General features: G+C 59.4%; 227 protein-coding genes, 1 tRNA gene and 1 pseudogene (1 of these 229 running past the window's edge). 147 read left to right on the top strand and 82 right to left on the bottom strand.

The annotated features are described in order from the left end of the window. Positions 1-402 precede the first annotated feature (402 nt). Positions 403-858 (top strand): nuclear transport factor 2 family protein, encoded by a 456-nt coding sequence (locus AC061P_RS12155; protein ID WP_449647518.1) that lies wholly within the window; start codon positions 403-405, stop codon positions 856-858. A gap of 71 nt (positions 859-929) precedes the next feature. Here the strand turns inward: AC061P_RS12155 and AC061P_RS12150 are convergent, their stop codons facing one another. Together AC061P_RS12150 and AC061P_RS12145 are read right to left on the bottom strand one after the other, a co-directional pair. Next, a complete protein-coding gene (locus tag AC061P_RS12150) occupies positions 930-1,952 on the bottom strand; it encodes a TerC family protein (protein ID WP_480391305.1) in 1,023 nt (340 codons plus the stop codon). A gap of 209 nt (positions 1,953-2,161) precedes the next feature. Further along, positions 2,162-2,764: a TetR/AcrR family transcriptional regulator gene (locus AC061P_RS12145; RefSeq protein WP_480391304.1), complete on the bottom strand. Its 603-nt coding sequence runs from the start codon at positions 2,762-2,764 to the stop codon at positions 2,162-2,164. 56 nt (positions 2,765-2,820) lie between these two features. On the opposite strand from AC061P_RS12145, the gene AC061P_RS12140 reads away from it, so the two are divergent. Genes AC061P_RS12140 through AC061P_RS12130 form a run of 3 tightly spaced genes read left to right on the top strand, consistent with a single transcriptional unit; the run spans position 2,821 to position 6,982 of the window. Beyond that, positions 2,821-4,182, top strand: a complete 1,362-nt coding sequence (locus tag AC061P_RS12140; protein ID WP_480391303.1) for a flavin monoamine oxidase family protein — start codon at positions 2,821-2,823, stop codon at positions 4,180-4,182. A 2-nt stretch (positions 4,183-4,184) separates the two neighbouring features. Next, positions 4,185-5,273: an agmatine deiminase family protein gene (locus tag AC061P_RS12135; RefSeq protein WP_480391302.1), complete on the top strand. Its 1,089-nt coding sequence runs from the start codon at positions 4,185-4,187 to the stop codon at positions 5,271-5,273. Beyond that, complete coding sequence (locus AC061P_RS12130) at positions 5,270-6,982, top strand: amidase (RefSeq protein ID WP_480391301.1); 1,713 nt, start codon at positions 5,270-5,272, stop codon at positions 6,980-6,982. Before AC061P_RS12135 ends, AC061P_RS12130 begins: the two co-directional genes overlap by 4 nt. A gap of 29 nt (positions 6,983-7,011) precedes the next feature. Here the strand turns inward: AC061P_RS12130 and AC061P_RS12125 are convergent, their stop codons facing one another. Together AC061P_RS12125 and AC061P_RS12120 are read right to left on the bottom strand one after the other, a co-directional pair. Then, positions 7,012-7,521 carry a GNAT family N-acetyltransferase gene (locus AC061P_RS12125; RefSeq protein WP_449647512.1) on the bottom strand — a complete coding sequence of 170 codons (510 nt, stop codon included), beginning with the start codon at positions 7,519-7,521 and terminating at the stop codon, positions 7,012-7,014. A gap of 53 nt (positions 7,522-7,574) precedes the next feature. Continuing rightward, a complete protein-coding gene (locus AC061P_RS12120; protein WP_480391300.1) occupies positions 7,575-8,465 on the bottom strand; it encodes a VOC family protein in 891 nt (296 codons plus the stop codon). A gap of 102 nt (positions 8,466-8,567) precedes the next feature. On the opposite strand from AC061P_RS12120, the gene AC061P_RS12115 reads away from it, so the two are divergent. From AC061P_RS12115 to AC061P_RS12100, 4 genes are all read left to right on the top strand, one after another. Continuing rightward, positions 8,568-9,614, top strand: a complete 1,047-nt coding sequence (locus tag AC061P_RS12115) for a YihY/virulence factor BrkB family protein (protein WP_480391299.1) — start codon at positions 8,568-8,570, stop codon at positions 9,612-9,614. Positions 9,615-9,673: 59 nt separating this feature from the next. Then, positions 9,674-10,102, top strand: coding sequence for a nuclear transport factor 2 family protein (locus AC061P_RS12110; protein WP_480391298.1), 429 nt, complete (start codon positions 9,674-9,676; stop codon positions 10,100-10,102). Positions 10,103-10,219: 117 nt separating this feature from the next. Then, entirely contained in the window at positions 10,220-10,924 is a 705-nt protein-coding gene (locus tag AC061P_RS12105; protein ID WP_480391297.1) for an SDR family NAD(P)-dependent oxidoreductase, read from the top strand. A gap of 53 nt (positions 10,925-10,977) precedes the next feature. Continuing rightward, entirely contained in the window at positions 10,978-11,847 is an 870-nt protein-coding gene (locus tag AC061P_RS12100; RefSeq protein ID WP_480391296.1) for an amidohydrolase family protein, read from the top strand. Between the two features lie 20 nt (positions 11,848-11,867). On the opposite strand, the gene AC061P_RS12095 is transcribed toward AC061P_RS12100, so the two are convergent. The 8 genes from AC061P_RS12095 to AC061P_RS12060 form a co-directional block, all read right to left on the bottom strand. Next, positions 11,868-14,069 carry a heavy metal translocating P-type ATPase gene (locus AC061P_RS12095; protein ID WP_480392181.1) on the bottom strand — a complete coding sequence of 734 codons (2,202 nt, stop codon included), beginning with the start codon at positions 14,067-14,069 and terminating at the stop codon, positions 11,868-11,870. A gap of 101 nt (positions 14,070-14,170) precedes the next feature. Continuing rightward, positions 14,171-14,395 (bottom strand): heavy-metal-associated domain-containing protein, encoded by a 225-nt coding sequence (locus AC061P_RS12090; protein WP_449647506.1) that lies wholly within the window; start codon positions 14,393-14,395, stop codon positions 14,171-14,173. Between the two features lie 48 nt (positions 14,396-14,443). Further along, a complete protein-coding gene (locus AC061P_RS12085; protein ID WP_449647505.1) occupies positions 14,444-14,725 on the bottom strand; it encodes a metal-sensitive transcriptional regulator in 282 nt (93 codons plus the stop codon). Between the two features lie 64 nt (positions 14,726-14,789). Beyond that, on the bottom strand, positions 14,790-15,161 hold the full coding sequence (locus AC061P_RS12080) for a hypothetical protein (RefSeq protein WP_449647504.1): 372 nt from the start codon (positions 15,159-15,161) through the stop codon (positions 14,790-14,792). Positions 15,162-15,269: 108 nt separating this feature from the next. Continuing rightward, the gene (locus AC061P_RS12075; RefSeq protein WP_449648206.1) at positions 15,270-15,845 is read right to left on the bottom strand and encodes a hypothetical protein; all 576 of its coding nucleotides are present in this window, start codon (positions 15,843-15,845) and stop codon (positions 15,270-15,272) included. A 172-nt stretch (positions 15,846-16,017) separates the two neighbouring features. Next, entirely contained in the window at positions 16,018-16,725 is a 708-nt protein-coding gene (locus tag AC061P_RS12070; RefSeq protein WP_449647503.1) for a hypothetical protein, read from the bottom strand. 514 nt (positions 16,726-17,239) lie between these two features. Beyond that, positions 17,240-17,638: a hypothetical protein gene (locus AC061P_RS12065; protein ID WP_480391295.1), complete on the bottom strand. Its 399-nt coding sequence runs from the start codon at positions 17,636-17,638 to the stop codon at positions 17,240-17,242. Positions 17,639-17,653: 15 nt separating this feature from the next. Further along, on the bottom strand, positions 17,654-17,833 hold the full coding sequence (locus AC061P_RS12060; RefSeq protein ID WP_480391294.1) for a hypothetical protein: 180 nt from the start codon (positions 17,831-17,833) through the stop codon (positions 17,654-17,656). Between the two features lie 215 nt (positions 17,834-18,048). On the opposite strand from AC061P_RS12060, the gene AC061P_RS12055 reads away from it, so the two are divergent. After that, positions 18,049-18,306: a helix-turn-helix domain-containing protein gene (locus tag AC061P_RS12055; RefSeq protein ID WP_480391293.1), complete on the top strand. Its 258-nt coding sequence runs from the start codon at positions 18,049-18,051 to the stop codon at positions 18,304-18,306. Continuing rightward, on the top strand, positions 18,287-19,573 hold the full coding sequence (locus tag AC061P_RS12050) for a HipA domain-containing protein (protein WP_480391292.1): 1,287 nt from the start codon (positions 18,287-18,289) through the stop codon (positions 19,571-19,573). The genes AC061P_RS12055 and AC061P_RS12050 overlap by 20 nt, the downstream gene beginning before the upstream one ends. Before the next feature lie 78 nt (positions 19,574-19,651). On the opposite strand, the gene AC061P_RS12045 is transcribed toward AC061P_RS12050, so the two are convergent. From AC061P_RS12045 to AC061P_RS12030, 4 genes are all read right to left on the bottom strand, one after another. Then, a complete protein-coding gene (locus AC061P_RS12045; RefSeq protein WP_480391291.1) occupies positions 19,652-21,913 on the bottom strand; it encodes a RecQ family ATP-dependent DNA helicase in 2,262 nt (753 codons plus the stop codon). A 233-nt stretch (positions 21,914-22,146) separates the two neighbouring features. Then, positions 22,147-23,091: a DNA cytosine methyltransferase gene (locus AC061P_RS12040; protein WP_480391290.1), complete on the bottom strand. Its 945-nt coding sequence runs from the start codon at positions 23,089-23,091 to the stop codon at positions 22,147-22,149. A gap of 44 nt (positions 23,092-23,135) precedes the next feature. After that, positions 23,136-23,699, bottom strand: coding sequence for an HIT family protein (locus AC061P_RS12035; RefSeq protein WP_480391289.1), 564 nt, complete (start codon positions 23,697-23,699; stop codon positions 23,136-23,138). Next, the gene (locus tag AC061P_RS12030; protein WP_480391288.1) at positions 23,699-24,769 is read right to left on the bottom strand and encodes a hypothetical protein; all 1,071 of its coding nucleotides are present in this window, start codon (positions 24,767-24,769) and stop codon (positions 23,699-23,701) included. Before AC061P_RS12030 ends, AC061P_RS12035 begins: the two co-directional genes overlap by 1 nt. A gap of 320 nt (positions 24,770-25,089) precedes the next feature. On the opposite strand from AC061P_RS12030, the gene AC061P_RS12025 reads away from it, so the two are divergent. Beyond that, positions 25,090-26,067: a DNA cytosine methyltransferase gene (locus AC061P_RS12025; protein WP_480391287.1), complete on the top strand. Its 978-nt coding sequence runs from the start codon at positions 25,090-25,092 to the stop codon at positions 26,065-26,067. Here AC061P_RS12025 and AC061P_RS12020 read toward each other — a convergent pair. The 5 genes from AC061P_RS12020 to AC061P_RS12000 all read right to left on the bottom strand — a co-directional run bounded on the left by AC061P_RS12020 (position 26,064) and on the right by AC061P_RS12000 (position 33,960). Beyond that, a complete protein-coding gene (locus tag AC061P_RS12020) occupies positions 26,064-27,026 on the bottom strand; it encodes a NaeI family type II restriction endonuclease (protein WP_480391286.1) in 963 nt (320 codons plus the stop codon). The genes AC061P_RS12025 and AC061P_RS12020 overlap by 4 nt on opposite strands. A gap of 107 nt (positions 27,027-27,133) precedes the next feature. Beyond that, positions 27,134-27,529, bottom strand: coding sequence for a (deoxy)nucleoside triphosphate pyrophosphohydrolase (locus AC061P_RS12015; RefSeq protein WP_480391285.1), 396 nt, complete (start codon positions 27,527-27,529; stop codon positions 27,134-27,136). A 129-nt stretch (positions 27,530-27,658) separates the two neighbouring features. Further along, on the bottom strand, positions 27,659-28,438 hold the full coding sequence (locus AC061P_RS12010; RefSeq protein ID WP_480391284.1) for a DNA-formamidopyrimidine glycosylase family protein: 780 nt from the start codon (positions 28,436-28,438) through the stop codon (positions 27,659-27,661). Then, positions 28,431-33,236, bottom strand: coding sequence for an ATP-dependent helicase (locus tag AC061P_RS12005; protein ID WP_480391283.1), 4,806 nt, complete (start codon positions 33,234-33,236; stop codon positions 28,431-28,433). The genes AC061P_RS12010 and AC061P_RS12005 overlap by 8 nt, the downstream gene beginning before the upstream one ends. Positions 33,237-33,336: 100 nt before the next feature. Next, the gene (locus tag AC061P_RS12000; RefSeq protein ID WP_480391282.1) at positions 33,337-33,960 is read right to left on the bottom strand and encodes an alpha/beta hydrolase; all 624 of its coding nucleotides are present in this window, start codon (positions 33,958-33,960) and stop codon (positions 33,337-33,339) included. Positions 33,961-34,043: 83 nt separating this feature from the next. On the opposite strand from AC061P_RS12000, the gene AC061P_RS11995 reads away from it, so the two are divergent. Both AC061P_RS11995 and AC061P_RS11990 read left to right on the top strand, forming a co-directional pair. Continuing rightward, positions 34,044-34,850, top strand: coding sequence for an SDR family NAD(P)-dependent oxidoreductase (locus AC061P_RS11995; protein WP_480391281.1), 807 nt, complete (start codon positions 34,044-34,046; stop codon positions 34,848-34,850). Positions 34,851-34,933: 83 nt separating this feature from the next. After that, positions 34,934-35,473: an NUDIX hydrolase family protein gene (locus AC061P_RS11990; protein WP_449647488.1), complete on the top strand. Its 540-nt coding sequence runs from the start codon at positions 34,934-34,936 to the stop codon at positions 35,471-35,473. A 517-nt stretch (positions 35,474-35,990) separates the two neighbouring features. On the opposite strand, the gene AC061P_RS11985 is transcribed toward AC061P_RS11990, so the two are convergent. The 4 genes from AC061P_RS11985 to AC061P_RS11970 all read right to left on the bottom strand — a co-directional run bounded on the left by AC061P_RS11985 (position 35,991) and on the right by AC061P_RS11970 (position 40,246). Then, positions 35,991-37,682, bottom strand: a complete 1,692-nt coding sequence (locus AC061P_RS11985) for a DEAD/DEAH box helicase (protein WP_480391280.1) — start codon at positions 37,680-37,682, stop codon at positions 35,991-35,993. Between the two features lie 312 nt (positions 37,683-37,994). After that, complete coding sequence (locus AC061P_RS11980) at positions 37,995-38,597, bottom strand: DUF1684 domain-containing protein (RefSeq protein WP_480391279.1); 603 nt, start codon at positions 38,595-38,597, stop codon at positions 37,995-37,997. Positions 38,598-38,682: 85 nt separating this feature from the next. Beyond that, positions 38,683-39,681: a DNA topoisomerase IB gene (locus AC061P_RS11975; protein ID WP_480391278.1), complete on the bottom strand. Its 999-nt coding sequence runs from the start codon at positions 39,679-39,681 to the stop codon at positions 38,683-38,685. Between the two features lie 64 nt (positions 39,682-39,745). Next, positions 39,746-40,246: a hypothetical protein gene (locus AC061P_RS11970; protein WP_480391277.1), complete on the bottom strand. Its 501-nt coding sequence runs from the start codon at positions 40,244-40,246 to the stop codon at positions 39,746-39,748. A 208-nt stretch (positions 40,247-40,454) separates the two neighbouring features. Between AC061P_RS11970 and AC061P_RS11965 the strand changes: the two genes are divergently transcribed. From AC061P_RS11965 to AC061P_RS11955, 3 genes are all read left to right on the top strand, one after another. Further along, positions 40,455-41,576: an NAD(P)-dependent alcohol dehydrogenase gene (locus AC061P_RS11965; RefSeq protein WP_480391276.1), complete on the top strand. Its 1,122-nt coding sequence runs from the start codon at positions 40,455-40,457 to the stop codon at positions 41,574-41,576. A gap of 71 nt (positions 41,577-41,647) precedes the next feature. Next, on the top strand, positions 41,648-42,190 hold the full coding sequence (locus AC061P_RS11960; protein WP_449647482.1) for a 2-phosphosulfolactate phosphatase: 543 nt from the start codon (positions 41,648-41,650) through the stop codon (positions 42,188-42,190). A 67-nt stretch (positions 42,191-42,257) separates the two neighbouring features. Further along, entirely contained in the window at positions 42,258-42,560 is a 303-nt protein-coding gene (locus AC061P_RS11955; RefSeq protein ID WP_449647481.1) for a DUF427 domain-containing protein, read from the top strand. Positions 42,561-42,647: 87 nt separating this feature from the next. Here the strand turns inward: AC061P_RS11955 and AC061P_RS11950 are convergent, their stop codons facing one another. From AC061P_RS11950 to AC061P_RS11915, 8 genes are all read right to left on the bottom strand, one after another. After that, positions 42,648-43,295 carry a CGNR zinc finger domain-containing protein gene (locus AC061P_RS11950; RefSeq protein ID WP_449647480.1) on the bottom strand — a complete coding sequence of 216 codons (648 nt, stop codon included), beginning with the start codon at positions 43,293-43,295 and terminating at the stop codon, positions 42,648-42,650. A gap of 7 nt (positions 43,296-43,302) precedes the next feature. After that, entirely contained in the window at positions 43,303-43,770 is a 468-nt protein-coding gene (locus AC061P_RS11945; RefSeq protein ID WP_449647479.1) for a SprT-like domain-containing protein, read from the bottom strand. A 23-nt stretch (positions 43,771-43,793) separates the two neighbouring features. Further along, positions 43,794-44,486, bottom strand: coding sequence for a signal peptidase I (locus AC061P_RS11940; RefSeq protein ID WP_480391275.1), 693 nt, complete (start codon positions 44,484-44,486; stop codon positions 43,794-43,796). Continuing rightward, entirely contained in the window at positions 44,479-45,327 is an 849-nt protein-coding gene (locus tag AC061P_RS11935) for a hypothetical protein (RefSeq protein WP_480391274.1), read from the bottom strand. The genes AC061P_RS11940 and AC061P_RS11935 overlap by 8 nt, the downstream gene beginning before the upstream one ends. Next, positions 45,318-46,271 carry a hypothetical protein gene (locus AC061P_RS11930; RefSeq protein ID WP_449647476.1) on the bottom strand — a complete coding sequence of 318 codons (954 nt, stop codon included), beginning with the start codon at positions 46,269-46,271 and terminating at the stop codon, positions 45,318-45,320. The genes AC061P_RS11935 and AC061P_RS11930 overlap by 10 nt, the downstream gene beginning before the upstream one ends. Next, positions 46,268-46,849 (bottom strand): TasA family protein, encoded by a 582-nt coding sequence (locus AC061P_RS11925; protein WP_480391273.1) that lies wholly within the window; start codon positions 46,847-46,849, stop codon positions 46,268-46,270. Before AC061P_RS11925 ends, AC061P_RS11930 begins: the two co-directional genes overlap by 4 nt. Positions 46,850-46,943: 94 nt before the next feature. Then, on the bottom strand, positions 46,944-47,498 hold the full coding sequence (locus tag AC061P_RS11920; RefSeq protein ID WP_449647474.1) for an alternate-type signal peptide domain-containing protein: 555 nt from the start codon (positions 47,496-47,498) through the stop codon (positions 46,944-46,946). A gap of 338 nt (positions 47,499-47,836) precedes the next feature. Further along, on the bottom strand, positions 47,837-48,703 hold the full coding sequence (locus tag AC061P_RS11915) for a spermidine synthase (protein ID WP_449647473.1): 867 nt from the start codon (positions 48,701-48,703) through the stop codon (positions 47,837-47,839). 78 nt (positions 48,704-48,781) lie between these two features. Here AC061P_RS11915 and speB point away from each other — a divergent pair, with 78 nt between their 5' ends. The 3 genes from speB to AC061P_RS11900 all read left to right on the top strand — a co-directional run bounded on the left by speB (position 48,782) and on the right by AC061P_RS11900 (position 57,457). Beyond that, a complete protein-coding gene (speB, locus tag AC061P_RS11910; RefSeq protein ID WP_449647472.1) occupies positions 48,782-49,795 on the top strand; it encodes an agmatinase in 1,014 nt (337 codons plus the stop codon). Between the two features lie 211 nt (positions 49,796-50,006). Beyond that, on the top strand, positions 50,007-53,531 hold the full coding sequence (gene rpoB / locus AC061P_RS11905) for a DNA-directed RNA polymerase subunit beta (protein ID WP_449647471.1): 3,525 nt from the start codon (positions 50,007-50,009) through the stop codon (positions 53,529-53,531). Positions 53,532-53,575: 44 nt separating this feature from the next. Further along, a complete protein-coding gene (locus tag AC061P_RS11900; RefSeq protein ID WP_449647470.1) occupies positions 53,576-57,457 on the top strand; it encodes a DNA-directed RNA polymerase subunit beta' in 3,882 nt (1,293 codons plus the stop codon). A gap of 166 nt (positions 57,458-57,623) precedes the next feature. Here the strand turns inward: AC061P_RS11900 and AC061P_RS11895 are convergent, their stop codons facing one another. The 3 genes from AC061P_RS11895 to AC061P_RS11885 form a co-directional block, all read right to left on the bottom strand. Further along, positions 57,624-58,664, bottom strand: coding sequence for a hypothetical protein (locus AC061P_RS11895; RefSeq protein ID WP_449647469.1), 1,041 nt, complete (start codon positions 58,662-58,664; stop codon positions 57,624-57,626). Then, positions 58,661-59,797 (bottom strand): sensor histidine kinase, encoded by a 1,137-nt coding sequence (locus AC061P_RS11890; protein ID WP_449647468.1) that lies wholly within the window; start codon positions 59,795-59,797, stop codon positions 58,661-58,663. The genes AC061P_RS11895 and AC061P_RS11890 overlap by 4 nt, the downstream gene beginning before the upstream one ends. Before the next feature lie 73 nt (positions 59,798-59,870). Then, a complete protein-coding gene (locus tag AC061P_RS11885) occupies positions 59,871-60,488 on the bottom strand; it encodes a LuxR C-terminal-related transcriptional regulator (RefSeq protein WP_449647467.1) in 618 nt (205 codons plus the stop codon). 227 nt (positions 60,489-60,715) lie between these two features. Here AC061P_RS11885 and AC061P_RS11880 point away from each other — a divergent pair, with 227 nt between their 5' ends. Together AC061P_RS11880 and AC061P_RS11875 are read left to right on the top strand one after the other, a co-directional pair. Then, positions 60,716-61,162, top strand: a complete 447-nt coding sequence (locus AC061P_RS11880; protein WP_449647466.1) for a hypothetical protein — start codon at positions 60,716-60,718, stop codon at positions 61,160-61,162. Positions 61,163-61,254: 92 nt separating this feature from the next. Next, positions 61,255-62,925: a GspE/PulE family protein gene (locus AC061P_RS11875; RefSeq protein ID WP_449647465.1), complete on the top strand. Its 1,671-nt coding sequence runs from the start codon at positions 61,255-61,257 to the stop codon at positions 62,923-62,925. Between the two features lie 35 nt (positions 62,926-62,960). On the opposite strand, the gene AC061P_RS11870 is transcribed toward AC061P_RS11875, so the two are convergent. Further along, positions 62,961-63,377, bottom strand: coding sequence for a hypothetical protein (locus AC061P_RS11870; protein ID WP_449647464.1), 417 nt, complete (start codon positions 63,375-63,377; stop codon positions 62,961-62,963). Here AC061P_RS11870 and AC061P_RS11865 point away from each other — a divergent pair. The 15 genes from AC061P_RS11865 (at position 63,376) to tuf (ending at position 79,885) form a co-directional block, all read left to right on the top strand. After that, positions 63,376-64,959 (top strand): type IV pilus twitching motility protein PilT, encoded by a 1,584-nt coding sequence (locus AC061P_RS11865; protein ID WP_480391272.1) that lies wholly within the window; start codon positions 63,376-63,378, stop codon positions 64,957-64,959. The genes AC061P_RS11870 and AC061P_RS11865 overlap by 2 nt on opposite strands. Then, positions 64,959-66,200 carry a type II secretion system F family protein gene (locus tag AC061P_RS11860; protein WP_449647462.1) on the top strand — a complete coding sequence of 414 codons (1,242 nt, stop codon included), beginning with the start codon at positions 64,959-64,961 and terminating at the stop codon, positions 66,198-66,200. Before AC061P_RS11865 ends, AC061P_RS11860 begins: the two co-directional genes overlap by 1 nt. A 290-nt stretch (positions 66,201-66,490) precedes the next feature. Beyond that, positions 66,491-66,916, top strand: coding sequence for a prepilin-type N-terminal cleavage/methylation domain-containing protein (locus AC061P_RS11855; RefSeq protein WP_449647461.1), 426 nt, complete (start codon positions 66,491-66,493; stop codon positions 66,914-66,916). 137 nt (positions 66,917-67,053) lie between these two features. Then, complete coding sequence (locus AC061P_RS11850; protein ID WP_449647460.1) at positions 67,054-68,433, top strand: type IV pilus modification PilV family protein; 1,380 nt, start codon at positions 67,054-67,056, stop codon at positions 68,431-68,433. After that, a complete protein-coding gene (locus AC061P_RS11845) occupies positions 68,433-69,137 on the top strand; it encodes a prepilin-type N-terminal cleavage/methylation domain-containing protein (RefSeq protein WP_449647459.1) in 705 nt (234 codons plus the stop codon). The genes AC061P_RS11850 and AC061P_RS11845 overlap by 1 nt, the downstream gene beginning before the upstream one ends. Further along, positions 69,134-70,867 carry a hypothetical protein gene (locus tag AC061P_RS11840; RefSeq protein WP_480391271.1) on the top strand — a complete coding sequence of 578 codons (1,734 nt, stop codon included), beginning with the start codon at positions 69,134-69,136 and terminating at the stop codon, positions 70,865-70,867. Before AC061P_RS11845 ends, AC061P_RS11840 begins: the two co-directional genes overlap by 4 nt. Continuing rightward, complete coding sequence (locus AC061P_RS11835) at positions 70,867-71,670, top strand: prepilin peptidase (protein ID WP_449647457.1); 804 nt, start codon at positions 70,867-70,869, stop codon at positions 71,668-71,670. Before AC061P_RS11840 ends, AC061P_RS11835 begins: the two co-directional genes overlap by 1 nt. An 18-nt stretch (positions 71,671-71,688) precedes the next feature. Further along, positions 71,689-72,729 carry a type IV pilus assembly protein PilM gene (pilM, locus tag AC061P_RS11830; RefSeq protein ID WP_449647456.1) on the top strand — a complete coding sequence of 347 codons (1,041 nt, stop codon included), beginning with the start codon at positions 71,689-71,691 and terminating at the stop codon, positions 72,727-72,729. After that, positions 72,726-73,532 (top strand): fimbrial assembly protein, encoded by an 807-nt coding sequence (locus AC061P_RS11825; RefSeq protein WP_449647455.1) that lies wholly within the window; start codon positions 72,726-72,728, stop codon positions 73,530-73,532. The genes pilM and AC061P_RS11825 overlap by 4 nt, the downstream gene beginning before the upstream one ends. Beyond that, complete coding sequence (locus tag AC061P_RS11820) at positions 73,529-74,236, top strand: hypothetical protein (protein ID WP_449647454.1); 708 nt, start codon at positions 73,529-73,531, stop codon at positions 74,234-74,236. The genes AC061P_RS11825 and AC061P_RS11820 overlap by 4 nt, the downstream gene beginning before the upstream one ends. Before the next feature lie 115 nt (positions 74,237-74,351). Continuing rightward, positions 74,352-75,200, top strand: coding sequence for a hypothetical protein (locus AC061P_RS11815; protein WP_449647453.1), 849 nt, complete (start codon positions 74,352-74,354; stop codon positions 75,198-75,200). A 333-nt stretch (positions 75,201-75,533) separates the two neighbouring features. Next, positions 75,534-75,908, top strand: a complete 375-nt coding sequence (gene rpsL / locus AC061P_RS11810; RefSeq protein ID WP_097060154.1) for a 30S ribosomal protein S12 — start codon at positions 75,534-75,536, stop codon at positions 75,906-75,908. Further along, positions 75,908-76,378: a 30S ribosomal protein S7 gene (gene rpsG, locus AC061P_RS11805; RefSeq protein ID WP_010203848.1), complete on the top strand. Its 471-nt coding sequence runs from the start codon at positions 75,908-75,910 to the stop codon at positions 76,376-76,378. Before rpsL ends, rpsG begins: the two co-directional genes overlap by 1 nt. 89 nt (positions 76,379-76,467) lie before the next feature. After that, positions 76,468-78,582 carry an elongation factor G gene (gene fusA / locus AC061P_RS11800; protein WP_449647452.1) on the top strand — a complete coding sequence of 705 codons (2,115 nt, stop codon included), beginning with the start codon at positions 76,468-76,470 and terminating at the stop codon, positions 78,580-78,582. A 109-nt stretch (positions 78,583-78,691) separates the two neighbouring features. Next, positions 78,692-79,885 (top strand): elongation factor Tu, encoded by a 1,194-nt coding sequence (gene tuf / locus AC061P_RS11795; protein ID WP_449647451.1) that lies wholly within the window; start codon positions 78,692-78,694, stop codon positions 79,883-79,885. A gap of 78 nt (positions 79,886-79,963) precedes the next feature. On the opposite strand, the gene AC061P_RS11790 is transcribed toward tuf, so the two are convergent. After that, on the bottom strand, positions 79,964-80,731 hold the full coding sequence (locus AC061P_RS11790; RefSeq protein ID WP_480391270.1) for an IclR family transcriptional regulator: 768 nt from the start codon (positions 80,729-80,731) through the stop codon (positions 79,964-79,966). 79 nt (positions 80,732-80,810) lie between these two features. Between AC061P_RS11790 and hutH the strand changes: the two genes are divergently transcribed. The 26 genes and pseudogenes from hutH to AC061P_RS11660 all read left to right on the top strand — a co-directional run bounded on the left by hutH (position 80,811) and on the right by AC061P_RS11660 (position 98,279). Continuing rightward, positions 80,811-82,355 (top strand): histidine ammonia-lyase, encoded by a 1,545-nt coding sequence (gene hutH, locus AC061P_RS11785; protein ID WP_480391269.1) that lies wholly within the window; start codon positions 80,811-80,813, stop codon positions 82,353-82,355. A 24-nt stretch (positions 82,356-82,379) separates the two neighbouring features. Beyond that, a complete protein-coding gene (gene hutU / locus AC061P_RS11780) occupies positions 82,380-84,029 on the top strand; it encodes a urocanate hydratase (protein ID WP_449647448.1) in 1,650 nt (549 codons plus the stop codon). Continuing rightward, a complete protein-coding gene (locus tag AC061P_RS11775; RefSeq protein ID WP_480391268.1) occupies positions 84,016-84,873 on the top strand; it encodes an agmatinase family protein in 858 nt (285 codons plus the stop codon). The genes hutU and AC061P_RS11775 overlap by 14 nt, the downstream gene beginning before the upstream one ends. Next, positions 84,870-86,078: an imidazolonepropionase gene (gene hutI, locus AC061P_RS11770; protein ID WP_480391267.1), complete on the top strand. Its 1,209-nt coding sequence runs from the start codon at positions 84,870-84,872 to the stop codon at positions 86,076-86,078. Before AC061P_RS11775 ends, hutI begins: the two co-directional genes overlap by 4 nt. Before the next feature lie 449 nt (positions 86,079-86,527). After that, a complete protein-coding gene (gene rpsJ, locus AC061P_RS11765; protein WP_009773132.1) occupies positions 86,528-86,836 on the top strand; it encodes a 30S ribosomal protein S10 in 309 nt (102 codons plus the stop codon). Between the two features lie 40 nt (positions 86,837-86,876). Next, on the top strand, positions 86,877-87,527 hold the full coding sequence (gene rplC / locus AC061P_RS11760) for a 50S ribosomal protein L3 (protein ID WP_343922599.1): 651 nt from the start codon (positions 86,877-86,879) through the stop codon (positions 87,525-87,527). A 5-nt stretch (positions 87,528-87,532) separates the two neighbouring features. Then, positions 87,533-88,192: a 50S ribosomal protein L4 gene (rplD, locus tag AC061P_RS11755; protein ID WP_449647445.1), complete on the top strand. Its 660-nt coding sequence runs from the start codon at positions 87,533-87,535 to the stop codon at positions 88,190-88,192. Continuing rightward, positions 88,189-88,488, top strand: coding sequence for a 50S ribosomal protein L23 (gene rplW, locus AC061P_RS11750; protein WP_010203832.1), 300 nt, complete (start codon positions 88,189-88,191; stop codon positions 88,486-88,488). Before rplD ends, rplW begins: the two co-directional genes overlap by 4 nt. 17 nt (positions 88,489-88,505) lie before the next feature. Next, positions 88,506-89,345 (top strand): 50S ribosomal protein L2, encoded by an 840-nt coding sequence (gene rplB, locus AC061P_RS11745; protein ID WP_449647444.1) that lies wholly within the window; start codon positions 88,506-88,508, stop codon positions 89,343-89,345. 15 nt (positions 89,346-89,360) lie between these two features. Next, positions 89,361-89,642 (top strand): 30S ribosomal protein S19, encoded by a 282-nt coding sequence (rpsS, locus tag AC061P_RS11740; RefSeq protein WP_009773127.1) that lies wholly within the window; start codon positions 89,361-89,363, stop codon positions 89,640-89,642. 24 nt (positions 89,643-89,666) lie between these two features. Then, on the top strand, positions 89,667-90,059 hold the full coding sequence (rplV, locus tag AC061P_RS11735; RefSeq protein ID WP_449647443.1) for a 50S ribosomal protein L22: 393 nt from the start codon (positions 89,667-89,669) through the stop codon (positions 90,057-90,059). Further along, positions 90,059-90,874, top strand: coding sequence for a 30S ribosomal protein S3 (gene rpsC, locus AC061P_RS11730; RefSeq protein WP_197106458.1), 816 nt, complete (start codon positions 90,059-90,061; stop codon positions 90,872-90,874). The genes rplV and rpsC overlap by 1 nt, the downstream gene beginning before the upstream one ends. Positions 90,875-90,876: 2 nt before the next feature. After that, on the top strand, positions 90,877-91,296 hold the full coding sequence (rplP, locus tag AC061P_RS11725; protein ID WP_009773124.1) for a 50S ribosomal protein L16: 420 nt from the start codon (positions 90,877-90,879) through the stop codon (positions 91,294-91,296). After that, on the top strand, positions 91,296-91,628 hold the full coding sequence (rpmC, locus tag AC061P_RS11720; protein WP_449647442.1) for a 50S ribosomal protein L29: 333 nt from the start codon (positions 91,296-91,298) through the stop codon (positions 91,626-91,628). The genes rplP and rpmC overlap by 1 nt, the downstream gene beginning before the upstream one ends. 2 nt (positions 91,629-91,630) lie before the next feature. After that, positions 91,631-91,927 (top strand): 30S ribosomal protein S17, encoded by a 297-nt coding sequence (rpsQ, locus tag AC061P_RS11715; RefSeq protein WP_449647441.1) that lies wholly within the window; start codon positions 91,631-91,633, stop codon positions 91,925-91,927. Next, complete coding sequence (gene rplN, locus AC061P_RS11710; protein ID WP_449647440.1) at positions 91,927-92,298, top strand: 50S ribosomal protein L14; 372 nt, start codon at positions 91,927-91,929, stop codon at positions 92,296-92,298. The genes rpsQ and rplN overlap by 1 nt, the downstream gene beginning before the upstream one ends. A 2-nt stretch (positions 92,299-92,300) precedes the next feature. After that, positions 92,301-92,636: pseudogene (rplX, locus tag AC061P_RS11705) on the top strand (50S ribosomal protein L24); the annotation flags it as partial. A gap of 95 nt (positions 92,637-92,731) precedes the next feature. Next, positions 92,732-93,322: a 50S ribosomal protein L5 gene (gene rplE, locus AC061P_RS11700; RefSeq protein WP_449647439.1), complete on the top strand. Its 591-nt coding sequence runs from the start codon at positions 92,732-92,734 to the stop codon at positions 93,320-93,322. Positions 93,323-93,396: 74 nt separating this feature from the next. Next, positions 93,397-93,795, top strand: coding sequence for a 30S ribosomal protein S8 (gene rpsH, locus AC061P_RS11695; protein ID WP_449624131.1), 399 nt, complete (start codon positions 93,397-93,399; stop codon positions 93,793-93,795). Between the two features lie 6 nt (positions 93,796-93,801). After that, positions 93,802-94,338 carry a 50S ribosomal protein L6 gene (gene rplF / locus AC061P_RS11690; protein WP_449647438.1) on the top strand — a complete coding sequence of 179 codons (537 nt, stop codon included), beginning with the start codon at positions 93,802-93,804 and terminating at the stop codon, positions 94,336-94,338. Positions 94,339-94,340: 2 nt separating this feature from the next. Continuing rightward, positions 94,341-94,712, top strand: coding sequence for a 50S ribosomal protein L18 (rplR, locus tag AC061P_RS11685; RefSeq protein WP_449647437.1), 372 nt, complete (start codon positions 94,341-94,343; stop codon positions 94,710-94,712). Further along, positions 94,709-95,434, top strand: a complete 726-nt coding sequence (rpsE, locus tag AC061P_RS11680; RefSeq protein ID WP_010203812.1) for a 30S ribosomal protein S5 — start codon at positions 94,709-94,711, stop codon at positions 95,432-95,434. Before rplR ends, rpsE begins: the two co-directional genes overlap by 4 nt. Further along, positions 95,434-95,619 (top strand): 50S ribosomal protein L30, encoded by a 186-nt coding sequence (gene rpmD / locus AC061P_RS11675; protein ID WP_009773114.1) that lies wholly within the window; start codon positions 95,434-95,436, stop codon positions 95,617-95,619. The genes rpsE and rpmD overlap by 1 nt, the downstream gene beginning before the upstream one ends. Then, entirely contained in the window at positions 95,619-96,236 is a 618-nt protein-coding gene (rplO, locus tag AC061P_RS11670) for a 50S ribosomal protein L15 (protein ID WP_480391266.1), read from the top strand. The genes rpmD and rplO overlap by 1 nt, the downstream gene beginning before the upstream one ends. Positions 96,237-96,360: 124 nt before the next feature. Then, complete coding sequence (gene secY, locus AC061P_RS11665) at positions 96,361-97,683, top strand: preprotein translocase subunit SecY (RefSeq protein ID WP_480391265.1); 1,323 nt, start codon at positions 96,361-96,363, stop codon at positions 97,681-97,683. Then, positions 97,680-98,279: an adenylate kinase gene (locus AC061P_RS11660; RefSeq protein ID WP_449647434.1), complete on the top strand. Its 600-nt coding sequence runs from the start codon at positions 97,680-97,682 to the stop codon at positions 98,277-98,279. Before secY ends, AC061P_RS11660 begins: the two co-directional genes overlap by 4 nt. Before the next feature lie 30 nt (positions 98,280-98,309). Here the strand turns inward: AC061P_RS11660 and AC061P_RS11655 are convergent, their stop codons facing one another. After that, complete coding sequence (locus AC061P_RS11655; RefSeq protein WP_449647433.1) at positions 98,310-100,196, bottom strand: BglG family transcription antiterminator; 1,887 nt, start codon at positions 100,194-100,196, stop codon at positions 98,310-98,312. A gap of 128 nt (positions 100,197-100,324) precedes the next feature. Here AC061P_RS11655 and AC061P_RS11650 point away from each other — a divergent pair, with 128 nt between their 5' ends. The 15 genes from AC061P_RS11650 (at position 100,325) to glmM (ending at position 110,897) form a co-directional block, all read left to right on the top strand. After that, positions 100,325-100,657 carry a PTS sugar transporter subunit IIB gene (locus AC061P_RS11650; RefSeq protein ID WP_449647432.1) on the top strand — a complete coding sequence of 111 codons (333 nt, stop codon included), beginning with the start codon at positions 100,325-100,327 and terminating at the stop codon, positions 100,655-100,657. After that, on the top strand, positions 100,650-100,916 hold the full coding sequence (locus AC061P_RS11645; protein ID WP_449647431.1) for an HPr family phosphocarrier protein: 267 nt from the start codon (positions 100,650-100,652) through the stop codon (positions 100,914-100,916). The genes AC061P_RS11650 and AC061P_RS11645 overlap by 8 nt, the downstream gene beginning before the upstream one ends. Positions 100,917-100,972: 56 nt before the next feature. Then, positions 100,973-102,499 carry a PTS mannitol transporter subunit IIBC gene (locus AC061P_RS11640; protein ID WP_449647430.1) on the top strand — a complete coding sequence of 509 codons (1,527 nt, stop codon included), beginning with the start codon at positions 100,973-100,975 and terminating at the stop codon, positions 102,497-102,499. A gap of 11 nt (positions 102,500-102,510) precedes the next feature. Beyond that, the gene (locus tag AC061P_RS11635; protein WP_449647429.1) at positions 102,511-102,948 is read left to right on the top strand and encodes a PTS mannitol transporter subunit IIA; all 438 of its coding nucleotides are present in this window, start codon (positions 102,511-102,513) and stop codon (positions 102,946-102,948) included. Continuing rightward, on the top strand, positions 102,945-104,078 hold the full coding sequence (locus AC061P_RS11630; protein WP_480391264.1) for a mannitol-1-phosphate 5-dehydrogenase: 1,134 nt from the start codon (positions 102,945-102,947) through the stop codon (positions 104,076-104,078). Before AC061P_RS11635 ends, AC061P_RS11630 begins: the two co-directional genes overlap by 4 nt. A 144-nt stretch (positions 104,079-104,222) precedes the next feature. Then, complete coding sequence (gene infA, locus AC061P_RS11625) at positions 104,223-104,444, top strand: translation initiation factor IF-1 (RefSeq protein ID WP_009773103.1); 222 nt, start codon at positions 104,223-104,225, stop codon at positions 104,442-104,444. Between the two features lie 76 nt (positions 104,445-104,520). After that, a complete protein-coding gene (rpmJ, locus tag AC061P_RS11620) occupies positions 104,521-104,637 on the top strand; it encodes a 50S ribosomal protein L36 (protein ID WP_449647427.1) in 117 nt (38 codons plus the stop codon). Positions 104,638-104,816: 179 nt separating this feature from the next. After that, entirely contained in the window at positions 104,817-105,191 is a 375-nt protein-coding gene (gene rpsM, locus AC061P_RS11615) for a 30S ribosomal protein S13 (RefSeq protein WP_009773101.1), read from the top strand. 51 nt (positions 105,192-105,242) lie between these two features. Then, entirely contained in the window at positions 105,243-105,641 is a 399-nt protein-coding gene (gene rpsK / locus AC061P_RS11610) for a 30S ribosomal protein S11 (RefSeq protein WP_009773100.1), read from the top strand. A gap of 164 nt (positions 105,642-105,805) precedes the next feature. After that, positions 105,806-106,801 (top strand): DNA-directed RNA polymerase subunit alpha, encoded by a 996-nt coding sequence (locus AC061P_RS11605; protein ID WP_219950252.1) that lies wholly within the window; start codon positions 105,806-105,808, stop codon positions 106,799-106,801. A gap of 38 nt (positions 106,802-106,839) precedes the next feature. Further along, positions 106,840-107,364 carry a 50S ribosomal protein L17 gene (gene rplQ, locus AC061P_RS11600; RefSeq protein WP_026037551.1) on the top strand — a complete coding sequence of 175 codons (525 nt, stop codon included), beginning with the start codon at positions 106,840-106,842 and terminating at the stop codon, positions 107,362-107,364. A gap of 73 nt (positions 107,365-107,437) precedes the next feature. After that, positions 107,438-108,358 carry a tRNA pseudouridine synthase A gene (locus AC061P_RS11595; protein WP_449647425.1) on the top strand — a complete coding sequence of 307 codons (921 nt, stop codon included), beginning with the start codon at positions 107,438-107,440 and terminating at the stop codon, positions 108,356-108,358. A gap of 174 nt (positions 108,359-108,532) precedes the next feature. Beyond that, complete coding sequence (gene rplM / locus AC061P_RS11590) at positions 108,533-108,979, top strand: 50S ribosomal protein L13 (RefSeq protein ID WP_343922643.1); 447 nt, start codon at positions 108,533-108,535, stop codon at positions 108,977-108,979. Between the two features lie 41 nt (positions 108,980-109,020). Then, positions 109,021-109,509 (top strand): 30S ribosomal protein S9, encoded by a 489-nt coding sequence (gene rpsI, locus AC061P_RS11585; RefSeq protein ID WP_449647424.1) that lies wholly within the window; start codon positions 109,021-109,023, stop codon positions 109,507-109,509. A gap of 26 nt (positions 109,510-109,535) precedes the next feature. Continuing rightward, entirely contained in the window at positions 109,536-110,897 is a 1,362-nt protein-coding gene (gene glmM, locus AC061P_RS11580; RefSeq protein ID WP_449647423.1) for a phosphoglucosamine mutase, read from the top strand. Positions 110,898-110,970: 73 nt separating this feature from the next. Here the strand turns inward: glmM and coaA are convergent, their stop codons facing one another. After that, on the bottom strand, positions 110,971-111,927 hold the full coding sequence (gene coaA, locus AC061P_RS11575; protein ID WP_449648205.1) for a type I pantothenate kinase: 957 nt from the start codon (positions 111,925-111,927) through the stop codon (positions 110,971-110,973). 46 nt (positions 111,928-111,973) lie between these two features. Between coaA and glmS the strand changes: the two genes are divergently transcribed. The 9 genes from glmS to AC061P_RS11530 all read left to right on the top strand — a co-directional run bounded on the left by glmS (position 111,974) and on the right by AC061P_RS11530 (position 119,528). Then, on the top strand, positions 111,974-113,824 hold the full coding sequence (gene glmS / locus AC061P_RS11570) for a glutamine--fructose-6-phosphate transaminase (isomerizing) (protein ID WP_480391263.1): 1,851 nt from the start codon (positions 111,974-111,976) through the stop codon (positions 113,822-113,824). An 8-nt stretch (positions 113,825-113,832) separates the two neighbouring features. Next, positions 113,833-114,207: a holo-ACP synthase gene (locus AC061P_RS11565; protein WP_449647421.1), complete on the top strand. Its 375-nt coding sequence runs from the start codon at positions 113,833-113,835 to the stop codon at positions 114,205-114,207. Further along, on the top strand, positions 114,200-115,321 hold the full coding sequence (alr, locus tag AC061P_RS11560) for an alanine racemase (RefSeq protein WP_480391262.1): 1,122 nt from the start codon (positions 114,200-114,202) through the stop codon (positions 115,319-115,321). Before AC061P_RS11565 ends, alr begins: the two co-directional genes overlap by 8 nt. Beyond that, positions 115,318-115,899, top strand: a complete 582-nt coding sequence (gene tsaE / locus AC061P_RS11555; protein WP_449647419.1) for a tRNA (adenosine(37)-N6)-threonylcarbamoyltransferase complex ATPase subunit type 1 TsaE — start codon at positions 115,318-115,320, stop codon at positions 115,897-115,899. Before alr ends, tsaE begins: the two co-directional genes overlap by 4 nt. After that, entirely contained in the window at positions 115,883-116,503 is a 621-nt protein-coding gene (gene tsaB / locus AC061P_RS11550; RefSeq protein ID WP_449647418.1) for a tRNA (adenosine(37)-N6)-threonylcarbamoyltransferase complex dimerization subunit type 1 TsaB, read from the top strand. The genes tsaE and tsaB overlap by 17 nt, the downstream gene beginning before the upstream one ends. Continuing rightward, positions 116,500-116,991 carry a ribosomal protein S18-alanine N-acetyltransferase gene (gene rimI, locus AC061P_RS11545; RefSeq protein WP_480391261.1) on the top strand — a complete coding sequence of 164 codons (492 nt, stop codon included), beginning with the start codon at positions 116,500-116,502 and terminating at the stop codon, positions 116,989-116,991. Before tsaB ends, rimI begins: the two co-directional genes overlap by 4 nt. Before the next feature lie 68 nt (positions 116,992-117,059). Further along, positions 117,060-118,115, top strand: a complete 1,056-nt coding sequence (gene tsaD / locus AC061P_RS11540; RefSeq protein ID WP_449648204.1) for a tRNA (adenosine(37)-N6)-threonylcarbamoyltransferase complex transferase subunit TsaD — start codon at positions 117,060-117,062, stop codon at positions 118,113-118,115. A gap of 100 nt (positions 118,116-118,215) precedes the next feature. Further along, positions 118,216-118,500, top strand: a complete 285-nt coding sequence (locus tag AC061P_RS11535) for a DUF4190 domain-containing protein (protein WP_449647416.1) — start codon at positions 118,216-118,218, stop codon at positions 118,498-118,500. A gap of 101 nt (positions 118,501-118,601) precedes the next feature. Beyond that, on the top strand, positions 118,602-119,528 hold the full coding sequence (locus AC061P_RS11530; protein ID WP_449647415.1) for a DUF4190 domain-containing protein: 927 nt from the start codon (positions 118,602-118,604) through the stop codon (positions 119,526-119,528). Positions 119,529-119,542: 14 nt separating this feature from the next. Here the strand turns inward: AC061P_RS11530 and AC061P_RS11525 are convergent, their stop codons facing one another. Beyond that, positions 119,543-120,730, bottom strand: coding sequence for a class I SAM-dependent methyltransferase (locus AC061P_RS11525; RefSeq protein ID WP_449647414.1), 1,188 nt, complete (start codon positions 120,728-120,730; stop codon positions 119,543-119,545). A 123-nt stretch (positions 120,731-120,853) separates the two neighbouring features. Here AC061P_RS11525 and groES point away from each other — a divergent pair, with 123 nt between their 5' ends. The 5 genes from groES to AC061P_RS11500 all read left to right on the top strand — a co-directional run bounded on the left by groES (position 120,854) and on the right by AC061P_RS11500 (position 126,397). Further along, positions 120,854-121,150: a co-chaperone GroES gene (gene groES / locus AC061P_RS11520; RefSeq protein ID WP_021809375.1), complete on the top strand. Its 297-nt coding sequence runs from the start codon at positions 120,854-120,856 to the stop codon at positions 121,148-121,150. A gap of 123 nt (positions 121,151-121,273) precedes the next feature. Continuing rightward, a complete protein-coding gene (gene rarD / locus AC061P_RS11515; RefSeq protein ID WP_480391260.1) occupies positions 121,274-122,218 on the top strand; it encodes an EamA family transporter RarD in 945 nt (314 codons plus the stop codon). A gap of 57 nt (positions 122,219-122,275) precedes the next feature. Then, entirely contained in the window at positions 122,276-123,562 is a 1,287-nt protein-coding gene (locus AC061P_RS11510) for an ABC transporter substrate-binding protein (RefSeq protein WP_480391259.1), read from the top strand. 129 nt (positions 123,563-123,691) lie between these two features. Further along, on the top strand, positions 123,692-124,948 hold the full coding sequence (locus tag AC061P_RS11505; protein WP_480392180.1) for an ABC transporter substrate-binding protein: 1,257 nt from the start codon (positions 123,692-123,694) through the stop codon (positions 124,946-124,948). A gap of 171 nt (positions 124,949-125,119) precedes the next feature. Beyond that, positions 125,120-126,397: an ABC transporter substrate-binding protein gene (locus AC061P_RS11500; RefSeq protein WP_480391258.1), complete on the top strand. Its 1,278-nt coding sequence runs from the start codon at positions 125,120-125,122 to the stop codon at positions 126,395-126,397. Between the two features lie 381 nt (positions 126,398-126,778). Here AC061P_RS11500 and AC061P_RS11495 read toward each other — a convergent pair whose 3' ends face one another. Genes AC061P_RS11495 through AC061P_RS11480 form a run of 4 tightly spaced genes read right to left on the bottom strand, consistent with a single transcriptional unit; the run spans position 126,779 to position 130,747 of the window. Then, the gene (locus tag AC061P_RS11495; protein WP_449647410.1) at positions 126,779-127,516 is read right to left on the bottom strand and encodes an ABC transporter ATP-binding protein; all 738 of its coding nucleotides are present in this window, start codon (positions 127,514-127,516) and stop codon (positions 126,779-126,781) included. Then, the gene (locus AC061P_RS11490) at positions 127,513-128,487 is read right to left on the bottom strand and encodes an ABC transporter ATP-binding protein (protein ID WP_480391257.1); all 975 of its coding nucleotides are present in this window, start codon (positions 128,485-128,487) and stop codon (positions 127,513-127,515) included. Before AC061P_RS11490 ends, AC061P_RS11495 begins: the two co-directional genes overlap by 4 nt. Next, complete coding sequence (locus tag AC061P_RS11485) at positions 128,477-129,457, bottom strand: branched-chain amino acid ABC transporter permease (protein WP_449647408.1); 981 nt, start codon at positions 129,455-129,457, stop codon at positions 128,477-128,479. The genes AC061P_RS11490 and AC061P_RS11485 overlap by 11 nt, the downstream gene beginning before the upstream one ends. Positions 129,458-129,466: 9 nt before the next feature. After that, complete coding sequence (locus AC061P_RS11480) at positions 129,467-130,747, bottom strand: branched-chain amino acid ABC transporter permease (protein WP_449648202.1); 1,281 nt, start codon at positions 130,745-130,747, stop codon at positions 129,467-129,469. Positions 130,748-131,026: 279 nt separating this feature from the next. Between AC061P_RS11480 and guaB the strand changes: the two genes are divergently transcribed. Then, entirely contained in the window at positions 131,027-132,529 is a 1,503-nt protein-coding gene (gene guaB, locus AC061P_RS11475) for an IMP dehydrogenase (RefSeq protein WP_480391256.1), read from the top strand. Positions 132,530-132,546: 17 nt separating this feature from the next. Here the strand turns inward: guaB and AC061P_RS11470 are convergent, their stop codons facing one another. Genes AC061P_RS11470 through AC061P_RS11460 form a run of 3 tightly spaced genes read right to left on the bottom strand, consistent with a single transcriptional unit; the run spans position 132,547 to position 135,035 of the window. Next, on the bottom strand, positions 132,547-133,365 hold the full coding sequence (locus tag AC061P_RS11470; protein WP_480391255.1) for an ABC transporter permease subunit: 819 nt from the start codon (positions 133,363-133,365) through the stop codon (positions 132,547-132,549). Next, on the bottom strand, positions 133,362-134,276 hold the full coding sequence (locus tag AC061P_RS11465) for an ABC transporter ATP-binding protein (RefSeq protein WP_480391254.1): 915 nt from the start codon (positions 134,274-134,276) through the stop codon (positions 133,362-133,364). Before AC061P_RS11465 ends, AC061P_RS11470 begins: the two co-directional genes overlap by 4 nt. 24 nt (positions 134,277-134,300) lie before the next feature. Then, positions 134,301-135,035: a TetR/AcrR family transcriptional regulator gene (locus tag AC061P_RS11460; protein WP_480391253.1), complete on the bottom strand. Its 735-nt coding sequence runs from the start codon at positions 135,033-135,035 to the stop codon at positions 134,301-134,303. Between the two features lie 60 nt (positions 135,036-135,095). On the opposite strand from AC061P_RS11460, the gene AC061P_RS11455 reads away from it, so the two are divergent. The 5 genes from AC061P_RS11455 to guaA all read left to right on the top strand — a co-directional run bounded on the left by AC061P_RS11455 (position 135,096) and on the right by guaA (position 140,896). After that, the gene (locus AC061P_RS11455) at positions 135,096-136,217 is read left to right on the top strand and encodes a GuaB3 family IMP dehydrogenase-related protein (protein ID WP_449647403.1); all 1,122 of its coding nucleotides are present in this window, start codon (positions 135,096-135,098) and stop codon (positions 136,215-136,217) included. Positions 136,218-136,289: 72 nt separating this feature from the next. Continuing rightward, positions 136,290-138,017 (top strand): glycerol-3-phosphate dehydrogenase/oxidase, encoded by a 1,728-nt coding sequence (locus tag AC061P_RS11450; RefSeq protein ID WP_480391252.1) that lies wholly within the window; start codon positions 136,290-136,292, stop codon positions 138,015-138,017. Beyond that, on the top strand, positions 138,014-138,841 hold the full coding sequence (locus AC061P_RS11445; protein ID WP_480391251.1) for an SURF1 family protein: 828 nt from the start codon (positions 138,014-138,016) through the stop codon (positions 138,839-138,841). The genes AC061P_RS11450 and AC061P_RS11445 overlap by 4 nt, the downstream gene beginning before the upstream one ends. Positions 138,842-138,845: 4 nt before the next feature. After that, positions 138,846-139,304 carry a DUF3817 domain-containing protein gene (locus AC061P_RS11440; RefSeq protein WP_449647400.1) on the top strand — a complete coding sequence of 153 codons (459 nt, stop codon included), beginning with the start codon at positions 138,846-138,848 and terminating at the stop codon, positions 139,302-139,304. Next, positions 139,301-140,896 carry a glutamine-hydrolyzing GMP synthase gene (guaA, locus tag AC061P_RS11435; protein WP_449647399.1) on the top strand — a complete coding sequence of 532 codons (1,596 nt, stop codon included), beginning with the start codon at positions 139,301-139,303 and terminating at the stop codon, positions 140,894-140,896. The genes AC061P_RS11440 and guaA overlap by 4 nt, the downstream gene beginning before the upstream one ends. A 1,006-nt stretch (positions 140,897-141,902) precedes the next feature. Here the strand turns inward: guaA and AC061P_RS11430 are convergent. The 3 genes from AC061P_RS11430 to AC061P_RS11420 form a co-directional block, all read right to left on the bottom strand. Beyond that, complete coding sequence (locus AC061P_RS11430) at positions 141,903-142,700, bottom strand: Bax inhibitor-1/YccA family protein (RefSeq protein ID WP_480391250.1); 798 nt, start codon at positions 142,698-142,700, stop codon at positions 141,903-141,905. 78 nt (positions 142,701-142,778) lie between these two features. After that, on the bottom strand, positions 142,779-143,288 hold the full coding sequence (locus tag AC061P_RS11425; RefSeq protein WP_449647397.1) for a hypothetical protein: 510 nt from the start codon (positions 143,286-143,288) through the stop codon (positions 142,779-142,781). After that, on the bottom strand, positions 143,278-143,598 hold the full coding sequence (locus AC061P_RS11420) for a DUF4190 domain-containing protein (RefSeq protein ID WP_449647396.1): 321 nt from the start codon (positions 143,596-143,598) through the stop codon (positions 143,278-143,280). Before AC061P_RS11420 ends, AC061P_RS11425 begins: the two co-directional genes overlap by 11 nt. Positions 143,599-143,643: 45 nt before the next feature. Between AC061P_RS11420 and AC061P_RS11415 the strand changes: the two genes are divergently transcribed. Genes AC061P_RS11415 through AC061P_RS11405 form a run of 3 tightly spaced genes read left to right on the top strand, consistent with a single transcriptional unit; the run spans position 143,644 to position 148,534 of the window. Continuing rightward, positions 143,644-144,645 (top strand): glycerophosphodiester phosphodiesterase family protein, encoded by a 1,002-nt coding sequence (locus tag AC061P_RS11415; protein WP_449647395.1) that lies wholly within the window; start codon positions 143,644-143,646, stop codon positions 144,643-144,645. Between the two features lie 12 nt (positions 144,646-144,657). Beyond that, positions 144,658-147,069 (top strand): ATP-dependent helicase, encoded by a 2,412-nt coding sequence (locus tag AC061P_RS11410; RefSeq protein ID WP_449647394.1) that lies wholly within the window; start codon positions 144,658-144,660, stop codon positions 147,067-147,069. Positions 147,070-147,097: 28 nt separating this feature from the next. After that, the gene (locus AC061P_RS11405; RefSeq protein ID WP_449647393.1) at positions 147,098-148,534 is read left to right on the top strand and encodes an RNB domain-containing ribonuclease; all 1,437 of its coding nucleotides are present in this window, start codon (positions 147,098-147,100) and stop codon (positions 148,532-148,534) included. Here AC061P_RS11405 and AC061P_RS11400 read toward each other — a convergent pair. Further along, the gene (locus AC061P_RS11400; RefSeq protein WP_449647392.1) at positions 148,531-149,313 is read right to left on the bottom strand and encodes an oxygenase MpaB family protein; all 783 of its coding nucleotides are present in this window, start codon (positions 149,311-149,313) and stop codon (positions 148,531-148,533) included. The genes AC061P_RS11405 and AC061P_RS11400 overlap by 4 nt on opposite strands. Before the next feature lie 189 nt (positions 149,314-149,502). Here AC061P_RS11400 and sucC point away from each other — a divergent pair, with 189 nt between their 5' ends. Together sucC and sucD are read left to right on the top strand one after the other, a co-directional pair. Then, complete coding sequence (gene sucC / locus AC061P_RS11395) at positions 149,503-150,672, top strand: ADP-forming succinate--CoA ligase subunit beta (RefSeq protein ID WP_449648201.1); 1,170 nt, start codon at positions 149,503-149,505, stop codon at positions 150,670-150,672. Positions 150,673-150,682: 10 nt separating this feature from the next. After that, complete coding sequence (sucD, locus tag AC061P_RS11390) at positions 150,683-151,570, top strand: succinate--CoA ligase subunit alpha (RefSeq protein WP_449647391.1); 888 nt, start codon at positions 150,683-150,685, stop codon at positions 151,568-151,570. Between the two features lie 83 nt (positions 151,571-151,653). Here sucD and AC061P_RS11385 read toward each other — a convergent pair whose 3' ends face one another. Both AC061P_RS11385 and AC061P_RS11380 read right to left on the bottom strand, forming a co-directional pair. Continuing rightward, on the bottom strand, positions 151,654-152,319 hold the full coding sequence (locus tag AC061P_RS11385) for a DUF4166 domain-containing protein (RefSeq protein WP_449648200.1): 666 nt from the start codon (positions 152,317-152,319) through the stop codon (positions 151,654-151,656). A gap of 5 nt (positions 152,320-152,324) precedes the next feature. Further along, positions 152,325-152,918, bottom strand: a complete 594-nt coding sequence (locus tag AC061P_RS11380) for an SRPBCC family protein (protein WP_449647390.1) — start codon at positions 152,916-152,918, stop codon at positions 152,325-152,327. 253 nt (positions 152,919-153,171) lie between these two features. On the opposite strand from AC061P_RS11380, the gene AC061P_RS11375 reads away from it, so the two are divergent. The 7 genes from AC061P_RS11375 (at position 153,172) to AC061P_RS11345 (ending at position 165,441) form a co-directional block, all read left to right on the top strand. After that, positions 153,172-156,771: a S8 family serine peptidase gene (locus AC061P_RS11375; RefSeq protein ID WP_480391249.1), complete on the top strand. Its 3,600-nt coding sequence runs from the start codon at positions 153,172-153,174 to the stop codon at positions 156,769-156,771. A gap of 216 nt (positions 156,772-156,987) precedes the next feature. Beyond that, the gene (locus tag AC061P_RS11370; RefSeq protein ID WP_449647388.1) at positions 156,988-158,202 is read left to right on the top strand and encodes a cell division protein PerM; all 1,215 of its coding nucleotides are present in this window, start codon (positions 156,988-156,990) and stop codon (positions 158,200-158,202) included. Between the two features lie 9 nt (positions 158,203-158,211). Beyond that, positions 158,212-158,796: a phosphoribosylglycinamide formyltransferase gene (purN, locus tag AC061P_RS11365; protein ID WP_449647387.1), complete on the top strand. Its 585-nt coding sequence runs from the start codon at positions 158,212-158,214 to the stop codon at positions 158,794-158,796. A 5-nt stretch (positions 158,797-158,801) separates the two neighbouring features. After that, positions 158,802-160,403, top strand: coding sequence for a bifunctional phosphoribosylaminoimidazolecarboxamide formyltransferase/IMP cyclohydrolase (gene purH / locus AC061P_RS11360; protein ID WP_449647386.1), 1,602 nt, complete (start codon positions 158,802-158,804; stop codon positions 160,401-160,403). 57 nt (positions 160,404-160,460) lie between these two features. Then, a complete protein-coding gene (gene ddaH, locus AC061P_RS11355) occupies positions 160,461-161,660 on the top strand; it encodes a dimethylargininase (RefSeq protein ID WP_480391248.1) in 1,200 nt (399 codons plus the stop codon). Between the two features lie 272 nt (positions 161,661-161,932). Further along, positions 161,933-163,639: an ABC transporter ATP-binding protein gene (locus tag AC061P_RS11350; protein ID WP_480392179.1), complete on the top strand. Its 1,707-nt coding sequence runs from the start codon at positions 161,933-161,935 to the stop codon at positions 163,637-163,639. Continuing rightward, positions 163,636-165,441 carry an ABC transporter ATP-binding protein gene (locus tag AC061P_RS11345; RefSeq protein ID WP_480391247.1) on the top strand — a complete coding sequence of 602 codons (1,806 nt, stop codon included), beginning with the start codon at positions 163,636-163,638 and terminating at the stop codon, positions 165,439-165,441. The genes AC061P_RS11350 and AC061P_RS11345 overlap by 4 nt, the downstream gene beginning before the upstream one ends. A 52-nt stretch (positions 165,442-165,493) precedes the next feature. Here AC061P_RS11345 and AC061P_RS11340 read toward each other — a convergent pair whose 3' ends face one another. Then, positions 165,494-165,805, bottom strand: coding sequence for an MGMT family protein (locus tag AC061P_RS11340; protein WP_449647383.1), 312 nt, complete (start codon positions 165,803-165,805; stop codon positions 165,494-165,496). Between the two features lie 80 nt (positions 165,806-165,885). Next, positions 165,886-166,338, bottom strand: coding sequence for a GNAT family N-acetyltransferase (locus AC061P_RS11335; protein ID WP_449647382.1), 453 nt, complete (start codon positions 166,336-166,338; stop codon positions 165,886-165,888). Between the two features lie 105 nt (positions 166,339-166,443). On the opposite strand from AC061P_RS11335, the gene AC061P_RS11330 reads away from it, so the two are divergent. The 6 genes from AC061P_RS11330 to AC061P_RS11305 all read left to right on the top strand — a co-directional run bounded on the left by AC061P_RS11330 (position 166,444) and on the right by AC061P_RS11305 (position 173,140). Continuing rightward, positions 166,444-167,658, top strand: coding sequence for an NADP-dependent isocitrate dehydrogenase (locus AC061P_RS11330; RefSeq protein ID WP_480391246.1), 1,215 nt, complete (start codon positions 166,444-166,446; stop codon positions 167,656-167,658). Positions 167,659-167,881: 223 nt separating this feature from the next. Beyond that, positions 167,882-168,733 (top strand): SDR family oxidoreductase, encoded by an 852-nt coding sequence (locus AC061P_RS11325; protein ID WP_480391245.1) that lies wholly within the window; start codon positions 167,882-167,884, stop codon positions 168,731-168,733. A gap of 51 nt (positions 168,734-168,784) precedes the next feature. After that, the gene (locus AC061P_RS11320) at positions 168,785-170,110 is read left to right on the top strand and encodes a serine/threonine-protein kinase (protein ID WP_480391244.1); all 1,326 of its coding nucleotides are present in this window, start codon (positions 168,785-168,787) and stop codon (positions 170,108-170,110) included. After that, positions 170,107-170,526 (top strand): hypothetical protein, encoded by a 420-nt coding sequence (locus AC061P_RS11315; RefSeq protein ID WP_480391243.1) that lies wholly within the window; start codon positions 170,107-170,109, stop codon positions 170,524-170,526. Before AC061P_RS11320 ends, AC061P_RS11315 begins: the two co-directional genes overlap by 4 nt. A gap of 146 nt (positions 170,527-170,672) precedes the next feature. Then, the gene (locus tag AC061P_RS11310) at positions 170,673-171,167 is read left to right on the top strand and encodes a pyridoxamine 5'-phosphate oxidase family protein (RefSeq protein WP_480391242.1); all 495 of its coding nucleotides are present in this window, start codon (positions 170,673-170,675) and stop codon (positions 171,165-171,167) included. A 92-nt stretch (positions 171,168-171,259) separates the two neighbouring features. Then, a complete protein-coding gene (locus AC061P_RS11305) occupies positions 171,260-173,140 on the top strand; it encodes a heavy metal translocating P-type ATPase (protein WP_480391241.1) in 1,881 nt (626 codons plus the stop codon). On the opposite strand, the gene AC061P_RS11300 is transcribed toward AC061P_RS11305, so the two are convergent. Genes AC061P_RS11300 through AC061P_RS11290 form a run of 3 tightly spaced genes read right to left on the bottom strand, consistent with a single transcriptional unit; the run spans position 173,137 to position 176,085 of the window. Continuing rightward, positions 173,137-174,645 (bottom strand): FAD-dependent oxidoreductase, encoded by a 1,509-nt coding sequence (locus tag AC061P_RS11300; protein WP_480391240.1) that lies wholly within the window; start codon positions 174,643-174,645, stop codon positions 173,137-173,139. The two genes, AC061P_RS11305 and AC061P_RS11300, sit on opposite strands and share 4 nt — an antisense overlap. Beyond that, entirely contained in the window at positions 174,642-175,526 is an 885-nt protein-coding gene (locus AC061P_RS11295) for an FAD:protein FMN transferase (RefSeq protein WP_449647376.1), read from the bottom strand. The genes AC061P_RS11300 and AC061P_RS11295 overlap by 4 nt, the downstream gene beginning before the upstream one ends. Beyond that, complete coding sequence (locus AC061P_RS11290; RefSeq protein ID WP_449647375.1) at positions 175,486-176,085, bottom strand: FMN-binding protein; 600 nt, start codon at positions 176,083-176,085, stop codon at positions 175,486-175,488. Before AC061P_RS11290 ends, AC061P_RS11295 begins: the two co-directional genes overlap by 41 nt. Before the next feature lie 4 nt (positions 176,086-176,089). Here AC061P_RS11290 and AC061P_RS11285 point away from each other — a divergent pair, with 4 nt between their 5' ends. The 7 genes from AC061P_RS11285 (at position 176,090) to AC061P_RS11255 (ending at position 182,826) form a co-directional block, all read left to right on the top strand. Continuing rightward, positions 176,090-177,223 carry an ROK family transcriptional regulator gene (locus AC061P_RS11285; protein WP_480391239.1) on the top strand — a complete coding sequence of 378 codons (1,134 nt, stop codon included), beginning with the start codon at positions 176,090-176,092 and terminating at the stop codon, positions 177,221-177,223. Between the two features lie 67 nt (positions 177,224-177,290). Further along, the gene (locus AC061P_RS11280) at positions 177,291-178,556 is read left to right on the top strand and encodes an extracellular solute-binding protein (protein ID WP_480391238.1); all 1,266 of its coding nucleotides are present in this window, start codon (positions 177,291-177,293) and stop codon (positions 178,554-178,556) included. Positions 178,557-178,695: 139 nt separating this feature from the next. Next, positions 178,696-179,682: a carbohydrate ABC transporter permease gene (locus AC061P_RS11275; protein ID WP_480391237.1), complete on the top strand. Its 987-nt coding sequence runs from the start codon at positions 178,696-178,698 to the stop codon at positions 179,680-179,682. Beyond that, positions 179,679-180,593 (top strand): carbohydrate ABC transporter permease, encoded by a 915-nt coding sequence (locus AC061P_RS11270; protein ID WP_480391236.1) that lies wholly within the window; start codon positions 179,679-179,681, stop codon positions 180,591-180,593. Before AC061P_RS11275 ends, AC061P_RS11270 begins: the two co-directional genes overlap by 4 nt. Continuing rightward, positions 180,590-181,516 carry an ROK family protein gene (locus AC061P_RS11265; RefSeq protein ID WP_480391235.1) on the top strand — a complete coding sequence of 309 codons (927 nt, stop codon included), beginning with the start codon at positions 180,590-180,592 and terminating at the stop codon, positions 181,514-181,516. The genes AC061P_RS11270 and AC061P_RS11265 overlap by 4 nt, the downstream gene beginning before the upstream one ends. Then, positions 181,504-182,277 (top strand): glucosamine-6-phosphate deaminase, encoded by a 774-nt coding sequence (locus AC061P_RS11260; RefSeq protein WP_480391234.1) that lies wholly within the window; start codon positions 181,504-181,506, stop codon positions 182,275-182,277. Before AC061P_RS11265 ends, AC061P_RS11260 begins: the two co-directional genes overlap by 13 nt. Positions 182,278-182,280: 3 nt before the next feature. Further along, positions 182,281-182,826 carry a DUF1697 domain-containing protein gene (locus AC061P_RS11255; RefSeq protein WP_480391233.1) on the top strand — a complete coding sequence of 182 codons (546 nt, stop codon included), beginning with the start codon at positions 182,281-182,283 and terminating at the stop codon, positions 182,824-182,826. On the opposite strand, the gene purU is transcribed toward AC061P_RS11255, so the two are convergent. Next, the gene (purU, locus tag AC061P_RS11250; protein ID WP_449647368.1) at positions 182,823-183,677 is read right to left on the bottom strand and encodes a formyltetrahydrofolate deformylase; all 855 of its coding nucleotides are present in this window, start codon (positions 183,675-183,677) and stop codon (positions 182,823-182,825) included. The two genes, AC061P_RS11255 and purU, sit on opposite strands and share 4 nt — an antisense overlap. A gap of 40 nt (positions 183,678-183,717) precedes the next feature. On the opposite strand from purU, the gene AC061P_RS11245 reads away from it, so the two are divergent. Next, positions 183,718-184,974, top strand: a complete 1,257-nt coding sequence (locus AC061P_RS11245) for an MFS transporter (RefSeq protein WP_449647367.1) — start codon at positions 183,718-183,720, stop codon at positions 184,972-184,974. Here AC061P_RS11245 and nagA read toward each other — a convergent pair. Continuing rightward, entirely contained in the window at positions 184,910-186,082 is a 1,173-nt protein-coding gene (nagA, locus tag AC061P_RS11240) for an N-acetylglucosamine-6-phosphate deacetylase (RefSeq protein ID WP_480391232.1), read from the bottom strand. The two genes, AC061P_RS11245 and nagA, sit on opposite strands and share 65 nt — an antisense overlap. A gap of 25 nt (positions 186,083-186,107) precedes the next feature. Then, on the bottom strand, positions 186,108-187,604 hold the full coding sequence (locus AC061P_RS11235; RefSeq protein WP_480391231.1) for a family 20 glycosylhydrolase: 1,497 nt from the start codon (positions 187,602-187,604) through the stop codon (positions 186,108-186,110). A gap of 128 nt (positions 187,605-187,732) precedes the next feature. Between AC061P_RS11235 and glyA the strand changes: the two genes are divergently transcribed. Both glyA and AC061P_RS11225 read left to right on the top strand, forming a co-directional pair. After that, positions 187,733-189,016: a serine hydroxymethyltransferase gene (gene glyA, locus AC061P_RS11230; protein WP_480391230.1), complete on the top strand. Its 1,284-nt coding sequence runs from the start codon at positions 187,733-187,735 to the stop codon at positions 189,014-189,016. 161 nt (positions 189,017-189,177) lie between these two features. Further along, entirely contained in the window at positions 189,178-190,053 is an 876-nt protein-coding gene (locus AC061P_RS11225) for a bifunctional methylenetetrahydrofolate dehydrogenase/methenyltetrahydrofolate cyclohydrolase (protein ID WP_480392178.1), read from the top strand. 148 nt (positions 190,054-190,201) lie between these two features. On the opposite strand, the gene AC061P_RS11220 is transcribed toward AC061P_RS11225, so the two are convergent. After that, positions 190,202-191,218 (bottom strand): galactokinase, encoded by a 1,017-nt coding sequence (locus AC061P_RS11220; protein ID WP_449647362.1) that lies wholly within the window; start codon positions 191,216-191,218, stop codon positions 190,202-190,204. A gap of 43 nt (positions 191,219-191,261) precedes the next feature. On the opposite strand from AC061P_RS11220, the gene AC061P_RS11215 reads away from it, so the two are divergent. From AC061P_RS11215 to AC061P_RS11205, 3 genes are read left to right on the top strand one after another with little or no spacing between them, the layout of a single operon-like run. Beyond that, complete coding sequence (locus AC061P_RS11215) at positions 191,262-192,182, top strand: aldose 1-epimerase family protein (RefSeq protein WP_480391229.1); 921 nt, start codon at positions 191,262-191,264, stop codon at positions 192,180-192,182. Continuing rightward, positions 192,179-193,237: a VIT1/CCC1 transporter family protein gene (locus tag AC061P_RS11210; protein WP_480391228.1), complete on the top strand. Its 1,059-nt coding sequence runs from the start codon at positions 192,179-192,181 to the stop codon at positions 193,235-193,237. Before AC061P_RS11215 ends, AC061P_RS11210 begins: the two co-directional genes overlap by 4 nt. Positions 193,238-193,270: 33 nt before the next feature. Then, the gene (locus AC061P_RS11205; protein WP_449647359.1) at positions 193,271-193,837 is read left to right on the top strand and encodes a cysteine hydrolase family protein; all 567 of its coding nucleotides are present in this window, start codon (positions 193,271-193,273) and stop codon (positions 193,835-193,837) included. A 19-nt stretch (positions 193,838-193,856) separates the two neighbouring features. Here AC061P_RS11205 and AC061P_RS11200 read toward each other — a convergent pair whose 3' ends face one another. Further along, positions 193,857-194,063, bottom strand: a complete 207-nt coding sequence (locus AC061P_RS11200) for a PLDc N-terminal domain-containing protein (RefSeq protein WP_480391227.1) — start codon at positions 194,061-194,063, stop codon at positions 193,857-193,859. Positions 194,064-194,262: 199 nt separating this feature from the next. Between AC061P_RS11200 and AC061P_RS11195 the strand changes: the two genes are divergently transcribed. Further along, positions 194,263-195,825, top strand: coding sequence for a stealth family protein (locus AC061P_RS11195; protein WP_480391226.1), 1,563 nt, complete (start codon positions 194,263-194,265; stop codon positions 195,823-195,825). A gap of 92 nt (positions 195,826-195,917) precedes the next feature. On the opposite strand, the gene AC061P_RS11190 is transcribed toward AC061P_RS11195, so the two are convergent. After that, positions 195,918-196,847, bottom strand: a complete 930-nt coding sequence (locus AC061P_RS11190) for a phosphodiesterase (protein ID WP_480391225.1) — start codon at positions 196,845-196,847, stop codon at positions 195,918-195,920. Between the two features lie 33 nt (positions 196,848-196,880). Between AC061P_RS11190 and AC061P_RS11185 the strand changes: the two genes are divergently transcribed. Together AC061P_RS11185 and AC061P_RS11180 are read left to right on the top strand one after the other, a co-directional pair. Continuing rightward, on the top strand, positions 196,881-197,072 hold the full coding sequence (locus AC061P_RS11185) for a hypothetical protein (RefSeq protein ID WP_449647355.1): 192 nt from the start codon (positions 196,881-196,883) through the stop codon (positions 197,070-197,072). 29 nt (positions 197,073-197,101) lie between these two features. After that, positions 197,102-197,932 (top strand): nuclease-related domain-containing protein, encoded by an 831-nt coding sequence (locus AC061P_RS11180; protein ID WP_480391224.1) that lies wholly within the window; start codon positions 197,102-197,104, stop codon positions 197,930-197,932. A 57-nt stretch (positions 197,933-197,989) separates the two neighbouring features. On the opposite strand, the gene AC061P_RS11175 is transcribed toward AC061P_RS11180, so the two are convergent. Next, positions 197,990-198,844, bottom strand: coding sequence for an NAD-dependent epimerase/dehydratase family protein (locus AC061P_RS11175; protein ID WP_449647353.1), 855 nt, complete (start codon positions 198,842-198,844; stop codon positions 197,990-197,992). 137 nt (positions 198,845-198,981) lie between these two features. Between AC061P_RS11175 and AC061P_RS11170 the strand changes: the two genes are divergently transcribed. Further along, positions 198,982-199,323 carry a YciI family protein gene (locus AC061P_RS11170; protein WP_449647352.1) on the top strand — a complete coding sequence of 114 codons (342 nt, stop codon included), beginning with the start codon at positions 198,982-198,984 and terminating at the stop codon, positions 199,321-199,323. Positions 199,324-199,363: 40 nt separating this feature from the next. Here the strand turns inward: AC061P_RS11170 and AC061P_RS11165 are convergent, their stop codons facing one another. Together AC061P_RS11165 and AC061P_RS11160 are read right to left on the bottom strand one after the other, a co-directional pair. Next, positions 199,364-199,840 (bottom strand): WapI family immunity protein, encoded by a 477-nt coding sequence (locus AC061P_RS11165; protein WP_449647351.1) that lies wholly within the window; start codon positions 199,838-199,840, stop codon positions 199,364-199,366. 78 nt (positions 199,841-199,918) lie between these two features. Next, positions 199,919-199,991, bottom strand: a tRNA-Lys gene (locus tag AC061P_RS11160). A gap of 25 nt (positions 199,992-200,016) precedes the next feature. Here AC061P_RS11160 and AC061P_RS11155 point away from each other — a divergent pair. Next, positions 200,017-200,646, top strand: a complete 630-nt coding sequence (locus AC061P_RS11155) for a DNA-directed RNA polymerase subunit beta (protein ID WP_480391223.1) — start codon at positions 200,017-200,019, stop codon at positions 200,644-200,646. Positions 200,647-200,656: 10 nt separating this feature from the next. Here the strand turns inward: AC061P_RS11155 and AC061P_RS11150 are convergent, their stop codons facing one another. The 4 genes from AC061P_RS11150 to AC061P_RS11135 are packed head-to-tail and all read right to left on the bottom strand — an operon-like array spanning position 200,657 to position 204,772. Then, positions 200,657-201,463 (bottom strand): ABC transporter permease, encoded by an 807-nt coding sequence (locus AC061P_RS11150; protein ID WP_449647349.1) that lies wholly within the window; start codon positions 201,461-201,463, stop codon positions 200,657-200,659. Further along, positions 201,460-202,377, bottom strand: coding sequence for an ABC transporter permease (locus AC061P_RS11145; protein WP_449647348.1), 918 nt, complete (start codon positions 202,375-202,377; stop codon positions 201,460-201,462). Before AC061P_RS11145 ends, AC061P_RS11150 begins: the two co-directional genes overlap by 4 nt. 2 nt (positions 202,378-202,379) lie before the next feature. Continuing rightward, positions 202,380-203,561: an ABC transporter ATP-binding protein gene (locus AC061P_RS11140; protein WP_480391222.1), complete on the bottom strand. Its 1,182-nt coding sequence runs from the start codon at positions 203,559-203,561 to the stop codon at positions 202,380-202,382. Then, the gene (locus tag AC061P_RS11135; protein WP_449647347.1) at positions 203,561-204,772 is read right to left on the bottom strand and encodes an ABC transporter substrate-binding protein; all 1,212 of its coding nucleotides are present in this window, start codon (positions 204,770-204,772) and stop codon (positions 203,561-203,563) included. The genes AC061P_RS11140 and AC061P_RS11135 overlap by 1 nt, the downstream gene beginning before the upstream one ends. Positions 204,773-205,375: 603 nt before the next feature. On the opposite strand from AC061P_RS11135, the gene AC061P_RS11130 reads away from it, so the two are divergent. Then, positions 205,376-205,984, top strand: coding sequence for a sigma-70 family RNA polymerase sigma factor (locus tag AC061P_RS11130; RefSeq protein WP_449647346.1), 609 nt, complete (start codon positions 205,376-205,378; stop codon positions 205,982-205,984). Then, on the top strand, positions 205,981-206,853 hold the full coding sequence (locus AC061P_RS11125; RefSeq protein ID WP_480391221.1) for an anti-sigma factor: 873 nt from the start codon (positions 205,981-205,983) through the stop codon (positions 206,851-206,853). Before AC061P_RS11130 ends, AC061P_RS11125 begins: the two co-directional genes overlap by 4 nt. 91 nt (positions 206,854-206,944) lie before the next feature. Here the strand turns inward: AC061P_RS11125 and pstB are convergent, their stop codons facing one another. The 8 genes from pstB to AC061P_RS11085 all read right to left on the bottom strand — a co-directional run bounded on the left by pstB (position 206,945) and on the right by AC061P_RS11085 (position 216,312). Continuing rightward, positions 206,945-207,724 carry a phosphate ABC transporter ATP-binding protein PstB gene (gene pstB / locus AC061P_RS11120; protein WP_449647344.1) on the bottom strand — a complete coding sequence of 260 codons (780 nt, stop codon included), beginning with the start codon at positions 207,722-207,724 and terminating at the stop codon, positions 206,945-206,947. Between the two features lie 19 nt (positions 207,725-207,743). Continuing rightward, a complete protein-coding gene (pstA, locus tag AC061P_RS11115; protein ID WP_449647343.1) occupies positions 207,744-208,826 on the bottom strand; it encodes a phosphate ABC transporter permease PstA in 1,083 nt (360 codons plus the stop codon). Further along, complete coding sequence (gene pstC / locus AC061P_RS11110; RefSeq protein ID WP_480391220.1) at positions 208,826-209,770, bottom strand: phosphate ABC transporter permease subunit PstC; 945 nt, start codon at positions 209,768-209,770, stop codon at positions 208,826-208,828. The genes pstA and pstC overlap by 1 nt, the downstream gene beginning before the upstream one ends. A 155-nt stretch (positions 209,771-209,925) precedes the next feature. Beyond that, positions 209,926-211,020 (bottom strand): phosphate ABC transporter substrate-binding protein PstS, encoded by a 1,095-nt coding sequence (locus AC061P_RS11105; protein WP_449647341.1) that lies wholly within the window; start codon positions 211,018-211,020, stop codon positions 209,926-209,928. Between the two features lie 144 nt (positions 211,021-211,164). Beyond that, a complete protein-coding gene (locus AC061P_RS11100; protein ID WP_449647340.1) occupies positions 211,165-212,244 on the bottom strand; it encodes a phosphate ABC transporter substrate-binding protein PstS in 1,080 nt (359 codons plus the stop codon). 111 nt (positions 212,245-212,355) lie between these two features. Further along, the gene (locus tag AC061P_RS11095; RefSeq protein WP_449647339.1) at positions 212,356-213,294 is read right to left on the bottom strand and encodes an NUDIX hydrolase; all 939 of its coding nucleotides are present in this window, start codon (positions 213,292-213,294) and stop codon (positions 212,356-212,358) included. Beyond that, positions 213,291-215,471 carry an RNA degradosome polyphosphate kinase gene (locus tag AC061P_RS11090; RefSeq protein ID WP_480391219.1) on the bottom strand — a complete coding sequence of 727 codons (2,181 nt, stop codon included), beginning with the start codon at positions 215,469-215,471 and terminating at the stop codon, positions 213,291-213,293. The genes AC061P_RS11095 and AC061P_RS11090 overlap by 4 nt, the downstream gene beginning before the upstream one ends. A gap of 79 nt (positions 215,472-215,550) precedes the next feature. Continuing rightward, the gene (locus AC061P_RS11085; protein WP_480391218.1) at positions 215,551-216,312 is read right to left on the bottom strand and encodes a winged helix-turn-helix domain-containing protein; all 762 of its coding nucleotides are present in this window, start codon (positions 216,310-216,312) and stop codon (positions 215,551-215,553) included. 94 nt (positions 216,313-216,406) lie between these two features. Between AC061P_RS11085 and AC061P_RS11080 the strand changes: the two genes are divergently transcribed. From AC061P_RS11080 to AC061P_RS11065, 4 genes are all read left to right on the top strand, one after another. Continuing rightward, the gene (locus AC061P_RS11080) at positions 216,407-216,661 is read left to right on the top strand and encodes a hypothetical protein (RefSeq protein ID WP_449647336.1); all 255 of its coding nucleotides are present in this window, start codon (positions 216,407-216,409) and stop codon (positions 216,659-216,661) included. A gap of 156 nt (positions 216,662-216,817) precedes the next feature. Next, complete coding sequence (locus tag AC061P_RS11075; protein ID WP_480391217.1) at positions 216,818-217,414, top strand: heme-binding beta-barrel domain-containing protein; 597 nt, start codon at positions 216,818-216,820, stop codon at positions 217,412-217,414. Then, positions 217,404-218,471 (top strand): CAF17-like 4Fe-4S cluster assembly/insertion protein YgfZ, encoded by a 1,068-nt coding sequence (gene ygfZ, locus AC061P_RS11070; RefSeq protein ID WP_480391216.1) that lies wholly within the window; start codon positions 217,404-217,406, stop codon positions 218,469-218,471. Before AC061P_RS11075 ends, ygfZ begins: the two co-directional genes overlap by 11 nt. 35 nt (positions 218,472-218,506) lie before the next feature. Continuing rightward, positions 218,507-219,250: a phosphoglyceromutase gene (locus tag AC061P_RS11065; RefSeq protein ID WP_449647333.1), complete on the top strand. Its 744-nt coding sequence runs from the start codon at positions 218,507-218,509 to the stop codon at positions 219,248-219,250. Positions 219,251-219,336: 86 nt separating this feature from the next. On the opposite strand, the gene phoU is transcribed toward AC061P_RS11065, so the two are convergent. After that, positions 219,337-219,990 carry a phosphate signaling complex protein PhoU gene (gene phoU / locus AC061P_RS11060; protein WP_449647332.1) on the bottom strand — a complete coding sequence of 218 codons (654 nt, stop codon included), beginning with the start codon at positions 219,988-219,990 and terminating at the stop codon, positions 219,337-219,339. Positions 219,991-220,157: 167 nt separating this feature from the next. Here phoU and AC061P_RS11055 point away from each other — a divergent pair, with 167 nt between their 5' ends. Together AC061P_RS11055 and AC061P_RS11050 are read left to right on the top strand one after the other, a co-directional pair. Next, a complete protein-coding gene (locus tag AC061P_RS11055) occupies positions 220,158-221,312 on the top strand; it encodes a sensor histidine kinase (protein WP_449647331.1) in 1,155 nt (384 codons plus the stop codon). Continuing rightward, the gene (locus tag AC061P_RS11050) at positions 221,309-221,989 is read left to right on the top strand and encodes a response regulator (protein WP_449647330.1); all 681 of its coding nucleotides are present in this window, start codon (positions 221,309-221,311) and stop codon (positions 221,987-221,989) included. The genes AC061P_RS11055 and AC061P_RS11050 overlap by 4 nt, the downstream gene beginning before the upstream one ends. A 19-nt stretch (positions 221,990-222,008) precedes the next feature. Here the strand turns inward: AC061P_RS11050 and AC061P_RS11045 are convergent, their stop codons facing one another. Next, positions 222,009-222,518, bottom strand: a complete 510-nt coding sequence (locus tag AC061P_RS11045) for a hypothetical protein (protein WP_480391215.1) — start codon at positions 222,516-222,518, stop codon at positions 222,009-222,011. Between the two features lie 101 nt (positions 222,519-222,619). On the opposite strand from AC061P_RS11045, the gene AC061P_RS11040 reads away from it, so the two are divergent. From AC061P_RS11040 to rlmB, 6 genes are all read left to right on the top strand, one after another. Beyond that, positions 222,620-223,102, top strand: coding sequence for a CarD family transcriptional regulator (locus AC061P_RS11040; RefSeq protein ID WP_449625291.1), 483 nt, complete (start codon positions 222,620-222,622; stop codon positions 223,100-223,102). A 27-nt stretch (positions 223,103-223,129) separates the two neighbouring features. Then, a complete protein-coding gene (ispD, locus tag AC061P_RS11035; RefSeq protein ID WP_480391214.1) occupies positions 223,130-224,308 on the top strand; it encodes a 2-C-methyl-D-erythritol 4-phosphate cytidylyltransferase in 1,179 nt (392 codons plus the stop codon). Between the two features lie 25 nt (positions 224,309-224,333). Further along, a complete protein-coding gene (locus tag AC061P_RS11030; RefSeq protein WP_449647327.1) occupies positions 224,334-224,591 on the top strand; it encodes an HPr family phosphocarrier protein in 258 nt (85 codons plus the stop codon). A 207-nt stretch (positions 224,592-224,798) separates the two neighbouring features. Continuing rightward, positions 224,799-225,659 (top strand): 3-hydroxyacyl-CoA dehydrogenase, encoded by an 861-nt coding sequence (locus AC061P_RS11025; RefSeq protein WP_449647326.1) that lies wholly within the window; start codon positions 224,799-224,801, stop codon positions 225,657-225,659. An 80-nt stretch (positions 225,660-225,739) separates the two neighbouring features. After that, positions 225,740-227,170, top strand: coding sequence for a cysteine--tRNA ligase (gene cysS, locus AC061P_RS11020; RefSeq protein WP_480391213.1), 1,431 nt, complete (start codon positions 225,740-225,742; stop codon positions 227,168-227,170). A 31-nt stretch (positions 227,171-227,201) separates the two neighbouring features. Next, positions 227,202-227,853: the 5' portion of a 23S rRNA (guanosine(2251)-2'-O)-methyltransferase RlmB gene (gene rlmB, locus AC061P_RS11015; RefSeq protein WP_449647324.1), read on the top strand. Its footprint extends 386 nt past the window's final position; the window shows 652 of its 1,038 coding nt (coding positions 1-652); its start codon is at positions 227,202-227,204; its stop codon lies beyond the right edge, outside the window.

The following is a 227,853-nucleotide window of genomic DNA, read 5'->3' as shown; positions in this document are numbered from 1 at the left end:
TGACCAGCGCCTAACCTGTAATGCCCTCGGAACCATGAGAACCGGGGGCATTACTTATGCCCTCGACGTGGCAACAATTTGGCAACACTTGGCAGAAAATCACCCTGTTTCAGTCGTGCTGACGTGATTGAAAAAGCCCGTAAACAAGGGGAAGTAGAGGGGTAGCCGCGTAGTCAAAAGGCTCGAATTAGGGTTCAAATCCCACCGGTACCGCCAAAGAAAAGCCCCGCATTCCTAGTGAATGCGGGGCTTTTTTGTGTGTGCGGAATGCTCAGAGGGATAGAACGATCACCAGTGTGAGTACGTTGATCGTGGCATTCACGCGTCGACCAAAACTCGGCTGCTAGGGTGCAAAAGTCCGAACAAGTTGCTGCTAAGCAAAAATCAAATGAAGGTGGTGCCGTGAGCTCCTTTGAGACTTTGCTCGACGAACTCGCCGTCCGAGATCTTTCCCATCGCTATGCGATGGCCCTCGACAAGAACGATGTTGAGGCCTGGCGATCACTCTTCTCCCGTGATGTAGTTTTCGAAAGCGGATCATCTCTCCCCCGGGGTTATGACGATGTGCTCCGCATTCCCGAGGATCAGCTCAAGCGCTACAAGAAGACATTGCACTCAGTAACGACCCAGCAGATAAACGTTGATGGCGATCGAGCATCAGGCGAGGTTTACTGCATTGCCCACCACATTTACGAAGACTTTCATCAGAATGAACGACTGCCGTTTGATCTCTCTCACAACTTCTTGATTCGATACGACGACGACTACGTTCGCGAAGACGGGCATTGGGTATTCGCCCGCCGCCGCATCCTCACCGAAGCTCGTTTCGTTCACCAGATCATCCCGACTCCGCTCTGATCGCTGTAGCGACCTTGTGACGGATGCCCGAGAACTGCGGGTTGTTGCCGGCGCACGATCACGCACGACCGCTAACTCACGCGAGTGCGCGACTGCGTTGACCGCGGCATATCGACCTCGGCGAGTTCGTCGTCGGTCGCCATCCGGAATCCGGCACCCGCGGGGGTCTCGATCGCGTGGCGTGGTTGTCCGCGGGTAACCCACAGGCTGGCACCGATGGAGGTTGCCAAGATGAGGAAGATCACGCCGAGCGACACGGTCGTGGAGATGTAGTACACGTCGAGGAGGAGCATCTTGATGCCGACCCAGACGAGCAAGAGAGCAAGCCCGATCTTCAGGTAGATGAAGCGGTGCATGAGGTCAGCGAGCAGAAAGTACATCGCGCGCAGACCTAAGATCGCGAATGCGTTGGCGGTGAACACGAGGAAGGCTTCGTCGGTTACGGCGAAGATGGCCGGGATCGAGTCGACGGCAAACACAATGTCAGTGATCTCGACGAGCACCAGCACGGCTAGCAGCGGGGTGGCAAGCAGTACACCTGCCTTGCGCACGACAAGTTTCTGGCCGTAGAAGGCATCTGTCATGGGTACGCGGCGACGGAAGATCTTGAGCACAACAGACTTCTCCGGGTCGTAGTGCTCGTGGCGTTTGCGCAGCATCTGGATGCCCGTGAATACCAAGAAGGCCCCGAACACGTACAGCACCCACGCGAAGCTGCTGAGCAGTGCTGCGCCGGCCGCGATGAAAATGCCGCGGAAAACGAGAGCGCCGATAACTCCGAGAAACAGCACCCGGTGCTGAAACTGGGGTGGTACGGCGAAGGCCGTGAAAATGATGGCCCAGACAAACACGTTGTCGACGGCGAGAGACTTCTCAATGACGAAGCCCGCGAAGTACTGCTGGCCAAACTCGGCGCCAAATAGCCACCAGATGATGCCACCGAAGGTGACGCCGGAAGCTACCCAGACGACGGACCACGCTGCAGCTTCGCGAACGCCAATGACGTGGGCGGTGCGATGGGCGATCAGGTCAATGGCGAGCATCACGAGAATGACGCCGACAACGGCGAGCCAAGCCCAGAGGGGAACGTTCATGAAACAACTCCAGAATGTAGAAATTCTGGAGGTCTCGTCGAGCCTTTTCAGACCCTAGCTGCACCGGGCCGTGATGACACGACCGTAATGACGATGAGCTTCGCGGGGACTACTCCCCTCCGTGCCCCTAGCTTAAGCGGGACTCGGTATGTCCTGCAAGGAATCTTTCGATGCATTCGGCACTTTCGCAGATAACGGGCTGCGCGCAATTAGCCCAGCGACATGTCGAGCATGTCCTCCAGGGTTTCGCGCACGAGGGACTCGCGGGTCTCACGGCTGCGGAAGTTCACGAGTTGGTAGGCGGAAGTAGCATCCACGAGAGCGAAAAGCACGAGCGCAGCACGCTCGGGGCTCACGGTGGCGAACTGGCCGGCATTCTGACCCGCACGGATGATGCCGATCGCGAGCGCGTGCCAGGAATCCATCGACTGACGGGCAGCTTCGGCGAGCGGCTCGTTGCGACGGCCGAGACTCCACGCATCGGTCCAGACTTCGCCGACGTTATCCCGTGCGGGATCTGCGATGGCCTCAATGAGCGCGCGAATCTGATCGAGCGGTTCGGCGGGCGCGAGAGCGTGACGCTCGACTTCGGCAATTTCCTTCTCCGCAATCGACGCGAAGGTCGAGGCGACTAGGGATTCCATGCTGGGCTCGTAGTGCGTGATGAGGGGTGCGGTGACTCCGCAATAGGCGGCGAGGTTGCGCAGCGAGATTGCGGCGAGGCCACGAGTCAGGGCGATGGCCTGTGCCGCGTCGCGGATTTCGGATGCTCGCTCGGTGGCGTTTCGTCGTCGAGTTGTGCCGGCTGCCATCCTCGCAGTGTAGCCGTTCTTGACTCTTATTGAACAGGTGGTAAATAATGGAGCCTATGAACACCATTACCCGAGACGTCGTCATCGTCGGAGCAGGCGCCACCGGGCTCACGGCAGCGCGAGCGCTCGTCCGCACCGGCAAGAGTGTCATCGTGCTCGAAGCACGCGACCGGATTGGCGGGCGACTCTGGACTGACTTCGTAGAAGGTCAAATGTTCGAGATCGGCGGTCAGTGGGTTTCCCCCGACCAGACAGCGCTCATCGAAACACTCGCCGAACTCGGCCTAGAAACCTACGAGCGGTATCGCGAAGGCGAAAGCGTTTACGTGTCGAGCGACGGCGTGGCTCGCCGCTTTACGGGAGACATCTTTCCGGCGGGGGCCGCGACCGAAGCCGAGATTACCCGATTGATTTCGGTGCTCGATGCCCTCGTGGCTGAGCTCGACCTTGAAGCTCCGTGGGAGCATCCGCGGGCCGCAGAATTCGACCGCATCTCATACCGCGCGTGGCTCGAAGGCCAGAGCACGGATGCCGAAGCGATCGACAATATTGCCCTGTTCGTTGCCGAGGCGATGCTCACCAAGCCCGCTCATTCGTTCTCGCTGTTGCAGGCGTTACTCATGGCGGCCAGCGCTGGCAGCTTCAGTAACCTGGTGGATGCTGACTTCATTCTCGACAAGCGCGTGGTGGGTGGCCTTCAGCAGGTTCCGCTGCGGATGGCCGAAGCTCTGGGCGCTGATGTGGTGCGGCTTTCGCAGCCCGTCCGCACGATCGAGTGGGATGCGACTGGCGCGACCGTCACGAGTGACGATCTCACGGTGCGTGCCGACCACGTAATTGTTGCCGTGCCACCGAACCTCTACGACCGCATCGACTACGTTCCCGCGCTTCCACGCCTGCGTCAACAAATGCAGCAGCACTCGTCCCTCGGTCTCGTGATCAAGGTTCACGCGACCTATGCGACTCCGTTCTGGCGCGCGGCCGGGCTCTCCGGTACAGCCTTCAGCCCGTACCAAATCGTGCACGAGGCGTACGACAACACCAACCACGGCGAAGATCGCGGCACCCTCGTGGGGTTTGTGTCGGGGGAGAAGGCCGACGAACTGTTCACCCTCGACCCTGCCGAACGCAAGCAGCGCATCCTCGAATCGCTCGCCACCTACTACGGCGACGAAGCACTCACCCCGGCCGTGTATTACGAAAGCGACTGGGCCTCCGAAGAGTGGACTCGCGGTGCTTATGCGGCGAGCTTCGACCTCGGCGGCCTCACCCGGTATGGAGCGCTGCAGCTTGAGCCGGTCGGGCCGATTCAGTTCGGTTCAAGCGACCTTGCGGCTGAAGGGTACCAACACGTTGACGGTGCCATTCGCGTGGGACAGCGGCTCGCGGCATCCATTATCGAATCCTCGAAAGGCTAGCCATGAGCTGGAGAATGCCATCCGAAACTGCCGAGCACGAGCGCACCTGGATGGCGTTCCCGCGCGTCGGCGAAACCCTCGGCGCGACCGACACCGAACGCGAACTCGGTTATGCCGCTTGGGCTGATGTGGCCAACGTCGTCGCCCAGTTCGAGCCGGTCTCGATGGTCGTCGACCCGACCGAAATGCTTCGTGCCCGACGGATGCTCGCCAGCAGCATTGAGCTGCTCGAAGCACCGCTCGACGAGTTCTGGATGCGCGACATCGGGCCCACCTTCGTTGTCGACGATGAGCGGCCGGGAGTACTCGGCGCTATTGACTGGATCTTCAACGGCTGGGGTGCTCCCGAGTGGGCAGAATGGGAGCAGTCGGCCAAGATTGCGCGCGTTGTCGCGGAGGCTGCTAGTGCCGAGCTTGTCAGCTCGCTGCTCGTTGCGGAGGGCGGCGGACTGCACGTCGATGGCGAAGGCACTGTTCTGCTGACTGACACGGTGCAACTCGACCCGCGCCGTAATCCGCTCGCTAATCGCGCCCGCGTTGAGAGTGAAATGCTGCGCACGATCGGGGCAACTCATGCTGTCTGGCTGCCGCGCGGTCTCACCCGCGACTACGACGACTTTGGCACCAACGGCCACGTCGATATCGTGGCGACAATCGCGTCGCCGGGGCGCGTGCTGCTGCACGCCCAACCCAACCCCGAGCATCCGGACCACGAGGTTATGGCCCAGATTCGAGAGGCTCTTGAAGGCCAACGCGATGCCGCCGGTCGAGCCTTCGAAATTGTCGAGCTACCTGCGCCCAGCATCCTGCGCGACGATCACGGCTTCGTCGACTACAGCTACGTCAATCACCTCGTCGTCAACGGTGGCGTTATCGGGTGCGGCTTTGCCGACGAGACGGCGGATGCTCGCGCTGCCGAAATTCTGGCCGAAGCCTATCCTGGCCGCACCGTGCAGATGGTCGACTCTCGCGAGATCTTCGCCCGCGGCGGTGGCATCCACTGCATCACGCAGCAGCAGCCGAAACTGTCGCTCACGGAGACAAGCTCACGCGTCGGTGTCGTTGCGAGTGCGGAAAGGTTGATCGTATGAGTGACTTCGAAGTTGTCGACGCCTCCATTGCCGAGCTGCAGGCGGCGCTCGCCGACGGAACCCTCACAAGCGAAGAACTCGTCACCGCCTACCTCGCGCGCATCGATCGCTACGACCGCAACGGGCCGCTGCTCAATGCCGTCGTTGTGCCGAATCCTGAAGCGCTCGCCGAAGCGCGGGAATCGGATGCCCGGCGCTCCGCCGGCTCACTGCGAGGACCGCTCGACGGCATCCCGTACACGGCGAAGGACAGTTACCTGCATCGTGGACTGACAGCGGCGGCTGGCAGCCCAGCGTTCTCTGAGCTGAGGGCGATGCGCGATGCCGCCACTATTGGTGCACTGCGCCAAGCCGGTGCGATTTGCCTCGGCCTCACCAACATGCCGCCGATGGCCAATGGCGGAATGCAGCCTGGCGTCTACGGTCGCGCCGAGAGCCCCTATAACGCTGAGTTCCTCACGGCGGCGTATGGTTCGGGCTCATCGAACGGATCAGGCACCGCAACGGCCGCCAGTTTTGCCGCCTTCGGTCTCGCGGAAGAAACCTGGTCGAGCGGGCGGGCACCGGCGTCCAATAACGCACTCTGCGCCTACACGCCCTCGCGAGGAGTCATCTCGGTGCGCGGCAACTGGCCCCTGGTTCCCACGATGGATGTCGTCGTGCCGCACACGCGCACCATGGCCGACCTTCTCGCCGTGCTTGACGTCATCGTGTTCGACGACGATGACACTCGGGGTGATTTTTGGCGCTCGCAGCCGTGGGTCGAGATTCCGGCGGCGTCGAGCCTGCGGCCGGAGACATACTTGTCATTGGCGGCTGAGGCAGTGGAGCTGCCGTTGGTGGGCAAGCGCTTCGGCGTTCCCCGGATGTACATCAACCGCGACACGGAGGCGGGCTCGGGCACGCGCGGAGTCGGCGGCCCGACAGGAACCGCGATCAACACCCGCCCGAGCATCCTCACCCTGTTTGAGCAAGCGCGTCGTGATCTCGAAGCCGCCGGTGCGACGGTGGTGGATGTCGACTTCCCGGCCGTCTCGAACTACGAAGCCGATCGCGCGGGGGCACCCACGATCGCAACCCGCGGTTTGGTGAGCCCAGAGTTTCTCAAGCGCGAGATCGTCGACCTCTCGGCGTGGGCGTGGGAAGATTTTTTGCAGGCCAACGGCGACCCGAACTTTGACACGATCGTCGGTATTGACGGCAGCACGATTTTCCCGAGTGTGCCCGGCGCCCCGCATGACCGCTACGACGGTTTCGAAGACGACATCGCCGTGTACCCGACCCAGGTTCGCGACCACCCGTACGACCACTTCACCGACATCCCCGAACTGGAAGCGGGCGTGCGCGGTCTCGAAGAAACGCGTCGCATCGACCTCGAAGAATGGATGCGCGCCAACGAGCTCCACGCGGTCGCCTTTCCCGCGGTCGCCGACGTGGGCGCCGCCGATATGGGCACGAACCCTGCCACGGCAGAAGCCGGCTGGCGAAACGGTGTCTGGGTCGCGAACGGCAACCTCGCGATTCGACACCTGGGTGTACCGACCGTCACTGTTCCGATGGGGCTCATGGACGACATCCGGATGCCCGTGGGAATCACGTTCGCCGGTGCCGCGTACTCCGACCTCGACCTGCTGCGCATCGGCGCCGCCTACGAGGCGGTGTCGCACCGTCGGGTCTCGCCACCGCGCACTCCGCCGCTCGCCCACTAGCTGTTCGACGACCGGACCGGTATCGCGCGCTACAGCTGCTTGATCATCTCGAGTTCGCGCCGCGACTTGTCAAGAATGTACGGAACCGTGTGCCGAGTCAGGGTGAAGCCGCGATTTTCGTAGGCGGTACGAGCGCGAGCGTTGTCTTCGTGCACACCGAGCGTGAGGGTGCTGCCGTAGCGGGAAGCCCACTCTTCGATAGAGGCGAGCAGGGCATCTGTCACGCCAGCTTTCCGGCCGCGAAAATCGGGTGTGACGTACACCCCCACGAGAAGCGGGCCCGTTTTGGCGTCAGGGATATAGCAGCCCATCGTGCCGATCCACCTGCCGTCGGTGGTGATTGCTGCGACGGCGATGCTCAACGAGTTCTGTCCGCGAACAGCGCGCCGCTGCCACTCCGCTTCCGTAGCGCTGAGAGCATCCTCGAGGTGCTCGGCAAAACCAATGGGGGTATCCGCCAGCATCTCCAACCGCAGATCACGAACCTCGCGCCAGTCGGCAGCATCCGTCCGTCGTATCGAAAACCCTGGTTCACGCATGGTCTGGAGTTTAGTTGTGGGGAGCATGCTCATCGCACGGTCGCTGCCGGAGCCTAAAATTTATCGATCTCGATCTTTTTCATCACCATCATGTGATCGAATGCATTCGGACGTTTCATGAGCTCGCCCATGTTGTCGGGGGTGATCTGCCAACTCACCCCAAACTGGTCTTTGCACCAACCGCACGCTTCCGCTTCGGGAACCGCCGAGAGCGCAGCCCAATAGCGGTCAATCTCGGCCTGATCTGAACACGGAACCACAAACGACACTGCCTCGGTGAAGGTGGATTCTTGTTCGCCCCCGGCGTCCATCGCCACAAACCACTGATCTCGCAGACGAAAATCTGAGAAGTTCACTGAGCCGGGGGTTGCCGGCCCCGTCTGTTCGGTGTACCTCAAATCAGTGCCCATCTTCGCGTCGCCAAATACCGACAGGTAATACTCGGTAGCTTCGTGGGCGCGATTTTGGGCCGAACCGCCAAACAACAGCGAGGGGATGATCATGGGTCGCGGTTCGCCAGCAGGGTCGGTCATCATCAGTTGCCAGTTCACCCCAAACTTGTCTCGCAACCAGCCATACCGTGCGCTAAAGGGGTACTCAGCTAACGGCATGAGGGCACTACCGCCGTCAATGAGCTTCTCCCACAGCGCGTCAAGGTTGTCGCGTGCACCCGGATCACCTGACGGATCAAAGTTCACCATGAATGAGATTGCGGGGGTAAAAGTGAAGAGGTCGCCAGCGTTTAATGCCAACAAGAGCTGGCCCGCGATCTCGAAATCTACCGTCAGAACCTCCCCGGCTAACTCCTTCTGAAAGTCGGCAAGACCCTCAGTGGGGTAATACGTTGTGTTGTGGATCACGCCGCGAGGAAAGGCATCAAGGTAGAACGCCGCCGCCTCTTCGGCGGAATGATCGAACCACAGACAGGGAGTGATGGCGCTCATAGGAGGCTCCTGAAAACTCATGTCGTCGCGGAGCGCGGCGGCTACTGAAAAGATAGTAAGCCCGTCACGCGGCTATGAGAAGGTTTCGTTTAAGCTGGCGGGATGAACGTGAATGAGTCAGGTGCTGATGCGAAAGGTGTCACCCGCATAACTGGGTACCTCAGCACTCTCGCTCAGGTTCGCCGCGAATGGCGTTACGTGTTTCGGCGCGCGTATCACGGCTTTATGCGGCACCGGGGCATCGACTCCGCTGCGACCCTCGCGTTCTTTGCAGCTCTCGCGATCTTCCCGGCCGCGTTGACAGTGGTATCGGCATTCGCGCTGGGGCAGGGCAAAGAGCGGGCCGTGGATACGGTGCTGGATCTGGCGAGAGAGGTGCTGCAACAGGACACCGTCGAGGCTCTCAATGAGCCGCTAATTCAGCTCTTCTCAATTGGCAGTCCCGGCTTTGCGTTAGGTGTCGGTATCGCCCTCAGCGTGTGGTCGATGTCGAGTTATGCCACCGCCTTCGGTCGCGCATCGAACAGTGTGTATGAGGTGCAAGAGGGTCGCCGTTTCGTGAAGTTTCGTGGACTCATGCTGATCCTGTCTGGCTTTTTGCTCGTAGCATTTTCTGCGGTCGCGGTGCTCCTACTCACAACCACCAATGTGGCGACCGCCATCGGAGAGGAGTTCGGTGTTGGCGAACCCTGGGTTGCGATCTGGTCGTACGGGCGTTGGCCGGTGCTTGGCGGCATCCTCACTCTCATCATCGCGGTGCTCTACTATTACACCCCCAATATTCGTCACGAACGGATACGGTGGGTGAGCACCGGCGCCGTGTTTGCGATCTCCACGTGGGGGCTCGCTACCGCAGCTTTCGGCTTCTATGTTTCGACGATTGCGAACTACGATCGCGTCTATGGGTGGCTCGGCGGAGCTCTCGCTCTCCTCATCTGGCTGTACATCAGCAACCTCGCGATTGTTGCTGGTGTCGAAGTGGATGCCGAATTCACTCGCCTGCGACAGTTGCTCGCGGGAGTGCCTGCCGAGGATACTGTGCAGTTGCCGCTTCGAGACACCGCCCGAAATCTGATTTTGGCGCGGCGCCTAGCGACCGATAGGGCGGCCGCGATTGCCATCCGAACGCGCAAGGATGATGCTGAATAACTGAAGCGAATCGTACAGCGACCGTTGCGGGGGTCGTGCACCGGGAGTAGCGTGTGCCCATGAATTATGAGAGCGCTCAGCGTTGGCTCGACGACTATGTTGCCGCGTGGGTTTCCTATGATCCTGCGGATATTGGTGCTCTATTTAGTGACGATATCGCCTACCGTTACCACCCTCACGACGAGCCGATTCGGGGGCGGGATGCCGTTGTGGCGTCGTGGGTAGACGACGAGGCTGATGACGGTGCTGGCGATGGTTCCGAGGTCGAGTCATCTCGGGACGCCCCGGGAACCTTTGACGCCCGCTATCACCCTGTTGCGGTTGACGGGGCTGTCGTTGTTGCGCGGGGAGCTTCGTCTTATCGTGAGGTGGCTGGCGGGCCGATCGTGCGTATTTACGACAACGTGTTTCTTCTTCGTTTCGATAGTGAAGGGCGCTGTGAAGAGTTCACCGAGTTCTACACTCGTCGCCCATTTCCTGAGGAATAACCGCACCGCGTTGCGACGGCACGGCGGCAGAGGTCTCGCTCTATTGCAGCAGGTGAGGCTCTGGCGATAGGCTCGAGAACGGAGTCTGGAATCGTTACCAAATTCCGGAAGGGTGTCATGTCGAGCAGAGTTGCCATCGTGACCGGCGCAGCGAGAGGTCTTGGCGCTGCAATCGCTGCGGCGCTCATCAGCGATGGCTACACCGTTGCGGCGTTCGATCTCACCGGAACCGGTGAGTTCGCCAACGGTGCCCTCAGCATTGCTTGCGATGTGTCAGATGAAACAGCAGTCAACGATGCGGTAACCCGCGTTGAAGATGAACTGGGCATACCAACCGTTCTCGTCAACAATGCCGGCGTTTTGGCGCCCGGTCGCATCGATGACACCAGCCTCGAAGTGTGGAATCGCACTCTCGCCGTCAACCTTACGAGCGCGTTTTTATTGAGCAAGCGAGTGCTGCCAGGAATGCGAGAAGCAGGCTTCGGTCGCATCATCAATGTGGGATCCTCGGCGGGAAAAAATGGCGGGTTCAGCACCGGTGGTGCCTATGCGGCCTCCAAGGCGGCCATGATGTGTCTCGCCAAGTCGATCGCTAACGCCGAACGAAGCAACGGCATCACCTCAAACGCGGTCGCACCAAGCATGATTGAAACCGACATGATGGGGGCTTTGCCCTCTAAAAGCATGATCGACCGAGTACCCGTCGGTCGCATGGGAACCCCGGATGAGGTCGCCCACGTCGTGCGCTTTCTCGCCTCCGATGGTGCCGCGTTTGTCAATGGCGAAGTCATCGACGTCGATGGCGGCCTCTTTATCGATTAGCTCGACCATCTACCCGTACGGCGCACTGTCGCGCCGCGAATGGAGTTCAGCCTGTGACCGATTTAGCCTTCGTCGACACCCATGTGCATTTCTATGACCTGGGGCACCCCACGCTGGAGTATTCCTGGTTAGACCCCGAGCTCGATCATCCGGTGATTGGCAACATCGATGCGGTCAAGTCACGCCAGTATCGCCCCGAAGACTTTCTTGCCGAGTCTCGCTTCAACAACGTCAGCAAAGTCATCCATGTGCAGGCGGCGTTGGGAAGCAAAGACCCTGTCGTCGAGACGCAGTGGCTGAGTGAAGCGTTCGCCCGCACCGGTGCTCCTCACGGCATCATTGCGCACACGGATCTCAGAGCTGACGATCTGGAAGAGCAGCTCGATCGCCATTCACAATTCGGGGGTTTTCGTGGCATCCGCGACTTTTCTCACGGCGACTACTTGGTGGACGAGCGCTACCGTCACGGCATTCAGACGCTAGGTGTGCGCGGTCTCGTTGCGTCGATAGATTGTCTGCCAGAGTCGTACGGCAAAGTTGCCGACCTTGCAGCAGCCGCCCCCGAGACGGTTCTCTGCATCGATCATTGCGGTTTTCCGCGCCAACGCGGCGACGACTACTTCGCGTTCTGGAAACGCGAGATGGCGGCGATTGCGGCTCAACCCAATACGTTCATCAAGATCTCTGGGCTGGGGATGGTAGACCAGCAGTGGACGATTGACTCAATTCGGCCCTGGGTCGAGACGTCGATTGAGCTTTTTGGTGTCGACCGCACCGTGTTTGGCTCCAACTGGCCGCTCGACCGCCTGTTCAGCTCGTACACCGACCTGATTCACGCCTACCGTTCGCTCATCGGAGGCTATGCGCCCCACGAGCAGGTGGCATTGTTCTCAGGCAACGCCGAGCGAATCTACGCCATTTGACCGGTCTCGGTCTCGGTCTCTTATACGCTGCCCTTGAAGCCACGCAAGCGCAGACTGTTCATCACGACGAACACTGACGAGAAGGCCATTGCTGCGCCCGCAATGAGCGGGTTGAGCAAACCGAGCATTGCGATAGGCAAGGCCGCAACGTTGTAGGCGAAAGCCCAGAACAGGTTGCCGCGAATGATCCCGAGCGTGCGCTTTGCGAGGCGCACGGCGTCGGCGACGACGAGCAGGTTACCGCTGACAACCGTGATGTCGCTGGCGGCGATTGCGGCATCCGTTCCCCCACCCATCGCGATTCCGAGGTCGGCGGCGGCAAGCGCGGCAGAGTCATTGACCCCGTCACCTACCATCGCGACGACACGTCCCTCGGCCTGAAGTTGGCGGATGACCTCGAGCTTGCCCTGCGGAGTGATGCCGGCGTGCACATCAGTGATACCGACCGTGGCGGCGACGGATGCTGCGGCGCCAGCGTTGTCACCCGTGAGCAACACAGGGCGCAGGCCGAGGCGGATGAACTCGGCGACGGCGTCCGCACTGCTTGCCTTGATGGTGTCGCCGACAACCAGCACACCCCGCGCCTGACCGCCCCACGCGATGACCATTGCGGTCGACCCGGCAGCTTCAGCATTCTTGACCAGGGTGAGGGCGGCATCCGACACTGTTTGTTGATTGTCGGTGGCGAGCCACGACGGCTTGCCGACGAACACCACAGTGTCGTCTACGGTGGCCTGAACGCCGGTGCCCGCATGGGCGGCGAAGTCGGTGGCGCTCGGCAGCGTGAGGCCGCGCTGGTGGGCGGCGGCAACAACCGCGCGGCCAACCGGATGCTCGGAGCCAGCCTCAACGGCGGCGGCCCGGGCCAGCACGAGCTCGTCGTTTTCGCCCTCGAGTACCTCAAGCGAGCTGAGGCGCATTTCGCCCGTCGTGACGGTTCCGGTTTTGTCGAGCACGATCGTGTCAACAGTGCGGGTGCGTTCGAGAACTTGGGGTCCGCTGATGAGGATGCCGAGTTGCGATCCGCGACCCGTTCCGACGAGAAGGGCGGTCGGGGTTGCGAGGCCGAGGGCGCACGGGCACGCGATGACGAGCGTGGTGACGGCAGCCGTGAAGGCGAGTTCGATTGGCCCGCCGACGAGCATCCACCCGACGAAAGCAACGACGGCGAGGCCGAGAACGACCGGAACGAAGATTGCCGAAACACGGTCGGCGAGACGCTGGATGTCGGCTTTGCCGGTTTGGGCTTCTTCGACGAGGCGACCGAGGCGGGCCAGTTCGGTGTCGCGGCCGACGCGGGTGATTTCGATGAGGAGTCGTCCGCCGACGTTGAGGGTGGCACCGGTGACGCGATCGTCTGGGCCGACTTCGACGGGGACGGATTCGCCCGTGAGCATGCTCGCATCGACGGCAGAGTTGCCTTCGAGGACGAGCGCATCGCTGGCGATCTTTTCGCCGGGGCGCACGACAACCTGGTCGCCGACAGCGAGTGCAGAGACGGCGATGCGTTCTTCGATGCCGCCGCGCAGCACGGTGGCATCTTTCGCGCCAAGCTCCAGCAGGGCGCGCAAAGCGGCTCCTGATTCGCGGCTCGCACGGGCTTCAATGTACTTGCCCAGCAGGATGAACACGGTAACGGCGGCAGCAACCTCAAGGTAGATCTCGCTTGATCCACCATGCGGGGTTCCGAAGAACGTCATCGTCATGTGCATGCCGGCCTCGCCAGCACCACCGAAGAAGAGGGCGTAGAGCGACCAGCCGAAGGCGGCAATGATGCCCAGGCTGATGAGGGTGTCCATGGTCGCGGCACCGTGACGAGCGTTGACGGCGGCCGCACGGTGGAACGGCCACGCACCCCACACGGCAACCGGTGCGGCGAGGGTGAGCGCGAGCCACTGCCAGTAGGTGAACTGCAGGGCGGGGATCATCGACAGCAGCACGACGGGCACCGTGAGCGCGGTCGAGATGAGCAGGCGGTGCAGCAGCTGTTGAGCACGGTCATTGCCAGCTGGTGCGGTGTCGGCATCCGGTGTTTCAGAAATCGGGACGGGGATGACGGCGCTATACCCCGCAGCCTTCACCGTTTCGAGGAACTGTTGCGGGTCGGTGCCTTCTGGGGCGCGCACGCGAGCCTTTTCGGTCGCGTAGTTCACGGTCGCCTCGACGCCCGGGAGCTTGTTGAGCTTGCGCTCGATGCGGTTCGCGCAGGAGGAGCAGGTCATTCCGGTGATGTCGAGTTCGACATCCAGAAGGTTGACGGTGTTGATGGCCGAAGCCTCGCTGAGGGATTGCGCGTTGCTCGAGGTGAGCGGGTCGCTGGCCATCAGAGGCTCTTCACGAGCGTGTAGCCTGCCTCCTCGATTGCGGCGCCGACAGTTGCGTCGTCAAGGGGAGCATCGGAGGTGACCGAGACGGTGGAGGGGAGCCCAGAGACGAGGTCGACGGTGACTTCGGTCACGCCATCCACTTCGGTGAGTTCTTCGGTGACGCTAGAGACGCAGTGGTTGCAGGTCATTCCTTCGACCAGGTAGTCAGCGGTGTGAGACATGTTTCTCCTTCGGTTGTCGCAGGCGCGAGGCGCGGGCGAAAGTTGTTGTTAGAAACGAACGAGGCGCGCAATGGCGGCACTCGCTTCGCGAAGCTTTTCGTCGGCGACAGCTCCGCCTTCGCGGCTGGCTTCGGCAACGCAGTGATTGAGGTGGTCGTCGAGCAGGGCGAGCGCGACGGACTCGAGAGCCTTGGTTGCGGCCGACACCTGAGTGAGCACGTCGATGCAGTAGGTGTCTTCTTCGACCATGCGGTGGATGCCGCGAACTTGACCTTCAGCGCGGCGCAGCCGTTTCAGCAGCTGCTCTTTGTTGTCGTCGTAGCCGGGCATGGCGTTCCTTTCACGTGGATACCCCTAAGGGGTATCTCCATTACACGCTGTGGACGCCGGAAAGTCAACTGGTGGATGATGCCTTGGTTAGTGCTAGCGCGAAATCGGCGACCGATCCGGCGACGGCATCCAGTTCGCTATCGGTAAGGACGGTGGCAATGCTGCCATCGTCGTGGTGGGCGAGCACAACGGGCAGCCCGGTGGTGGTGACGTGTTCGATTTCGGCCGGGGTGATTTCGTTGCGGTGTCGCACATCGAAGGGCACTCCGAGGCGGGTGACCATGGCATCCCATTCGGGTTTGCGGCGAATCGGCGAGTGGGTGATGTCGCAGAAGGAGCAGGCGGTGATGCCGAGGAGGTGTCCAATGACGTAGCGGGTTTCGCCCCAGATTCCCCCGTCGGCGTTGTAGATGCCGGTGTAGCGGATGATCGCCATGGTGTCTCCTGGGGTGAAGTGCGCTGGTGATGCGCGTCGGGTTCCTTCTTACTGTGTAGTTCGGAGACCTGACGAACCCCTGATGGGTGTGTGATCCAGTTCAGACAACTACGGCGTTGGCGTCGGCGTTGGCGTTGCTTGGGTGCGGGCGGCTCGTGCCCTTCTGAACACGATCACCGCAGCGACTACGGTCACGAGGGCTATGGGGATGATGATCTGTCCGGGGTTTTCATTGAGCCGTGTTGAGAGGTAGGTGACGAATGCTGGGCTCAGGATGCTTCCGGCTCCGTCCGCGTAAAGGTAGGAGAGGTACAGGCTATAGGGGTGGCTGATGATGATCGCGATGATGAACGTGATGGCACCGATTCCGGTTGCCGCAAGAAAGTCTCGCCCGGTGACGGGGGTGCGCCCGGATCCGTAGCCGAAGAGTCTGTAGGCGGCGATCATGGCGATGGGGGTGGTGGCTACGGCGGCGGCGGGGGAGTTGAGTCCGAAGGTGGCAACGAGTGCTGCAGCGATGGGAATGGTGAGTAGCGAGAATAGTATTCCGCGGGTGTAGCTGTAGGGGCGTTCTGGTCGGGGCAGGATGTTGCCGCCGATGTGGGCGCTCGCGGCTTGGGCTTGGGCTTCGAACATGCGCCCTTTGGCGGTCGCGTAGTTTCCGGGGCCGGGGTTTGTGTACATTCCTGACACGCTGATCACCTCTGCGGGTGCGGCGGGAATCTCTCACCGAGCACCTTTTCGATACTCCCTAGAATAGCTAAGTATTTCTCCGAATACACCTCTCGGTGCGAACTGCTGCTGACGGCAGGGTTCTGGCTTTTGGGCCAGCGTGCTGTGTTGTGCGGGGCTGTTCCTAACCCCGGATTGCTTTGTAGATCTTCTCGCGCAGGTCGCGCCACAGGTGTGTCTTGGATTGCAGTTGTTCGAGTGGTTTGCCGTTGAGCACGATGCCAGGGGACGAGGAATTGATGGTCATGACGTGGTTGGCGAATTGGTTCGCGGCGTTGGCTGAGTTCTTGGCGGATGATGTCAGCGCGGTTCGTGATGTCTCTAGGTGGCTGGTGGCTGTTCTTGTGACGGTGTTGGCTTTGGCCATGATGTTGTCGCGGTGAACAGCGAGGGCTTTGGCCGCATTCATGACGATCGCGAGTACGGCGAGGACAGCGGTGATGGTGAGGGGGACCGCAATCTCTTCTGGGCGGCTGGGGAAGGGGAGGTCGATGCGCCCGGCGAGTAGGTTTTCGAGGATGCCGCTGGTGCCGCCGCCGGCAACGTAGGAACTGTAGGCGTCAGTGAGTAGTCCCGAGAGGGCTCCGAGGGTGGTGGCGATGGCGCCAACGATGAGGGTGAAGAGAAAGTCGCTGCCTCGACTGACTGGGCCATGGGAGCCTAGGGCGAAGAGTTGAAATGCCGCAAACATCCCGACGGCGGCGACGGCGGCCGCGATGCCTGTTCCCAGCAGGCCGACGAAGGTTGCTGCGGCGATTGCGAGGGGTATTGCTAGCACGGAGAGGAACGCGCCGAGGGCGAAATTGTGGGGCTTGGTGTAGGAATCTGACACTGTGGCGACCTCCGATCGCGCTGCAACGGCAGCGTTGCGATAGCTTCCAGAGTAGCTTTTTGCCGGACAGGCGGCACAATTTATTGTGGGGAGCTAACAGCGAAGCGCGAGTGCGAAGGGGAGCACGGCTTCTGCACCTGCTTCGCGGCCATTAATTAATGACAGGTTGCGCAGATGAGCTCAGTGTGACTTCATCCAGATCCCAGCGTCTGGCTCCCACCAGCCGTTCGCAACTGTTTCGTCCAATATCGGGTTGAGCATCGCTTGGACTCGTTCCTCGGCGGCTGACGCGGTTGGGAAGTCATCCAACAGTCAGAGAGGCCAAGCGAGCATCCCGGGGCCGCCCTTGAGTACGAACTTGGGCGGCTGAACGGAAAACACTCTGTAGAGGAATCGGTCAAACGTCGCTTGTCGGATCAGATCACCGACACCGACCGTCTTGGCTCGCACGTCTCGCTTGGCGGCACTTTCTATTGCTGTCTGGACGCCGCGTCCGTTGGGGTGCGGAGAGTCTTCAGTCTGCATCGGGGGCCTGGCTCTGCGTCGCGAGACGCTGCAGCGAGTTGACATCTTTCACGAGTGCTTGCACGGATCGTATGTCGTCGTCGGATGTGAGGCGTTGCGAACTTTCGATCGCCTCTGCGAGTGCTTCGGATGGCGCTGTTACGTCGGCGGGGGAGGTCGCTGAGAGCCACGCTGGGTTTGAAGCCATTCGCTTGATCTGGGATGCAACATCGACGTGACCGAGCTCTAGCAGTTTCCTCAGTAGCGCGAGTCCGTCGTCTTTGGGAAGTCCATTTCGTGCGGCGAAGGGGCTGAGTAGGACTGCAAGAAAATCCAGTTGAATGGTGCCGGAACGCAGCGCGTCACCAACGAGATCCCCGACTAGGCTCAGGTCTTCTTTGTCGTGCACCAGGTCTGCGATCGTTCACTCAACTCCAGTGGTCGGAATCCCGGCTACGAGAGTGATCTGGTCGGCGGCGAGGAGCCTTCGCTTGAATCGGATCTCGGGGCGTTGCGACTGTCGACGGGCGGGCGAAGTGAATACATAGGAGGTGGGGAGGAGGTCTCCGATTCCGTGCAGAGCCGCCGCTGTGTTTCCGCTCACCACGATTCCGTCTGCTCCGTCCCCATGCATTTCACGATGCAGCCATGTCGTTGCCAACGTGTGGCGCGTGAATTCCGTGCAGCACAAATGTCACCGTACGAGATCATTCTTTGATGTCTGTGTACGGTGACATTTAGCATTGACACCGTACGGTGACCCAGCAATAATAGAACCGTACGGTGACACACCCGCCGTGTGCTGGCAAGGGGCAATCAATGAAAAATGTACGGGCAATGGGCGCGCGCGTGAAGCAGCTCCGCGCCGAAAAGGGGCTAAGCCAGCAGCAGCTCGCCGAACGAGCATTCGTCTCTCGAAAATGGCTCATGGACTTCGAGCGCGGCAAATCTACGGTTGAGGCGAGCAAAGTTCTCGATGTGCTTCAAGCCCTTGGTTACGAAGTAGAACTCCAGCCGCTAACGCGCTCGGAGACCCGAATGCGAAACGAGGGCGGCCATGCCAAACCGACAGCTTGACGTCTATCTGGACGGCGACCTCGCCGGGACCGCTCAGATGACGTCCAATGGCGCACTAACATTCTCATACGACGAGTCTTATGCGGCACGCGCCAATCCGACGCCACTCTCGATGTCAATGCCAGTCGAAGTAAAAGAGCACAAGAACCGCGTGGTTTTACCGTTTCTCCAAGGGCTGCTCCCCGACAATGCCCAAGCACTTGCAGCGATCGCAAGTACGTACTCCGTGTCGGCTGCGAGCCCCTTTGCGATGCTCGAACATGTCGGAAGGGATGTTGCCGGAGCGCTTCAGTTCATGCCCAAAGGAGCTAATTCGACTGATGCCGTAGGCACGCGGAACAGAGTTGCTGAGCTAAGTGACCAGCAAGTAGAAGAAAAACTGAACGAGACAATAAGTGAGTATCGCGACGGCAAGCCGATAAAGCGCGCGGATGGGCGATTCAGCTTGGCAGGGGCCCAACCAAAGATCGCGCTACACGAGCTGGCTCCCGGGCGGTGGGGATTGCCTGACGACGCGACTCCGACGACACACATCTTCAAGCCAAACGCTGGCGACATGAAAGACATCGATGTCATCGAACAGCTGACGATGACTGCAGCCCGAACATTAGGCCTGAATGTTTCGGAGAGCTATGTTCGGAACTTCGGGAACGTGAGCACCTTTGTATCCAAGCGATACGACAGAGCTATTTCTGGCGGACGATGGCGCCGACTCCATCAAGAGGACTTGTGCCAGGCACTGGGGGCTACTCCGGCCAAAAAATACCAGCGCACGGAGGGCGGGCCAGGAGTGGGAGATTTTGCCCGCCTGACGGAATTGTTCCCGATTGCCTCGGACCGGTATGAAGCCTCTGTGGAGTTCTTCAAAGCGTTTGTTTTTAACGTCGTCGTCGGCGGCACAGATGCTCATGCTAAGAACTACTCGCTCCTCCTGGAAAACGAAACTGTGGCGCTGGCTCCGCTTTATGACCTGGCCACGTACGCGCCACATCGTGCGGACGACGAAGTTGTTCTGCTTCCGATGAGCGTCAACGGCAAATATCGATCTGACACGGTGTCAACTGCCGACCTAGTGAAAGTGGGCCGCCGTCTGAAGGTGCCCACCGAACAAGCGGTTGCGATCGTTGAGCACACGCGGCATGGAGCGATAGCGGCATTTGCGGAGGCCAGAGAAGAGTTTGGCGAGGATCGATCCGCATGGGTTGTAGCATCAGCTGTCGTCGAGGCGATCCGCAAACTGCCCCTGTGTATCGATGGCGACATCTGATCGCGCTGCGGCGGCAGCGTTGCGATAGCTTCCAGAGTAGCTTTTTGCCGGCGCACCGACACGATTTTTTGCTGGGAGCTACCCGCGCAGGGCTAGCGCGAACGGCAGTACCGCATCCGCCCCGGCTTCGCGGAGTGCTTTCGCGGCGATCGTGAGGGTCCAGCGGGAGTCGACGAGGTCATCGACGAGCAGGATGGGGCCGTGGGGTAGCGGGTTGCCTGCGGCTGATGCGGTGCCCTCGGTGTAGCCCTCGGCGCTTCCGGCTGCACCGTTGCCACCGGCCCACTCGAATTGTCCCCACACGCTCGCGAGCCGGTAGGCGCTGTTACCGCCGGGTTCGCCGGTGGGCCCGCCACCGGTGTGGCTGAGCGTTCCGAGGTAGGGCAGTTTGCCGGCGCTGGCGAGGGCTTCGGCGACGGATGCCACGAGTTGTGGTCGGCTGCGTGACGGCATCGAAACCACGGCGACGGGGCGCTCATCCCAGCCCCAATCGGCGAGCACGCGGACGCAGGCTGCCACGAGCGCGGGGCTTGCGGGTGCGTCGGGGGTGCCGGGGGCGAAGAGGGTGCGCAGGGTGCCGCCCCAGCCGAGGTCGGTGAGGCGGGCGAGGGCGCGGCCTTCGCTGGCGCGTTGGTCGGGGGTGATGCGTCCGCGCACGGGCACGCCAACTTTGTCGGCTCCGGTGGGCCATTGGGCGCGGGGTTCGATGGGTACGCCGACTTTGTCGAGGGTGGCGGTGGCACGGCTGGTGGCATCCGTGGTGATGTCGGTGGGGTACCAGATGCCGGCGCAGTTGTCGCAGCGGCCGCAGGGGGTGGCGGTGTCGTCGTCGAGGGCGCGTTGCAGAAATTCCATGCGGCAGCCTTCAGTGCCGGCGGGGAGTTGTTCGTAGTCGAGCATGTTTTGTTGTTCGGCGCGGCGGGCGGCGGTGACTCCGGCGTAGCGTTCGGCGTCGTAGCTCCAGGGCTGGCCGGTGGCGGTCCAGCCGCCTTGCACACGGGCGACGGAACCGTCGACATCCAACACTTTGAGCAGGAGTTCGAGGGGGCTGCGGCGCAGGTTTACGCGCGCTTCGAGCGCGGGGGTGGAGACGGGCCCGGCCCCAGCGTTGGCGGCGGCGCTGAGCTCGGAGATCACGAGTTCGGCATTGGCTTGGTCGGGCATGGATGAGGTGGCGAAGTATTCCCAAATGTCGCGGTCTTCGGGCCCGGGCATCAGCAGCACGTCGGCGTTGTCGGTGGCACGCCCGGCGCGGCCGACCTGTTGGTAGTAGGCGACGGGGGAGGAGGGCGCACCGAGGTGGATGACGAAGCCGAGGTCGGGCTTGTCGAATCCCATGCCGAGGGCGCTGGTGGCGACGAGCGCTTTGACGGTGTTGTTCTTGAGCGCCTGTTCGGACTCTTCGCGTTCTTGCGGGTCGGTTTTGCCGGTGTAGGCGCGCACGTCCATGCCGCTGTCGCGCAGCAGTCGCGCGGTGTCTTCGGCGGCCGACACGGTGAGCGTGTAGATGATGCCGCTGCCGGGCAGTTCGGCGAGGTGACTCAGCAGCCAGCCGAGGCGGGCGCGGGCATCCGGCAATTTCAGTACGCCCAGGCGCAGGGATGCTCGCGCGAGCGGCCCGCGGATGGTGACGACTTCGGTGCCTGCCGCGGCTGTGCTCTCGGTGGCGCTCGCGGAGCTTTCGATGGCGGTAGCGCCGTCGTTGCCGCCGGCTGCACCACCTGTCGCGCCGCCTTCGAGCTGCGCGGCGATGTCGGCGACGACGCGAGAGTTGGCGGTGGCGGTGGTGGCGAGCACGGGTACGCCGGCGGGCATGGTGGCGATGAGTTCGCGCAGGCGGCGGTAGTCGGGGCGAAAGTCGTGGCCCCAGTCGCTGATGCAGTGCGCTTCGTCGACGACGAGCATCCCGATGCGGTTGATCAGGGCGGGCAGTTGGTTGTCGCGAAAGCTGGGGTTGTTGAGGCGTTCGGGCGAGACGAGCAGCACATCGACTTCGTCGTTGGCGAGCTGCTGCTGAACCTCAGCCCATTCGTGCGGGTTGGTGGAGTTGATGGCGACGGCCCGAACTCCGGCGCGGGATGCCGCGGCAATCTGATCACGCATCAGCGCGAGCAGTGGCGACACGAGCACGGTAGGGCCCGCCCCTCGCCGGCGCATGAGCAGCGTAGAGACGAAGTAGACGGCGGACTTTCCCCACCCGGTGCGCTGCACCACGAGCGCCCGGCGGCGCCCATCGACGAGCGTCTCAATCGCCTCAAACTGTCCCTCATGAAAATCGGCAGTCTCATTGCCCACAAGCGTGCGAAGAACGGTCAGGGCCTCAGTGCGGGTATCTGTCACGTGGCTAGTGTGGCAGGGGGTGCTGACTTTCTGGTGGTCGCCAGCTGCGAAAGAAATCAAGCCGCGCCCCGGCTAATTAGCAGTCGCAGATCGGCGTGGATTTTCATTTAGCATATGCCGATGCAGGTTATCGGGGTAAATTCAAGTTCCGTGGTGGGAAAGTTGTCCAAGAGCTGACGCACGATCGTTCTGTCAGATCACCGTTGTGCGTCCGCGGTGGTGGCTTGATTGCGCTACTCGCGGTGATGGTCGGCACTCTTGTTGACGAGTGCATTGAGAACTTCGACGCCGATCGCTTCTGCAATGGCCGGAGGAAAGTCGCGCGCAATTTGTCGGTATACCGATGTCTTTCTGCCTTCGAAGTGCCACTGCTCCGGAAAGCCCTGCAGCGTGGCTAACATTCGGTTTGTAAGTCGCGGCATCGCCCTCGCCGGGGTATCAGCGCTAGGGGCAGAATCAGCAATTCCTCGCGGGTCAACACCGAGCGAATACCAAATTTTCTTTGTTCCGGTTGGGCCGAGGTCAGCGCCGCCGTGAAGCTTGGAGCCGCCGACGATAGTCGGGGCAAGGTCCGAGGCGAATTTGGCCCACTGCACTGCTCCCGGCCAGCCGTTCTCTGCCATTAGCGGAAGAAGCGCCTCGCCCACGTTCTGTATTCGAGGGGTGCCCAAGGGCCATTCAAAGCGCGAAAAAGATCCCGCCTTAAGCGCCAGAAGCACAACGCGCTTCCGTGATTGTGCGAGTCCAAAATCAGCGCTATCTATCGTTCTCCAAATTACCTGATAGTCAAGATTGATTAGGGTTGATTCTAATTCTCTCCGGAAGCCTGTAAATCGTTGGCCCAGTAAACTGCCCACATTTATGAGTAAGGCGGCTTTTGGCTGCACTGACCGAATCAACTCGATGGCGTTCACGTAGTCGACGCGGTCTTTCAAGCGAAGCGCGGCACCCGCGGCGCCGATTCCCGTACTCGAAAGATTGCCTGCGATGATGCTTATTTCGGGCTTCCCCATCGTTTCAGCGTTGAGTTCAGATACGACTTGCCAAGTGGTATTTGCCCGCAGGGTTGCACGCGAATCCGTGTCAGATTCGGCAACCAGCAGCGGTACGAAGCCGGCGTTTTGCAGCCCCAAAGAAAGCCCGCCGGCGCCAGCGCACAGATCGACGAAACTTTGCATGCTCGATTGTCTATTCAACCGCGAAAACAATCTGAACTATTCAACTAGTGTTCAGCAAGAAGGTCGAATAACGTTATGTTCGCATTTCTCGATGTTGAGGTTCGCGAGGAAGGCCGATTTAGCGGAGCTCTGACAGGCTTGGCGCTCGCGGCGAGCGATATCTCAAGTGCATCGCGGATAGCTGTCACGAGACTTGATTCCTGTGCAATTGGGAGTTTGTCCTTAACGCGTGTGTCCTCCCAAGGTGCTTTTTTGGGCTTCGGCTCGTCTTCAGGGCGGCGAGGGATGAGATGCGCGTGAACGTGGCTTTCGGCATTTCCCAAAATTGCGACGTTTACTCGCTTCGCCCCGGTAGCAGCTTTGATGGCATCGACGCTGAACTGCAATTCTTCCATGAAGGTCATCAAACTTAATGGAGGAACATCTGTAATGTGATCGAAATGATTACGCATGCTGAGGATGCACCGACCTGGAAAGCGTGCATCGCTATAAAGGCCTATCGAGGATTCTGTCATCCCAAGAATGGGCAGCCAAAGGCCAAAGCCGCAGTCGATGCAATCCTCGCTGCCTCCAACTGGCCACTCTGCCAAAGCATTTTGATATGCCATTAGAAAACCAGATACTTTCTTGTCAACTTTTCTAGAGCTTCTGAAAAGAACAATGCTTCAAACGAAACTTGTAGGCTGCGAGCTAACTCTCTCGCCTCTTTGAACTCGTCTAGCTCTTCGGCTTCCACCCTTGAAGATGCTTGTTGAACCTTTTCCCGCCAAACTTGATTCGAAAGAAGCCCATTGAAGTTGTCGATAGTTTTGAGTGCCTTCAGCCCTTCTTCGACCGCTGAGTCGGCGCCCTCGTTATCTCTAAGATACTCGAGTTCGTTGAGGAAGCGAAGAGTTGGGGGAGTCTTAAACACATCGACAAGACGATCGACGATCTGTTCGTAGTCTAGGTCACGTAGTTCGAGCGTCAATAGCGGAATGACGGACGAAGCATAAGTGAATTTTCTCGGACCAATAAGTTTAAGCCGCCTTAGCGTACTTGGGTCGCCGGACTCAGATTTTGCCTGGTAATCAACAGTTAGTTGACGCCAGTATCGAGCAAGATCATTAACTAAAAATCTGGGCACGCTCGACTGCCCTAATGGCAAAGCTTCTACGTATCGACTCACCATTGTGCGCAATAGATCCTCGTGTAGGGAAGGTTGTAGCAACGAGACGGATTCCTCGAGAACGAGGACACGACGTGAATGTTTGGGATTAGTGTCGGCATCTAACCCAATTACCTCGTAGAGGTCCGTGGCCGCGATCCAGTTGCCGAATAATCCTGTTGATCCCGGTTTCTCAAGCTCGACACCCGGCACCACGACAGATCGCAAATGATCCGCATCCGATAGATCTTGACTGTGATCATGGGTTTCAACGCTGTTGCAGATGAGCAGGTAGTCCAGATCAGACTGCTCGGACATCTCAAACCGCCCCATTGAACCCAGGCCGAGAACATCTACGCAACTGTCTAGCTTCGCTGCAGCGAGATGCGCCCGAGCGTTCGCTATTGCTTGTTGCGTCGTTGCGTAGGCTTGAAGCAAGTTCGGGTAGTCGCTCTCGTTTTTGCCGAGTCTCTTAGCAGAGTCCACAAATTCTTGGCGGGCGTCGACGTTGAGCTTCGAGCCATATTCCATGCTGAGTCCCTTATTCCGATAACCTTCTCATCTTAGTCAATCTCCCTTGAGAAATTCTCGTTGAGATTCTTCTTTTCAGCCGGATCCTTCTTGCGCTGCCGCTCAATAATAGGGACAGGCTTTCAGCCGCGAGGATGGAACAGATCTGGCAGCCGATTCTGACCATGCGGCTACGACGGGTCGACGTGAGATATCGATCACGGGGGACTACGGATTGATATTCGGTTGGAAGCCGGTCGAACAATGTCAGACGCTCACCGCAAGGTAGCCTGATGATGGACCTGAAGTCGAGGGTCGCAAAACACACCATGGAGAAATTGATGTCGTCTTCGAGCCTTAGCGTCCTCGAGATTTGCGCGGGCGCAGGTGGGCAGTCCTCCGGGCTTGAGAAGGCTGGATTTGTTCATGAGCTCGCGGTAGAGATTGACCGTGACGCGGCTGCAACGCTTCGCCTGAACCGCCCTGGATGGATGGTTCAGGAAGGCGATGTCCGAGAAGTCAGTGGCATGAAATATCGCGGTATTGACCTGCTCGCGGGTGGGGTTCCTTGTCCTCCGTTTAGCATGGCTGGCAAACAGCTTGGAGCTGCGGACGAACGAGACCTGTTCCCAGAAGCCTTGAGACTCGTCGACGAGGCGAAGCCCAGCGCTGTAATGCTTGAGAATGTGCGAGGACTAGCTTCAGCTCGGTTTGCTCCTTACCGTGACTCAATTCTTTCCCAGCTTCACCGAATGGGCTACCAAGCCTCATGGCAGTTGCTTTTCAGTTCAGAATTTGGGGTGCCGCAGCTGAGGCCGAGATTTATTCTCGTGGCGTTTAGAGGCGGACGGATAGAGAATTTTGAATGGCCCAGCCCTATAGGCCGTCGGGCAGTCGTGGGTAAGACGCTCCATCCCTTGATGAGCGCCAACGGCTGGTCCGGTGCCGACCTTTGGGCTACGCGGGCCGATGGAATCGGGCCCACTGTAGTTGGTGGTTCCAAGAAGCACGGTGGAGCTGATCTTGGCCCGACTCGTGCAAAGCAAGCTTGGCTCGCATTGGGTGTGGATGGCAAAGGAATTGCAAACGAAGCGCCATCGTCTGACCACCCGCTGGATCACACTCCGCGTCTAACCAACCAGATGGTTGCGCTTGTGCAAGGGTTTGACGAGGAGTGGAAGTTCGCCGGGCTTAAAACTTCGACCTATCGGCAGATTGGCAACGCTTTCCCTCCGCCGGTTGCGGCCGGAATCGGCGTCTCAATTCGAAATGCTCTCGGGGCTGGAAAAGTAGCGAGCAATCTGAAAATCGTCGCCTAGGTCCACTTATCGCGGGTGCCGCGCTCCGGGACGAGCGGCGCTGAGACTACAGGGTCGGTAGCAGTCGCTCTGCGCCACCTCGATCCGCTCATAATCGCGCCTTCGTCGTTTTCAGAAGGAACGACACGCACCGCTATGTACTCAAGCGGCCCCGGCACGGGGACACCAAGATCGTTAGCCGTGCCTGCGTGGTACTTACCGCTGAGAATTACGATGCCCTCAGGCTGAAGTGCGTCGCGTGAGCCCCCGCTATAGCGCACGCGCTTCTGTGGGTCCATCTGCATGCTGACTGTTGCCACGGTGCTGCGATGTACGATCATTCCCTCTGCTGCTCTGAAGAGCCGGTGAGTTCTCTGCGTTCCACTTTTATGATCGAAGATGTGCGCTACTTGAACGGCATCGAGGGCCAGTAGAACGTTCGGAGGAAGAGGCTCATTTCGCCAAAGCCAGCGAATCGCGTCCCGACCGCGTTTATTGAGCTGAGTCTTCATATCTCGGTTTGATTTTTCGCGTCGATTCTCAGGCGTGACTCGGACCAAGCCGAGGGACCATATGCCATCAGAGTCACTTGCTGTCGCAACAAGGGCGAGCTGTTCAAACACTTCTGGGGGTAGCATCCAACCGCCGTCGGATTGGCTCCATTTTGCATCAACTTGGTGGCCAGAAATTTTATAGTCGGTCTTGTCGCCACCTTCAAATCGAAATTCACGCTGCGCGTTGATTTCGAAGAGCGTTCCGAAGTGCGTTTTCTCGGTTTTCATGAGGTCGTTCCACTGGTACCGACCAGTTTCTTGCCCGTTGTAAATCATGTCGTAGGTATGCCGCAGAACGGCTGCCCACCTCGCGCCCGTCGGGTCGAGGGCGATTAGTGCTTCCGCTACTTCAGCAAGCGCTTCGTCTTCGTCGTCTAAGTATGGATCGAAATAGATCGGCGTTTGCGAGGATGCTTCTTCTTCCATGTGGCGAGCATATCGGTGGTGAGGGTCGCGGGGGCTAGAGACGATTTCGGTAAGTACATCAGGAAGCGAATCAGTAAGGCTGTTGGCTCGGCCGGACGGGCTGACACTCAGGCAGTCGCGTTGATGATCAGCTCGACCGCCGGGATGTCGGCAGGCGCCCATTCGACCGAATTCAGGTCGGCAGGCGCAAGCCACCGAACTTCCGCATGCTCAGTTAGCACCGGCGTCCTGGCGAGCAGCTCGCAGTAGAACGTAGTTAGCGCCACGATGCCGAAGTCGTACTCGTGAGTCGTGGTCGTGATCAGCTCACCCACGGCCACCCCGCACTCCAGCTCTTCGCTTATCTCCCTTACGAGAGCATCGTGAGGAGTCTCACCTGCTTCGATTTTGCCGCCCGGGAACTCCCACATCCCGGGCAAAGCTCCACCAGGTCCGCGTTGGGCGCACAGGATGAGACCTTCGCGCACGATAACGGCACCGACGACGTTGATCTGTTTCTTCACGGATGATCTCTCTCGCGGGTACCCACATGGGCTCCCGGTTGGCTTTTGCAGCAGAATCAACCTGCTCGCTTCAGCCTATTGGCGAGACCAGGCTGCGCGGAGTGCGACACTGCCCGCCGCTGAGCGACGTCACTTCTGGCAGCTCGGGCACCACCACGTGAAGCGCGTATCCGTGGGGCCAGTGCCGAGCTGCGCCGACTCGATGCGGGTGCCGCAGCGCAGGCAGGCATCACCGCGGCGGCCATGAACCCAGTAGCGCGGTTTTCCCCGCGGCAGGCCAGTGAGGTTGCGGATGGGGCGATCCTTGTTCACCGTGATCGCCTTGTGTGCGAGCGCCACCAGGCGTTTCGGGTCGGTGACCTCACCGATCGGTGTACCGGGGCGGAATCCGCGCAAAAAGCTCAACTCGTTCGCATACACATTGCCGAGGCCCGCCAAATTCCGTTGGTCGAGCAGGGCGAGTGCTACCGGCCGCGCTGGGTCCGACAGCAGGTTTGTTAGCGCGAGCTCGGTATCCCAGTCGGGCCCCAGAAGGTCAGGGCCCAGGTGACCCACAATGCTGTCTTCGGATGCCGTGGGCACCACTTCAAGCAGCCCCAGTTCGAAACCTACCGCGGTCTTCGTCGCCGTGCTCAACACTCCGCGAGCCAAGTAGGACGGCTTGCGCCACCGTTCGCCGGCGCCGTAAATCTGCCAGACGCCTTCCATCTTGAGGTGGCTGTGGATGGTGTGCTCGCCCACCCGAATCAGCAGGTGCTTGCCGCGCGGCACCACGCTCGTGACGGTGTTGCCGCTGAGGTCGAGCGTCGCAAAGGCGGGCACTCGAAAGTCGGTGCGGGTGAGCACTTGCTGGTCGAGCGCTGCCCGCAGTTTCGCGGCCGCCTTATAGACGGAATCACCCTCAGGCACGAAGCCTCAACCCCTGCGGTGTTGCGACAAACCCAGCCTCCACGAGTGCCTTGCCCACCGGGGTGCCGACGGCGAAATCGCCGTTGACCTTCTCGATGCGCAGCTTCGGCAGCGTTCCGCGCAAGGTGCTCGTGAGCGAGCGAGTTGCGGCATCCACGACGGCGGGTTCGAGATCGAACGCGAGCAACGACTTGCCACCACGCTCTAGGTAGAGCGCAAGATGCCCATCGACCATCACGACGATCGCACCCGCCTTGCGGCCGGGGCGATGCTTCTTAGGGGAGTCAGCAACGGGCTTTGCGGATGCGGATGCGGTTGCCGATGCCGATGCCGCCACGGATGCCGAGGTCGCAGCCCACGCTTCCGAGCTGTCGTCGCCAACCGCCCCAGCGCCAGAACTGGCCTTGCCAGCAGCAGCCGCGCCAGCGGCAGCGGCGTCACCACTCTCACCCCCAGAATCCGCGCCACCCAGCCCCGGCCACCCAAGAGCAGCCCCGTAGGGGTTCGCGGGGTCGGTCGCAGCAAGAGTGATCGCCACAAGTTGGGGCGCAGCATCCGGATCCCGAGTGAAACCACGAAGGCGATCGACAGTCGCGCCGGTCGCAAACTGGGCAGCACCGAGCCCCTCAATGAAGTAGCCGCGGCGCGCACGCCCGGTCTCTTCGAAGCCGCTCAGTACGCGGTACGTCAGGGCGAAACCACCACGGATGCCTTCGCTCACGACCGCGCCGCGCGTGACGACAGCGTGCCGTTCGAGCATCAATTCGGCGGTCGACTTGGCGCGCACCGTCGTCTCTCCTTCGGCCGTCTCGAGCAGCGCCCACCGGCCGGACGCACTCGGCGGCCCCGCCTGCGCCACCGTCGAGACGCGACCGCGATAGGCCCGAGCCCGCGCTGGACGAGGAGCCCGAGTGGCCCGCGCCGTGCCGCCGAGATGCGCGCGCAGCGGCGCAAAGCTGTCATTCGTGATGAGCGACCGCCACACCAGATCCCACAATTCCTTCAGCAGCACCTTGTCATCCGTGCTGCCCACCTGATTCGACAGCTGCCTGAAGAAGAACGCACCGCCACCGGCCAGCGCATCGAGAATGCTCTGCTGCAACTCGCTCAGCCCATCGCGGTCCGGCTCCGGCAACGTCAGCGCAGCGGTCGCCGCGGGGTGCAAACTAATCCAGCCATCGCTGCGCGCCAGCGCACCCTGCCCGGCCCACACCACTTCGCCCGATGTCGTCAGCTCGTCGAGCCAGGCGGGCGAATAGTCGCGAATGCGGGCACTCAGAATGAAGTTCTCCCACGCGGATGCTGGGGCTGAGTATCCCGCCAGTTGGTCGATCACCTGTGCCAAGCCATCAATGCCGCGCAACGAGTCACCGGCAGCGGAAACGTGTTGCCACGCGGGCAGGAACCGACCAAGCGTCGCGTGGGACACCGGCTCGACCTCTTGCCGCAGCGCAGCGAGTGAGCGACTGCGCAGGCGACGCAGCACATCCACCGAACACCACTCGGTGCCGGTAGCGCCGGGGCGGAACTCGCCATCGACAACACGGCGATCGGCCGCGAGGCGACGCAGGGTGTCCTGCACGACAGCAGTTCCGAGGCCGAAGCGGGCTGCGGCATCCGCGAGTGTGAAGGGTCCATGGGTGCGGGCGTAGCGACTCACGAGGTCGCCGACGGGATCATCGACGGGTTCGATGAACGCGGCGGGCACACCAATGGGCAGCGGAACCCCGAGGGCATCCCGCAGTCGTGCAGAGTCTTCGATGCCGGCCCAGCGGCGTTCGCCCGCAATGGTGACTTCGAGCACGCGGTTCGCTTTCGCGAGCCCGGCCAAGTCGGTGGCGAGGGCGGTGCCGGTCACGAGCGAGCGCGCCTCGATCTCGGCAACGGTTTGCGGGCCAAGCACGCGCAGCAGATCGACGATGCCCTCAGCATCCCGAGCGTGCCGCTCTGGCACCAGTCGCTGCAGCTCGTTCTCGGTCTGGGCGATCACGTCGGGGTCGAGCAGTTCGCGCAGTTCGGCACGACCGAGAAGCTCGGCGAGCAGCGCCGGGTCGAGCGAGAGGGCAGCAGCGCGACGCTCGGCCAGCGGCGAATCACCCTCGTATACGAAAGCGGCCATATAGCCGAACAGCAGGCTGCGCGCGAACGGCGACGGCACCTCCGTCTCGGTCTCCATCACGCGGATGCCGCGGCTTGCGATGCGCTTCGTCAACGCCGTCAGCGCCGGCAGGTCGTACACGTCCTGCAGCACTTCGCGCACGGTCTCAAGCACGATGGGGAAGCTCGGGTATTTGCGCGCAACATCCAACAGTTGCGAGGCTCGCTGGCGTTGTTGCCACAGCGGCGAACGCTTGCCGGAGTCGCGGCGCGGTAGCAGCAGGGCGCGAGCGGCGCACTCCCTAAAGCGTGCGGCGAACAGCGCGGAGCCGCCCACTTCTTCCGTGACGATCTGTTCGAGCTCGTCAGCGTCGAAAACAAAGAGGTCGGCACCGGGCGGCGCGGCATCGGTGTCGGGAATGCGCACGACGATGCCATCGTCACCGGCCATGGCTGCGCCATCCACTCCCAGCTGTTCGCGAATGCGCGCCGTAATCGCCAACGCCCAGGGCGCGTGCACGGGCATGCCGTACGGGGAATGCAAGATCACACGCCAGTCGCCCAGTTCATCGCGGAAGCGTTCGACGACAAGGGTGGTGTCGCTCGGCACGTGCCCCGTCGCCGACTTCTGCTCGGTGACGAGGGCGAGCAGGTTGCTCACGGCATGCTCGTCGAGCCCGATCGACTCGGCCCGAGCGCGCGCATCGTCAGCGGATGCCGTCGCAATTTCTTTCGTGAACGCCCCGATAGCTTCGCCCAGCTCGGCCGGGCGGCCTAGGCCATCGCCCTTCCAGAACGGCACGCGACCGGGTTGCCCGAAGGCGGGGGAGACGAGCACTTGATCGTGGGTGATGTCTTCGATGCGCCAGCTGGTAGTGCCGAGAGCGAAAACATCGCCGACACGGGATTCGTAGACCATCTCTTCGTCGAGTTCACCAACGCGGCGGCCGGGCGCTCCGGCTTCGCCGCCGATCATGAAGACACCGAAGAGGCCGCGGTCGGGAATGGTGCCGCCCGAGGTGACGGCGAGGCGTTGAGCGCCGGGGCGACCGCTGAGGGTTCCCGCGACGCGATCCCAGACCACGCGGGGCCGCAGTTCGGAAAACTCGTCGCTCGGGTAGAGGCCACTCAGTAGGTCGAGGGTCGCGTCGAAGGCACTGCGCGGCAGGGTCGAGAAGGGCGCGCTGCGACGCACGGTGTCGAACCAGTCCTCAATATCAATCTCGTCGAGGGCGACGGCGGCGACGGTTTGCTGCGCCAGCACGTCGAGCGGGTTTGTCGGAACGGAGAGGGCTTCGATCTGGCCGCTCCGCATCCGCTCCACCGCAACGGACGTGTGGATGAGGTCGGTGCGATGCTTCGGAAAAAGTAGGCCTTTAGAGATTTCCCCGACCTGATGCCCGGCTCGCCCAATGCGCTGAAGCCCACTCGCGACCGATGGCGGCGACTCGACCTGGATCACGAGGTCGACGGCACCCATGTCGATACCGAGCTCAAGCGAACTCGTGGCGACGACGCAGCGCAGCACACCCGTCTTGAGGTCGTCTTCGATGATCGCACGCTGGTCTTTGCTGACCGAGCCGTGATGCGCACGCGCGAGCAGCGGGGCAGCGCCCATAGTGGATCCGCCCTGCGCCATCATCTGGGCGGGCGGCTTCCACGGTTGCTGCGGGGCGGCGTAGGCGGCGGCATCCGCACTGGCTTGGGATCGCGTGATGGCCTCGACACCGTCAACCGTGCCGTCGCTCATCCGCTCGTCGTAGATCTCGTTGAGCCGTGCAGTGAGGCGTTCGGCAAGCCGCCGCGAGTTCGCAAAGACGATTGTCGAACGGTGGTCGAGAATCGCGTCGACGATGCGCTCCTCGACGTGCGGCCACAGCGAACCTGTCGACTCGGGGGTCGCCTCGTCATCGTGGCCGGAGCCTCCCGCCGCGGTGTCGCGCGCCGAAGCAACAGTGCCCGGAATCGTCATATCCGGCACCGGTACTATCACGCTCAACTCGAACGTTTTCGCCGACGGCGGGTGCACGATCGTCACGGGGGCGCGTCCGCCCAAGAACCGAGCAACCTCTTCGATGGGACGCACTGTGGCGGAGAGGCCGATGCGCTGTACGGGTTTCGCGAGCAGAGCATCCAGCCGCTCCAGCGACAGCGCAAGGTGCGCGCCACGCTTGGTAGCGGCAACGGCGTGCACTTCATCGATGATGACCGTGTCGACGTTCTTGAGGGTCTCGCGGGCCGCCGAGGTGAGCATCAAATACAGCGACTCGGGAGTCGTGATGAGGATGTCGGGAGGAAGCCGGGCAAGCAGGCGGCGGTCTTGCGCAGTGGTGTCTCCCGAGCGCACTCCCACGGTGATGTCGGTCTCGCCGAGCCCGAGCCGCCGAGCGGTTTGGGTGACGCCGACGAGCGGTGCGCGAAGGTTGCGCTCAACGTCAACGCCGAGAGCCTTGAGCGGAGAAATGTAGAGAACGCGAGTGCGCTGTTTCGGGTTGGCCGGGGGAGGGCTCGAGGCGAGTTGGTCGATCGCCCACAGGAAGGCGGCAAGAGTCTTGCCGGAACCGGTGGGGGCAACGACGAGCGCATTCGCTCCGGAGGAGACGGCATCCCACGCGCCGAGCTGCGCCGGGGTGGCAGCATCGAACGCGCCCTCAAACCACTCTCGGGTGGCGGGCGAAAACTTGCCGAGCACATCGCTCATTGTTCTATCTTCGTCGCAACCGCTGACAGCGCACTACGGGTTTCGCCGAAGGCGTCGGCAGAGTTCGCCGAAGGCATCGCGCCACACGCGTTCGGGCACACTACGCGTGAGTGTGCAGAAAACTCACCAGATCGTTCAACTCGTCAGTCGAGATCGAATGCGCGAGCCCCTCATAGATGTGCGACTCCGCGCGAGTGTGATCAACAAGCCACTCCTCGGTGCGCTCAATGTTCACCGCCGGAATAACCGCATCGTCGGTGCCGCGGCCCCAAAACACGGGCGGTCGGATGCTCGTGAGTGCCGCATCTCCGGAGTGCTCGGCACTCACCACAAAGCCAGAGAGTGCCACGGCGCAGGTGAAACGCTCCGGGGCGAGCCGCAAAAGTTGAAGCGCCATGGCGGCACCCTGCGAGAAACCGAGGAGGCTGACACTCGTGAATTGCTGATCATCGAGCCAGGAAAGCACGGCTCGGGCTGCGTCATCCACGAGTTCAACATTGTGGCGACCGTCACCACTGAGATTGATGGGGAACCACGAAAAGCCGCCGTTTTCGGGGATCGGCGCCCGCAGTGAAGCAATCACCGGTTCGAGCGGAAGCCCGGGTGCCATTGCAAACAGATCGCCCTCGTGGGAGCCATATCCGTGCAACAGCACGAGCAGCGGACGCCCGGCTCGTTCACGTTCAGGAGCCGACCAGAGCACTGCTGAGGAATCAATCTGCATGTAGCAAAGCCTACGGGGCGCCGCTGAGGCTGAGGTGGGTCCCTAGACTGCACTTGACAGCCCGAAGGCGAAGGAGCCGAATCATGCAGCCAGAAAACAAAGTTTTTGTTGTTACCGGTGGTGGCAATGGAATGGGTCGAGAGGTGGTGCTCGGACTCCTCGCCCGTGGTGCCCGAGTGGCGGCGGTCGACCTCAACGAGCCAGGGCTTGCTGAGACGGCGAAACTGGCAGGCGCAGCATCCGCCCAGCTCACGACCCACGCCCTCAATGTGACCGACCGCCAAGCGGTGCTCGCCCTGCCCGGCGAAGTTATCGCGGCCCACGGGCAGGTTGATGGTGTGCTGAACGTCGCGGGGATCATCCAGCCATTCGTGAAACTGGCTGAACTCGACTTCGACACCATGGAGCGGGTGTTCAACGTGAACTTTTGGGGCGTCGTGAACATGACGAAGGCATTCCTGCCCACCCTCATGAAGCGACCCGAGGCTGCCGTTCTGAACGTGTCGAGCATGGGTGGGTTCCTTCCGGTTCCCGGCCAAGCCGCCTATGGCGCCAGCAAGGCCGCAGTGAAGCTGTTCACCGAGGCTCTGTATTCAGAGAGCCTGGGAACGAACCTCGCCGTCACGATCGTCTTCCCTGGCGGTGTTGGCACCAACATCACGGCAAACTCCGGCGTAGAAATGCCGGAAATTCAGGGTGCTGATTCGGGCAAGGAATACACAACGACGAGCCCAGCGGATGCGGGCCAACAGATCATTGACGGCCTACAGAAGGGTGCTTTCCGGGTCGTCATCGGCGGTGACGCCAAGTTCATGGACCGTTTCTCGCGGTTCTCTCCCCGCCGCGCAACCGAGCTGATTGCCAAGAAAATGAAAGACCTGCTCGGCTAAGTTGACGTGCGACGGAGACACTGGTTGGCATCCAGTGTCCCGCCGCGCGCACGATAACCGCGCACTATGGGTGACAATGGAGCATGAGCTCCGTCGGCACACCAGACCCCAACTCTGCTTGGCTATCAGATGAGGAACTTGCGGAGACCCGCAGACGACTCCCGCTTCTCTATGTTGAGGCTGTTCCTGTGCGCGTGGATGGGCTCGGTCGCGTCACCGAGGTCGGCACACTCGTTCGCGGCAATGATGGCGAGATCACTCGCACCCTCGTCTCTGGCCGAGTGATGTTCGGCGAGAGCCTGCGCGACGCACTTTTCCGCCACCTCGAAAAAGACCTCGGCCCGATGGCCTTCCCGCTGCTCCCCGCAAGCCCGACACCATTCACCGTCGCCGAATATTTCCCGTGGCCAAGCGACAGTCAGTACACGGATGTTCGCCAGCACGCTGTCTCGATGGCCTACGTTGTCCCGGTCACCGGTACCTGCGAACCGCGCCAGGATGCTCTCGAACTGACCTGGCTCAGCCCAGCTGAAGCGGCATCCGAAGCGGTTACCGCCGACATGGAGGGCGGCCGCGGGTCACTACTGCGCGCAGCGCTCGCCTCGGTCGGCGTACTGCCGTAACTGCTCGCCCGCTCCCGCGGCGTTCCCCAGGGCGCGCAACTGCTGCGCGCTGCTGCCGTTGGCTCGCGCTGTGTGCTGCTGCCGCCAGCCCCACCGTGTTGCCTAGAGGCGTTGCCCCAAGGCGTGGCCCCTTCGGAAACTCAGGAAAACTCGGCCGGCCAGAAACGCCGTCGAGCGCGGATGCCCGCAATGCCGGGCCTTTATCGGCGAGCAGCCAAGCGGCGATACGAAATCTCCTGAATTTCCGAAGGGGCGCCGCTGCGAACTCAAGTTGCGCCACTACACGTTGCGCCAGCGGCAGCGGCAGCCACGCAAGGACAGGTTGCGCCAGCACGAGCCGCGAAACCCGCACCGCGAAACTCACCCCGCGAAACCCGCAGCACCTCGCCACAGGCACCCCGTTAAACACCTCAGGGCGACGAGTCTCCGCCCATCAGTGCTGGGGAAAACTCGCCGCCCTGAGACGGTAAAGCTGTGTTGCTAGCGACTAGCGACTAGCGCTAAGTAGCGAGAGGACTTAGCGTCCGCTGCTGGATGCGCGACGGTTGGGTCGCACTACCTGGCCTACGCGAACGGGTCCGCCTCCGGCCTGCGCGCGGCCTTTGCCACCGCGCGGACGCGTAGGGGCGTCGGATTGCTGCTGACGTGGCTGGTGAGTTGAACGCTGTTCTCCAGCACCGGCACCAGCTACGACTGCGCCGCGGCCTGAACCCTGACGATCGTTGCGCTGCTGACCGCCACGGCCGCCGTTTCCAGCGTTGCCGCCGCGCGACTGTCCGTCACGAGCCTGTCCGTCACGAGCCTGGCCATCGCGACCCTGTCCGTCACGCGACTGTCCGCCACGAGCGCCACCGCGGGCACCCTCACGAGCGCCACCACGGGCACCTTCGCGAGCGCCGTCACGGCCACCATCGCGGCCGCCGCCATTGTCATCACGACGAACACGCTTGCGCTGGGCATTTGCGCCCTGCGAGCGTCCACCTTGTGACTGGCCACGAACGGGTGCTGCTGCGCGAGGAGCGGGGGTCACGTATTCCGCGACCTCTCCGACAAGCGCGGTTACGGCATCCGACTTTGCGTTCACGTGCTGCGGGGTCACCGTGATGGCGGCCTTACGCAACAGTGCTGCGGTGTCTTTGCGCTGGGTCGGAAGAACGATCGTCACGACGTCGCCTTCTTCTCCGGCACGAGCGGTACGGCCACTGCGGTGCAGGTATGCCTTGTGTTCTGCTGGCGGGTCAACGTGGATGACCAGCTCAATGTTGTCCACGTGCACGCCTCGCGCTGCAACGTCGGTGGCGACAAGCACCTTGACGTCACCGGCGGAGAAGGCGGCGAGGTTACGGTCACGGGCAACCTGCGAGAGGTTTCCGTGCAGGTCAACCGCGGGGATGCCGGCGTCGATGAGTTGGCGCGCAAGCTTCTTGGCGTGGTGCTTGGTGCGCATGAAGAGGATGCGGCGGCCGGTACCCGAAGCGAGCTTCTCAACAAGAACGCGCTTCGATTCGACACTTTCGGTCTCGAAGACGTGGTGGGTCATGGCCGAGACGTGCGAGGTTGCTTCGTCAACCGAGTGCAGTACCTCGTTGTGGAGGAAGCGGCGAACCAGCTTGTCTACACCGTTGTCGAGGGTGGCACTGAACAGCAAACGCTGTCCATTGCTCGGGGTCTTGTCGAGGATGCGGGTCACAACGGGCAGGAAGCCAAGGTCGGCCATGTGGTCGGCCTCGTCAAGCACGGTGATCTCGATGGCGTCGAGGTTCACGAAGCCCTGCTTCATGAGGTCTTCGAGGCGACCGGGGCAGGCAACAACGATGTCGACGCCAGCCTTGAGGGCCGCAACCTGGCGGTTTTGGCTTACGCCACCGAAGATCGTGGTGGTGTTGAGGCCATACGCGGCAGCGAGAGGCTCGATAACAGCAGAGATCTGCGTTGCGAGTTCACGGGTTGGTGCAAGGACGAGTCCGAGCGGGCGACCCGGGCGGCGCTTGCCACCGGCGAGCTTGCCGCCGAGACGAGCAACCATGGGAAGAGCGAAAGCGAGGGTCTTGCCCGAGCCAGTCTTTCCACGGCCGAGCACGTCGCGACCACCGAGGGTGTCGGGAAGCGTGTCAACTTGAATGGGGAAGGGCGACGTCTTGCCGTCGGCCTCAAGTGCAGCAACAAGCGCGGCTGGTACGCCGAGCGAGCTAAAAGTGTGATCAGTCAAAGTAATGGTGCCTTTCAGGCATAAGTAACAGATGGGCGTTACACCGGAGGCGCACAGGTTCAGAAAGCTCAGTCGCAGTTCACGAGGAACGGCACTGAGCTGATCTACACCGACCCAATCAGGCGTTTCGCACGGGTGCGGCACACAGGTCAGATCTCGAACTTTCGTTCGGCGCGGATGACTCCAGTCCGCCGGAGAAAGTTATCTACGAGCCACACGTTTCTGATTGACGTGGACGAGAAGAGGGAAGCGTTCTACGACGCAGGGAAACATAATTGTTTCGCAAGTACTGCAACCCTAGCAGTTATGCCCCTAGTAGCGCTCACCTACCGGCACTTGCACAGCCAGAGTGTTGCCAGCCTGCGCGAGCGGGCACGCCCACGCGGGGTCGTAAGCGCAGGACGGGTTGTAGGCAAAGTTGAAGTCGAGCACGAGTGACTCTGGCGTGCTGCCCGCTCCAAGGTCGGCACCCTTCACGGTGTCGAGGAGATAGCGGCCACCGCCGTAGGTTCCGCCCTTAACGCGAGAGAGCGCATCCTTCACGGGGATGAAAATGCCGCCGCCGTACGAGGCAAGACGCCACACATCGAGCGTGCCGACCTGGTCGATCTCGACCGTGCCGAGCAGGTCAAACGGCACTACGCCATCCGTTCCCGTCTCGACGTCCATGCGACGACCGTCGCCCGGAACAATGGATGCCTCGAAACGCCAGTCGGGATCGTACGCCTCAAACGGCAGCCCCTTAAAGTCGCGCAGGTCCCCAGGCAACAGCGGCGAAGCTGGATGCGTGGCAAACATCTCATCTCGTCCCGCACGCCAGTCGGCGTGGGCGCTCGCGGCATCCGGGTTCTCGCGGAGGGCGGCGTAGAGAGCAAAGTTGCGGCGGCGCCAGTCGGCTACCTGAAGTGCGGTCATGGTTTCAGGTTATCTCGCGCAGCCGACAGCGAGCTTGGTGTTGTTCTCCCTTGTGTTTTGGTCTCGCCATGCGTGGCCGCCTTGCCTAGGCCTTGCGGGTCAGCAGCTCGCGCACTTCACTTTCGGCAGAGGTGAGTCGCTGCGGGTCGATGGTCTCGCCCGCCGAGAAGAGGTCGACGATGCGGGGGTCGACGTAACTCTTCTTGGCGATCGCGGGGGTATTGCCGAGCACCTCAGCGGCTGCCTCCATTGCTTCCCGAATCGCCCGCGAGCGTGCCCGCTGGCTCTGCTTCGGGCCGCCTTCTGCAGTGCTTACCGCTAGGCTCACCGCCAAACTTGATGCCGCAGCAACAGTGCCACGAAGCGTGCGAAAGTCCTTGGCCGTGAAGTCGCCGCCTGTGCGCTCGCGAACATAGTCGTTGATGTCGGCCGCGGTCAGCGACCGGCGCTCGCGGCCTTCTCGCCACGACAGCACTGACGCGTCTGGAGCGCTGCGCAGGCGCCGCCGGATGAACTCGGCGAGGTCAGCATCCACAATTTCGCTCTCCCACTGTTGGCCGCTTTTGGCGGGAAAGCAGAGTTGCACGCGGTCGCCAACCACGGTGACGTGATCGCACAGCAAAGTGGAGAGGCCGTGGCTGCCGTGCTCTTCGGCGTAGCGTTCGCTGCCGACACGCAACGAGCCGGTGTCGAGCATCCGAAATGCTGCCGCAAGAGTGCGAAGGTGAGGGTCTTCGCTTGAGCGCAGCGTGCGAGTAACAACACCGCGAGCGGCGGGAAGCACGGCCGCAAGCTCAAGGGCACGATCGAACTTCACACGATCTTGACGCTCACGCCAGGCCGGGTGATAGATGTACTGCCGCCGGCCAGCTTCATCGAAACCGGTGGCCAGCACGTGACCATTCTCGTAGGGGCAGATCCACACATCAGTCCACGCTGGCGGGATACCCAACGCCCCGAAGCGCGCCTTGAGGGCGGCTTCGGTAACCGTTGCACCATCCGGGTCGCGATAGCTGAAGCCTCGCCCTGATCGCACGCGCGAATAGCCGCGCCCTGTTGTATTACTCCGCCGCAGTCGAGGCACCGCGTTGTCCTTTCGCGCCCACGATTCGGCTCACGAGCCGACGGCTGAAGCCACAACGGCCAACCTAAAGACTCAGATTAGTTCGCCTTGTTGTGCCCCAACCCCATGTCGGAGCAAGACGCTGAAGCGCTGCCCCACGCCACTGCCAAAACGCCCAATAGAGCGGCCACAGCAGGGGAGTAAGCACACCAGCGCTAAAAATCAGTTGATCGCGGTAGAGAGTTTTGCCCCCGGGAGCGTGACTGATTGCCATGGAGTGTTCCCACTGATCGACGAGAGCGAGAGGACCACTGAGGCCTCGCCCACTGTCGCGCATCACGCGAACACCATCAGGCATCTGCGGGTACGACACGTCGATCACTTGCTGACCAACGGGGCACAACCCGAAAGCAGACATGCGCACCGGATGCTCGCCCGGCTGCCACAGCTCAGGAAACCCGCCAACCTCAAGCGACGTGAACTGGGTGAGAGGGGCAGAAACCTCGCGAAAAACGTGGGGGCTGCGGATGGCGCGCCACGCATCATCGGGGTCGCAATCGAGTACGAGCTTCAGGAGAACACGCATGCTCCTATTTTGCGCTCGTCTGAGTCAGGAATCCACTGCTCTCACGAATCCACTGGTCTCACTAGTCACTGCTCTCACGAATCCACTGGTCTCGCCTATCCAGTGGTCTCGCCTATCCAGTCGCCCACCAATCCAGCCCCCGGTGTAGCCTGCCTGTTGTGCCGGTGGGCCCTGAAAGTACACTGAACGCATCGATTCGGCAGGAGCCATGATGTCTATTTCTCAGCCCGCAAGCCCAGATTCGAATGATTCCTCGCACAACTCGGGCAACGCGCATCCGGTGCCAACGACCGCGCCGTCACCCGCGCCGTCAACCTCGTCGTCAACCGTTCCAGCGACCATGACTGCTGTTATGGCGCGGCAGTACGGCGGTACAGATGTTCTCTCGATCGAGACGATACCGACGCCCTCGGCGGCACCAGGCAAGTTTCTTGTGCGGGTGCTTGGGTCTTCTGCCAACGCCCTTGATTGGCGCATCCTCAGTGGCACGCCGCTGTTTGTGCGTTTGGTGATGGGGTTGCGCACCCCGAAGCGACAGACCCCGGGGGCGGATGTTGCGGGCGTTGTCGTTGCGGTCGGTGACGGTGTCGCAGATTTTGCGGTCGGCGATGCCGTTTTCGGTGAAGCTTCGGGTGGGGCTTTTGCAGAATTTGCCATTGGCACAGCCAAGAATTTCGTGAAACTGCCGAAGGGGGTCGACTTTGTGGCGGCGGGCGCGACTCCGGTGGCCGGGCTGACGGCACTGCAGGGCTTACGCACCCACGGGGCAGTGAAGCCTGGCGACCGCGTGCTCATCAATGGGGCAGCGGGCGGAGTGGGCACTTTCGCGGTCCAGATCGCGCGTTTACTCGGGGCGGCGGAGATTACCGCTGTGTGTAGCGGCCGCAACGCCGAGCAAGCGCAAGCGCTCGGAGCAACACGCGTCATCAATTACGAGACCGAAGATTACAGTGCTGACGACAGTCAGTATGACGTTGTCTTCGACATCATGGGCAACCGGAGTGCCGCCGAAGTGCGCAGCATTTTGGCGCCAGGTGCCCGCTTCGTTGGGGTCAGCGGTCCGATGAAAAATCGGTGGGTTGGCCCGGTATTCCATCTCATGCGCATGGGTTTTGCGTTTAAGCGAGCGGATGCCACTTTCCACCAGTTCACGGCCAGCCCAACGCCAGAGGATCTCACCTTCCTCGCGCAGCTCCTCGCTTCGGGGCAGATCACTCCCGCCATCGAGCGCGTCGTGGGCCTCGATGGCGTTGCTGCGGCCATCGACCAGATCGCCTCGGCCCACGGGGCGGGCAAGATCGCTGTAGTCCCGGGCAGCTCTGCCGCGTAGCAACGGTGTTTCTGGTGTCACATTCGGTAACCAAACATGCTTGCCGCCCGCTCTGGCTTTAACCTCGTTGAGTGAACGATCCCCGCACCCAACCCCAGTATCAGGTCCGTTTTGGCTTTGGCCGCCGTCAGGCGCTCGAGCTGAGTGCCGGCGCCGATGTTGTGGTGTGGGCGGATGCTCTTGCCGACGGCTCGACGCCCGTTCCCGAGCTGCCCGAATCGTTCTCGATTCTCCGCGCCGGAACCGGGGCAGCAACAGCTGTCGCCGACTGGGTCATTGCGCAACAAGAACTCAAAGGTGACCGGTTCACCGTCGCTGTCATCGCCGCTGGCGACGCCGATGGAGGCTTCACCGTCGACGACCTCCTGGCCGCCGGAGCGATCATCGATGCCCTCGCCGACGCTGGCATTGATTACATTTCTCCGGAAGCAGCATCCGCCGTCGCTGCCTTTACGACCTTGAAGCCTGCCCACAATCACCTCTTGTCGGCGAGCACCGCTGGCCAGCAGCTCATTCAGGATGCCGGACGCGAATTACTGGATGCCGCAATTGTCAGCAACGCTGCAGCTAGTTTTGCCATCATTCGGCACAGTGGGGAACTGGTTCGGGAATGACGCTTGTTCCTCGAGCGTTGGATTCACCAGACACTGAATCACCAACACCGACTCAATGGAGGACAGTATGAAGGCAGTAATTGGCGGCACCGTCATCGCAGAAGCACCGAAGGAAGATCTCCTCAAGATTGAGGGCAACTGGTACTTTCCGCCGGCCAGTGTGAACCATGAACTGTTGGAAAAGAGCCCAACCCCGTACCACTGCCCGTGGAAGGGTGACTGCCAGTACTTCACCGTTAGCGCCAACGGCCAGAAGTTCCAGGATCGCGCCTTCAGCTACCCCGATATTCTTCCGGGTGCTGCCGAGCGGGTTGGCAAGGACTTCTCCAACTACGTCACGTTCTGGAAAGAGGTTCAGTTCGTCGACTAATCGACAACTGACCGTATCCCGTTAGCGACCCTGCGTTCGATCGTGAACGTGAACCGTCGTTAGGCCGGAACCTCGCATTGTGCGCAGTTAGCGTGCCGCATTTCGGGCACGGTGGCTGCGCACTTTTGCGCGGTTGCCGCAGCGTTGCATCGAGCACCAGCGGCGGTTATTGGAACGCGATTCGTCGTAGAAGACGAGAGCGCAATCGTCGGCTGCGCATTCACGAATTCGTTCATGTTGTTCTTTACCGAACAGGAAGACGGCTTCGCGGGCCATTGTCGAGAGTGCTTGCCCGGTGCGAACAGTGGTTCGGCCAGCCTTCATTCCACCTCCCGCAAGTCGCGGCGGAACATCCGGTGTCGCGGCAAAGAGATTGATGACGTCGATCTGTTGAGGATCAGGAGTCTCGTTCACGCTTAACGCGGTAGCAATAGTTGCGATTGCGTGACGCAGTCCGGTGGCGTCGGTCAGGTCGCGCTCGCTGACGGTGCCATCCGAAGCGTCAAAACGTTCGTCAAGCCAGGTGGCAAGGTCACTGGGGGTGTGCAACTTTTCCCAGTCCGGGTTGTTGCCCATTGCGCCAGTGTAGGCAAAGTCGAGGGCTCGCGAGCCCGAGTCGAACCACCACTGTCGTGACGTGCTTGACGTGAACCATTGGCCAGTAGCGCCAGCGGGGGTGGAGGTGCCGGTGGTGCGTGTGCCGCCGGCGAGAGCAGAAGTATCGGGATGTTGCACCTAACCATTATCGCCGGTTACGGGAGACGGTGCGGTGCACCCATTCGATGCGGTTGGCGCTAGAGAATTTGCGTGCGCAGAGACCACACGCGAGCACCCGCGTGGGTTGGCGGTACCGGTAATGCTGGTGGCCCGCGGGGCATGAACCTACCCATGGTGCGAACTCGTCGGCTATCGCTCCGCTGTGAAGTCGTTTTCCTTCGTAGCCGAGTTCCTTGGCTACAGCCTTCCAGCGGGCTCCGTGGCCGGCTCCCGACCCTGCCATGGCATGAGCAATCTCGTGAAGCAAGACCTGGTGGATCTCATCATCCTCATAGCGGGCGGCCAAGTATTTTGAGACCGAAATGCGCTTGTGGGTGTAGTTGCAGAGGCCGGCACGCGTTTTGGCGTTATCGAAGGTGAACTGCCACTCGTCAGTCAGATGAAGTCGGATGAGCGCGTCAGCCCACACGCGCACTCGGGAAAGATCGGCCACCTATTGAGGCTAATCGACGTGGGTCAGCCCAACCGCACACGATTGTCGACAGGCTCTACGGCATCCGCTGCAGTCACAGCGTCGATGGATGCTTCGCGCTCGGCTTCGCGTTCGGCACGAGCACGGCGGCGCTTGCGCTTGCGGATGCTAGAGATCGATCCGCTCATGATCATGAATCCGGCGTAGATAAAGAGTGCAACCGCGATGAGGGGAACGAGCCACGTTTTGCCTTCGCCATTCACAAAGTTACTCACGTTTCCGATCCACGGAACGCTGTACCAGAGCTTGCCCTGCACTTGAATGGGCAGCACTTGAAGTTCGTCGGCGACGTCATTGTTGTCGCCCTTGAGGGTAAAGGTGCGGCCTCCATCGCTTGAATTTGTGATGCCGGAGACGCGGTGAGTGATGACACCTGGCTTGCCAGACTCGATTTGGTAGGTGATGACATCACCCATCTCAATGTCATTGGTGTCGATGGGCTTGACGACGATGAGTGTTCCCGGAGGAAGACCCGGTTCCATCGAGCTCGTAAGCACGGTAAGTGGAAGGGCCCCGGCGAGATTCGGAATCACTATGACGAGTGCTCCAACCAACAGCACGAGTCCGAAGAGGCCAGCACTGATGCCAACACCGAGGTAGTAGAGCAAGCTTTTTGGCTTCTCTTCTTCTGCCCGTTCTGTCTTACGAGCGTTGGCTCGCGCGGTGAGCTCAGGCATCTTCCGTGTCCTTTCGTGAGCGCCGACCGACGAACCATGAGATCCCGGCACCGATCATTGCTGCCAGCACCAGAATGAGTACAAGGTACTCCTCGTAGAGCCGCCACGTATTGGGGTCGAGACTAAAAGTTGACGGCAGGGCGGGCAGTGCTCCGTCATCCGTTGCTCCGTCGGGTTGTGAGGCAGGTGTCGGGCTTGGGCTCGGAGCGGGCACGATGAGAGCGCCAGATAGCGTGCCTGCCGGTGCGCGGGGGTCTGATGCGCCAGGGCTCGTCGGGGTCAGCGGAACCGTTGTGCCTGTGCTGTCGCACTGAGTGAGGGGCAAGGCACCCGGTGTTGTGTCTGAGAGTGCAAATCGCAGTGAGAGGGATGCGGTTGCCCCTTGACCGTCGGTGCCACTGAGGTTTCCCAAAGCCAGCGTTGCCGTAACCGGGACGATTTCGCCCGGCGCAAGAACGGTGCCCTCGTGAACAACCTGGCACGGATTCGCTGAACTGATCGCTTTCGCTGTGCCGGCTATCGCTGGAGTGCTCGTGGTCAGGTTCAGCGCGTTTCCGTAGTGCTGGTCGGAGAAGTTCACCTCGCGCATGGTGATGCGCAAGTAGCCGTCGACAGTGCCCGTGTTGCGAACGTAGATCGTCTCGGACTGACTATCGCCTGGGCTCAGCCGGGCAATGTTGTCAAAGACTGCGGCCGAGTAGATGCGTGAAAAGTTGACGCCGTCATCGCTAACTTCAACCACCCCGGCACCACTGGCAGCACTTGCAGGTGTGGCACCAAGCATCGCGCTTAGTGCCACCAGAATCGCTAGTCCGGATGTCCGGCGGGTTGCTATCCGCATGAGAGCCCCGAGCCCTGTCCCCACCAGTTATATGAACGAGGTTCAACGGGGATATTGGCTGAGTCCGCGGACTCCGTTCCGTCTGATGCGACTGCTCGAACCGTGAGGTTTCCCGTTACACCGCTACCCTGCAGACCCATGGAGTTCGATGAGGTGTTCGCGAGGTAGCTGCCCTGCCAATAGACGTTGTAGCCGCCGTTGGGTGTCGTAAACCCGCTCGGGGTGCTCCACGAGATCGTAATCACGTTCTGGTCCCGCTCGTTAACACACTGGGTGTTGGTCGGCGCGTTAGGAACGGTAGTGATAAAGATAACCTGCGCGAAGGTGCGGCTTGCTGCGGCGAGGGAGTCGGTCGCATTCCAGTTGGTTCCGGCGGTGGTGTTAACCGCAAATGTTGCGCTCGTCGACTTTCCGGCCTGGGTAGTCATGCTGCCGGTGAAGCTGGTGGAGGCGCACAAGAATGCTGATCCGGTAGAAGCCACCGTCATGTTCAAGGTTGTCAGCGATACTGTTCCGCCACTGAGCGTCGTTGAGACGACCGGGGTCGTTGCGGCGCAGGCGGCGCTCGTGCCAGCCCAGAACTTGACGGCGATCTGGTTGCCGGCAAGCGTGCCCGAACGGGTGATCGTGATGCTGCTCACCGACGCTTCAACCGAGCCGGTGTTGCGCACGGTTATTGGCTTGGTCACGGTTTGATTCGTTGAGGTGTAGGTAAAAGGGCCGAAGGCGGTAATCGTGGCGGCGCCTGAAGCAACTGCTGTCGTCACCGAGACCGCACCGGCCGTCGCTGTTGCATTTTTTGAGGACGAGGCTGTCCAGGCCGCAAAGCTCACGCCAGAGACCAGAGTGAGGAACACCGCAACGCCGGCAATCAACGACATGCGAGTTGAACGCTTCATGCCACGGCCTTCGGCGGATGCTGTGCCCGCTGTGTGGCGAATCATGGCTGAACTCCGGCGATCGTTGCCACGATTGCTGCACTTGCGGACTGTGCTGTCGCGGGTGCGTTCGCAGGAAGAGTCACCACGAGACACGCGCTCGTTGTCGCGCCAGCGGCGATCGTGCTGTTGAGAGTTCCGGAAGGAGCAACCGAGGCGGGGCAGGCGCCGTTGGCCACCGTGATGGTGAAGGGATTTGCGGTCGCAGCGGGAGTCATGGTTGCTGCGATTGTCGCAGAAAGTGTGAGGGGAACGTCACCGGTGTTGGTGATTGTGAAAGTTCCGGTAACTGACTTGCCAGGGGCAAGTGCAGTCCAGTTGAGGGTTTGTGAGCCGACGGTCAGGGCGGCGGTGCCTGCGCTGATGGTCGATCCGGGGGCTGCGGTTACTGAGGAGTTCAAGTAGGCGTAGGTGCCGCCGGTGCCGACGAGGCCCAGGGAGACGGTAATCGCAAGAATTGCTGCAGCCTTGACGATGCCGAATGCGCCAGCGCCCAGTCGGGTGAGCGGCGAAGTGGAGCGGCTCTTCTTGCGGCCGTTAATCACGTCAAGACGGCGCAATCCGCGAACTGGTGAAGAGTTCATGGTGCACCGCCTTTCAGGTGAAATCTAGATGAGAGTGAAGCAAGGAAAACTGCTGGGTGTGCGTCCCTCAGGGCGCACACCCAGCCGGGTAAAACTAGTTCTGTGTGAGCGTGATGCTGAAGTTGCTGAGCGAAACAGCGCCGGTCTTCGAGCCATTCTCGGCACCAGCGGTTGTGCTCTTCGGGTACGTGATCGTGACGGTCACAACTACCGGCTGTGTACCAGCGGCCGGGCTGATGCTCGTCGCGGTCGCACCATTGACGGTGAAGGTTGCCGACTTGGTGAGCGCTGCTGCAAGGGCGGTGTCTGCAGCGGTTGCCGAGTTGACCGGTGCGATTGCGAGCGTGCCGAGGGCGATTCCTGCGGTGAGGTTGTCGCCGGTTGCGGTGACGTTGAAGGTCTTCGTGTAGGTGACGGTGTCGCCGGGAACGATCTTGAAGCCAGCAGGTGAGGCAACGGTTGCTGCGGAGCCGAGCTTCCAGCCGTCCGTCGCACCTGTTGCTGCGACGATGTCGAGCGTTCCTGCGGTGATGCTGCCCGGTGCGCTGACCGTTACTGCGGAGTTCCAGGTTGCGAGTGTTCCCGCGCCACCGAGGAGCAATGCGATTCCTGCTGCGCCTGCGATGGAGCCTTTAACGAGCTTGTTCATGATTTCCTTTCGCGGCGCAGCGATGCTGACCGGGAGTGATTGAGGTTCGGGTTATCGGGATTCAAGAAGCTGTGTGCTGGTTTCGGGTTCCTGCGCAAGCTTCGGGGCTCGCGTTCAACTTCTGAATCGAATCTACCTGTCCTCACTATGGAGGACAGTCCCCAGTAATGGGGGGCAATTCTAGTCCGCATGATGGGGGACTAGCCATTTCTATTTGGGGTACGAAATACCCCGATTTTGCGCGAAAGTTGTCGGAAATAGGCAATTGGGGGGACAGATTTGTACCCCGAAAGTCTTAAATAAACTGGGGTACAAGATCCTTAGAGGGGTGGAACGGTCTACCTACGGCCGGGCTTGACCTGAAAAATACTTTTTGCCGGAGGGGGTGATTTGACCGCAGTTTGGTCGGTTACGACCGGAGAACTGCCAATAAAGTCGAGCAGCTCAACCCCCGCAATCACCTTTGAGGGGTGCGGTCCGCCGGCCAAGAGCCGCGGCATCCAATTCAGGGGGAGTGCAGAAGGTGAACCCATGAGCACGATATTGCCGAAACGTCGGCCTTTGAGAATTTGAGTCTCAGCGAGCGCAGCCACATGACCAACGGTGTGCTTGAGGGTCGCCGCCTGGCTTCGCGCAAACGCAAGCCCTGGGCCGTCGGCGACATTCACAACGATCACTCCCTCGGGTGCAAGCAAAGTCGTGGCTTCTGTGTAGAACTCGAGACTGGTGACATGGGCCGGGGTGCGGGCGCCACTAAAGATATCGACCACGAGCAGGTCGACGGCACCGCGCAAGCCAGGCGGGAACTTCGCGAGCACTTCACGCGCATCACCATGGCGCACACGGATGGATGCCTGCTTTGACCAGGGAAGTTCCGTGCGCACAAAGTCGACGAGATCCGATTCCAACTCAACGACCTGTTGGCGTGAGCCGGGGCGGGTGGCCTCAACATAGCGGGGGAGCGTCAATGCGCCGCCGCCGAGGTGCACCGCGGTGATGGGGGCCCCTGATTCGGTGAGTTGGTCAATGACGTGCCCCATGCGCTGCACGTATTCAAAGAACAGCTGGGTGGGGTCGTCCATGTTCACGTGTGACTGCGGGGTGCCATCAACGGTAAGTGTGTAGGAGCCGTCAATCCACCGGTCGGGGGCAATCTCGGCAAGGTGGCCGCTGAGTTTCAAGGTGATTGTCGGATGCTCGGCCATGTCATTGACTTTGCCACAGTCTTGTTGTCGTCGGTGCCGCCTCTTCGTGAGGCTCGGCGGTGAACGCTACGGTGAAGCATGGCCGATAAGAACCGTGAGCTTCCTCCTCACCTGCAAGCACAGCTGAACGCCCAGTCCTATGTTGGCCCCGCAACTTTTGGCATGCGGCCGATGCTGAGCGAGCCTGAAGAGCTCGATGCGTGGATGCCCGATGTCGCCGTGGTGGGTGCACCGTGGGATGACAGCACCACTAACCGCCCTGGTGCACGCTTCGGGCCACGGGCGTTGCGGGCTAGCGCCTATGACCCCGGCACCTATCATCTCGATCTCGGTGTTGAGATCTTCGACCATCTCGATGTTGTCGACTATGGGGATGCCATTACGAGTCACGGTATGTGGGAGCTATCGAAGGCGGCCATCCACGAGCGCGTCTCGCAAGTGGCGAGTCGAGGCATCGTGCCGTTCATCATCGGAGGGGATCACTCAATCACCTGGCCGGCAGCGACTGCGGTCGCCGAGCATCACGGTTTCGGCAATGTCGTGATGATCCATTTCGACGCGCACGCCGACACCGCAAACATTCTTGAGGGCAACCTCGCCAGCCACGGAACGCCCATGCGCCGACTCATTGAGTCTGGTGCGATTCCTGGCCCCAACTTTTTGCAGGTCGGGCTGCGTGGCTATTGGCCTGGCGAAGAAGATCAGAAGTGGATGCGCGACAACGGTCTCAAGCACTTCATGATGCAAGAGTTTTGGGAGCGCGGCGTCAAGGCCGTCATTCCCGACATCATTGCTGCGGCGAAGGCTCGGGCATCCAAGGTTTATATTTCGATCGACATCGATGTACTCGACCCTGGTTTCGCGCCGGCAACAGGAACGCCAGAGCCCGGTGGCTTCGCTCCCATTGATCTACTGCGTATCATCCGCCAAATTGTGCTCGAAATGGATGTCGTTGGTTTCGATGTCATGGAGGTCGCCCCGGCCTATGACCACGCCGATATCACGGTGAATAATGCCCACCGTTTGATCTGGGAAGCATTCGGAGCGCTGGCCGCCAAGAAGCGTAATTCGGGACTCACAGCAAACCCCTAGCCGAAATCGTGAATTTGGTCAAGAATCGGGTGGACACGGCGCGGCAAACCGGCTTATAGTAGATCCTTGCGCTCCCAGACAAATTAAGCAGTCATATTGCGGACAGCTGGGTGCCCCGAGTATAGCGGCGGGGTGTTTCTGGTGAGCATTTCATTACCGACCGTCAATTATCTTGACAGACGAACCCGACGGGGTTCACGGAGGTTGTTCCTTGGCTGCTGCGCGCGATGCGTCCACCAATAAGTCCCCGAAAAACGGCCGCTCAGCTTCGCGGCTTTCTTTCGCAAAAATCACTGACACGCTAACGGTTCCCGATCTGCTCGCGTTGCAGACCGAGAGCTTTGATTGGCTGGTCGGAAACGACATCTGGAAGAACCGTGTAACTGACGGTGTTGCCGCTGGTCGTACCGATCTGCCAACTCGTAGTGGTCTCGATGAAATCTTTGAAGAGATTTCACCGATCGAAGACCTCGGCGAGACGATGCAGTTGTCGTTTACGGAGCCTGAGCTCGAAGAGCCCAAGTACTCCATCGATGAGTGCAAGGAGCGCGGCAAGACTTTTGCTGCTCCCCTGTATGTCAACGCCGAGTTCATGAACCACCTCACCGGTGAGATCAAGACTCAGACCGTGTTCATGGGCGACTTCCCGCTCATGACCGCTCGCGGTACCTTCATCATCAACGGAACCGAGCGCGTAGTAGTTTCGCAGCTCGTCCGTTCGCCTGGTGTGTACTTCGACCGCCAGCCCGAGAAGCTGTCCGACAAGGACATCTACTCGGCTCGCATCATCCCGAGCCGTGGTGCTTGGCTTGAATTCGAGATCGACAAGCGCGACCAGGTCGGCGTTCGCATCGACCGCAAGCGCAAGCAGTCGGTCACGGTCTTCCTGAAGGCCCTCGGCCTCTCGAGCGAAGAAATCCTTGAAGAATTCAAGGGCTTCCCATCGATCGAAGCCACCTTGGAGAAAGACAACATCCTCACCAAGGAAGAAGCGCTCAAGGACATCTACCGCAAGCTTCGTCCAGGCGAGCAGGTTGCTGCTGAAGCCGCACGCGCGCTTCTTGACAACTTCTACTTCAACTCCAAGCGCTACGACCTCGCGAAGGTTGGTCGTTACAAGATCAACCGCAAGCTCGGTCTCGACACTGACATTAAAGAGTCGGTGCTCACCGTTGAAGACATCATCGCGACCATCAAGTACATGGTTTCTCTTCACGACAACTCGGCACCCAGTGTCTCGGTTAGTGACAGCGGAGTAGCCAGTGTCAAGGGCGTCCGCGATGGCAAGAAGGTCAACGTTCGTCTCGACATTGACGACATCGACCACTTCGGCAACCGTCGCATCCGCGCTGTTGGTGAGCTCATCCAGAACCAGGTTCGTACCGGCCTCAGCCGTATGGAGCGTGTTGTTCGCGAGCGCATGACAACGCAGGACATCGAAGCGATCACCCCGCAGACCCTGATCAACGTGCGCCCCGTCGTCGCTGCGATCAAGGAGTTCTTCGGTACTTCGCAGCTCTCGCAGTTCATGGACCAAAACAACCCGCTCGCGGGCCTGACCCACAAGCGTCGCCTTTCGGCGCTGGGCCCGGGTGGTTTGAGCCGTGAACGCGCTGGTGTTGAAGTTCGAGACGTTCACCCCTCTCACTACGGCCGTATGTGCCCGATTGAGACTCCTGAAGGCCCCAACATTGGTCTGATTGGTTCGCTCGCATCGTTCGCACGTATTAACGCCTTCGGTTTCATCGAGACCCCGTACCGTCGCCTCATTGACGGTGTTGTTTCGACCACGATCGATTACCTCACTGCCAGCGATGAAGATGACTACATCGTCGCGCAGGCAAACGCACCGCTCACGAAGGACATGAGGTTCGCTGAGCCTCGCGTGCTTGCGCGTAAGAAGGGTGGCGAGGTTGACCTCGTTCCCGTTGAAGACATTGCCTACATGGATGTCTCGCCGCGCCAGATGGTGTCGGTAGCGACCTCGATCATCCCCTTCCTCGAGCACGACGATGCAAACCGCGCACTCATGGGTGCCAACATGCAGCGTCAGGCTGTCCCGCTGCTGCGCAGCGAGAGCCCGCTTGTCGGAACCGGTATGGAAGCCTTCGCCGCCATTGACTCCGGTGACGTTGTCACTGCCCTCAAGCCCGGTGTTGTCTCTGAGGTTTCTGCAGACATCGTTGTTGTTCAGCTTGATGAGGGTGGAACGCAGGATTACTTCCTGCGCAAGTTCAACCGCTCTAACCAGGGCACGAGCTACAACCACCGCGTTATCGTCAGTGCTGGAGAGCGCGTCGAAGTCGGTCAGGTCATCGCTGATGGTCCCGCAACCGAAAACGGCGAGCTTGCCCTCGGAAAGAACCTCCTCGTGGCATTCATGCCGTGGGAGGGTCACAACTTCGAGGACGCCATCATCTTGAGCCAGAACTTGGTCAAGGATGACGTACTGTCGTCGATCCACATCGAAGAATACGAAGTGGATGCTCGCGACACCAAGCTCGGTAAAGAAGAGATCACGCGCGATCTGCCGAACGTCAGCCCAGAACTCTTGGCTGACCTCGACGAGCGTGGAATCATCCGTATCGGTGCTGAGGTTCGCCCAGGCGACATCCTCGTCGGCAAGGTCACGCCTAAGGGTGAGACTGAGCTTTCGGCTGAAGAGCGACTGCTCCGTGCCATCTTCAACGAGAAGAGCCGCGAAGTTCGCGACACCTCGCTGAAGGTTCCCCACGGTGAGCAGGGAACGATCATCGCTGTCAAGGAATTCTCCGCAGACAACGATGACGAGCTTGGCTCTGGCGTCAACCAGCGTGTTGTTGTGTACATCGCCCAGAAGCGCAAGATCACCGAAGGTGACAAGCTCGCTGGTCGTCACGGCAACAAGGGTGTTATCTCCAAGATTCTGCCTGTCGAAGACATGCCGTTCTTGGCTGATGGAACCCCGGTTGACATCATCCTGAACCCGCTTGGTATCCCCGGCCGAATGAACTTCGGTCAGGTACTCGAAACTCACCTCGGTTGGGTTGCGAAGCAGGGTTGGGAAGTTGAAGGCAACCCGGAGTGGGCTAAGAACCTGCCAGCGGAGGCCTACAAGGCTGAGCCAGGCACCAAGGTTGCTACCCCCGTATTCGACGGTGCTTACGAAGAGGAAATCGCGGGTCTTCTTGACTCAACGACTCCTACTCGTGACGGCGTTCGTCTCATCGACTCTTCGGGTAAGACCCCGTTGTTCGATGGTCGTTCTGGCGAGCCGTTCCCGGCTCCCGTTTCGGTCGGTTACATGTACATCCTCAAGCTGCACCACCTCGTTGACGACAAGATCCACGCTCGTTCAACCGGTCCGTACTCCATGATTACTCAGCAGCCACTCGGTGGTAAGGCTCAGTTCGGTGGACAGCGCTTCGGTGAGATGGAAGTGTGGGCGCTCGAGGCTTACGGTGCCGCCTACGCGTTGCAGGAGCTTCTGACGATCAAGTCGGACGACATCCTCGGTCGCGTCAAGGTGTACGAAGCCATCGTTAAGGGCGAGAACATTCAGGAGCCCGGTATCCCCGAGAGCTTCAAGGTTCTTATCAAGGAAATGCAGTCGCTGTGCCTCAACGTCGAAGTTCTTTCGGCCGACGGCTCAACGGTCAACCTTCGCGACACGGATGACGAAGCCTTCCGCGCCGCCGAAGAGTTGGGCATCAATATTTCAGCCCGGTTCGAGTCCTCGTCTGTTGACGAGATTTAACCAGACCGAAACCGACTGCAGAACTTTCGAAGAGAGAAGATAAATTGCTCGACGTTCACGCGTTTGATGAAATCAAAATCGGTCTCGCTACCGCCGACGACATTCGTCGCTGGTCGCATGGTGAGGTTAAAAAGCCAGAGACCATTAACTACCGCACACTTAAGCCGGAGAAGGATGGTCTGTTCGGCGAACAGATCTTCGGTCCTTCCCGTGACTGGGAGTGCTCCTGTGGCAAGTACAAGCGTGTCCGCTTTAAGGGCATCGTTTGTGAGCGCTGTGGTGTTGAAGTAACCAAGTCGGCTGTGCGCCGCGAGCGCATGGGTCACATTGAGCTTGCTGCTCCGGTTACTCACATCTGGTACTTCAAGGGTGTTCCGAGCCGTCTCGGTTACCTGCTTGACATGGCACCGAAGGACCTCGAAAAGGTCATCTACTTCGCTGCCTACATGATCATTTCGGTCGACGAAGAGGGCCGTCACGCTGACATGCCTGCGCTTGAGAACGAGATCCGTCTCGAAATCAAGACGCTTGAAGGTCAGCGCGATTCCCGCATTGCCGAGCGCTTGACCAAGTTCGAGGAAGACCTCGCCGCCCTAGAAGAAGAGGGTGCCAAGGCCGACCAGAAGCGTCGCGTCAAGGATGCAGCTGAGAAAGAGATGTCTCAGTTGCGCAAGTCGATCGACGAGCAGATCTCACAGCTCGAGCGTGTCTGGGATGACTTCCGCAGCCTCAAGATTGGTGACCTCAAGCCTGAGGATTCCGTCTTCCAGGAACTGCAGGATCGTTTCGGAAGCTACTTCGAGGCATTCATGGGAGCCGAGGCAATCAAGAAGCGCCTTCAGGCATTCGACCTTGCACTCGAGAGCGTTGAACTGCACGACCAGATCGCTAACGGCAAGGGTCAGAAGAAGATCCGCGCCATCAAGCGCCTGCGTGTAGTCAACTCGTTCCTGCAGACCGGCAACTCGCCGGCCGCAATGGTGCTCGACGTTGTTCCGGTTATTCCTCCGGAGCTTCGCCCGATGGTCCAGTTGGATGGTGGCCGCTTCGCGACCTCTGACCTCAACGACCTCTACCGTCGTGTGATCAACCGCAACAACCGTCTGCGTCGCCTCCTTGACCTCGGTGCTCCCGAGATCATCGTCAACAACGAGAAGCGCATGCTTCAGGAAGCCGTTGACGCACTGTTCGACAACGGTCGTCGTGGCCGCCCCGTCACCGGTACTGGTAACCGTGCCCTCAAGTCCTTGAGCGACATGCTCAAGGGTAAGCAGGGTCGTTTCCGCCAGAACCTGCTCGGAAAGCGCGTTGACTACTCCGGTCGTTCGGTGATTATTGTTGGACCGCAGCTCAAGCTGCACCAGTGTGGTCTCCCGAAGCAGATGGCTCTCGAGCTGTTCAAGCCGTTTGTTATCAAGCGCCTTATCGACTTGAGCCACGCGCAGAACATCAAGAGCGCTAAGCGCATGGTTGAGCGTGCACGTCCGCAGGTCTGGGACGTACTCGAAGAGATCATCCGCGAGCGTCCAGTTCTGCTGAACCGTGCACCAACCCTGCACCGTTTGGGCATCCAGGCATTCGAACCTCAGCTCGTTGAAGGTAAAGCTATCCAGCTTCACCCCCTCGTCTGTGCTGCATTCAACGCTGACTTCGACGGTGACCAGATGGCTGTTCACCTCCCGCTGTCGGTGGAAGCGCAAGCTGAAGCTCGCATCCTCATGCTCGCAAGCAACAACATCCTCAAGCCGTCTGACGGTCGCCCGGTGACCCTGCCAACACAGGACATGATCATCGGACTGCACCACCTGACCACGCTCAAGGAAGGCGTTGCTGGGGAAGGCCGTGCGTTCTCGTCGGTTGCTGAAGCGATCTTCGCGTTCGATCAGCACTCGCTTGATCTCAACGCCAAGGTGCGTCTGCGTCTCGACAACGTGTACCTCTCTGAAGAAGATGCCCCTGAGGGCTTCGTACAGGGTCAGTCCAAGCTCATGGAGACGACCCTCGGTCGTGCCCTCTTCAACGAGGCGCTTCCGAAGGACTACCCGTACATTGAGGCACTCGCTGACAAGGGCCAGATTTCGGCCATCGTCAACGACCTCGCTGAGCGGTACGTGAAGGTAGATGTAGCTGCGGCTCTAGACGCGATCAAGGATGCTGGTTTCCACTGGGCTACTCGTTCCGGTGTAACCGTTGCGCTGTCTGACATCGTGACCCCGCCGAACAAGCCCGAGATCATCGGTCGCTACGAGAAGTTGGCTTCCAAGGTTCAGGGCCAGTTCGAGAAGGGACTCACGACCGACGCTGAGCGTCGTCAGGAGCTCATCGAGATCTGGAACAAGGCAACCGCAGAAGTGGCAACTGCCATGCAGTCAAACTTCCGCACTGACAACAACATCAACCGCATGGTGTCGTCTGGTGCTCGTGGTAACTGGATGCAGGTTCGTCAGATCGCCGGTATGCGTGGACTGGTATCGAACCCGAAGGGTGAGATCATTCCTCGCCCGATCGTTCACTCCTACAAGGAAGGCCTGACCGTAGCCGAGTACTTCATCTCGACTCACGGTGCCCGTAAGGGACTGGCTGACACCGCACTGCGCACCGCAGACTCGGGATACCTCACGCGTCGACTCGTTGACGTGTCGCAGGATGTCATCATTCGTGAAAACGACTGTGGCACCGGCAAGGGACTCGACATGCCGATCGCAGCTCAGAACGCTGATGGCAAGTGGATCCTCGACGACAACGTTGAGAACTCGGTCTACGCACGCAGCCTCGCTGCTGACGCCACCAACGACAAGGGCGTAGTTGTAGCCTCGGCTGGCGCCGACGTCGGAGACGTTCTGCTCGAGAAGCTGGTTGCTGCTGGAGTTCACAGCATCAAGGTTCGCTCGGTGCTCACGTGTGAGTCCGCTGTTGGTGTGTGTGCAGTCTGCTACGGCCGCTCGCTCGCAACTGGTCTCCTCGTTGACATCGGTGAGGCTGTCGGAATTATCGCCGCACAGTCGATCGGTGAGCCCGGTACCCAGCTGACCATGCGTACCTTCCACACCGGTGGTGTTGCTTCGGCAGACGACATTACGCAGGGTCTTCCCCGCGTTACGGAACTCTTCGAAGCTCGTACCCCTAAGGGTGCAAGCCCCATCGCAGAAGCCGCTGGTCGCGTCACGATTGAAGACACCGACCGCAGTCGCAAGCTGATCCTCACGCCAGACAATGGCGACGAGCCCATCGCTTACCCGATCCTGCGTCGCGCAACCCTCCTCATCGAGGATGGCGAGCACGTAGAACTCGGCAAGCAGCTGCACGTCGGAAACGTTGACCCGAAGGAAGTTCTTCGAGTCCGCGGTGTCCGTGCCGTTCAGCAGCACCTTGTTGATGGTGTTCAGGGCGTTTACCGTTCGCAGGGTGTACCGATTCACGACAAGCACATTGAGGTCATCGTTCGTCAGATGCTCCGCAAGGTGACTGTTGTTGACCACGGTGACACCGGTCTGCTTCCTGGTGAGCTTGTTGATCGTTCGAAGTACAACGACCTCAACCGGTCGGTACTCACCGAGGGCAAGGCAACGGCATCCGCGCGTCAGGAGATCTTGGGTATCACCAAGGCTTCACTGGCAACCGAGTCGTGGCTGTCGGCCGCGTCGTTCCAGGAGACCACCCGCGTTCTTACGCAGGCGGCCATGGAAGGCAAGTCTGACCCGCTCATGGGACTCAAGGAGAACGTCATCATCGGTAAGCTCATCCCGGCTGGTACGGGATTGCCGCGCTACCGCGATGTATCGGTCGAGGCAACGGAAGAGGCGAAAGCCGAACGTTACCCCAACCGCATCTTCGCTGATGACGCAAGCCTCAGCGAGAGCGACTTGAGCTTCGTCGACTTCGACAGCTTCAGCTCAAATGACTCAACACCGGGAACCTACAACTAAGTAGTCTCGGAGTCACCTGCGGGTGATACCACCGAAGGGCCCCTCGTCATCGCGACGAGGGGCCCTTCGTCGTTTTCGGTGTTGTAGCGGTTTCGCGCTTCCCGCTCTTGGCTACCCGCTACCGCTACCGCTACCGCTACCGCTACCGCTACCGCTACCGCTATCGCTACCAGTTGCGGGTTACTGGCTCTGAGGCGTCGGTATCTGCGAGAGCGCTTGGCAGTTCGGCTCTGGAATACTCATGGCCGTCAGCCACGAGAGTTGCGAGAAGTTGCCGGCCGGCGGGAAGCAGGCGAATGGTGACTGTGCCGTCGCTCGCATTGTCGAGCATCCGAACCGACGCATCGATGACGCGCGATAGTGCCCCGGCGGGGAGTGCCAGAGGGTAACGATCGTCGAGCAGTAGCACGACAACACCACGTCGTCGAGCGCGTTGAACGGCCGCAACGATTTCCGGTAAGTCCAGCTGGCGGGCACGCAGGCTGTCACGGAGTCGTGCTTCTGCGACGAGGAGTTCCTGCCGGTCGTCATCGCTCAGCGGGGAACCATCAGCGATGCGTTGCAAGTGAGGACCAACCGCCGCATCGAGCGCTGCGAGACGACGTGAACGTTCTGCGGTTCGGGCGAGGGCCGCAGCCTCGGCCGCTACCCGAGCGGTGTCGGCGTCGTGCACGTTTTCTAGCCTCTTACTGGTTCTCTTCATGCCGTAGGCAAAGAGGGAGCCGACCAGAACGATCGGCGCTTGGCGGGCTACCAAGAGAATTGATTCAAGCAAACGATCATCGGTGGTCAGGCCCCAGATGATAGCGGCCGCTCCAATAGCGGCGAAACCGGCCCACGCGAGCAAATCACGACCGCGAAGACTGAGATAGAACATGACGAGCGCCCCCGCACCGACATACCACTGCGAGAAACCGCCGTTGATCGCATTCCACGACGAGAGCACCGTGGTGAAGACGCTGGCCGAGATAACGAACACGCACACTCGAACACTGACTCGTTCGCTCGTGTCTTGAGTGAGTGCGAACCAGATCGCGCCGAAGACGACCACGGAAAGATAGACGATTGTGGGGGAGTGCACATCGTCGAGAGAGAGCACGGCGAGCGTCGACATTGTGGCGTAGTAGATCCAAATCAGCAGATGGGCTCCACGACCGGTCAGTTCGGGTAGTTCTAGCCGTTGCGGAATGCCCGCATAGGGCTTCATCCGTGCCACCCGACGCTCACTCGAGTACCTTCGCCCGGCTGCGACCACACTGTTGCACTTGCACCAGGTAGCGCATTGACTCTGCCCAAGATGCTCACCATAATGCCGAGGCGATTCTTCGGCACCTGGGTAGCATCAAATCCACGCCCGTCATCGGTGATCGAGACGTCAACGCGGTCATCGCTCAGCTGAAGCGCGACGGTGCGAGTGACGAGTGCCGAGCCAAGTGCAGCATGCACGACACTATTGCGCAGTGCCTCGACTGTCGCTTCAATGAGCGCGCTGGCAATTGACGACGGGATCGGGGGATGTCGCACGCCGGTCACGGTAAATTCTGCGGCATCCGTCGTCTCTGCGATGGAGGTTGCCAGCCCCTGCACGAGGTGGTCAGAGTGGATGAGTTCGGGAACGTTGGCTGTGGCCTCGTGAAGCTCGCTCAGTCGTTCGATCGTGCGCGCGGCCTGTGTCCGCGTCGACTCCGAATCGCTTCTCCCGGCGCCTGCCGCAGCGAAGATGGTGGCAATTACTTCGTCATGAACGAGCGCATCGAGATGAGCTTGTTCTTCGGCGCGTGCGGTCAACGCTGCGGCACGCATTGATGATGCCCGCGCCGCAGCGGTTGCCACGTCCACGTCTCGGCCGGCGCGAATCGCGACAGTGGCTACCGCGGTGAACACCGCGCACACCGTAATGGTGAAGAACGCGAACTGAAAGGCGAGAGAAACGTCGGCACCACCGTCAGCGATGATTCGAATGGGGGCAATGACGAGCGAGCTTGCAATGAGAAAGGTCCACGTGATCGTCGGGCGCCAAGCGATTGCAGCGGGAACAGTCGCGAGAGCAGTCATGCCTACGGTCCAGGGTGCCATCTCGGCGGGCATGGGGCCGTTGATGAAGGCGGGGATCCAGCTCAGCACAACGGCGGTAAAGAGAAGCGCATAAGTGCCGTGCATCGCACGGAGAACGCGGAGTGAACTCCATGGTGACGCTGCCGCCATCAACACCGGCAACCCAAAAACTGTCATCGCGGCCACGGTCTGCCAGTGCTCAACGACGAACGGTTTCTGATCCGTGAGCGAACCAACCGTCAATGCGAGAAAAAGCATCGTGGTTGCGGCCAGTACCGCGCTCATAACGCGAACCACACCGAGTTCTGCGCTGGCAGTTATCGGCTGGCGTGACAATGGCGACTTCACGAGACGTAAGTCACGAGTTCGGTGGGGGAAGGATGCCGTCTTCGACGGCGCGTTTGTAGAGGTCAACCTTGGTGTGGGCCGGGCGACCGACCATGGCGTACTTGTGGCGGATGCGGCGCACATATTCTGCGACCGTGCTCGACGAGAGACCAGCGCGATGAGCGACAGCGATCGATTTGTCCCCAGAGGCGTAGTGAGCCAGTACTTCTTGTTCTTTGGGACTCAGTCCGGCAGCTGCGAGTTCAGGGTCGGAGTCAAGGGCTGCAGCCCAGTCGGTGGTGACTACCGGGTTTCCGCGGGCGGCTTCACGCACTGCATCCACAATCACGTCTCGGGATTCAGACTTTCGCATGATGCCCAAGACCCCGGCCCGGGATGCCGCCCGCACCTCACCAGCATTGTCTGCTGCGGTGAAAACGAGAACGTTGACTCCCTGCTCGCGTAGCCACGCGACGTTCGACTCAACAGTGCTGCCGTCAGAGAGGCGTATGTCGAGCACGACCAAGTCGAGGCCATCAGCGAGTGAACTGAGCTCGCTCACGCGTGAAACTGATTCAACGAGAGTGATGTCCGGGCACTGCGAAAGTAGGGAGGCGAAGCCCAGTTGCACTGTCTCGTGGTCATCCACGTGTCCTACGCGATAAGTGCGCTGAACATTATCCTGCGTTGTCAATCAGGTCCCCGTTCGGATCAGGGTGAACTAGCTAGTGTCACAGATTCGCACCTGCCTACGACAACCGTACCGGAACTTTCTGTCTGTCCCCCAAACGGGTGTCATTCATAGTGACGACTGCCACAATGAGCCCCGCGGTGCGACCATCGACTAGTCGTAACTATCAAGGGGGCGAAGGGCTTGTGAATCGTCACGCGGTTAACGATCTCATTGAGTGTTCACTTCAGCGCTGGTACCGCCTGGTTTCCGAATGGCGCAGCCCCGAGGCGGGCACTGCCGCGGGATGCGTGAACTGCCGGGCATCCGAATTCGCCGCGTTCGATCGGCGTGGACACTGGCCGCACGACCTTGTACATTCCCTCGTTGAGACGCTCGAGCTTGTATCGATGCAGCTCGCTGTTGCTCTCCATGAAGATCGTCACTGCACTGGAGTAGGCGGACGTGCCACTCTGCCGTGCCGTTCGTGCATCGACGAAGCGCGTTCGACCGTCAGCGAACGCGCTCACCGCCAGAGTCAAGACATCGCCGACGTGATCAACGAGTGTGCGTTGCCTCGATTGGCTGCTTACGTCGAAAAAAACACGAATTTGGTAATCAATGCTGCGACTCGCGGCGAATGGGCTTCCTGAAACGTCTTGACTACCCCTCGCATGTGGGACTAGTGGTGCTGATGTGTCTCGATTAGCGTGGGACTCTGCTAGGACCTTGGGGGGAGGCACGCGTGACAACACTTGCTGAAGTATTGATTCTTCGTGGAATGATGCCGATTGAGAGCATCGATTCTGTGGGCACTTCACATTCTGATGAAGAAGCACTCGTCAGAAATCTACTCGACAGCGGAACAATTTCGCCGGCGCAACTCGCATCGGCGCGTGCTGCGCAAGCAGGAGTTCCGTTTGTCGAGCTTGTTGACTTCGCTGTAGACCACCAAGCGGTCGCTCTCGCACCGGCGGCAATCTGCCGTCGCCATGAGGTTCTGCCCATTGCGTTCTCCGAGGGATACCTCGTGTTGGCCATGGTCGACCCTGGCAACATTTTCGCCCTAGATGACATCCGTTCGGCTACCGGACGCCAAATCCGTGTCGTGGTTGCTGAGCGCAGCGACCTTCAGACAGCTCTCGATCGTTTCCACCGTGCCGATGGCGAGCTTTCGAGCCTCAGTAGCGAGCTTGAGCAAGAGGCAACGTCCACAGATGTTGCCCTCGCTTCGAACAACGAGCCGACAGAAGACGACGCCCCCATTGTTCGTTTTGTGAACCTGCTGATTAGCCAGGGCATCCAAGACAAGGCATCCGATATTCACATCGAACCCGGCGAGCACGACCTTGGTGTTCGCTACCGCATCGATGGTGTTCTGCACGAAATGCAGCGTGCACCCCGCCAGATCCAGAACGGCGTGATCTCGCGCCTCAAGATTATGGCCGAAATGGACATTGCTGAGCGTCGCAAGCCTCAAGACGGCCGCATCTCGGTCATCCACGGTCAAAAGAAGATTGACCTTCGCGTGGCAACGTTGCCGACCGTCTACGGCGAAAAAGTCGTTATGCGAATCCTCGACAACTCGAACACGACACTCGACCTGAGCCAGCTCTACCTGCTTGAGCACAACGCCAAGATTTACAAAGAGGCGTACACGAAGCCCTACGGAATGATCCTCGTTACCGGGCCAACGGGTTCTGGTAAGTCGACGACGCTTTACACAACGCTTAACGCTGTTGCGCGTCCCGAGATCAACGTCATCACGGTTGAAGACCCGGTGGAGTACCGCATGGCTGGCATCAACCAGGTGCAGGTCAACCCTAAAGCTGGGCTCACATTCGCTAGTGCGCTGCGCTCAATTCTGCGTTCTGACCCGGATGTTGTTCTCATCGGTGAGATCCGAGACCAAGAGACGGCGCAGATTGCGATCGAAGCCGCACTCACCGGTCACCTTGTGTTGAGCACGCTTCACACCAACGGCGCACCAGCCGCTATCACGCGACTGATTGAGATGGACATTGAGCCATTCTTGGTTGGTTCCGCAATTGACTGTGTTGTCGCTCAGCGACTTGCCCGACGCCTTTGCGATCGGTGCAAGCAGCCTGCAGCTCACAACCCGCAGGATCTCGTTAACTTGAAGGTCGGCTTCAACCCAGAAGGTCCGATGCCGACTTTGTACGCACCTGTCGGGTGCACTGTGTGTTCCAAGACGGGATACCGCGGTCGAATTGCACTGCACGAAGTGATGGCAGTGTCTGAAGAGATTGAACGTCTCGCCGTTGCTCGTTCATCTAGCGCGGAGATCAGCCGCGTCGCGATCGAGCAGGGGATGCGCACTCTGCGCATGGATGGTTGGGCTAAGGCTCAACTGGGCTTGACGTCCATCGAAGAGATTTTGCGCGTCGTCGCATAAGACGAAGTATCTGGGGGAATTATGGCTAAGCGGATTTACGACATCCCGTCGCAATCGGTAGACGAAAGTTTGTTCACACCGAAGGGGAAGAGTGCGCCTTCTGGGCAGAGTGTTCCCACGAACTCTCCACCTCCGGCTGCGGGAACGAGTGTTCCCGGGCCGAGCAACCCGCAGGCGTCGTCGACTCCGTTCCCGGAGTGGGCGCAGACTGGCGCTGCACCCGCGGCTTCGGCAGCGACCGTGCCGGCCTCACCGCTTCCGACAATTCCACCGCCTTCTGGCTCGATCAACAGCAATGAGCCAGCGAGTGTGCCAGGACCGACTCCAGCATCCGCCCCACCGGCGGCTCCGGCAGCTGCCGCTCCAACACCGCCACCTGCAGCTCCGGCCGAGCCAGCAGCATCCGCACCCTCTGCGGACGCCGCTGAGGGTGGGCGTCGCGCGCGCCGCATGGCATCTGAGCCCGTGACGTCAATCGATTCTCTTGATGAGCTGTTCCGTCAGGCTGCAGCAGGAGCAATGTCTCAGACCTCTGCCGCTACGTCAGCAGCGGGTGCTTCCATTCCCACTCCGCCTCCAGCGCCGTCGGCTACGGCCGCCGAAGTTCCGTATTTTTCTGACGCATCAGATTCTGAAGCATCGGATGCTCCGGCAGCCGCCGCTCAAACATTCGCCGCGCCCCCGGCCGCCGAGGAGCCAGCGCCAGCCGCTGCGCCTGCGGAAGATGCGGCAACGCGACTCCTCGATGTGTCGAGCTCTGATGCGCCGACGGAAGATTTCACTAGTTTCCCGCCTCCCGGCGTGACCGAGGGTCTTTTGACCTTCACGAGCGGCTTCGGTGCCGAGCAAGCGGCGGCTCCGCGTGAGTCTCAGCTGCTCTCGGTTCCGAAGATCGTTGAGCAAGAGCGCGATCTGCGCCCCGAGATGGAGTTGACCGCGAAGGAAGGGTCAAACCCAGAACTTCTCGACGCGCTAAAGGAGGTCGTCTACACGGGCGCCTCTGACCTCCACATTGCTTCCGGTGCGGTGCCGATGATTCGCGTTGATGGTGGCCTTCAGCAGCTTGAGGGTTCAGCCGAGTGGGACAAGGATCGCACCCGAAACGCACTCTTCAGCATTCTCGATGAGAAGCAGGAGGCCCAGTTCCTTGAGGCTCTCGAGCTTGACTTCGCATTTGAGCTTTCTGAGGCTGCCCGTTTCCGGGTGAACTTCTACATGGACCGCGGCAACATGGGCGCTGCTTTCCGAATCATTCCGACTGAGATCAAGCAGTTGAAGGATTTGGGTATCCAGGAGTCCGTTTCGCAGTTCGCGACTCTTCCTCGTGGCCTTGTACTCGTGACGGGTCCAACCGGTTCTGGCAAGTCGACAACGCTCGCTGCTCTCATCGATTTGGTGAACCGCACTCGCGCTGACCACATCGTGACGGTGGAAGATCCGATTGAGTTCTTGCACGGCAACCAGAAGTCGCTGGTCAACCAGCGTGAGGTCGGCCGCGACACGCACTCGTTCACGGCGGCGCTCAAGCACGTTCTTCGTCAAGACCCCGACGTCATCCTGATCGGTGAGCTTCGGGACCTAGAAACGATCTCGATTGCACTGACCGCCGCAGAGACTGGCCACCTTGTGTTTGCCACACTGCACACTCAGGATGCCGCGCAAACTGTTGACCGCATCATTGACGTCTTCCCGCCGCACCAACAGGGGCAAGTTCGCACTCAGCTCGCGGCTGTACTGCAGGGCATTATCTGCCAGACGCTAGTTAGGCGCGCAAGTGGCAAGGGTCGTGTGGTGGCCACTGAGGTGCTCACGATGACTCCTGCTATCGGAAACCTCATCCGTGAGGGAAAGATCTACCAGATTCCGTCGGCGATGCAGGCCGGCCGTAGCGGCGGTATGCACACCATGGACCAGCACCTTGCTGGCCTCGCGAAGTCTGGCGCCATTACTGAAGAAGCAGCAATGGCTAAGGCTCACGATCCTGAGGGAATGAACCGATTGATGGGCGATAGCGCAACAGGAGTACCGAACTAATGGCTTCTACTGCTGCGACGACGAAGTCCTTTGAGTACAAGGCCCGCGATCAGTCGGGCAAGGTCGTTAAGGGTCGCATTGATGCTCTGAATGAGAATCAGGTTCTGATGCGGCTTCGCTCGATGGAGATCAGCCCGATCTCTGTCACCGAGGCGGGTTCTGGCACCGGTCTCAACATGGAGATCAACCTCGGCTTTCTGCAGAAGGGTGTTGGTCTCGATGACCTCGCCGTGATGAGCCGGCAGATGTCGACGATGATCTCGTCGGGCCTCTCCCTCATTCGCGCTCTCGTAATCCTCTCGGAGCAGACGGAAAACCCGACTCTCGCGAAGGCTCTGAGCGAGATTCGTCAGGACGTCGAGACTGGTGGAACGCTCTCCGACGCGTTTGCCAAGCACGGCACAGTCTTTCCGCCGATCATGATTCATTTGGTTCGCGCTGGTGAGACTGGCGGATTCCTTGACAACGCTCTCGAGTCAATCGCGAACAACTTTGAGGGAGAAGTAAAGCTTCGCGGAACGATTAAGTCCGCGCTCACCTATCCTGTTGTCGTTTTGATCATGGCGATCGCCGCTGTCGTTGGCATGCTTATCTTCATCGTTCCGGTGTTCCAGCAAATGTTCGCTGACCTCGGTGGCGAACTTCCTTTGCTGACCCAGATCTTGGTGTGGATGTCAGATGGAATGAAGTTTGTGGCGCCGATTCTTGTCGTTGCTGGAGTAATTTTTGCCGCATGGTGGCGCAAGAATAAGCACACTGAGCGTGTGCGCAAGTTCCTCGACCCCTGGAAGCTTCGGATGCCCGTGTTCGGGCCATTGTTCCGCAAGGTTTCGATTTCACGATTCACTCGTAACTTCGGAACAATGTTGGGCGCCGGCGTACCTATTCTTCAAGCGCTGTCGATCGTTGGAGAAACCTCCGGCAACTACGTGATTGAAGAAGCGCTTAAGCGTGTAGCGGACTCCGTGCGTTCAGGTCAGTCGGTGTCAGCTCCGCTAGCCCGCGAAAGTGTCTTCCCCTCGATGGTGACGCAGATGGTCGCGGTCGGTGAAGATGCCGGTTCGATGGAAGTCATGCTTTCTAAGATTGCTGATTTCTACGACGACGAAGTACAAAAGACCACTGAGCAGCTCACGGCTCTCATTGAGCCCCTTATGATCGGCGTTATCGGCGCGATCGTTGGCGTGATGGTGATCGCGCTGTACCTCCCTATCTTCGCCATCTTCGACCAGATCAAGTAACACCTAGCAGCCCCAGGCGGGGACGATGTGGCCCGAGCCGCAGCGTCCCCGTCTGGCTTTAGCGCGGGTGGCAGGGGCGCACCATGCCCTGCAATATCACGTCTGATGACTGACTATTCCGGCACGACTCGCGTTTACCCCCTCGCACTGGGGTCGTAATTCCGCCAGTTCACCCCCGTTTGTGGGATTCTCAGCCGGTGCACATGTTGAGAGTATTTCTGTGGGGGGCTGAGAAGCTCATTTTTCTGGGGGCCCCTGTCCAAGATCCGAACCACAGACAGGAAATCCAAATGATTACTCGTATGCATGAAGCACTGCGCACCAAGCGCAACGACCTCGAGAACGACCAGAAGGGCTTCACTCTTGTTGAGCTCCTCGTTGTTGTTCTGATCATCGGCATCCTTGCCGCGATCGCCATCCCGTTCTTCCTCAACCAGCGCCAGGGCGCTTGGGAATCGCAGGTTAAGTCAGATATCGCTAACTCGGTTATCGCGGCTGAGACCTTCGCGGTGAGCAACAACGGTTCGTTTACTGGTCTTGACGAAACTGGTCTCAAGGACAACGGCTACAAGCCAACTCCGCGAGTTGTGCTCGACAGCGTCACGCCCACTGCCACCTCGTACATTCTCGTCTTCTCGCACTTGGACTACGTCGATGAAACCTGGACGTACACCAGCTCGAACGGTACGACCGTTTTCTCGGGTGACACACCGTAACCCGTAGCTAGACCGTGAACGGGGCGTCGCCAAGCGGCGGCGCCCCGTTTTCACACCTCGGGAGTGATCGCTCTCACGAGAGAACCCTTCTCTCCCGTTTCACCCGAAACCCTTAAACCCGTACGAAAGGGCTCATCATGCATCAGGTTCTACAGCGTCTTCGTAGCTCCGACGCAGGAATGAGCCTTCTAGAAGTACTCGTCGCGATGATGATCTTCGCAATTGTTTCGCTTGGCGTGCTTCACACACTCACCACGGTTCTCAGCGTTACCCGCGATAACCGTTCTCGCGTCGTTGCAGCAAACCTCGCCTCTCAAGAAATTGACTTGGCTCGAGATGCTGGCGACGTTTTCACACTCTTTGATGACACCTACACGAAGACTCTCAACGGCGATGTCTTCACCGTGACCCGTTCCACGCAGTGGGTGTCGTCGAGCAACACTTCGGCATCGTGTGGCACCGGCGGCGGAACCCTTCAGTACAAGCGCATCAACATCGCCGTGACGTGGCCGAACATGCGCCAGGGCACTCAGCCCGTTCGCTTTGACACCCTCCTAGCTCCGGATGATCGAATTAACGACCCGGCGCTCGGAACCATTCTGGTTTCGGTAATTAGTGGCTCCGGTGGAGGTGCTGCGGGAGTGCAAGTGACTGCCACTCCGGCGTCCCCCGCCAACGGTGCCCAAAACCTTTCCGTGTCGCCACCGGCAACTGATGCTCAGGGATGCAGCTACATCCTGAAGGTGGCGCCGGGTAATTACAACGTCAAAGTTTCACGCTCCGGGTACATCACGGATGCCGGTCAGATTACTGCGCCAACCAAGCTCACGCAGGTCGTCGCCGGCACCGCCAGCTCAGTCTCTTTCAACTACGACAAAGCAGCGAAGTTCCGAGTGAAGTACATTTCTGACCCGGTTCCTGCCAAGATCCAGATTCCTAAGGACTTGACCACCTCCTTTAGTAGTTCCTATGGGGTTCATTTGAGCAGCGCCAGCAACGCGAACCTTTCTCGCGATGTTGACCTGTTCCCGTGGCGATCGGGCTACATCGGCTATGCCGGAAAATATGTCGCGAAACCCGAAGACACGACGAGCACTGCGCCGTATTGCGCATCACCGAACCCCGTACTGTGGCCAGAGGTCGACGTGGCAGGGACCATCTATCGCTCGCCAACCCCTGTTCCGGTCGCAGCGAATCCGGGGGACACCGTCGATCTGACTGTTCCGATGGGGCTCGTAGCTGTGAACGGCCTATCGGGGAAGGTTCTTCGGGCGATTTCAACCAACCCGGTATTGGGGAGTGCCGATCCTGGCTGCACCACGAGCAATGTATTGACCTTCGACTCGCTGGCTTCTGACACAACTCACATCGCACTTCCGTACGGCACGTGGCAGATGCAAAAAGCCAGCGGCAGCGGCTGGACGAATCTTGGGTCTAGTGAGGCCAATTCTCCCGTTGTTGGTGGCACCGCCGCCATTCCGGGAATAGTGACTGTTGATCCCCGGGTGGCACCATAATGAACAAATTTCGCACAGCGCTGCTCGCTCATGTTTCGCGAGTCCGTCGTGAAGACGCCGGAGTCACCCTGAGTGAGCTCATCGTCACGATCGCTCTCATGGGAATGCTCTTGGCCATGGTGATGACCATCTTCATCACGTTTACTACCACCTTTGCGAGCGAGCGTTCCGCGACGTCGAACACTGCTGGCGCGACTATCGCGATGAATGAGCTCACGCGAGTCATTCGTTCGGGAACTGAAAACCCTGTGGCTAGTTCAACGCTCAACGATCCCGTGTTTAGCTACGCAGGCGCAGAACACGTCGTGCTGCAGGCCTACCTGGATACGGATGCGGCGAACCCCCAGCCCGTCAAGGTCGAGTTCGTGATTACTGCCGACCGCACCCTCGTTGAGCGGCGTTGGAGTGCCCGCCTCTTGACGTCTGGCTATTTCACTTTTGAGCCAACAGTGGCATCCGAACGGACAGTAGTTCGCCAAATTGCGGTCGGAACGACCCCGGTCTTCCGATTCTTTAATGACCAAAACGTCGAACTTGTCCCTTCTGGCGGAACTCTCACCCTGGCGCAGCGTCGACAGGTGGCGGCTGTCAAGGTGTCGATGACCGTACAAACTGACCCGACCGGACGTGCGAAAACAGCAAGTCTGGAAAATACCGTAGGTATCCCGAACCTCGGTCTCTCTAGGATTGGAATCAACCGATGATCCGATTATTGCGCGCTCGCATCGCCGGAGAACGCGGTGCCGCTCTGCCCATGGTGATCGGCATTACCGTGGTGCTGGGACTGCTCGTCACTAGCGCCGTGGCCTTCGCCACTGGAGGGTTCCGGCAGGCTGCTTCGACGCAACAATGGTCGGCATCGCTCGCTGCGGCATACGCGGGCGTAGAGGATTACCAGAGCCGGCTCTCAGAAGACACCTCCTATGTGCAATACGGAAACCCGGCAGCGACATTTTCTGCCGGTAGTGACGTGCGACTGCCGACCGGGGCGAATGCAAATCCTGCTTTCAATGTCGCAGCGGGTCAGCCCTGGGTGCCCATTCCTGGCGGAGCCGGAGCTTCATCATTCCGCTACGAAGTTGACAACTCCGACTATGCGGGCAGCGGCGTCATTCGTGTGCGTTCGACAGGAAAAGTCGGCGCAGAAACTCGCACCATCGTGGCCGACCTTCGGCAGTCTGGCTTCATCGACTTCCTCTACTTCACTGACTACGAAATTCAGGATCCGGCATTCTCGGGCGAATCAAGCTCGTGCGTTAAATACTGGTGGGATGGCCGCAGCGGCATCTCAGGAAACTGCGGCGAGATTGCCTTCGGTAGCAACGACGTCGTCGACGGTCCAGCCCACTCCAACGACACCATCCGGATCTGTAACGCGACGTTCCTCGGTGCTGTAACGACGAGCTACGCGCCGTCAAGTGGGCTTCGGTACAACCCCCGAGACTCGCGCGGCTACAGCTGCAGCGGACAAACTTTTGGCGTACCGAATTCACCGGCTTTCAGCCCGGTAATTGGAATGCCTGCTACGAACTCTCAGCACCTTCGGGAAACGCGATCAGATCTAGTCACCAACGGTGTTCCTCGTCCTGGTTGCCTCTACACCGGGCCAACCGAGATCACCCTGAACTCGAACGGAACCATCACGGTTCACTCGCCGTGGACAAAGAAAACTCGGATCACGGGCTCGCCCGCGACAGGCGGAAGCACCCCGTCAGAGTGCGGCAACGTTTCCCGAATCACTGGCAGCTCCGGCGACACATTCACATTGCCGCCGAGCAACGTCATCTACGTGCAAGATGTTCCCGCGGTCTCCACCGACCCCAACTACTCGGGAACCAAAAACAATGATCGTCCCTCCGGTCTTAAGTGTGAGGGTGCAGACGGCCAGAGCAACGGAAATGGCATTGGCTACCCGACTCACAATGAGTCCGCATCCAGCAGCTCATACGGATGTCGGTCTGGTGACCTCTTCGTCAAGGGCACGCTCAGTGGGCAGACAACTCTCTCCGCCGAGCACTACGTGTATATAACGGGAAACATTCGGTACAACGACCCGCAAGAGGATGTTTTGGGTCTCGTCGGAAACGACGCTGTGTGGGTTTGGAACCCGGCTCGTAGCAGCTACCAGACCGTGCTCAACGACAGCAGTCGTCACATCGATGCCGCGATCCTGTCCGTCGGGCACACGTTCGCCGTGCAGAACCCCGGTGTGGGTAACGGGCGAGGAACGCTGACGGTAAACGGAGCAATTGCGCAGAAGTTCCGTGGAATCGTGCGCTCGGGAAGCGGCGGATACTCGAAGGACTACGTCTATGACACGCGACTGCGTTACACAGCGCCTCCGAAGTTCTTGTCCCCGGTGACCACAACGTATGGCGTCAACGTGTGGATTGAAGTTTCGCCAGCGTTCGCCTCAACGGGTGCCAAGCTCTGATGACCGCAACTTTTTTACTCGTTATCTTTGCGGTGCTTCTTGGATTAGCCGTCGGCTCGTTCGTGAACGTCGTAGTGTGGCGCGTGCCACGGGGCGAAAAGATTTCGACACCGCCGAGCGCGTGCCCGAAATGCGAGCACGCTATTCGCTGGTACGACAACATTCCCGTCTGGGGATGGCTGTTGCTGCGCGGAAAGTGCCGAGACTGCGGTGAGCCGATCTCTGCTCGCTATCCGCTCGTCGAAGCGAGCACGGCAATTACTTTTGGTGTCATCGCGGCAGTAGTTGGCGCTGAGACGAACCTGATCTGGACCTTGCCGGCCTTTCTCTATTTGGCGGCGATCTCGATCGCCTTGACGCTGATCGATCTCGATACTCAAACACTGCCAAACAAGATCGTGCTGCCGTCGATTCTGGTCGGAGTTGCGCTCTTGGCTCTCGCGAGCGTAGGTACCGGCAATTGGGGTGCTCTCCTCGGTGCCCTAGCCGGTGCGGCAGCGCTCTTCGTCTTCTACTTCATTGTGGCGCTTATCTCTCCACGGGGGATGGGAATGGGCGATGTGAAGTTGTCCGCCGTTCTTGGCCTCTACTTGGGTTGGCTCGGTTGGGGTGTGCTTGCGGTTGGCGCATTCGCCGCATTCTTGTTTGGCGGCGTCTTCGCTGTTGTGCTGCTGCTGATCGGACGGGCGCGTCGTCGCACCGCAATTCCGTTCGGGCCGTGGATGATAGCGGGAGCATGGTTGGGAATTGCTTTCGGATCACAAATTTGGAACGGATATATGGTGGCGAGCGGTCTTAGCTGATCGTCACCGGGGGGATATATGGGAAAGAAACTAGTAGGGCTGGACATCGGCACGACAGCCATTCGTGCTGTCGAGGTCGAGAATCCACAACAACCACGACCAACGATTCTTCGCTTTGGTGAAGTCCCGCTGCCCGAAGGTGCCGTGCGTGCCGGAGAGGTAATTGACTCTGCGACCGTAACCGCAGCCATCCGCAAACTGTGGACACAGACTGGCATCCGTACGAAGGAAGTCGTTTTGGGAGTCGGCAACTCCAAGGTGCTCGCGCGTGACATCAAAGTTCCCCGACTACCACTCAACCAGGTGCGCGAATCGCTTCCGTTCCAAGTGCAGGATCTTCTTCCCGTGCCAGCGACCGAGGCCCTCCTCGACTTCTACCCCGCCGCAGAGGCAGAGGGCGAAAACGGCCCGATGCTCTCGGGAATGCTCGTCGCTGCGATCAAGGCTCCTGTCCTAGTGAACGTGAACGCGGCGGTTGCTGCTGGCGTCCACCCGGAGAACGTCGATCTCTCACCCTTCGCGCTCACGAGACTTTTCTCGGGGCCGGAGTCAGCGAACCTCACAACTCTTTTGGTTCACATCGGTGCCGCTACCACTACGCTCGTCGCCCTCGATGGCCACGTACCTCACTTTGTGCGTCTTCTCCCCAGCGGAGGAGCCGACATCACCAAGGGAATTTCGCAGCGCATGGACATCTCGACGCGTGATGCCGAAGCGATCAAACGCTCGGTTGGTGTTGTTGCCGCGCGCGCAACGCCAGAGCAGCGCCCAGCACTCGAAGTATCATTCGAACTCGTCAACGAAACACTCTTGGCCATTCGTGCCACGATGCAGTACTTCCAGAACGCGAGAAGTAACCGCGCAATCGATCGCATCGTTATGAGCGGGGGCGGTTCGCGCCTGCTCGGTCTTGTTGAGACAGTCTCCGAATTCACCAAAGTACCGGCGACGCAGCCTGATCCGTTCTCGCTGGTGACTGTGGCTCGTGGCCTTCGTGGCACGGGTGACGCTCAAGATATGTCTCTCGCACTTGGATTGGTCACGGGGGTATCAGCATGAGCGACAAGAAACCAGCAGCACGTCGTGAGGTGAAGGTCGCGATTGCGTACCCACCCCATGTCAGGCTTTTGCCACCAGAGGTCGGCCAACGTAAGGCAGCCAATCGTGCCAGAGGGCGAGCAATTTTTGTCGCCATCATCGCGCTAGGAGTCGCCATTCTTGCGGCGGGTGGCGCGAACCTAGTCTCTCTGCAACGTGTTCTCGCCCTAGATAACGCTCGAGCGACCACGCTCTCACTCACCCAACAACAGGGCGAGTACACCGAGGTACGCACGGCGAACCAGAAGCTCCAATCGAGCACGAGTGCTCGAATTTTCGCGACATCTACCGAGATTTCGGTCAGAACTATTGTGAGTGGTCTGGGCGGCAAGCTTTCCTCCGGCATGGCGATTGGTGCCTACGATTTCGAAACCGCCACTCCGCTTCTGGGATACGGGGAGTCTGTCTCACCGCTAGACCCGGAACGTATGGCAATGTTCAACATCCGAATTCTCGCCCCGACGCTCGCGCAACTTGATGTTTGGGTTCGCTCAGGAGTTGACGTTCCCGGCGTTGCTGACATTTCGGTTGTCTCGGCAGAATGGGACGAGGCGGGGTATTACACCGGTCAAGTAGCAGTTTTGATCAGTCGCGACGCGCTCCTTCATCGCTTCGACGGTTTCGTGCCAGAAGGCGAAGAAGCCGAGTCAGAGGAAGAGGCTGCTCCGGCGCCGACAGAAACACCCGCACCCAGCGAAACTCCCGCTCCCAGCGAAACTCCCGCTCCGGAGGTTGGCACGAATGAAGAGGAGAACGGCTCATGACATTGACACGAATGTGGAGTCTGATCGGTGCCGTCGCGGTCATTGTGATCCTGCTGGCGGGCTATGCCGCCGGAGTAGCGCCCGCGCTCGCGGCTGCCGATAGCGCAAACGAAGAGATCGCCAGCGTTGAGCTGCAGAACTCGCTAAAGAAGAACGAGCTTGCTGATTTGAAAGAACTGTCCGAGAACTCGGACACGTTGTTTGCAGACTTGGCAGAAGTGCAACGGTCAATTCCGACCGGCCACGAAACGTCGGTCTTCGCAAGCAAACTCGGCTCCCTAGCCGCAGCAGCTGGCGTTACGCTGGTGAAAATCAGCTATGTCAGCGCTGCGGATGCGCTAGCACCCGAGGAGGAAGCTGCGCCGGTCGTGCCTGCTGAAGGCGACGAAGCTGGCACTGCTGAAACGGATGCCGCGACCCCTGCTCCCGCTCCTGATGTAGCATCCGCTTCACAGTCGGTGCCCTCAGTGCCGGGTCTAGTAGCTATTGGTGTTGACATCCAGATCGCTGGCTCCTACTCCGCCATTCACACATTCCTCGAGAGTGTCCAGTCTGCCGATAGATCATTTTCCGTCGCGAATGTTTCGGTCGAGGCTGACAGCACCCTGACGACGTGGGAGATGACAATTAGCGGCGCCGTCTATGTGCTGCTTGATGGCCCGACCACGATTGTTTCCACCGGTGAAGGAACCAACGTCAACTAGACGCAGATGAGACTCGAGAACGCCACGATGCACTCAGTCGTGGCGTTCTCCTCATTTTTGAACCTTCGCTCAGTAGACTAGGCTCATCAGTCGCTGGCACGAGGAGGCAACAGTCATGACCGATCCATCTGTAGAGCGTGGTTCTTCCGATCTGAACCACGACAACATTGAGGATGCCGTAGTCGTTGACGAGACGGCCACCGACGAAGCAACAGCAACGACGGCCACGCCGCTTGTAGAGCCTGCTGTCGACTCATCTGCTGCATCTGCTGACCCTGTCTACGACGACGCGACGGTCGAGGCCGAAGCCGAACCGTTAGCAGAACCAGTGGTTGAGTATGAGCCCGAGATCGTCACCGAGGCTGAGCCCAACGTTACGAGTGCCGCTGGCGCCACGAGCACTTCGGCATCCGGCGAACCGCGCGTTGTTTACGTAACCGCGCCGACACCGCCCAAGGCGGCAGGCAACCGCGGCTTTGGTGTGTTCATCGCCCTCGTTTCCACCCTGGTTTTCGCCATCGTCTTCGCGATCGCCGTTGCGATTGTTAACGCCGTACAGGCAGGTCGAGTGGATATCGGGTTCGTGCAGCAACCTGCGTTTTACGTGCCCATTGCGTTCTTCGCTCTCGGGTCGATCATTATTGCCCTCCTCGTGAACCGTGCGGGCTGGGCAGCTCACGTGTTCGCCAGCATCATTGTTGGACTAGTCGTCTATTTCGGCACGGTTGGAGTGCTTCTACTCGCTAACGGCGTCATCCAGAACACTCCAGAGCAGGCTCAGTTGCTCTTCGCCCTCGCACTCATTGATCCGCGAGTGATTGCTGGCGGATTGATCGCACGCGAAGTCGCATTGTGGACCGGTGCACTAGTCGCCAAGCGCGGCCGCAAGGTGACCGAGCGCAACCGTGAAACCCGCGCGCAGTGGGAAGCAGAGGTCGCAGAGAAATCTGCAGCTCAGCACTAGTCGCGATTGCGCAGTCATCAGGAAGTTTTGCTTGCTGCGTGCGCGCTGTGACCATTTGACCCCGGCCGGTCCGGGGGGCTATTCTTTCTGAGGTGTGCGCTTTGTCGTGCGCTTGAACCGTGCCATCGGCCCAAACCGCTATTGCGGGGTTCATGCGTGAGTCACTTCACACCACAGGGTTCAGTCTTCTGGCTGACCCCCACGGCATATTCGCAAACCATCCGATCAGTTCGGCTGGGGCGTGGGTCCAGATGAACTCGAAGTTCTGAGAAGAGCTTCGAATGCTAACCATCATGACGCTGTCACCGTGCAGCAAAATCAAGGAGTAATTTAGTGCCCACCATTCAGCAGTTGGTGCGTAAGGGACGCTCGCCGAAGGTCGTTAAGACCAAGGCTCCCGCCCTTAAGTCCAACCCGCAGCAGCGCGGCGTTTGCACGCGTGTCTACACAACAACCCCGAAGAAGCCGAACTCGGCTCTCCGCAAGGTTGCTCGTGTCAAGCTTTCCAACGGCACCGAGGTCACCGCGTACATTCCCGGAGAAGGTCACAACCTTCAAGAGCACTCGATGGTGCTCATCCGTGGTGGTCGTGTAAAGGACCTCCCCGGTGTTCGCTACAAGATCGTTCGCGGAGCGCTCGACACCCAAGCCGTTAAGAACCGTAAGCAGGCTCGTAGCCTCTACGGCGCGAAGAAGGATAAGAAGTAATGCCTCGTAAAGGACCAGCACCAAAGCGTCCCGTAGTCGCGGATCCGGTTTACGGCGCCCCCATTGTCAGCCAGCTTGTCAACAAGATCCTTCTTGATGGCAAGAAGGGCCTCGCAGAGCGCATCGTTTACGGCGCACTCGCAGGCGTTACAGAGAAGACCGGCCAAGACGCCGTTGTCACGCTCAAGAAGGCACTCGATAACGTGCGTCCGACCCTTGAGGTCAAGTCGCGTCGTGTCGGTGGCTCGACCTACCAGGTTCCTGTTGAGGTCAAGTCGCACCGAGCAAACACTCTTGCATTGCGTTGGCTCACGAGCTACGCAAAGGGTCGTCGTGAAAAGACGATGACTGAGCGTCTCACCAATGAAATTCTGGACGCATCGAATGGACTCGGCGCCGCTGTAAAGCGTCGTGAAGACACCCACAAGATGGCCGAATCGAACAAGGCATTCGCTCACTACCGCTGGTAGTAGCTGCTCGTAGTGAAGCGAGTCAGGCTTTGTCTGACTCGCTTCACTATTGAGATTCTTTCTTTTCAATCAAACTTTCGGAGGAACCTGTGGCACAGGACGTGCTCACCGACCTGACTAAGGTCCGCAACATTGGCATCATGGCTCACATCGATGCTGGCAAGACCACAACGACTGAGCGCATCCTTTACTACACGGGTGTAAACCACAAAATTGGTGAAACTCACGATGGTGCGTCGACTACTGACTGGATGGAGCAGGAGCAAGAGCGTGGCATCACGATCACGTCTGCTGCTGTTACCTGTTTCTGGAACAAGAACCAGATCAACATCATCGACACCCCCGGCCACGTTGACTTCACGGTTGAGGTGGAGCGTTCGCTCCGCGTTCTCGACGGTGCCGTTGCCGTGTTCGACGGTAAAGAGGGTGTAGAACCGCAGTCGGAGACTGTTTGGCGCCAGGCCGACAAGTACGACGTTCCCCGCATCTGCTTCGTCAACAAGATGGACAAGATGGGCGCGGACTTCTACTACACCGTAGACACCATCGTGAAGCGCCTCGGCGCTCGCCCCCTCGTTCTTCAGCTCCCTATCGGACTCGAATCTGCGTTCGAGGGTGTTGTTGACCTCGTTGAAATGCGCGCACTGACGTGGCGTGGAGACTCCAAGGGTGACGTCGAGATGGGCTCAAAGTACGCCATCGAAGAGATCCCAGAAGACCTCAAGGAGAAGGCTGCGGAATACCGCACCGCTCTCCTCGAGGTTGTTGCTGAGACTGATGACGCCATCATGGAGCGCTACTTCGCCGGCGAAGAGATCACTGTTCCTGAGATCAAGGCTGCGATTCGCAAGCTGACAGTCAACAGCGAGATCTACCCCGTTCTCTGTGGTTCTGCATTCAAGAACCGTGGCGTTCAGCCCATGCTTGACGCCGTTATCGACTACCTTCCTTCGCCGGTTGACGTGCCTCCCATGGAAGCACGCGACCCCCGCGATGAAGACAAGATCGTCATCCGCAAGCCTGACTCCTCGGAGCCGTTCTCGGCTCTGGCCTTCAAGGTTGCAGTGCACCCCTTCTTCGGTCGCCTCACGTACATTCGCGTGTACTCGGGACACCTTGACTCTGGTGGAGCTGTTGCTAACTCCACCAAGGGCAAGAAGGAGCGCATCGGGAAGATCTTCCAGATGGCTGCCAACAAGGAAATCCCTGTCGACAGCGTTACCGCTGGACACATCTACGCCGTTATCGGCCTCAAGGACACGACGACCGGTGACACCCTGTGTGACCTGAACGACCAAGTTGTTCTTGAGTCGATGACGTTCCCGGAGCCCGTTATTGAGGTTGCGATCGAGCCGAAGACGAAGGCTGACCAAGAAAAGCTTGGTCTCGCCATTCAGAAGCTTGCTGAAGAAGACCCCACGTTCCGTACCGAACAGAACCAGGAAACTGGCCAGACGGTTATCAAGGGAATGGGTGAACTTCACCTCGACATCCTCGTAGACCGCATGAAGCGCGAATTCAACGTTGAAGCCAACGTTGGTAAGCCGCAGGTTGCGTACCGCGAAACGATCCGTCGCATTGTGGACAAGCACGACTACACCCACAAGAAGCAGACGGGTGGATCGGGTCAGTTCGCAAAGGTCCAGATTTCGCTCGAGCCGATGGAAGTTTCCGGCGACACCGTTTACGAATTCGTGAACAAGGTCACCGGTGGCCGTATTCCTCGTGAATACATCGGATCGATCGATCAGGGCTTCCAGGCGTCAATGGGTGTCGGAGTCCTCGCAGGATTCCCGATGGTCGGCGTCAAGGGAATTATCCTCGATGGTGCTGCTCACGATGTTGACTCGTCAGAAATGGCGTTCAAGATCGCGGGAACGATGGCATTCAAAGAGGCAGCGCGCAAGGCTGACCCAGTTCTCCTCGAGCCGCTCATGGCGGTCGAGGTTCGTACTCCCGAGGAGTACATGGGAGACGTCATCGGTGACCTAAACAGTCGCCGCGGACAGATCCAGTCCATGGAGGACGCGACCGGCGTAAAGGTTGTTCGCGCCCACGTACCGCTGTCGGAAATGTTCGGTTACGTCGGTGACTTGAGGTCGAAGACCTCGGGTCGCGCGGTGTACTCGATGACGTTCGACAGTTACTCTGAGGTTCCCCGTGCGGTAGCTGACGAGATTATTCAAAAGAACAAGGGCGAGTAATCGCCGCACTACCAGCGCGCAACTAACATAGATACACACCAACTTGCGAAACATTCGGCAGTGAAAAGTCGTCGAGTGCAGAGCAACCGAGTCCTGAGGAGGACCCACAGTGGCTAAGGCCAAGTTCGAGCGGACCAAGCCGCACGTAAACATCGGAACCATCGGTCACGTCGACCACGGAAAGACCACGCTCACCGCAGCGATCTCGAAGGTACTTGCAGACAAGTTCCCTTCGGCGACCAACGTTCAGCGTGACTTCTCGTCGATTGACTCGGCTCCGGAAGAGCGTCAGCGCGGCATCACGATCAACATCTCGCACGTTGAGTACGAGACCACCAAGCGCCACTACGCACACGTAGACGCTCCGGGCCACGCTGACTACATCAAGAACATGATCACCGGTGCAGCTCAGATGGACGGTGCAATCCTCGTGGTTGCAGCGACCGACGGACCGATGGCTCAGACTCGCGAGCACGTACTGCTCGCCAAGCAGGTCGGCGTGCCGTACCTGATGGTCGCACTCAACAAGTCCGACATGGTTGATGACGAAGAGATCCTTGAGCTCGTTGAGCTCGAGGTTCGTGAACTTCTCTCCAGCCAGGGATTCGATGGCGACAACGCTCCTGTTGTTCGCGTATCGGGCCTCAAGGCACTTGAGGGTGACGAGAAGTGGACCCAGTCCATCCTCGACCTCATGGACGCTGTTGACGAGAATGTTCCTGACCCCATCCGCGACAAGGACAAGCCGTTCTTGATGCCGGTTGAGGACGTCTTCACGATCACTGGTCGTGGAACCGTTGTTACGGGCCGCGCCGAGCGTGGAACGCTGTCGATCAACTCTGACGTTGAGATTGTTGGAATCCGTCCGACCCAGAAGACCACGGTCACTGGTATCGAGATGTTCCACAAGCAGCTCGATGAAGCATGGGCTGGCGAGAACTGTGGTCTGCTTCTTCGTGGAACCAAGCGTGAAGATGTAGAGCGTGGACAGGTTGTTGTTAAGCCTGGTTCCGTTACACCTCACACGAACTTCGAGGGAACCGCATACATCCTGTCAAAGGATGAGGGTGGGCGTCACAACCCGTTCTACGCGAACTACCGCCCGCAGTTCTACTTCCGCACCACCGACGTCACCGGCGTCATCACGTTGCCTGAGGGCACCGAGATGGTTATGCCTGGCGACACCACTGACATGACCGTTGAGCTTATTCAGCCCATCGCCATGGAAGAGGGCCTCGGCTTCGCCATCCGTGAGGGTGGACGTACCGTAGGTGCCGGTAAGGTAACCAAGGTTCTGGCGTAACTCCAGCACTAATTGCGACTGAGGGTCGAGCCGAAAGGCTCGGCCCTTCGTCGTTTAACGAGTGACTAGTGCCGTCGTTTAGCCAGTTCGGCCCGTAAGACGCGCGGTGAGTGCGCGCGCAGTTGCCACGGTTGCAGCACCGAGTTCGTCCCAGCGCTCGTCGACGGCATCCGCTCTGAAGGTGAGTCCAATGGCCGCTGAGGGGTAGCCGTTTCGGTCAAAGGCTGCGGCACCGACGGATGCGTAGTCGACAGCAACGTCACCGACTTCTACTGCCCAGCCACGCTCGCGAGTTGTCGTTAGCAGTTGGCTGAGCTCAGCCAGAGTTTGGGGCCCCACAGCTTGGCGTCGTGTCAGCGACGCGCGTGAAGGGTAAATTGCGCGCACCTGAGATGACGTGAGTTGGGCGAGCATTGCGCGACCGGTTGCGGTGAGGTGCGCTGGGAGTCGGACTCCTACGGAAGATACGGTCGTTGGTGCGCGAGACCCCTGCACTCGAGCCGCATAGCTGACTTCGGCGCCGCTGAGAACGGCGAGGTGGGCGACGACGGGGATCGGCGCTTGGTTTGCGAGGCTCTGCATGAGTGCGGTGGCCAAACGCGACAGGCGTTCGCTGCGCAATGCCGAAGTGCCTATGTCGGAGACGAGGGCGCTGAGACCGTAGGTGCGATCCTCGGGATAGTGAACGACGAAGCCTTCGTCGATCATGACGGCGAGCAACTGATACACGGATGAGCGGGGCAGCTCTAGTTCGCGCGCGAGGCTCGATGCCTGGACGGGGCCCGGTCGGGATGCGAAGTATTTCAGTACGGCCATGGTGTTTCGGGCTGCAGGGATTTCGGGCATAACACTCCTGTCTGAGATCTCAGACACCATATCGCGTTTTGCTCTCGCGGTGGATGGTCGATAGGCGTTCACTGGGAGCATGATTCTTGACCCAGACATGGCCATCACCATCGGCGTAGGACCTTTGAGCATCCAAGATGTTGTTGCGGTGGCCCGACACGGGGCACCCGTGCAGCTAGATCCCGCTGCCTACGAGGCGATCACTGCATCCCGCGCTGTGATTGACGCGCTGGCTGACGACGTGAGACCCCATTACGGTGTCTCGACAGGCTTTGGGGCTCTTGCGACAAAACACATCGCGCCAGAGCAGCGCCTGCAGTTGCAGAGATCACTGGTTCGCAGTCATGCAGCAAGCTCCGGTGCAGAAATTGACGCCGAGGTCGTGCGCGGAACAATGCTGCTGCGCCTCTCGACGATGGCGACCGGCCGCACAGGAGTCCGACCAGTGGTGGCCGAAACCTATGCTGCGATACTCAATGCCGGCATCACGCCAATTGTGGGGGAGTACGGCAGTCTCGGTTGCTCCGGGGATCTTGCGCCGCTCGCGCACTGTGCGCTGGCTGCCATGGGCGAAGGAGACGTGCGGGTTGCTGGCGAACTCCTGCCGGCATCGGCCGCGTTGCGCGCCGCAGGAATTGAGCCAGTTGTCTTGCACGAGAAAGAAGGGCTCGCGCTCATCAACGGCACCGATGGGATGCTCGGGATGCTCTCTCTCGCGATCACGGATCTGCAGACCTTGCTGACGACCGCCGACCTTGCTGCCGCACTCAGCGTTGAGGGGCTTGCTGGCACCGATCGCGTGTTTGCCGAGGATCTTCAACAACTGCGACCACACCCGGGCCAAGCGCAGTCCGCAGCCAACATGCGTTCCGTGCTCGCAGGTTCCGGAACTATTGCAGCGCACGCCAGCACCGGCTTCACGAGAGTGCAAGATGCGTATTCGCTGCGGTGCGCACCCCAAGTTCACGGTGCAGCCCGCGACACCGTCGAGCACACCACGGTGGTCGCGAATCGTGAACTAGCAAGCGCAATAGACAACCCTGTAGTCACTCTCGATGGCCGGCTGGAGTCCAACGGAAACTTCCATGGTGCCCCTGTCGGCTACGCCCTAGATTTTCTTGCGATCGTGACCGCGGATGTCGCGAGCATGAGCGAACGTCGCACCGACCGCTTTCTCGACAGCAACCGTAATGGCGGACTCAACGCCTTCCTCGCTGGCGACCCCGGTGTTGATTCCGGCCACATGATTGCGCAGTACACCCAGGCGGGAATCGTGAGTGAGTTGAAGAGGCTGGCGGCACCGGCATCCGTCGATTCGATTCCGACGAGTGCGATGCAGGAAGATCACGTGTCGATGGGCTGGAGTGCTGGTCTCAAGTTGCGCCGAAGCATTGACGGTCTCTCGCGAGTCATTGCCATCGAGCTCCTCACCGCCGCCCGCGGAATTGAGATGCGGGGAGAGACACCATCGCCAGTTTCGGCGTCAGTGATTGCTGCGATTCGCGAGCACGTTCCCGGTGCTGGGCCAGACCGGTATTTGGCGCCGGATATCGCCGCGAGCGTTGAGCTTGTTCAGTCCGGCGCGCTGCTGGAAGCCGCCAGATCCGTCACCACGCTTCACTAGCCTCGACCGTCATTAGGAGCAGTCATGATTACCGCACACCGTGGAAGCACTCTCAATACTTTGGGTTGGCAGCAGGAGGGCGCATTGCGCATGCTGCAGAACAATCTCGATCCTGAGGTTGCCGAGCATCCTGAAGATCTCGTTGTGTATGGGGGCACCGGTAAGGCGGCGCGCGACTGGCCAAGCTATCACGCCATCATTCGTTCGCTCACGACCCTCAAAGGCGATGAGACTCTGCTCGTTCAGTCGGGAAAGCCGGTTGGCGTCATGCAGACGCATGAGTGGGCGCCTCGAGTTCTTCTCGCTAACTCGAATCTGGTTGGCGATTGGGCGAACTGGGATGAGTTCCGCCGCCTTGAGCAGTTGGGGCTCACAATGTACGGCCAGATGACGGCGGGGTCTTGGATCTACATCGGCACGCAAGGCATCCTGCAGGGAACTTATGAAACGTTCTCGGCGGTCGCGGCGAAACGATTCGGTGGAACTTTGGCTGGCACGATTACTCTCACTGCTGGCCTCGGAGGCATGGGTGGCGCTCAGCCCCTCGCGGTAACCATGAACGATGGTGTTGCTATCTGTATCGATGTTGATCAGAGCCGCATCACGCGTCGCATTGATCATGGATACCTCGATGTGGAGGCGAAGTCACTCGCTCACGCGGTGGAGCTGGCGGTTGCTGCCCGCGATGCCAAGAAACCGTTGTCGATCGGTGTTCTCGCGAATGCGGCGGCGGCGGTGCCCGAGCTCCTTGCCATGGGTGCGCCCATCGATATCGTGACCGACCAGACGAGCGCTCACGACCCACTCGCCTATCTTCCGCTCGGCGTCGATTTCACTGACTGGGAGGATGCTCGCCGTGATCCGGGCTTCGCGCAGCGCTCGCGGGAGTCAATGGCCATCCATGTCGAGGGAATGGTCGGCTTCCAGCAGCAAGGAGCCGAAGTGTTCGACTACGGCAACAATCTCCGCACTGAAGCGCTCGCGGCGGGTTACGCGAACGCGTTTGCCTTTCCAGGTTTTGTGCCTGCCTATATTCGTCCCCTCTTCGCTGAGGGCAAGGGCCCGTTCCGTTGGGCGGCGCTCAGTGGCGAAGCCAGTGACATCCACAAGACGGATCAGGCGATTCTCAAGCTCTTCCCGGAAAACGAATCGTTGGCTCGCTGGATCAAGCTGGCGGGGGAGAGGGTGAAATTCCAGGGACTCCCTGCGCGTATCTGCTGGTTGGGTTATGGCGAGCGAGACAAGGCGGGACTTCTGTTTAACGAGATGGTGTCTTCTGGTGAATTGGCGGCGCCTCTCGCTATCGGGCGTGACCACCTCGATAGTGGTTCGGTCGCGTCGCCGTATCGCGAGACGGAAGCTATGAAGGACGGCTCGGATGCGATTGCCGACTGGCCGTTATTGAACGCGCTTGTTAACACCTCGTCTGGTGCCACGTGGGTGTCGATCCATCACGGAGGTGGAGTCGGTATTGGTCGATCGATTCACGCTGGCCAGGTGACGGTTGCTGACGGGACAGAACTCGCAGCACAGAAACTCGAAAGGGTGCTGACGAACGATCCGGGAATGGGCGTTATCCGTCACGTCGATGCTGGCTACGATGAAGCCATTGCTGTCGCTGACAATCTTGGCGTGCGCATCCCGATGACGGAAGGTGACAATGCTCAACTCTGATCCGCTCTGGCCGCGTGCGGGGGGCTGGCCTTCGCCGGTTGATGAAGAGTGGGCGGATGTCGCGCTCATTGGTATGCCGACGTCGCGCACGTCACTCTCGCCGACGCAGGCGCATACGACTCCTGCTGCGGTGCGTGAACTGTTGTGTCGCTATGCAGCGCTGACTGAGCTCCGCATCGTGGATGTGGGTAATGTGCGCGAGCCGGATCTCAACGAGCAGGGGGCGATCGATGCGGTCGCGGCGTTGCGGGCAGACTTCGTAATCGCGTTGGGGGGCGACAATGCGACGACTGTGCCGACGGCGCTGGGGCGGTGGGGTGATGCTGTTGATACTGCTGGTCTCATCACTCTTGACGCTCACTATGATTTGCGCGATGGCACCACCAATGGTTCTCCTGTGCGGCGTTTGCTGGAGGCTGGCCTTGATGGGCGTCGTGTTGTTCAAATCGGCATCGAGCCTTTGGCGAACTCGCTCGCGTATGCCGAGCGTGCTCGCGATGCCGGTATTACGGTAATCACGCGTGATGAACTGCGGGTGCGGTCTATGGAAGATGTGATGGCTCAGGCGCTAGAAATTGCTGGGGCCGGTGGTGGCCCGATCCATGTCGACTTTGATGTGGATGTGTGCGATCGCGCTGTAGCTCCGGCGTGCCCAGCATCGGTTCCTGGGGGTATTTCGGCGATTGAGTTGCGCGCTGCGGCTCGAATCGCGGGCGCTCACTCTGCGGTCTCATCGATTGACCTCGTTGAAGTGGATGCCGCTTCCGACTCGGCAGATGAACGAACGGTGCGTTTGGTCGCGCTCTGTGTTCTTGAGGCGATTTCGGGCGTTGCGTTGCGATGACCGCGACCACCGGCATCCCGCTCCCTAACGCTGCACCGCGCAGCACAGTGATTGACAACATTGGCGTTCTGCTGACTCATGACGTTGAGCGGCCAGAGTTGACCGATGCTGCGATCGTTTTTGAGAATGGTCGCGTTGCGTGGTGGGGCGCGTCTGCAGCGGCACCAACTGCGGATGTCCGGGTCGATGCCGAGGGCGGGTGCGTGCTGCCGGGTTTCGTCGATAGTCATAGTCACTTGATGTTTGCCGGGGATCGTTCGGACGAGTTTGAGGCGCGGATGGCGGGGCGCCGCTATGAGGCTGGCGGGATTCGTCGCACTGTTGCGCTGTCCCGTGACGCCAGTGACGCCGAGCTTTTCGCGAATGCGGCGAAGTTGGTTGCAGAGATGCGCCGTCAGGGGACAACGACGGCAGAGATCAAGAGTGGTTATGGTTTGAGCGTGCACGATGAGGCGCGGATGTTGCGTCTCGCCTCTACGCTCACGTCGGAGACAACGTTCTTGGGAGCTCACGTTGTGCCTACGGAGTTTGCTGATGATCGTGCCGCTTACGTGCGGCTGGTCGTTGGGGAGATGCTCAATGCTTGTGCGCCGTATTCACGTTGGATCGACGTGTTCTGTGACAACGGGGCCTTCACTGAAGAAGAGACGCGCACCATCATCGGCGCTGGGCAGGCGCGTGGGCTTGGTGCACGACTTCATGGCGCACAGCTTGGTGAGTCCGGCGCTGTGCAGCTTGCCGTTGAGTTGGGGGCGGCAAGTGTCGACCACTGCACGTATCTCAGCGATGCTGATGTTGATGCGCTCGCTGGCAGCAACACAGTGGCTGGAGTGCTGCCCGGGGTGGAGTTCTCAACGAAGCACCCCTTTGTGGATGCGCGGCGTCTCCTTGACGCCGGAGTGACGGTTGCTCTGGCCAGTGATTGCAATCCGGGTTCCAGTTTCACGTCATCCATCCCGTTCTGTATAGCGCTCGCGGTGCGAGACATGGGGATGACATCTCTCGAGGCGGTTACGGCGGCTACGATGGGAGGTGCCCGTTCTTTGCGCCTCGACGATGTCGGGCATTTGGCGTTGGGTGCCCGCGCAAATGCTCAAATTCTGGATGCTCCGAACTATCGTCATTTGGCCTATCGTCCCGGTGTTCCGCTGGTCGCGAGCATCTTTGTGGATGGCGTGCACGAGCTGGTGAAGCGCCCTCACTAAATAGGTGCACAATTCCGACACGCCCGGGTTGCAGCAAATGCCCGGATGTGACAGACTCTTCTAGTTCAACATTTCGCCACCTCGTGTGTGCGAATCACTCCCAGGCAGTGCATAGTTCCACAAGGTGTGCCTTACGCAGAGCGTGAGTCATGCAAGGTGTAGTAGCTAGGCCGCGGGGAGCAGAACCAAGCTTAACCAACTCCCCACAACCTCTCGAAAGAGAACATCGTCTTGAGAAAGATGATTTGCGGGGAAAGTGTGTGCCGGCTAGCCAGCACATTCTCCTCGCATTTACGCGAGTTGGTACTACGAGCAGCGACAGCAAGAACTTGACAGATAAATAGTGGTGCGAAAGCAGAAGTGCTGAGCGTCTTCGGGTGGCAACATCCGGCGTCGAACAGCCCAGGTGCACGCAGTGCAGCCAAAGTACTAAGGGAAGAGAGCCAGTCATGGCGGGACAAAAGATCCGCATTCGACTTAAGTCGTACGACCACGAGGTCATCGACTCGTCGGCACGCAAAATTGTTGACACGGTTACCCGCGCGGGTGCCACGGTAGTAGGCCCAGTGCCTCTGCCCACCGAGAAGAACGTGATTGCGGTCATCCGTTCTCCCCACAAGTACAAGGACAGCCGCGAGCACTTCGAGAAGCGCACCCACAAGCGGCTCATCGACATCATCGACCCGACGCCCAAGGCTGTGGATTCGCTTATGCGTCTCGACCTGCCGGCCGACGTCAACATCGAGATCAAGCTTTAGCTCGCGCAGTTATTGAGCGACAGAGCCGATAAGGAAAATAATGTCTATAACTAAGACGACTAAGGGTCTGCTGGGCAAGAAGCTCGGTATGACTCAGGTTTGGGACGAGAACAACAAGCTCGTTCCCGTGACTGTTGTCGAAATCACCCCGAACGTTGTTACGCAGCTGCGTACGCCCGAGGTTGATGGATACAGTGCAGTTCAGATCGCGTACGGCCAGATTGACCCTCGTAAGGTCAACAAGCCGCTCACCGGTCACTTCGACAAGGCTGGCGTTACGCCTCGCCGTCACATCACCGAGATTCGCACCCCTGACGCCGCGGAGTACACCGTTGGTCAGGAGCTCGCGGTCGACATCTTCACCCCAGGCTCGAAGGTCGACGTTGTCGGCACGAGCAAGGGTAAGGGTTTCGCCGGTGTTATGAAGCGTCACAACTTCAAGGGTGTATCTGCGAGCCACGGTTCGCACCGCAACCACCGCAAGCCTGGTTCCATTGGTGCCTCGTCGACCCCCAGCCGTGTCTTCAAGGGCATGCGCATGGCCGGTCGTATGGGTGGTGACCGTGTAACGGTTATGAACCTCGCCGTCCACGCGATCGACCTTGAGAAGGGACTCGTGCTCATCAAGGGCGCCGTTCCCGGAGCTCGCGGTCGCATCGTCTTCGTCCGCAACGCAGTGAAGGGGGCGTAGTACACATGGCTACCTCCATCGACGTCATCGACGCCAAGGGCAAGAAGGTCGACTCTGTTGAGCTTCCCGCCGAAATCTTCGACGTGCAGACCAACGTTCCCCTCATCCACCAAGTTGTTGTCGCTCAGCGCGCAGCAGCACGTCAGGGTACGCACAACACCCTGCGTCGCGGTGAAGTTTCGGGTTCAGGTCGCAAGCCGTTCAAGCAGAAGGGAACCGGTCGCGCTCGTCAGGGCTCGATCCGTGCTCCTCAGATGAAGGGTGGTGGAATCGTTCACGGTCCACACCCGCGTGATTACTCACAGCGCACCCCCAAGAAGATGATTGCTGCAGCACTTCGCGGCACATTGTCCGACCGGGCTCGCGGTGAGCGCATTCACGTCATCGACGCTCTGTCCGTAGACAACAAGCCTTCGACGAAGACTGTTTCGGCACTGCTCACGAGCATCGCTCCGAGCAAGAACGTTCTCGTCGTGCTTCAGCGCGAAGATGCGATCAGCCTCAAGAGCATTCGTAACCTCGACTCGGTTCACGTTTTGTCCTACGACCAGCTCAACGCCTACGACGTCGTCGTCAGCGACGACATCGTGTTCAGCAAGGGCGCTTTCGACGCGTTCGTTGCGTTCAACACCAAGTCTTCGAACAAGGAAGAGGTCAGCGCATGACCGTCACGTACAAGGACCCACGCGACATCATCATCGCTCCCGTGGTTTCCGAGAAGAGCTACAACCTGATCGACATGGGTAAGTACACCTTCGAGGTAGACCCCCGTGCGAACAAGACCGAGATCAAGCTCGCTATTGAGAAGATCTTCAGCGTCAAGGTCGATTCGGTCAACACGTTGAACCGCACGGGCAAGACCCGTCGTACCCGTTTCGGTATGGGCAAGCGCAAGGACACCAAGCGCGCCATCGTCACGCTCAAGTCCGGTTCCATCGACATCTTCACCGCTGTCGGCTAGGGACCAAGGAGAAACTAATGGCTATTCGCAAGTACAAGCCCACGACGCCTGGTCGTCGTGGATCCTCGGTTGCAGACTTTGCTGAGATCACCCGTTCGACCCCAGAGAAGTCGCTTCTGCGCCCTCTGCCGAAGACTGGTGGCCGCAACAACGCAGGTCGCATCACGAGCCGTCACGTTGGTGGTGGCCACAAGCGCCAGTACCGCGTCATCGACTTCAAGCGCAACGACAAAGACGGCGTAAACGCCCGCGTTGCCGAGATCGAGTACGACCCCAACCGCACCGCACGTATCGCACTGCTTCACTTTGTTGATGGCACAAAGCGCTACATCATTGCGCCTAACAAGCTCAAGCAGGGCGACATCATCGAGTCGGGTGCCGGTGCTGACATCAAGCCAGGCAACAACCTGCCGATGAAGAACATCCCCGTGGGTACGGTCATTCACATGATCGAGCTTCGCCCCGGTGGTGGCGCCAAGATGGCCCGCTCCGCTGGTGCATCTGTTCGACTCGTTGCAAAAGAAGGCCCCTACGCGCAGCTGCGTTTGCCTTCCGGAGAAATCCGCAACGTTGACGTTCGTTGCCGTGCAACGATCGGCGAGGTCGGCAATGCCGAGCAGTCGAACATCAACTGGGGTAAGGCCGGCCGTATGCGCTGGAAGGGTGTCCGCCCAACAGTGCGTGGTGTCGCCATGAACCCCGTCGACCACCCCCACGGTGGTGGTGAGGGTAAGACGTCCGGTGGACGTCACCCCGTTTCCCCTTGGGGCCAGGCAGAGGGGCGCACTCGTAAGCGCAAACTGCCCAGTGACAAGCTCATCGTTCGCCGCCGCAATGTCGGCAAGAAGCGCAAGTAGTAGGAGAGTCAGAAGATGCCACGCAGTCTGAAGAAGGGCCCCTTCGTCGACGACCACCTCCTACAAAAGGTTGTCAAGGCGAACGAAGCCAAGAGCAAGAACGTAATCAAGACCTGGTCGCGCCGCTCAATGATCGTTCCAGCAATGCTGGGTCACACGATCGCGGTTCACGATGGTCGCAAGCACATTCCGGTATTCATCACGGAAACCATGGTTGGTCACAAGCTCGGCGAGTTCTCGCCGACACGTACCTTCCGCGGACACGTGAAGGACGACAAGAAGGGTCGTCGCCGCTAACGCGGTGGCGTAGGAGGTAGAGAAATGGTGGAGTCGATCGCACGTGTGCGTCACATCCGCGTGACCCCTATGAAGGCTCGTCGCGTTGTCAACATGATCCGCGGCAAGCAAGCACAGGAAGCATTGGCTATTTTGAAGTTCGCACCTCAGGGTGCTAGCGAGCCGGTGTACAAGCTTGTTGCGTCTGCAATCGCCAACGCGCGAGTCAAGGCAGATGCAGCAAACAGCTACTTGGACGAGCAGGATCTGATCATCTCGAAGGCGTTTGTCGATGATGGAGCCACGTTGAAGCGTTTCCAGCCGCGTGCCCAGGGCCGTGCGTTCCAGATTTTGAAGCGCACCAGCCACATCACGATTGTTCTGGCCACGCCAGACCACGTCGTTGAAGCCAAGGCCGACAAGGCAGGGAAGAAGTAATGGGACAGAAGGTAAACCCCTACGGTTTCCGTCTAGGAATCACCACCGACCACGTGTCGCGTTGGTTCTCTGACAGCACCAAGCCGGGTCAGCGTTACAGCGACTACGTTGCAGAGGATGTAAAAATCCGCAATCTGCTCAAGTCGAACCTCGACCGCGCAGGTGTTGCTCGCATTGAAATCGAGCGCACCCGTGACCGCGTTCGCGTAGACATTCACACTGCCCGTCCGGGCATTGTGATCGGTCGCCGCGGCGCCGAGGCAGAGCGTATTCGTGGAGAGCTCGAAAAGCTCTCCGGTAAGCAGATTCAGCTGAACATCCTCGAGGTCAAGAACCCCGAGGCTGAAGCTCAGCTCGTTGCACAGGGAATCGCCGAGCAGCTCGCTGCTCGTGTCGCTTTCCGTCGTGCAATGCGCAAGGGTCTTCAGGGCGCCCAGCGCGTTGGTTCGGTCAAGGGTGTTCGCATCCAGGTATCGGGTCGTTTGGGTGGCGCAGAAATGAGCCGCTCAGAGTACTACCGCGAAGGACGCGTTCCGCTGCACACGCTGCGCGCAAACATCGACTACGGCTTCTACGAGGCTAAGACCACGTTCGGTCGTATCGGTGTCAAGGTGTGGGTCTACAAGGGCGACATCACCAACAAGGAGCTCGCTCGCGAGCAGGCTAACCAGAAGTCGTCGCGTCCAGAGCGTCGCGATGGTGGCGACCGTGGCGGTCGTCGCACCGGTGGCCCTTCGTCCGCACCGAAAGCTGAAGCACCCAAGGCAGAAGCCCCCAAGGCCGACGCACCGGTTGCAGCAGGAGTTGAGGCATAACAATGTTGATTCCGCGTAAGGTCAAGTACCGCAAGCAGCACCACCCCTCCCGTAGCGGCCACGCTACCGGTGGAACCACGGTGTCGTTCGGCGAGTACGGAATTCAGGCTCTGACGCCGGCATACGTAACGAACCGCCAAATTGAGGCAGCTCGTATCGCTATGACGCGTCACATCAAGCGTGGTGGAAAGGTGTGGATTAACATCTACCCCGACCGCCCGCTCACCAAAAAGCCCGCCGAAACCCGCATGGGTTCCGGTAAGGGTTCGCCCGAGTGGTGGGTCGCCAACGTCAAGCCAGGTCGCGTGCTCTTTGAGCTCAGCGGCGTGGACGAGACGACTGCGCGCGAAGCACTCACTCGTGCTATTCACAAGCTGCCCCTCAAGGCACGCATCATCAAGCGCGAGGAGGGCGACGCATAATGGCGATCGGATCCAAGGAGCTAGCCCCAGTCGAGCTAGACACTTTTGAAGACGAACGATTGATTGACGAGCTGAAGAAGGCGAAGGAAGAACTTTTCAACCTTCGTTTCCAGGCCGCAACCGGTCAACTGGAAAGCCACGGACGTATTCGCGCTGTCAAGCGCGACATCGCTCGCATCTACACGGTTATCCGTGAGCGCGAGCTGGGCATCCGTGCAACTCCTGCTGCTATCGAGGCTCCTGCCAAGGAGACCAAGAAGCGCAGCACCAAGAAGGCAGTCGCAGCGGATGAAACCGCAGCAGACGCCACTGACGAGACGAAGGAGGCGTAGTCATGGCCAAAGTTGAAGACAAGAAGACCGCGGAGACCGCCGAGGTCGCTCGTGGGTACCGTAAGACCCGTCGCGGAATCGTAACGAGCGACAAGATGGACAAGACCATCGTTGTCATCGTTGAAGACCGCGTAAAGCACCCGTTGTACGGCAAGGTCATCCGCCGTAACTCCAAGGTGAAGGTTCACGACGAGGCCAATGTGGCCGGCGTCGGTGACTCCGTTCTAATCAGCGAGACCCGTCCGCTCAGCGCCACGAAGCGCTGGCGTCTGGTCGAGATCCTCGAAAAGGCTAAGTAATGCTTCAGCAGGAATCCCGAGTAAAGGTTGCCGATAACACCGGCGCCAAGGAGCTCCTCACGATTCGCGTTCTCGGTGGCTCAGGCCGTCGTTACGCCGGTCTCGGCGATGTCATTGTGGCAACCGTAAAAGACGCGATTCCTGGCGGAAACGTCAAGAAGGGTGAGGTCGTCAAGGCCGTCATCGTTCGCGTCATCAAGCAGACTCGTCGTTCAGACGGTTCATACATCAAGTTTGATGAGAACGCAGCCGTAATCCTTAAGTCTGAGGGTGGAGACCCCCGCGGTACTCGTATCTTCGGACCGGTCGGCCGTGAACTTCGTGACAAGAAGTTCATGAAGATCATCTCTCTCGCACCGGAGGTGCTGTAGTTATGGCAAAGATTCGCAAGGGTGACCTCGTACAGGTCATCAGCGGCCCGACCGAAGAACGTGGCGGAAGCCGCGGCAAGCAGGGTCGCGTTATCCGTGTAATCGCTGGAAAAGACCGCGTCGTCGTGGAGGGTGTCAACTTCGTCACCAAGCACGTCAAGGTTGGTCAGACTCAGCGTGGCACCAAGACCGGTGGTATCGAGACGATGGAGGCACCGATTCACGTGTCCAACATTGCTCTCGTTGACCCCGAGACCAAGCTCCCGGCTCGTGTTGGCTTCACTGTTGGCACCGATGACCGTGGAAAGACCACACGCGAGCGCTTCTTCAAGAAGTCGCGCCGCGTAGAGACCAAGAAGTCGAAGGCAGCTAAGGCTGAGCCCAAGGCTTCGACGAAGGATGCCGAGAAGGCAACCGAGAAGGACGCAGACTAATGACGACGACTGCACCTGCAGCTGGCAAAATCCAGCCGCGCCTTAAGCAGAAGTACCGCACTGAAATTGCGGCGCAGCTCAAGAAGGATCTTGGATTCACCAACGTGCACCAGATTCCGGGGATCGTTAAGGTCGTCGTGAACACTGGTGTCGGTGAAGCTGCTCGCGATGGAAAGATCATCGATGGGGCCGTCAAGGACCTCACTGCGATCACCGGTCAGAAGCCGTATGTAACTAGCGCACGCAAGTCGATCGCTCAGTTCAAGCTTCGTGAAGGACAGCCCATTGGCGCACACGTTACCCTTCGTGGTGACCGCGCTTGGGAGTTCCTTGACCGCCTGATCTCGCTTGCTCTTCCCCGTATCCGCGACTTCCGCGGCCTCTCGGACAAGCAGTTCGATGGCAACGGTAACTACACGTTCGGCCTCACGGAGCAGTCAATGTTCCACGAGATCGATCAGGACAAGATTGACCGCGTTCGTGGTTTCGACATCACAATCGTTACCACTGCAAAGAACAACGAAGAGGGCCGTGCGCTGTTGAAGGCACTCGGATTCCCGTTCCGTTCAGCAGAGAACGCATCTAACTAACCAAGTATCACCAATCGACCAGGTCGGCCTTCGTGTAACGGATGCCGAAACCAGTTGAGACAGGAAACAACATAATGACAATGACAGATCCGGTCGCTGACATGCTGACCAGACTGCGCAACGCCAATTCGGCGCACCACGACAGCGTTTCAATGCCTAACAGCAAGCTGAAGTCGCGCCTGGCTGAAATGCTCAAAGCAGAGGGATACATCCTCAGCTTCAGCACCGAGGACGCTCGCGTGGGCCAGACCCTCACGATCGAACTCAAGTACAGCCCCACTCGCGAGCGTTCCATCAAGGGAATCAAGCGCGTTTCGAAGCCTGGCCTTCGTGTATACGCTCGCTCAACCGAAATCCCCAAGGTTCTTGGCGGACTCGGCGTGGCAATTTTGTCCACCTCCTCTGGTCTTCTGACCGACAAAGAGGCGACTAAGAAGGGCGTAGGTGGGGAAGTCCTCGCTTACGTGTGGTAACTCAAAATGTCACGAATCGGAAGACTTCCTATTGATGTCCCCGCTGGTGTCACAATCACCATCGATGGACAAAACGTCGCGGTAAAGGGCCCGAAGGGTGAGCTCGCGCTCACCGTCAAGGCTCCCATCGCTGTAGCGCTTGAAGAGGGCCAGGTTCTCGTAACCCGTCCCAACGACGAGCGCGAATCGCGTTCGCTTCACGGCCTCACCCGTACGCTGATCGCTAACCAGATCGTTGGTGTCACCGACGGTTACACCAAGGGCCTTGAGGTTGTTGGTACTGGTTACCGTGTTACGGCAAAGGGCAGCTCAGTTGAGTTTGCTCTCGGGTACTCACACTCGATCACCGTTGACCCGCCCGCAGGCATTAGCTTCGCGGTCGAGGGAAACAACAAACTAGTTGTCAGCGGCATCGACAAGCAGGCGGTTGGCGAAGTAGCAGCCAACATTCGTAAATTGCGCAAGCCAGAGCCTTACAAGGGCAAGGGTGTGCGCTACGCCGGCGAAGTTGTTCGTCGCAAGGCCGGAAAGAGTGGTAAGTAGACATGGCTCTCGGAACCAGAGGTAAGAGCAAGTCGGCCGCTAAGGGCCGCAGGCACGCACGTCTCCGCAAGAAGGTCGTGGGCACTGAGGTGCGCCCCCGTCTCGTGGTTACGCGTTCAGCGCGTCACGTATTCGTTCAGGTTGTGGATGACTCCAAGGGAGTCACCGTAGCCTCAGCTTCGACCATGGAGTCGGACATGCGTACGTTTGACGGCGACAAGACCGCTAAGGCACGCAAGATCGGTGAAATGGTCGCCGCGCGCGCCAAGGATGCCGGCGTTGACGCTGTCGTATTTGATCGTGGTGGAAGCCGCTACGCAGGTCGCGTTGCAGCTGTCGCCGACGGAGCGCGAGAGGGTGGATTGAACCTGTGAGCGACAACGTGGACAACAAGACAACTAACAAGGAGCAGGCCGTGGCCGCTGAGGCGACTAGCGCCATCTCCGTACCTGAGGTCGTCGTAGACGCCCCAGCAACCGACGTCACAAGCGAGCCTCGCGAGGCTCGTCGTGGCGGCCGTGAGCGTGGCCCCGACCGTGGTGGCCGTGGCGGAAACAACAGCCGCGACAACGACAAGAACCAGTTCCTGGAGCGCGTCGTCACCATCAACCGTGTATCGAAGGTCGTCAAGGGTGGTCGTCGCTTTAGCTTCACCGCGCTCGTCGTCGTCGGTGACGGAAATGGCATGGTTGGTGTCGGTTACGGCAAGGCTCGCGAGGTTCCTCTCGCGATTTCTAAGGGTGTTGAAGAGGCGAAGAAGAACTTCTTCCGCGTTCCTCGCGTCGCCGCATCGATTCCTCACTCGGTCCAGGGCGAGGCTGCTGCAGGCGTAGTTCTGCTGCGTCCCGCATCCGCTGGTACCGGTGTTATCGCCGGTGGTCCCGTTCGCGCCGTACTCGAGTGCGCCGGAATTCACGACGTTCTCAGCAAGTCGCTCGGTTCCTCGAACACGATCAACATCGTTCACGCTACGGTCGCAGCACTCAAGCAGCTCGAAGAGCCTCGCTCGGTAGCCGCTCGTCGTGGCCTCGATGCAGAACACGTTATCCCGGCACGCTTGCTGCGCGCCGAGGCTGAAGCTAAGGCAGGTGTCTGATGGCTGGTCGCCTGAAGGTAACCCAGATCAAGTCCAAAATTAGTGAGAAGCAGAACCAACGCGACACGCTGCGGAGCCTCGGGCTCAAGCGCATCGGATCCGTTGTTGTGCGCGAGGACAACTCGCAGAACCGTGGTTACGTCAACACGGTTGCTCACCTTGTCAAGGTCGAGGAGATTGACTAATGGCTGACGAGAAAGAAACTCCAAAGAAGGCCGCAGCCCCCAAGGCTGCTGCCACCAAGAAGGCTGCACCTGCGAAGGCAACGACAGCTAAGGCTGCACCTGCGAAGGCTGCAACCAAGGCTCCTGCTGCAAAGTCCTCGACCGCTAAGACGGCGTCGAGTGACGATGTGGCAAGTCGCCCGCAGGTTCTGAAGATGCACCACCTCCGTCCCGCTGCCGGTGCTAAGAAAGACCGCATGCGAGTCGGCCGTGGTGAAGGCTCCAAGGGTAAGACCGCGGGCCGTGGAACCAAGGGAACCAAGGCGCGCTACAACATGCGTGTTGGTTTCGAAGGTGGAAACATCAACTTCGTAATGCGTGCACCTAAGCTGCGCGGATTCAAGAACCCGTTCCGCGTTGAATACCAGGTTGTAAACCTTGAGAAGCTCGCGGAACTTTACCCCAAGGGTGGCGATGTAACCATCGCTGATCTCGTGTCCAAGGGCGCCGTTCGCAAGAACGAAAAGGTCAAGGTTCTTGGTCAGGGTGATATTGCGGTTAAGCTGAATGTTGCAGTTGACAAAGTCTCTGGCTCAGCAGAGCAGAAGATTGTTGCGGCCGGCGGTTCGGTTCAGTAACTGTCACTGCGCGAGACGTTAGTGTCGCGCTGGTCACACCGGTGACCAAAGCAGACAGGATGGGTGGGGAATCCCGCATAGGGGTTCCCCATTCGCCCGCAGTACATAGATAATCGGAGGCCTTGTGTTTAAAGCTGTCGCGCGGATTGTTCGCACGCCTGACCTTCGCAGGAAGATCGGGTTCACACTAGGCATCATTGCGCTGTTTAGGCTTGGCTCCTTCATCCCAGCGCCGTTCGTCGACTTTGGCAATGTTCAGCTGTGTCTTGCAGCTAACTCGTCCAGTGGCGGACTGTATGACCTCATCAACCTCTTCAGTGGTGGGGCGCTCCTTCAACTTTCCGTATTTGCGCTCGGAATCATGCCGTACATCACGGCATCGATCATCGTGCAACTACTGCGTGTGGTAATCCCACACTTCGAGACTCTTCACAAAGAGGGTCAGTCTGGCCAGTCAACACTGACCCAGTACACGCGTTACCTCACCATTGCTCTCGCAATCCTTCAGTCAACGACGCTGATCACGGTTGCCAGAAGTGGCGCACTCTTCCAGTCAGCCGGTGTTGCTGAATGTAGCCAACTGATCACCAACGACGCGTGGTACGCCATCCTGCTCATGGTCATCACGATGACCGCCGGCACCGGCCTCATTATGTGGATGGGTGAATTGGTCACCGAACGTGGAATCGGTAACGGAATGTCGTTGCTGATCTTCACCTCGATCGCTGCAACCTTCCCGAGCGCGCTCTGGGGCATCTACGTCAGCAGCGGAATCGAAATCTTCGTTCTCGTGCTGCTGATGGGCATCCTCATCATGGGCGCAGTCGTGTTTGTTGAACAATCGCAGCGACGCATTCCCGTTCAGTATGCAAAGCGCATGGTCGGCCGACGCACCTACGGCGGCAACAACACGTACATTCCGATCAAGGTCAACATGGCCGGCGTGATCCCCGTGATCTTCGCCTCCTCGCTGTTGTACCTGCCAGCATTGATCGCAAACTTCAACCAGCCACAAGCTGGTGAGACCTCTGCAGCATGGGTCGTCTGGATCCAGAACAACCTGGTATCCGGCGATAGCCCGATCTACATGATCGGTTACTTCCTGCTGATCGTAGGCTTTACCTACTTCTACGTTGCTATTACATTCAACCCCGAAGAAGTTGCCGACAACATGAAGAAGTACGGCGGCTTCATCCCCGGTATTCGCGCTGGTCGACCGACCGCAGAATACCTCGACTACGTTTTGACTCGCGTTACTTTGCCTGGCTCGCTCTACTTGGGCCTAGTGGCAATGATTCCGTTGATCGCGTTCGTCGTCATCGGGGCCAACCAAAATTTCCCATTCGGCGGAGCAAGCATCCTGATTATCGTTGGTGTCGGTCTTGAGACCGTCAAGCAAATCGATTCGCAGTTGCAGCAGCGCCATTACGAAGGTTTGTTGCGTTGACACGACTCCTATTGATTGGCCCACCCGGCGCGGGCAAGGGCACGCAAGCAGCGCGTCTCGCTGAAATTTATGGAATCCCTGCAATTTCCACCGGTGACATTTTTCGCAGCAATGTGAAGAATGGCACCGAACTGGGAACCAAAGCGAAGGCATTCATGGATGCCGGCGATAACGTCCCTGATTCCCTCACAAACGAGCTCATCCGTAGCCGACTCGAAGAGGCCGATGCGCAAGACGGTTTCTTGCTCGATGGCTACCCGCGAACGACCGACCAGGTCCGTGAGCTTGACGCATTCTTGGCTAGCCATGGTGCTGCCCTCGACGTCGTCGTTGAGCTTGAAGCAGACCCAGAGGTCGTTGTCGATCGACTGCGTAAACGTGCGCTTGAACAGGGCCGCAGCGACGATACCGAAGCTGTCGTTCGTCATCGTCTTGAGGTCTACAGCGAGCAGACCGCGCCGCTGATCAAGGTATATGCCGCTCGCGACGTGCTCGTCACGATCGATGCACTTGGTGAGATCGATGCCGTCACTGCACGCATCACCGACGCTCTCATTGAGCGCGGAATCGTCGCGACAGACTCCTCGTCTCTCTAGTTCTCGAAACCGCCTAGTTCTCGAAACCGCCTAGTTCTCGATACCGCGCACTAGTTCGTCAATAAACGTTGGAAAGTCGACGGCCTTTCTGACGAGCTGCTGCACATAATCGCGATCCGAAAATACTGTCACGAACTGGTCGAACACTGTTTGGAAAGTTGTTCGGCCGGCGGCGCTAAACGCGATCAACGCGATCACATTCACGCGGTTCTCGCCCCACTGCATTGGTGTCTCGTTGATGACGATACTGATTGCGGTTCGATGGGCGTTCATCGTCATCGCGTGCGGAACCGCGAGAGCGTCCGTGAATGCAGTTGACGACATCCGTTCTCGTTCGATGGCTCCCGTGATGTAGTCGCGTTCTATGACGCCAGCTTCGATCATCCGGTTTCCGAGCGCTTCGATCATGGCCTCTTCGCTTGGGGCACTGAAATTTCGCAGGAATAGCGCCGGATCAAAGAAACGGAGAAGCTCATCGGTGAGGGCGCGACGACGACGCAACCTGCGCACCCGCCCGATGGTCTTTCGGATGCTGTCGACATCCGTTTCTGTCAGGAACGGCTGAATGAGCACAACGTTGTCGGCGAACGAGCGGAGGTCGATAGTCGTGAGCACGAGATCGGTAGACAGCTCGGCGAGATCCACGTCGGTGCGAGTGATCACGATGCGGAGTTGAAGCTCGTCTCCAAGAACAGTCTCGATTCGTTCACGAAGGATGACGTGAAGGTCGTGATAGTTGGGGCAGACGAGCGCCGCCGTCAGTCGGACCTCGCGCTTGGCCTGTCGCTCCAAATGTGATCCGACGTGAAGGGCGATATACGAGATCTCGTCATCGTGGATCGTGATTCGCTCGCTGCGTTGGACTTCCGCCGCGATAAAGACCGCCAACTCGTAAATCATGGGATAACTGGTCTTGATCGACCGAGTCATTGGATTTCGCGAATACGAGAGGTCTTGAGCGCGCAAGATTAGGTTGCGAACGTGAAGTGACAATCGCATGATGAAGTCGTCGTCGTCGAGGTCGACAAGGTACTCCTCGCCCACATGGTGCACGGTTCGGCGAATCCGAGTGATGAGTTCTTCGAGATCGACATCGGAAGTTGAGCTTGCATCCGTGCCGCGGGTAATCACCCGCGTAGTGAGAAGGATCTCTATTTCGTTGAGTTCATCACGAGCGAGATTCACGGAGAAATGTGCCGCGATCAGGGCTCCGAGCTCGTTGGTGAACTCAGGTGCCGCATCGGCAAGTGCCGGGCTCGCTGGTGAGGTTCGATCTGCGGCAATGGCTACGTGAAGCAGCACATGATTAATGCCGTACTCATTTACGAAATAGCCGTGGGCGTCGAGAAGGTCGAGCAGTGAGGTTTTGAAGGCACGAAGGTCTGATGACTCAAATTCGCGCTGAATACTTGCAAGCTCTAAGAAACCTTGAGTGTCTTCGTGGCGGAACATCTTGCTCAGAAGTCGTCTCAGATTTGGCTCAGTGCCCGACAACACTACTAAGGCACCGCGTCGGATGAGCGAGAGACCCTCTTCGGTAACGACCGTCTTGATCTTGCGGAGATCCGCCTCGATCGTCGACTCACTCACAAAGAAACTATCTGCCAGAGCATGGATGTCGATGCCCTCAGGGGCATCACCAAGCCGTCGAACGAGGTGGTATTGGCGATCTCGAGGTCGTTCGGTGTCCCGATTGGATGCACTCTTGAGAAATTCCGCATAGTTATCGCGGTGCAGACGGTAGCCGGCTGTCGATGACTCGATGACTTCGAGGGGGAGCGCCGACGACTTAACCGCGGTGACGTAGCTGCGAACGCTGCGGGTGGTCACGCCGAGCTTGTCTGCGAGTTCGGCCGCAGTCACCCAACCCTCGGCCTGGGCGAGGTGTTCGATTAGTCGTGCATGGTTATCGAGCATCAGGTAACCATTCTCCCGTATGAACGCTTCCGCGGGTGCGGAATGTTCTCTATTGGAGCTGTCCTACGTCTTCACGCCACCATAGAGACTGGAAAGAGTTCGAGTGGTGCTCGCAAGGAGGCGACAACATGTCATCAGTGCTGGTTGTGTGCGGTGCAGGTGCATCAAGTACTTTCTTGGCGCATGCTCTTCGCAATCAAGCGGCCGTCCGCGGCATCAAACACACTTTCATTCCGGCTAGCGTCTCGGCTTTGAGCATGCCGTTGACTTCGGTGGATGTCGTCTTGGTGAGTGCGCACGTCACTGACTTCTTTGAGCAAGCGAAAGCCGCAGCAGAACTAATCGGCGCGACTGCGCTGCAGCTACCCATGCTGAGTTTCACTGCCGCGGGCGCTGACATTGCGCTCGACCTGCTCGATTCTCTCCCTCACGCAACAACAGAAAGCAGAAATCATGGCTGAAAATACTCTTCAGGTTGCGTCATCGCATGGGCTTCACGCCCGTCCGGCGTCGCTCTTTGCGCAAGCGGCCGCAGCATCCGGGATTGCCGTCACCATTTCAAAGGGTGACAAGTCAGTCAACGCTGCCAGCATTTTGAGCGTCATTTCGCTCGGCGTCAGCCACGGTGACGAAGTCACAATTGCGGCAGACGGCGAAGGCGCCGACGCGATCATTGCGGAACTCACCGAAATTCTCAGTACCGATCACGACGAAAGCTAGTCGTGTTCGGTCGCTTCCCTCGCAGTATCCCAACATCACAGATATCGGAGTAAAAAATGACAACGTCGTCTACGACCGCCTCGACAGGCGGTGCACGCGTAGGAGTCCAGAAGTTTGGAACCTTCGTCAGTGGAATGGTGATGCCCAATATTGCGGCATTCATCGCCTGGGGCTTCATCACCGCACTATTCATTCAGACTGGTTGGCTGCCGCTGCTCGGCATCGACCCGGTTTGGGTTCAACAGCTCGGTGGTTGGAGTCTCGATCCTGAAGTAACGAACACCGGTCTTGTCGGGCCGATGATCGTCTACTTACTCCCTCTGTTGATCGCTAACACCGGTGGACGCATGGTCTACGGCACCCGAGGTGGAGTTGTCGCAACGATCGCTACCGTCGGCGTCATCGTCGGTGCCGGCATTCCGATGTTCCTCGGTGCGATGCTGGTTGGTCCCAGCTCGGCTTGGGTCATGAAGAAGATTGACGCGCTGTGGGCGGGAAAGATTCGTCCCGGCTTCGAAATGCTCGTCGACAATTTCTCCGCCGGGATTGTGGCTATGTTGCTTGCGATTGCCTCGTTCTTCCTGATTGCGCCGATCGTTACCGCGATTAGCAAGGGGCTCGAAGGCATCATTGGCTTCCTCGTTGACAACAGCCTGCTGCCGCTCGCGAGCATCTTCGTTGAGCCGGGTAAGATCCTCTTCCTCAACAACGCGATCAACCACGGTGTCTTTACGCCGCTCGGTACCGCTGAGTCGCTGGACAAGGGACAGTCGATCCTCTTCCTCATCGAAGCAAACCCTGGCCCCGGCCTCGGGATCCTGCTTGCCTTCGTTGTTTTCGGTGTCGGTCTGCTGCGCGCGAGCGCTCCCGGCGCGATCCTGATTCAGTTCGTTGGCGGTATTCACGAGATCTACTTCCCCTACGTACTGGCTAAGCCGCTTCTCGTTGTTGCGGCGATCGCTGGTGGAGCTACTGGTGTTCTTACGAACGTCATCTTCCAGTCCGGTCTGCGTGCTCCGGCATCCCCGGGATCGATCATCGCGGTCATTGCACAGACGCCTCCGGGAAGCATCGTTGGCGTTCTGCTGTCGGTTGTCTTCTCGGCTGCAGTGTCGTTTGCCGTCGCTGCCGTCATCATCCGTGCCGGTCGCAAGCGTGACCTCGAGGCAATGGCTAACGGCGACGATGCACTTGCTGCAGCCGTTGCTAAGAACGCTGCCAACAAGGGTCGCGACAGCTCGGTAGGCGACCTGCTCGGAACCGGCGCAGCTGCTGGTGCCGCTGCCGGAACGGCTACCGCTACGAAGATCCAGAATGTGGTCTTCGCTTGCGACGCCGGTATGGGTTCGAGCGCCATGGGCGCGACAGTTCTGCGCAACAAGTTCGCTAAGGCTGGCATCGAAGGCGTCAACGTCACGAATAAGGCGATCGCGAACCTTGATGGCACTGAGGACCTCGTCATCACTCAGGACAAGCTCACGGAACGCGCTCAGCAGAAGGTTCCCGGCGCAATCCATGTTTCTGTTGATAACTTCATGAACAGTCCGAAATACGATGAAGTCGTAAACATGGTTGGCAAGTAACAGGAGACATCATGAGCAAGGTACTCGAGCTAGACCAGATCACAGCGGCTGGCACCGCCCGCACTAAAGAGGAAGCGATCGCTGAGGCGGCCGAGATTCTCATCGCTGCTGGTGCGGTAACGCCCGAGTACCTTGGCTTCATGAAGGCCCGTGAAGAGTTGACTTCAACCTTCATGGGCAACTTCCTAGCCATTCCGCACGGCACGAACGAGGGCAAGGACACGATCTTGTCGTCTGCGCTCTCGTTCGTGCGGTACGCGGATCCCATCGATTGGGATGGCAACGAGGTTCGCTTCGTTGTCGGCATCGCTGGAAAAGACGGTGGCCACATGGACACCCTCGCCGCTGTTGCCACAATCTTTAGCGACAACGATGAAGTGCAGAAGCTCATCGACGCCTCGAGCAAAGAAGAGCTCCTCTCGCTGCTCAGCGAATTGAACAACGCATGAAGGCCGTTCACTTTGGAGCAGGAAACATCGGTCGCGGCTTTGTCGGATTGATTTTGCACAAAGCGGGCTACGAGATTGTGTTCGCGGATGTCGCGGCAGAACTCATCGACCGCCTCGCCTCGGCTGACAGCTATCAAGTCCACGAAGTTGGCGCAGAGCCCCACACGTGGACCGTCGATAACTTTCGGGCACTCAACAGTGCAACCCATGAAGCAGCCGTGGTCGAGGAGATCGCCACCGCCGCCATGGTCACCACGGCTGTTGGTCCCAACATTCTCAAGTTCGTAGCGCCGCTCATCGCACAAGCAATCGAGGCGCGATCGGCAGACCGAGCACCATTGCACGTGTTGGCATGTGAGAACGCGCTCTATGCAACGAACATCCTGCGGGCTGAAATTGCTGTTTCTGTCAACGCGGAGATCTTGGCCGCCAAGGCAATCTTCGCCAACACTGCTGTCGACCGCATCGTGCCAGCGCAGGACCCAGCGGCAGGGCTTGACGTTACCGTTGAAGACTTCTTTGAGTGGGCCATCGAAAGCGGACCATTCGGCGACAGTGTTCCGGAGATTGCCGACGTTCATTTCGTGACCGATCTTGAGCCGTACATCGAGCGGAAACTCTTCACGGTGAATACGGGTCATGCGACGCTCGCCTACCATGGCCATGTCCGAGGGGCGGAAACCCTGGTTGCGGCGATGGCGATCGCTGAGGTCGCTGCCGAAGTCGACGCCGTTCTGGCTGAGACCAGCCAAATGCTTATCGCAAAGCATGGGTTCGATGCCGCCGACCATGCGGCGTACGTGAGCACCTGCATCCGACGGTTCGGTAATCAATACTTGCCGGATACTCCAGAACGAGTTGGGCGTAGCCCACTACGAAAGCTTTCGCGCAACGAACGCTTCATCAGCCCCGCGGCAGTGCTTGCCGCAGCGGGCACCAGACCAAGCGCATTATTGCGTGCCGTGGGTGCAGCGCTTCAGTTTGATGTCGCCGGCGATCCTGAGAGCGTGAGGATGCTGGAGCTGCGCGCATCGCTTTCCGCCGAGGATTTCGTGGCGAAGGTTATGGACTTGCACGAGGGGGATCCGCTTTATGGGGATGCCGTTGAAACTGTGAAGGCGCAATCTTAGCCCCAGCTTGGCGAAACGCCCGGGATTAGCGTAGGCTTGATCTTTGGTGTTTCAGGCCTATTTTTTCGTGCCTAGATTTTTTCGAAAGTCACTCACCACAATCCACGCAGACCAGCGAACTCCACTTATAGCGACGAAGAGGCTATGGCCAAAAAAGACGGTGTCATTGAGATTGAAGGAGCAGTAGTTGAAGCTCTGCCCAACGCGATGTTTCGTGTTGAGCTAAGTAACGGCCACGTAGTGCTTGCTCATATCTCCGGCAAAATGCGACAGAACTACATTCGAATCCTTCCGGAAGACCGTGTGGTTGTCGAGTTGAGCCCGTATGACCTGACTCGCGGCCGGATCACCTACCGCTACAAGTAACGAGCGCTGGAAAGTAACGTCCACTGTTCCTTTGCAGGACAAGTGGAACGACGACAGCGATTCACAAGGAAAAACTATGAAGGTAGCACCCAGCGTCAAGCCCATGTGTGACCACTGCCGCGTTATTCGCCGCAACGGTCGCGTCATGATTATCTGCAAGTCGAACCCGCGTCACAAGCAACGCCAGGGCTAAGGTTCCGCGAACAGATCGCACCGCGCGCGACGAGAAATCGTCGCGGCACACAACTAAATACAGCTAAATAGCAACACCAGATCTGCAACTTACGAGAGCGAGAAGCAGGGACACCACCGGTTGGAGGCCGGTGCACAGGTGCTGCTACAGACCTCCACTCACTAACAGGAGAAGCCACTATGGCACGTCTAGCCGGCGTCGACATCCCACGCGACAAGCGTGTAGAGGTCGCACTGACTTACATTTACGGTGTTGGCCGCACGAGGGCACTCAAAACCCTCGCCGACACACAAATCAGCGGAGAAATCCGCGTTCACGATCTCACCGATGACCAGCTCATCGCCCTTCGTGACTACATCGAAGGAAACTTCCAAGTAGAAGGTGACCTTCGCCGTGAGGTCGCAGCAGACATTCGCCGCAAGGTTGAAATCGGCAGCTACCAGGGTATCCGTCACCGCAAGGGACTGCCCGTTCACGGACAGCGCACGAAGACCAACGCTCGTACCCGCAAGGGCCCGAAGCGCACCGTAGCCGGCAAGAAGAAGGCCCGATAGACCCTGGGTTCATTCCCAGCGTCGTCGCCATCAAAGTTTTAGGAGAAAACAATGGCAGCACCAAAATCGGCCGCTCGTAAGCCGCGTCGTAAAGAAAAGAAGAATGTTGCAGTGGGCCAGGCTCACATCAAGTCAACCTTCAACAACACCATCGTCACCATCACTGACCCCACCGGTGCAGTACTTGCCTGGTCATCGTCAGGTGTCGTCGGCTTCAAGGGCTCGCGCAAGTCGACCCCTTATGCAGCACAGATGTCCGCTGAGTCGGCTGCGCGCCAGGCTCAGGAGCACGGTGTCAAGAAGGTAGACGTTTTCGTCAAGGGACCGGGTTCAGGTCGCGAAACTGCGATCCGTTCGCTGCAGGCTGCTGGCCTCGAAGTGGGTTCGATCAACGACGTAACACCGCAGACGCACAACGGTTGCCGTCCGCCCAAGCGTCGTCGCGTTTAGTTTCACGCCGTACTAGCTAGGTAACTAGCTAGTGCTGGCGTCGTGGCGAGGGCCCGTTGTGGCCCTCGCTCACCGCTCCAGCGCACAACTCAATACAACGTCGGGCCAGCCACCCGTCGCCCACAAGTGTCATATAGCGGACACTTTGCCGAAAGGAATCACCAGTGCTCATTGCACAGCGTCCCACCCTTGCTGAGGAGAACATCTCCGAATTCCGTTCACGGTTCGTTATCGAACCGCTTGAGCCCGGTTTCGGTTACACCCTCGGAAACTCCATCCGTCGTACCCTTCTTTCGTCGATCCCCGGAGCAGCTGTCACCAGCATCCGTATTGACGGCGTACTCCACGAGTTCAGCACCGTCGCCGGTGTTAAAGAAGATGTCACCGAGGTCATCCTCAACATCAAGAACCTCGTCGTTTCCAGCGAGCACGACGAACCCATCACCGCTTACCTGCGCAAGCAGGGCGCTGGTGAGGTCACGGCTGCTGACATTTCTGCGCCTGCCGGTGTAGAGATTCACAACCCTGAACTCGTCATCGCAACGCTCAATGACAAGGCCAAGTTTGAACTTGAGCTGACGATCGAGCGTGGCCGTGGTTACGTCACCGCAACGCAGAACCGCAGCGAATTTAGCGAAGCCGGCCAAATTCCGGTCGACTCGATTTACTCGCCAGTACTCAAGGTCACTTACCGTGTCGAGGCAACTCGTGCCGGTGAGCGCACTGACTTTGACCGTCTCGTTGTTGATGTCGAAACTAAGTCGGCAATCACCCCACGTGACGCCATCGCGTCAGCCGGTCGTACCTTGACCGAGCTGTTTGGACTCGCTCGCGAGCTCAACACTGCAGCTGAGGGTATTGAGATTGGTCCAGCACCGGTTGACGCCGTGCTTTCGACCGAGCTCAGCATGCCGATCGAAGATCTTGATCTTTCGGTGCGCAGCTACAACTGTCTCAAGCGCGAAGGCATCAACACCGTAAGTGAACTGGTGGCTCTGTCGGAGACCCAGCTCATGAACATCCGCAACTTCGGTCAGAAGTCGGTTGACGAAGTACGCGACAAGCTTGTCGAAATGGGACTGTCGTTGAAAGACAGCGTTCCCGGATTCGACAGCGCGCACTTCTACGGCGGATACGCCGACGACGAGACCAACGCTTGAGCCACTGGCTCGAACCTTTGACACTGGAGAATTAGAAAATGCCTACACCTACTAAGGGCCCGCGTCTCGGCGGTGGACCGGCGCACGAGCGCCACATGCTCGCCAACTTGGCAGCAGCCCTGTTCACTCACAAGAGCATCAAGACAACGGAAATGCGTGCCAAGCGCCTGCGTCCCGTTGCTGAGCGCCTGATCACGTTCGCGAAGAAGGGTGACCTGCACAACCGTCGCCGCGCGCTCGGAATCATCGGCGACAAGACTGTCATCCACGAACTCTTCACGGTCATTGCACCGCAGGTTGAGAACCGCGATGGTGGCTACACCCGCATCACGAAGCTTGGTTTCCGCAAGGGAGACAACGCATCGATGGTTCAGATGGAGCTCGTTCTTGAGCCCGTTACACCGAAGAAGAAGTCGCCGAAGGCCGCCGCCAAGGCTGAGCCCAAGGCTGCTGCAGAAGAGCCCGCCGTTGAGGAAGCTCCCGTCGAAGAAGTCGCAACCGAAGACGTAGCCGTTGAGGCTCCTGCTGAGGACGCTGCTGCAGAGACTGCAGAAGAGAAGTAACTTTCTTCGTTAGAGAAAACCCCGGTTCCGCCTCGTGCGGGCCGGGGTTTTCTTCGTGAAATAGGATTGACTAATGGATCAGCCGATTGCTCACACCGACAATGGTGACGTTCTTGATCCTCAGATGACCCGTCTGCGACTCGATATTTCGTACGACGGCACAAACTTTTTTGGGTGGGGAAAGCAGCCAGTTCTCCGCACCGTTCAGGGCACAATTGAAGACGCACTCGGCGTGATCTTTCGCCGCTTCGGGGTGATCCCCTCCCTCGTCGTTGCCGGTCGAACGGATGCCGGGGTGCACGCGAGCGGGCAGGTCGCTCACCTTGATCTGACTGATGCCCAGCTCCGCAGCCTTGATCGGCCACGTCGGGGGAATATGGGCGGAAAGCGTTATGACGGGCCAGCATCGTTGGCCCGGCGTATCAACGGAATCGCCGGGCTCGAAGCTGATATCCATGTCTCGAGCTCTGAGATTGCCGCTGAAGGCTTCGACGCACGTTTTTCTCCGCTGTGGCGTCGGTACGAGTACCGCATCGCTGACAATGAGTCGCCGCGGGACCCGCGCTATCGAAACCACACGGTGTGGTATCCCGCGACGCTCGATGTCGATGCCATGAACACTGCGGCAAAGGAACTACTGGGGCTCCACGACTGGGCGGCATATTGTAAGCCGCGCGAGGGTGCGTCAACGGTCCGGTGGCTTGAACATTTCAGTTGGCGACGCAATGAAGAAGGAATTATCGTTGCCGAGGTGCGTGCTGACGCGTTTTGCCACAGCATGGTGCGATCGCTTGTTGGTGCTGGCGTTTTCGTTGGCCAGGGCAAGCTTGATGTTGCTCGTCCGTTCGAGATTCGTGATGAACGATCGAAGGGGAGCGAGTACAAGGTCATGCCGGCGAAAGGACTCACGCTCGTCGAGGTCGGCTATCCACCGGACGAGGGTCTGGCGGCACGCGCAGAACTCACCCGATCGCACCGTGATCCGATGGACTAGCGTCAGCGGAGTGTTTGCTGCGTAGCCAAAGTTCCGCTATTGTTGACCCTTGGTGTCTGCGCTATAAGAGCGCGGCATCCGATCATGAGCCCTCCACCTGAATTGTTTCTTCTGAAACAACCATCGGAGCGGGATTCACGAACACCTCACTCGATCAATGAAAGCAGCACTATTGTGACGCGTACATATTCGCCCAAGCCCGACGACGTCAAGCGGGAATGGGTCATCATCGACGCCGCCGACATCGTTCTCGGCCGTCTCGCCAGCCACGCAGCCATCTTGCTCCGTGGAAAGCACAAGGCAACCTTTGCTCCTCACATGGACATGGGTGACTTTGTCATCATCATCAACGCTGAGAAGGTTGCCCTCACCGGCTCCAAGCTCGCAAAGAAGAAGGCCTACCGCCACTCCGGTTACCCGGGCGGACTCACGGCCACCACGTACTCCGAGATGCTGGAGAAGCACCCTACGCGCGCCGTCGAAAAGGCAGTCCGTGGAATGCTCCCCAAGAACTCCCTCGGTCGCGCTCAGCTCTCCAAGCTGAAGGTCTACGCAGGCACTGAGCACCCTCACGCTGCTCAGCAGCCAACTCCGTACACCCTCACCCAGGTCGCTCAGTAGCGCCCGCGCTTTACGTAGCCAAGACTTAAGGACTTATTACTGTGGCCAAGATCGAAGATTCAATCACCGAGGGTGCTCCCGAGTCGTACACGACTGAATCGGCAGCAACCGAGGCGCCTGCTGCGCCTCGCCCCGTACTCACCGTTCCCGGTGCAGCCGTTGGACGTCGCAAGCAGGCAATTGCCCGCGTGCGCCTCGTTCCCGGTTCGGGCACCATCACGGTCAACGGCCGTGAGCTCGCCGAGTACTTCCCCAACAAGCTTCACCAGCAGCTCATTAACGACCCGTTCAAGGTCCTTGACCTGCTCGGTGGTTACGACGTAATCGCACGCATCACCGGTGGTGGCCCTTCCGGCCAGGCCGGCGCGCTGCGTTTGGGTATCTCTCGTTCGCTCAACTTGATCGACGAAGAGAACAACCGTGCGATCCTCAAGAAGGCTGGCTTCCTTACCCGTGACGCTCGCGTCAAGGAGCGTAAGAAGGCTGGACTCAAGAAGGCCCGCAAGGCTCCGCAGTTCTCGAAGCGTTAATCCGCTTTCCCTGCTAGCGGCAACGTATGGCACGTCTTTTTGGTACAGATGGCGTTCGCGGACTCGCGAATAGCGATCTTACTGTCGAGCTTGCGCTCGGCTTGGCTCAGTCGGCAGCAGTCGTTCTGGGCCAAGGCCGGGTTGCTGATGGTCGGCGCGCTTCAGGCCGCCGACCGGTTGCAGTTGTTGCACGCGACCCCCGCGTATCCGGCGAATTCATTTCTGCCGCAGTATCCGCGGGGCTCGCGAGCTCAGGTGTCGATGTCTTCGACGCCGGAGTAATTCCCACCCCGGCAGCAGCGTTCCTCGTTGCCGATTTCAAAGCCGACCTCGGAGTCATGATCTCCGCGTCGCATAATCCCGCCCCAGACAACGGAATCAAATTCTTTGGTCAGGGCGGCACAAAACTTCCCGACGAGGTCGAAGACCGAATCGAAGCAGCGCTTGCAGCCCCGAGCCTCGCGCCCACAGGCATAGAAGTGGGTCGCATCCGGCGGTTCGCCGATGCTGAAGACCGCTATGTCGTGCACCTGCTGTCGACACTCCCCAACCAACTCGGCGGCATCCATGTAGTGCTCGACTGCGCTCATGGTGCGGCATCAGGAGTTTCGCCACAGGTATTCACGGATGCCGGTGCCAAAGTCACCGTCATTGGTGCTGACCCCGATGGCATCAATATCAATGACGGAGTTGGGTCAACTCACCTAGACAATCTTGCTGCAGCGGTGCTCTCACACGGTGCCGATATCGGAATCGCTCACGACGGCGACGCCGACCGCTGCCTCGCCGTCGACAAAGATGGCAAGGTCGTCGATGGCGATCAGATCATGGCGATTCTGGCCGTATCGATGGCTGAGCGCGGTGTGCTTCATGACCGCACACTGGTTGCTACAGTAATGAGCAATTTGGGGCTTCGTCGTGCCATGGCCGAGCACAATATCACGATGCTCGAAACTAAGGTCGGCGATCGCTATGTGCTTGAAGCACTCGGTGAGCACGGCCTATCGCTTGGTGGTGAACAATCTGGGCACGTCATCATGACTAAGTTTGCGACGACCGGTGACGGCATCCTAACCGGATTGCACCTTGTTGCTGAGATGGAGCGAACGGGTAAGACGCTTGCCGAATTGGCTTCGGTGATGACCGTTTACCCTCAGGTGCTCGAAAATGTTCGAGGCGTTGATCATCATTCGCTGGGATCAGACACCGTAATCGCCGACGCCGTTGCTGAGGTTGAGGCCGAGTTGGGCGATACCGGCCGAGTCTTGCTTCGCGCTTCGGGAACCGAACCGATGGTTCGTGTGATGGTAGAAGCAGAGCACCAAGAGATCGCTCAACAAATGGCGGAGCGACTTGCCGCGGTCGTGCGTGCTCAACTCGGCGCCTAGTCACGATTGACCTGCGAAATACTGCGAGTTGCCGCGCTAGCGCAATGATGTTCGTAGTTACCGCGCGGCCTTATTAGGTCTTGCGCAGCAGCACTTTCGACACCGCGTGATTCGCATCCTTGCGCAAAATCAGTGATGCGCGCGGCCGGGTAGGCAAAACGTTCTGGATAAGGTTTGGCTCGTTTGTGAGCTTCCATACCTGTTGCGCGCGTGCCCGGGCTGCGCTTTCGCTGAGGTCCGCGAAGCGGTGAAAGTACGAGCGCGGATTGCTGAACGCTCCGCGCTGGAGACGAAGGAAGCGCTCCTCGTACCAGCGGGCGATGTCGCTCGTGCGGGCATCCACATAGATCGTGAAGTCGAAGAGGTCGCTGACGGCGAGTTTTTTGCCCGGTGTTGGGGGTTGTAGGACGTTGAGCCCCTCGACGATGAGTACGTCTGGTTTGCGGACTACGACACCCGCATCGGGGATGATGTCGTAGGCGAGGTGGGAGTAAAACGGTGCTCGTACTTCTGGCTCGCCCGCTTTGATCTTGCTGACGAAGCGAAGCAGGGCACGGCGGTCGTAGCTTTCGGGAAACCCTTTTCGCTCCAAGATGCCGCGGCGTTCGAGCTCGGCGTTCGGATGAAGGAAGCCATCGGTTGTGATCAGTTCGACCCTGGGCGTTCCATCCCAACGGGAGAGCAGTTCGCGCAACAGTCGGGCAATGGTGGATTTTCCCACGGCTACTGATCCGGCAACGCCGATCACGAAGGGCGTTCGGGTGGTGGATGCGCCCAAGAACTGAGTGGTTGCGGCGTGGAGCCTCTGAGCATTTTCTGCATAAAGATTGAGCAGACGGCTAAGGGGGAGGTAGACCTCCGAGACCTCGGTGAGGTCGAGTTCATCTCCGAGCCCGCGGAGCTCAATGAGTTCCGTTTGTGTGAGGGGCACTTTCATTTTTGGCGCGAGCTCGCTCCAATCGCTCCGATCGATTTCGAGAAAAGGAGAGATTTGACCGTGTGCGGAGCTATGTTCGTGCATCGGGTTCATCCTATCTGCGCGCGGATACCCAGCTTGGGCAACTAAACTCGTTTCCATGTGTGGAATTGTCGGTTACGTCGGTAACGAAAAAAGCCTTGAGGTTCTCCTCGGCGGTCTCAAACGTCTCGAATATCGGGGCTATGACTCCGCAGGTGTCGCCATTATTGACGACGCGGGGGTGCTGGGTACGCGCAAGCGTGCTGGCAAGCTTCAGATGCTGCTGGATGACCTAGCCGAAGCCCCTCTCGGCAACGGTGCCACGGGCATCGGGCACACCCGGTGGGCTACCCACGGTGGCCCGACGGACGTCAATGCGCACCCGCATTTGAGCCGCGATTCGAAGCTCGCGCTTATTCACAACGGCATCATCGAAAACTTCTCTGAGCTGAAGAACGAGCTGCTTGCCGAGGGTGAAACCTTTGCCAGCGAAACTGACACTGAGGTTGCAGCAATTCTCGTCGGTCGCGAATACGAGAAGACTGGCGACCTCACTGCGGCGCTGCGTGGGGTTGTTGCTCGCCTAGAGGGAGCGTTCACTCTTCTCGCCGTTCATGAGGACCAGCCTGGCGTTGTTGTCGGCGCTCGTCGCAACTCACCGTTGGTCATCGGCTTGGGTGATGGTGAAAACTTCCTCGGCTCAGACGTTGCAGCGTTCGTTGAGTTCACGCGTCGTGCCGTCGCTATTGGCCAGGACCAGATTGTTACGATTCGTCCGGACTCTGTTGACGTTATTGACTTCGATGGCAACCGTGTTGAGGTCGAAGAGTTCGATATCGCTTGGGATGCTTCGGCATCAGAGAAGGGCGGCTGGTCTAGCTTCATGGCTAAGGAAATCAGCGAAGAGCCTGATGCCGTAGCCAACACAATTCTGGGCCGTGTTCAGGATGGGCTTGTTAAGCTCACCGAATTTGAGCCGCTTGGTGATGACGTTATCGCCAACATCGACCGCATTGTTGTTATCGCATGCGGAACCGCTGCCTATGCCGGAATGCTCGGCAAGTACGCCATTGAGGCGTGGTCGCGCGTTCCCGTCGACGTTGAGCTCGCGCACGAGTTCCGCTACCGAAACCCGATTCTCACCGATCGCACGTTGGTTATCTCGATCAGCCAGTCTGGCGAGACCATGGACACCCTCATGGCAGTGAAGTTCGCCATGGAATCCGGGGCAAAAGTCGTTTCGGTGTGCAACACGCACGGCGCAACGATTCCCCGCGAGTCGCATGCTGTCGTCTACACGCATGCTGGCCCCGAGGTCGCTGTGGCATCCACAAAGGCGTTCGTCGCTCAGGTGACGGCGCTGTACCTCATTGGACTGCACATCGCGGGTGTTCGCGGAACGCTCAGCGAGGAAGCGATTCGTGAAAATGTTGCCGAGTTGCAGGCCGTACCAGACAAGATCTCTGAGGTTTTGGTCACTTCACAGTCGATCAAGCAGTTGGCACACTGGATGACAGACACTCAGTCGGTTCTTTTCCTCGGCCGCCACGTGGGTTATCCGATCGCGCTCGAGGGTGCCCTCAAGCTCAAGGAACTGGCCTACATTCACGCCGAGGGCTTCGCTGCTGGAGAGTTGAAGCACGGTCCGATCGCGCTCATCGAGCCCGGTCAGGTTGTCTTCGTAATTGTTCCGAGCCCGCGTGACCCCAATTCGCTGCACAAGAAGGTTGTCTCCAACATTCAGGAGATCCGTGCTCGTGGTGCCCGCGTTATTGCTATCGCTGAAAAGGGTGACGCCGCGGTGTTGCCGTTCGCCGATGAGGTCATCCCGATTCCGCTAGCGGGTTCGTTCTTTGAGCCGTTGCTAGCCGTCATCCCGTTGCACATTTTTGGTATGGAGCTTTCAGCAGCGAAGGGACTCGACGTCGACCAGCCTCGCAACCTCGCGAAGTCTGTCACCGTCGAATAGGTCTCACCGTGATTGTGGGGATCGGTGTGGACATCGTTGACATCGCACGCTTCGAGCGTGCTTTGCAGCGCACGCCGACCCTCACCTCTCGCCTGTTCTCTGAGAGCGAACAGCTCAAGGATGGCGTGGCTCGCCCGCTGCGCTCGCTAGCCGGCCGCTTCGCCGCCAAGGAAGCGCTCATAAAGGCGTTGGGCGATTCAACCGGTGTCACCTGGCACGACATGCGTGTCGTCTCAGATCACCTAGGGAATCCGTCCTTTGAACTGCTCAACTCCACAAAGACAATTGCCGAGCGCCGAGGAATCACTTCCGTGCACCTCTCGATGAGCCACGATGCCGGCATCGCGATCGCCTACGTTGTCGCGGAGGCGCACCATGACTGATCTACGCCTCGCAACCATCAGTGCCGCCGCGATCAGCCACAACATGCAAGTCCTACGCGCGCTCGTTGCCCCCGCCAAAGTCATGGCAGTAGTGAAGGCGAATGGGTACGGCCATGGCGCCGTTGAGAGCGCACGAGCAGCGCTCGCCGGCGGTGCAGACTGGCTCGGGGTAGCGGACCTGACCGAAGCGTTCGCTCTCCGAGACGCCGGTATTGATGCCCCGCTCCTTGCATGGTTGCATCAGCCTGGGGCCGCTTTCAGCGAAGCGATCCGCAAGAACATCGAACTCGGGATCAGTAGCACCGCACAGCTCACAGAAGTTGCCTCGGCATCCGGAACAGCCAACGTGCACCTCAAAGTCGATACCGGTTTGCATCGCAATGGTGCGGCTCTCGGCGACTGGCAGCAATTTTTTGAGGAGGCGGTTGCCCACGAGCTGGCCGGTCGCATCCAAGTCCGGGGCATCTGGAGCCATCTTGCGAACGCGGGCACCGCAAACGACACCAAACAGATAGAACATTTTTCAGCCGCCATTGCCCTAGCAGAATCGGTTGGATTACGACCCGAATTTCATCACTTGGCGGCATCTGAGGGCGCAATCAAGTACCCGCACGCCCGCTTCACTCTTGTGAGGTTCGGAATCAGCACGTACGGACTGACCCCAGCCAACGACGTGGATGCCGCAGCTCTCGGTCTGGTGCCAGCGATGACCCTCAGCGCCCCTGTCGTGTCGGTGAAACGGGCTGCCGCAGGTGAAGGTGTCTCGTATGGATTCGATTTCCGCTGCGAGACCGATACCAACTTGGCCCTAGTGGCCCTGGGCTATGGCGATGGCATTCCGCGCCAGGCATCCAATCGCGGCCCCGTCTCCATCAATGGGGTAACCGGCCACATCGCTGGGCGAGTAGCGATGGATCAAATCGTGGTCAATATGGGAGACACCCCGGTTGCCGTCGGCGATCGGGCCGTGGTGTTCGGTAGCTCCATCTCGAGTTCGGACGGAGCGCCGACTACGGTGCCCAGCGCCGAGGACTGGGCGACAGCGGCTGGCACCATTAATTACGAAATTGTGACGCGCATCGGGCAGCGTGTGGTGCGCAGGTACGAGCAGTGACAACGCTAACAATTGATTCCCCCGAACGGATGGCTGAACTAGGGGCAGCGATCGCCGGGCAACTGAGAGCCGGAGACCTTGTTCTCCTCAACGGCGAACTCGGTGCTGGAAAGACGACCCTCACTCGAGCGATAGGTGAGACGTTAGGCATCCGCGGCACCGTAACGAGCCCCACTTTTGTTCTTGCACGCACGCACCCGAGGCTCGAAGCAGGCGAAGTGGCCTCTAATCCTGATGCAGCAGCCGACCTAGCGCCGCTCGTACACGTTGATGCCTACCGACTGGGTAGTGCGGTCGAGCTCGATGACCTCGACATTGATTTTGAAGCATCCATTGTCGTCGTCGAATGGGGCGCAGGGTTGCTCGATGGGGTCAGCCCATCGTGGTTGAACGTAGACATTGTTCGCCCAACCGGTGCAGGTACCGAGCCCACAGCAGGCACCGCGCCCACAGCCAGTCGTGAACGCGACGCTGGCGACGACTTTTCCGAAGAAGCTGTTGAACCACGCACCGTCACCGTGACCGGTCATGGTGCCAAGTGGGCAGAAATGGGGTGGCTTGATGTTCTTAGCAATTGATACATCAGCGGGCACCAGCGTTGCCATCGTCGATGCGACCGGCGTGGTCCGGTCCGCGTGCGACTCTGCAGACACCCGCAAACACGCCGAAGTCATCGGCGATTTTGTTTATAGTTGCCTCGCCGATGCCGGGCTCTCGGTAACCGACCTAACCGGTGTCGTCGCGGGGATGGGCCCCGGTCCTTTCACGGGGCTCCGCGTGGGAATCGTCGCAGCCCGCGCTTTCGCGTTTGGGGCCGGTCTCCCGCTTTACCCGGTGGTCACCCACGATGCCATCGCGCTCGGCGAAACCGCACCAACTCTCATCGCCACTGACGCGAGGCGCAAAGAGTTCTACTGGTCGACCTATGCGGGAACGGATGACGCGGGGTTGCCGATCCGCGTCGCTGGCCCAGCGCTGGCCCCTGCCGCCGAATTGGCCGATCATGTGCCGCACTATGAACGTTATGCCGTGCACGAAGCAGCACCAGTACACGCAGCACAACTGGCTCAACTGGCGCAACTACTGAAGGCAAACGGACGCGAGTTCGCCGGCCACGAAGCGCTCTACTTGCGCTCGCCTGACATCAGTCTTTCCGCAGGACCGAAACGAGTAACCGCATGAGCTGGCAATTGCGCCGCGCTACCCCAGACGACCTTGACGCCATCATGATTATCGAGTCGAGCGAGTTCGCCAATGACGCGTGGTCGAGAGACATGATGGCGGCAGAGATTGTCGACAACCACGGCTATTACCTTGTCGCACACCCGGTAGGGGATCCCACGCAAGTGACGGCCTATGCAGGATTGCGTGCGCCGTTCCGTTCCGGGCAGGCGGACATCCAAACTATTGCTGTCGCACCGGATGCTCGACGCCACGGTATCGGTCGTGCCCTGATGCACGCGCTCATGGTTGAGGCTCGCGATCGCGGGGCAAGTGAGCTCTTCTTGGAGGTGCGTGACGACAACCCTGCCGCCCAACGCCTTTATGATTCGCTCGGTTTTGAACGGATCGCTGTGCGGCCTCACTACTACCAGCCTGATGGCGTTGATGCGATCGTGATGCGACTGACTATTCCTGAGCCGAAACTTTCCCCGGCGGTCGGCAGATGACTGAGTTGTCTGGAGGGGATAGCTCCCGCTCGGAGTATCGCGAGGCTCCGAGCACGCGCAGCCTGCCGATGAACACGACGGAACCGCTCGTGCTGGGAATCGAAACCAGTTGTGATGAGACCGGTATTGGCATTGTTCGAGGAAATCGGTTGCTGGCCAATGTGATTTCTTCCTCCATGGACGAGCACGCACGCTATGGCGGCGTCGTTCCCGAAGTTGCTGCACGCGCGCACCTTGAGGCGATGCAGCCAGCGCTCGAGCAGGCGCTCGCCGCCGCGGGAGTGGAGCTCCACGAAGTCGACGCCATTGCCGTCACGAGCGGTCCAGGGTTGGCGGGTGCGCTCATGGTCGGAGTTGCTGCAGCGAAGGCACTTGCGGTCGCGACCGACAAGCCGCTCTATGCCGTCAACCATCTCGTCGGTCATGTCGGAGCGGATGTGCTGCGTGATGACGGAACCGAGATCGACCTTCCGACAATTGCGCTACTCGTTTCGGGTGGACACACCTCGTTGCTGCATGTGCGTGATCTCGTTTCCGATGTCGAACTGCTCGGCGAGACAATCGATGATGCGGCAGGCGAAGCCTTTGACAAAGTAGCGAGACTGCTGGGATTGCCGTATCCGGGCGGGCCACAGATTGACCGGGTTGCTGCCGGGGGAGATCCCCGTGCGATTCGCTTTCCTCGAGGCCTCAGTCATGCCAAGGATCTGGAGCGGCATCGCTACGACTTCTCCTTTTCGGGTCTCAAGACCGCTGTTGCCCGGTGGGTGGAGCGCGAGCAAGATGCGGGAACAGAATTCTCGATCGCGGATGTTGCCGCTAGCTTTCGAGAGGCAGTCGTTGACGTCCTGCTGACCAAGGCAGTCGCGGCGTGCGTTGATCGAGGGGTGCCTCGCCTGCTTCTCGGTGGCGGGGTTGTTGCGAATGCCCGGGTGCGGGAACTCGCTCAGGAGCGGTGCGACGCTGCCAACATCCAACTCAGGATTCCGCCGCTGTCGTTGTGCACCGACAACGGCGCGATGATCGCAGCGTTAGGTGCCCAATTGGTAATGGCAGGTAAACAACCGTCGACGCTGAGCTTCAGTGCGGACTCGACTCTTCCTGTCACCCAAATTCAGGCGTAGTTTCGCGCTAGGCTCGAACCCAGACACATTGACAGCGTTCTTTCAGGCTGACAATATGGTCGCGCCGCTTTCGGTTTCATCTACTAAGGAGCATTCCGTCATGTCAGAACCCACGCCTTACGCCTCGACGCCAACAGGCGCGCCGGTTGCCAAGTGGAACGTACTCTCCATCGTGTCCCTCGTGACCTCGATTCTGTGGCTTAGCCTCATCGGCATCATCACTGGTCACATCGCACTAAGCCAGATCAAAAAGACTGGCGAACAGGGCAACGTGCTCGCCATCATCGGACTTGTCCTGGGCTACCTCGGTCTACTGGGAGCCATTATTTTTGGCGCGATCATCATCGGATCGTTGGCACTCGGCGGAGCCGTAACCTCGTACTAGATTTTTCCTGTTCGAAGGGCCTGCACAGGTGTGCGGGCCCTTCGGCGTTAACGCGAATTGTTAACGGGAAAATGTTGATGTTCGCTTGCTAAAGTGGCCGAATGGCTACTAACAACTCAGACGGCTCGACGCCGTCGATCCCCACTCCCGCTATTCCTGCGGCATCAAGCGCGCCCAAGGCAAAGGCGACTCCGTCAGCCAAGAAGCCTGCGGCAACGAAGAAGACGACCGCCTCGCCGGCCGCAGCGAAGTCCACACCTGCAGCGAAGGCTTCCCCCACTAAGACTTCAGTTGCCAAGGCTTCAGTTGCCAAGGCTTCCACCACCAAGACTTCCCCTGCCAAGGCTTCCCCCACCAAGACTGCCGCGGCTAAGACTTCCACCACCAAGACTGCCGCGGCTAAGGGCACTGCGCCAAAGGCCACCCCCACAGCGAAGATGGATGCTGCGAAACCCGCAACGGAGAAGGCTGCCGTTCCAGCGCCAGTCGCCCCCACCAGCGCAGCACCGAAGTCAGCAGCGGCACCGGCACCGGCAAAGTCCGCAGTGTCGGCGACAAGTGCTGCTGCGGCCACTCCGGCATCGGCGACGTCAGCTCCCTCGACCCCGCCGGTGCCTCCCGTCACGCCCAACGACACTCCCGCGACGTCGAACGATCCGTACTCCGCGCCAAGCGGTACCCCGATCCCCGGCTACGAGAGTGCAGCTACTCCGGGTCAGGCACCATTCACCCCGGTTCCGGCCGGTCCCCCACAGGGGCTCTCCATCGCCTCGATGGTTACCGGAATCTCGGGCATCCTGCTGTCGTTCGTCGCTTTTGGTTTCTTGCCGGGCGTTGCAGCGGTAGTCATGGGCCACATGGCGCAGAAGAAGCAACCTCAGTCGCGTCCTTTCTGGCTCACGGGCTTGATCACCGGATACATTAGCGTCGCGATCGGCTTGATCACCGGAATCATTATTATTGGCGCATTCCTGCTATTTACTGCAGGCATCAGCCAGATGGGTCCCAGCTTCCGCCGCGATTTCTAGCAGCCACCAGCCCGCTACGCAGGCGAAACAACGCGGCGAGCTAGTAGCGCCCGACGCTTGCCTGCCACGCGCGTAAGAATCAGCGTTGCACTGTGCTCACCCTTCAGTGAGAGCGATGTTCGGAAAGTCGCGGGGTCGATATCGACCCCGCGCTTTTTGATTTCTAGAGTGCCAATCTTGCGGGAAGCGAGTTCCTTCTTGAGTGAGCGCTTATCGAGTGCGAAGTCAGCGACAATCTCGAAACAGGTTGCGAATGGCGAGGCCACTGCTGCGTCTGCACTGAAGTACGCAATCGACGTGTCGAGCATCCGTCCGTTCAGCTGTCTGGTGAGATCTCCGATAAGCCTCGCCCGGATGACTGCCCCATCTGGTTCATAAAGAAACTGCCCTAATTCTCCCGTGGCTTCATCTGCGCTGTCGGAGGCTGCCGTCATTTCGGCGGTGCCGTGTTCACCGATGACCAGTGCGGAGCGACGGATGCCGTCGCGAGCGACTGCACCGAACCACAGCCCGAGCTCTACGACTTCACGGCCGACTGAGATCCACTGGGCTTCAGCATTTTCGGGAATGAGATCGCGATCGATGCCGGGGCCGAGCTTGATTCCGGTGGGATAGCGCTCGGCAAGACTGAAAGCGAAATCGAGTGATGGTGTCCAGTCCGCCGGATTGGTCAGGCGAACGCGAGCATCCCGCCGCGCTGGGTCGAGGTAGATGCCGTCGATCCCTGAGAGATCTGCCGATTCTGCATCGCCGTGAACGACGTGAGCGTTGCTCCAGGGAGCTAGATTGAAGCTCGCGAGCGCTGCGGTGGTTTCGTCCAACTCGACAGCCGTGACGGTGAGGCCGAGGCCTGCGAGCGCGAGGGCGTCTGCGCCGATTCCGCAGCCGAGATCGGCGACCCACTTCACATTGGCGTTACTGAAGCGGCCGGCGTGGAGCGCCGCAACAGGAAGTCGAGTTGCTTGTTCGAGGCCGGCTTCGGTAAAGAGCATCCGTTCGGCAAATGGGCCGAACTTGTTCGCCGCTTTTGCCCGCAATTTGGACTGGCTGAGCACGGCGGCGACGAGGCCGGCGCTGTGGCCAGCTTTTCGCAGTTCGCCGACAGTGCGTACAATTTCGTCGCTCGATTGCCAAGCGGGAAGTGAGTCGAGCAGGCGGAGGCCTTCGGCTGAAAGTAGCTCGCGCAATTCGCTCTGATTCATTCTCTAACCGTATCCGCATCTGTATTGGCACTCACGTTGATCGAGTGCCAACCAAGCCGTATAGTTGATCTGGCACTCCCACAGGGAGTGTGCCAACCCAAGAACTTGAGAAAGAGGTCACACGTGTCGGTGTCCATTAAGCCGCTCGAAGATCGCATTGTTATCAAGCAGGTCGATGCAGAACAGACCACCGCGTCTGGGCTCGTCATTCCTGACACTGCGAAAGAGAAGCCCCAAGAGGGTGAAGTAGTCGCCGTAGGTCCCGGTCGTATCGACGACAACGGAAACCGCGTGCCGCTTGACATCGCCGTAGGCGACAAGGTTATTTACTCCAAGTACGGCGGGACCGAAGTGAAGTACGGCGGAGACGACCTGCTCGTGCTGTCGGCTCGCGACGTTCTTGCTGTGGTCGTTCGCTAAGGCGAAGCGCAAATCATCGCCGAACTTCGCTGTTCGGCATCACTCAAGCCCAAGGCAATTGCCTTGGGCTTTTGTGTTGGGCGGATGTCAGTGGTGCAGCCGGCGCAGCCCTAGAATTTAACGGTGCCCCCGACTTCTCACGCTACTGACCGCGTATCACCGAGCGGCCTCGGTTTTGCGGTATCCGCCTACATACTGTGGGGCGCGATGCCCATCGCGTTTTTCTTCCTCAAGGACTCAGGCGCCATCGAGATTGTGGCCTGGCGGATTGTTCTCTCACTCGTTTTCTGTGCTGCACTTTTGCTCGTCACGCGTGGCTATGCGCGGGTGATGGTGATTGTGCGCGATCGTCGAACTTTCTGGACTCTGGGTTTGGGCGGCGCTTTCGTTGTCGTGAACTGGCTTGTCTACGTTTATGCAAGCCTCAACGGCCACATCGTTGAAGCATCGCTTGGCTACTTCACGAACCCCATCGTGACCGTATTGCTTGGCGTCATCATTCTTCGAGAACGACTCCGCCCTCTACAGTGGGTCGCGATTGGCATCAGTGCGCTCGCTGTTCTTGTGCTGGCGATCGGTTACGGAAAATTCCCCTGGATCGCTTTGGCTCTGGCCTTCAGCTTCGGTATCTATGGACTCGTAAAGAAGAGCGTTGGACCGAAGGCGGATGCGCTGGGTGGGCTAGCAGTCGAAACAGCATTCTTGACGCCAATCGCCATAATAGTTCTGTTTGTATTGGACGCCAACGGCACTCTTTCGCTTGGCTCCGTTAGCACTAGCCACACGGTTTTGACGCTGTGTCTTGGCGCCATCACCGCGATCCCGTTGATCCTTTTTGCTGCCGCCGCCCGCCGTCTGCCGCTCACCTACATGGGCCTCGCCCAGTACTTGGCGCCAATACTGCAGCTTGTGGTTGGCGTCTTCATCTTCCACGAGGCTATGCCGCCGGAACGCTGGTTGGGATTCGCCATTGTGTGGGTGGCGTTGGCTATCCTCACCTTCGATCTCTTCCGTCACTCGTCACGTACTCGGCTTGGTTCGCCAGCCGAAGCTCCTGGCGCACCGTAGTATTCCTGTGAAGGTGCGTGATCGCCCGAAGGTCGCGGTGCCGAGAGAGGTAAGTCAATGACGAGGTTTCGTGCAATTCGACGTCTAATCGTTGCGGCAACCGTTGCCGTCGCTCTTGCAGCGTGCAGTTCACCTGCACCGACGCCCACTCCGGTGGTTTCGGCAGCAGTGTCACCTACTCCGACCCCGGTTGTAACTCCTGCGGGTGATGGCGTGCTGCGAGTGGGTACCATCTTTCCGACGAGTGGAACATTCTCCTTTCTCGCTGCTGCGCAAGCGGCGGGGGTGGCTGCTGCAGTCAAGGAGATCAACGCGGCTGGCGGAGTAAACGGTGCCCCCGTTGAGATTGTGAGTGCAGACTCGGGTGAGGCAAAGACCACAAAGCTCGAGTCATCGTTTAAGACACTGGTGTCTAAGAAGGTTGATGTGGTCATCGGGCCGTCGTCGTCGGCTCTCGCGCAAAGGGCTATCCCTCTCGCAATCGAAGCTAAGATTCCGGTGATTTCTCCCGCTGCCACCTTCTCGAGCCTGGGCGATGTTTTCGACGATGGCTACTTCTTCCGCACGATACCGGCCTACGACCAGCAGGGTTATGCGCTCGCAGAAGCCCTTGCCGGCGGGGAAACAACTCAGCGCATCGCATTTGTTTATGTCGCGGATGACGAGGGTATTGCGCTTCATGACACGTTCGTCACTGCCCTCGCCGAGTACGGCAATGAACTCGTAGCCGACGAAGTTTTCACCAGCTCAACCACCAACTTTGATTCGATCGTTGCCAACCTTAAGAAAGCGAAGCCCGATTTTGTTGTTGTCGGGTCGACGTATGACGCCGTCAAGGCAACCAAGGCCGCTATCGCAAAACTTGTGGCCGCTGGGTATAAGGGTTCGAAGCTCTGGCTTACGTCACTGAACACTGGTGACTATTCGCAATCGTTCACGAACGGCACGCTGAAAGGGGTGCGGGGGGTCATCGAGGGTGCGCAGCCATCGAAGACGTTCATCGCGACGCTTAAGGCAACCAATTCGAAACTCACGAGCTACCGCTATGCAATGGAGTCCTATGACGCCACTATGTTGGCTGCTCTCGCGGCGATCGTTGCCCAGGATGACGCGGGGGAGCAGGTTGCTGGTTCCCTCTATGACGTCTCAAAGGGCGGAGTGAAGTGCCTGAGTTTCGCTGAGTGTTTACAGGTCCTGAAAACAACAAATGACATCGACTATGACGGTGTCTCGGGAACGGTCAACTTCACGCCAGACGGAAACATTGAGCCCGGATACTGGGGAAAATACACCTACAACGGCGAAAATAAGTTCGTGTTCACGGCGGGATCGATCGTCGGATAGAACGAGTGCCGCCCGGATTGGGGGCACTTTTTGGCCGCGAATTGGCTTTGCTGAGTTCGTGTTTCGCGATTTGCCCACTACCGTAACAATGCTGCTTTCTGTTTCGAGCGGTAGATAGGAGCGACTGTGATGACATCCATAGACCGTGGATCACGCGTATCGCTGCGGACCCGTCGCGGGTTCACAGCAGTTGCTGGCGTTCTCGCCGCAGTTCTTGTTCTCAGCGGATGCTCGGCTGAAGAAGCCCCACCGGAGCCCATCGCGCCCAAAGATTTGACCCTCACCATTGGTGCTCTCGTTCCCGAGACCGGGTCACTCAAAAAGTTTGCCCCCGCCGTTTCGGCTGCGATTGCGTTGGCGGCCCAGGACGTCAATGATGCCAACGCCAACCTCACGGTAACCGTCGAGACGCAGGACTCAGGCGACTCAACAGGCACGACTGCAGAAGATGCTGCCACTGAGTTGCTTGCGGTAAGAGCAACCGTGATTATTGGTGGCCTGTCGAATGGAGTCTCCAAAAAGGTGATCGACAAGATCACTGGCGCGGGCGTCGTCGAGATTTCGCCAGCGAACGATTCTCCTGATTTCTCGAATTATGACGACAGCATGTTGTACTGGCGAACATCGCCATCGTGCGCGCTCGAAGGTTCTGCTCTCGGCGCCGAAATGGCTGACCGCGTTGACGGCTCGATCGCGATTCTCTCCGAAGATGCGTTGTGCGGACCTCTGCTGCCTCGCGCAGTCGGTGAAACCTTCCAGCGCGGTGGTGGCGAAGTCATTGTCGAAGAGACTATCGACGACAAGGCAACGGGCCTCGACGATCAAATCGCTGATGCCATTGCCGCAAAGCCGGATGCCGTAGCAATTCTGGGAACCACTCAGGCCGAGAAGATTGCCAAGGCGTTCATCGCGGCCGGCTACTCGGGCGATCAACTCTTCTTTAGCGGACTGTCGTTGGGGGAGCGCGGCTCGGGATTTGCTGCAGGAAGCCTGACAGGGTCGATCGTCACGCATCCGGGCTTAGAAATTTCGACGATTTCTGATTTCACTGACAGGCTCCTGGAGATCAACCCGAGCTTGAAAGACTTCAGCTACGCCGCGGAGAGCTATGACGCGGTGATCTTGGCGAGCCTCGCCGCTTTGGCGGCGCAAAAGACAAGCGGAAAAGCTATCTCGAGCAAAATGCAAGGAGTCTCGGGTGGTGTTGGTGACGGTGAGGTCGTGACCAATTTTGCGGATGCTGCAAAGATTATCCTCGATGGCGGAACCGTAGATTACGACGGTGTTTCGGGCCCGATAACCCTCAGTGACAATGGCGATCCTCAGGACGCGATCATTGGTATTTACCAGTACGGTAGCGACAACGTGTACACCCGGATTAACTGAGTAACATCTGCGTTTCTGAAGAGTCTACGTATGGTAACGATTCTTAAGAGTGTTACAAGGCTGTAGTACAGACGTATTGTGCAGACGTCCCGAGTGGGCATAGCTTGACTGTGTGGCGACACCGCAGTGCCACATTTGATTCCTGAACACATTCGAAACGCAAGGAGCAACATGAGCGTATTCGCGAAGGCTACGGCCTCCCCATCACGGTCCAAGCGGACCCTGTTGAGCGGTCTCGCAATCGTCGGTGCAAGCGCACTGGTATTGGCTGGCTGTGCAACTGACGGAGGGGAAACTCCTTCCGGCAACGGTGGTGGCGACCTCAGCTTGAAACTCGGAACGGCACTCCCGGTAACCGGTAACCTCGCATTCCTCGGCCCGCCCGAGATCGCAGGAACCGAGTACGCAGCTGCTCAGGTTAACGAGGCAGATGCAGGCATCCAGATCGACCTGATCCAGGGCGACTCCGGTGACACCGACAACAAGGCATACGAGACTGAAATCCCTCGTCTGCTCAATGAAGATGTTTCCGCAATTCTTGGTGCAGCATCCTCGGGTGTTTCACTTCAGTTCATTGACCAGGTTGTTGGCGCTGGAGTTATTCAGTTCTCGCCGGCAAACACCTCGGCCGCATTCACGACGTACGACGACAAGGGTCTGTACTTCCGTACCGCTCCTTCCGACGTGCTTCAGGGTGAGGTTCTCGGTAACCTGATCGCTGCTGACGGTCACGAGACCCTCGGCATGATCGTTCTCAACGACTCGTACGGAACTGGCCTTGCCAAGTTCACGCAGGAAGCGTTCGAAGCTGCCGGTGGTGAAGTTGTTTCACAGCCCACTTACAACACCGGTGACACCACGTTCGATGCTCAGATTTCAGAAGTTCTTGCATCTGACCCTGACGCAATCGCACTGATCACCTTCGAAGAAGTTTCGACCATGCTTCCGAGCATTGTCAGCAGCTTCCCGGCCGAGAACCTCTACTTCGTAGACGGCAACCTCGCCAACTTCGGTGACGAGCTGGCTCCTGGTACCCTCACGGGCGCCAAGGGAACCTTGCCCGGCCTGAGCGTCGACACGATTGCTGACTTTACGTCGGCAGTCAACGACTTCTGGGTTGAGTCTGGCCAGCCCGAGCTCACAGAATTCAGCTATGCAGCTGAGTCCTATGACTCGGTCATCTTGCTTGCTCTCGCATCGCTCGCAGCCGGTTCAACCGACTCCGCAGCAATCGCAGAGAAGCTGCAGGAAGTATCAGGCGGTTCAGGTAACGGCGAAAAGTGCACCACCTTCGCCGACTGTGCAGAAATCATCAACGGTGGCGGCGTAGCTGACTACGACGGCATCTCTGGTCCGATCTCCTTCGATGAACTCGGTGACCCCACCGAGGCCAAGGTTGGTATCTACCAGTACGGTGATGACAACACGTACAGCGCATACAACGGCTAATAGCCGCTAAGCATCGCTAAGCGAAAGGCCCCAACCCGTTTAGGGTTGGGGCCTTTTTCGTGCGCTTACGCCTCGACTAACACGCCTGACGGGTGCCGGGGCCGGTCTGCCCCGAGCGATGCTGAAGCAAATTCACGGATGGCCCTGGTTCTGTAGGGAACCTGAAACGCCATCAGTTCGCGCTCTCAACGCCTAACGAGTCACGCAGGTGCCTCTGGATGGTTTGGGCCGAAACGACCCCTCACAGCGGCATCCAGCGCTGTGACGAGTGACCTTCTCGGTGAGCGGCCTGATTCGTCGGTGCCAACTCTCTGCGCGGACGCACAAAAGGGCCCCGCTTAGACGAATCTGAGCGGGGCCCTTTTATGTGAGCGAGAGTGCTTAGGTGCCGAGCGTACCGAGGTACAGCCCGATCACTTTGGGATCGTTCAAGAGTTCACGCCCGGTGCCTTCGTAAGCATCCTTGCCCTGGTCAAGAACGTAGCCGCGGTCACAGATCTGGAGACAGCGTCGTGCATTCTGCTCCACCATGATGGTCGTAACACCAGCCTTGTTGATTTCTGAAACCCGGATGAACGCTTCGTCTTGCTTCACGGGCGAGAGGCCAGCGGATGGCTCATCGAGCAGAAGCACGTGCGGGTCCATCATGAGGGCGCGAGACATTGCGACCATCTGACGCTCACCACCCGACAACGAACCAGCGCGCTGTTTGAGGCGCGATTTCAGTTCGCTGAAGATGCTGGTGACGAACTCGAGACGCTCGTCATAGATCTTCGGGTTTTGGTAGAGCCCCATCTGGAGGTTCTCTTCGATCGTCAGACTGGGGAACACGTTGTTGTTCTGTGGAACAAAACCAACACCGCGCGACACGAGCTTGTTCGCCTTGAGCCCAGTGATGTCATCGCCGTTGAGCGTGATTGAACCACCACGCACCTGCACTTGACCAAAAATGGACTTGAGCAGCGTTGACTTACCGGCACCGTTTGGTCCGATGATTCCAATGAGCTCGCCCGGGTTAGCGACCAGGTTGCAGTCGTTGAGAATGTTGACTCCGGGAAGGTAGCCCGCGGTGAGGTCCTTGACATGGACTACCGCATTCTCGGTGGGAATTGCGTTCACTTGCGGGGCTCCTTGCGCTTGGCGATCTTGGAGTCGAGTTCTTCAACCTCTGCTGCCATATCGACTGCTGCCGTGTTGAGCTCGCCTTCGATGCGACCGGTGACAACACCGAGGTCCACATCTTGGTGCGATCCCAAGTAAGCGTCGATGACGGCCTGATTCTTCATAACCTCGTCTGGCGGGCCTTCAGCAACAACCCGACCTTCCGCCATCACGATGACCCAGTCGGCAATGTGCCGAACCATGTGCATGTCGTGCTCGACGAAGAGCACAGTCATGCCCTCTTCTTTCAAGTCGAGGATGTGATCAAGCAGTGACTCGGTCAGAGCGGGGTTCACCCCAGCCATCGGCTCATCGAGCATCACGAGAGTCGGTTCACTCATCAGGGCGCGAGCCATTTCGAGTAGCTTGCGCTGCCCGCCTGACAGACTGGCCGCGAAGTCTGATGACTTTGCATCGAGCTTAAATTTCTTGAGCAGCACCTCAGCGCGTGCCTCGATTTCAGCTTCTTGCTTGCGCCAGAGCCGAGGGATCATGCCGCGGAAAATGTTTTCCCCGATCTGATCCTTCGCGCCGAGCTTCATGTTCTCGAGAACGGTCAAGAGCCCGAGAGCTTTCGTGAGTTGGAATGTGCGCACTTGGCCGAGTCGAGCAACCCTGTGCGCGCCCATTCCGGCGAGAGCGTGACCGTTGAACGTCCACTTGCCTTCGTCCGGCTTGTCGAATCCCGTCAAGAGGTTGAAGAGTGTCGTTTTGCCGGCACCGTTCGGACCGATCAAGGCCGTAATCGCGTTGCGGGGGATCTCAATGTGGTCAACGTTGACCGCGGTGAGGCCACCGAATGTGCGACGAACTCCATCGGCAATGATGATCGGATCGACCTTGGCTACTCCGGGAGCGATATCGCCCTTGTGGAGCCCCGTCGTCTTTGCGCGTTGTACCGGTGCAGCCGGTGTGTCGTTATTTGACAAAGGTCAGCTCCTTCTTATTGCCGAGGATGCCCTGTGGTCGATAGATCACGAGCAACATCAGCGCCACACCCACAAGGATGAAACGCACCGTCTGCGACTGCGTTGTGGTCATGAACGGCAGCACGCCGATGTTGACCAGAGCGGGAAGCAGGTTGCTGAGCAGGGTTTGAACGCCCCAGAAGATCACCGAACCAATAATTGGTCCGAAGATTGTGGCAGCACCACCGAGCAGTAGTGCGGTGTAAACGAAGAACGTCAGCGACGTCACATAAACACCGGGGTTCACCGAGGCAGGGAGGGCGTAAATGATTCCACCCATTGCACCGAAGACACCACCGAGCATGAGCGACTGCAGCTTGTAGGAGAACACGTTCTTTCCGAGGGCGCGCACGGCGTCTTCATCTTCACGGATTCCCTTAATGACGCGGCCCCAGGGGCTGCGCATGACTGACCACAGGATGAGTGCTGCGAGAGCAAGGATGACGATCCCGAAGATGCGCACCCACCAGCCGTTCGCGTTGTACACCCACGGACCGAAGCCGTAGGTGCCATCGGGGATCGGGTTGAACGCTCGGAAACTGGCGTGGTAACCGCTGAGTCCATCGGCCGAGCCGGTGTACTTGTCGAAAGTTGTGGTCAGGAACAACAGACGCACAACTTCAGCAGCAGCAATGGTCACGATCGCGAGGTAGTCACCGCGCAAACGCAGCGTGGGGATTCCGAGGATGAGGGCGAAAATGAGCGAGCCACCGACACCGACGAGCATGCCTCCCCACCACGGGAAACCAAAGGTGAGGATTGAGATCGCGTAGCCATAGGCGCCGATGGCCATGAAGGCCGCCATACCCATGTTGAGCAGTCCGGTGAAACCGAAGTGCATAGCAAGACCGAGTGCCGCGAGGGCGTATCCGATGGTTGCTGGTGCAATCAGTGATGACCCGGTGTTGGAGAGAATTTGCAGAATATCCATGAGCGGCCCCTAACCTATTCTCTCTTTTCGACCCAGGATGCCCTGAGGTCTGAACAACAAGATGACGATGAGCACGACTAGGGCACCCACATACTTCAGGTCGGATGGAATGAAGAGGCTCGAGGTCTCAACGAGGATTCCGACGATGATCGAACCAACCAGCGCACCGAACGCTGTGCCAAGTCCACCGAGGGTGACCGCCGCGAATACGAGCAGCAGGATCTGCGCACCCATGTCCCAGCGGATTCCTGGTCGGAAGTAAGCCCACAGCACGCCAGCGAGACCGGCCATTGCTGCTGCCAAGATCCACACGACCCGAACAACCTGGTCGACATCGATACCGGATGCGGCTGCCAACGACGGGTTGTCGGAGACGGCCCGAGTTGCTTTACCAATCTTGGTCTTCACCAACCACCACGCGAAGATGCAGATCACGACGATGCTGACAACCATGCTGATCATGTTGGTCTGGCTGAGCGACACCGATCCGAAGAGGGGGATGTCTGGGGAGTCAGAACCGGGCAGTTGCTCGGTTCCGCCACCGCGGAAGTACTGGAAAGTGTAGCGAAGTGCCAGCGAGAGGCCGATGGAGACAATCATCAGCTGGACGATTCCTACGCCCTTCTTGCGCAACGGTTTCCAGAGACCCGCGTCGAGCGCCCAGCCAAAGCCGGCGCTCAATAACACCGCTATCGGTATGGCAAACCAGACGGGTTGACCAAGGTCGACCGACACAATCAGTGCCATCACCGCGCCAAACGTCACCATTTCTGCGTGAGCGAAGTTGGAGAGACCTGTAGTTCCGTAGACGAGCGAGATGCCAATTGCGGCAAGTCCGAGCATGAGCCCGAAGTTGAGGCCATTGACAATGCGCTCGACGAACTGGTCGAAGAAGCTGGTGACGTTGCGTTCACCGCGCCCGATAAAGAAGTTCATGACTGTAGAGCCACTCGGGCCGATCATCGCTTCTTTAACGTTCGGGGTGTCGTCTGCACCAGTCTCATCAATCACTGCGATGCCGTCTGGCAGTGTCGATTCATCTAGCGTGACGCTGAACTCGTCACCGTCGGGTACGCCAACTTTCCATTGACCATCAGCATCAGTCTCAACTTCAACCTCGTAGCCACCACCAGAGATGGTGAGCAGCACACCTTCGAGAGGCACACTTTCGAGTTTGACGTTACCGATAATGCTGTTGTCGTATTCGTCGACGTTAACCTCGTCGGCCATGGCGGGCATGGCCATCAGAGAGAAGGCAGCGGAAAGAGCAACGATGAGTGCGACGAGCACTCCCCGTCGATTTTTCCGCCGCGTGCGGCGATATTCCGCTGTGTTCACAGGACCTCCAGGAAGGGACCCAGCCGGGATCAAGAATCCCGCGGGTTCTGACGTGTCTACGGCATTGAAGACACCGGCCGATTGTGTCTGACATACAAATGCTTGTCAGGTACAAAGCGGTGAAGCCATTATGCGGGGGAATGTTCTCGCAGGAAACCCGTTAATATTGATTGGCCGCAGATTTAACACAAGATCGCCGGTTTCACGCTCCTGGTGCAAGGAATATTTAACATGGAACAGCCTGACCCCTTCGGCTTTGTCGGACTCACCTACGACGACGTGATGCTCTTACCCGGTCACACCGATGTGATTCCGAGCGATGCTGACACCAGTTCACGTCTTACCCGCAGGATTCGGCTGTCTTCGCCCCTCATTTCGTCGGCAATGGACACCGTCACCGAGGCCAGAATGGCGATCGCGATGGCCCGAAATGGTGGCCTCGGAGTGCTTCACCGCAACCTTTCGATCGACGATCAGGCCGCCTTCGTTGACAAGGTCAAGCGCAGCGAATCCGGCATGATTACCAATCCGGTAACAACTACGCAACAAGCCACCCTTGCGGAAGTTGATGCTTTGTGCGGTCAGTTCCGAATTTCGGGAGTACCCGTTATCGAGGAGGACGGAACCCTCGTGGGAATCGTCACCAACCGCGACATGCGCTTCATCGAACCAGAGAACATGGACTCAACGCTGGTGCGCGATGTTATGACGGTGATGCCCCTCATTACCGCACCGGTCGGTATCGACCGCGACGGCGCTATTGCACTCCTCAATCAGCACAAGATTGAGAAGCTGCCGCTCGTTGACGACAGCGGCAAGCTCATCGGCCTCATTACTGTCAAAGACTTTGAGAAGACCGACCAGTACCCCAACGCGACAAAAGATGACGAAGGTCGACTTCGAGTTGGCGCAGCCATCGGTTTCTTCGGTGATGCGTGGGAACGTGCTGAGCGACTCCGCGATGCCGGCGTCGATGTGATTGTTGTTGACACCGCAAATGGTGAGTCAGCTGGAGTCATCGACATAGTCCGACGGATGAAAGCTGATTCCTCCTTCGACGCTATTGACGTGATCGGCGGCAACGTCGCTACACGTTCCGGAGCGCAGGCACTTATCGACGCGGGTGTCGATGCCGTGAAGGTTGGTGTCGGGCCCGGCTCGATCTGCACTACCCGCGTTGTTGCTGGTGTCGGGGTTCCACAGGTTACGGCCGTCTACGAGGCATCGTTGGCCGCTCGACCAGCCGGAATCCCGGTGATCGCCGACGGTGGCCTTCAGTACTCCGGAGATATTGCCAAGGCACTCGTAGCCGGGGCAGACACTGTCATGCTTGGTTCTCTGCTTGCTGGTACCGATGAGAGCCCTGGTGATCTCATCTTCCTTAATGGAAAACAGTTCAAGAGCTATCGCGGCATGGGTTCACTCGGTGCGATGCAAACACGAGGCAAGAAGACCTCGTACTCGCGTGACCGTTACTTCCAAGCGGATGTTCCTTCCGACGACCAGCTGATCCCCGAGGGCATCGAAGGCCAGGTCCCCTATCGCGGCCCCGTCTCCACGGTGATGTACCAGTTGCTCGGCGGCCTCCGCCAGTCGATGTTCTACACGGGTGCCCGCACTGTCGATCAGCTGCAAACGAAGGGCAAGTTCGTGCGGATCACTGCCGCCGGACTGAAAGAATCGCATCCCCACGACATCCAGATGGTTGTTGAGGCACCGAACTACCGTCGCTAGAACCTCAGCGCGCTCCGCTAGGCGGAGACGTCGCGGCGGTTGAAGACGACTCCGCCGAGCACGAGCACGACGGCGGAGATGCCGAAGATGAGCCCGAGGGAGCCCCAGTCGGCTCCCTCGCTCAGTGGAGAGTTACCGAACGCCCAGTGGTACGGCGAGAGGTTGTGCAGCCATTCGACGTCTGCGCTTTGGTTGCCGAGTGAGTTGAGGATGTACCCGAGCAGGGCGATTCCGGCTGCCGCCGCAGAGGCAAAACTCCGACGGCCCGTGATGGCGCCAACGGCGAGGCCACAGCTGGCCGCGAGCACTCCCAAGCCGAACAGCGCCAAGCATCCGCCGATCACATGGACAGGCTCAAGGTCAATCCCGGACGAGTCGTTGAGCGCGAGAATTAGTAGCGCCGAAACGACACTGAGCCACAGCAGTCGAAGGATGACACCGAGACTGCGCTCGACCATGATCTGCACACGGGAGACACTGTGGGCAAGGGTGAGTTCGAGCGAACCGGATTCTTCGTCGCCCGCAATCGCCGCCGAGCTCCAGAGCGTGGCAGCGATGGTGAAGAGGACGAATCCGATCAGGCCAAGGAATGTCGCCTGCACGTAGCCAGCTCCGCTTGTGAGGTCTTCGAAGCCGAGAGTGCTCGCTAGGCCTTCGGGGAGGGATTTGATTACTTCGTCAAAGCCCGCGTTGTCGCCCGAGAACGAGGAGTACAGCGGCACGTACAGAAATATCGCTCCCGTGATTCCTGCCGTCCAGCCCAGTAGCCCTCGCCACGAGTCCGCAAGGTTGCGGCGCGTGAGGGGCAAAATACTGCGGGTCATGTTCTCGCTCATTTGTTTGCCTCATTCGAGTAGAGGTCGATAACCGACGATTCGAGATCTTGCTCTTCCACCCGCAGGTCGACCACGTGGAAGGGGGCGATGGCCTTGACGAGAGCGTCGATGTGTCCCTCGACGGTGCCAGTGACCTGAATCAGCTCGCCATCAGCGACGGTGAGGTTGTCGAGTTGCGGCAGGGCTAGCAAGGCGGTGCGGATGTCGTCGGTTGCGGTATCCGTGAAGTCGATGACGACACGACGGATGGCGCTCGCTCGCAGGCTGGCGACGTCACCAACTTTCACCACGGTGCCGTTGCGGAGCACCGCGACTTGATCGGCAGCGTTCTGGATTTCGCTCAAGACGTGAGAGCTGAGGAACACGGTTTGGCCTTTGTGTTGGGCTTCGCGCACCATCGAGAGGAATTCTTGTTGCACGAGCGGATCGAGACCGCTCGTTGGTTCGTCGAGCACGAGCAGCTTGGGCTCATGCATGAACGCCTGCACGAGGCCGAGCTTTTGCTTGTTGCCTTTGGAAAGGGTCCGCACGTGGCGGGTGAGGTCGAGCCCCAGCCGTTCAGCGAGCGAGTCGATGCGGTCTGGCGCAACGCGGCCGCTGATTTCGGCGTAGTGCTTGAGCAGTGAGCGACCAGTGACGCGGCCCTCGAGGAGAAGTTCGCCCGGGAGGAATCCGATGTCGCGGCGCAATGCAGCACCGCCAGCGATGGGGGACTGGCCGAGCACGGTTGCGCTGCCGGAGGTGGGGCGAATGATGTCGAGCAGTAGCCGCATCGCGGTCGTCTTGCCGGCACCATTGGGGCCGATCATGCCGAACACGCTGCCGGTTTCTACGGCGAGATCCACACCGTCGAGGGCAGTGTTTTTGCCGTAACGCTTGGTGAGTGCCTGAGTTTCTATCGCGTAAGTCATGGGTGGGGCGGAGCCCGGTCCTTCCTAGGAGGGAGTCGTTGAGGGGGTGTGCGTGCTGGAGGGAGCCTCGCTGGCCGGAGGATCCGCATCCGGATCATGCACGTGTCGCGGTGGCGGTGATGCGGCTTGCGAGGCGGCGTGCGAAGCGGCGCGGGACGCATCAAGGGCCGTGCTGTCGGTGTAGATCCCGTGGGTATAGAGCTCGAGGGCAGCATTGCCCATGCGGCTAAGACTGTCGAGACTGAGTTGGCCGCTGCCGAGACTGCGGGCGATGTGACTTTGCAGCGTGAGAGTCGAGAGGCTGTGGGTGACGAGCAGTATGGCGCGGGCGTGTTCGTCGGCGCTTGGCGTGACGGCTCCGCTGGCAACTCCCTCAAGGAGCATGGTGTGGGACATGGCGACGAAGCGGTCGAAAAGGTCTGCCCCGGCGGCAGAATCGTCGGTGAAGAGGCGGCCTAGATAGTTGAGCCACGGCTCGAATTTGGGGAGGTCGGCGTACCACTCGCTGACTGCCGCACTGATGTCTCCTTCGCCGAGACCGGCTTTGCGGTGGGTGACCTCGCCGATGATGAAGTCATCGCACGCGGCTTTGAGCTCACGCATGCTTCCAAAGTGGTGGATGACGAGGCCGGCACTCACTCCTGCTTCAGTCGCGACAGCGCGGGCGCTTGTCGCGGCGAACCCGTTCTGCCCGATGAGTCGAATCGCGGCGTCGCGGATGCGCGCTTTGGTGGTGGAATCATCGACTCTTGAACGCATGTTTAATAAACTAAACGTTTGTTCAATGGCTGTCAATCGCTGGCCGGGTAGGCTAGAGCAGTGAATGATTTCGAGATTGGCCGCGCCAAGCGCGCTCGCCGCGTCTACTCCTTTGATGACATCGCTATCGTGCCGTCGCGCCGAACGCGTGATCCTCGTGATGTGTCGGTGAGCTGGACGATTGACGCCTACACCTTTGATATCCCCGTTATCGCGGCTCCCATGGACTCCGTTGTATCGCCAGCGACCGCGATCACGATGGGCAAGCTCGGCGGGCTTGGAGTGCTCGACCTCGAAGGTCTCTGGACCCGTTATGAGAACCCCGAGCCAGTGCTCGAAGAGATCCGTCATCTGCCGGCCGATCAGGCAACGGCGCGCATGCAGCAGCTCTACGCCGAGCCGATCAAACCAGAACTCGTCACTCAGCGTCTCGCCGAAATCCGTGAAGCCGGAGTGCCCGTCGCTGGAGCACTCAGCCCACAGCGCACGAAAGAACTCCACCAGACAGTTCTTGATGCTGGCGTCGACCTGTTCGTCATCCGCGGCACGACCGTGAGCGCTGAGCACGTATCTAAGTCAAGCGAACCACTCAACCTTAAAGAGTTCATTTACGAACTCGATGTTCCCGTCATCGTCGGTGGTGCAGCTAGCTACACCGCAGCACTCCACCTCATGCGCACCGGTGCTGCCGGAGTGCTCGTCGGCTTCGGCGGCGGTGCGGCAAGCACCACACGCTCAAGCCTGGGCATCCACGCTCCCATGGCAACCGCAGTCGCCGACGTTGCTGGTGCACGCCGCGACTACATGGATGAGTCCGGCGGCCGCTACGTTCACGTGATCGCCGATGGCGGACTCGGCACAAGCGGCGACATTGTGAAAGCAATTGCGGTCGGTGCCGATGCCGTCATGCTTGGCAGCACACTTGCGCGCGCTACGGATGCCCCGGGTGGCGGATACCACTGGGGTCAAGAAGCGCACCACTCCGAGCTCCCTCGCGGCAATCGTGTCGAGGTTGGCCAGCTCGCGCCTCTCGCCGAAATCCTCAACGGACCGTCGTCGCACCCGAATGGCCAGTCCAACCTGATTGGTGCCCTGCGTCGCTCAATGGCAACAACTGGCTACTCCGACCTGAAAGAGTTCCAGCGGGTCGACGTCGTTGTGGCTCCCTACAACACCCTGTAACGCGCAGTCACGGTGAGCGCTGCGGCAACACGTTCACAGCCAGAGATCAGCCGCACGCAAGAGGATTTATGAATGGCTAAACCCCAAGCGAAATCCCAGACAGCAGCACTGAGCGCAGAACAGCGCGCGAGTGCAATCGCCGCGCTTCGTGAAAACGAACTCGACATTCTCGTGATCGGTGGCGGCATCGTCGGCACGGGCAGTGCGCTGGATGCTGCGACGCGCGGGTTGAACGTCGGCATGGTTGAGGCCCGCGACTGGGCTTCTGGCACGTCAAGTCGATCGTCGAAGTTAGTGCACGGCGGCATCCGCTATTTGGAGCAGCTCGACTTTCGACTCGTTCGCGAAGCTCTCAAGGAACGCGGATTGCTCTTGCAACGGATTGCACCTCATCTCGTGCGCCCGGTGCGTTTTCTCTATCCCGTGACGAAGCCGATCTTCGAGCGGCTATATATCGGTGCGGGAATGTTGCTGTACGACATCCTCAGTTACTCCGGGGGACGACCTCCCGGCGTTCCGCATCACCGGCACCTGACACGACAGCAAATGTTACGAGCGGCACCGAGCCTGCGCTCGGATGCCTTCCGCGGCGGGCTCACTTATTACGATGCCCAAGTCGACGACGCACGATATGTCTCAACGCTCGCGCGCACCGCAAGCTTCTATGGCGCCCACGTGGCGAACCGAGTTCGGGTCGAGAATTTCGTGAAAGTCGGCGAGCGCGTAGTCGGAGTCATGGCGCACGATCTTGAGACCGGCGAGAAGTTTGAGATCCGCGCTAAGCAGGTGGTGAATGCGACCGGCGTGTGGACTGATGACACTCAAGGAATGGTCGGTGAGCGTGGACAGTTCAGAGTGAGGGCGTCTAAAGGCGTTCACTTGGTCGTGCCTCGCGATCGGTTCCAGTCGAAACTCGGCCTACTGCTGCGCACGGAAAAGAGCGTTCTTTTCGTCATTCCGTGGGGCCGGCACTGGCTCATCGGAACGACAGACACCGACTGGGATCTTGACAAAGCGCACCCGGCGGCTACCGCAGCCGACATCGACTATTTACTTGAACGCGTCAACAAAGTGCTCGCCGTGCCGCTGACTCGCGACGACGTCGAGGGTGTATTTGCCGGATTGCGGCCTCTGCTCGCGGGAGAGTCAGACCTGACCTCCAAGCTCAGCCGCGAGCACATCGTGACTCACAGCGTTCCAGGGCTCGTTGTTGTCGCTGGCGGTAAATGGACGACCTATCGAATCATGGCGAAGGATGCCGTGGATGCCGCGGTGGATGCGCTCGATGGCAGGATCTCCCCGAGCATCACCGAAGATGTCGCGCTGCTCGGCGCTGAAGGGTATCGGGCTGCGTGGAACAAACGCTCCACTCTCGCCCGCACCTTTGGTCTTCACCGCTCTCGCGTTGAGCACCTTCTCAATCGGTACGGAGTGCTCGCCACTGAAGTGCTCGAACTTGTTCGTAGCAACCCGAAACTGGCAGAGGCACTCCCGGGCGCCGATGACTACATTGCGGCCGAAGTTGTTTATGCGGCCAGCCACGAGGGTGCGCTCCACCTCGACGACGTGTTGGCTCGTCGCACTCGTATATCGATTGAGGCATGGGACCGTGGCGTGTCGGCGGCCCCGGTCGCGGCAGAGCTCATGGCGAATGTATTGGGGTGGGACTCCGCGAAGACAACGGTTGAAGTCGAGCGCTATCTCCAGCGGGTTGAGGCGGAACTTGCGAGCCAGAAGCAGCCAGATGATGAGTCGGCTGATCGGGTGAGGCTCGAAGCACCAGATATCGTTAGCGAGTGAGTACGACGGATTCTGCGCCAGGAGCACAAGGCACGACACCAGTGGCGGCTGCGCCGGTAGCGCCAGCAACGATGTGGCAGATTGCACGTCGCCCGCGCTGGATTGGTGCTCTCGTGCTCGCGCTGGTCATAGCGTCTAGTTTCGCCGCGCTTGGCCAGTGGCAGCTCAGCCGGAGCCTTGAAGGCGGCGAGATCACCGAGCAACAGAGTGAGAGCCTTGTCGCCCTCGATTCAGTGGCGAAGGCTCAAGATCCTTTGGCGTCGGCCACGACCGGTCAATCGGTGAGCTTCAGTGCAGAGCTCGTGGCTGGCGACTACGTGGTGCTTTCGGAACGGCGCAACACCGCCGGTATGGGTTACTGGGTCGTAGGTCATGGCGTTGAGCAGAGTGGGGCAAGCATCGCTATCGCGCTCGGGTGGGCTCCTTCTCTGGATGCTGCGGCATCCGCCATTGCTCAACTGGAGGCTTCGTCGCCTCAGTCGACGTTCACCGGCCGTCTGCTGCCAACCGAGTCACCGCAACAGTCCGATTTCGAGTCGGGAGTGTGCAGCGCCCTCGCGGTGTCGGAGCTGGTCAATCTGTGGGAGGACGTTCCGGCGGGAACCTATGGTGGCTACGTCGTCAGTTTTGACGCACCCGCCGGGCTCGAGGCCATCGATTCACCGCCACCGTCGACAGAGGTTTCCCTCAATCTGCTCAACGTGTTCTATGCCGTCGAGTGGGTTGTCTTCGCTGGCTTCGCCGTCTTCCTGTGGTACCGCCTCGTGCGAGATGTGTGGGAAGAAGAGCGCGAAGAGTTGGAGCCCGACGCGGCCGTAGACTAGAGCTATGGCTCTTGGTCCCCGGCTTTCTGATTTTCCGCGCATTCGTCGCACCCTGTCTTTCTACAAGGTCTCGTCGATCATTACTGGCAGCTTCTTGCTTGTGCTCTGCCTCATGATGGTGTTCCGTTATGGGCTCGGTGGAGACATCGAGCTGAACGGCCCGGCAGGGTTTGTCACACTCACGCCGAAAGAGTTGGTGCAGGGCATCAACGTGTCGACGATCATCCTGATTGTTCACGGCTGGCTTTACGTCTTTTATGTTGCCGCTGACTTTGTGCTCTGGCGCCTGTCGCGTTTCTCGTTCTTGCGGTTCTTGTACATCGCCCTTGGTGGTGTTATTCCGCTTCTGTCGTTCTTTCTTGAGCGCCAGGTTCCTCGTTTCGTTGAAGCGAAACTTGCCCGTATTGAATCCGCTGCAGCCGTGAAAGCGGCGGGCGCTGACTCCGCAAAGGCTTCCGCATGACCGATTCCTCGGCCACTTCCGCAGACACGAACGCTCGCCCCGTTCTCGTTGTTGACTTCGGCGCGCAGTACGCCCAGCTGATCGCACGTCGCGTGCGCGAGGCGAACGTGTATAGCGAGATTGTTCCTCACACCATCACTGCGGCAGAGATCGCCGCCAAGAATCCGGCCGGCATCGTGCTGAGCGGTGGACCGTCGAGTGTCTATGAGCCGGGTTCGCCCGACCTCGACCCGGGCATCCTGCAGCTCGGCATTCCTGTCTTCGGTATTTGCTATGGCTTTCAGGTTATGGCCCGTCAGCTCGGCGGCACCGTCGCCAAGACCGGGTTGCGTGAATATGGCGCCACCGACATGACGGTTCAGGGCGACGGCGGTTCACTCTTGGGCGAGCAGCCGAACAAGCAGACGGTCTGGATGAGCCACGGCGACGCTGTGACGGAAGCGCCAGCCGGTTTTGATGTTCTTGCCAGTAGCGAAGCGACCCCGGTTGCCGCGTTCGCGAGCAAGGAGCGCGGACTTTATGGAGTGCAGTGGCACCCTGAGGTGAAGCATTCCGAATTCGGCCAGAGCGTGCTTGAGAACTTCTTGCACGATGCTGCGGGGATCCCTGCTGACTGGAACAGCGGAAATGTGATCGCTGAGCAGGTCGCGCGCATCCGTGAGCAGGTAGGTTCGGCACGCGTCATTTGTGGCCTTTCGGGTGGAGTTGACTCTGCTGTCGCTGCCGCGATTGTGCACGAGGCTGTTGGCGATCAACTTGTCTGCATCTTCGTTGACCACGGCTTGCTGCGTCAGGATGAGCGCCGCCAAGTCGAAGAGGACTACGTCGCCTCGACCGGTGTGCGCCTTGTCACCGTCGATGCTGTTGACCAGTTCATGGATGCTCTCGCCGGAGTCACTGACCCCGAGACGAAGCGCAAGATCATCGGCCGCGAGTTCATTCGCAGCTTCGAGAATGCTGCTGAGGCACTCGTGCTCGAAACACAGGGCAGCGACGAGACCGTGAAGTTCCTCGTGCAGGGAACTCTGTACCCGGATGTCGTCGAAAGTGGCGGAGGAACCGGAACCGCCAACATTAAGAGCCACCACAACGTTGGTGGGCTCCCCGAAGATTTGCAGTTCGACCTGGTCGAGCCACTGCGCACACTGTTCAAGGATGAGGTCCGCGCGATCGGTCGCGAGCTGGGATTGCCGGAGGTCATTGTTGGCCGCCAGCCATTCCCTGGCCCCGGTCTCGGCATCCGCATTATCGGTGAAGTCACTTTCGAGCGTCTTGAACTACTGCGCAAGGCCGACGCGATTGCGCGCGCCGAGCTGACCGCTGCTGGCCTCGATGACACGATCTGGCAGTGCCCGGTCGTGCTTCTCGCCGATGTTCGTTCGGTGGGAGTGCAGGGCGATGGTCGCACCTACGGTCACCCAATCGTGTTGCGCCCGGTCTCATCTGAGGATGCGATGACCGCCGACTGGACTCGGTTGCCGTATGACGTGCTCGCGAAGATTTCTAACCGCATCACCAATGAGGTGGATGGCGTGAACCGCGTGGTTCTCGACGTCACGTCGAAGCCCCCAGGAACGATTGAGTGGGAATAGCCCGCTCGGGTTGAACGCTTGAACTTAGACGGTTTTTAGGGTGTGCGTGGGTTGCGCAGGGAAAGCCGATGTTCTCTTTGCGCATGTGCAACTCGTCGGAACGCGACTCGCGTGAAGGACTCGATCTAGGTCTGGTGAGGTGCCGAAGCGCAATGATCGGCGGTTTTTGAGAGGGGGGTACCCTCCATTTTTGCAAAATGAATTTAAATCGAATATCTTGAAATTGAGTAGACAACTTCAAGGAGGACGAGATTGAACATTCTGGCAAACGAAACACAAACCAACGCTGGGTCAAGAACGCGCTGGGTCGTAGCATTGTTTTCAGCGCTAACTTTGGGAGTGCTGGGCGGGGTTGCGCCTCTTTACCCCGTCGAGTCAGCAAGCGCGGCACCGTACATTGATTGTAACGAACCGGTCTATAGCGGGAATTCCTCAGCGAGAATAACATGCCACGCTGCGTCAAGTGGACAGGTGCGGATTCGCGCAACGTGTTACAACGTTCCATTGATATTTGTCGCGGGGAGAAGTTACACAGGATGGTCTAACGTTCGCGCTGGGAGTTCGATAACGCTCGCATTCGTTCCAGGATCTTGGTGTGGAGGCACTTTTCAGATATGGCGTGTTGATCCCGAGATTAGGTAGTTCCGCCACGTTGCTCAAGGGATTGAAGCATGGGGGTCGAATGGGGTGTTCCGCGGATACTTTTGCCGCGTCCGCTCCGCTTTCGAGCTCACTCGAAGAAAAGGTTGGATACACAACTTAAGGGATCGGAACCCTTTCTTGCATGGCCATGATTGCTCATGAATCGACCGCGGGCTGCTGAGCGACGCGTATTCGGATCGATCTCAACTCTGCACATTGGCCACGCGATTCGATCTAAGAAGTGCTCGCTGAGAGGTATTCGCTCTTGGGGATGTGTGCCAGATGGCGTAGCGACATGGAAAGGCTCCGTCACTCCGGCTAATTCCGGAATGACGGGACCTTATCGTTGCTCCCTTGTGTGGCGCTAGTCGCGAAGGATCGAGAAGAAGCGCAGCAGTTCGAGGTACAGCCAGATCACGGTGACCATGATGCCGAAAGCACCCTTCCACCCGTAGGCACGGGGAACGCGGTTGGCGACACCACGCTGGATGAGGTCGAAGTCGAGCACAAGCGAGTACGCCGCCATGATCACGACTAGTACCCCGATGATGGCACCGAGCGGAATGCCCATGAAGCTGAAGTCGCGCAGGCCTTGCGTGCTTTGAACGACGCCCGTCGCCATCAACACAACATTGAGTAGTGTGAAGATCACGTAGCCGATAAGCGCGATCATGAAGACTTTCGTGGCCTTCTTTGATGCGCGAATCTTGCCGCTAGCGAAGAGAGCCAGCGTTACACCGACCACGATGATGGTGGCGACCACCGCCTGAGTGACTACACCGCCGAAGGCCGTTTCGTAGTAACGCGAGATGCCGCCGACGAAGACACCCTCAACCGCGGAGTACGCGAGCACGAGTGCGCCAGATGGCTGCTTCTTAAAGATGTTGATGAGGGCGAGTACGAAGCCCACGAGCCCGGCGCCGATCCAGAGCAGCGGCATGTCGGCGATCCAGCCGATAGCTGCACCGACGAGCAGGAGCGCGAAGGCTCCAACGGTCTTGGCAATCGTGTCTTCAACGGTCATGACATCACTGGAGGCGGGGGCCGACTCCTGGTTGTACATGTCGTTGAGCTGCTGGTTGGATACCTGGTTCGCTACGGCGACTCCGCCGCGCGAGCTAAACGCAGCATCGCGGGAGAAAGCGGGGTTATTGAGTGCCATGATTCCTCTGTTTGGTGTGGCGTCACACGTTAGTGACACACGATAAAACTACCGGAATTTGCTGAGAAATGCCGGGTTTCAACGCCGCGATGCTGCGCTGTGAGCGATCGCTCGGGCGAGCCACGCGGCAGCAACGACGACCACCGCCGAGATTGCGAGCGCCTCAGGCATGGAGGAGTACTCCTGATAGAACCGAGGAAGGATGATGCCGTTGGCAATGGGGAGAGCCAGAGCCAGATACGACACAAGGGGCCGATGCCGAACGATCAACCAACACAGCACAGGGATCGTGAGTGTCCACATCGACATCGGGCCAGTAAGCATGAGCCAGATTTGGGTAATCGTGGGCAGCACCACGATCATCCGTCGCCATCCTCTCGACGGCATAATCGACCAGCCCACCGCCGTTGACGTTGTGCCGATGAGCAGGATGATCAGGGTGTAGTTGTTGGCTCCCTGGAGGTGCAGTGCGCCGGCAATGATCAACACGAGGCCAACAAAGTAGCGGTCGTTATAGCGACCCCACTTCAGTGGGAGGCGCCTGGCGGGTTCCCAACCCTCCGTTGCTCCCGAAACGCTAGCGGCCATTGGTGAGCAGGGAGTACAACACGATGCCCCAGACGACAAGCCAGACGTAACCGAGAACGGTAGCGATGCGAGCGATCAGCAGTCCACGCTCGCCGGTCTCACGAATCTGCCGGATCGCCACGTGCCCAAAGATTAGGGCCGGAGCCCCACCAATCACTGCCAGGGCGAGAGCGAGGATCGCGACGGGATTAGTGCGAGGGGCCACAATCGGGGCAGGGCGCACTGCATCTGCCGAGGTGGGTTCACCGCAATAGACACAGAACTTCCACTCCGGCCGCACTGGTGCAGAGCACGACGCGCATTCGGGCATACCTAAATATTAGTCGCAGGTGCACTTCGGCATATTCTTGACTCGATGAGCACCACCACCAGCCCCCTTGTGATCGGGCATCGCGGAGCCAGCGGCTACCGCCCAGAACACACCAGAGCCGCCTACGATCTCGCATTCACCCTGGGAGCGGATGCCGTAGAGCCTGACATTGTCGCGACCCGTGACGGCGTGCTGGTGTTGCGGCACGAGAACGAGATCTCGGGAACGACCAACGTCGCTGATCATCCGGAGTTTGCGGATCGCCGAACGTCAAAGACGATCGATGGCACAGTGATGACGGGCTGGTTTACCGAGGATTTCACGTGGGCCGAACTCGCCACCCTGCGCGCCCGCGAACGCCTGCCGGAGATTCGCCCAGCGAACGTCGCGTACAACGACACCGAACCGATCCTGCGGCTGAGCGATCTGCTGGAAATTGTGAAACAGCACCCCGAAGCACAGCGACGCCAACTGCGAGTCGTGGCCGAGATCAAGCATGCGAGCTACTTTGAGTCGATTGGCCTGCCGCTCGACGAACTCTTCGCCAGAGAGGTGAGCGAGTGGGCGACAGCAGACAACCTGATCATCGAATCATTCGAACAGAGCGTTCTGCACCGCATCCGCGATCGAGGCATTCCCGGCAAGCTCGTGTTCTTGCTCGAAAGTAGTGGAGCGCCATCGGACTTGATTGCGCGTTTTGGAGCTCAAGCGCGCAACTATGCCGAGCACTTGACTGCTGACGGGCTAGCCCAGCTGGCGAGCGAGGTTGACGGAATCAGTGTCGACAAGAAGATGCTCATGACCAAGGACCTCACCGGAAACCTCACCGGGACTAATGACTTAGTTTCGCGAGCTCACAGCGCGGGGCTCCTCGTATTTTGTTGGACTCTGCGAGCCGAGAACCGTTTTCTGCCGAAGAACTATCGCTCAAGCAAACAGCCCGAGAAGTTTGGCGACTGGCGCGGCGAGTTCCGCACCCTCATGGATTCCGGTCTCGACGGAGTATTCGCCGACCAACCCGACCTCGCCGTCACCGCGCGCGGGTAGAGTCGAGGAGCCATGACGACAGTTTTTGACCCCTCTGACCCTGGCCGTTCTGCAGACGGCGATTCCGTTCGTGACCCGCTGCTTGATGGGCTCAACCCTCGTCAGCGTGAAGCGGTCGAATATCGTGGCCCCTCGTTGCTGATTGTTGCCGGCGCCGGCTCGGGAAAAACGAGCGTGCTCACTCGCCGAATTGCGGGGCTGCTGCGCTCGAGAGAGGCCTGGCCGAGCCAGATTCTGGCGATCACCTTTACCAACAAGGCTGCGGCCGAGATGCGCGAACGTGTCGCGGCAATTGTGGGCAACACCGCCGAGGGAATGTGGATTTCCACCTTCCACTCCGCCTGCGTGCGCATTTTGCGTCGGGAAGCTGAAGCATTCGGGTTCTCCAAAAACTTCACCATTTACGACTCTGCCGACAGCAAGGCCCTGCTCAAGCGGATCCTCAAAGAGCTCGACGCCGACATGTATGGGTTGACGGTCAGCAAGGCGGCGAACCGCATCTCTCAGCTCAAAAATGAGCTAACCGACGTTGACGGTTTTGCTCGCGATGCCAACATGAGCGACCCGGCGGAGAAGAAGTTCCTTGAAGTCTTCCGGCGCTACACGCGTGGACTCAGCGACGCCAACGCTTTCGACTTTGACGACCTCATTGGCCAAACCGTGTACCTGTTTAGGGCGTTTCCTCACATCGCGGCCACCTACCAGCGCCGCTTCAAGCACATCCTGGTCGACGAATATCAGGACACCAACCACGCTCAGTACTCGCTGATTCGCGAGCTCACGAGACCACCAGCCCCTGAACAGTTTGAATCGTCGCAGGGCATGCTCGTGCAGGGCAGCAGCACCGGCGCTGAAGCGGAGGCCGCGTCGCTGACCGTGGTCGGCGACAGCGACCAGTCCATTTATGCGTTCCGCGGAGCCGACATCCGCAACATTGTTGAATTCGAGCGAGACTTTCCCCGCTCGACAGTGATTCTGCTTGAACAGAACTATCGCTCGACGCAGACGATTTTGGATGCCGCCAATGCGGTGATCTCGAACAACTTCGATCGCAAAGACAAGAAGCTCTTCACGACGATCGGTGAGGGCGACAAGATTGTCGGCTTCACCGGTTATTCGGGTCATGATGAAGCGCAATTCATTGCGGATGAGATTCAGAAGCTGCACGACGAAGGCGTTGCGTACAAAGACGTCGCGGTCTTCTATCGCACCAACTCGCAGACGCGTGCCCTTGAAGAGATCTTCATCCGGGCAGCTCTGCCGTACCGGGTGCTCGGCGGAACGAAGTTCTACGAGCGTGCGGAAATCAAAGATGCGTTTGGTTACCTGATTGCGGTCGCGAACCCGGCAGATCCGCTGGCGCTGCGTCGAATCATGAATACCCCGAAGCGCGGCATTGGTCCGGCGACCGAAGCCGCGCTGCAGGCGTGGGCGGATGACCGGGGCGTAACCCTGCGGGATGCGATGCGCAATGCCGCCGAACTAGGGCTCGGCCCGAAGGTAACGAAAGCAATTATTGACCTTGCCCGACTTCTTGATGACGTTATGGCGAAGGTCGAAACGGCTAAGCCTGCCGACATCCTTAATGAACTCTTGGATCGTTCAGGCTATGTTCGCGCGTTGCGCGCATCGCTAGACCCGCAGGATGAGGCTCGCGCCGAGAACGTCGATGAGTTGATCGCGGTCACGAAGGAGTTCGGAAAGAACAATCCCGACGGAACTCTTCTGGACTTCCTCACCGAGGTCTCACTTGTCGCCGCGGCCGATGACCTCGACGATTCCAGCGGAACCGTTTCCCTCATGACGCTGCACACCGCAAAGGGACTCGAATACGACGCCGTATTCTTGACCGGCGTTGAAGAAGATCTCCTCCCGCACCGCATGTCGGCGAATGAGCCAGGCGGCCCAGCAGAGGAACGTCGACTTTTCTATGTCGGAATTACACGAGCGCGCAAGAGGCTCTTCCTTTCGCTTGCGATGACCCGCGCCCAGTTTGGCGAGGTCAACGTTGCGATGCCGAGTCGCTTCCTGCAAGAAATTCCGGCCGACCTTATCGAGTGGAAACAGTCTCCGGGCATGTCGAACTCACGAGGCGGACCCCAATCTCGGGCGCTCAACGCGCGGCGTGGCAACGGCGGCGGCGGAGGCTCATGGTCCAGCTCGCTTCGCGAAGCGGCGTCTGGTGGATTGCCTCCGGCACCGCCGCGCGCAAAGACCGAGTGGGCCAATGCGATTACAGCAACGGTTCGCGACAATGGTGATCTCACTCTGGCGGCTGGCGACCGCATCCGTCACACTGATTTCGGTGATGGCACGGTAAATCAGGTGACCGGCAACGGCCCGAAGAGCATCGCCGATGTTCAATTCGATACCGCCGGACGGAAGCGTCTGCTGATCAAGATTGCTCCCATTGAGAAACTTTGATTCCGAAAGTCACGACTATTCGGGCACCATGGCGCACGGAGAAGTGCGGCTTGTCGTTCCGCGCGTTCGACCGCACGACACCGATGACGCGCTTGCCGCAGCGCTCGTGCAGGTTCGGGTAGAACTCACACTGCCGACCGGGTTCAGTGCTGAAGTCGAAGAAGCGGCTGAGGCTGCCGTCGCAGCGTATGAGCCACCAGAACTTGATCTGACCGACATTCCCTTCGCCACGATCGATCCAGAGGGTGCGACCGATCTTGATCAGGCGCTCTATCTCGAGCGCACGGGCGAGACACTGCGGGTGCTGTATGCGATTGCCGAGGTCCCCGCTTTTGTGTGGCCGGGTTCGGCGGTGGATGCGGAGGCTCGAAAGCGTGGACAAACCCTGTATGCGCCGGATGGCCGGATTCCGCTGCATCCCACAGTGATCAGCGAAAACGCTGCGTCGTTGCTCGCCGGTGCCACACGACCAGCATTCGTCTGGACCTTTGACTTGGATGCTAGGGGTGAGGTCACCGCGACAACTCTGGTGCGTGCCCGCGTACGAAACCGTCGCCAATACAACTATGACGAAGTACAAGATCTGCTCGACAATGAACTCGCTGATGAGTCACTATCGTTGCTGCCCGAATTCGGCCGGCTGCGCGCCGAGCTCGAGCGTGAGCGGGGCGGGGCAAGTCTCAACCGTCCAGACGAAGAAGTAATGCTCGTTGATGGCACGTATGTTCTTGAGCGGCGCAGCCCGCTGCCCGTCGAGCAGTACAACGCTCACGTGTCCCTCATGACGGGCATGGAAGCCGCGCGCATCATGCTCGAAGGCAACGTGGGAATCTTGCGCACAATGCCAGCACCCGACACTGAAACGCTCGACCAGTTTCGCCGCCAAGTTGCCAGTCTTGGATGCCCATGGCCCGAGAACCAGAACTATGGCGAGTATCTGCGCGCCCTTGACCACAGCGATCCCCGTGCGCTCGCCGCGATTCATGCCGCCACATCACTCTTCAGGGGAGCCGGGTACACGGTATTCGACGGCGAACACCCCGAAGAAACCATTCAAGCTGCGGTCGCCGCACCGTATGCCCACGCGACGGCACCGCTACGCCGCCTCGTCGATCGTTTCGTGCTCGTCGCCTGTGAAGCCATCATCTCTGACCGCCGTGTGCCCAAGTGGGTGCGCAAAGCTCTCCCAGAACTACCCAAGATCATGGCGCGCACAAGCTCACTAGCCTCGCAGTTGGATCGTTCCTCGGTCAATGCCATAGAGGCAGCACTCTTGAGCGCGCGAGTGGGAGACGAGTTTGATGCAACGGTCGTTTCGGAGCGCGCTGGTGGCGGCATCATCCAGATCGCAGATCCGGTTATTACCGCCCGCATTGAGGGCACAGTCTCGGCCGGCTCGACGGTGCGAGCACGGCTCGTGACCGCCGACATCGCTAGCGGAACGGTGGAGTTCGTTCTCGCCTAGAGTGCGGCAGCACCGTTAGCGGTTGAACGCCGGAACTGAGCGAGGTAGCGCCGTTGCGCCGCGAACCTCACCCACTGCGGGAGACGCGGATACACGGTACGGGAGACCCGCATGATCCGGTCGAAACGTTTCTGGCTGTGGGGGAGCGCATAGGCATCGCGCAGCTCGGCACTGAGAAACCCGGCCGTGAGTACGCGCACGAGGGGCATCGATGACCGTAACCACCACGGCCCACCAGTCGGATGCAGCAACTGTTCGGCGACTCCTCGGCTCGCGTCCGTGACGCTCAACGAGGCCAGGCTCTCGTTCCAGTAGCGGGCGAATGCCGGCCGGTCGGCAGGCCACAGCGCACGCGGAACCCCGAGCGCAGTCGCAATCACCGCGTAGTCAGCGAGTAGAGCTTCGGCATCTTCCTCGCGCAGCGGACCAAAAACGGCTTCACGAACCCGCATTGCCGTGTCATAGAGCGTGGCAGCTACCCAGAGTTGCAGAGCGGGATCGCGGGCATCGTAACTCTCCGACCGCACCGGACGATGAGCCGCACCCACCCGCCGCGCAACCTCGGCAGCCTCCTCCGGCGTGCCATACACCGTGACATAGAGATACGTGAGGGTGCCGTTGAGGCGATCCAAGGGGCGCCGCGCAAAGTCGCTGTGCTCAGCCACCGCACGACCAACAGCAGGGTGCGCGATTTGCAACAGAATGGCCGTGCCGCCACCGGCCAACAGGGCGACGTCGGCAGAGACATCCGCAATTCTGAGGGGGTCGGATGTGGGCACACGGCCAGTTTAGGAGTGCCGAACCACAATATTCGCCGATCTTTCGCTCTCTACAGCCCGCTATCGGAAAACGTACAACCTTAGGCACGGTAAGCTTTTCCATTGGCGTGCGACTCATGGAGCCGACCAATTTGGCACCGATTCGCCGCCTTCCCCACTCACCATTACGCGCGGATTGGAATGAGCAGCGTGGATCTATTTGAGTACCAGGCCAGAGACGTATTTGAGTCCTATGGCGTACCAGTACTTGCCGGCCTGATTGCCGACACCCCAGAAGAAGCCAAAGCAGCAGCCGAAAAAATCGGTGGAACCGTTGTCGTCAAGGCTCAAGTCAAGACCGGCGGTCGCGGCAAAGCAGGTGGTGTCAAGGTTGTTCACAACGCTGATGATGCTTTCGCTGCAGCTGAGCAGATCCTTGGTCTCGACATCAACGGCCACACGGTCAAGCGAGTCATGGTTGCCGCTGGCGCCCGCATCGCGCAAGAGTTCTACTTCTCTGTGTTGCTCGACCGAGCAAACCGCTCGTACCTTTCGCTGTGCAGCGTAGAGGGCGGTGTGGAGATTGAGGTTCTTGCTGTTGAGCGTCCAGAAGCTCTCGCCAAGATCGAGATCAACCCGCTCACGGGCATTGACCTCGCTAAGGCCACCGAAATCGCGAAGGCTGCGAACTTCCCGGCCGAGCTCGTTGACAAGGTCGCCCCTGTCTTCGTGAAGCTCTACGACGTGTACAAGGGCGAAGACGCAACTCTCGTTGAGGTCAACCCCCTCGTCATCACCGAAGACGGCGACATCGTTGCTCTCGACGGCAAGGTATCGCTCGACGAGAACGCTGACTTCCGTCACCCCAAGCACGCATCGCTCGAAGATGCAGCGGCAGCCAACCCCCTCGAGGCGAAGGCGAAGGCTAACGGCCTCAACTACGTCAAGCTCGATGGTGAAGTTGGTGTCATCGGTAACGGTGCCGGCCTCGTCATGTCGACGCTGGATGTTGTTGCCTACGCTGGCGAAAACCACGGAAATGTGAAGCCAGCCAACTTCCTCGACATCGGTGGCGGAGCATCCGCAGAAGTTATGGCTGCCGGGCTCGACGTTATCCTCAACGACCCTCAGGTCAAGAGCGTGTTCGTCAACGTCTTCGGTGGAATCACCGCCTGTGACGCTGTTGCTAAGGGAATCGTGGGCGCGCTCGCAGAACTCGGCAGCTCAGCAAACAAGCCTCTCGTTGTCCGTCTCGACGGAAACAAGGTCGAGGAAGGTCGCGCCATTCTCGCTGAAGCGAACCACCCCCTCGTGACACTAGCCGCCTCTATGGACGAGGGCGCCGCCAAGGCTGCCGAACTCGCCAACGCCGCGAAGTAAGGAACCGAGCATGTCAATTTTCCTCAACAAGGATTCCAAAGTCATCGTCCAGGGCATCACCGGCGGTGAGGGCACCAAGCACACCGCTCTCATGCTCGCCGCTGGCACCCAGGTCGTTGGCGGTGTCAACGCCCGCAAGGCTGGCACCACAGTCGTTCATGGTGACGTTGAGCTGCCCGTATTCGGCACTGTTGCTGAAGCAATGGAGAAGACGGGAGCGGATGTTTCGATCGCTTTTGTTCCTCCGGCCTTCACCAAAGATGCCGTTGTCGAAGCTATCGACGCTGAGATCCCACTGCTCGTCATCATCACCGAGGGTGTTCCCGTCGGTGACTCGGCCGAGTTCTGGGCTTACGCGCAGGAGAAGGGCAACAAGACCCGCATTATTGGTCCGAACTGCCCCGGAATCATCACACCAGGTGAAGCACTCGTCGGCATCACGCCAGCGAACATCACCGGCAAGGGCCCGATCGGTCTCGTCTCCAAGTCGGGAACGCTCACGTACCAAATGATGTACGAACTCCGTGATCTCGGATTCTCGACCGCAATCGGTATCGGTGGCGACCCCATCATCGGCACCACGCACATCGACGCTCTTGAAGCGTTCGAGGCTGACCCCGAGACCAAGGCCATCGTCATGATTGGTGAGATCGGTGGAGACGCTGAAGAGCGTGCCGCTGAGTACATCAAGGCTCACGTCACGAAGCCCGTAGTCGGCTACGTTGCTGGCTTCACAGCCCCCGAAGGTAAGACCATGGGCCACGCCGGTGCGATCGTTTCTGGCTCAGCCGGAACCGCTCAGGCAAAGCAAGAAGCTCTAGAAGCTGCCGGTGTGAAGGTCGGCAAGACGCCGTCCGAAGCTGCCAAGCTCATGCGCGAAATTCTCGAAACTCTGTAGATTTCAGAAGCTGTAGCAAGCACTCTTCGCTACGATCAAGCGCCGCTCGTCTTCGTGACGAGCGGCGCTTGTCGTTTTTGGCGCTACTCGCGGTGTTCGTGCCTCACGGGCTTGAGCCGCTGCGGGGCGTCAGCGGCCTCCGGAAACTCGCACGTGAAGCGACCCGAGTAGCCGAAGAGGAACCCCCACAGGCGGTTGCGCACTTCGAGAGAGATCACGAACTCGTTAGTCTCATCGTCGAATGACTCCGTCAGGTCGGCGCGACCGCTGAAGAGCATGGGAAAGCGGAACGCGAACGGGCCCTCATAGAAGCGTTGGGCATCCGACCTCAAATGCAGGGAACCATTTTCAGTGACAGCAAGGTCGAGATCGACGGCCAAGTGTTGATGCGTGCCCAAGTAGTCAACTATGCGGTCGCCGGCGGTGTTGAGGACCATTGTCGCGTCGAAACGCGTTGGCTTCCTCCGCACCGAGTACTCGCGCACGAAAGTGACAGTTTCGCGGCCAAACGGGTCACGGTAGGGATAGTTCTCGATGCGAAAGGCAACGTTGTCGCCGATATCTGGCGTCAGGATGTTGCGAAACCACCCGATCCACAAGAACGGAACCGTCCACCACGGTCCACGACGGATGCTCGACATGGTGCCCGTGCCAACAACCCCGTAGCTCGCCTCAAGTCCGACTCCAAAGCGCTTCTGGAGCATCGGGTGCAGCCGATCAAAGTCATCGCCAAGAACGGTTGCGAACATCGAAGTCACGGTGTCTCCAAAGTGTTGAGGGTCGCGGGGGCATCATCCATGGCGTGACCGCGTCGTGGGCTGCGGCGACAGTGCCGAGCCTGTGGACGACCGGGCTTCCAGAAGGCAAAGGGTGAGTGCGGTTCGATGTCGCTTTCGGCCCACAGGCGCAGGCTGTCGAAGCTCCACGCGGTGAGCCAGCCAACGACGGGCCTGATGAGGATGCGGTCGAAAAAGCTGCCCCAGGCCGGTTGGTAGTCGTAGCCGGTGATGAAGCGCGTGCCGCCGGGGATGGGCACATAGCGCCAGTATCCGCGGCCGTCGCCAAGCGGCGAGAGGCGATCCGTGGTGGTGAATTTCAGAGCGGAGGTGCGCGTGCCGTCTGGTCTGGTGATCTCACCTCGTGTGGTGCCCGCGCCCACGATCGTATGGAAGGGCATCCGGCGTTCGTAGCGAAAACGGTAGCCATCACTATCCAGCGTTTCGGTAGGGGCGATGCGGCTGAAGCGCAAATCCCAGCGAGCATGAGCGTCGGTGTCTTGGGTGAGTTGCCAGACGGTGTCGATGTCTGCGGCGATATCGATTTCAACGTAAATCGGCGCGGACTTCATAATCCCATTATGAGTCATCCTCGATGGATGATGGCGGTTTTCTGCGACAGCATTCTTTCGCCTCAATTACCAGAGACGACTCGTTCCTCGTCCCCCAAAGAGTGGACAATGTGTCACGTTTTGATAACGATGGGGTAACAGGGGCCCCCTATAAAGGGGTAGACCGCCCCTATAGTGGCAATTGGCGAGTGCCCGACCGCCGACAACGCATGACCAAATTAGTAGTCCCATTCAGCGAAGAATAGGAACATTCGTGAGCATTCGAAGAGTCATATCGGCGGTGGCCGCGACAACACTCGTCGCCACTTCCCTGGTTACGGGCGCCGCACTCGGCGCCACAGCTGCACCAGCATCCATTGGTGGCGGCGGCCAAACTGAATTCACCCCCGGACGTTACATCGTCACCATGGTGGATCAGGCTGCAGCAACCTACGACGGCGGGGTTCGCGGTTTTGACGCGACAACTCCACCCGACGGTGAGCAGCTCAATCCCCGCCGACAAGTCGTGCAGGACTACACCGAATACTTGCAAGAGACACAGGACGATGTCGCAGCCTCAGTCGGTGCCGACATCGAATACTCCTACACGCTTGCCACTAACGGCTTCGCTGCAGACCTCACAGCCGCTCAGGCTGTCGAGCTCTCATCAAACAAGCTTGTAGCCTCGATCGTGCCCGATGAACTCAAGAAGATCACGGCAGCGCAGCGCTCCACTGAATTCCTCGGGCTGGAAGGCGCCGACGGGCTGTGGGCATCCATCGGCGGCGCAGAAACTGCGGGAGAAGGCATCGTTGTTGGTGTTCTCGACACCGGCTTCGCCCCTGAGAACCCCGCGTTCGCTGGCGACCCGCTCGGAACCTCACCGGGGGCGGCGCCCTACCGCGACGGTGACGCAACCGTCTTTGCGAAGGCCGATGGCCAAACCTTTGTCGGAGCGTGCATCGAAGGCGAACAATTCACCGCCGATGACTGCACCACAAAAGTAATCAGCGCGCGTTACTTCGTCGATGGTTTCGGCGCGGGCAACCTCGGTGACGCCAGCGTTGGAGAATACGTGTCTCCTCGAGACGGAGATGGCCACGGATCCCACACGGCGAGCACCGCAGCAGGAAACCTCGAAGTTGACGCCACCGTTGGCGGAAACGCGCTTGGATACTTCTCCGGCGTCGCTCCGGCAGCCAAAATCGCCGCCTACAAAGTTTGCTGGAGCGGACCAGACCCGGTCGCAACGACCGACGACGGTTGTGCATCCACTGACCTACTGGCCGCAATTGACCAGGCTGTTGCCGATGGCGTTGACGTGATCAACTACTCAATCGGTGGAGGAGCTGCCAGCAGCACCGTATCGCCGACCGACCAAGCATTCTTGGGTGCTGCCGCTGCCGGTGTCTTTGTTGCTGCTTCTGCAGGCAACGACGGCCCAGGCGCCTCAACACTCGACAACGCAGCGCCGTGGATCACCACGGTTGCTGCCAGCACCATCCCCAACTACGAAGCCACCGTCACCCTCGGCGATGGCCAAGAATTTGCGGGTGCCTCCATCACGGTCGACCTCGACCCTGCAGCTGAACCGTTGACGGGTGAACTCGTCAATGCGGCGGCTGTCGCTCTCGCCGGTGCGGTTGATCCCAATCTCTGCATGCCAGACACCCTCGACCCGGCGCTCGTCACCGGAAAAATCGTAGTCTGCGAACGCGGCGTAATTGCCCGCGTCGATAAGTCAGCAGAGGTTGCACGCGCCGGCGGTATTGGCGCGATCCTGGTAAACGTCACGCCGAGCTCGACAGACCTCGACACCCACGTGATCCCCACAGTGCACTTGGATGCTCGCTACCACGATCAAGTGATCGCCTATGCGGCAACTGAGGGTGCAACGGCAACCTTCACGCCGGGCAACGAAACGGCGTACCAGCCGCCGACACCACAGGTCGCTGGCTTCTCGTCACGCGGACCGGTCGAGGCTGACGGCAGCGACATCGTCAAGCCAGACATCTCGGCACCCGGCGTGGGAATCCTCGCCGCCGGTGCTAATGCTGAAGGTGCAGAACCGACCTTCCAGCTCCTGTCTGGTACGTCGATGTCATCACCCCATGTGGCCGGTCTCGCCGCGCTCTACCTCGGCGAGCGTCCCAACGCGACACCAGCGGAAATCAAGTCAGCGTTCATGACTACCGCCTACGACACGGTTGATGGGGACGGCAACCCCGTCACCGATCCGTTCACTCAGGGCGCTGGCCACATTGATCCGACCAAGTTCTTTGAACCTGGCCTGCTCTACCTGAACGGAATCGGCGATTGGCTGTCCTACATCGAGGGCGCCGGCTACGACGTGCTCGACCCCTCGGTCGTCGCGATTGATCCCAGCAATCTCAACCTGGCATCGATTGGTATCGGTTCATTGACGGCACCAGAGACGATTACTCGTACCGTGACCTCCACTCAGGCGGGCACCTTCGAAGCATCAATCTCAGTACCGGGAATCGACGCAACCGTCTCACCATCAACACTGACCTTCGGTGCTGCCGGTGAAACTCAGAGCTACGAAGTGACATTCAGCCGAACGGATGCTCCGCTCGACCAGTTCACCACTGGCTCGCTTACGTGGACCAGCGGCGACACAGTCGCGCACAGCCCCATCGCAGTGCGCCCCGTCACGATCGAGGCACCGTCGTCAGCTAGCGGAACCGGAACGTACGGCGCCGTTGACATCACCGTCACTCCTGGTGGAACCGGCGACATCCCGCTGACCTCGACCGGGCTGACTGCTGGAGTCTTCTATGAAGACCCAACGGGAGTCGAAACCGAGCACTCGGGTTCGGGTTCCAGCGGTGATGAGTTCGAGTACACAATGATCGTGCCGGAGGGTACGACCTATGCGCGCTTCGATCTCGACTCCATCGATGACACGGCCGACCTCGACCTAATCGTGTACCTGCTCAACGATGCGGGAACACCGATCGCGGGCTGGCAGTCGGCCACAGGCGATGCGGATGAGCGAGTGAACCTTGCTGATCCGACCCCGGGAAACTACCTGGTGATCGCTTCGGTCTATGCCGCGAACCCATCGACAGCGTTCGACGTCCGGACCTTCGCGGTGGTCCCTGGAGCTGGTGCGCCACTCGGATTGACCCCGGCAGTGCTCTCGGGCGTGCAGGGTGAACCGGCGACGTACACGGCATCGTGGGAAGGCCTCGCGCCCTTCACGAGCTACCTCGGTCTCATCAGCTACGGCGACACCGGTGCGGTGACAGCACTTGAGGTAGTTACTCAAGAGGATGTTGTTCCCGGTACTCCGGTAAACACCGTGCTGCCGTCGATCACCGGCAAGCCCATCGTTGGCAAAAAGCTCACCGCGAATCCGGGCGAGTGGGATGTTGACGGACTGAAGTTCAGCTACCAGTGGCAGGCAGACGGTACCGCAATTGCTGGTGCTGACAAGCGCAAGTACACGGTCACGAAAGCGGATGAGGGCAAGGCGATCACTGTCGTTGTCACCACGAGCAAGAAGGATGTGCCGAGTGCCAGTGCGACCTCTGAAGCTGTGATGATCAATTACAGCTCGAGCGTTAGCCTGTCGGTGAGCCGTCACATCGCATTCTCGTGGAACACGGTCAGTGCGAGCATCCGAGTAGCAACAGGTGAGGAGGCGGCTCCCACTGGAACCGTCAAGATCACTGTTGACGGCAAGAAGGTCGACACTGTCAAGCTGGGGGAAGCCGACAACGGAAAGGTGACGGTGAAGCTACCGAAACTCGATCGCGGGCTGCACCAAGTGAAGGCCGACTTTATGCCAGCCGGTGACAATGTGACTGGCTCGACGAGTCGCAACGATTGGGTGTGGATCGTCTTCTAGGCGCACACACCTCACGCACTACAACAACGGCTAGTCGTCCCCACAGGCGGCTGGCCGTTGTTGGTTGGGCGAGCCGTTCCGAGTCGTGAGTCTGGTTGCCAGTCGCGAGCTGCCCTTAGTCGTCAGTGGGGCGAGACAATTGCTCCCTGACAGATCGCGTATTTGCGGTAGGCCGCAACCACGGCCGCGGAGAGTGCGGGTACGCTCACGTTCGACATGAATCGCCAGCTCACACTCCTTTTCGCCGCCTTTGAGGCGCTCTTGGTGGCCGCCATTGGTATTGCGATACCGCTGGTTCCGCTGACGCTCCTGTGGGGCATCCACTACGGTCTTTCAATCGACTGGACTGTGTTCTGGCGTGGAGCCGTCGACATCTGGCTGGTTGGCCACGGAGTCGATATCACAGTGGTCTTGGACCCGACAGTGTCGCAATCGCTGGGTTTCGCCGAAGCTAGTACCCCCGTCACAATCACGATGGCGTTGTTAGGTTTTTCGCTGCTCACCGTACTTTTGGGAGTTCGTGCCGGTCGCCGCGTTGCGGAGACCTCGCACGCACTACTCGGCACTCTTTCGTCCCTCGTCACGTTTGGGCTTGCGTCGCTCGTGGTCACCCTCTCGGCGCAGCATCCCGTTGCCAATCCTTCGCTCTGGCAGGGCACGCTGCTGCCAACACTGGTGTTCGCGGTTGGACTCTTCATCGGCAGCCAGGTCGTTACTACTAAGAGCCGCGCCGTCGGCCCCTTACGCCGTTGGGTTCTTGGCTGGCCCATAACTGTTCGCACCGTGTTGGCTACTTCGCTGCGAGGTGGGGCGATCGCAGCGGCCGGGCTACTGACTCTTGCCTCCATCGCGACCATGCTGGCGATCATCACGTCGTATGCCGAAATCATCAGTCTGTATGAAGCCCTGCATACCGAAGTGCTTGGTGGAGTTGCGGTGACTCTGGGGCAAATCGCGCTGCTACCCAACATTGTGCTTTGGGCTACGTCATGGCTCGTAGGTCCCGGCTTCGCGATCGGCGCAGGCTCAACCGTCTCGCCACTGGCGACTGCTCTGGGGCCGATTCCGGCAATCCCGGTGTTCGGCGCATTACCTACGGGAGATTTCTCCTTTGGTTACGTAGGGCTGCTCGCTCCCGTCGTCGTCGGTTTCTTGGTGGCAGCTGTTCTCGGCCCCCGCATCGCTGGCGAACTTCGTCGACGCGAGCTGGCGATTGTTGCGCTCGGTATCGGGGCAACAGCCGCGACGATCATCGGGCTACTCGTGTGGGCTTCGGCAGGTTCTGCCGGGCCGGGGCGACTCATCGAGGTCGGCCCTCAGCCGTGGATCGTCTCGGCGTGGGCCTTCGTGGAGTTCTCGGTGGCTGCCGGTCTCGGATTGTTGACTTCTGCTCGCCCGGAGCGGGCAGATGACGGCTTCACGCAACGCTAGGCTGGGTCTGTGCTCACACTCGTTGTCTTGATCTCAGGGGGCGGGTCTAACCTCGCAGCCCTGCTCGAAGCGGCCGAAAGCGCCGATTTTCCCGCCCGCGTCCTCGCGGTGGGCGCCGACCGCGCAGCCGACGGTCTCGATCATGCCGAGCATTACGGCATCCCCACCTTTACCGTGCCCATGTCGAGCTTCGCTAGTCGCGAAGAGTGGGGCGATGAACTGCTCGAGCAGATCCAATTGTGGAATGCCGACCTTGTGGTGCTGAGCGGTTTCATGAAGCTGCTTCCGCCGCGCGTTGTCGAGGCGCTGTCGCCAAACATCATCAACACGCACCCGGCCTATCTGCCCGAGTTCCCTGGCGCTCATGCGGTTCGGGATGCTCTCACTGCCGGGGCTACTCAGACTGGTGCCAGCGTTATCAAGGTCGACAACGGTGTCGATAGCGGTCCGATCATCGTGCAAGAGCGCGTAGCAATCGAACCGGGAGACACCGAAGAGCACCTGCACGCGCGGATTAAGCCGGTCGAGCGCCGCCTCCTCGTGCAGACGATCGAAGACATTGCTCACAATCGCATCAACCTAAAGGAACTCTGAATCCTATGAGCGGCCCAAGCCACAACCCAGCCGATTTCCGCGAACGAGACATCGTTCCGATCCGACGTGCCCTCATTTCGGTGAGCGACAAGTCAGGGCTCCTTGAGCTTGCTGGTGCGCTCGCAGCCGCCGGCGTAGAGCTGGTCTCGACCGGGTCGACCGCCAAGACGATCGCCGCTGCTGGCCACGAAGTCACCGAGGTCTCGAGTGTCACCGGATTTCCCGAGTCGCTCGATGGCCGCGTAAAAACCCTGCACCCTGCCGTGCATGCCGGCATCCTTGCTGACCTCCGACTTGAGTCGCACGAAGCTCAACTCGAAGAACTCGGCATCAAGGCATTCGACCTCGTCGTCGTGAACCTGTACCCCTTCGTCGAGACCGTTGCATCGGGGGCCGCTCCCGCCGACATTGTCGAGCAGATCGACATCGGCGGCCCTGCCATGGTGCGTGCCTCGGCCAAAAACCACGCCAATGTTGCCATCGTCACGAGCCCAGACAGTTACAACGAAATCATTGCGGCCGCTGCTGGCGACGGCACGACTTTTGCACAGCGATATGCACTCGCATCGCAGGCCTTCGCCCACACTGCTGCCTATGACACCGCCGTTTCGCAGTGGTTCCTGACCGGCGCACTGCTCGGCGAATCGGATGCCGCGGCATCCGCCCCTACCTTCCCGACGCACATCGATGTTGCTGCCGACCAGCTCGCGGTACTGCGCTACGGCGAAAATTCGCACCAGCAGGCGGGCCTCTATGGCATTGCTCGCTCCAGCGGAATCGCCCAGGCTACCCAGCTTGGTGGCAAAGAAATGTCATACAACAACTACGTGGATGCCGACGCCGCTCTGCGCGCCGCCTACGACCACGAGACTCCCGCCGTCGCGGTCATCAAGCACGCTAACCCGTGTGGAATCGCCACTGCGGCGACCATCGCAGAAGCTCACGTTTTGGCGCACGCCTGCGACCCCATCTCGGCCTATGGCGGAGTTATTGCCGCAAATGGCATCATCACGAAGGCGGCCGCAGAATCGATTTCGCCGATTTTCACCGAGGTTGTTGTTGCTCCTGGTTTCGAACCTGAAGCGTTAGAGATCTTGCAGGCGAAGAAGAATCTGCGCTTGCTGCAATTGCCTGAGGGTTATGCGCGTGAGGGCAGTGAGCTTCGCCAGATTTCGGGCGGAATGCTTGTGCAAGAACTCGATAACCACTTCGCTGCGCCTTCGACGTGGACGCTTGCGGCAGGCGACCCCGCTGATGCCGCGACCATCGCCGATCTTGAGTTTGCGTGGCGAGCGGTGCGTGCTGTGAAATCGAACGCGATTTTGTTGGCTGATGGCGGAGCATCCGTTGGTGTGGGTATGGGCCAGGTTAACCGGGTTGACTCGTGCCAGTTGGCAATTTCGCGTGCCGGTGATCGTGCCAAGGGTTCGGTTGCGGCGAGTGACGCGTTCTTCCCTTTTGCCGACGGTTTGCAGTTGCTTCTTGATGCTGGTGTTCGTGCGGTTGTTCAGCCGGGCGGATCGATTCGGGACGAAGAAGTGATTGCTGCTGCGATCGAAGCTGGCGTCACGATGTACTTCACGGGTGAGCGTCACTTCTTCCACTAAGCGGGGCGAACTTCGCGTAGGGCAAATCCATATAATTTCACCGATATGTTGGGGACCATGATTAGTGTTGGTCGGCGCTTCGGCGCAGCTTTTGTTTCAGGAATTGCCGTCGCTGGCACCGTCTACTTGGCAACAGGTTTGGCGTTCTTCACGGCGAATGGGGCATCGGCAACGAATCTGCCAGCTATTGCTGAGTACTTCTTGCCGATGGCACTGGTGCTTTTCGTGTTGTATTCGCTTGTTTCAGCCTTGGCGATTCACCGTTATTGGTTCACGGCAGCCGTTGTTGGCCTCGTGCTTGGTGTCGTCTCGGCGGTTGCTGGCACTGCCCTCGGCATCATTGCGACGGGAGCAGAACTGAATGCTGAAGCATTTACGTTCATTCTCGCGACGTTGATCGGCACGAACCTGATCTTCGTTGTCGTCACTATCATTGCCGCGATCACGGTGGGCCGCCGGGTCTGGAACGCCTTCACTGTGACTGCCGTTCAGCCGACTCAGTTGATCGCTCTGGTTCGCGCACCGTCTTCGCGCATGGCCGAGGGCGAACTGACGCACCTTGACCGGGTTCCGGTCGATGCTGACCTCGCTGACACCCAGTGGGAGGGCTATGTTGAGGCTCTTCGGGCCAACGGTTTCGAGACAATCGAGGTAGCCGCTGCCGATGAGCTCGCCGATTCTGTCTTCATTGAAGACACTGTGGTGATCTTCGGAGATGTCGCAGTGCTCACAAGCCCCGGCGCTGAAAGCCGTCAGGCCGAGATTGACGCAGTGCGGGCAAGCGTTTCCGCTTTGCCTCTCGAACTGCACGAGATCACTTCGCCTGGCACGCTCGATGGTGGTGACGTGCTCAAGGTCGGATCTACCGTGTACGTCGGTCGCGGTGGGCGAACGAATGCTGAGGGCATCCGTCAGCTTCGTGCTCTTGTTACTCCTCTTGGCTACACGGTGATCGCTGTTCCCGTGGAGAAGGTTCTTCATCTGAAGAGTGGTGTCACTGCTCTGCCTGATGGAACGGTGATCGGTTTCCCCGCCCTGGTCGACAATGTTGACCTTTACGATCGCTTCTTGGCAGTTCCCGAAGCTGAAGGTGCCGCTGTTGTTGTGCTGTCGGATGATGCTGTGCTCATGTCGTCGTCAGCACCCAAGACTGCGGCACTCATCGAAAATCTCGGGTACCGCGTTGTCACAGTTGACGTTTCTGAGTTTGAGAAAATGGAAGGCTGCGTCACGTGCCTGTCGGTGCGCATTCGCTGATTTGAGCCAATTTCAGAAAATCGTGGTTTGACGATTGTGAATACGCTGCGGCAGGCATATCCTAAAAAGCTGTCTGCTTAGCGTCGACCCCGACAATCGCAGCGGTTCACGGTCGCAACCGACGCGACCCGCAGTAATCATGATCGCCCTGCGCGGCGATCCCTTCTCGTCAAGGAACCACGGTGTCACAACAGTCAGTCAAGCCCGAGCGCTCACAAGGCGTCGGCACCTTTGCGGCAATCCGCCGACTTTACCCCTATGTCAAACCGGCGATGCCGCACATTTATTTGGGGATGAGTGCTGCTCTTGCTGCGGGCATTGTCGCGTTGCTCATTCCGCAGGTGTTGCGTTCGCTCGTTGACGGTCCGCTGCAATCGGGGGACTCTTCGCAGATTTGGCCCGCGTTCCTCATTGTCTTGGGGCTGGGAATTGTCGAAGCGATCATGATCGCCCTGCGTCGATTCTTCGTGCTTACGCCGGGAACGCACGTTGAAGCCCGAATGCGCAACACCCTCTACATGACGCTGCAGCATCTGCCGGTGAGCTTCCACGACCGGTGGCCGAGTGGACAACTGCTGTCGCGCGCTGTGAGCGATCTCAACCTCATCCGTCGCTGGCTTTCGTTCGGCCTCGTGCTGCTCGTGGTTAACGTGCTCACGATCATCGTCGGGCTCATCTTCCTGGTCAACATTTCGTGGGTGCTTGGCGTCATCTTCATTGTCACGTCAATTCCGCTGTGGATTTACGGTTACGTCTTCGAAAAGAAGTACTCGATCGTGGCTCGCCGTAGTCAAGACCAAACCGGTGACTTGGCTACCGCTGTGGAGGAGTCAGTGCACGGCATCCGTGTATTGAAGGCCTTTGGGCGGGGCAATCACGCGCTGACTGGTTTCTCGGCGCAGGCCGAGAGTCTGCGTGGCACCGAGATTGAAAAGGCGCGCGCGATCGCGGGTATCTGGCTGTGGTTGCTTCTTGTTCCCGACGTGATGTTTGCGCTTGGTTTGCTTGGCGGCGTGTGGCTTGTCGTGCAGGGCAACATCTCTGCCGGCGACTTGGTCGCTTTCTTTGCCACAGCGACCGTCTTGCGTTTTCCTGTGGAGTCGATCGGCTTCCTGCTGTCGATGACCTTCGATACTCGCACGGCTGCCGACCGCTTCTTCGAAGTGATGGATTCGGAGAATCCCATCACCGACCCCGAGAATCCCGAAACGATCACGGAGAGCAAGGGATTGCTCGAATTCACGAACGTGCACTTCCGGTACCCCGATTCGCCGGCGAACGTTCCCGACCTCATCAACGGGATCAATCTCCGTATCGAACCGGGGGAGACGATGGCCCTCGTCGGGCTGACAGGTTCAGGCAAGTCGACCATTACGGCGTTGACCACTCGTCTCTACGATGTCACCGAGGGCGCGATCACCATCGACGGAGTCGACATCCGCAACCTCACCCTCGTTGAGCTTCGCCGCCACCTAGCGATGGCTTTCGAAGACGCAACACTCTTCTCATCGAGTGTGCGAGAAAACGTGCTGATGGGCCGCCCTGACTCGACAGAAGAAGAATTGCGGTCTGCACTCGACATTGCGCAGGCGGACTTCGTCTACAACCTGCCAGCAGGGCTAGACACGCTGGTCGGCGAGGAAGGGCTGAGTCTCTCGGGAGGCCAACGTCAACGCCTCGCACTGGCCAGAGCTGTGGCCGCGCAACCAGCAGTGCTTGTGCTCGACGATCCGCTATCGGCACTCGACGTCGATACCGAAGCGCTTGTCGAAGCGGCACTCCGCCGCGTATTGAGCTCAACAACCGGACTCATTGTTGCCCACCGGCCGTCAACCGTCATGCTCGCCGACCGCGTCGCTCTTCTCGAAGATGGCAAAGTCACCGCGGTCGGAAAACACTCAGACCTGCTGGCGACCAGCAGTCACTATCGGTACGTCATATCCAGTCTTGAAGAGGAAGAGCAGGAGGTGCGCTCATGAGTGTTCTCGGTACCTCTGGAGAAGAGCGCAACGACTACACGAAAGACGAGAGCCGCCAGATTCGGCAGCGCTCACTTCGACTACTCGGATCGTTGATCTCGCCGCTGCGCGCCCGCGTCATTCTGACGATGGCTGTTGTCGTCGTCAGCACGGCAGCGCAGGTAGCTGGCCCGGCACTCATCGCTTTCGGCATTGACCGTGCCCTTCCTGCTCTCATTGATGGCAACAGCGTGCCGCTGGTTCTCACTGTTGCGGCTTACTTGATAACGGGTATCGCCGGCGCGACGATGATCGCCTGGTACACCGTGTTGAGTGCACGCGTGAGCCAAGCGATCCTTTTCGATCTGCGCAAGCGAGTGTTCCTGCACACTCAGCGATTGAGCCTTGAGTTTCACGAAAGCTACACCTCTGGGCGCATCATTGCGCGACAGACGAGCGATCTCGATGCGATTCGCGAACTGCTCGATTCGGGAATCAATCAGCTCGTGCAGGGTGCGCTGTACATGGTGTTCATTGCGATTGCGATGTTCTCCCTCGACTGGGTGAGTGGTGTCGTGTTGTTCTGCGCCCTCATCCCGCTCGCCTTCCTCACCCGCTGGTTCCAGTTGCGTTCGCAATTGCACTTCCGCGAAACCCGTACGGCCTCAGCCAAACTCATCGTGCAGTTTGTTGAGACGATGACAGGCATTCGTGCGGTGAAGGCCTTCCGCAAGGAGGAGCGCAACCGGGAACACTTCGGTGGGTTGGTGGAGAACTATCGGGATGCCAATGCCCGCGTCATCCAACTGTTCGGAATTTTCGATCCGGGTCTGGTTCTCATCGGAAACGTTGCTCTGGCAATGATCCTGCTGATCGGTGGCTTGCGCGTCTCGACGGGTGAGCTCGCGATTGGTGCCCTGCTTGGGGCGCTGCTCTATGCGCGGCAATTCTTTGCACCGGCCCAAGAGATGGCGATGTTCTACAACTCGTACCAGTCGGCCGCGGCCGCGCTCGAGAAGATCTCTGGTGTTCTTGAAGAGCAGCCGAGCGTTGCTGACCCCACGACTCCGATTGATTTGCGTAAGGCAAGCGGAACCGTGAAGTTCGACGGTGTTGAGTTTGCCTATAACTCCGACAAGGTGATTCTGCCCAAGTTCGATCTTGAGCTTCCCGCCGGTCAAACGGTGGCCATGGTGGGAACCACTGGTGCGGGAAAGTCGACCCTTGCCAAGCTGATTTCACGTTTCTACGACCCCAGCGAGGGCACCGTTTCTCTCGACGGTGTTGATCTGCGCAAACTGCACCCCAAAGATCTGCGCCGCGCGATCGTGATGGTCACGCAAGAGGCGTATCTGTTCTCGGGAAACGTTGCAGACAATATTGCCCTCGGCAAGCCCGATGCCACTCGAGAAGAGATCATCAAGGCCGCTAAAGCGGTTGGTGCTCACGAGTTCATCGAAGCGCTACCCAACGGTTATGAGACTGACGTGAATAAGCGTGGTGGGCGAGTGAGCGCCGGGCAACGACAACTGTTGTCGTTCGCGCGAGCGTTCATTGCTGACCCGGTGGTGTTGATTCTGGATGAGGCAACGGCTTCACTTGATATTCCGAGTGAGCGTCTCGTGCAGGCTGGCCTCCAGACGCTGCTCTCCGATCGCACGGCCATCATCATCGCCCACCGCCTCTCGACGGTGGCGATCGCTGACCGTGTTCTCGTCATGGAGCATGGCCGCATCGTCGAAGATGGCACTCCACAGGATCTGATCTCCGGAACTGGGCGCTTCGCGCAGTTGCACGCGGCCTGGCGTGACTCGCTCGTGTAGAGCGCTTTCGCAGTGAACCCTAGTCGCCGCACCCCAGAGGGGAGGGCGGCGGCTAGGGCCGGAAGCGTGCCAGCCGCAGGTCAATGCGATAGCTGCCGTCTGGCATCCAGCTGAGCGGTGTTGATTCGGACTCATAGTGTTCGAGCGCGCGGTCCTCATGAGCGATCAGCGGATGCCCGCCCGAACGAATCACGCGCCACCACGCCACGTTTGAACCGTAGCGGGCCATCACGGTGCCAACGCCGCGCGCCGCGCGGGAGCCGATTGTCGCCGCAACATCGCCATAGGTCATCACGCGACCCTCAGGAATTGCCTCGACTACCGCAAGCACACGGCTCACGAAGTCGTCGTTGAGGGTGTTCACGAGATCGCTTCCTGATGTTGGGCGCTGCCGACTATGCGGTGCCACGTCCGCGAAAGCACTACGCGGGCACTACGAGGGGTCTAGAGGGTGTACTCGCCCAGCTTTTCGCCATATTGGGTTTCTCCAACGACCGTAAAGCCGACCTTGAGGAAGAACTTTTCGGGGCCGTCATCGCCCTCTTCCCAAATTGCCGTGACTCGATCGAAGCCACGACTGCGAGCCTCTTCGGCGAGAGCCTTCACCGCAAACCGGCCAACGCCTTCGCCCTGAGCATCACCGGAGACGCTAACCCGCCAGATGCAGCTGCGAAATTCTTCTTGCGAAGCGTTGGGGTCGAAGTTGCCGCGAATGAACCCAACGACCTTGTCTCCGTCAAGAACGACTCGGGGCCACGACGTCAGCGGATCGATGAAAGCATCCGCAATCGCGTACGAGGGCGGCGTGACGAATTGCTCTTGACCGCGACGTAGCGAGAGATTGTTGGCGGCAACAATGGTGTTTGCCGATAATTCTTCAAGTCGTAGCTCACCCATAGATACAGGCTAACCCGCGGTAGACAGATGCGCCAAGGTATCTCGATGTCGAGATACTTAAGAAAAAGAGTAAGCTGGTAGAGGCCACTAACTAAGGAGCAAAGCTTGTCCAAGATCAAGGTAGAAGGCACCGTCGTCGAACTCGACGGCGACGAAATGACGCGCATTATTTGGCACCGGATCAAGGAAACCCTGATCCATCCCTACGTTGACGTCAACCTCGAGTACTACGACCTCGGCATTGAAAGCCGCGACGCCACCGACGACCAGATCACCATTGATGCGGCTCACGCCATCCAAAAGCATGGTGTTGGCGTAAAGTGCGCAACCATTACCCCCGACGAAGCCCGCGTTGAAGAATTCGGCCTCAAGAAGATGTGGCGCAGCCCTAACGGCACCATCCGCAACATCCTTGGTGGCGTTATCTTCCGCGAGCCCATCATCATCTCGAACATCCCGCGTCTCGTTCCGGGCTGGAACAAGCCGATCATCATCGGCCGTCACGCCTTCGGCGACCAGTACCGTGCCACTGACTTCCGCTTCAAGGGCAAGGGAAAGCTGACCGTCGAGTTCGCTCCCGAAGATGGTTCAGAGCCCATGAAGTTTGAGGTCTACGACTCCCCGGGCGATGGAATCGCTCAGGTTCAGTACAACCTCGATGACTCGATCGTTGACTTCGCTCGTGCCAGCCTCAACTACGGCCTCACGCGCAACTACCCCGTGTACCTCTCGACGAAGAACACGATCCTCAAGGCCTACGACGGTCGCTTCAAGGACATCTTCGAGGAGATCTTCCAGACCGAGTTCAAGGACAAGTTCGAAGCTGCCGGCCTCACCTATGAGCACCGCCTCATCGACGACATGGTCGCTTCGGCCATGAAGTGGGAGGGCGGCTACGTCTGGGCCTGCAAGAACTATGACGGCGACGTACAGTCCGACACCGTAGCTCAAGGCTTCGGCTCGCTCGGCCTCATGACGTCCGTTCTGGCTACGCCAGACGGAAAGGTTGTTGAAGCAGAGGCAGCTCACGGAACAGTGACTCGTCATTACCGCCAGCACCAGCAGGGCAAGCCCACCTCCACTAACCCGATCGCTTCGATCTACGCGTGGACCCGTGGACTGGCTCACCGCGGTGTGCTCGACAACAACCAGGAGCTCATCGAGTTCGCTTCGACCCTGGAAGACGTTGTCATCAAGTCGGTAGAGGGCGGTCACATGACCAAGGACCTCGCACTGCTCGTCGGACCGGACCAGAAGTGGGAAACCACCGAAGAGTTCCTCGACACGCTCGACAAGAACCTCGCAACGCGCTTGGCGTAACCTGCCCGTCGCGCTAGCGCGACTCGCGTGGGTTGCTGCACCTCACTGAGGTCAGCTTGTTCATGAAGAGCCCGGAAGCTTCCGCTTCCGGGCTCTTTCGTTTAACTCCAAGGGAAGAAAAAACACAGGTCTCTCTGGATACGCTTGACCTCAGCCGCGACTTCTCCGCCCGCTCGCTCAGGGCTGGAGAGCGCGCCAATCGGTGCGGCGTAAGGAGACATCAATGACCATTGTTCTAGCAGGATGCGGCGACCTCGGTACAGAGGCCGGTCTTCGATTTGCGGCGTTGGGGCATCCGGTCATGGGATTGCGACGTTCGGTTGAAAAACTGCCCCCGGAGATCACTGGGCAATCAGTTGACCTGTCCGTGCAGGTTCCGACGCTGCCCTCAGACACCAGCGTGGTCATGATTGCGGTGAGCCCGGATGCGCGAACGCCAGACGGCTATCGTGCCACCTACGTCGAAAGCGTGCGCAACATTGCCGCCGCGATTCGAGCAGACTGTGCGGTTGCGCCGAGAGTGATCTACGTCTCCTCAACCGCCGTCTACGGCATCGAGGATGGTTCTTGGGTCGATGAGTCGACGCCGGCCGACCCGGTCTCGGGCACAGCATCCGTCTTGCGCGAAGCCGAATTGCTGCTGGCCGAGAGCGTCGAGAACTCCACCATTCTGCGACTGTCGGGAATCTATGGCCCCGGTCGCACGCGGCAGATTGACCGCATTCGCGAGGGCAGCGAAACGATGTCGCCAACGCCGCGGTTCACCAATCTGATTCATCGCGATGATGCCGCAGCAGCTATCGTGCACCTTGCCACCATGACGACATCACCCGACAGCCTCTACATCGGAGTGGACGATGAGCCAAGCGATCAACGCGAGATCATCGAATTCTTGGCTCGCAGCATCAGCCGCCCGGTGCCGCCGCTGAGCGCTGACGTAACGAGTGATGGCCGGGGGCAAGGCAAGCGGTGCCGCAATGATCTTCTGAGAGCCACGGGCTTCTCGTTCACTTACCCGAGCTACCGCGAAGGTTATACGGCCGTGCTGGCGGGAGCTGGCGTCCACCATCGCTAGCGTCCCAGAGAACTGGTCTAAGCTCTCCCGAGCACAACTAAGGGGGTTCGCGTGCCAACAGTCAAACGTTCTCGCTCATCCTCGCAGTCGGATGACGCGCTCATCGACACGGTGATCGGCGGCCGCTATCGCATCACAGAGCTGATCGGTCGCGGTGGAATGGCTTCGGTTTACCGCGCCCTCGACGAATCTCTTCCCCGAGAAGTTGCGCTCAAGCTGATGCTGCCAGGAATGGCCGATCCGGATGAGTTCCGCAGACAGCGCAACGAGGTCGAGACTCTCGCGGCTCTCAATCATCACGCCTTAGTGACCCTTTTCGACGCGGTAACGGAGCCGACTGACGTCGCAGATCGCGTGTTTCTTGTCATGGAGTTCGTGGATGGGCCCAACCTGCGTGAAGTGATGACAGCGCCCTTGCCGGCGCAACTGGTCGCGCATCTCGGCGCCGACATTGCCGAAGCGCTCCACTACATGCACGCTCGGGGAATCGTGCACCGGGATGTCAAACCCGCCAATATCTTGCTGGCGAGTTCAGAACTTCCTGACCGCCAGTTTCATTCAAAGCTTGCAGATTTCGGCATCGCTCGACTTGTTGACGGCGCCAAAATGACGTCGACGGGAACCATCATCGGTAGCGCGAGTTACCTCAGCCCTGAGCAAGCGCGAGGTAGTGAAGCGTTGGGGCCATCCGATGTCTATTCGCTCGGTCTCGTTTTGCACGAAGCGTTGACGGGCGAAGACGCCTTTCCGGGAACCGCAATCGAGACGATCGCTGCACGACTGAACACGTCACCACGGGTTTCGGATGCTCTCACCTCAGAGTGGCGAGACGTGCTCGTGAACATGACGGCTCTGGATGCTGAGCAGCGTCCGCTTCCGATGGACGTCGCGGTTGTACTGCGGGCGCTTGCCTTCTCGATGGAGGGCGTGCACACGATCGAAGTGGTGCCGACCCGTTCGCTCGTTCCGCCTCGAGATGAGGCGAATGAGGCAACAGAGCTCGAAACCGCGGAGCTCGCAGCCACAGAGCTCGCAGCTACCAAGGCATATACCCGCGTCGATACTCAAGCGACAGAGGCCTGGGCGGTGCCGGCGAGTTCGCCCACCTCGGTTTCTTCGCCATCGACGTCACCGGCAGCCACCTCCTCCTCTGCAGCGGCGCCGCCGAAACGAAAGTTTAGGCTCAAGCGTGAAAGCGTCAAGGCCTTCAGTATCGTCGCGGCTATCGTTCTTGTGCTGACTGTAGGAGCGGTCGCGTGGTCGAATACCCAGAATCAACCGGCTACCCAGTCAGATCCGCAATCCCCTAACTATCCGGCGGTTCCAGGGCCATTGGGAACCCATCTTCAACAGCTTCAAGAGAGTGTGGAGCCATGAATCTCTTAACGTTCCGGACCCCTCGGATCGCTGCTGCATGCGCGGCAGTTCTGCTCACCGTGTCATTGAGCGCGTGCGCGCCAACGTCGCCAGAATTTGATCTCGATGCGGCATCGCTGTTGCAATCATCGGTGGCGGACGTGACTGATGCGGCCGCGGCGGGTGATCCCGCTGCGGCGTTGGTCGCCCTCGATGTGCTCCAAGAGCAATTGAATGAAAACACCTCGACCGGTGCCATTGGGGCTGAGCGGAGTGCTCGAATTCAAGCCTCACTCGATCTTGTGCGCGCAGACCTAACTGCGGCGTTGCCTGCTCCGACACCCACCGCGGAACCGTCGAACGACAACGGCAACGGCAAAGACGACAAGGGCAACAAAGACGACAAGAAGGACGACAAGGGCAACAAGAACGGCTAACTGCCCCTGTTTCACGGGAGTGGCGATGCGCGATAGCAACTCGCGCTCTCATTCAACGTTCGGCTAGCACTCGGGTGGCGTGGAGACTCGCTGCATACGGTCGAAGGGCAGCACAATTGCGCAACCGTGGACGAATTGGAGACACCATGTCATCTCACGACCATGCAACAGCAGACCAACTCGACGCCATCCGATCCATCATGAAGAGCACGCGAATCGCGATGCTGACCACGGCCGAAGCTGGCGGCGCCCTGCACAGTCACCCGATGACAGTGCAGGAAGCGGACTTCAACGGAGACTGCTGGTTCCTTGCCTCCGAGAATGCGGATGCTGTGCAGCAGCTTGAGGCACACCCGCACGTCAACGTTTCATATTCCGGCTCCTCGCAGTGGCTCTCGCTCGCAGGCTCAGCTGAGGTCGTTCGTGATCAGGCGAAGAAGGCGGAACTCTGGAACACGTTTACCGATGTGTGGTTCGAGGGCGGCGAGACCGATCCTTCGGTTGTTCTCATCCACGTCAAGGGAGATTCAGCGCAGTACTGGGAGAGCCCAGGCAAGGTCGCGACCCTCGTCGGGGTGCTAGCCGCAAAGATTTCTGGGGATGAGCCTCGCACCGGCTCGTCTGAGTCAGTCGCCGTCTAGCGGTCTTCTGAGGAGGGCGCCCCTCAGCCGTCACCGCTAAGGGCAGGCTGTGCTCGCTGGCCGAATGCGGCGAATGAGAGTACAACGAGGGCATGCCAACTATTCGCGCGGCAGTGCGCCGCTACCCGCTCGTCGCGCTCACAGTCGTGGTCGGCGTGGTGGGACTCGCGCTTAACTGGACTCCAGCATCCGGCATCGTTCCGTGGCTGCTTTCCCTCTACGCACTTGTGATTGCTGCTCGCGAGGCAGTTTTCATGGTTCGAAAGTTCATGCGTGGGCAGTTTGGTCTCGATGTGCTCGCGGTCACGGCGATCGTGGCGACAGCAGTTGTCGGCGAGTATTGGGCGAGTCTCGTCATCGTACTGATGCTCACGGGCGGGGAAGCGCTCGAAGACTTTGCGGCGGGGCGGGCGAAGCGAGAACTCAACGCGTTACTGAACCGGGTGCCTCAGACAGCACACCAGGTGACTGAGTCAGGCGACATCATCGACATTGCTGCCACTGAGGTCGAGGTGGGCGACCGACTCGTCGTTCGCCCCTCAGAGATTGTGCCAGTGGATGCTGTGCTCGTTTCTGCCACCACTTCCGTCGATGAGTCATCGTTGACGGGCGAGAGCATGCCCGTCGACAAGGTCGCAGGCGATGTGCTCTTGAGCGGATCGGTGAATGGGCGAGAAGCTGTCACGGTGCAGGCGAGCGCACGGGCATCCGACAGCCAATATCAGCGAATCGTCGAACTCGTCACCGAAGCGACGCAAAGCAAAGCGCCGATCGTGCGTCTTGCCGATCGGTACGCCGTGCCCTTCACTCTCGTATCGATTGCCTTGGGTGCGATCGCGTGGTGGATCTCGGGCGACCCCGTCCGGTTCGCCGAAGTTCTCGTGGTGGCGACGCCGTGCCCGCTGCTGATCGCTGCCCCCGTTGCATTCATGGCGGGGATGTCGAGCGCGTCGACCTATGGCGTCGTGGTGAAAAATGCCGGAACGCTCGAGATTCTGTCCCGGGCAAAAACGGTTGTCTTTGACAAAACTGGCACCCTCACGAGCGGTCATCCTGTTGTCGTAGAGGTGCGTCCGGCGGGCACGTTAAGTGCCGACGAACTGCTCGCCCTGGTAGCAGCAGCCGAGCAGTATTCTTCGCACGTGCTTGCGGCATCCCTTGTCGACGCCGCAAAGGAGCGGGGGCTCGCTCTAGCGGAGGTTGTGGATGCTCGCGAGGTCGCCACGCATGGAGTGCAAGCGCGCATCGGGTCGAGCGTTATTACCGTCGGCAAACCAGCGTTTGTTGCAGGACACGCTCCCGGGCTCACGCGCGTGGAATTGCAGAGCGGTGAAGCGGCGGTCTATATCGGGATCGATCAGGAATATGCGGGGGCGATCATTCTGCGCGATGCCGTGCGGCCGGAAGCAGCGCGTACTCTGACCGAACTGCGGGCGCTGGGCATCCAGAACACGTTGATGCTCACCGGCGATGTAGAGCAAACGGCGCGCAAAGTCGCAGACGAGCTGCAGATCAGCGAACTGCATGCCGAGTGCTTGCCGCACGACAAAGTGCGCATCGTGCAGGCGACGAGTCCTCGCCCCGTCGTAATGGTGGGCGACGGCGTGAATGACGCGCCCGTGCTCGGCGCCGCCGATGTGGGAATCGCAATGGGAGCGAAAGGGTCGACTGCGGCGAGTGAATCGGCCGACGTCGTGCTTCTGGTCGATGACCTTTACCGGGTCGTTTCGGCAATCGAAGTCAGCCAGCGCACGGTGCACATTGCGCTGCAGAGCATCTGGATTGGTATTGCTATCAGCATCGGCCTCATGCTGTTCGCTATGACAGGGGCGCTACCCGCTGTGGTCGGAGCGGGACTACAAGAGGTGGTGGATCTGGTGACGATTCTCAACGCCTTGCGCGCGCTCGGCCTCAAACGTGAGATGCCTGCCACCCGAACAGCGACGAGTAAGAGCGTGACGTCGGCTCGCTAATACCCCGAGAAATAGTCAGTGTGGATGCGCCGGGCGGCGTTGCCGCGCAACGCAGCCTTGAGATCATTCACGAGGGCTGGCGGGCCGGAAAGGTAGACGCGGCGATCGCTCAAATCGGGAACAAGTTTTGCGAGGGTTGCCCCGTTGACGCGTCCGGGCCCGCCGTGCTCCCACCCGGTGGGAAGTGCAGTGGCTGCTTGGGGTCCAAAGACCAGAACACGCACTCCCACCTCGGTCAGCAATTGCGCAAACGGCAGTTGCCCGATCTGTGACGAGGCATACACGACGACGACATCACGGCCTTCGTCTTGACGATGAGCGTGGGCAAGCTGGCTCGCGAAGGGAGTTATTCCTATGCCGCCAGCGACGAGAAGGAGGGGTTCGGCAGTATCCCGGGGCAAGACAAAGTCTCCCCAAATTCCGGTTGCGTTGATTTGTGATCCCCGCGGGAGGCCGAGGAGTGCAGCCTTGAAGCTGCTCGCATTTTCTGGTGCGGTGAAAGTGACAGACAGCGTCGCCCCGGCATCCGGAGCAGACGAAATAGTGAAGTAGCGGCGAACCCCACGGAAATCTGCTCTGGCGTGCGGAAGAGACAACTCGATGTATTGACCGGCACGGAACGTAATGGGGCGGTGCGGGGCAAAGGTGAGTTCCCACGTGCCTGGGGCGATCTGTTCGGTCTCAGTGAGCGTCATCCGGATGGTGCGGCGCTGGGTGAAGAAAAACGCAACGAGATTGCCGATGAGGAGGGCAAGCAGCGGGTCGCTGTAGAGCGGGCCGATCGAGAACGGGATGGCGAAAAGCAGGGCCACGAGCACGGCAAGGCTGAGTCGTTGCCACCGTCGTGGCGGCAGGGTGAGGGGTTCGCTCAGCATGAATCCGACAAAGAAAATGAGTTGAGACGACGCGAAGGTGAAGCTGAGCGCGTCAATGATTGTTCCGCCGCCCGCGAGCGTGAGGCCTATGCGAATACTTGCCGCGATGACGACGAACACGAGTCCCAAATCAAGCCGCTGAGTGCGATACAGAATCAGAAACGCGGCAACAACGATGAGAGGTTGAAGCAGTGGTGTGCCGACCCACCAGGTGGGGAATCCCAGTGGGGCAAAGATGAAAACGTAGGCGCCAATCGCTGCGGGGTTAAAGATATGGCGCCCACGGAATGCGATGAGAAATTTGGATGCGCCGGCGATGGTCGACGCGAGCGCTATTCCCACCAGACCAGCCGGTTCAAGACTCGGCGCCATGATGAAGAAGACAAGTAACCCGGTGATTAGCGACGATTCGATATGAGCTCGTTGCCGCACGATTCTGGCGCCAATCCAGCTCGCGCCGTAGCTGAAGGCGACGGCGACGGGCAGGCTGGCAAGCAGAGCGAACGGGTCAGGGGAGACAAGATCGAAGAACGACAGCGCGATACCGGCCACTGCGATGACCACGAGGGACATGACCACGATTTTGTACATCGCAATGGCGCCGAGAGTGTGATCGAGCCAACGTTTCATAAGAACAATTCTCCGTTGAGGTTTGGCGAGTAATCTACTCGTCCGTTTGACAACATCCGCACCCAGTGGAAGTCGAACTCGTGGGCCAAAGTTTTCGGTTCGGCGAAGAACAGTGCGGTTGCAAGCCCGTCGGCCTCTAGCGCTGTGGCGGCAATGGCCCACGTAGCAATAACCCGATCGGTCGGCTGGCCTGTGCGGGCATCAAGGATGTGGTGGAGCCCCGCCCACGCTCGCCGGTTCGGGGCTGACGCGCAAATTGCTTGATTCTGTATCGACACTACGCCGATGGCTTTGCTGGTGTCGAGTGGATGCTCAAGCGCGACCCGGAGTGGCGTCTCGCCGCGGTGCAGGATGTCTCCACTCGCATCCACCGTCGAGGCGCTGATGCCGTGTTCGCGCAGTTCAGCGGCGACGAGATCCACGAGATAGCCCTTGCCTGCCGCGCCGACGTCAAGCACGGCGGGGGTGAGGGTAGTGAGTTCGGTGCCGTTCCAGTTGAGGGCTTCGTTCCATTCGGGAATGCGGGTGCGTGTTGCGGTGGGTCGTAGGGAGTAGGTGCGGTCGTAGCCGAGTTCTTCGAGCGCCCGTCCGACGAGGGGACTCATTGCCCCGTTGGTGGCGTCGTAAAGCCGACGGTAGAGCTCAAACAGCGGTGGTGCATCCGCGGGAAAAGGGTAGTTGCCGGGAGTGCGCGCGATTGTGCTGACGAGAGAATCGTCACGAAAGCGCGAATAGGTGCGGTCGAAGCGGTCGATGCGTGCGTGCACGGCCGTTTCGACCTCAGCGTTCAGCGGCTGGGTCGTATCGATCTGCCAGGGCGCGCCGATGGCATCGAACTGTTTACTCGGCGAGGGCGTCTGCCTTGATTGCCTCGACCGCATTGTTGAAGCCACCGCTCGTAAGCGACGACCCCGCTACTTTATCTACGGAGAGTTCGTCGATGTTTTTGCCGACAACTTCATCTGCGATGCCCCCGATGAATTCGCCCTGGAATTGCTTGGAGTTGGGGCTCTCGCCGAATCCGACAACGGTTACGTCGGTGATGACGTTGCTGGCAAGCGTGAGGGTGACCTCGACTTGCTCGGCACCATTCGGTGAAGTGTAGTCGCCGGTTTCGGTGTAGGTGCCGTCGGCGTAGTCACCGTTGGTCGCGGGGGTTGCGCCTTCGGTAACGGAAGCGTCTGTTCCTGTGGCGGGGGAGGAGCACGCGGAGAGCGCTCCCACCAGCGTGACACCGGCAAAGAGTGCGGCGGCGGTCTTGTTGTCGGTGAGGCTTCGCATGGGGCTCCCAGAGATCGTCGAGAGTTCAGTATGCCCGAGCAAGCCTGTTGAGAGGCTGGTGTTCTTCTGAGAGGTGTGTTCGCGTTCGCGCGAGCGATTGATAACAATTCTGTCGCGAGGGTTGCGGATCTTTAGTTCGTAAAGTTTACTAACAAACATGACAATGGGGTTCACGAACGGAAAAGCACTACGGCCAACGGCAAAAGTGCTGCCGGAGCACGCGCGAAATCACAACCGATCGCTCGTGATCCAGACCCTCTACCGGCAAGGTGAACTCAGCCGCGCAGACATCTCTCGCGAGACCGGACTCACTCGTGTGACCATCTCCGACCTAGTCGCCGAACTCATCGTCGACGGGCTCATCATCGAAACTGGGCAACGTGAAGGCAGCCGACCAGGCAAGCCAGCAACAATGCTCGAGCTCAACTCTGAAGCATTCGACATCGTCGGCATAGACCTCAGCGACTACAGCACCTTCCGTGGTGCCGTCATGGACCTCCACGGCGCCATCCTGCACCGTCACGAAATTCCCCTCGCCGACAGCAGCGGGGCGGATGCCACGGCCAAAGTTATTTCGCTCGTTGAGGCATTGCTCGCCCACGTTACGCGCCCCGTGCTCGGTATCGGTGTCGGATCACCCGGAATAGTCGACCTCGCCGGTGTTGTGCTGAGCGCCCCCAACCTCGGCTGGAACGACCTGCCGTTGCAAAGCATGCTCACCGAACAATTCGGTCTCCCCGTCGTCGTTGCCAACGACGCCAACGTCGCGGCGCTCGCCGAACACAGCTTCGGCAGCGCGGCAAGCGACATGATGCTCGTCAAAGTTGGCCACGGTGTCGGCGCCGGACTGCTCCTCGGCGGCATCCCTCTCTTTGGCAGCACCTTCGCTGCCGGCGAGATCGGGCACGTTGTTGTCGGCACCGATGACGGCATGGAATGTGCGTGTGGCAAGACCGGGTGTTTGGAGACCTGGTTGGCGGCACCGCGACTCGATGCGGCTCTGGAGACGGCATCCGATGATGAAGCTCGGAACACAGTTTTGGCAGAAGCAGGGCAACGCCTCGGCATTGCGCTCGCCCCTGTCGTCGGCGCTCTCAATCTCTCGGAGATTGTGTTGAGCGGACCGACCTCACTGCTTGAGGGTGCGCTTAAAGAAGCCACCGTCGAGACACTCCGCGCGCGAACGATGGCCAAATTCCACGGCGATCTCACCGTACGGATGACAGCGCTCGGAGAGGACATTGTCATGCGCGGCGCAGCCGTCATGGTTCTCTCCGCGCAACTCGGAGTCTCATAGTCGGACTCTATGCACCACGAGGTGTCCAGTTGTCCGCTGGCACCATCGCCCTAGGAAAGGAAACATAGTGAGGAAACTCAGCATCGCGGCGCTTGGCGTCGTGGCAGCGTTGACGCTGGCAAGTTGTTCAGCGGGTGACAGCGGCAGCGGCGAAGACGCCACCGCCGATTTGCGCGTGTGGTTGGTGGGAACGGATACGCCCCAAGAGGCCCGTGACTACTTGATTGATACTTTCGAGTCGGAGAATCCCGGTTCTACTCTCACTATCGAAGAACAGGCGTGGGGCGGTCTCGTTGACCTTCTCACGACGAATCTTTCTGGCAGTGATAGCCCCGACCTCGTTGAGGTCGGCAACACTCAAGCAGCAGCATTCACATCGGCGGGCGCATTCCTCGACATCACGGGTGACTATGACGCTTTGGGCGGCGACGATCTCCTTCCCGGTTTCGTTGAGGCCGGTTCGTACGATGGCAAGTTCTACGCTGCTCCGCTCTACTCGGGGTCGCGACTTGTCTTCTATAAGAAGGATGCTCTGGCTGCAGCCGGTCTCAGCGTTCCGACAACACTCGACGAGTACGTCAGCAATGGTGAAGCACTGGCCGAAGCCAATCCGGGTGCATCCGGAATCTGGTGGCCAGGTCAAGACTGGTACAACGCTCTTCCCTTCATCTGGGAGAACGGCGGCGAAGTTGCCACGTTCGATGGCGGCAACTGGAAGTCGCAGTTCTCGTCAGCCGAATCCATCGCTGGCCTTGAGCAGGTTCAAGAGGTTATGACGAAGGCGTCGCGCGCTCCCAAGGACGCCAATGAAACCAACCCGCAGGTTGGTTTCTGTGAGGGAACGACGTTGCAGCTGTCGGCTCCGAGCTGGGTGAAGTGGTCGATTTTGGCTCCTCTCGACGCCGAGACCCCCGGTTGCCCCGATGAGGAAGCAAACCTTGGCGTCTATGCAATGCCAGGTAAAGACGGTGGCGCAGCGCAGGTCTTTGCCGGTGGATCGAACATTGCCGTTTCGGCGAATTCAGCGCACCCCGAACTCGCCAAGAAGGCTTTGGCGATCATTCTGAGCGACGAGTTCCAGTCAATCTACGGCGCCAATGGGCTCGTGCCAGCAAAGCTATCGCTGGCAGACACCCTCGGAACTGATGAGGTAGCTATGGCAATCTCTGAAGCCGCCGGTGCCGCCCGACTGACACCAGCATCGCCCAAGTGGGCAGACGTTGAAGCTTCGGGTGCACTGACCGACTTCTTTGTTCAGATTGCTCAGGGTGGCGATGTGTCATCACTCGCAAAGGATCTCGACGCGAAGATTGACAGCATTCTCAACGGTTAGCCAGCCCTGCCGGAAACGGCAGAGGCTCTAGCAAAAGGGTGCTCGGCTCGGTCGCGCATGACCGGGTCGAGCACCCATTTCGTTGCCATCGCCCTAGGAAAAGGTTCGAGGCACAGTCCAATAATATCCGGGAGCTCTTATGTCACCGAACCCCACCCTTGATGTCGCTCCGGGCGATGTCGACGGCGATCGCCTCGTTGTTCCATCGCAGCCGGGCAGTCAGCGTGCGGTAAAGAAGCCACGCGCGCAGTTCACCCCCTACTCTTTGCTCATTCCGGCGACGGCCGTTCTCGCTGCCGTGATCGGCTGGCCGCTGATCCAACTCGTGATCATGTCGTTTCAGGAGTTCGGGCGCGCGCAGGTGTTTGGCGCACCGTCACCATTCATAGGATTCGACAACTACGTTGAGGTCCTGACCGATCAGGCATTTTGGTTGGTCATGTTCCGCAGCTTTGCCTTTGCTGCGGTGTGTGTTGTCAGCACCATGGTCATGGGCACCCTCATTGCCCTATTGATGTCGGCCCTCGGCAAGGTCATGCGGCTTATTCTCTCCATCGGGCTGCTTCTGGCCTGGGCTATGCCAGCCTTGACCGCCACCATTGTGTGGGGGTGGATGTTCGACACCGGTTATGGAGTGGTGAATTACGTTCTCACTCACTGGTTTGGTCTCGACTACATCGGTCATTCGTGGCTGATCGAGCCACTCAGTTTCTTTTTCGTGGCGGCGCTCATCGTGATCTGGGGAGCAATCCCGTTCGTGGTGTTCACGGTGTATGCCGGACTAACGCAGGTGCCCGACGAGGTTCTTGAGGCCTCACAGTTGGATGGCGCGGGGCCCGTGCAGCGCTTCAGGCTAATCATTTTCCCGTACCTGCGTTCCATCTTCCTTGTGGTTTTCATCCTGCAAATCATTTGGGATCTTCGAGTCTTCACTCAGATTTTCGCTCTGCAGGGAATCGGCGGCATCAAAGAACAGACGTCCACTTTGGGCGTCTACATCTACCAAAACTCGCTCGGAACTGGGGAGTACGGCACCGGTGGTGCGATTGCGGTCATCACCGTAATCGTCATTACCGCGATTTCGTTCTACTACGTCCGCCAGAGCATCAAGGAGGAAGAGCTGTGAGTGTCTCAACAGCATCACGGGCGACGCCAGCAGCGAAGCCACGGGCGAAAGCCCCCGTTCGCGCCGGTGTGGTCTCGCGGCGAGTCACCAAGGTTGTCTTGAGCGCGATTGCGGCGGTCGTCACTGCGTTCTCGATCTTTCCCGTCTATTGGATGGTGCAAACCTCATTTCAGCCCAATAACGAGATCCTCGGCTCTGAGGTTAACTTTTGGCCAGAGAATTTCACGCTGCGCAACTACGAAACGGTGTTGTTTGATACGACGCGTTCGCAGTTCATGCCGGCTCTGGGCAATTCTGTTGTCGTAACGGTGTCGACTGTGATCATTGCGCTCGTTTTCGCGTTCTTGGCGTCGCTTGCGGTCACTCGTTTTCGGTTCAAAAGTCGTAAGGGCTTCATTCTGACAATCTTGATCGTGCAGATGATTCCGGCAGAGGCGATGATCGTGTCGACCTATCGAGTTCTTGATAGCTGGTCGCTCCTCAACACGATCATGGGTCTCACGATTGTGTATGTTGCTACGGTCTTGCCCTTCACTATCTGGACTTTGCGGGGCTTCGTAAACGGGGTTCCTGTCGAGCTTGAAGAGGCAGCAATGATCGATGGGCTCTCCAGGTCGGGAGCCTTTTGGAGAATCACTCTGCCGTTGCTCGCGCCGGGCCTCGTCGCTACCGGTGTCTTCGGATTCATCCAGGCGTGGAACGAGTTCTTGCTCGCCCTTGTCGTGAACTCTCGACCAGAGATGATGACCCTTCCGGTGTGGTTGCGCACGTTCCAAATCGCAAACGGCACCACTAACTGGGCGGCGATCATGGCCGGCTCAACCTTGATGGCGATCCCCGTCATCGTCTTTTTCTTGATCGTTCAGGGTCGGATGACGAGCGGTCTCGTTTCGGGGGCGGTGAAGGGGTGACTGGGCTCTACAAAGTCGGTGTCGATATCGGCGGAACCAAAACGGATGCCGTCGCGATCGACGAACAGGGAGCGATTGCCGGGCAAGTTCGGGTTCGTTCCGGTATCGGGCCTGACGCGCTCGTCGCATCCACTGTTCTGGCGCTCGAGGAGTTGGCCAGTCGTGTGGGGGTGAGCATGATTGATTTCACGAGCATTGGAATTGGCATTCCGGGAACCGTGGTGGATGGTCGTGTCTCGCACGCGGTGAATCTGGCCATTGATGGTCTCGACCTTGGAGCAGAACTGGATTCGCGACTTGGACGCAGTGTGAGCATCGATAACGATGTCAACGCTGCAGCGCTCGGCGCATTTCATCTCTTGGAGACTGATTCGAGTCACTCAATGGCGTTCCTCAACTTGGGTACCGGTCTCGCCGCTGGTCTCGTGCTTGGCGGAAAATTGTGGCGTGGTTCTCGCGGTGCTGCGGGCGAGATCGGACATGTGCCGATTGATCCGAATGGGCTCGAGTGTCGGTGTGGTCAGCGCGGGTGCCTCGAAACTGCAGCATCAGGGTCGGGCGTGGCGCGCATGTGGCCCACTGACTCTGATCAGCCGACAACGGCCCTCTTTGAGGCTGCGGCATCCGGGGATTCTGCAGCGATCGCTGTTCGCACTCGACTGGTCGAGAGCGTGGCTTCCGCCGTGCGCATGCTCGTTTTGACGATTGATGTGGATTCGGTTGTGCTTGGCGGCGGGGTGAGTACGCTCACCGATTTGCTTGATGATGTGCGTGCAGTGCTTGCGCGTTGGGAGAAAAGTTCAGCGTTCCTCGCCTCCATCGGGTTGAGTGGACGGGTGCACGGGTTGCCGCAGGGGTTCCCTGCCGCGGCGGTCGGTGCTGCAATGGTGAGTAGCGAGAAGGTAGCGAATTGGCAGAAGTAGTAATTGTTGACTCGAAGCAGGCGGCAGGCGAGGTTGCCGCAGATCTGATTGAGGCGCTCGTGCGGCGGACTCCGGATGCCGTCCTCGGCTTAGCGACGGGATCGACGCCCTTGACGACGTGGTCTGCTCTCGCGGCTCGCGGTCTTGATCTGTCTGCTGTGCGGGGGTTTGCTCTCGATGAATATGTTGGATTGCCTGCTGGGCATCCCGAAAGCTACCGCTCGGTAATCACGCGCGAAGTGGTTGAGCCGCTCGGGTTGACGCCCGCGCTCGTGCAGGTGCCGGCTGAGAGCGGGCCTATCGAGACTGCGGGTGACGATTATGAGCGGGCGATTGTGGCAGCGGGTGGTGTCGATTTACAGATTTTGGGCATCGGTTCGACGGGCCATATTGGGTTCAACGAGCCGGGGTCGTCCTTTGCCTCGCTTACTCGTGTGAAGACGCTGACGAAACAGACCCGTCTCGATAACGCGCGCTTTTTCGATTCTCCCGATGATGTTCCTACACACTGTGTCACTCAGGGGCTCGGTACGATCCAGCGCGCTCGGCACCTGGTGTTGTTGGCGTTTGGTGAGGCGAAGGCTGCAGCGCTCGCGGGGGCTGTTGAGGGTCCGGTAACGGCGAGCCTTCCGGGGTCGGCAATTCAGTTGCACTCCACTGTTACCGTGATTGTGGATGAGGCTGCGGCATCCGAGTTGAAGTTCGCTGAGTATTATCGCTATTCGTGGGAGAACCGCCTCGATTGGGAACGGCTGCACTAGGCAATGACAAAGTATGTGGCACTGCTTCGCGGTATTAACGTCGGCGGCAAAAATGTGATCAGCATGAAGTCGTTGATCGATTGTTTTAGTGCTGCTGGTTTTGAGGGCGTTCGAACTTTTATTCAGAGTGGCAATGTCTTGTTTGCCTGCAATTCGGGGAGCAGCGCGGAACTTGAAGTGACTATCGAACGGATGCTGTTCGAGAGTTTTGAGACAGAGATTATTACCGTGGTGCGGTCGCGGGATGAACTCGCCGCAACGATCGCGGCAGCCCCGGCCAATCACGGCTCGTCAGAGTTATTGGGAGATGTGCTTTTTCTCAAGCGACCGTTCACTGCTGCGGAAGCGATGGAGCAGTTGCCAGAGCTCAATGACAACGTCGACTCAATCGCACCGGGGCCGGATGCGCTCTACTTCTCGCGCACGGTCGTCGATTCGGCGAAGTCGCGAATCGATCGGCTGCGCAGTAACCGACTGTCGAAGCGGATGACGGTGCGCAACTGGCGCACGACTAATCGACTGCTCGAAATGCTTGACACGGAAGGTTAGCGGAAGATGATTGTGCGCGCCCCGTCGAGCAGTACGCGGTCTTCGGCAAACCACTTCACTGCTTGCGTGAGGGTGCGGCTCTCTTCGTCTTGACCGATCGAGACCAGTTCGCTTGAGGTGCTGGCGTGATCGACGCGCACCACGTTCTGCTCAATGATGGGTCCCTCGTCGAGGTCACTCGTCACGAAGTGGGCGGTGGCGCCGATGAGCTTCACGCCGCGAGCGTGCGCTTGTTTGTAAGGGTTTGCGCCCTTGAAGCCGGGCAGGAACGAGTGGTGGATGTTGATGATCTTGCCGCTCAACTGTTCGCACAGCTCGGGGGAGAGGATCTGCATGTAGCGGGCAAGCACCACGAGTTCGATGTCGTGCTGTTCGACTACCTCGAGGATGCGATCTTCGAACGCCAACTTCTGGCCGGGCGTCGTCACTGCGTGTGACTCGAACGGCACTTTGTAAAACTCGGCAAGAGAACCCAGATCAGGGTGGTTGCTCATGATGAGCGGAAGATCGACCGCTAGTTGACCTGCACGCTGACGGTAAAGAAGGTCATTGACGCAGTGTCCAGCCTTGGATGCCAGAACAAGAGTGCGCAGGGGGCGCCCCACAACATCGAGTTGCCATTCCATCGCGTACCGCTCGGTCACGGGTGCGAGGGCTGTCTCGAAATCGTGGCGCGAAGCATCCGATTCCACTTGGAGTCTCATGAAGAAGCGGCCGGTGTCGCCGCTGGAGAATTGCTGGGATTCGGTGATGTTGCCACCGGCGTCAACAATGGCCCCACTGATGGCGTGAACGATGCCGGGCTTGTCGTCACAAGTGAGAGTTACTATCCAGTGCGTTGAGGTGGTCACAGAATTAGCGTACCGGTGCCAGCGATAGGCTTAGGCAGATATGAGCACGCCACGCACGTCACCAGCATCCGCCACTTCTCAAGCGTTTCCGTGGGCGGGTCTCTTTACCCTCTCAGCGCTGATCTTTACCTCGGTCACTAGCGAGTGGTTGCCGACCGGTTTGTTGCCGGAGATTGCTTCTGAGCTCTCGGTTTCTGAGTCGCAAGTCGGGTTGCTCATCACGATCTTTGCGGCCACTGTCGTGATCTCCACCGCACCGCTTGCCGCGCTCACTCGAAATCAGCCCCGCAAGAAGCTTGTCATTGTGGTGTTGTTGGTTTTTGTAGTCGGAAACCTTCTGGCAGCTGCCGCCCCGAACTATGCCGTTCTGGTTATCGCCCGAATTATCGGCGGGCTGTCGCACGGACTGTTCTGGGCTGTCGTAGGGGCCTACTCGGCACACCTCGTCCCCCCGCATCAGGTCGGGCGAGCTGTTGCCGTCACGAGCGCCGGAGCCACCGCAGCCTTCGTGCTCGGTGTGCCTGTGGGAACCGCTCTCGGCCACGCCCTCGGCTGGAGACTCGCCTTCGTCGTAATCGCGATCATCATTTTGGCGCTCACGATCATGGTCGTGCGGATTCTGCCTCCCGTTGATCACCAGCAGCCTCTCGCCACTGGCGAAATTTCGATTCCCTTGCGCAAAGACCGCTCAGTGCCCGGCGTGATCTACGTGTGCATTTTGGTTGCTCTGGCAATGCTCGGCCACAACCTCTTCTACACCTACATCGTTCCCTATCTGATTGGTCCCGCCGGGATCGAGGGCGGCGCTGTCGCCGGTGTGCTGCTCATTTTTGGTGCCTCTGGTGCTGTCGGTCTTGCACTAGCCGGGCTCCTCGTTGATCGCTTCCCCCGCAGCATCATCCCCGTCACCGTTGCGCTCGTCGCGATCTGTGCAGCACTGCTCGGAATGTTCCCGGCGCAACCCGCAATCATGTTCACCGTCATCGCCGTCTGGGGCATCGCCTTCGGCGGAGTCCCCGCCATGATGCAGACCCGACTCCTGCAATTGGCCTCACCCCGCATGCGCGACGTCGGCTCGGCCTACCTCACCACCTCGTTCAACATTGGTATCGGCGGCGGCGCACTCCTCGGCGGCATTCTGCTCGATCAGTACGGCGTAATCTCGCTGCCCTACGTCGACGCCGCCATTCTCGGCGTTGCCGTGGTGTTCGCGATCGTCGGAGGAGAACTCCTTAGGCGTCGGAGTGCTCGGACTGCGGCAGTTCGTGACCAGCAGCCCACACCGCCTGCACCCTAAGGTCGGCATCGAGCAGCACGGCGTCGGCGGCAAATCCGGGAGCCAGAGTGCCCAGATCGCCGGAGCGCCCAATAGCCCTCGCCGGCACAGCGGAAGCCGCGGCAGCAGCCTGCGGCAGAGTTAGCCCAACTTCGTTTACAGCTCGACGCACCGCGGCATCCATCGTCAGCGTAGATCCAGCGATTGAGCCGCCATTGCTGAGTCGAGCGACCCCATTCGTGACGGTGACGTCGAGCGACCCCAGCCGGTACTGCCCGTCCTGGGAACACGCCGCAGCCATGGCGTCGGTAACAAGCGCGACGCGCCCTGGTGCCGACGCAAACAACATCTTTACGACATCGGGATGCACGTGCACGCCGTCATTGATGACCTCAAGAACCACGGATTCTCGACTGATCGCCGCCGTAATGGGCCCAGGCTCGCGGTGGTGGATGCCATGCATGGCGTTGAACGTGTGGGTGAGCAGTCGCGCCCCGGCATCGATCGCGGCGAGCGTCTGGTCGTAATCGGCTGAGGTGTGGCCGATCGCAACGGTTACACCGGCGGCGCTCAGCTGGGAGATGGCCTCCATTGCCCCGTCGAGTTCGGGGGCGAGAGTGATTTGTCGCAGCGTGCCATTGGCGGCAGCAAGCAGTTCGTCAATCTCGCTGGCGGTGGGGTTGCGCAGCGCGTCAGGGCTGTGGGCTCCCTTGAACGAGTGGTTGAGGAATGGGCCCTCCAAGTGACTGCCCAGTACCAGAGGATCGCTGGCGGCAAGTTCCGCGATTGTCGCCAAGTTTCGAACGAGGCTCGCATGGTCTCCGCTCACGAGTGAGATTACGGAGCGGGTTGTGCCCTTGGCCCGGTGCGCACGGAGAGCGGTGCGAATGGCGTCTGGGCCAGCATCGAACGCTGCGCCGTTGCCGCCGTGACAGTGAATGTCAACGAAACCGGCAGTGAGAAAGTTGCCGGCGGCATCCGTGACTGTTGTCTCGTTTGTCGTGTTGGCTCGCCATTCATCGCCAGCGCCAATCGCGACTATCGTGTCGTTCTGCCACGCCACCCAACCATCGTCGACGATCTCGCTGCCGGTAACTAGCTGCGCCGAATGGATGACGTGGTCGTTCACGATGTGCTGCTCATTCCAGGCCAGCTCACTTCGGCCAGCTCACTTCATTGACGCGGTTGTAGGTGATCTCTGCGGCATCGAGCCGCGGCGACCAGTCTGCCAGACGGCGAGTGAAATCGGCCCAGTCGTGCGCGGAGCGTGGCGACCACGCAATTTCGGCGGCGGCGATAATGCGCGGAAAGACCATATATTCCAGATCGCGCACATTGTCGATTGTCTCGGTCCAGAGTGGTGCTTCGATGCCGAGGATGTGCTCATCTGTCACCCCGCTGGTGATGGCTGCTGGGTCCCAGTTGTAGGCATCGTGGAGAGTGGTCGGCCCGTCAGCCCATTCCAAGCCCAGCTTTTCGTCACCCGCATATTTCATATCGAGGTAGATGGCATCTGCGGGGGACATGATTATCTGGCCGCCCTGCTCGATGAAGGAGGCCACCCGTTTGTCGGCATCATCGCAAGGGGTGACGTAGCTCCAATACTGACCAACGGTTCCGGCGGGCAAATCGCGGCTGCGCCCCATCTCGTGCCAGCCGATCAGAGTCTTGCCATGGCTTGCCGCAATCGCCGTCGCGCGCTGGATGAACTCGAGATAGTCTTCGTCGCTTGTCGCGAGTGATTCGTCACCACCGAGGTGAAGGTACCGGCCCGGGGTTAGCTCGCTAATCTCACGAAATACGTCATCCAGAAATTGATACGTCAGTTCCTTCTCAATGCACAAGGAGCTGAATCCCACTTCGATACCGCTGTACGGCGCAGGCGCAACATCGTCGCAATTAAGTTCGGGGTAGGCAGACAGGGCCGCATTGGTGTGGCCGGGCACATCAATTTCGGGCACGACAGTGATGTAGCGGGATGCCGCATACTCAACAATCTCGGTGTAGTCGGCCTTGGTATAGAAACCGCCAACCCCGCCGCCGACGGCCGTGGTTGCGCCGAGGCCTGTCAGATTCGGCCACGAGTCGATGTGGATGCGCCAGCCCTGATCATCGGTCAGATGCAAGTGCAGCACGTTAAGCTTGAGCAGCGCCATCCGGTCGAGGTAGCGCTTGACGGCGGTCACATCGAAGAAGTGTCTCGCAACGTCGAGCATCGCGCCGCGATAGGAGAAGCGAGGGTAATCACTAATGTCGACGCACGGCACGAGCCAGGCGACATCCTGCACCGTGTGGTGTTCGATCGCGTGCGGAAGCAACTGGCGCAGCGACTGAACTCCTGCAAAAAGTTGAGCGGCGTCATCCGCTCGCAATTCGATTCGCGTTTCGGTGACGCTGAGGAGGTAACCCGGTGTCGGCTGCGCGGTGTCGCCGATGGTGAGCTCGATTGTCGGGGAGTCCAGAGTTTCTGCGGTGGCTGCGGTGGCAACGGGAAGGCGGAATCCTGTTGCCGGACGAAGCAGTTCGGCTAAGTATTCGGCGACGGGCTGTGCGCTGCCGGTGGCATGGATGACCGTGGTGTCAGTGAGGGCACAGTGGCCTGCTCCGGCGCTGAAGTGTACGGGGGCGGGCATCACGGGGGCAGTCGTCATTGAGTTCCGATCGGCGAGGGGTTTGTCAGGGATCCTAACTAACTAAGACTAATTCTTGCAGGTTCTCGCGACGTTGACCAGCACCCGGTAGATTTGACGTATCCACCCAAGTCGCAAGGAGCTCATCTGTGTCAACATTCCTTTCTCCTCTGTCTGAGGTAGACCCCGAGATCGCTGCAGTGCTCGCTCAAGAGCTCGGTCGCCAGCGCAACACCCTCGAGATGATTGCGAGCGAGAACTTTGTTCCGCGTGCCGTTCTTGAAGCACAGGGCTCGGTTCTCACCAACAAGTACGCAGAGGGTTATCCGGGACGCCGCTACTACGGCGGTTGCGAATTTGTGGATATTGCCGAAAAACTCGCCATCGAGCGCGCTAAGAGCCTGTTCGGTTCTGCATTCGCCAACGTTCAGCCGCACTCGGGAGCATCGGCCAACGCCGCAGTGCTCTCCGCTATTGCTAAGCCCGGCGACCGCATTCTCGGGCTCTCTCTCGACCATGGCGGGCACCTCACGCACGGTATGCGCCTCAACTTCTCTGGCAAGCTCTACGAAGCGCACGCCTATGGAGTAAACGAAGAGACCGGCGTTCTCGACATGGCCGACGTTCGCGCCAAGGCCATCGAAGTTCAGCCGCACGTGATCATCGCTGGCTGGTCGGCATACTCGCGTCAGCTCGACTTTGCCGAGTTTCGTTCGATCGCCGATGAGGTCGGAGCAGTGCTCTGGGTCGACATGGCTCACTTCGCGGGGCTCGTTGCTGCCGGCCTGCACCCGAATCCCGTTCCTTTTGCGGATGTCGTCTCGTCGACAGTGCACAAGACGATCGGTGGGCCACGTTCGGGCTTCATCCTCACGAACAACGTCGACATCGCCAAGAAGATCAACTCCAATGTGTTCCCCGGACAACAGGGTGGACCCCTCATGCACGTCATCGCCGCCAAGGCGACCGCGTTCATGCTCGCGGCAACGCCCGAGTTCAAGGATCGCCAAGAGCGCACCCTTCGTGGAGCCAAGCTTCTCGCTGAGCGTCTAGTTCGCGACGACATGACAGAGCTCGGCATCGACGTACTCACGGGAGGCACCGACGTGCACCTCGTGCTCGTCGACCTGCGCAAGTCAGAGCTCAACGGTCAAGAAGCCGAAGATCTGCTGCACTCCGTCGACATCACCGTCAACCGCAACGCTGTTCCCGCTGACCCGCGCCCACCGATGGTGACTTCAGGGCTCCGCATCGGAACGCCAGCGCTTGCTACCCGCGGATTCGGTGACGCCGAATTCACCGAGGTAGCCGACATCATTGCCGAAACCCTCAAGCCCGGAGCCGACATCGCCGCACTGCAGGTTCGCGCCCGCGCGCTCGCCGATGCCTTCCCGCTCTATGAAGGACTCGAAAGCCCAGGCAGCTGGGCATAAGCAGCACCACCAGGACTAACCGGGCCCGAACAGGCCCGGACAGGAACAACTAGAGAGCTCGTTGCCGAGTGAACCTGGCGACGAGCTCTTTAGCGTTTAATAGACAGAGCAGTGTGTAGAAGCGGCCACTCGAGCGTGTGGCCCAACGTGAATGGAAAATGATGACCGCAGTGAAACTTGATGGTGTTGCCACGGCAACCGCAGTGAAAAACGAACTGCGTGTTCGCGTCGACGCCCTCAAAGCCCGTGGCATCACCCCGGGCCTCGGCACCCTGCTCGTTGGTGACGACCCGGGATCCCGTTCCTACGTTGCCGGTAAGCACCGCGACTGCGCCGAAATTGGCATCGAATCTATTCGAGTCGATTTGCCAGCCACAGCATCCGCTGATGAAGTTCGGGATGCCATCATTGCCCTGAACGAAAACCCTGCTGTCACTGGTTACATTATTCAGTTGCCGCTGCCTGCCGGTCTCGATGAGAACGCGATGCTCGAACTCATGGACCCGGCCAAAGATGCGGATGGACTGCACCCGACAAACCTGGGTCGCCTCGTTCTAGGTGTCGGCACGAAACTCGACTCCCCGCTGCCATGTACCCCAGCCGGAATTGTCGAAATGCTGGAGCGGTACAACGTGCCCATCTCCGGCAAGCACGTCGTTGTTGTCGGTAGAGGTCTCACGGTCGGGCGGCCCCTTGGCCTCGTTCTCACCCGCAAGGGTCTGGATGCCACTGTCACCCTCACCCATTCCCGCACGACCCAACTCGAAACCCACGTTCGCCAAGGCGACATCGTGATAGCTGCTGTCGGCTCTGCTGGGCTTATCCGCCCCGAGTGGATCAAGCCAGGGGCGGCAGTGCTCGACGTCGGAATCACTCGCGTCATCAACGATAAAACAGGCAAGGGCCGACTCGTTGGAGATGTTGATCCCGGCGTGGCAGAGGTCGCAGGATTCCTCTCACCAATGCCAGGCGGGGTTGGTCCGATGACTCGCGCGATGCTCGTCAAGAACGTCGTCGACGCGGCTGAACGGCTGTAGCGGTGAGCGCAGAACGGCCGCCGAGGCCACAGCGAGTGACCCCCCGCACTCCACGTAAGCGCCGTTTTCCTTGGGCTCAAGTGTGGGTCTGGGCCGGCACGATTGTCGCGATCGGCCTCGCGATCGCCGTTGTATTCAAGATCAACGGCTAACGATCGCGCAGGGCACCCTGCGACGGCGAGAACGCCTCCACGGTGGGTTGCCCCATTGCGTGCTCGGCGAAAGCTCCATCGAGAGCTACTCGCACCCGGGATGCCGTATCGGTGTCGACGAGGGCGACAGCAACTCCGCTGAACGGACGACCGAGCATCCGCGCGCCCAAAGCACCGGCGGTGAGAGCTGTTTCGACGGCGAGGTCAACTTCGGTGGTTGAGATGCCGTAGTCGTCGCGCAGGCTCGCGTGCGAGGCGTCGAGCAGAGCGCCAAGAAGCCGCGGTGTTTCATCGCGAATGGCGAGCGCTGCGTCACGAACCCGCTGATTCTCTGTGATGGTGTGCAAGGTTCGGCGTACCTCGTCATCCGCTGTCACCGTCTCGAGGGCGTCCGCCGTTGGGGCATCAGTGTCGATGACGAGTAGTTCGAGCCCGGCCGTCGTCCAGTCGAGGGGGAGGAGCTCTGGCCGAGTCTCGCGCTCTAACCGCACGAGGGCGTGGTCGTCGAGCGCAAACACGCACGCCGCAATTTCGGGGTGCTCTGGCAAGTGGGAGACGTCTTTGCTCAGGTTCCACAGGTCAGTCAGGGCCAGCGCGATCGCGGCCTCCAGCGCGGCCGAGGAACCCAATCCGGCGCCAATGGGCACCGTGGTGTCGATGAACACGTCCACGCCGCTCAATGAATCAGCGTCCGCGGATGCCGTCAGTGCCTCCTGCACGATACCCAGCGCGATACGACTCCAGCCCTGAACCTCGGTCGAGGCCAACTCGTCGAGCTCGATCGTGACGAGCTCATCAACGAGGGCGCTCGCGATGCGTACGGTACGGTCGGAGCGAAGCCCGGCGGCGAGCACGGTGCGGCGATTGATCGCGATGGCCAGTTCGGCATCCGTCTCTGGACTATCGGCGGTGCCGAGGAGGGTGAGGCGACCGGGGGCTGACCACACGCCAGTGGCGGGGTGGCCGAAGACGGCCTCGAAGTCGTAAAGTACGTCGTCGCGAATATCTGACATGGGTGCTTCTTTCGTGAGTGCATTGCGCCGGTAGGCTAGTGCGGTGATTGCGCCTACCGGAACCCAGTACATCATCACTCGCGCCACTGAGCAGGGAGAGGCGCGGGCGACCATCACCGAACTAGCGGCATCGTTGCGGGAGTTCAGCATCGGTGACGTTGAACTGGTGGAATCGTACGCCGAATCGGCGATGCCTCCCTTCGCTGATGGCATCGTGTTGGTTCCGTGGCCGAACCGCGTTGAAGATGGTCGCTGGATGCTCGATGGTGAGGTTCAGCAACTCGATATCACTGAGGGCGACCGCAACAACGCCATTCATGGTCTGCTCCGCAACACCGGTTACACGCTTGTCGAACGCACACCAGAGTCGGTCACCCTGGCCGCGACCATTTTTCCGCAGCACGGGTACTCGTTTCACGTCCGGACGACGGTGCGCTACAAACTGACCGAGAGCGGCTTGCGCGTCACTCACACCGCCACCAATCTGTCGGATGCCGCAGCTCCTTATGCGCTCGGTGCTCATCCGTTCTTCAAGCTCGGTGAGACCCCGATCGCGCAGCTCACACTCACAATGAGCGCCGCCACTCGCTTCGAGTCGAATGAGCGCCTCATCCCCACCGCTGAAGTTGCTGTGGCCGGTACCGAATTTGACCTGAGGGGTGGACGCCTGATTGGCGAACTAGATCTGGATACTGCGTTCGCCGGCATTGAGGTTGTTGACGGTGTCGCAGCTCGTCTCACCGCACCGGATGGCCGCGAGCTTCGGGTCACTGTCGATGAGAAGTTCGATTTCGTGCAGCTCTTTACTCCGCGCAACTTTCCGACCCTTGCGGGTGTCGGCCAGGTTGTCGCGATTGAGCCGATGACGGCAGCGCCGAACGCGTTCAACACTGGCCGTGGGCTCCTCTGGCTTGAGCCGGGGGTCGAGTTCTCGGCTACCTGGGGAATCGAGTACTCCGCATGACGCGCACCCCCACCCCTCGCGAGGTTCGGCGCTGGCGACGCTATCTTGCGGCCGAACGTGCCGAAGCCGCCGTCTACCGTGATCTTGCATCCCGTCGCACCGGCGAAGAGCGCGAGATTCTGTTGGCACTTGCTGCGGCAGAAAAACGTCACGAAGATCACTGGCTAACCTTGCTTGGCGAGCATGCTGGTCGTCCACTGGCGACAGACCCGCGCACCCGACTGCTTGGCCTCTTGGCTCGGCGATTTGGTTCAGTCTTTGTGCTCGCGCTTGCGCAGCGGGCAGAATCCCGATCGCCGTATATGGATGATGCTGACGCAACAGACTCGATGGCCGCCGACGAAGCGGTGCACGAGGAAGTGGTGCGCGCTCTCGCGACGCGTGGCCGCCAACGTCTCTCGGGTACGTTCCGCGCCGCCGTGTTCGGAGCCAACGATGGGCTCGTCTCCAACCTCGCCCTCGTGCTCGGTATGAGTGCGGCAGGATTGCCCAACTCGATCGTGTTGCTTTCTGGTGTTGCCGGGCTCCTCGCCGGTGCGCTCTCAATGGCGGCAGGCGAATACGTCTCTGTTCGGTCGCAACTCGAACTCGAGAATGCTGCCGCCCATGGACCCATTGCGACCGATTCGGTTTCTCACCTCGACGTCGACGAAAACGAGTTGGCCCTCGTTTACCGCGCTCGCGGAATGAGCGAGCAAGACGCTGACGTGCACGCTGCTGAAGTGTTAGCCGGCCCAGAAAAGCAGGCCGAGCGCGATACTTCTGCGCACAATCCCATCGGGTCGGCCGTCGGAGCATCCGCATCCAGCTTCATGTTCTTTGCCTCTGGTGCGGTCATCCCAGTGCTGCCGTACCTCTTTGGTGCTGAAGGGCTCACTGCTGTCTTCATCGCCAGCGGCCTCGTCGGTATCGCGCTTCTCATTACTGGCGCTATCGTCGGGCTGCTCTCGGGTGCTTCGCCGCTGAAGCGGGCGCTGCGCCAACTAGCGATTGGTTATGGTGCCGCTGCGGCAACCTATCTCCTAGGTTTACTATTTGGGGTAAGCGTCGGCTAGTTCGGTAGCGACGGTTACGGCGAGGAGGCCGCGATGGCTACAGCACTGATAGTGGTGGATGTTCAACGAGGCTTCGACGATTCCGACTATTGGGGCGATCGCAACAACCCCGACTGCGAATCAAATATTGGCATGCTGATTGGTCACTGGCGTCGCGAAGGCTGGCCCATTGTGTATGTTCGCCACGATTCCGCCGATCCTGAATCACCCCTGCATCCGAGCTCGCAGGGTAATGAGTTCAAGGATGTACTGTCGGGCACTCCCGACCTGATTGTGTCGAAATCAGTGAACTCTAGCTTTCATGGCAGCCCTGATCTCGACTCGTGGCTGCAAGCATCCGGAATCAACTCGATCGCAATCTGCGGCATCACCACAAACCACTGCTGCGAAACCACTGCGAGGGTCGGTGGCAATCTCGGTTATGAGGTGACGTTCGTGTTGGATGCCACCCATACTTTCGATCGCGTCGGACCGTATGGCGAAGAAGTCACCGCCGATGAACTCTCCCGCATAACCGGAGTGAACCTTCATGACGAGTTCGCTCACATCGTGCACACGAGAGAACTGTTGGGCGCAGCTCCCGAGGGATTCATTGTCTAGAGCGGCATTTCTGGTAGCGCTAGAGCAGTGCCGAGTTTCGCCCGATAGCGAACCAAATGAGTGATCCGATAAATGGTGCGATGAGAATGACGATCAACCAGAGCAGTTTGGTATTAGTCGGCATTGTCGAGTTGAAGACTTGCATGAGCGCAACGACAATTAGTGCGAGATACGCAACGACCGCGAGAATCGGGATGATTCCCCAGAGAAGGGAGAAGTCGGTCATGATGCCTCCTTGGTGGGTAGCTCAACTCTACCGAGTATGACTCAATGACACAGTGTGTGTTTCACGGTAAGGATGCCGCTCTTGAGCTAGCACGCGGGGCGCAATCCGGCCGATTCTCAGTGGGTCAGGCTATTCTGAGAAAAGCTAACGGCACTTCGGTCGCTGGGCAGCTCACTCACGCTTTCACGAAGGGGCCCCCATGATTGATCATGTTTCTTCTCCCGCGGTTGTTGACCGCGATGATGTTGTTTTGCACGACGGGCTTTTGGCTCTGAGTAATGACACTTTGACACCGCGGGAAGCGGTGCGCCACGATCTCCTGTTTCTTCGCGGTGTGCTCGATGATGCGGGCATCAAGTTTTTGTTGGTGCGCGGTGACGGCGAAACACCTGTGTTGGCAGTCGATTGGAAAGACCGCAAAGCGCTCGGATTTGCTTTAGTTTCCGCGTGCCAAAATGAACCATTTTATGTGAAGCCGGCCCGCATTAAAGAGAACGGCAAGCCGGTGGCATCGGATGCCCGTGACAGTCCTGTTCTCGTGGCGGGTGGCGTTCTGGTGTCTGCCATTAAGGCGAAAGCGATGATGCTGTTTCGTCCGAGGGTTGAGCCGGCGGGCCGTCTCCGATTCGATGCGCCATTCGGTGTGCGCCTTGAACTGTGGGAATACGTTCGTGACGAAGTAGTAGCCCCTAACCCGAATGCGTTGATGCGTCGGTGGGTGCCGCGCAGCGAAGCAATCGACGACACTGTCGAATTTTACGGCCAGTCGTGGCCGACGCTGCGGGGAATGTTCGATCCGCTTGCCAGCGATATTCAATTTGATATCGACATTGTGTTTTCGTGGGTTGACGGCGCCGAGTTGGAGTGGCAAAAAGCTCGCGCTGCCCGCATGGCGAACTTTGTTGTTGGTGAGGGTGACGACTCCGAGGCACGCTTTAGGCAGTTGGATGAGCTGAAATACGCTCTGCGTTCGGTGCACTTGTTCGCACCGTGGATTCGCAATATCTATATTGCGACTGACTCGCCTCGTCCGGCATGGTTGGCCGAGCATCCGCGGGTCACGTTGATGCGCAGCGAAGACTTTTTCGCTAACCACGACGATCTGCCTACCCACAATTCGCATGCCGTGGAGAGCCAGCTGCACAACATCCCGGGCCTCAGTGAGCACTTTTTGTATTCGAATGACGACATGTTCTTTGGTCGTTCGGTGAGCCCGTCGGCTTTCTTCACGCCCGGTGGGGTGTCGAAATTTATTGAGGCGCGCACCCGTATTGGTCTGGGGGAGAGCAGTGTCGAGCGTTCCGGCTTTGAGAATGCGGCGCGGGTGAATCGTCGACTATTGCAGCAGAAGTTTGGCGCGACCATAACGCGTCATCTCGAGCATGCTGCAACGCCCTTGCGGGTTTCGGTTTTGAAGGAGTTGGAGCAGGAATTCCCGGAGGATTTCAAGCGCACCAGTGCGAGTGCTTTCCGCCAAGCCACTGACGTTTCAGTGACCAATTCGCTGTACCACTACTACGCGCTGTTGAGCGGCAAGGCGATGATTCAGGCGGATGCCAAGGTCAAGTATGTTGATACGACATCGCTTGAGGGTTTGCGCAAGATGCGGTCGCTGCTCCGCAAACGGTCGAGTGACTTTTTCTGCCTGAATGACAGCAGCTTTCCGGAGGTATCAGCGGAAGACCGTGCGGCTGCTGTGCGCACGTTCCTTGACGAGTATTACCCCATCGCGGCGCCCTGGGAGCTTCCCGAAGCGGAGTAGCGTTACCGCCGGTCTGCAATAGGTTTGCGCGTGCGCGTGCGCGTGCGCCTGCGCCTCGTGCCAGCGTGCGGCACGGGTGCGTGTGAGGTCCGCTAGGCAGAGACGGCAGCAGCGATGGCGACCGGTTTGATGTGCTCATTGACCGCCGGGCCAATGGTGATGTTCTCTTTCTCAAGAATCGCGGCAGTCTCGTCTGCTGTGACGTGTGAGAGGCTGCCGTAATCACCGAGTGGCACCACCGAGTGCATGACGGTGTCGTCATAGACGTGCACAAGGTTGAATGATTGGGCGCCATCGCGGCCGCGGGTCCCGCCCGTGGGCACGTTGAGGTCTTGCGTGTAGCAGGTAGCTGACGCGACCGACACGGGAATGCCCGCGAACATGGCTGTGGTCGAGTAGTGCAAGTGGCCAGCAATGATGCTGCGGATGTCGCTGCCGCGAATCACTGCGGCGAGTTCCTTTTGGGCACGAAGCTCAACGGTGACCGACAGATCCAGCACGGTGGGTACCGGCGGGTGGTGCATCGCGAGGATCGTTCCGTGGGGTGCCGGAGTGGCAAGCACATTGTGCAGCCACAGCAGTTGGGCATCCGTCACCTGGCCGTAGTGGTGGCCGATGACGGTGGAGTCGAGAGAGATGATGCGCAGCCCGTTTACGGTGATGACGCTGTCGATCGGGTCAGTGGTGGCGACATCGTCGAGCAGGGCGGTACTGAAGGTCGCGCGATCATCGTGGTTGCCCATCACCCAAACGACTTGCGCGCCAAGACGCTCAGCGGCAGGCTCAACAATGTCGCGTAGGGCGCGGTAGGCCTCCGCTTCGCCCTTGTCGGCGAGGTCACCAGTAAAGACGATTGCTTCGGGTCGAGAACCGGATGCTTCCAACTCAGCGAACAGCTGACGAAGCTTAGCTTCACTGTCGAGGATGTCGTAGAGTCGCCCATCGCCCGCCAAGAAGTGAGTGTCGCTGAGATGCAACACGAAATGGTCGGGTCGAGGGTATTGCGACACGTAGCCGGTCATAAAGGTAGTCCAACACTTGAACATGGATGCGAGGTGAACATCCTGCGGCAAGTTGCGGCCCGGTACAAGGGTTTCGGCAGGTCGCACCGCGGTTTGTGGCCCGGTTTGGGGGTCTCCGTGCGTGCTGGGGTACACGGTCTCGCTGTGGGAACGGCGGATGCTTCGGCTCGCGTAGCCCTTGTTGGGGGAGGCGTCAGCCCTCGCAAGCGAGATACTCTCGACTAGTGCGCTCGGGGAGCGTGCCTTGGGGAAGAATGACTGAAGAAGTTCACACTGTGCCGCTCGTTTCACCGCTCGAGGAGGCAGATGATTTGATCGATCGCCCGGCGGCGTACTCGGTTATCGAAGAACTGTTTCGCGTTCAGGCCACGATGGAGCCGCGCAGCACGCTTCGGCGAGTTTTTGGCACCCGACCCGTTCACGAGGATGCCCAGAGCTGGTTCGCCGGGGCGCTCGGGGAGCTGAAAGTCGGCGAGCTTCTTTCGCGACTTGGGCCGGAGTGGACTGTGTTGCATGCGGTCCCGGTGGGTACGGGCGCGAGCGATATTGATCACGTGGTCATCGGCCCGGCCGGAGTTTTCACGATCAACACCAAACGCCATCGGGGTAAAAAGATCTGGGTAGGGGAGCGGATGCTTATGGTGGCCGGTCAGAAAACGGACCACCTTCGTAACTCCCGCCACGAGGCTAAACGGGCAGCGAAGCTATTGACGCGAGCCACCGGATTTCCTGTTGATGTGTATCCGGTGTTGGCGATTGTCGAACCGGCATCGTTCACATTTCGGCAGCGTCCTGCAGACGTGACCATCATGGATGCCCGCCGATTGCCGCGTTGGCTGAAGCGCCGCAGGACCGTGCTCGATCCGGACGCGCTTGCGCGAATTATCGATGCAGCGACGGAAATTCGAACGTGGCACCCGACCGCAGACCTCTCGATCGATCCCACTTACCTCGATCGCTTCTTCGAGCTCGAGCGGAAAGACAACCAAGCCTACTTAGTCCGATTGGCGTGGTCACTCGGTATCGCTATCGCGGCAGGGGCCACCGCGATTTCATTCCTCACGTCGTTAACTGCTGGCTTCTGATTGCAGAGCAGCGTCCGCTTCTAGTGGTGCACGCCCGCGCGACTTGCGATCTCTGAGCTAGTCTCGCCAGCTATGCTGCGGCACCCAGCCGAGTAACCGCTCGGCCTTGGCGATCGACGTCAACGACGTGTTGACGCCGAGCTCGCCGCGGATCTCAACGTCAGGGAATACCTCGGCAACGAGCTCGGCGTTGGAACGCGTCATGACGGTGTCGCTCGCAAAGATATTGAAGACCTCGTAGCCGGGGCGGGAGGTTTCCAGCGCCAAACGGATGGCGTTGGCGCCGTCGCGGGCATCGATGTAGCCCCACAGGTTCCAGGACCGCTGCCGGGCATCCGCATCGAAGCTAGGGAACTTCTCGTAGTCGGCCGGGTTCATCACATTCGAAAAGCGCAGCGCTGTGATGCTCAGTGTGGGATCCCAGCGCACAAATTTTTGCGCCATCTGCTCTTCGAGGTGCTTGACCATCGAATAGGTCGACTCCGGACGAGTTTCGCACTCCTCATCGAGCGGGATATAGGGAGGGGGAGTCTCGAACGGCAAACCCAGTACTGTCTCACTCGACGCGTACGCAATTGTCTTGATGCCGAGGCGCTTGCACGCCTGAAATACGTTGAACGTTGCATTCATGTTGTTGTGGAAAGTGGCAGCGTCAGACCAGAGGCCGGGCGCGGGGATCGCACCGAGGTGAGCAACAGCATCCAGACCCTCGTGACGATCGTTGATGCCGGCGAGAGCATCCACTACCTGGCCGTAGTCGGTGAGGTCAACGTAGGTGAACTCGTTGCGGTCAGGGCCAGCCATATCGAGCACCGTCACTGTGTGGCCGGCAGCACGCAGACCGGCAACAGTGGCGCGGCCGAGCTTGCCGTTTCCGCCAGTGACAGCGATACGAAGGGGAGTGGATGACATGGTGGGCTCCTTTGCTTGGTGCGACTACACAACTTTCTCGGCAGCCACGAGCAACTCTAACTCGCGCTTTCGGTCGGATGCTGAGCGGCGTACGCTCGGCTCACAGCACACGCCAGACCATGCGAAGGAGCCGCGCAATGACGAAATTTCTGATCTCTTTTCCCAGCGAGGCAATGATCGTCTCCGATGACGACTTGCCCCAAGTGGCGGATGACGCGCGAGCGGTCGTTCAAGAGGCAAAGGACGCCGGCGTCTACGTTTTCGGCGGTGGTATCAATGAGGATGTCGCAGCGGTCAGCGTGACTGGTGGCGGCGAAGTGCGCGCTGAGCTCTATCCGCAGTCGAAGAACCTCAAGGGAGGGTTCACCGTGCTCGAACTGGCAAGCCGCGACGACGCCGTCGCGTGGGCGGCAAAAATTGCGACCGCCTGCCGGTGCGCTCAAGAGCTACGGGAATTTCAGTACGATCCGATGTCGTGAACGAGGTTGTTTCAATCTCGGGTGTATCTCGCTGCAACAGCTACGAACGCGACGGAAACTCCGCGAGTTCCGACGCCCACGCTGCAACCGCGCGCTTAAGCTCACTCGGCGAGAGTGTGAGGTCCATAAAGAATTCCATGTCGCTCGTCACGCTCGGAGGTTGTGACTCAAGCCAGAGGAACACGCGCAGCACGACGGCAGAGGGGGCGAAGCTCACGAGGCCGAATCCGAGGTTTGGTTCGACGTGAGAAATGGTGGGCTCTAGCGCGCTTGCGCCGACTAGCTCGATCGGCGCAACAAGCCCGTTAGCGGCACGCGTAAACCACGTGCCCAGGTTGCGTGCCTCATCCACGAGCAAGCAGGGCTCGAGAAAGTTCCACTCCTCGGAACCCCAACGCGCGCGCCCGTCGATCAGCAGCCAGTTGGCGTCGTAAGGATCAACACGTACGTCCTCGAACTGGTACGCCATCGGCTCGATGCTGAGATAGTTCGTTCCGTCGGCGTCCCACAATTCCATGCTCAGGAGCCTAATCGCGGCATGCTCTCGAGGACGGAGAACAATCGCAACACGCTGCCTCGAAGGCGAAGAAAAATGTGGGCCCGCCGGGACTCGAACCCGGGACCCGCGGATTAAAAGTCCGATGCTCTACCAACTGAGCTACAGGCCCTACATGTTAAGCGTACCGTGAGGTTATGGCAGAAAATTTCCATAAGCCCACGCAGTACTCGACAGATAAGTTTGACACATTTGAGGGCGGACAAGATCCCGCCCAAATAATGCGCGCAGCCCACGATACAGCCCACGCGATGGTTGATGGTGCACGCGACACGGATGATCCTGCCGTGCTCGACCGAATTATCGCCTACACCGACGAACATGGCATCGATGCGCTCGCCGAGTTGTGGTCTCGCTCAAGCCCCGGCAGTCTCCCTGGCGCTCTTTGGCGTATCTACCTCTTGCGGGCCGTCATCCAGCAGGATGCTGTGGGAACGAGCCTTCTCTTTCAGCGCGGCATTGACACGCTCCCCACCATTGATGCTGCTGTAACTGGCGCAGTGAATCCCACAGGGCCGAAAGAGATTAAAGACTTAGCCGACCAAATCTTGCGCGGAGTCTTTCGCGGAGATTTTGGTGTTGCTCTCGATCGGGCTGCATCCTTCAGCCGCATTTTGGCATCCGGGGCCGGCAGCATCGCAGATGACCAAGAATTACTGAACCCTGAACGCGCAAGCGAGCTCACGACTCGGGCCCACCGCTACTCGCTCACAGCGGAGGAGTTCGCGACCTGCGCCAAACTGTTTCGGGCAGCAACCCTCGACTAGCTTGCGAGACCTAGTTCATCTTGGCGAGACGTTTGGCGCGGGCAGCGCCAGACACCTGCACGGTCACCACAATGACCAGCGCCAGAATGAACACGGCTGAAGCAACGACATTTGCCTCAGCGGGAATGCCTCGAGCCGCTGAAACCCAGATGTACTTCGGGAACGTGGTCACATTGCCTGAGTTGAAGTTCGTGATGATGAAGTCATCGAATGACAACGCGAACGACAGCAAGGCTGCAGCAAGGATTCCGGGAAGTAACAACGGGAACGTGATGCGCATAAATACTTGAAGCGCTGACCCGTAAAGGTCTCGACCGGCCTCTTCAAGAGCCGGATCCAAGGTTGCGACGCGGGCCTTCACGGCAACCACCACAAAGCTGATGCTGAACATCGTGTGGGCGAGGATGATCGTCGTCATGTCCTTGGGAACACCGATCGACAGAAACTGCGCCGCGAGTCCCGCGCCCAGTACGACCTCTGGCGTAGCCATCGGCAGAAAGAGGAATAAGCTCAACTGCGAGCGGAACTTGAACCGGTAACGCACCATCGCGATGGCGATCATCGTGCCGAGCGTGGTTGCCACCACCGTCGACACCACCGCGATGAAGATGCTGTTGCCGAAGGCCTCACAAACAGCACCATTCTGCACATTGCAGACGTTGAGCCATTTGTCGAAGGTGAAACCACGCCACGTGATGTTCGATTTCAGTGAATCGTTGAAGCTATAGACGAAGGTGTAGCCGATCGGAATCATCAAAATCAGCAGCGCAAGCGCTGTGTAAACGGGGAGTACCCATTTGCCGATGGAGAGTTTCACAGAAGCTCCTCCGTTCCGGATTTCTTCACATAGATGCTGACGATTACCAGAATTGCTGTCATCAGAATGATGGAGAGAGCTGCTCCCGCGGGGTAGTTCTGCAGCACCAGAAAGTTCGCCTCGATCACATTGCCGATCATCTGGGTGCCGGTGCCACCAAGAAACTCTCGACTCGCGTTAATGTAGTCGCCCGCGGCCGGGATGAACGTCAGCAAGGTTCCCGCCACGATGCCTGGCATGGAGAGCGGAATAGTTACCTTGCGAAATACGTGGAATGGGCTGGCGTAAAGATCACTACCAGCTTCGAGGTAGCGCACATCGAGCCTCTCCAGCGTCGTGTACAGCGGCAGTGTCATGAACGGGATGAAATTATAGGTGAGGCCGAAAATTACCGAGAATGCGGTTCCGGTGACGTGGGCGTCTGGCGCAAGCAGCGACATGGCTTTGAGGGACGTTACGAGGAATGACTCGTCGGAGAAAAGCTGCTTCCAAGCTAGGGTACGCAGCAGAAAGCTGATAAAAAATGGCGCGATAATCAACACCAGAGCGAGGCTCTGCAACAGAGGCCAGCGCCTAGCTTTAACTCCAATAAAGTACGCCAGCGGGTAGCTGATAATCAGAGCGAAGAACGTGGCGGTTATTGCATAGCCGAACGAACGAATAATGTGCGGCCAGTAAGTGGTGACGACGTCAACGTAGTTCTCCCAGCGGAATGCGTAACTAAATTCACCGAAGTCGCCGAACTCTGCCGGCGCTTTTAACGACGTCAGCAAAAGCGATAACAGTGGCGTCAGAAAGAAGAGAACAAGATAGAGGATGCCGGGGAGCAGGAGTAGCAGCGCTATCGGGCTCTTCTTGCGAGAAGTATCAGCTGCGGCGGGAGCAGTCGATGAAGAGAACGCCGCGAAAGCCATCGCTATGCGCCTTCTAGTCGGTGCTGCGCAGCGATCGTGCGAGTGTCGAGATCGGGGGCGAATCGCGGCGCATCCGCCGGTTCGTCATCGAGACCGAAACCGTGGCCGATGGCCCAACTGACCCACACCTTGTCGTCTTCCCGAACATCCGAACCGAATGTTGTGTTCTGCGCGAAAACGATGAGGTTGCCCGCGCCCGGAATATCGACCAAGTATTGCGTGCTCACACCGCTGAACGAGACATCAATCACTCGACCGGGGCCCATCACATTAACATCGGCGTTGTGGGCGGGTTCTCTGCTGTGCAGCGTCAACTTCTCGGGGCGAACACCGATCGTGATCTCGCCCGTGGTGCGATGCGCGCGGTCGATGGGCACGATGACCGTCTGCCCAGCTACGTCGACCGAGAGACTGGTGCTGGTTGTGCCGACGACAGGGCCAGTGAACAGATTCGACTGGCCAAGAAAGTTTGCGACAAACGAAGTTCTCGGCAGTTCATAGAGCTCCTGCGGGGCGCCCATTTGCTCAATACGACCCTTGTTCATCACCGCGATAGTGTCGGCCATCGTCATAGCCTCCTCCTGATCGTGAGTGACATGCAGGAAGGTGAGGCCGACATCCTCTTGAATAGTTTTGAGTTCGAGTTGCATCTGGCGACGCAGTTTGAGGTCGAGAGCACCCAGCGGTTCATCAAGAAGAAGCAACGCCGGACGGTTGACGATAGCGCGAGCCAGCGCAACCCGCTGCTGCTGCCCACCCGAAAGTTGCTGGGGTCGGCGACTCGCTAGATGATCAAGTTCCACGAGACGTAGTACCTCGTGCGCCTTGTCCAGCGGGTCAGTCATCTTGCGGCGACGCAGCCCGAAAGCGACGTTCTCCAACACGGTCATATGCGGGAACAGGGCATAGCTTTGAAACACGGTGTTGACCGGGCGTTGGAACGACTTCTGGTTGGTCACATCTTTGCCACCGATAAGGATTCGACCAGCGCTCGGGGCCTCAAGACCGGCCACGAGCCGCAAAGTTGTCGTCTTGCCGCAACCGGATGGGCCGAGCAGGGCAAAGAATGACCCGGCGGGGATAGTCAGATTGAGGTCGTCGATTGCGGTAAAGCCAGGGAAGCGTTTGTGAATCCCCACCAATTCAAGGTCTGCACCGCTCTCGGCGAAAGTATCTATCCCCATCACGCTGCGCCGAGGAGCACGCTCTGGAATGCGGTGTTGTACTTCTGTTCTTCTGAGTTATCGAGCCCGCGGAACACAAAAGCCTTCGAAAGCGTTTCCTCATCCGGGAAAATGAGATTGTTGTTAGCAAGTTCAGGATCAATGGCTGCTGCTGCTTCTTTAGCACCGACTACAGGAGTGATGTAGTTCACGTACGCTGCGACTTCCGCTGCGACTGCGGGGTCGTAGTAGTAGTTGATCATCTCTTCGACGTTTGACTTCGCGCCACTACCGATCGGCACCATGAAATTGTCGTTCCACAGGGTTCCGCCAGCATCAGGAACGATGAAGTCCCACTTGTCACCGTTTTCGGCATTCAGCTGAACAATGTCACCCGACCACACGATCGCGGCGAGCGTGTCCTCGTTGACGAGATCCTCTTTGTAGGCGTTGCCCTTAATATTGCGAATCTGACCGTCAGACACCTGCTTTGTAAACTCATCGATTGCGGCGTTGAACTCCTCATCGCCCCACTTTCCAGAGATATCAACACCCTGATCGAGCATGATCAGGCCCATCGTGTCGCGCATCTCGGATAACACACCGACGCGACCCTTAAGCTCAGGTTTCCAGAGGTCCTGAACGGATTTGATCCCGTTGGGCAGTTGTTCCTTGTTCCACGCGATGCCGGCGAAACCGCCCTGCCAAGGCACGCTGTGTTCGCGGCCGGGATCGAAGTCGACGTCCTGCAGTGACGGTATGAGGTTGGCCACATTCGGCATATTCGCGCGGTCGAGCTTCTGGGTGTAGCCAAAGCGGATTAACCGAGCGACCATCCAGTCGGTAAGACAGACAGCATCTGCCCCAATGTCTTTGCCGAGTGAGAGTTGGTCTTTCACCTTGGCGTAGTAGGTGTTGTTGTCGTCGACCGCTTCGGTGTATTCGACATTGATGCCGGTCTGGGCTTCAAAGGCTTCGATCGTGGGATAGCCGCCAGCGTCATCGACGTCTACATACAGCGCCCAGTTGTCCCAGCGAATCTTCTTGTTAGTGGCACTCGTGTCGGGAGCTGCGGTGAGTTCCTCAGATCCGGTCGAACAGGCCGCGAGGGCGAGACCGGTCGCGCCGACAGCGGCGCCAGAAAGCAAAGTGCGTCGATTCATAGTGGAATTCTGCGCACGGCGAACCAGCTCACGAATCATAGGGTCGGCGGGTAGCGGCTTGGGCTTCATCAGAGGTTCTCCTAGCATTCTCGACACTCACGCGGTCGGTCCCGCTACGCTGCGGGGATGACTGATAGTTGCACAAATGGCCCGTAAAATCACTAAAAAATGCTGAAAACGTTGGTATTGCAATCTATTTGTCACGGAATCCGCACAAGCCGGAAACAAGCATGCGGCTACCTCAGCGCTAAGACCTCGTTCCGGGCGGCGGTGAGACGCGCCGCACGGCTTGGCGGATAGCGTGATTATCGCCAAAATCTGTCGCGGGCTGAGAGCGCACACAGGAAGCACTTTGCTAAACTTTATCTGCCGGGCCACAGTAACCCCGGGCTCCAATATTAGCCGCTTAGAGCGGCCTCGCGTCGTGAGGCGTTTTCTGTGGCTCGGCTTTTTCGCGCCCCGAGACAGTTCTTCGCCGCCACTAGGCACTCCGGCTGCCTAATTGCGGCCAGCGCTCATCCAGTTTCTGCACCGACCAATCCACTTGGCAGAGGGCGCCGAATCACTCACCAGTGAAAGCAATCAACGAAAACCATCGTTGATTGCGCATCCACTGCCTGAAATTTCGCGCTGAACCTATCAAACTGCGATGAAGGAGCAGAGGAACCTGTCATGCTGGTAGTTATGTCTCGTGAAGCTGATGTCAGCGCGTTTCCTGAAGACCCGGGAGCTTCTGTCTCGACCCCGCAAGACTTGCTCGAGCGTGTTGCCACTGGTGACCAAGCCGCATTTAGTGAGCTCTACGACCAGCTGGCCCCCCGAGTCTTTGGACTCGTCAAGAGGCTCCTGCGCGACCACTCGCAGTCTGAAGAAGTGACGCAAGAAATTTTCTTGGAGATTTGGCAAACCGCAACCCGATTCGATTCGAATAAGGGCGCAGCGGTGAGCTGGATTCTCACGATGGCTCACCGCCGAACTGTTGACCGTGTGCGTGCATCGCAGTCGTCCCGCGACCGTGACGTTCGCATCGGCATCCGTGATCACAACCCGGACTACGATCACGTCTCAGAAACCATAGAAGTCCGACTCGAACACGAAAGGGTAGAGAAGGCCATGTCCCGACTGACTGAACTCCAGCGCCAAGCTGTTTCCCTTGCGTATTACGGCGGCTATAGCCACAGTGAGGTGGCGACCATGCTTAGGGTTCCTGTCGGCACAGTCAAAACCCGACTACGTGATGGAATGATCCGCTTGCGCGACGAAATGGGGGTGGCATCATGAACGACCGCAACGACGATCTCGCGGCCCAGTCTGGCGCCTACGCCCTCAACGCGCTGAGCCCAGAAGAGCGCGAAGCCTTCGAGAAGCACCTCGCTGCTTCCGACGAAACCCGCACCGAAACTACAGAACTCTCGGACACCGCAGTGGCTCTCGGCATGGCTATCGACCCTGTTACGCCGCCTCCTGCCCTCAAGTCGAGTCTCATGGCAATGATTGCCCAGACGTCGCAGCTGCCTCGTGAGATCGACACGGTGGATGCCGCAGCGGATACTTCTGCGCCGGTCACGCCGCTAGCATCCGTTGCCACCGTCGCGGCGCCAGCCACTACTGACGCTGACGTGATGGGCGCGATGCCTTCGGCAACTCGCGCTGAGACTAAAGCTCAGGCACGGTGGTTCACACGGCCAGCAACGGCTCTAGCGGCCGTTGCTGCCGCCGTCGCGCTTATCGTTGCCGGGGGTGTTGTTGCGGACTCCATCAATCGCGGAACCCTCCAAGAAACGAGCTTTGCGGCCCAACAGGCTGACCAGCTTGCCGCTATCAATGCGGCGAGTGATTCGCAACGTCTGGTTTCTACGGTCACCGGTGGGGCTACTGCCACTTTTGTGTGGTCGAAAGAGCTCGCGTTGTCGGCAGTCATCGTAGATGGCCTAGAGACGCTCCCTGCTGACCAGGTGTACGAACTCTGGTACATCGACAGTGTTGGTGCCCGTCCGGCTGGCCTCATGGATGCTGCCGAAAGCGGGACAACGTGGCGTGTTCTTGACGGCGAGATGGCTCCCGGCGATGTCGTCGGTGTGACGATCGAGCCCAAGGGCGGATCGGATGCCCCGACTACCCAGCCCATCGTCGTCTTCGAGAGCGCGTAGCAACCACCACCTTTTGCGTCAACGCGAAAAGCCCCCGGCCATCAGGCGCGGGGGCTTTTTCTGCGAAGCGAACTTGCGGTCAGGCGGCTCCTTAGCCGAACTTGCCCGAGACGTAATCTTCAGTCGACTGGATGCTGGGGTTCGAAAAGATCGTGGTGGTGTCGTCGTATTCGATGAGCTTGCCTGGGTGGCCAGTTCCCGCGATGTTGAAGAAAGCGGTGCGGTCGGAGACGCGTGATGCCTGTTGCATGTTGTGCGTCACGATCACGATCGTGTAATCCTGTTTGAGTTCTTCGATGAGGTCCTCAATGGCCAGGGTGGAGATGGGGTCGAGGGCCGAGCACGGCTCATCCATCAGAACAACATCGGGCTTCACTGCGATAGCGCGAGCGATGCAAAGTCGCTGCTGCTGTCCACCCGAGAGTGACGAACCGGGCTTGTCTAGTCGCTCTTTGACTTCCTGCCACAGGTTCGCGCCGATCAGTGATTGTTCGGCGAGGTCATCAGCGTCGCTCTTGCTGATGCGGGTGTTGTTGAGCTTGACACCGGCAAGCACGTTGTCGCGAATCGACATCGTGGGGAAGGGGTTGGGGCGCTGGAATACCATGCCAACTTGACGGCGCACGCTTACCGGGTCGACGCCAGGGGCATAGAGGTTGTTGCCATCGATCAGCACTTCACCGTCAACGTAGGCGCCAGGAATAACCTCGTGCATTCGGTTTAGGGTGCGCAGAAAGGTGGACTTGCCGCAACCGGATGGGCCGATCAGGGCGGTCACGGTGCGGGGCTCGATCGTGAGCGAGACCCCTTCCACAGCGCGAAACTTGCTGTAGTAGACGTCGAGATCATTGACTTCGATGCGCTTAGACACGAATTAGGGTTTCCTTCGGTTATCGACCGGTCTTGGGGGCGAAGATCTTGGCGATGATGCGTGCCAGGAGGTTGAGTGCCATCACGATCAGGATGAGGGTGAGCGCTCCGGCCCACGCCCGATCGATGTAGGCCTGGGCGTCTGTACCCTGCGAAATGTAGGAACTGTAGACGAATACGGGCAGGCTCTGCATGCGGTCGCTGAATAGTGAGTAGTTGAAGTTGTTGGTGAAGCCCGCAGCAATCAGAAGCGGTGCGGTTTCGCCGATCACGCGGGCGATGGAGAGCATCACACCGGTCGTAATTCCCGCAATGGATGTCGGCAGCACAACTTTCATGACCGTCAACCACTTAGGGACACCGAGTGCAAAAGCGGCTTCGCGCAGTTCGTTGGGAACAAGTCGCAGCATTTCTTCGCTCGAGCGCACGACGACTGGGATCATGAGCACAGAGAGGGCAACGGCTCCGGCTATTCCGACGCGAACTCCAGGGCCGAAGAACAACACGATGAGCGAGTAGGCGAAGAGACCGGCAACGATCGAGGGGATGCCAGTCATGACATCCACGAAGAAGGTAATGGCTTGCGCGAGGCGGCCACGACCGTACTCGACGAGGTAGATGGAGGCCATCAGGCCGATCGGCACGGAGATGATTGTTGCGGCGAGGGTCATCTGTAGGGTGCCGATGATGGCGTGGAGTGCACCGCCACCTTCACCAACAACGTTACGCAACGAGAGCGTGAAGAAGTCGATGTCGAACCGCGCCGAACCGTTCACGACAACGGTGAAGATTAGCGAAATCAGCGGCAACAGTGCGATGACGAAGGCGAGCGTCACGAGGGTGGTTACGAGCCGGTCGGTCGCGCGACGGTGGCCTTCTACGAGTCGTGAGACGGTGGTGAGCACAATCGCGTAGAGCAGCACACCGAAGAGCAGGGCACCAACGATGTTGAATTCGCTCGCAGGTTGTCCGGCTTGCACAAACATGAAGATGATGACGAAGGTGGCGAGGCTGCTGATGAGCATCACTATGGGTGCCCAGCGGGGTAGCTGGCCTGCAGAATAGGCGTTCTCAATGGGGCGCGCTGGCGTTGTTGTGGTCATCAGTTCGCTCCCGAGAATTCCTTGCGGCGGTTGACGATGTAGCGCGCGATTGTGTTGACGATCAGGGTAATAGCGAAGAGGATGAGGCCGGTTGCGATGAGCACGTTGACGTTGAGACCGTAGGCCTCAGGAAAGCTCAGCGCGATGTTGGCGGCAATCGTTGAGGGGTTGATGGAGCTGATCACATCGAACGTGATCACGTTCGATGCCGAGAGCACCATGGCGACAGCCATTGTTTCGCCGAGTGCGCGGCCGAGACCGAGCATGGCACCAGAGACGATGCCGGCGCGGCCGAAGGGGAGTACCGCTACTTTGATCATTTCCCAGCGCGTGGCACCGAGGGCGAGCGCCGCTTCTTCATGCAGCACTGGAGTTTGCAGGAAGACTTCGCGGCAGATTGCGGTGATGATCGGCAACACCATGACGGCGAGCACGATTGATGCGGTGAGGAGGGTGCGGCCCGTTCCTGAGGCGGGCCCAGCGAAGAGGGGGATCCAGCTGAAGTTTTCGGCGAGCCACGCGTAAAACGGCTGAACTCCGACGGCAAGAACGTTGGCACCCCACAGGCCGAAAACCACTGAGGGTACTGCGGCAAGCAAGTCGATGATGTAGCCGAGGGTTGCCGCGAGCGGGCGGGGCGCATAGTGCGAGATGAACAGCGCGATGCCGATTGCGATGGGAACAGCCATGATCAGCGCAAGGGCAGCAGACCACAGGGTTCCGAAGACTAAGGGGCCAACGTAGGCCCAGAAGTTGGTGCCCTCAAGCAGGGTGGTTTCTTCGGGGTCAGCGACAATACCCGGGATTCCCTGAATTACGAGGAAGGCAGCGACGGCTGCGAGGATCGCGAGGATGAGCGCGCCAGCGGTGAGTGAGGTGCCCGAGAAGAGGCGATCTCCTGGGCGCTGCTTCGCGCGGATACGAGCGGCCGCGGTCGAGGTCATGTGTCGAGTATCCCTTATCCCTGGCTTGGTGTGCTGCGTTGTGACTGGTTGGTGCTGGATCATGCTGGTTTCTGGGCGGCATAACTACACCGCCCAGAGGAAAGTCTGCCCGACCCCGCTGCCAGTAGCAACGGGGTCGAAGCAGACTCAGAGTGTTACTTGATTGCGTCTACCGCAGCCTGTGCTTTTTCAAACAAGCTGGCGGAGATTGGGGCCGAGCCAGCAGCGTCTGCTGCGGTGCTCTGTCCCTCGTCGCTGATGATGTAGGACAGGTAGCCCTTGACCAGGTCGACGCTGTCGCTCGAGGTGTATTCGTTGCACGCGATCAGGTAGCTAATGAGGACTACCGGGTAGACACCAGAGGCGTCGGATGCGCGGTCGAGGTTTACAGCGAGGTCAGTGTCTCCACGACCTTCTGCGAACGGCGAGGCGTCAACGATTGCTGCTGCCGCTTCTGGCGAGTACGGAACGTACTCGTCGCCAACCTTGACGGCAACGGTTCCCAGGTCTCCGGCGCGCGATGCGTCGGCGTAGCCGATGGTTCCGGTTCCGTTGGTTACTGCGTCAACGAGCCCTGAGGTCTGAGGTGCACCCTCGCCACCGAACTCGGTTGGCCAGGTCTCGATCGAACCGACGGTCCAGACCGAGGGAGCAGCAGCCGACAGGTAGTCGGTGAAGTTCGCGGTCGTTCCCGAGTCGTCTGCACGGTGCACGGCGGTGATGCCGAGGTCGGGCAGCTCTACGCCGTCATTCTGCGAAACGATTGCTGCATCGTTCCAGTTGGTGATCGAGCCGTTGAAGATGCCGGCGATCGTGTCAGCGTCGAGGTTGAGCGAGTCAACACCGTCGAGGTTGAAGATGATCGCAATGGGCGAGATGTAGGCAGGGATCTCAAGGATGCCGGTGCCGGGTACGCAGGATGCGAAGTTGTCTTCGGAGATTTCCTCGTCCTTGAATGCACGGTCGGATCCAGCGAATTGGCTTCCGCCACCGATGAACGTGTCGCGTCCACCGCCGGAACCGATGGGGTCGTACTCAACAGTGACGTTCTGGTTTGCCGTCTGGAAGCCAGCAACCCAGGCCTCTTGGGCTGACTGCTGCGACGATGCGCCGGCGCCAACGAGGGTGCCGGTGAGGTCTGATGCGGTTCCTTCATCGGTGCCGCTGTCTGTTGCAGCTGCACATGAGGAGAGGAGGATGGTTCCTGCGATAGCAATGGCACCGATGGTGCCAAGACGCTTGAAGTTCACAGTTTTCCCTTCGGGATGTTGATTACAGGTTTCAGGTCGGTGCGACCCAAATAGAAAACCTAAGCAGCGCAAGTGACCACCATTACCTTGTTAGGTAAACAGCAGGTAAACGCGGCTTCAACACGAAACCGAAACGCTGGGTTGCTAGCTGATTGCTGCCACCGCAGCGTTGGCCTTATCGAAGAGTCGTTGCGAGATCGGTGCCGAACCTGCACCGGCTGCTGCTGCTTGCTGACCTTCTGGGCTTATGACGTATTCGAGGTAGCCCCGAATGACATCAACGTCTTCATCGTTGATGTATTCGTTGCAGGCGATCAGGTAGCTGATGAGCACGACAGGATAGACGCCGGCAGCAGTGGATGCTCGATCAATTTCTACCGCGAAGTCGGTGGCACCACGGCCTTCGCCGAATGGCGAGACGTCAACGATGGCTGCTGCGGCTTCGGGGGAATAGGGCACGTACTCGTCGCCAACCTTGACGGCAACGGTTCCGAGGTCTCCGGCGCGTGAGGCGTCGGCGTAGCCGATCGTTCCGGTTCCATTGGTGACGGCATCCACGACACCGGATGTCTGCGGTGCGGCTTCTCCACCGAACTCAAGTGGCCACTTTTCGATCGATCCAACCTCCCAAGTGTCTGGTGCTGCTTCGGCCAGATAGCTTGTGAAGTTCGCTGTCGTGCCAGAGTCGTCGGCGCGGTGAACCGCCGTGATCCGCTGGTTCGGTAGCTCAGCGTTCGGGTTTTGGTTGGCGATTGCCGGGTCATCCCAGCGATCAATTTCTTGCGTGAAGATAGCGGCGATCGTGGCCGCGTCAAGGTCGAGAGATTCGACACCATCGAGGTTGAAGATGATGGCAATTGGCGAGATATAGGCAGGAATTTCGAGGATGCCCGTGCCGGGAACACACGAAACGAACTCTTCTTCTTCAATTTCATCGATCGTGAATGCGCGATCGGAGGCAGCAAATACGGCGCCACCACCAACGAAGGTGTCTCGCCCGCCACCCGAGCCAATGGGGTCATATTCGATCGTGGCGTGCACATTGGCGAGCTGGAATCCGCGAACCCACGCCTCTTGCGCCGACTGCTGTGAGGAAGCTCCAGCCCCGATGATGGTGCCAGACAGCTCCGATGGGTCGATAGATGCAGCGGGAACGCACGCGGTAAGCGTGAGTGCACTGGCCATCGCGATGATGCTGGCGGTACCGAGGCGGCTGAACTTCACAGGGGTCCCTTCAAGAAACTGGCGTGCACGCCATTCTCTCGCGAATTGGGATCGAATTTACCGTCAGTTCACCTGACTTGGTGTTCTCGCCTCGAAATTAGGGTGTGAGCGTCAGGATTGGTGGGTTTCTACGGCTACGAGCCGCAGCTTTTTGCTATCTCGAGCAAAGTGCAGCACTGAGAAGTCGCCAGTGCTCAGCATGGCGGCGGCGCGCAGTCCCGCATCCGGTTTCGTATTTGAGGCATTGGCTAGTGCACTGACAATTTGCGGCAGCACGGGCCCGTGGCTGCACAGCACCGTAGTCTGCTGCTTCTTGAGCCGCTTGTCGACGAGAGCCGTGACGGCCTGTCCGTTGCCAGCGTAGGAATCCTGGCTGAGGTCGTCTGTGGACTTGATCGCAAGTTCGGTGCGTTCGGCAAGCGGAGTAATCGTCGCGAGACACCGGGCCGCTGTGCTGCTCAGGATGCGTTCCGGGGCGAAGGCCGCGATTCCACCAGCGATGATGGCGGCCTGATCGATTCCGCGGTGCATGAGCGGGCGGGTGGCATCCGGCCCGTCCCAGGTCTCTCCGGGCACGGCTTTACCGTGGCGAACCGCAATCATCGCGAACGTGCGCGCACTACCCGCTTCATAGCGGGCGGCAAAGCGATCGAGCACATCCACATCGTGGGTGTAGCTGACCTTCTTGCGGGCCTTCGAGAGCGATAGCCATTCGAGTGACGAGATCTCGTCGTTCGCGGTGAACTTGGCGCGTTCAAGGTCGTGGTCGTTCACTTCGGCCGACCAATAGTGCACGTACTTGTCGCGTCCGTTGCCGAGCTTGTAGTGAACGTGACCGAGGGGTGCACCCAGATCTACGCGAAGGCCGGTCTCTTCAAAAATTTCGCGAACCGCAGTCTCAGGCAGCGTCTCACCGGGATCAAGCTTGCCTTTGGGTAGCGAAACATCTTTGTGCACCGTGCGGTGCACGAGCAGCACACGGGGCTTACCGTCGACTACTCGCCAGCACACAATGCCTGCGGCGAGGACTGGTGTTGTCGCCGCGGTCACCGGCGAGCTCCGCCTCGTTTGCGCTGCGTGATTCGCTTCATAAGAACATTCTGTAGGTCGTTGAGGGGTTCACCGTTCTCCGACCGGCCGTGACGCACCCAATTTCCTTCAGAATCGAGCCACCATGATGCCGTTGTTTCGTCGACAGCGAGGTCAAAGATGTCTTCGAGTTCTACGATGTGTTCTGGCTCAACGATGCGCACCAGCGCTTCGACGCGGCGGTCGAGGTTGCGGTGCATCATGTCTGAACTGCCAATGTAGACCTGTGGATCACCGGCGTTATGGAACAAGAAAACGCGCGAGTGCTCAAGGTAGCGCCCCAATACTGAACGCACTCGAATGTTCTCGCTGAGCCCGGGAACGCCGGCGCGAAGCGAGCAAATGCCGCGCACGACGATATCGATCGGAACCCCGGCATTACTTGCCCGGTAGAGAGCGTCGATGATCGCTTCATCCACCATCGAATTCAGCTTGATTCGGATGCCAGACGGCAGTCCAGCTCGTGCGTTCGACGCTTCGGCCTCAATTTGCTTGATCAGTCCCTTGCGCAAGTGACGGGGGGCTACGAGTAAACGCTTGAACTTCTTCTCGATCGCGTAGCCGGATAGCTCGTTGAAGAGTCTCGTGAGGTCTTTGCCGACTTGATCATCGGCAGTCAGTAGCCCGAGGTCTTCATAGAGGCGGCTGGTTTTGGGGTTGTAGTTTCCGGTTCCGATGTGGGCGTAGTGGCGCAGTTTGCCTTCTTCTTGGCGCACGACAAGCGCGAGCTTGCAGTGCGTCTTGAGGCCCACGAGCCCATAAACAACGTGCACTCCCGCTTTTTCAAGCTTGCGTGCCCACGAGATGTTGGCGGTCTCATCGAAGCGTGCTTTGATCTCGACAAGAGCGAGAACAGCTTTGCCTGCTTCGGCGGCATCAATCAGTGCTTCAACGATCGGGCTATCACCGCTCGTGCGATACAGCGTCTGCTTGATGGCCAGAACATCAGGATCGGCTGCCGCTTGCTCCAAGAATGCTTGAACACTCGTGGAGAACGACTCATAGGGGTGGTGAAGCAGGATGTCCTTGCGAGCGATCGCACGGAAAATGTCTGCGCTCTCGTTGCCCTCCGTCGGCATCAGGCTTGGGCTCGTAATGGGCACATGGCGTGGATACTTCAACGCAGGGCGGTCGATACGGGTCAGCTGGAAGAGGCCGCTCAGGTTCAAGGGCGCTGGCAGTCGATACACCTCTTGCTCGGTGATCTTGAGCTCGCGCACGAGCAGACCAAGCGTGACGTCATCCATGTCGTCGGTAATTTCCAGGCGAATGGGCGGGCCAAAGCGACGATTCAAAATCTGCTTCTCGAGCGACTTGATGAGGTTCTCTGACTCGTCTTCGTCAACGTTCACGTCTTCGTTGCGCGTCACCCGAAATTCGTGGTGCGCCAAAATCTCCATGCCAGGGAATAGCGCGCCCAAGTGGTTGGAGATCAAATCTTCAAGAGGGATGTAACGCAGCTGATCGCTGCCGTCATCCGGCAATTGAATAAAGCGCGGCAGAACGCTTGGAACTTTCAGGCGTGCGAATTCTTCTTTTTGCGTCTTGGGATTCCGTACCCGGATAGACAGGTTCAGAGAGAGCCCGGAAATGTAGGGGAAGGGATGCGCGGGGTCGACAGCCAGCGGCATAAGCACGGGGAAAATCTGGTTGGAGAAGATCTCGTGAACGCGCTCGCGATCTTCTGGGTCCAGATCGGCCCACGTTTCGATATGAATGCCCTCGGCATCGAGTGCAGGCTTCACGCTAGTGAGAAATTCGGCGGCGTGACGTTCTTGCAGTGCGTGCGCGGCGAGGCTGAGTTCGTCGAGCACCTCGACGGGAGCGCGACCCGTATTTGTGGGAACGGCAAGCCCCGTCACGATGCGGCGTTTGAGGCCAGCAACCCGAACCATGAAGAACTCGTCAAGATTGCTCGCGAAGATGGCTAAGAAGTTAGCGCGCTCGAGCAGGGGCAGGGTTTCGTCTTCTGCCAGTTCGAGCACGCGCTGGTTGAACGCGAGCCAGCTCAGTTCGCGATCTAGGTAGCGCTCGGGGATCAGTGTGCCGTCGTCGACGCTCGACGATTCGTCGTCATCGTATTCGTCGAGCGAATCGGTAGCAGAGCTTGGGTCGGCTATCGCACTGTCGTTTTCCATTGGATCATCCTGCCACGCAGTCGTGAACAACTGATTAACTCGCCGCCCGTGTTCCTCAGTCTGCCGGAGCGCGCAGGCCCTAGACGGCGATCGAGTGCTGTTCGCTGGTTTCCACCGTTGCGTCTGAAGCGTCGCTCGCCACTGTTGTTACCGCTGCAGCGACCGTGTTGGTCGGCTTCTCGGTTTCTTCAGCAATGTTGAAGCAATAGCCGACATTCCGTACGGTGCCGATGAGCGATTCGAGGTCGCCGAGCTTGGCGCGCAAGCGACGCACGTGCACATCAACTGTTCGGGTTCCTCCGAAGTAGTCGTAGCCCCAGACTTCGCTCAAGAGCTGTTCACGAGTGAAGACGTGCGAGGGGTGCGAGGCGAGAAAACGCAGAAGCTCGAACTCTTTGAAAGTGAGGTCGAGGGAGCGGTCTTTGGCTTTGGCCGAGTAACTGGCCTCGTCAATGACGATTCCGGATGCTCGGATCTTTGATGCCGAACTCTCTCCTTCTCGGCGGGCCATTGCCAGACGGATGCGCGCATCCACTTCAGCTGGTCCAGCGCCGACAACGAAAAGGTCATCGATGTGCCACTGGCTGTTGACGGCGGCAATGCCACCATCAGTTACGACAACGAACAACGGGCAGGCGATTCCGCCGGAGTACAACACGTTGCAGAGGCCTTTGGCGGCGGCAAGATTGGTGGTCGCGTCGACGATAATCACATCAGTTGTCGGAGCAGCGACGAGAGTTGCGGGCGCAGCGACTACTACTTCGACCGTATGGCTGAGCAAACCCAGGGCGGGTAATGGTTCAGCATCGGGCGCAGAGCTAAGCATCAAGATGTGTGCCATATATGGCCTCCCCACTGCGTAAAAAGTATTCTACCCACCGATCTACCTGCCGCTGAACGCGTGGCGATCAGCGCGAGCTAGATACGATAGAGGTATGAGTTGGCTAAAGTGGAGCGTAGTTCCGGTGTGGGTATTGAGCCTTACCGGTGCGATCATCATCGGCGCTGTTGCGGCGCCACACATGCGGATCACTTGGTTGGCAATCACTCTGGCCGGTGCCGTTGTGCTGACGTTTGTGATTCAGATCGCCATTCAGCGCAAAGAACGTTTCGTTGCCCGGGCAACGGCCAGCATGGTCGGCGCGCTGGCAATAGTCGCCGCCGCTACAGCGATTTTCGCCCTCATTTAGTGCGGATGCGCTGCACAGAGATAGGATTAGTACATGCTTCTCGCACTTGAGCTCTTCTTCGTCGGCCTTCTCGGTCTCGCGACGCTGTCGATCGGCTACGTGTCGGTCGTCGTGGTCTACAACCTGTTTCGCGGCCAGCGCTAACCGCGCCGAATTGTGATCGAGCTAGACACCTCCGGCACAGCCGAACTTGCCCCACTTTCCTGGCTTATTGGCCTGTGGGAGGGCACTGGTGTCGTCGATTACGCTATTGGGGATGAGACGCGCAGCGTCGAGTTTGGCCAGCGCATCAGCTTTACGCAGGATGGCCTTCCCCATCTCAACTACAACTCGTACACGTGGCTGCTCGATGAGAATCACACTCCCTTCGTAACCGAAACCGGTTACTGGCGATTGCGTCGCGGTGCGACAGACGGTGATCCGGGCCCGGGTCTTCTCCCCGCAGTCGGCGCGCAGCCGTTCACAACAGCTGAGCAAGTCGAAACCTTGCGCACCCCGACAGGCGGCTTCGAGATCGAAGTGTCGATCGTGCATCCCAGCGGCATTAGCGAGATTTATATTGGCGAAGTCGCTGGTCCGCGCATCGATTTGGCGACAGATGCGGTCATGCGAACCGAGAGCGCCAAGGAATACACGGCAGCGACGCGCCTCTATGGGCTCGTGGATGCTCACCTACTATGGGCGTGGGATATCGCAGCCCACGGTCAAGACCTTCGCAACCACGCATCAGGACGGCTCACTCGTGTCGAATAGTACTTTCACTTCCCGGCCCGGTGCTGTGGGAGAACCACCTGAGCACTATGGCAATCCGTTTGGCGAGCAGCGTGCGCTCGCCGCTGGTGAGTCTGTTGTCGAGTTAGCCGATCGCGCCGTTATCACGATCACCGGTCCAGACCGGCTGACTTGGCTCGATTCCCTCACTACTCAATCTCTCACCGGCCTTGCCGCGGGGGAGAGTGCCGAAACACTGCTACTGAACCCCAACGGCCGCATCGAACACGCTATGCGGGTCGTCGATGATTCGGAAACTCTGTGGTTACTCGTCGACGGGTCTGAAGGTGAAGCACTCGCCAAGTGGCTCGACCGTATGCGTTTCATGCTTCGTGTCGAGATCGCCGACCGCAGCGCTGACTTTATGACCATCGGAAGTTTCGGCGACCTCGCCATTCCCGTTGCGGAGTCGAATGGCATCAGCTTGGTGTGGAACGACCCGTGGGCGAGCGTTTCCCGTGGAGGGCACCAATACTCTCGGGCCGAGAATCATCCTGCAGCCCAGTGGAACTACCGCGAATCCCTCGTTGCCGCCGGCACCGATTTGGGCCAGTTCGCTGCCGCCGGTTCTCTCGCATTGGAAGCCCTGCGCATCGCCGCCTGGCGACCACGATTCAGCACAGACGTCGACGAGCGCAGCATTCCGCACGAACTTGATTGGATGCGCTCTGCAGTGCACCTCAATAAGGGGTGCTATCGGGGCCAAGAGACCGTCGCCAAGGTGCACAATCTTGGTCATCCTCCTCGCCGCCTTGTCATGCTGCACCTCGACGGTTCAGAGGGTGCGTTGCCCGAAGCTGGCGCCGATGTCATGCTTGGCGAGAAGACTGTAGGCACCGTCACCGCAGCTGCCCGCCACTTTGAGCTCGGACCCATTGCACTCGCCACGATCAAACGGGGAGTGGATGCCGCAGAAACGCTCGCTGTAGCCTCCGACGTCGGCGAAATTTCGGCAGCGCAAGAAGTAATCGTGCCTTCTGACGCTGGAGCCGAAGCCAACGTTCCGCGCCTTCCCCGCCTCGGAGCGGTCAAGCGCTAGCAGCGGCATCCCTCGATTCTCGGTACGCTTGACGCATGACTCACACCCTGATTTTGTTGCGCCACGGCAACTCCGAATGGAACCAGAAGAACCTTTTCACCGGATGGGTGGATGTCGGGCTCACCGATCAAGGTCGAGGCGAAGCTAACCGCGCCGGCGAAATGATTGCCGCGTTCGACAAGCAGCCAGACGTGCTCTACACATCGCTGTTGAAGCGAGCGATCCACACCGCAAACATTGCCCTTGAGGTTGCAGACCTCGACTGGCTTCCCGTTAAGCGCTCATGGCGACTCAACGAGCGCCACTACGGCGCGCTTCAGGGCAAAGACAAAGCCCAGACCCTTGAAGAGTTTGGCGAAGAAAAGTTCATGACCTGGCGCCGCAGCTTTGACGTACCGCCACCCGAGCTCGCAGACGACGCTGAATACAGCCAAGTGCACGAGCGTCGCTACGAGGGCATCGATGGTGAGGTTCCTCGCACCGAAAGCCTCAAGATCGTTATCGACCGCATGCTGCCCTACTGGGAATCCGACATCACCAAGGATCTCGCAGCAGGCAAGACAGTGCTCGTTACCGCCCACGGCAACTCGCTGCGCGCGCTAGTGAAGCACCTCGACGGCATCTCGGATGACGACATCGCTAGCCTCAACATTCCCACCGGAATTCCGTTGGTTTACGAACTCGACGACAACTTCATGCCAATCAAACCCGCCTACTATCTCGACCCGGAGGCGGCGGCTGCCGGAGCGGCAGCTGTTGCGTCGCAGGGCAAGAAGTAGCCAAGTAATTCACTGCCACTAGCTCCAACGCAAGAAGCCCCGACGAGATCGAATCTCGTCGGGGCTTCTAGCGTTGTGAGGCGACGTTAGTCGTCTGTCGGCACCCAGTCGCCTGTGGCGAGGTACTGCACCTTTTTGGCAATCGAGACCGCGTGGTCTGCGAAACGCTCGTGGTAACGCGAAGCCAGAGTGGCATCAACGGTATCGACCGCTGCGCCCTTCCAGGTCTCGCCGAGCACCTTGTCGAACACGCTCAAGTGCAGAGCGTCGATCTTGTCGTCGTCATTGCGAATCTCTTCGGCAATGCGCACATCTTCATGCTTGAGCAGCTCGACGAGTTTTTTGGCAACCGCAACGTCGAGTGCACCGAGTTCGGCGAATGTGCCACGCAAAGACTTGGGCACCACCTTGTCGGGGAATCGGTACCGCGCTAGCTGAGCGATGTGCTCGGCCATGTCACCCATGCGCTCAAGTGATGCGCTGATGCGCAAAGCGCTCACCACAATTCTCAAGTCGCGGGCGACTGGTTGTTGACGAGCGAGGATGTTAATCGCCAGCTCGTCGAGTTCTGCCGCTGCAACATCAATTTCATCGTCATCTGCGATCACCGTTTCGGCGAGTGAGACATCTGATTCATTAAATGCTTTAGTGGCGTTCTCAATTGAGACCGCCACCAGGCTGGCAATTTCGACAAGGCGGTCTTGCACCTCGCGTAGTTCTTGCTGAAATACTTCGCGCACGCTATCTACGTCCCTTCGATACGGGCATGACGAAGCCCGCACGGCTTAGGCCACCCTGCCCGCGTTAGGTTAACAACAGGTGTTGGCGGCCTGAACTTTATCTGAAGTGAGCACTCGTCGCGAACTCGCGGCAAGTGAATGCTCCAGATGTAACTAATCTAGTCGCTATGGACTCTGCGTGGCTCGTGCCGGCCGCCCTCGCTTTTGGGGTATTTCTCGGCGGAGGTATGTCCTTCATCATTTATGCGGCCGCGCGACGCGGTCAGCGGGCTGCCCACGTGGTGTCTTCCGCGGTGCCGGATGGCGTCGATCAGGTCATTGATGCGCTGGAATCCGCGGGAATCGTGCTCGACCCGTCAAACAACATCATGAAGGCATCGCACGCCGCGCTGACCTACGGTTTGGTGTGGAACCACGCGCTCGTGCATCCAGAGCTTGTTGAATATGTTGATCAAGTGCGGCGCACCGGTGAGCCAATTGCTCAAGAAGTGCACCTATCGCGGGGTCCATTTGGTGATGCAAACATTTATCTCTTTGTTCGTGTTGCTCGGCTCGGCACGCGGTACGTCCTCTTGTTGGCCGAAGACCGCACCGAGTCGTACCGCCTCGATAATGTGCGGCGAGACTTTGTGGCGAACATCAGCCACGAGCTCAAAACGCCGATCGGTGCCGTCGGATTGCTCGCAGAGGCTCTCGTCAGCGCATCAGACGAGCCGGAGCAGGTCACTCGTTTTGCCAAGAGGCTCACGAAGGAATCTCAGCGGCTTGCACGCATCACGCAAGAGATCATTGAGCTCTCGCGATTGCAGTCCGCTGACGGGCTTGCAGAGGCCGAGTCCGTAGACATCGATCACGTCGTCTCGGTCGCGATCGATCAGAATCGTGTTGTCGCCGACCTCAGCCGCGTTTCTCTTATCAGTGGCGGAGAAAGCGGCGTCGAAGTATTTGGTGACGAAACCCTCCTCGTTCTTGCCCTCGACAACCTCATCTCGAATGCCGTGCAGTACTCGCCGGAGAACACTCGAGTCGGGATCGGGGTGCGCCGCAAAGAGGGTGCCATCGAGATTTCAGTCACCGACCAAGGTCTGGGGATTCCCGAAGATGAGCTCGACAGAGTGTTTGAACGTTTCTATCGCAGCGATCCAGCACGCAGCAGGCACACGGGTGGCAGCGGGCTCGGGCTCAGTATTGCCAAACATGTTGTCCAAAACCACGGTGGAGACATCCGCGTGTGGTCACAAGTCGGCCAAGGTTCAACTTTCACTATTCGATTGCCCGAAATCGACCACGACGTAGTTCACTCAACAGGAGAAAAATCATGACCCGAATTCTGATTGTCGAAGATGAGTCATCGCTCAGCGAACCCCTAGCGTTTCTCCTGGAGCGTGAAGGCTACGAAACGACAATTGCTGAGGACGGGCTAGCTGCCCTCACCGAGTTCGACCGCAACGGTGCAGACGTTGTGCTTCTTGACTTGATGCTCCCTGCTCTCTCGGGAACGGAAGTGTGTCGAGAAATCCGCACCCGCTCTAATGTGCCCATCATCATGCTCACGGCAAAAGACAGCGAAGTGGACATCGTGGTCGGCCTCGAACTCGGAGCGGACGACTACGTCACGAAGCCTTATTCCACCCGCGAGCTTTTGGCTCGCATCCGCGCCGTGCTTCGCCGTCGCACCGAAGACGTTGATGAGCACGAATCCATTCTCGAAGCTGGGGGAGTGCGGATGGATGTGGAACGTCACACGGTCACTGTCGACGGACACGACGTCAGCATGCCGCTAAAGGAGTTTGAGCTTCTTGAACTGTTGCTGCGCAATGGCGGTCGAGTGCTTACGCGAGGTCAGCTGATTGATCGTGTGTGGGGTGCTGACTATTTCGGCGACACCAAGACACTCGATGTGCACATTAAGCGCATCCGTTCGAAGATCGAGAAAACCCCGTCGGCGCCCACAATGCTGGTTACTGTTCGTGGGCTCGGCTACCGCTTCGAGGACTAGGCGAGCGACGTCGGTTGATCTATTCGCCGAGTGAGCTTGCGGGGGCGAGGTCGGAATAGATCTCGTTGTCCCCAGCGATCACGGGAATGAGAAGCTGGGTTCCGCTGTCGTTGCCGTACTGAAAGTAGATCGGCATGAGCTGGCCGGCCATGACGCCAGCATCGGTGATGATGATCGTGTCGCCGTCAACCTCGGTGCCGTAGCTCTTGACCTCGTTGCCTGAGAGCGGCTTGGAAATATCGGCGAGTTTACCGTCGGCTGTTTCGTACTGCAGGTGGAGGCTGCCGCTTGATGAGCTCGTGTTGATGATGGTCACCATGATGCTCACGGCGGAGTTGTCATCATTGCTGATAGCCAACACGTTGCGAACTTTGAGCTCGCCAACGGAGGCACCGATGCCGTCGCTGGGGTCGTAGTGATTGAGCGTGGCGGTTGGCGTAATGAACGAACAACCTGCGGTGCCCACAAGGAGAGCGCCGGCGATAAGGGCGGATGCTGCGGCGCGTGCTGCGCGAGTGCGTACTGTCACACAGCCATACTATCGATAGCTGCGCTGAGTGGTTTAGTTAGGCCACCCTTACCACGTGTTTACTGTGATAAACTGGGTTTTCTTCGAGAGGACCACTATTCATGTTGTTTGAGGTCGGCGAGACTGTCGTTTATCCCCATCACGGTGCTGCAACCATCACCGAGGTGAAGAAGCGCACCATTAAGGGCGAAGAGAAGGTTTATCTCAAGCTCAACGTAACGCAGGGTGATCTCACCATCGAAGTGCCCGCTGAGAATGTTGATCTCGTGGGCGTTCGCGACGTAATTGGTCGCGAGGGTCTTGACGCTGTCTTCGAGGTGCTTCGCGCACCGTTCACTGAAGAGCCGACCAACTGGTCGCGCCGCTACAAGGCAAACCTTGAGAAGCTCGCTTCCGGCGACGTCATCAAGGTTTCTGAGGTTGTTCGCGACCTGTGGCGCCGTGACCAAGATCGTGGTCTCTCTGCAGGAGAGAAGCGCATGCTTGCTAAGGCCCGCCAGATTCTCATCTCAGAGCTTGCTCTTGCTGAGAAGACTGACGAAGAAAAGGCTTCGCTTGTGCTCGACGAGGTTCTTGCTTCCTAAGTTTTTAGGGCGCTTGCTGTCTCGCATATGAGCACAACTATTGAACCCCGCATTGCTGTAATTGTCGTAGGGGCTGGGAGTGGCACTCGCCTCGGTCGAAGCGAACCTAAAGCGTTCGTTCCGCTCGCTGGCCGCCCTAACCTCAGCCGCGCGCTTGACGCTGTCTTTGCCATGGCAGAGCTAGCTCAAGTGATCGTGACAGTGCCCTCGTCGTTCGTTGAAATTGCCGAGCAGCTAGTGAGAGACGTTCCCGAATTCGATGGCCGCGCATTCACCGTCATTGTCGGCGGCGCCACCCGCCAAGCGTCAGTTGTTGCTGCTCTGACGCACGTGCAGCCTTCCGTGGATGTCGTGCTCGTGCATGATGCAGCGCGCCCGTTGACCCCCAGCACCATTTTCGATTCGGTTGTTGCCGCTGTGCGCAGTTCGGGTGCCGGTGTTGTGCCCGGGCTTCCCGTCACCGACACCATTAAACGTATCGACGGTATTGGCCAAATTGTCGAAACTGTTGACCGCTCTGAACTCACCGCAGTTCAAACACCGCAAGGGTTCCCGAGAGAGCAACTCGTCGCTGCACATATTGCGGCAGCTGGAGAGTTCACTGACGACGCAGCCGTATTCGCGGCCGCAGGGCATTCAGTATCCGTTATTGCAGGAGATCATTTGTCGTTTAAGATCACGACGGCGTGGGAACTGCGTCGGGCCGAGCAACTGTTCATGACGCCGGCTTCAACAGACATTCGTGTCGGTACCGGCACTGACGTGCATGCCTATGATGAAACCAAGCCGCTCTGGCTCGCCGGTTTGCACTGGCCAGATGAGGTCGGCCTGCGTGGGCACAGTGATGGAGATGTTGTCTCTCATGCCATGTGTGATGCGCTCCTCTCCGCTGCCAACCTTGGTGACCTCGGCAGCGTTTTCGGTACTAGCGATCCCCAATTTGCTGAGGCGCACGGAGAAGTTTTCTTGCGCGAAGCACTGCGCTTGCTGCACGATGCTGGCTTCGAAGTGGTCAATGTGTCGGTTCAGATCATCGGTAATCACCCCATAGTGTCTCGTCGCCGAGTTGAGGCTGAGGCTCTTTTGAGCGGTATTCTTGGCGCGACCGTCAGCGTTGCCGGCACAACAACCGATGCACTTGGTTTCACAGGGCGCGGCGAGGGTGTGGCGGCAATCGCAACTGCTCTCGTGCGTGCCCGCAACTAGTCACCACGTTTCGAAAGAGGACACCATGCCAGAACGCACAACCACCATCGTTTCGCCCTCCGGGTTGCACGCCCGCCCCGCTGCGCTCTTCACCCAGGCGGTCAGCAAGAGCGGCTTCGCCATTACTGTTGCTAAGGGCGACAAGGCCGTAAACGCGGCCAGCATCCTTGCAGTAATCTCGCTCGGCGTAGCTCAGGGCGAGTCAGTGACGATCGCGTCGGATGATGAAGGCGCGGATGCCGTGCTCGACGAGTTAGTAGAGCTGCTCACTACAGTCGAATAATCGATTTCGAAGAAGGGTCGCGCCATTATGGTGCGGCCCTTTTTGCGTTTCGTGGGGACTAGTGTTCGCGGTGTAGGTGGCGACGGATCGTGGTAACTCGAACGAAAGTGCACTAAGCCAACGCTAAGAACCGAAGCGTATGGTTTGGTTTAGACGCAGTTGCGGGCCTGAACGGTTCAGACCGACGGACTGGAGAAAAAGGACACAATGACAAGCATTAAGAGCGTGACGATTCTCGGCACGGGTGTGCTCGGTTCACAGATCGCATTCCAGACCGCCTTCAGCGGTTTCACCGTCGTTGCCTACGACATCAATGACGAGACATTGGAGAAGGCGCGCTCCCGCTTCGCTGGCCTCGTTGATGCCTATGTTGAGGACAAGGTCACTGGGGCTGAAGACGGTAAGGCACAAGAAGCGTTGGGGCGAGTACGGTTCTCTTCGGATCTCGCGGACGCGGTCAAGGACGCCGATCTCGTCATTGAAGCGATTCCCGAAATTCTTGAGCTGAAAAAGTCAACCTATTCCGAGCTGGGAAAGCTCGCTCCCGAGCACACGATTTTTGCGACAAACTCTTCCACCCTGCTGCCAAGCGATATGAAGGACTCCACCGGTCGTCCTGGCAAGTTCTTGGCCCTGCACTTTGCCAACCAGATTTGGAAGTTCAACACCGCAGAGGTCATGGGTACCAGCGACACCGATCCGGCAGTTTTTGACACCATCGTCGAATTCGCTTCCGAGATCGGGATGGTGCCGATTCCCATCCACAAGGAGAAGGCCGGTTACGTCCTCAACTCGCTGCTCGTTCCTTTCCTCAACGCTGCCGCAGAACTTGCGGCAGACGGCTACGCCGAGCCGGCAGACGTCGACAATACCTGGCGCATTGCGACCGGTGCGCCGATGGGGCCGTTCCAGATCTTTGACGTCATCGGGCTCATGACTCCGTACAACATCATGTCTAACGGCGATGACAAAACGAAGAAATTCGCCGAGTGGCTCAAGACCGAGTACATCGACAAGGGATACCTCGGAGTCGCATCGGGGCGCGGTTTCTACACCTACACAAAGTAATTGTCTGCAGCGCGGGGCTCTCTCGCCCCGCGCTAGCCGCTAACCGTGTAATACCCAGCAGTGGTCGCTAAACTTGGTCAGTGACTATTCGCCTGTATGACACTCGGAGTGCCAGCCTCGTCGACCTCGAACCCCGTGAGCCGGGCAAAGTAGGTATCTACGTGTGCGGCCCTACCGTTCAGGCTGCCCCGCACATCGGTCACCTTCGTTCCGCGCTCGTCTACGACATCTGGCGCCGCTGGCTCACTTACCGCGGCCTCGACGTCACCCTGGTGCGCAATGTCACCGACATCGATGACAAGATTTTGAATCAGGCAGTGGATGCCTCAACAGCTGGCTCGACCGAACAGTGGTGGGCCTTGGCTTACCGCATTGAGCTCGAGTTCACCGCTGGTTACAACGAACTCGGCATTCTGCCACCAACCTATGAGCCTCGTGCCACCGCCAACATCTCGGAAATGCGCGAGTTGATCAACACCCTCATTGAGCGCGGCCATGCGTACGCCGCCGCGGATGACTCAGGGGATGTCTACTTTGACACCCAGTCGTGGCCTACTTACGGTGAGTTGACGCGTCAGAAACTCGACGACATGGTTGCCGCCGCCGACGCTGATCCTCGTTCCAAGCGTGATCCTCGTGACTTCGCGCTCTGGAAGGGCAGCAAACCAACCGAGCCAGAGTCTGCCTCATGGTCGTCACCCTGGGGCAGCGGGCGCCCGGGTTGGCACATCGAGTGCTCTGCCATGTCTCGCCGCTATTTGGGCGGTGCGTTCGACATCCATGGCGGTGGGCTTGATTTGCGCTTCCCCCATCATGAAAACGAACTTGCGCAGTCAACCGCTGCTGGCGATGACTTTGCCAAGCACTGGGTGCACAACGGCATGGTCAACGTGAACGGCCAGAAGATGTCGAAGTCTCTTGGCAACTCCGTTTTTGCACGTGATCTCTTGGATGCGGCACGACCGATTGTGGTCCGCTACCTTCTTGGGGCTGCCCACTACCGCTCGACAATTGATTACACAGATGGTTCGCTCGATGAGGCCGAAGCGGCATTCGAGCGCCTTGAAGTATTCATCGAACGCGCGGCACGTCGACTGCGAGACACGCGATTCGATGTTGCTAATACCAATGAGGTACCCGACGCCTTTGGCGAAGCTATGGATGACGATCTTGCTGTGCCGCAGGCACTTGCCGTTGTTCACGATACAATTCGAGCAGGCAATGCCGCGCTCGACGATGGAGATCTCGCGGCAGTCGCCACCGCGCGATCACAAGTGGTCGCTATGGCACAGGTCTTGGGTATCAACCCACTAGATCCACGATGGGGTTCTGATCGTTCAGAACCAGCCGTTGCTGCACTGTCAGCACTGGTTGAGAAGCTCATCGAGGATCGCAATACGGCCCGCTCGGCAAAGGATTTTGCTGTAGCGGACCGAATCCGTGATGAACTATCAGCGGCGGGAATCACTGTAGAGGATGACTCGACCGGATCGCATTGGAGCTTGCCGTGAATAATCGGCGCTTCCGACAGGAGCAACACTCGTGAAAAACCCAGCTAACACACCCCGCGCAGGAGCGGTACGCAAGGGCCGCAAAGGCCCCCAAGTCGGCTCGGGAGGCCAGGGACGTCAAGCTCTCGAAGGTCGCAAGCCCACCCCCAAAGCAGAAGATCGTCCGTACCACCCCGCAGGCAAGCGCAAGGCTGCGGCCGAGCGCTACGAGGCCGCTGGCGGAACTCGCCGCAATGGTGGCAAGCCCTCTGAGGGCGGCCAACAGCGTCCGAGTCAACCCGGCCGGTCGCGGGTAGCAAAGTCTGCGGACGAATCTGAGATGGTTACCGGCCGCAACTCGGTGCTCGAAGCACTGCGAGCCAAGATCCCTGCACACACTCTCTACATGGCAGCGCGCATCGAATACGATGACCGCGTCAAAGAGATTCTGAAGTTGGCAACAGCACGCAACCTCGCCGTGCTCGAAGTGATGCGTCCAGAACTCGACCGCCTCGCGGGTTTCGATGCAGTGCACCAGGGCTTCGCCCTCAAAGTGCCACCGTACGAGTACGCGCACCCCATGGAACTGCTCGACAAGGTTGAGTCGCGCGGGCAAGTTCCGCTACTCGTTGCCTTGGACGGAATTACCGACCCGCGCAACCTCGGCGCGATCGTGCGATCGGTTGCCGCGTTTGGTGGCCAAG

The organism is Rhodoglobus sp. G.S.4, assembly GCF_056619605.1.
This window is presented reverse-complemented; position numbering and strand designations above follow the sequence as displayed.

Excerpts from the sequence above, each read along its gene's own strand:
- AC061P_RS11315 (WP_480391243.1), top strand. The coding sequence starts at position 170,107 with ATGAATCTCTTAACGTTCCGGACCCCTCGGATCGCTGCTGCATGCGCG.
- ddaH (WP_480391248.1), top strand. The coding sequence starts at position 160,461 with ATGATTAGTGTTGGTCGGCGCTTCGGCGCAGCTTTTGTTTCAGGAATT.
- AC061P_RS11285 (WP_480391239.1), top strand. The coding sequence starts at position 176,090 with ATGGGGTTCACGAACGGAAAAGCACTACGGCCAACGGCAAAAGTGCTG.
- AC061P_RS11850 (WP_449647460.1), top strand. The coding sequence starts at position 67,054 with ATGCATCAGGTTCTACAGCGTCTTCGTAGCTCCGACGCAGGAATGAGC.
- AC061P_RS11775 (WP_480391268.1), top strand. The coding sequence starts at position 84,016 with ATGCTCAACTCTGATCCGCTCTGGCCGCGTGCGGGGGGCTGGCCTTCG.
- AC061P_RS12125 (WP_449647512.1), bottom strand. The coding sequence starts at position 7,521 with ATGCGTGAACCAGGGTTTTCGATACGACGGACGGATGCTGCCGACTGG.
- glmS (WP_480391263.1), top strand. The coding sequence starts at position 111,974 with ATGTGTGGAATTGTCGGTTACGTCGGTAACGAAAAAAGCCTTGAGGTT.
- rpsK (WP_009773100.1), top strand. The coding sequence starts at position 105,243 with ATGGCAGCACCAAAATCGGCCGCTCGTAAGCCGCGTCGTAAAGAAAAG.
- AC061P_RS11895 (WP_449647469.1), bottom strand. The coding sequence starts at position 58,664 with ATGAAGCCCTATGCGGGCATTCCGCAACGGCTAGAACTACCCGAACTG.
- AC061P_RS12030 (WP_480391288.1), bottom strand. The coding sequence starts at position 24,769 with ATGGAATATGGCTCGAAGCTCAACGTCGACGCCCGCCAAGAATTTGTG.
- AC061P_RS12150 (WP_480391305.1), bottom strand. The coding sequence starts at position 1,952 with ATGAACGTTCCCCTCTGGGCTTGGCTCGCCGTTGTCGGCGTCATTCTC.
- rpmC (WP_449647442.1), top strand. The coding sequence starts at position 91,296 with ATGGCGATCGGATCCAAGGAGCTAGCCCCAGTCGAGCTAGACACTTTT.
- AC061P_RS11300 (WP_480391240.1), bottom strand. The coding sequence starts at position 174,645 with ATGAAACGTTGGCTCGATCACACTCTCGGCGCCATTGCGATGTACAAA.
- hutI (WP_480391267.1), top strand. The coding sequence starts at position 84,870 with ATGACCGCGACCACCGGCATCCCGCTCCCTAACGCTGCACCGCGCAGC.
- guaA (WP_449647399.1), top strand. The coding sequence starts at position 139,301 with ATGACCGATTCCTCGGCCACTTCCGCAGACACGAACGCTCGCCCCGTT.
- AC061P_RS12120 (WP_480391300.1), bottom strand. The coding sequence starts at position 8,465 with ATGAGCGCCATCACTCCCTGTCTGTGGTTCGATCATTCCGCCGAAGAG.
- rplQ (WP_026037551.1), top strand. The coding sequence starts at position 106,840 with ATGCCTACACCTACTAAGGGCCCGCGTCTCGGCGGTGGACCGGCGCAC.
- rpmD (WP_009773114.1), top strand. The coding sequence starts at position 95,434 with ATGGCTGGTCGCCTGAAGGTAACCCAGATCAAGTCCAAAATTAGTGAG.
- AC061P_RS11170 (WP_449647352.1), top strand. The coding sequence starts at position 198,982 with ATGACGAAATTTCTGATCTCTTTTCCCAGCGAGGCAATGATCGTCTCC.
- AC061P_RS11180 (WP_480391224.1), top strand. The coding sequence starts at position 197,102 with ATGACTGAAGAAGTTCACACTGTGCCGCTCGTTTCACCGCTCGAGGAG.
- AC061P_RS11310 (WP_480391242.1), top strand. The coding sequence starts at position 170,673 with ATGTCATCTCACGACCATGCAACAGCAGACCAACTCGACGCCATCCGA.
- AC061P_RS11995 (WP_480391281.1), top strand. The coding sequence starts at position 34,044 with ATGCAGCCAGAAAACAAAGTTTTTGTTGTTACCGGTGGTGGCAATGGA.
- rplP (WP_009773124.1), top strand. The coding sequence starts at position 90,877 with ATGTTGATTCCGCGTAAGGTCAAGTACCGCAAGCAGCACCACCCCTCC.
- AC061P_RS11175 (WP_449647353.1), bottom strand. The coding sequence starts at position 198,844 with ATGTCATCCACTCCCCTTCGTATCGCTGTCACTGGCGGAAACGGCAAG.
- AC061P_RS11290 (WP_449647375.1), bottom strand. The coding sequence starts at position 176,085 with ATGTTTGTTAGTAAACTTTACGAACTAAAGATCCGCAACCCTCGCGAC.
- AC061P_RS11305 (WP_480391241.1), top strand. The coding sequence starts at position 171,260 with ATGCCAACTATTCGCGCGGCAGTGCGCCGCTACCCGCTCGTCGCGCTC.
- AC061P_RS11790 (WP_480391270.1), bottom strand. The coding sequence starts at position 80,731 with ATGCCCGAAATCCCTGCAGCCCGAAACACCATGGCCGTACTGAAATAC.
- rpmJ (WP_449647427.1), top strand. The coding sequence starts at position 104,521 with ATGAAGGTAGCACCCAGCGTCAAGCCCATGTGTGACCACTGCCGCGTT.
- AC061P_RS11210 (WP_480391228.1), top strand. The coding sequence starts at position 192,179 with ATGACGCGCACCCCCACCCCTCGCGAGGTTCGGCGCTGGCGACGCTAT.
- AC061P_RS11135 (WP_449647347.1), bottom strand. The coding sequence starts at position 204,772 with ATGAAGCCCAAGCCGCTACCCGCCGACCCTATGATTCGTGAGCTGGTT.
- tsaB (WP_449647418.1), top strand. The coding sequence starts at position 115,883 with ATGTTCTTAGCAATTGATACATCAGCGGGCACCAGCGTTGCCATCGTC.
- AC061P_RS12105 (WP_480391297.1), top strand. The coding sequence starts at position 10,220 with ATGTCGAGCAGAGTTGCCATCGTGACCGGCGCAGCGAGAGGTCTTGGC.
- AC061P_RS11055 (WP_449647331.1), top strand. The coding sequence starts at position 220,158 with ATGGACTCTGCGTGGCTCGTGCCGGCCGCCCTCGCTTTTGGGGTATTT.
- rpsC (WP_197106458.1), top strand. The coding sequence starts at position 90,059 with ATGGGACAGAAGGTAAACCCCTACGGTTTCCGTCTAGGAATCACCACC.
- AC061P_RS11425 (WP_449647397.1), bottom strand. The coding sequence starts at position 143,288 with ATGGCCGCTAGCGTTTCGGGAGCAACGGAGGGTTGGGAACCCGCCAGG.
- AC061P_RS12095 (WP_480392181.1), bottom strand. The coding sequence starts at position 14,069 with ATGACCTGCTCCTCCTGCGCGAACCGCATCGAGCGCAAGCTCAACAAG.
- AC061P_RS11255 (WP_480391233.1), top strand. The coding sequence starts at position 182,281 with ATGACAAAGTATGTGGCACTGCTTCGCGGTATTAACGTCGGCGGCAAA.
- AC061P_RS11485 (WP_449647408.1), bottom strand. The coding sequence starts at position 129,457 with ATGGATATTCTGCAAATTCTCTCCAACACCGGGTCATCACTGATTGCA.
- AC061P_RS11325 (WP_480391245.1), top strand. The coding sequence starts at position 167,882 with ATGACCATTGTTCTAGCAGGATGCGGCGACCTCGGTACAGAGGCCGGT.
- AC061P_RS11530 (WP_449647415.1), top strand. The coding sequence starts at position 118,602 with ATGGCTACTAACAACTCAGACGGCTCGACGCCGTCGATCCCCACTCCC.
- AC061P_RS11080 (WP_449647336.1), top strand. The coding sequence starts at position 216,407 with ATGAGTTGGCTAAAGTGGAGCGTAGTTCCGGTGTGGGTATTGAGCCTT.
- AC061P_RS11825 (WP_449647455.1), top strand. The coding sequence starts at position 72,726 with ATGAGCGACAAGAAACCAGCAGCACGTCGTGAGGTGAAGGTCGCGATT.
- AC061P_RS12145 (WP_480391304.1), bottom strand. The coding sequence starts at position 2,764 with ATGGCAGCCGGCACAACTCGACGACGAAACGCCACCGAGCGAGCATCC.
- rplD (WP_449647445.1), top strand. The coding sequence starts at position 87,533 with ATGGCTACCTCCATCGACGTCATCGACGCCAAGGGCAAGAAGGTCGAC.
- AC061P_RS11465 (WP_480391254.1), bottom strand. The coding sequence starts at position 134,276 with ATGACTTACGCGATAGAAACTCAGGCACTCACCAAGCGTTACGGCAAA.
- AC061P_RS11065 (WP_449647333.1), top strand. The coding sequence starts at position 218,507 with ATGACTCACACCCTGATTTTGTTGCGCCACGGCAACTCCGAATGGAAC.
- guaB (WP_480391256.1), top strand. The coding sequence starts at position 131,027 with ATGGAACAGCCTGACCCCTTCGGCTTTGTCGGACTCACCTACGACGAC.
- AC061P_RS11410 (WP_449647394.1), top strand. The coding sequence starts at position 144,658 with ATGACGACAGTTTTTGACCCCTCTGACCCTGGCCGTTCTGCAGACGGC.
- purH (WP_449647386.1), top strand. The coding sequence starts at position 158,802 with ATGAGCGGCCCAAGCCACAACCCAGCCGATTTCCGCGAACGAGACATC.
- rplF (WP_449647438.1), top strand. The coding sequence starts at position 93,802 with ATGTCACGAATCGGAAGACTTCCTATTGATGTCCCCGCTGGTGTCACA.
- rplN (WP_449647440.1), top strand. The coding sequence starts at position 91,927 with ATGCTTCAGCAGGAATCCCGAGTAAAGGTTGCCGATAACACCGGCGCC.
- AC061P_RS11420 (WP_449647396.1), bottom strand. The coding sequence starts at position 143,598 with ATGCCCGAATGCGCGTCGTGCTCTGCACCAGTGCGGCCGGAGTGGAAG.
- pstC (WP_480391220.1), bottom strand. The coding sequence starts at position 209,770 with ATGACCTCGACCGCGGCCGCTCGTATCCGCGCGAAGCAGCGCCCAGGA.
- AC061P_RS12020 (WP_480391286.1), bottom strand. The coding sequence starts at position 27,026 with ATGGAAGAAGAAGCATCCTCGCAAACGCCGATCTATTTCGATCCATAC.
- AC061P_RS11370 (WP_449647388.1), top strand. The coding sequence starts at position 156,988 with ATGAATCGCCAGCTCACACTCCTTTTCGCCGCCTTTGAGGCGCTCTTG.
- AC061P_RS11430 (WP_480391250.1), bottom strand. The coding sequence starts at position 142,700 with ATGGCACTCAATAACCCCGCTTTCTCCCGCGATGCTGCGTTTAGCTCG.
- rplE (WP_449647439.1), top strand. The coding sequence starts at position 92,732 with ATGACGACGACTGCACCTGCAGCTGGCAAAATCCAGCCGCGCCTTAAG.
- AC061P_RS11970 (WP_480391277.1), bottom strand. The coding sequence starts at position 40,246 with ATGCGTGTTCTCCTGAAGCTCGTACTCGATTGCGACCCCGATGATGCG.
- AC061P_RS11205 (WP_449647359.1), top strand. The coding sequence starts at position 193,271 with ATGGCTACAGCACTGATAGTGGTGGATGTTCAACGAGGCTTCGACGAT.
- AC061P_RS12050 (WP_480391292.1), top strand. The coding sequence starts at position 18,287 with ATGCCAAACCGACAGCTTGACGTCTATCTGGACGGCGACCTCGCCGGG.
- AC061P_RS11930 (WP_449647476.1), bottom strand. The coding sequence starts at position 46,271 with ATGATTCGCCACACAGCGGGCACAGCATCCGCCGAAGGCCGTGGCATG.
- coaA (WP_449648205.1), bottom strand. The coding sequence starts at position 111,927 with ATGAACCCGATGCACGAACATAGCTCCGCACACGGTCAAATCTCTCCT.
- AC061P_RS11295 (WP_449647376.1), bottom strand. The coding sequence starts at position 175,526 with ATGCGGTCGAGGCAATCAAGGCAGACGCCCTCGCCGAGTAAACAGTTC.
- AC061P_RS11845 (WP_449647459.1), top strand. The coding sequence starts at position 68,433 with ATGAACAAATTTCGCACAGCGCTGCTCGCTCATGTTTCGCGAGTCCGT.
- AC061P_RS11870 (WP_449647464.1), bottom strand. The coding sequence starts at position 63,377 with ATGCGGCGCGCGCGACGCCCACCCTCAGCGGCGTCCGCAGAGGGTGCG.
- AC061P_RS11890 (WP_449647468.1), bottom strand. The coding sequence starts at position 59,797 with ATGAGCGCGGTACTGGCCGCAACCACGATGCTTTTTCTCGCATTGACG.
- AC061P_RS11645 (WP_449647431.1), top strand. The coding sequence starts at position 100,650 with ATGGCTGAAAATACTCTTCAGGTTGCGTCATCGCATGGGCTTCACGCC.
- AC061P_RS11025 (WP_449647326.1), top strand. The coding sequence starts at position 224,799 with ATGACAAGCATTAAGAGCGTGACGATTCTCGGCACGGGTGTGCTCGGT.
- AC061P_RS11940 (WP_480391275.1), bottom strand. The coding sequence starts at position 44,486 with ATGCCTGAGCTCACCGCGCGAGCCAACGCTCGTAAGACAGAACGGGCA.
- AC061P_RS12135 (WP_480391302.1), top strand. The coding sequence starts at position 4,185 with ATGAGCTGGAGAATGCCATCCGAAACTGCCGAGCACGAGCGCACCTGG.
- pilM (WP_449647456.1), top strand. The coding sequence starts at position 71,689 with ATGGGAAAGAAACTAGTAGGGCTGGACATCGGCACGACAGCCATTCGT.
- AC061P_RS11840 (WP_480391271.1), top strand. The coding sequence starts at position 69,134 with ATGATCCGATTATTGCGCGCTCGCATCGCCGGAGAACGCGGTGCCGCT.
- speB (WP_449647472.1), top strand. The coding sequence starts at position 48,782 with ATGGCCGATAAGAACCGTGAGCTTCCTCCTCACCTGCAAGCACAGCTG.
- AC061P_RS12130 (WP_480391301.1), top strand. The coding sequence starts at position 5,270 with ATGAGTGACTTCGAAGTTGTCGACGCCTCCATTGCCGAGCTGCAGGCG.
- AC061P_RS12000 (WP_480391282.1), bottom strand. The coding sequence starts at position 33,960 with ATGCAGATTGATTCCTCAGCAGTGCTCTGGTCGGCTCCTGAACGTGAA.
- AC061P_RS11415 (WP_449647395.1), top strand. The coding sequence starts at position 143,644 with ATGAGCACCACCACCAGCCCCCTTGTGATCGGGCATCGCGGAGCCAGC.
- AC061P_RS11165 (WP_449647351.1), bottom strand. The coding sequence starts at position 199,840 with ATGGAATTGTGGGACGCCGACGGAACGAACTATCTCAGCATCGAGCCG.
- AC061P_RS11235 (WP_480391231.1), bottom strand. The coding sequence starts at position 187,604 with ATGACGACTGCCCCCGTGATGCCCGCCCCCGTACACTTCAGCGCCGGA.
- rpsM (WP_009773101.1), top strand. The coding sequence starts at position 104,817 with ATGGCACGTCTAGCCGGCGTCGACATCCCACGCGACAAGCGTGTAGAG.
- AC061P_RS11820 (WP_449647454.1), top strand. The coding sequence starts at position 73,529 with ATGACATTGACACGAATGTGGAGTCTGATCGGTGCCGTCGCGGTCATT.
- rplC (WP_343922599.1), top strand. The coding sequence starts at position 86,877 with ATGTCTATAACTAAGACGACTAAGGGTCTGCTGGGCAAGAAGCTCGGT.
- AC061P_RS11350 (WP_480392179.1), top strand. The coding sequence starts at position 161,933 with ATGCCGCACATTTATTTGGGGATGAGTGCTGCTCTTGCTGCGGGCATT.
- AC061P_RS11655 (WP_449647433.1), bottom strand. The coding sequence starts at position 100,196 with ATGCTCGATAACCATGCACGACTAATCGAACACCTCGCCCAGGCCGAG.
- AC061P_RS11635 (WP_449647429.1), top strand. The coding sequence starts at position 102,511 with ATGAGCAAGGTACTCGAGCTAGACCAGATCACAGCGGCTGGCACCGCC.
- AC061P_RS11200 (WP_480391227.1), bottom strand. The coding sequence starts at position 194,063 with ATGACCGACTTCTCCCTTCTCTGGGGAATCATCCCGATTCTCGCGGTC.
- rplR (WP_449647437.1), top strand. The coding sequence starts at position 94,341 with ATGGCTCTCGGAACCAGAGGTAAGAGCAAGTCGGCCGCTAAGGGCCGC.
- rpsJ (WP_009773132.1), top strand. The coding sequence starts at position 86,528 with ATGGCGGGACAAAAGATCCGCATTCGACTTAAGTCGTACGACCACGAG.
- AC061P_RS11345 (WP_480391247.1), top strand. The coding sequence starts at position 163,636 with ATGAGTGTTCTCGGTACCTCTGGAGAAGAGCGCAACGACTACACGAAA.
- AC061P_RS12035 (WP_480391289.1), bottom strand. The coding sequence starts at position 23,699 with ATGGCATATCAAAATGCTTTGGCAGAGTGGCCAGTTGGAGGCAGCGAG.
- AC061P_RS11650 (WP_449647432.1), top strand. The coding sequence starts at position 100,325 with ATGTCATCAGTGCTGGTTGTGTGCGGTGCAGGTGCATCAAGTACTTTC.
- AC061P_RS11335 (WP_449647382.1), bottom strand. The coding sequence starts at position 166,338 with ATGGGTGAGCTACGACTTGAAGAATTATCGGCAAACACCATTGTTGCC.
- AC061P_RS11460 (WP_480391253.1), bottom strand. The coding sequence starts at position 135,035 with ATGCGTTCAAGAGTCGATGATTCCACCACCAAAGCGCGCATCCGCGAC.
- glmM (WP_449647423.1), top strand. The coding sequence starts at position 109,536 with ATGGCACGTCTTTTTGGTACAGATGGCGTTCGCGGACTCGCGAATAGC.
- AC061P_RS11195 (WP_480391226.1), top strand. The coding sequence starts at position 194,263 with ATGATTGATCATGTTTCTTCTCCCGCGGTTGTTGACCGCGATGATGTT.
- AC061P_RS11050 (WP_449647330.1), top strand. The coding sequence starts at position 221,309 with ATGACCCGAATTCTGATTGTCGAAGATGAGTCATCGCTCAGCGAACCC.
- AC061P_RS11815 (WP_449647453.1), top strand. The coding sequence starts at position 74,352 with ATGACCGATCCATCTGTAGAGCGTGGTTCTTCCGATCTGAACCACGAC.
- AC061P_RS11920 (WP_449647474.1), bottom strand. The coding sequence starts at position 47,498 with ATGAACAAGCTCGTTAAAGGCTCCATCGCAGGCGCAGCAGGAATCGCA.
- AC061P_RS11275 (WP_480391237.1), top strand. The coding sequence starts at position 178,696 with ATGTCACCGAACCCCACCCTTGATGTCGCTCCGGGCGATGTCGACGGC.
- AC061P_RS11595 (WP_449647425.1), top strand. The coding sequence starts at position 107,438 with ATGGATCAGCCGATTGCTCACACCGACAATGGTGACGTTCTTGATCCT.
- AC061P_RS11090 (WP_480391219.1), bottom strand. The coding sequence starts at position 215,471 with ATGGAAAACGACAGTGCGATAGCCGACCCAAGCTCTGCTACCGATTCG.
- AC061P_RS11470 (WP_480391255.1), bottom strand. The coding sequence starts at position 133,365 with ATGAGCGAGAACATGACCCGCAGTATTTTGCCCCTCACGCGCCGCAAC.
- alr (WP_480391262.1), top strand. The coding sequence starts at position 114,200 with ATGACTGATCTACGCCTCGCAACCATCAGTGCCGCCGCGATCAGCCAC.
- AC061P_RS11980 (WP_480391279.1), bottom strand. The coding sequence starts at position 38,597 with ATGACCGCACTTCAGGTAGCCGACTGGCGCCGCCGCAACTTTGCTCTC.
- AC061P_RS11640 (WP_449647430.1), top strand. The coding sequence starts at position 100,973 with ATGACAACGTCGTCTACGACCGCCTCGACAGGCGGTGCACGCGTAGGA.
- infA (WP_009773103.1), top strand. The coding sequence starts at position 104,223 with ATGGCCAAAAAAGACGGTGTCATTGAGATTGAAGGAGCAGTAGTTGAA.
- AC061P_RS11220 (WP_449647362.1), bottom strand. The coding sequence starts at position 191,218 with ATGTCAGATATTCGCGACGACGTACTTTACGACTTCGAGGCCGTCTTC.
- AC061P_RS12090 (WP_449647506.1), bottom strand. The coding sequence starts at position 14,395 with ATGTCTCACACCGCTGACTACCTGGTCGAAGGAATGACCTGCAACCAC.
- AC061P_RS11630 (WP_480391264.1), top strand. The coding sequence starts at position 102,945 with ATGAAGGCCGTTCACTTTGGAGCAGGAAACATCGGTCGCGGCTTTGTC.
- AC061P_RS11030 (WP_449647327.1), top strand. The coding sequence starts at position 224,334 with ATGCCAGAACGCACAACCACCATCGTTTCGCCCTCCGGGTTGCACGCC.
- AC061P_RS11155 (WP_480391223.1), top strand. The coding sequence starts at position 200,017 with ATGGCAGAAAATTTCCATAAGCCCACGCAGTACTCGACAGATAAGTTT.
- AC061P_RS11440 (WP_449647400.1), top strand. The coding sequence starts at position 138,846 with ATGGCTCTTGGTCCCCGGCTTTCTGATTTTCCGCGCATTCGTCGCACC.
- AC061P_RS11990 (WP_449647488.1), top strand. The coding sequence starts at position 34,934 with ATGAGCTCCGTCGGCACACCAGACCCCAACTCTGCTTGGCTATCAGAT.
- AC061P_RS12075 (WP_449648206.1), bottom strand. The coding sequence starts at position 15,845 with ATGTACACAAACCCCGGCCCCGGAAACTACGCGACCGCCAAAGGGCGC.
- AC061P_RS11040 (WP_449625291.1), top strand. The coding sequence starts at position 222,620 with ATGTTGTTTGAGGTCGGCGAGACTGTCGTTTATCCCCATCACGGTGCT.
- AC061P_RS11510 (WP_480391259.1), top strand. The coding sequence starts at position 122,276 with ATGACGAGGTTTCGTGCAATTCGACGTCTAATCGTTGCGGCAACCGTT.
- rimI (WP_480391261.1), top strand. The coding sequence starts at position 116,500 with ATGAGCTGGCAATTGCGCCGCGCTACCCCAGACGACCTTGACGCCATC.
- AC061P_RS11140 (WP_480391222.1), bottom strand. The coding sequence starts at position 203,561 with ATGGGGATAGATACTTTCGCCGAGAGCGGTGCAGACCTTGAATTGGTG.
- AC061P_RS12040 (WP_480391290.1), bottom strand. The coding sequence starts at position 23,091 with ATGCAAAGTTTCGTCGATCTGTGCGCTGGCGCCGGCGGGCTTTCTTTG.
- rplW (WP_010203832.1), top strand. The coding sequence starts at position 88,189 with ATGACCGTCACGTACAAGGACCCACGCGACATCATCATCGCTCCCGTG.
- hutU (WP_449647448.1), top strand. The coding sequence starts at position 82,380 with ATGATTACCGCACACCGTGGAAGCACTCTCAATACTTTGGGTTGGCAG.
- rpsG (WP_010203848.1), top strand. The coding sequence starts at position 75,908 with ATGCCTCGTAAAGGACCAGCACCAAAGCGTCCCGTAGTCGCGGATCCG.
- AC061P_RS11190 (WP_480391225.1), bottom strand. The coding sequence starts at position 196,847 with ATGACCGGCTACGTGTCGCAATACCCTCGACCCGACCATTTCGTGTTG.
- AC061P_RS12080 (WP_449647504.1), bottom strand. The coding sequence starts at position 15,161 with ATGGCGATCATCCGCTACACCGGCATCTACAACGCCGACGGGGGAATC.
- AC061P_RS11925 (WP_480391273.1), bottom strand. The coding sequence starts at position 46,849 with ATGAACTCTTCACCAGTTCGCGGATTGCGCCGTCTTGACGTGATTAAC.
- AC061P_RS11405 (WP_449647393.1), top strand. The coding sequence starts at position 147,098 with ATGGCGCACGGAGAAGTGCGGCTTGTCGTTCCGCGCGTTCGACCGCAC.
- AC061P_RS11835 (WP_449647457.1), top strand. The coding sequence starts at position 70,867 with ATGACCGCAACTTTTTTACTCGTTATCTTTGCGGTGCTTCTTGGATTA.
- AC061P_RS11125 (WP_480391221.1), top strand. The coding sequence starts at position 205,981 with ATGAACGACCGCAACGACGATCTCGCGGCCCAGTCTGGCGCCTACGCC.
- AC061P_RS11145 (WP_449647348.1), bottom strand. The coding sequence starts at position 202,377 with ATGGCTTTCGCGGCGTTCTCTTCATCGACTGCTCCCGCCGCAGCTGAT.
- AC061P_RS12085 (WP_449647505.1), bottom strand. The coding sequence starts at position 14,725 with ATGCCCGGCTACGACGACAACAAAGAGCAGCTGCTGAAACGGCTGCGC.
- AC061P_RS12140 (WP_480391303.1), top strand. The coding sequence starts at position 2,821 with ATGAACACCATTACCCGAGACGTCGTCATCGTCGGAGCAGGCGCCACC.
- AC061P_RS11535 (WP_449647416.1), top strand. The coding sequence starts at position 118,216 with ATGTCAGAACCCACGCCTTACGCCTCGACGCCAACAGGCGCGCCGGTT.
- AC061P_RS11500 (WP_480391258.1), top strand. The coding sequence starts at position 125,120 with ATGAGCGTATTCGCGAAGGCTACGGCCTCCCCATCACGGTCCAAGCGG.
- AC061P_RS11855 (WP_449647461.1), top strand. The coding sequence starts at position 66,491 with ATGATTACTCGTATGCATGAAGCACTGCGCACCAAGCGCAACGACCTC.
- ispD (WP_480391214.1), top strand. The coding sequence starts at position 223,130 with ATGAGCACAACTATTGAACCCCGCATTGCTGTAATTGTCGTAGGGGCT.
- rpsQ (WP_449647441.1), top strand. The coding sequence starts at position 91,631 with ATGGCCAAAGTTGAAGACAAGAAGACCGCGGAGACCGCCGAGGTCGCT.
- hutH (WP_480391269.1), top strand. The coding sequence starts at position 80,811 with ATGATTCTTGACCCAGACATGGCCATCACCATCGGCGTAGGACCTTTG.
- AC061P_RS11860 (WP_449647462.1), top strand. The coding sequence starts at position 64,959 with ATGGCTTCTACTGCTGCGACGACGAAGTCCTTTGAGTACAAGGCCCGC.
- AC061P_RS11865 (WP_480391272.1), top strand. The coding sequence starts at position 63,376 with ATGGCATCTGAGCCCGTGACGTCAATCGATTCTCTTGATGAGCTGTTC.
- AC061P_RS11245 (WP_449647367.1), top strand. The coding sequence starts at position 183,718 with ATGAGCACGCCACGCACGTCACCAGCATCCGCCACTTCTCAAGCGTTT.
- rplO (WP_480391266.1), top strand. The coding sequence starts at position 95,619 with ATGGCTGACGAGAAAGAAACTCCAAAGAAGGCCGCAGCCCCCAAGGCT.
- rpsS (WP_009773127.1), top strand. The coding sequence starts at position 89,361 with ATGCCACGCAGTCTGAAGAAGGGCCCCTTCGTCGACGACCACCTCCTA.
- AC061P_RS11385 (WP_449648200.1), bottom strand. The coding sequence starts at position 152,319 with ATGTTCGCAACCGTTCTTGGCGATGACTTTGATCGGCTGCACCCGATG.
- AC061P_RS12025 (WP_480391287.1), top strand. The coding sequence starts at position 25,090 with ATGTCGTCTTCGAGCCTTAGCGTCCTCGAGATTTGCGCGGGCGCAGGT.
- AC061P_RS11225 (WP_480392178.1), top strand. The coding sequence starts at position 189,178 with ATGACCGCAGTGAAACTTGATGGTGTTGCCACGGCAACCGCAGTGAAA.
- AC061P_RS11450 (WP_480391252.1), top strand. The coding sequence starts at position 136,290 with ATGGCTAAACCCCAAGCGAAATCCCAGACAGCAGCACTGAGCGCAGAA.
- AC061P_RS11955 (WP_449647481.1), top strand. The coding sequence starts at position 42,258 with ATGAAGGCAGTAATTGGCGGCACCGTCATCGCAGAAGCACCGAAGGAA.
- rplV (WP_449647443.1), top strand. The coding sequence starts at position 89,667 with ATGGTGGAGTCGATCGCACGTGTGCGTCACATCCGCGTGACCCCTATG.
- AC061P_RS11965 (WP_480391276.1), top strand. The coding sequence starts at position 40,455 with ATGATGTCTATTTCTCAGCCCGCAAGCCCAGATTCGAATGATTCCTCG.
- tsaD (WP_449648204.1), top strand. The coding sequence starts at position 117,060 with ATGAACACGACGGAACCGCTCGTGCTGGGAATCGAAACCAGTTGTGAT.
- AC061P_RS11085 (WP_480391218.1), bottom strand. The coding sequence starts at position 216,312 with ATGGCACACATCTTGATGCTTAGCTCTGCGCCCGATGCTGAACCATTA.
- AC061P_RS12055 (WP_480391293.1), top strand. The coding sequence starts at position 18,049 with ATGAAAAATGTACGGGCAATGGGCGCGCGCGTGAAGCAGCTCCGCGCC.
- AC061P_RS11380 (WP_449647390.1), bottom strand. The coding sequence starts at position 152,918 with ATGAAGTCCGCGCCGATTTACGTTGAAATCGATATCGCCGCAGACATC.
- AC061P_RS11915 (WP_449647473.1), bottom strand. The coding sequence starts at position 48,703 with ATGGCCGAGCATCCGACAATCACCTTGAAACTCAGCGGCCACCTTGCC.
- AC061P_RS12115 (WP_480391299.1), top strand. The coding sequence starts at position 8,568 with ATGAACGTGAATGAGTCAGGTGCTGATGCGAAAGGTGTCACCCGCATA.
- rplB (WP_449647444.1), top strand. The coding sequence starts at position 88,506 with ATGGCTATTCGCAAGTACAAGCCCACGACGCCTGGTCGTCGTGGATCC.
- AC061P_RS12110 (WP_480391298.1), top strand. The coding sequence starts at position 9,674 with ATGAATTATGAGAGCGCTCAGCGTTGGCTCGACGACTATGTTGCCGCG.
- AC061P_RS12005 (WP_480391283.1), bottom strand. The coding sequence starts at position 33,236 with ATGAGCGATGTGCTCGGCAAGTTTTCGCCCGCCACCCGAGAGTGGTTT.
- sucD (WP_449647391.1), top strand. The coding sequence starts at position 150,683 with ATGTCAATTTTCCTCAACAAGGATTCCAAAGTCATCGTCCAGGGCATC.
- AC061P_RS11130 (WP_449647346.1), top strand. The coding sequence starts at position 205,376 with ATGCTGGTAGTTATGTCTCGTGAAGCTGATGTCAGCGCGTTTCCTGAA.
- AC061P_RS11525 (WP_449647414.1), bottom strand. The coding sequence starts at position 120,730 with ATGAATCAGAGCGAATTGCGCGAGCTACTTTCAGCCGAAGGCCTCCGC.
- AC061P_RS11505 (WP_480392180.1), top strand. The coding sequence starts at position 123,692 with ATGACATCCATAGACCGTGGATCACGCGTATCGCTGCGGACCCGTCGC.
- rpsH (WP_449624131.1), top strand. The coding sequence starts at position 93,397 with ATGACAATGACAGATCCGGTCGCTGACATGCTGACCAGACTGCGCAAC.
- AC061P_RS11935 (WP_480391274.1), bottom strand. The coding sequence starts at position 45,327 with ATGCGGATAGCAACCCGCCGGACATCCGGACTAGCGATTCTGGTGGCA.
- pstA (WP_449647343.1), bottom strand. The coding sequence starts at position 208,826 with ATGACCACAACAACGCCAGCGCGCCCCATTGAGAACGCCTATTCTGCA.